This window comes from Bradyrhizobium sp. P5_C12, from assembly GCF_054049735.1.
Genome location: NZ_JBFULU010000011.1, coordinates 1 through 167,194, shown reverse-complemented (window position 1 = coordinate 167,194; position 167,194 = coordinate 1). Strand labels below are relative to the sequence as shown.

General features: G+C 65.1%; 152 protein-coding genes, 1 tRNA gene, 1 pseudogene and 1 riboswitch. Of the genes and pseudogenes, 84 read left to right on the top strand and 70 right to left on the bottom strand.

Annotation, left to right across the window (positions count from 1 at the left end):
* The first annotated feature begins 335 nt into the window (after nt 1-335).
* The 5 genes from ACXJMY_RS13380 (at nt 336) to ACXJMY_RS13360 (ending at nt 4,302) form a co-directional block, all read left to right on the top strand.
* Nucleotides 336-1,295: an N-carbamoyl-D-amino-acid hydrolase gene (locus ACXJMY_RS13380; RefSeq protein ID WP_456619809.1), complete on the top strand. Its 960-nt coding sequence runs from the start codon at nt 336-338 to the stop codon at nt 1,293-1,295.
* 247 nt (nt 1,296-1,542) lie between these two features.
* Nucleotides 1,543-2,163 (top strand): TetR/AcrR family transcriptional regulator, encoded by a 621-nt coding sequence (locus tag ACXJMY_RS13375; RefSeq protein WP_456619808.1) that lies wholly within the window; start codon nt 1,543-1,545, stop codon nt 2,161-2,163.
* Nucleotides 2,164-2,212: 49 nt separating this feature from the next.
* Nucleotides 2,213-3,406 carry an MFS transporter gene (locus ACXJMY_RS13370; protein ID WP_456619807.1) on the top strand — a complete coding sequence of 398 codons (1,194 nt, stop codon included), beginning with the start codon at nt 2,213-2,215 and terminating at the stop codon, nt 3,404-3,406.
* A gap of 127 nt (nt 3,407-3,533) precedes the next feature.
* A complete protein-coding gene (locus ACXJMY_RS13365; protein WP_456619806.1) occupies nt 3,534-3,953 on the top strand; it encodes a DUF4118 domain-containing protein in 420 nt (139 codons plus the stop codon).
* 139 nt (nt 3,954-4,092) lie between these two features.
* Nucleotides 4,093-4,302 carry a hypothetical protein gene (locus ACXJMY_RS13360; protein ID WP_456619805.1) on the top strand — a complete coding sequence of 70 codons (210 nt, stop codon included), beginning with the start codon at nt 4,093-4,095 and terminating at the stop codon, nt 4,300-4,302.
* A gap of 247 nt (nt 4,303-4,549) precedes the next feature.
* Here the strand turns inward: ACXJMY_RS13360 and ACXJMY_RS13355 are convergent, their stop codons facing one another.
* Nucleotides 4,550-5,527 carry a LysR family transcriptional regulator gene (locus ACXJMY_RS13355; RefSeq protein WP_456619804.1) on the bottom strand — a complete coding sequence of 326 codons (978 nt, stop codon included), beginning with the start codon at nt 5,525-5,527 and terminating at the stop codon, nt 4,550-4,552.
* 119 nt (nt 5,528-5,646) lie between these two features.
* Here ACXJMY_RS13355 and ACXJMY_RS13350 point away from each other — a divergent pair, with 119 nt between their 5' ends.
* The 10 genes from ACXJMY_RS13350 to ACXJMY_RS13305 all read left to right on the top strand — a co-directional run bounded on the left by ACXJMY_RS13350 (nt 5,647) and on the right by ACXJMY_RS13305 (nt 17,109).
* Nucleotides 5,647-6,684 carry a class 1 fructose-bisphosphatase gene (locus ACXJMY_RS13350; protein ID WP_456619803.1) on the top strand — a complete coding sequence of 346 codons (1,038 nt, stop codon included), beginning with the start codon at nt 5,647-5,649 and terminating at the stop codon, nt 6,682-6,684.
* 13 nt (nt 6,685-6,697) lie between these two features.
* Nucleotides 6,698-7,573, top strand: coding sequence for a phosphoribulokinase (locus ACXJMY_RS13345; RefSeq protein WP_456619802.1), 876 nt, complete (start codon nt 6,698-6,700; stop codon nt 7,571-7,573).
* A 16-nt stretch (nt 7,574-7,589) separates the two neighbouring features.
* A complete protein-coding gene (tkt, locus tag ACXJMY_RS13340; protein WP_456619801.1) occupies nt 7,590-9,614 on the top strand; it encodes a transketolase in 2,025 nt (674 codons plus the stop codon).
* Between the two features lie 11 nt (nt 9,615-9,625).
* Entirely contained in the window at nt 9,626-10,711 is a 1,086-nt protein-coding gene (gene fba / locus ACXJMY_RS13335) for a class II fructose-bisphosphate aldolase (protein WP_456619800.1), read from the top strand.
* Nucleotides 10,712-10,750: 39 nt separating this feature from the next.
* The gene (locus tag ACXJMY_RS13330; RefSeq protein ID WP_456619799.1) at nt 10,751-12,211 is read left to right on the top strand and encodes a form I ribulose bisphosphate carboxylase large subunit; all 1,461 of its coding nucleotides are present in this window, start codon (nt 10,751-10,753) and stop codon (nt 12,209-12,211) included.
* An 11-nt stretch (nt 12,212-12,222) separates the two neighbouring features.
* A complete protein-coding gene (locus tag ACXJMY_RS13325) occupies nt 12,223-12,624 on the top strand; it encodes a ribulose bisphosphate carboxylase small subunit (protein ID WP_456619798.1) in 402 nt (133 codons plus the stop codon).
* A 102-nt stretch (nt 12,625-12,726) separates the two neighbouring features.
* A complete protein-coding gene (cbbX, locus tag ACXJMY_RS13320; RefSeq protein ID WP_456619797.1) occupies nt 12,727-13,662 on the top strand; it encodes a CbbX protein in 936 nt (311 codons plus the stop codon).
* Complete coding sequence (gene rpe, locus ACXJMY_RS13315) at nt 13,659-14,396, top strand: ribulose-phosphate 3-epimerase (protein ID WP_456619796.1); 738 nt, start codon at nt 13,659-13,661, stop codon at nt 14,394-14,396. Before cbbX ends, rpe begins: the two co-directional genes overlap by 4 nt.
* A gap of 261 nt (nt 14,397-14,657) precedes the next feature.
* On the top strand, nt 14,658-16,508 hold the full coding sequence (locus tag ACXJMY_RS13310; protein ID WP_456619812.1) for a putative bifunctional diguanylate cyclase/phosphodiesterase: 1,851 nt from the start codon (nt 14,658-14,660) through the stop codon (nt 16,506-16,508).
* A 388-nt stretch (nt 16,509-16,896) separates the two neighbouring features.
* Nucleotides 16,897-17,109 carry a hypothetical protein gene (locus tag ACXJMY_RS13305; RefSeq protein ID WP_456619795.1) on the top strand — a complete coding sequence of 71 codons (213 nt, stop codon included), beginning with the start codon at nt 16,897-16,899 and terminating at the stop codon, nt 17,107-17,109.
* 23 nt (nt 17,110-17,132) lie between these two features.
* On the opposite strand, the gene ACXJMY_RS13300 is transcribed toward ACXJMY_RS13305, so the two are convergent.
* Nucleotides 17,133-17,969, bottom strand: a complete 837-nt coding sequence (locus ACXJMY_RS13300; protein ID WP_456619794.1) for a universal stress protein — start codon at nt 17,967-17,969, stop codon at nt 17,133-17,135.
* Between the two features lie 210 nt (nt 17,970-18,179).
* Here ACXJMY_RS13300 and ACXJMY_RS13295 point away from each other — a divergent pair, with 210 nt between their 5' ends.
* Together ACXJMY_RS13295 and ACXJMY_RS13290 are read left to right on the top strand one after the other, a co-directional pair.
* Nucleotides 18,180-19,715 (top strand): Do family serine endopeptidase, encoded by a 1,536-nt coding sequence (locus ACXJMY_RS13295; protein WP_456619793.1) that lies wholly within the window; start codon nt 18,180-18,182, stop codon nt 19,713-19,715.
* A gap of 274 nt (nt 19,716-19,989) precedes the next feature.
* Complete coding sequence (locus ACXJMY_RS13290) at nt 19,990-20,370, top strand: hypothetical protein (protein ID WP_456619792.1); 381 nt, start codon at nt 19,990-19,992, stop codon at nt 20,368-20,370.
* A gap of 6 nt (nt 20,371-20,376) precedes the next feature.
* Here the strand turns inward: ACXJMY_RS13290 and ACXJMY_RS13285 are convergent, their stop codons facing one another.
* Nucleotides 20,377-20,673, bottom strand: a complete 297-nt coding sequence (locus ACXJMY_RS13285) for a DUF6496 domain-containing protein (RefSeq protein WP_456619791.1) — start codon at nt 20,671-20,673, stop codon at nt 20,377-20,379.
* A gap of 231 nt (nt 20,674-20,904) precedes the next feature.
* On the bottom strand, nt 20,905-21,099 hold the full coding sequence (locus tag ACXJMY_RS13280) for a DUF3072 domain-containing protein (RefSeq protein ID WP_456619790.1): 195 nt from the start codon (nt 21,097-21,099) through the stop codon (nt 20,905-20,907).
* A gap of 61 nt (nt 21,100-21,160) precedes the next feature.
* On the opposite strand from ACXJMY_RS13280, the gene ACXJMY_RS13275 reads away from it, so the two are divergent.
* Nucleotides 21,161-21,463: a hypothetical protein gene (locus tag ACXJMY_RS13275; RefSeq protein ID WP_456619789.1), complete on the top strand. Its 303-nt coding sequence runs from the start codon at nt 21,161-21,163 to the stop codon at nt 21,461-21,463.
* 93 nt (nt 21,464-21,556) lie between these two features.
* Here the strand turns inward: ACXJMY_RS13275 and ACXJMY_RS13270 are convergent, their stop codons facing one another.
* A complete protein-coding gene (locus tag ACXJMY_RS13270) occupies nt 21,557-21,796 on the bottom strand; it encodes a hypothetical protein (protein ID WP_456619788.1) in 240 nt (79 codons plus the stop codon).
* A 95-nt stretch (nt 21,797-21,891) separates the two neighbouring features.
* A complete protein-coding gene (locus tag ACXJMY_RS13265; RefSeq protein ID WP_456619787.1) occupies nt 21,892-22,149 on the bottom strand; it encodes a hypothetical protein in 258 nt (85 codons plus the stop codon).
* 114 nt (nt 22,150-22,263) lie between these two features.
* Between ACXJMY_RS13265 and ACXJMY_RS13260 the strand changes: the two genes are divergently transcribed.
* Complete coding sequence (locus ACXJMY_RS13260) at nt 22,264-22,515, top strand: hypothetical protein (RefSeq protein WP_456619786.1); 252 nt, start codon at nt 22,264-22,266, stop codon at nt 22,513-22,515.
* On the opposite strand, the gene ACXJMY_RS13255 is transcribed toward ACXJMY_RS13260, so the two are convergent.
* From ACXJMY_RS13255 to ACXJMY_RS13245, 3 genes are all read right to left on the bottom strand, one after another.
* Nucleotides 22,512-24,008 carry an HWE histidine kinase domain-containing protein gene (locus ACXJMY_RS13255; RefSeq protein ID WP_456619785.1) on the bottom strand — a complete coding sequence of 499 codons (1,497 nt, stop codon included), beginning with the start codon at nt 24,006-24,008 and terminating at the stop codon, nt 22,512-22,514. The genes ACXJMY_RS13260 and ACXJMY_RS13255 overlap by 4 nt on opposite strands.
* A gap of 13 nt (nt 24,009-24,021) precedes the next feature.
* Nucleotides 24,022-30,312 (bottom strand): HAMP domain-containing protein, encoded by a 6,291-nt coding sequence (locus ACXJMY_RS13250; RefSeq protein WP_456619784.1) that lies wholly within the window; start codon nt 30,310-30,312, stop codon nt 24,022-24,024.
* Nucleotides 30,313-30,652: 340 nt separating this feature from the next.
* Complete coding sequence (locus tag ACXJMY_RS13245) at nt 30,653-31,162, bottom strand: DUF4142 domain-containing protein (RefSeq protein ID WP_456619783.1); 510 nt, start codon at nt 31,160-31,162, stop codon at nt 30,653-30,655.
* A gap of 95 nt (nt 31,163-31,257) precedes the next feature.
* Here ACXJMY_RS13245 and ACXJMY_RS13240 point away from each other — a divergent pair, with 95 nt between their 5' ends.
* Both ACXJMY_RS13240 and ACXJMY_RS13235 read left to right on the top strand, forming a co-directional pair.
* Nucleotides 31,258-31,452 (top strand): hypothetical protein, encoded by a 195-nt coding sequence (locus ACXJMY_RS13240; RefSeq protein ID WP_456619782.1) that lies wholly within the window; start codon nt 31,258-31,260, stop codon nt 31,450-31,452.
* Nucleotides 31,453-31,786: 334 nt separating this feature from the next.
* The gene (locus ACXJMY_RS13235) at nt 31,787-31,993 is read left to right on the top strand and encodes a hypothetical protein (protein ID WP_456619781.1); all 207 of its coding nucleotides are present in this window, start codon (nt 31,787-31,789) and stop codon (nt 31,991-31,993) included.
* Between the two features lie 203 nt (nt 31,994-32,196).
* On the opposite strand, the gene ACXJMY_RS13230 is transcribed toward ACXJMY_RS13235, so the two are convergent.
* A complete protein-coding gene (locus ACXJMY_RS13230; RefSeq protein ID WP_456619780.1) occupies nt 32,197-32,457 on the bottom strand; it encodes a hypothetical protein in 261 nt (86 codons plus the stop codon).
* A 174-nt stretch (nt 32,458-32,631) separates the two neighbouring features.
* Between ACXJMY_RS13230 and ACXJMY_RS13225 the strand changes: the two genes are divergently transcribed.
* Nucleotides 32,632-32,790, top strand: coding sequence for a hypothetical protein (locus ACXJMY_RS13225; protein ID WP_456619779.1), 159 nt, complete (start codon nt 32,632-32,634; stop codon nt 32,788-32,790).
* On the top strand, nt 32,774-32,968 hold the full coding sequence (locus ACXJMY_RS13220; protein WP_456619778.1) for a hypothetical protein: 195 nt from the start codon (nt 32,774-32,776) through the stop codon (nt 32,966-32,968). The genes ACXJMY_RS13225 and ACXJMY_RS13220 overlap by 17 nt, the downstream gene beginning before the upstream one ends.
* A gap of 266 nt (nt 32,969-33,234) precedes the next feature.
* Here ACXJMY_RS13220 and ACXJMY_RS13215 read toward each other — a convergent pair whose 3' ends face one another.
* Nucleotides 33,235-33,699, bottom strand: a complete 465-nt coding sequence (locus ACXJMY_RS13215; RefSeq protein WP_456619777.1) for a winged helix-turn-helix transcriptional regulator — start codon at nt 33,697-33,699, stop codon at nt 33,235-33,237.
* Nucleotides 33,700-33,862: 163 nt separating this feature from the next.
* Between ACXJMY_RS13215 and ACXJMY_RS13210 the strand changes: the two genes are divergently transcribed.
* From ACXJMY_RS13210 to ACXJMY_RS13190, 5 genes are all read left to right on the top strand, one after another.
* Nucleotides 33,863-34,600, top strand: a complete 738-nt coding sequence (locus ACXJMY_RS13210) for an SDR family oxidoreductase (RefSeq protein ID WP_456619776.1) — start codon at nt 33,863-33,865, stop codon at nt 34,598-34,600.
* 61 nt (nt 34,601-34,661) lie between these two features.
* A complete protein-coding gene (locus tag ACXJMY_RS13205; RefSeq protein ID WP_456619775.1) occupies nt 34,662-35,663 on the top strand; it encodes an NAD(P)H-dependent flavin oxidoreductase in 1,002 nt (333 codons plus the stop codon).
* A gap of 108 nt (nt 35,664-35,771) precedes the next feature.
* Nucleotides 35,772-36,191: a hypothetical protein gene (locus ACXJMY_RS13200; RefSeq protein WP_456619774.1), complete on the top strand. Its 420-nt coding sequence runs from the start codon at nt 35,772-35,774 to the stop codon at nt 36,189-36,191.
* 305 nt (nt 36,192-36,496) lie between these two features.
* A complete protein-coding gene (locus ACXJMY_RS13195; RefSeq protein WP_456619773.1) occupies nt 36,497-38,071 on the top strand; it encodes an alkaline phosphatase D family protein in 1,575 nt (524 codons plus the stop codon).
* A 298-nt stretch (nt 38,072-38,369) separates the two neighbouring features.
* A complete protein-coding gene (locus ACXJMY_RS13190) occupies nt 38,370-39,188 on the top strand; it encodes an aldo/keto reductase (protein ID WP_456619772.1) in 819 nt (272 codons plus the stop codon).
* A 68-nt stretch (nt 39,189-39,256) separates the two neighbouring features.
* Here ACXJMY_RS13190 and ACXJMY_RS13185 read toward each other — a convergent pair whose 3' ends face one another.
* Nucleotides 39,257-39,502: a hypothetical protein gene (locus ACXJMY_RS13185; protein WP_456619771.1), complete on the bottom strand. Its 246-nt coding sequence runs from the start codon at nt 39,500-39,502 to the stop codon at nt 39,257-39,259.
* 201 nt (nt 39,503-39,703) lie between these two features.
* A complete protein-coding gene (locus ACXJMY_RS13180) occupies nt 39,704-40,156 on the bottom strand; it encodes a hypothetical protein (RefSeq protein WP_456619770.1) in 453 nt (150 codons plus the stop codon).
* 149 nt (nt 40,157-40,305) lie between these two features.
* On the opposite strand from ACXJMY_RS13180, the gene ACXJMY_RS13175 reads away from it, so the two are divergent.
* Nucleotides 40,306-40,578, top strand: a complete 273-nt coding sequence (locus tag ACXJMY_RS13175; protein WP_456619769.1) for a helix-turn-helix domain-containing protein — start codon at nt 40,306-40,308, stop codon at nt 40,576-40,578.
* A gap of 62 nt (nt 40,579-40,640) precedes the next feature.
* Here the strand turns inward: ACXJMY_RS13175 and ACXJMY_RS13170 are convergent, their stop codons facing one another.
* Both ACXJMY_RS13170 and ACXJMY_RS13165 read right to left on the bottom strand, forming a co-directional pair.
* Nucleotides 40,641-41,876, bottom strand: coding sequence for an aminotransferase-like domain-containing protein (locus ACXJMY_RS13170; protein WP_456619768.1), 1,236 nt, complete (start codon nt 41,874-41,876; stop codon nt 40,641-40,643).
* 87 nt (nt 41,877-41,963) lie between these two features.
* Nucleotides 41,964-42,491, bottom strand: coding sequence for a DUF3124 domain-containing protein (locus tag ACXJMY_RS13165; protein WP_456619767.1), 528 nt, complete (start codon nt 42,489-42,491; stop codon nt 41,964-41,966).
* Nucleotides 42,492-42,558: 67 nt separating this feature from the next.
* On the opposite strand from ACXJMY_RS13165, the gene ACXJMY_RS13160 reads away from it, so the two are divergent.
* The 4 genes from ACXJMY_RS13160 to ACXJMY_RS13145 all read left to right on the top strand — a co-directional run bounded on the left by ACXJMY_RS13160 (nt 42,559) and on the right by ACXJMY_RS13145 (nt 48,053).
* A complete protein-coding gene (locus ACXJMY_RS13160) occupies nt 42,559-44,289 on the top strand; it encodes a cation:proton antiporter domain-containing protein (protein ID WP_456619766.1) in 1,731 nt (576 codons plus the stop codon).
* A 176-nt stretch (nt 44,290-44,465) separates the two neighbouring features.
* Nucleotides 44,466-45,542, top strand: coding sequence for a 3,4-dihydroxy-2-butanone-4-phosphate synthase (ribB, locus tag ACXJMY_RS13155; RefSeq protein WP_456619765.1), 1,077 nt, complete (start codon nt 44,466-44,468; stop codon nt 45,540-45,542).
* Between the two features lie 209 nt (nt 45,543-45,751).
* Nucleotides 45,752-46,966, top strand: coding sequence for an acyl-CoA dehydrogenase (locus ACXJMY_RS13150; RefSeq protein ID WP_456619764.1), 1,215 nt, complete (start codon nt 45,752-45,754; stop codon nt 46,964-46,966).
* A gap of 163 nt (nt 46,967-47,129) precedes the next feature.
* Complete coding sequence (locus ACXJMY_RS13145; RefSeq protein WP_456619763.1) at nt 47,130-48,053, top strand: MBL fold metallo-hydrolase; 924 nt, start codon at nt 47,130-47,132, stop codon at nt 48,051-48,053.
* 120 nt (nt 48,054-48,173) lie between these two features.
* On the opposite strand, the gene ACXJMY_RS13140 is transcribed toward ACXJMY_RS13145, so the two are convergent.
* Together ACXJMY_RS13140 and ACXJMY_RS13135 are read right to left on the bottom strand one after the other, a co-directional pair.
* Nucleotides 48,174-49,028: a DUF1499 domain-containing protein gene (locus ACXJMY_RS13140; protein ID WP_456619762.1), complete on the bottom strand. Its 855-nt coding sequence runs from the start codon at nt 49,026-49,028 to the stop codon at nt 48,174-48,176.
* Nucleotides 49,029-49,251: 223 nt separating this feature from the next.
* Entirely contained in the window at nt 49,252-50,880 is a 1,629-nt protein-coding gene (locus ACXJMY_RS13135) for a fatty-acid--CoA ligase (protein WP_456619761.1), read from the bottom strand.
* A gap of 65 nt (nt 50,881-50,945) precedes the next feature.
* Here ACXJMY_RS13135 and ACXJMY_RS13130 point away from each other — a divergent pair, with 65 nt between their 5' ends.
* Nucleotides 50,946-52,034: an extensin family protein gene (locus ACXJMY_RS13130; protein WP_456619760.1), complete on the top strand. Its 1,089-nt coding sequence runs from the start codon at nt 50,946-50,948 to the stop codon at nt 52,032-52,034.
* A 36-nt stretch (nt 52,035-52,070) separates the two neighbouring features.
* Here the strand turns inward: ACXJMY_RS13130 and ACXJMY_RS13125 are convergent, their stop codons facing one another.
* Nucleotides 52,071-52,757 (bottom strand): L,D-transpeptidase, encoded by a 687-nt coding sequence (locus tag ACXJMY_RS13125; protein ID WP_456619759.1) that lies wholly within the window; start codon nt 52,755-52,757, stop codon nt 52,071-52,073.
* Between the two features lie 340 nt (nt 52,758-53,097).
* Here ACXJMY_RS13125 and ACXJMY_RS13120 point away from each other — a divergent pair, with 340 nt between their 5' ends.
* Together ACXJMY_RS13120 and ACXJMY_RS13115 are read left to right on the top strand one after the other, a co-directional pair.
* On the top strand, nt 53,098-54,075 hold the full coding sequence (locus tag ACXJMY_RS13120; protein WP_456619758.1) for a magnesium transporter CorA family protein: 978 nt from the start codon (nt 53,098-53,100) through the stop codon (nt 54,073-54,075).
* Nucleotides 54,076-54,260: 185 nt separating this feature from the next.
* Nucleotides 54,261-54,479, top strand: coding sequence for a hypothetical protein (locus tag ACXJMY_RS13115; protein ID WP_456619757.1), 219 nt, complete (start codon nt 54,261-54,263; stop codon nt 54,477-54,479).
* 84 nt (nt 54,480-54,563) lie between these two features.
* Here ACXJMY_RS13115 and ACXJMY_RS13110 read toward each other — a convergent pair whose 3' ends face one another.
* The 3 genes from ACXJMY_RS13110 to pdxH are packed head-to-tail and all read right to left on the bottom strand — an operon-like array spanning nt 54,564 to nt 56,759.
* Entirely contained in the window at nt 54,564-55,334 is a 771-nt protein-coding gene (locus ACXJMY_RS13110; protein ID WP_456619756.1) for a class I SAM-dependent methyltransferase, read from the bottom strand.
* A gap of 16 nt (nt 55,335-55,350) precedes the next feature.
* Complete coding sequence (locus ACXJMY_RS13105; RefSeq protein ID WP_456619755.1) at nt 55,351-56,103, bottom strand: SDR family NAD(P)-dependent oxidoreductase; 753 nt, start codon at nt 56,101-56,103, stop codon at nt 55,351-55,353.
* Nucleotides 56,104-56,117: 14 nt separating this feature from the next.
* On the bottom strand, nt 56,118-56,759 hold the full coding sequence (gene pdxH / locus ACXJMY_RS13100) for a pyridoxamine 5'-phosphate oxidase (protein WP_456619754.1): 642 nt from the start codon (nt 56,757-56,759) through the stop codon (nt 56,118-56,120).
* A 113-nt stretch (nt 56,760-56,872) separates the two neighbouring features.
* Here pdxH and ACXJMY_RS13095 point away from each other — a divergent pair, with 113 nt between their 5' ends.
* Nucleotides 56,873-57,280, top strand: a complete 408-nt coding sequence (locus ACXJMY_RS13095; protein ID WP_456619753.1) for an RT0821/Lpp0805 family surface protein — start codon at nt 56,873-56,875, stop codon at nt 57,278-57,280.
* A 109-nt stretch (nt 57,281-57,389) separates the two neighbouring features.
* Entirely contained in the window at nt 57,390-58,352 is a 963-nt protein-coding gene (locus ACXJMY_RS13090) for a DnaJ C-terminal domain-containing protein (protein ID WP_456619752.1), read from the top strand.
* A gap of 328 nt (nt 58,353-58,680) precedes the next feature.
* Here the strand turns inward: ACXJMY_RS13090 and ACXJMY_RS13085 are convergent, their stop codons facing one another.
* Entirely contained in the window at nt 58,681-59,454 is a 774-nt protein-coding gene (locus tag ACXJMY_RS13085; protein ID WP_456619751.1) for an anti-sigma factor family protein, read from the bottom strand.
* 106 nt (nt 59,455-59,560) lie between these two features.
* Nucleotides 59,561-60,049 (bottom strand): sigma-70 family RNA polymerase sigma factor, encoded by a 489-nt coding sequence (locus ACXJMY_RS13080; protein WP_456619750.1) that lies wholly within the window; start codon nt 60,047-60,049, stop codon nt 59,561-59,563.
* 172 nt (nt 60,050-60,221) lie between these two features.
* On the opposite strand from ACXJMY_RS13080, the gene fabI reads away from it, so the two are divergent.
* The 5 genes from fabI (at nt 60,222) to ACXJMY_RS13055 (ending at nt 64,820) form a co-directional block, all read left to right on the top strand.
* On the top strand, nt 60,222-61,037 hold the full coding sequence (gene fabI, locus ACXJMY_RS13075; protein WP_456619749.1) for an enoyl-ACP reductase FabI: 816 nt from the start codon (nt 60,222-60,224) through the stop codon (nt 61,035-61,037).
* Nucleotides 61,038-61,049: 12 nt separating this feature from the next.
* Nucleotides 61,050-61,649, top strand: coding sequence for a histidine phosphatase family protein (locus ACXJMY_RS13070; RefSeq protein ID WP_456619748.1), 600 nt, complete (start codon nt 61,050-61,052; stop codon nt 61,647-61,649).
* Nucleotides 61,650-61,833: 184 nt separating this feature from the next.
* Nucleotides 61,834-62,922 carry a chorismate synthase gene (gene aroC / locus ACXJMY_RS13065; RefSeq protein WP_456619747.1) on the top strand — a complete coding sequence of 363 codons (1,089 nt, stop codon included), beginning with the start codon at nt 61,834-61,836 and terminating at the stop codon, nt 62,920-62,922.
* Nucleotides 62,923-63,063: 141 nt separating this feature from the next.
* Nucleotides 63,064-64,254, top strand: coding sequence for an adenylate/guanylate cyclase domain-containing protein (locus tag ACXJMY_RS13060; RefSeq protein ID WP_456619746.1), 1,191 nt, complete (start codon nt 63,064-63,066; stop codon nt 64,252-64,254).
* A gap of 35 nt (nt 64,255-64,289) precedes the next feature.
* Nucleotides 64,290-64,820, top strand: a complete 531-nt coding sequence (locus tag ACXJMY_RS13055; RefSeq protein ID WP_456619745.1) for an N-acetyltransferase family protein — start codon at nt 64,290-64,292, stop codon at nt 64,818-64,820.
* Nucleotides 64,821-64,859: 39 nt separating this feature from the next.
* On the opposite strand, the gene ACXJMY_RS13050 is transcribed toward ACXJMY_RS13055, so the two are convergent.
* From ACXJMY_RS13050 to ACXJMY_RS13020, 7 genes are all read right to left on the bottom strand, one after another.
* Nucleotides 64,860-66,164 carry an FAD-dependent oxidoreductase gene (locus tag ACXJMY_RS13050; protein WP_456619744.1) on the bottom strand — a complete coding sequence of 435 codons (1,305 nt, stop codon included), beginning with the start codon at nt 66,162-66,164 and terminating at the stop codon, nt 64,860-64,862.
* A 35-nt stretch (nt 66,165-66,199) separates the two neighbouring features.
* Nucleotides 66,200-67,210, bottom strand: coding sequence for an ABC transporter substrate-binding protein (locus ACXJMY_RS13045; protein ID WP_456619743.1), 1,011 nt, complete (start codon nt 67,208-67,210; stop codon nt 66,200-66,202).
* A 124-nt stretch (nt 67,211-67,334) separates the two neighbouring features.
* Nucleotides 67,335-67,640: an ATP-dependent Clp protease adapter ClpS gene (gene clpS / locus ACXJMY_RS13040; RefSeq protein WP_456619742.1), complete on the bottom strand. Its 306-nt coding sequence runs from the start codon at nt 67,638-67,640 to the stop codon at nt 67,335-67,337.
* Nucleotides 67,641-67,685: 45 nt separating this feature from the next.
* On the bottom strand, nt 67,686-68,027 hold the full coding sequence (locus ACXJMY_RS13035) for a DUF190 domain-containing protein (protein WP_456619741.1): 342 nt from the start codon (nt 68,025-68,027) through the stop codon (nt 67,686-67,688).
* A gap of 2 nt (nt 68,028-68,029) precedes the next feature.
* Complete coding sequence (gene crcB / locus ACXJMY_RS13030; protein WP_456619740.1) at nt 68,030-68,458, bottom strand: fluoride efflux transporter CrcB; 429 nt, start codon at nt 68,456-68,458, stop codon at nt 68,030-68,032.
* A 194-nt stretch (nt 68,459-68,652) separates the two neighbouring features.
* Nucleotides 68,653-69,042: a fluoride efflux transporter CrcB gene (crcB, locus tag ACXJMY_RS13025; protein WP_456619739.1), complete on the bottom strand. Its 390-nt coding sequence runs from the start codon at nt 69,040-69,042 to the stop codon at nt 68,653-68,655.
* A gap of 19 nt (nt 69,043-69,061) precedes the next feature.
* Nucleotides 69,062-70,270 carry an MFS transporter gene (locus tag ACXJMY_RS13020; protein ID WP_456619811.1) on the bottom strand — a complete coding sequence of 403 codons (1,209 nt, stop codon included), beginning with the start codon at nt 70,268-70,270 and terminating at the stop codon, nt 69,062-69,064.
* A gap of 91 nt (nt 70,271-70,361) precedes the next feature.
* Nucleotides 70,362-70,439: riboswitch (Fluoride riboswitch) on the bottom strand.
* A gap of 210 nt (nt 70,440-70,649) precedes the next feature.
* Here ACXJMY_RS13020 and ACXJMY_RS13015 point away from each other — a divergent pair.
* Together ACXJMY_RS13015 and ACXJMY_RS13010 are read left to right on the top strand one after the other, a co-directional pair.
* Nucleotides 70,650-71,528 carry a DUF1194 domain-containing protein gene (locus ACXJMY_RS13015; protein ID WP_456619738.1) on the top strand — a complete coding sequence of 293 codons (879 nt, stop codon included), beginning with the start codon at nt 70,650-70,652 and terminating at the stop codon, nt 71,526-71,528.
* A 174-nt stretch (nt 71,529-71,702) separates the two neighbouring features.
* A complete protein-coding gene (locus ACXJMY_RS13010) occupies nt 71,703-72,335 on the top strand; it encodes a hypothetical protein (RefSeq protein WP_456619737.1) in 633 nt (210 codons plus the stop codon).
* Between the two features lie 33 nt (nt 72,336-72,368).
* Here ACXJMY_RS13010 and ACXJMY_RS13005 read toward each other — a convergent pair whose 3' ends face one another.
* Both ACXJMY_RS13005 and ACXJMY_RS13000 read right to left on the bottom strand, forming a co-directional pair.
* Nucleotides 72,369-73,142, bottom strand: a complete 774-nt coding sequence (locus ACXJMY_RS13005; RefSeq protein WP_456619736.1) for an enoyl-CoA hydratase/isomerase family protein — start codon at nt 73,140-73,142, stop codon at nt 72,369-72,371.
* 266 nt (nt 73,143-73,408) lie between these two features.
* Nucleotides 73,409-74,050, bottom strand: a complete 642-nt coding sequence (locus ACXJMY_RS13000; RefSeq protein ID WP_456619735.1) for a carboxymuconolactone decarboxylase family protein — start codon at nt 74,048-74,050, stop codon at nt 73,409-73,411.
* Between the two features lie 224 nt (nt 74,051-74,274).
* Between ACXJMY_RS13000 and ACXJMY_RS12995 the strand changes: the two genes are divergently transcribed.
* The gene (locus ACXJMY_RS12995) at nt 74,275-74,763 is read left to right on the top strand and encodes a GNAT family N-acetyltransferase (protein ID WP_456619734.1); all 489 of its coding nucleotides are present in this window, start codon (nt 74,275-74,277) and stop codon (nt 74,761-74,763) included.
* On the opposite strand, the gene ACXJMY_RS12990 is transcribed toward ACXJMY_RS12995, so the two are convergent.
* Nucleotides 74,735-75,793, bottom strand: coding sequence for a class I SAM-dependent methyltransferase (locus ACXJMY_RS12990; RefSeq protein WP_456619733.1), 1,059 nt, complete (start codon nt 75,791-75,793; stop codon nt 74,735-74,737). The two genes, ACXJMY_RS12995 and ACXJMY_RS12990, sit on opposite strands and share 29 nt — an antisense overlap.
* Before the next feature lie 255 nt (nt 75,794-76,048).
* Here ACXJMY_RS12990 and ACXJMY_RS12985 point away from each other — a divergent pair, with 255 nt between their 5' ends.
* Complete coding sequence (locus tag ACXJMY_RS12985; RefSeq protein ID WP_456619732.1) at nt 76,049-76,630, top strand: hypothetical protein; 582 nt, start codon at nt 76,049-76,051, stop codon at nt 76,628-76,630.
* Nucleotides 76,631-76,634: 4 nt separating this feature from the next.
* On the opposite strand, the gene ACXJMY_RS12980 is transcribed toward ACXJMY_RS12985, so the two are convergent.
* The 8 genes from ACXJMY_RS12980 to ACXJMY_RS12945 all read right to left on the bottom strand — a co-directional run bounded on the left by ACXJMY_RS12980 (nt 76,635) and on the right by ACXJMY_RS12945 (nt 85,693).
* Nucleotides 76,635-77,882, bottom strand: a complete 1,248-nt coding sequence (locus tag ACXJMY_RS12980) for a class I SAM-dependent RNA methyltransferase (RefSeq protein ID WP_456619731.1) — start codon at nt 77,880-77,882, stop codon at nt 76,635-76,637.
* A complete protein-coding gene (locus ACXJMY_RS12975) occupies nt 77,875-78,609 on the bottom strand; it encodes a TlyA family RNA methyltransferase (RefSeq protein ID WP_456619730.1) in 735 nt (244 codons plus the stop codon). The genes ACXJMY_RS12980 and ACXJMY_RS12975 overlap by 8 nt, the downstream gene beginning before the upstream one ends.
* 22 nt (nt 78,610-78,631) lie before the next feature.
* Entirely contained in the window at nt 78,632-79,186 is a 555-nt protein-coding gene (locus ACXJMY_RS12970; protein WP_456619729.1) for a nucleoside 2-deoxyribosyltransferase, read from the bottom strand.
* A gap of 79 nt (nt 79,187-79,265) precedes the next feature.
* Entirely contained in the window at nt 79,266-81,194 is a 1,929-nt protein-coding gene (dxs, locus tag ACXJMY_RS12965; protein ID WP_456619728.1) for a 1-deoxy-D-xylulose-5-phosphate synthase, read from the bottom strand.
* Nucleotides 81,195-81,782: 588 nt separating this feature from the next.
* Nucleotides 81,783-82,034, bottom strand: coding sequence for an exodeoxyribonuclease VII small subunit (locus ACXJMY_RS12960; RefSeq protein ID WP_456619727.1), 252 nt, complete (start codon nt 82,032-82,034; stop codon nt 81,783-81,785).
* A gap of 74 nt (nt 82,035-82,108) precedes the next feature.
* Nucleotides 82,109-83,038 (bottom strand): histone deacetylase family protein, encoded by a 930-nt coding sequence (locus ACXJMY_RS12955; protein WP_456619726.1) that lies wholly within the window; start codon nt 83,036-83,038, stop codon nt 82,109-82,111.
* 134 nt (nt 83,039-83,172) lie between these two features.
* Entirely contained in the window at nt 83,173-84,834 is a 1,662-nt protein-coding gene (locus ACXJMY_RS12950; RefSeq protein ID WP_456619725.1) for a bifunctional metallophosphatase/5'-nucleotidase, read from the bottom strand.
* Nucleotides 84,835-84,934: 100 nt separating this feature from the next.
* The gene (locus ACXJMY_RS12945) at nt 84,935-85,693 is read right to left on the bottom strand and encodes an enoyl-CoA hydratase-related protein (protein ID WP_456619724.1); all 759 of its coding nucleotides are present in this window, start codon (nt 85,691-85,693) and stop codon (nt 84,935-84,937) included.
* Between the two features lie 304 nt (nt 85,694-85,997).
* Between ACXJMY_RS12945 and ACXJMY_RS12940 the strand changes: the two genes are divergently transcribed.
* The gene (locus tag ACXJMY_RS12940; RefSeq protein WP_456619723.1) at nt 85,998-87,239 is read left to right on the top strand and encodes an MFS transporter; all 1,242 of its coding nucleotides are present in this window, start codon (nt 85,998-86,000) and stop codon (nt 87,237-87,239) included.
* 199 nt (nt 87,240-87,438) lie between these two features.
* Here ACXJMY_RS12940 and ACXJMY_RS12935 read toward each other — a convergent pair whose 3' ends face one another.
* Entirely contained in the window at nt 87,439-89,217 is a 1,779-nt protein-coding gene (locus ACXJMY_RS12935; RefSeq protein ID WP_456619722.1) for an acyl-CoA dehydrogenase, read from the bottom strand.
* Nucleotides 89,218-89,467: 250 nt separating this feature from the next.
* Between ACXJMY_RS12935 and ACXJMY_RS12930 the strand changes: the two genes are divergently transcribed.
* Nucleotides 89,468-89,542, top strand: a tRNA-Gln gene (locus ACXJMY_RS12930).
* Between the two features lie 52 nt (nt 89,543-89,594).
* On the opposite strand, the gene ACXJMY_RS12925 is transcribed toward ACXJMY_RS12930, so the two are convergent.
* Entirely contained in the window at nt 89,595-90,857 is a 1,263-nt protein-coding gene (locus tag ACXJMY_RS12925) for an ROK family protein (protein WP_456619721.1), read from the bottom strand.
* 256 nt (nt 90,858-91,113) lie between these two features.
* Here ACXJMY_RS12925 and ACXJMY_RS12920 point away from each other — a divergent pair, with 256 nt between their 5' ends.
* From ACXJMY_RS12920 to ACXJMY_RS12905, 4 genes are all read left to right on the top strand, one after another.
* On the top strand, nt 91,114-92,079 hold the full coding sequence (locus ACXJMY_RS12920; protein WP_456619720.1) for a sugar-binding protein: 966 nt from the start codon (nt 91,114-91,116) through the stop codon (nt 92,077-92,079).
* A 61-nt stretch (nt 92,080-92,140) separates the two neighbouring features.
* Entirely contained in the window at nt 92,141-93,667 is a 1,527-nt protein-coding gene (locus ACXJMY_RS12915) for a sugar ABC transporter ATP-binding protein (RefSeq protein WP_456619719.1), read from the top strand.
* Nucleotides 93,664-94,722 (top strand): ABC transporter permease, encoded by a 1,059-nt coding sequence (locus ACXJMY_RS12910; RefSeq protein WP_456619718.1) that lies wholly within the window; start codon nt 93,664-93,666, stop codon nt 94,720-94,722. The genes ACXJMY_RS12915 and ACXJMY_RS12910 overlap by 4 nt, the downstream gene beginning before the upstream one ends.
* Nucleotides 94,723-94,853: 131 nt before the next feature.
* Nucleotides 94,854-96,200: a carbohydrate porin gene (locus tag ACXJMY_RS12905; protein WP_456619717.1), complete on the top strand. Its 1,347-nt coding sequence runs from the start codon at nt 94,854-94,856 to the stop codon at nt 96,198-96,200.
* A gap of 146 nt (nt 96,201-96,346) precedes the next feature.
* Here the strand turns inward: ACXJMY_RS12905 and ACXJMY_RS12900 are convergent, their stop codons facing one another.
* Both ACXJMY_RS12900 and ACXJMY_RS12895 read right to left on the bottom strand, forming a co-directional pair.
* Nucleotides 96,347-97,597, bottom strand: a complete 1,251-nt coding sequence (locus tag ACXJMY_RS12900) for a multidrug effflux MFS transporter (protein WP_456619716.1) — start codon at nt 97,595-97,597, stop codon at nt 96,347-96,349.
* Between the two features lie 88 nt (nt 97,598-97,685).
* On the bottom strand, nt 97,686-99,038 hold the full coding sequence (locus ACXJMY_RS12895) for a glycosyltransferase (protein WP_456619715.1): 1,353 nt from the start codon (nt 99,036-99,038) through the stop codon (nt 97,686-97,688).
* A 335-nt stretch (nt 99,039-99,373) separates the two neighbouring features.
* Between ACXJMY_RS12895 and ACXJMY_RS12890 the strand changes: the two genes are divergently transcribed.
* From ACXJMY_RS12890 to ACXJMY_RS12865, 6 genes are all read left to right on the top strand, one after another.
* Nucleotides 99,374-100,354, top strand: a complete 981-nt coding sequence (locus ACXJMY_RS12890) for a c-type cytochrome (protein ID WP_456619714.1) — start codon at nt 99,374-99,376, stop codon at nt 100,352-100,354.
* 445 nt (nt 100,355-100,799) lie between these two features.
* Nucleotides 100,800-101,525, top strand: a complete 726-nt coding sequence (locus tag ACXJMY_RS12885; protein WP_456619713.1) for a response regulator — start codon at nt 100,800-100,802, stop codon at nt 101,523-101,525.
* A gap of 107 nt (nt 101,526-101,632) precedes the next feature.
* Complete coding sequence (locus ACXJMY_RS12880) at nt 101,633-102,232, top strand: DUF1127 domain-containing protein (protein WP_456619712.1); 600 nt, start codon at nt 101,633-101,635, stop codon at nt 102,230-102,232.
* A 186-nt stretch (nt 102,233-102,418) separates the two neighbouring features.
* Nucleotides 102,419-103,396, top strand: a complete 978-nt coding sequence (locus ACXJMY_RS12875; RefSeq protein ID WP_456619711.1) for a cytochrome-c peroxidase — start codon at nt 102,419-102,421, stop codon at nt 103,394-103,396.
* A complete protein-coding gene (locus ACXJMY_RS12870; RefSeq protein ID WP_456619710.1) occupies nt 103,393-105,894 on the top strand; it encodes a two-component system VirA-like sensor kinase in 2,502 nt (833 codons plus the stop codon). The genes ACXJMY_RS12875 and ACXJMY_RS12870 overlap by 4 nt, the downstream gene beginning before the upstream one ends.
* A 115-nt stretch (nt 105,895-106,009) precedes the next feature.
* Entirely contained in the window at nt 106,010-106,288 is a 279-nt protein-coding gene (locus ACXJMY_RS12865) for a hypothetical protein (protein WP_456619709.1), read from the top strand.
* A 53-nt stretch (nt 106,289-106,341) separates the two neighbouring features.
* Here the strand turns inward: ACXJMY_RS12865 and ACXJMY_RS12860 are convergent, their stop codons facing one another.
* Nucleotides 106,342-107,229 (bottom strand): VOC family protein, encoded by an 888-nt coding sequence (locus ACXJMY_RS12860; RefSeq protein ID WP_456619708.1) that lies wholly within the window; start codon nt 107,227-107,229, stop codon nt 106,342-106,344.
* A gap of 162 nt (nt 107,230-107,391) precedes the next feature.
* Between ACXJMY_RS12860 and ACXJMY_RS12855 the strand changes: the two genes are divergently transcribed.
* From ACXJMY_RS12855 to ACXJMY_RS12845, 3 genes are all read left to right on the top strand, one after another.
* A complete protein-coding gene (locus tag ACXJMY_RS12855) occupies nt 107,392-108,579 on the top strand; it encodes a CaiB/BaiF CoA transferase family protein (protein WP_456619707.1) in 1,188 nt (395 codons plus the stop codon).
* Between the two features lie 172 nt (nt 108,580-108,751).
* On the top strand, nt 108,752-108,940 hold the full coding sequence (locus tag ACXJMY_RS12850; protein ID WP_456619706.1) for a hypothetical protein: 189 nt from the start codon (nt 108,752-108,754) through the stop codon (nt 108,938-108,940).
* A 491-nt stretch (nt 108,941-109,431) separates the two neighbouring features.
* Nucleotides 109,432-112,551, top strand: a complete 3,120-nt coding sequence (locus tag ACXJMY_RS12845) for a DEAD/DEAH box helicase (RefSeq protein WP_456619705.1) — start codon at nt 109,432-109,434, stop codon at nt 112,549-112,551.
* A 22-nt stretch (nt 112,552-112,573) separates the two neighbouring features.
* On the opposite strand, the gene ACXJMY_RS12840 is transcribed toward ACXJMY_RS12845, so the two are convergent.
* Both ACXJMY_RS12840 and ACXJMY_RS12835 read right to left on the bottom strand, forming a co-directional pair.
* Entirely contained in the window at nt 112,574-113,722 is a 1,149-nt protein-coding gene (locus ACXJMY_RS12840) for an amidohydrolase (protein ID WP_456619704.1), read from the bottom strand.
* A gap of 273 nt (nt 113,723-113,995) precedes the next feature.
* Nucleotides 113,996-115,084 (bottom strand): mandelate racemase/muconate lactonizing enzyme family protein, encoded by a 1,089-nt coding sequence (locus ACXJMY_RS12835; RefSeq protein ID WP_456619703.1) that lies wholly within the window; start codon nt 115,082-115,084, stop codon nt 113,996-113,998.
* Nucleotides 115,085-115,266: 182 nt separating this feature from the next.
* Here ACXJMY_RS12835 and ACXJMY_RS12830 point away from each other — a divergent pair, with 182 nt between their 5' ends.
* Complete coding sequence (locus ACXJMY_RS12830; protein ID WP_456619702.1) at nt 115,267-115,530, top strand: hypothetical protein; 264 nt, start codon at nt 115,267-115,269, stop codon at nt 115,528-115,530.
* A 268-nt stretch (nt 115,531-115,798) separates the two neighbouring features.
* Here ACXJMY_RS12830 and ACXJMY_RS12825 read toward each other — a convergent pair whose 3' ends face one another.
* The 3 genes from ACXJMY_RS12825 to ACXJMY_RS12815 form a co-directional block, all read right to left on the bottom strand.
* Nucleotides 115,799-116,992: a M20/M25/M40 family metallo-hydrolase gene (locus ACXJMY_RS12825; protein ID WP_456619701.1), complete on the bottom strand. Its 1,194-nt coding sequence runs from the start codon at nt 116,990-116,992 to the stop codon at nt 115,799-115,801.
* Between the two features lie 402 nt (nt 116,993-117,394).
* Nucleotides 117,395-118,159 (bottom strand): outer membrane protein, encoded by a 765-nt coding sequence (locus ACXJMY_RS12820; RefSeq protein ID WP_456619700.1) that lies wholly within the window; start codon nt 118,157-118,159, stop codon nt 117,395-117,397.
* 325 nt (nt 118,160-118,484) lie between these two features.
* On the bottom strand, nt 118,485-119,729 hold the full coding sequence (locus ACXJMY_RS12815; RefSeq protein ID WP_456619699.1) for an MFS transporter: 1,245 nt from the start codon (nt 119,727-119,729) through the stop codon (nt 118,485-118,487).
* Between the two features lie 233 nt (nt 119,730-119,962).
* Here ACXJMY_RS12815 and xylB point away from each other — a divergent pair, with 233 nt between their 5' ends.
* From xylB to ACXJMY_RS12790, 5 genes are all read left to right on the top strand, one after another.
* Entirely contained in the window at nt 119,963-121,408 is a 1,446-nt protein-coding gene (gene xylB / locus ACXJMY_RS12810; RefSeq protein WP_456619698.1) for a xylulokinase, read from the top strand.
* Nucleotides 121,409-121,639: 231 nt separating this feature from the next.
* Nucleotides 121,640-123,160: a sugar ABC transporter ATP-binding protein gene (locus tag ACXJMY_RS12805; RefSeq protein ID WP_456619697.1), complete on the top strand. Its 1,521-nt coding sequence runs from the start codon at nt 121,640-121,642 to the stop codon at nt 123,158-123,160.
* Nucleotides 123,153-124,193, top strand: coding sequence for an ABC transporter permease subunit (locus tag ACXJMY_RS12800; protein WP_456619696.1), 1,041 nt, complete (start codon nt 123,153-123,155; stop codon nt 124,191-124,193). Before ACXJMY_RS12805 ends, ACXJMY_RS12800 begins: the two co-directional genes overlap by 8 nt.
* A 66-nt stretch (nt 124,194-124,259) precedes the next feature.
* The gene (locus ACXJMY_RS12795; RefSeq protein WP_456619695.1) at nt 124,260-125,207 is read left to right on the top strand and encodes an ABC transporter substrate-binding protein; all 948 of its coding nucleotides are present in this window, start codon (nt 124,260-124,262) and stop codon (nt 125,205-125,207) included.
* Nucleotides 125,208-125,351: 144 nt separating this feature from the next.
* Complete coding sequence (locus ACXJMY_RS12790; protein ID WP_456619694.1) at nt 125,352-125,681, top strand: hypothetical protein; 330 nt, start codon at nt 125,352-125,354, stop codon at nt 125,679-125,681.
* A gap of 171 nt (nt 125,682-125,852) precedes the next feature.
* On the opposite strand, the gene ACXJMY_RS12785 is transcribed toward ACXJMY_RS12790, so the two are convergent.
* The 6 genes from ACXJMY_RS12785 to ACXJMY_RS12760 all read right to left on the bottom strand — a co-directional run bounded on the left by ACXJMY_RS12785 (nt 125,853) and on the right by ACXJMY_RS12760 (nt 132,624).
* The gene (locus ACXJMY_RS12785) at nt 125,853-126,179 is read right to left on the bottom strand and encodes a BA14K family protein (protein WP_456619693.1); all 327 of its coding nucleotides are present in this window, start codon (nt 126,177-126,179) and stop codon (nt 125,853-125,855) included.
* A gap of 291 nt (nt 126,180-126,470) precedes the next feature.
* Nucleotides 126,471-126,938, bottom strand: a complete 468-nt coding sequence (locus ACXJMY_RS12780) for a hypothetical protein (RefSeq protein WP_456619692.1) — start codon at nt 126,936-126,938, stop codon at nt 126,471-126,473.
* Nucleotides 126,935-128,278 carry a hypothetical protein gene (locus tag ACXJMY_RS12775; RefSeq protein WP_456619691.1) on the bottom strand — a complete coding sequence of 448 codons (1,344 nt, stop codon included), beginning with the start codon at nt 128,276-128,278 and terminating at the stop codon, nt 126,935-126,937. Before ACXJMY_RS12775 ends, ACXJMY_RS12780 begins: the two co-directional genes overlap by 4 nt.
* Nucleotides 128,275-130,269, bottom strand: coding sequence for a hypothetical protein (locus tag ACXJMY_RS12770; RefSeq protein WP_456619690.1), 1,995 nt, complete (start codon nt 130,267-130,269; stop codon nt 128,275-128,277). The genes ACXJMY_RS12775 and ACXJMY_RS12770 overlap by 4 nt, the downstream gene beginning before the upstream one ends.
* Before the next feature lie 11 nt (nt 130,270-130,280).
* Complete coding sequence (locus ACXJMY_RS12765; protein WP_456619689.1) at nt 130,281-131,285, bottom strand: hypothetical protein; 1,005 nt, start codon at nt 131,283-131,285, stop codon at nt 130,281-130,283.
* 433 nt (nt 131,286-131,718) lie between these two features.
* Nucleotides 131,719-132,624, bottom strand: a complete 906-nt coding sequence (locus ACXJMY_RS12760) for a LysR family transcriptional regulator (protein WP_456619688.1) — start codon at nt 132,622-132,624, stop codon at nt 131,719-131,721.
* A 100-nt stretch (nt 132,625-132,724) separates the two neighbouring features.
* On the opposite strand from ACXJMY_RS12760, the gene ACXJMY_RS12755 reads away from it, so the two are divergent.
* Nucleotides 132,725-133,702: a Bug family tripartite tricarboxylate transporter substrate binding protein gene (locus tag ACXJMY_RS12755; protein ID WP_456619687.1), complete on the top strand. Its 978-nt coding sequence runs from the start codon at nt 132,725-132,727 to the stop codon at nt 133,700-133,702.
* 81 nt (nt 133,703-133,783) lie between these two features.
* Here the strand turns inward: ACXJMY_RS12755 and ACXJMY_RS12750 are convergent, their stop codons facing one another.
* Entirely contained in the window at nt 133,784-134,053 is a 270-nt protein-coding gene (locus tag ACXJMY_RS12750) for an HGGxSTG domain-containing protein (RefSeq protein WP_456619686.1), read from the bottom strand.
* Nucleotides 134,050-134,703 (bottom strand): hypothetical protein, encoded by a 654-nt coding sequence (locus tag ACXJMY_RS12745; protein ID WP_456619685.1) that lies wholly within the window; start codon nt 134,701-134,703, stop codon nt 134,050-134,052. Before ACXJMY_RS12745 ends, ACXJMY_RS12750 begins: the two co-directional genes overlap by 4 nt.
* A gap of 348 nt (nt 134,704-135,051) precedes the next feature.
* On the opposite strand from ACXJMY_RS12745, the gene ACXJMY_RS12740 reads away from it, so the two are divergent.
* Nucleotides 135,052-136,035 carry a Bug family tripartite tricarboxylate transporter substrate binding protein gene (locus tag ACXJMY_RS12740; RefSeq protein ID WP_456619684.1) on the top strand — a complete coding sequence of 328 codons (984 nt, stop codon included), beginning with the start codon at nt 135,052-135,054 and terminating at the stop codon, nt 136,033-136,035.
* Nucleotides 136,036-136,218: 183 nt separating this feature from the next.
* Here ACXJMY_RS12740 and ACXJMY_RS12735 read toward each other — a convergent pair whose 3' ends face one another.
* The 4 genes from ACXJMY_RS12735 to ACXJMY_RS12720 all read right to left on the bottom strand — a co-directional run bounded on the left by ACXJMY_RS12735 (nt 136,219) and on the right by ACXJMY_RS12720 (nt 141,955).
* A complete protein-coding gene (locus ACXJMY_RS12735; RefSeq protein WP_456619683.1) occupies nt 136,219-138,759 on the bottom strand; it encodes a branched-chain amino acid ABC transporter ATP-binding protein/permease in 2,541 nt (846 codons plus the stop codon).
* Nucleotides 138,756-139,631, bottom strand: coding sequence for a branched-chain amino acid ABC transporter permease (locus ACXJMY_RS12730; protein WP_456619682.1), 876 nt, complete (start codon nt 139,629-139,631; stop codon nt 138,756-138,758). Before ACXJMY_RS12730 ends, ACXJMY_RS12735 begins: the two co-directional genes overlap by 4 nt.
* 27 nt (nt 139,632-139,658) lie before the next feature.
* Nucleotides 139,659-140,903 (bottom strand): ABC transporter substrate-binding protein, encoded by a 1,245-nt coding sequence (locus ACXJMY_RS12725; RefSeq protein ID WP_456619681.1) that lies wholly within the window; start codon nt 140,901-140,903, stop codon nt 139,659-139,661.
* A 140-nt stretch (nt 140,904-141,043) separates the two neighbouring features.
* Nucleotides 141,044-141,955 (bottom strand): IclR family transcriptional regulator, encoded by a 912-nt coding sequence (locus ACXJMY_RS12720; RefSeq protein ID WP_456619680.1) that lies wholly within the window; start codon nt 141,953-141,955, stop codon nt 141,044-141,046.
* Between the two features lie 226 nt (nt 141,956-142,181).
* Here ACXJMY_RS12720 and ACXJMY_RS12715 point away from each other — a divergent pair, with 226 nt between their 5' ends.
* The 3 genes from ACXJMY_RS12715 to ACXJMY_RS12705 are packed head-to-tail and all read left to right on the top strand — an operon-like array spanning nt 142,182 to nt 145,139.
* Nucleotides 142,182-143,981: a thiamine pyrophosphate-binding protein gene (locus ACXJMY_RS12715; protein WP_456619679.1), complete on the top strand. Its 1,800-nt coding sequence runs from the start codon at nt 142,182-142,184 to the stop codon at nt 143,979-143,981.
* Nucleotides 143,982-144,028: 47 nt separating this feature from the next.
* Nucleotides 144,029-144,733: an SDR family oxidoreductase gene (locus ACXJMY_RS12710; protein WP_456619678.1), complete on the top strand. Its 705-nt coding sequence runs from the start codon at nt 144,029-144,031 to the stop codon at nt 144,731-144,733.
* 22 nt (nt 144,734-144,755) lie between these two features.
* Nucleotides 144,756-145,139 (top strand): cupin domain-containing protein, encoded by a 384-nt coding sequence (locus tag ACXJMY_RS12705; protein WP_092185744.1) that lies wholly within the window; start codon nt 144,756-144,758, stop codon nt 145,137-145,139.
* Nucleotide 145,140: 1 nt separating this feature from the next.
* On the opposite strand, the gene ACXJMY_RS12700 is transcribed toward ACXJMY_RS12705, so the two are convergent.
* The 4 genes from ACXJMY_RS12700 to ACXJMY_RS12685 all read right to left on the bottom strand — a co-directional run bounded on the left by ACXJMY_RS12700 (nt 145,141) and on the right by ACXJMY_RS12685 (nt 148,867).
* The gene (locus ACXJMY_RS12700; RefSeq protein ID WP_456619677.1) at nt 145,141-146,097 is read right to left on the bottom strand and encodes a lytic transglycosylase domain-containing protein; all 957 of its coding nucleotides are present in this window, start codon (nt 146,095-146,097) and stop codon (nt 145,141-145,143) included.
* Between the two features lie 211 nt (nt 146,098-146,308).
* Nucleotides 146,309-146,584 carry a hypothetical protein gene (locus tag ACXJMY_RS12695; protein ID WP_456619676.1) on the bottom strand — a complete coding sequence of 92 codons (276 nt, stop codon included), beginning with the start codon at nt 146,582-146,584 and terminating at the stop codon, nt 146,309-146,311.
* 78 nt (nt 146,585-146,662) lie between these two features.
* Nucleotides 146,663-147,520, bottom strand: coding sequence for a VOC family protein (locus ACXJMY_RS12690; RefSeq protein WP_456619675.1), 858 nt, complete (start codon nt 147,518-147,520; stop codon nt 146,663-146,665).
* Between the two features lie 153 nt (nt 147,521-147,673).
* Nucleotides 147,674-148,867 (bottom strand): urate hydroxylase PuuD, encoded by a 1,194-nt coding sequence (locus ACXJMY_RS12685; protein ID WP_456619674.1) that lies wholly within the window; start codon nt 148,865-148,867, stop codon nt 147,674-147,676.
* A gap of 203 nt (nt 148,868-149,070) precedes the next feature.
* Here ACXJMY_RS12685 and ACXJMY_RS12680 point away from each other — a divergent pair, with 203 nt between their 5' ends.
* Nucleotides 149,071-150,384 carry a PQQ-dependent sugar dehydrogenase gene (locus ACXJMY_RS12680; RefSeq protein WP_456619810.1) on the top strand — a complete coding sequence of 438 codons (1,314 nt, stop codon included), beginning with the start codon at nt 149,071-149,073 and terminating at the stop codon, nt 150,382-150,384.
* A 207-nt stretch (nt 150,385-150,591) separates the two neighbouring features.
* Here the strand turns inward: ACXJMY_RS12680 and ACXJMY_RS12675 are convergent, their stop codons facing one another.
* Nucleotides 150,592-151,392 carry an SDR family NAD(P)-dependent oxidoreductase gene (locus ACXJMY_RS12675; protein WP_456619673.1) on the bottom strand — a complete coding sequence of 267 codons (801 nt, stop codon included), beginning with the start codon at nt 151,390-151,392 and terminating at the stop codon, nt 150,592-150,594.
* A 250-nt stretch (nt 151,393-151,642) separates the two neighbouring features.
* Here ACXJMY_RS12675 and ACXJMY_RS12670 point away from each other — a divergent pair, with 250 nt between their 5' ends.
* Genes ACXJMY_RS12670 through cyoD form a run of 4 tightly spaced genes read left to right on the top strand, consistent with a single transcriptional unit; the run spans nt 151,643 to nt 155,490 of the window.
* Complete coding sequence (locus tag ACXJMY_RS12670) at nt 151,643-152,476, top strand: cytochrome ubiquinol oxidase subunit II (protein WP_456619672.1); 834 nt, start codon at nt 151,643-151,645, stop codon at nt 152,474-152,476.
* Entirely contained in the window at nt 152,466-154,463 is a 1,998-nt protein-coding gene (gene cyoB, locus ACXJMY_RS12665; protein WP_456619671.1) for a cytochrome o ubiquinol oxidase subunit I, read from the top strand. The genes ACXJMY_RS12670 and cyoB overlap by 11 nt, the downstream gene beginning before the upstream one ends.
* Nucleotides 154,463-155,104 carry a cytochrome (ubi)quinol oxidase subunit III gene (locus ACXJMY_RS12660; RefSeq protein ID WP_456619670.1) on the top strand — a complete coding sequence of 214 codons (642 nt, stop codon included), beginning with the start codon at nt 154,463-154,465 and terminating at the stop codon, nt 155,102-155,104. Before cyoB ends, ACXJMY_RS12660 begins: the two co-directional genes overlap by 1 nt.
* Complete coding sequence (gene cyoD / locus ACXJMY_RS12655; protein WP_456619669.1) at nt 155,101-155,490, top strand: cytochrome o ubiquinol oxidase subunit IV; 390 nt, start codon at nt 155,101-155,103, stop codon at nt 155,488-155,490. Before ACXJMY_RS12660 ends, cyoD begins: the two co-directional genes overlap by 4 nt.
* Before the next feature lie 422 nt (nt 155,491-155,912).
* Here the strand turns inward: cyoD and ACXJMY_RS12650 are convergent, their stop codons facing one another.
* Entirely contained in the window at nt 155,913-156,701 is a 789-nt protein-coding gene (locus ACXJMY_RS12650) for a thermonuclease family protein (protein WP_456619668.1), read from the bottom strand.
* Nucleotides 156,702-156,901: 200 nt separating this feature from the next.
* Between ACXJMY_RS12650 and ACXJMY_RS12645 the strand changes: the two genes are divergently transcribed.
* The 4 genes from ACXJMY_RS12645 (at nt 156,902) to ACXJMY_RS12630 (ending at nt 162,057) form a co-directional block, all read left to right on the top strand.
* On the top strand, nt 156,902-158,500 hold the full coding sequence (locus ACXJMY_RS12645) for a GMC family oxidoreductase (RefSeq protein WP_456619667.1): 1,599 nt from the start codon (nt 156,902-156,904) through the stop codon (nt 158,498-158,500).
* A 195-nt stretch (nt 158,501-158,695) separates the two neighbouring features.
* Nucleotides 158,696-159,145 carry a hypothetical protein gene (locus ACXJMY_RS12640; RefSeq protein ID WP_456619666.1) on the top strand — a complete coding sequence of 150 codons (450 nt, stop codon included), beginning with the start codon at nt 158,696-158,698 and terminating at the stop codon, nt 159,143-159,145.
* Nucleotides 159,146-159,250: 105 nt separating this feature from the next.
* Nucleotides 159,251-160,270, top strand: a complete 1,020-nt coding sequence (locus ACXJMY_RS12635) for a S1C family serine protease (RefSeq protein WP_456619665.1) — start codon at nt 159,251-159,253, stop codon at nt 160,268-160,270.
* Nucleotides 160,271-160,329: 59 nt separating this feature from the next.
* Nucleotides 160,330-162,057 carry an FAD-dependent oxidoreductase gene (locus ACXJMY_RS12630; protein ID WP_456619664.1) on the top strand — a complete coding sequence of 576 codons (1,728 nt, stop codon included), beginning with the start codon at nt 160,330-160,332 and terminating at the stop codon, nt 162,055-162,057.
* Nucleotides 162,058-162,197: 140 nt separating this feature from the next.
* Here the strand turns inward: ACXJMY_RS12630 and ACXJMY_RS12625 are convergent, their stop codons facing one another.
* Nucleotides 162,198-165,674: an indolepyruvate ferredoxin oxidoreductase family protein gene (locus ACXJMY_RS12625; RefSeq protein WP_456619663.1), complete on the bottom strand. Its 3,477-nt coding sequence runs from the start codon at nt 165,672-165,674 to the stop codon at nt 162,198-162,200.
* Between the two features lie 165 nt (nt 165,675-165,839).
* Here ACXJMY_RS12625 and ACXJMY_RS12620 point away from each other — a divergent pair, with 165 nt between their 5' ends.
* Both ACXJMY_RS12620 and ACXJMY_RS12615 read left to right on the top strand, forming a co-directional pair.
* Nucleotides 165,840-166,796 carry a hypothetical protein gene (locus ACXJMY_RS12620; RefSeq protein ID WP_456619662.1) on the top strand — a complete coding sequence of 319 codons (957 nt, stop codon included), beginning with the start codon at nt 165,840-165,842 and terminating at the stop codon, nt 166,794-166,796.
* A 205-nt stretch (nt 166,797-167,001) separates the two neighbouring features.
* Nucleotides 167,002-167,194: pseudogene (locus tag ACXJMY_RS12615) on the top strand (cysteine hydrolase); the annotation flags it as partial.

Sequence of the window (167,194 nt, the reverse complement as noted above, 5' to 3'; positions counted from 1 at the left end):
GCGCAGGGAAGGCCGAGTGATTGGCTACACCTGTATGCTGCTGTGCGGTTCTTCCTGCGTGTGCTTTTCGCGCAGCGGACCGCGGGTGCCAGCCGGCACCCGGCCTTCCCTGCGCCCTCTTGGCTCAAGAGGGTGGTGAGACGAAGCAAAGCTCGGGCGAATTAAGCCGCGAGAATGCAAAGACGTGTCTTGGAAGGGCGTGTCTTGGAAGGCGCATCTTGGAAGGCGCATCTTGGGGGTCCACAGATTCAGCAGCAGAGCGGCCTGTGCGCGCGGCGCGTCGCGCGATAGGTTGAGCCTCAAAGTCAGTCGAGCACCGAAAGAAGGAACGACGCGTGGCGAGATTTGTGAATGTCGCGGCCGGCCAGCTTGGCCCGGTCGCGAGGCGTGAGACCAGGACCGAGGTGGTGGCGCGGCTGATGGCCCTGATGCGCCAGGCGCGGGCCAATGGTTGCGACCTGATCGTCTATCCCGAGCTTGCGCTGACCACGTTCTTTCCGCGCTGGCATTTCGAGGACCAAGCCGAGATCGACGGCTTTTTCGAGCGTGAGATGCCGGGGGCGGAGACGCTGGCCCTGTTCGAGCTGGCCCGTGAAATCGGCATCGGCTTCTATCTCGGCTACGCCGAGCTGGCGACTGAAGCCGGCGTGCTGCATCGCTACAACACGTCCATTCTGGTCGACAAGAGCGGCACCATCGTCTCCAGATACCGCAAGGTCCATCTGCCCGGCCACGCCGAACCCGAGCCATGGCGCAAGTTTCAGCATCTGGAAAAGCGCTATTTCGAGCCCGGCGGCGGTTTCGGCGTGACTGAGGCCTTTGGCGGCGTGATGGGAATGGCGATCTGCAATGATCGCCGCTGGAGCGAGACCTATCGGGTGATGGGACTTCAGGGCGTCGAAATGGTGCTGATCGGCTACAACACGCCGGTGCACAACCCGCCCGCGCCCGAGCACGACGACCTCTCGCTGTTCCACAATCGTCTGGTCATGCAGGCCGGCGCCTATCAGAACGGCACCTTCGTGGTCGGCGTCGCCAAGGCCGGTATCGAGGAGGGCGTGGACCATATCGGCGGCAGCTGCATCATCGCGCCCTCGGGCGAGATCGTCGCTTCGTGCACCACGAAGGGCGACGAGATCGCGCTGGCGCGCTGCGATCTCGATCTCTGCAACTCCTACAAGCGCACCACCTTCAATTTCGACGTCCACCGCCAGCCCCGGGCCTACGGACTGATCGTCGAACGCAAGGGGCGGACCATCATGGCGGATGGAACGCCGGTGCGTGCGAAGGGGTGATCGGTTTCTTGCTTGGCAAGCAATCTCTCCCATGTCGTCCCGGCGAAGGCCGGGACCCATAACCCCAGGGAGGAGTTTGGCGAAGATTGGTCGTTCGGGATTGGCACCCACCCATACTCCACAGACCTCGCGGTATGGGTCCCGGCCTTCGCCGGGACGACAGCGGATTTGAGGCGATTGTAGTCGTTCCCAATCAATCACAACCACGTGTCTTTATTCGGAAACAATCATTCCCTATTATCCCGCAATGCAAAAAACCGCCCGCCGATCTCAGCCCATTGCCCGGCCGCCGGGTCGTCCCCGGGAGTTCGACATGGACACCGCGCTCGACCGCGCCGTGCGGGTGTTTCGCGAGCGCGGCTATCATGCCACCTCGATCGGGGATCTGACCGCGGCGATGCGGCTTGCGACCGGCAGCGTCTACAAGGCGTTTCGCGACAAGCACGCCGTCTTCCTCGCCGCCTTCGAGCGCTACACCACGCTGCGCCAGCAGCAGACACGCAGCGCCGCGGCGCGCGGCAGCAATGGACGCGAGCGGCTGCGTAATGTGCTGCTCTCTTATGTCGAGCACTCCCAGGGCAGCGAGGGGCGGCGCGGCTGTCTCGTGGTCGGCAGCGCGGTCGAGCTCTCCACGCTCGACCCGGTGGTCGGAGCGCGCGTCAATGCGCAGCTCAAGGCCAACGAGAATTTCATCGCCGGCCTCATTCGCGAAGGGCTGGCCGATGGCTCGATTCCCCACCATGTCGACGCCGACGACACCGCGCGGCTGATGATCTGCATCACGCAGGGCATGCGCGTCGTCGGCAAGGCGCGCCTGTCGCTCGACGGCGAGCGCCTGGTCGGCGTCGCGATGAAGCTGCTCGCCTGAATTTTTTGTCATATAGGGAACGATCGTTCTCTATGTCTGGAGCCTGTAAATGACGATGAATGCCACGATCGAGACCGCGCCCGAGCCGGATGCGGTGTCGCAGCGACTGACCTTCGTGCTTGCCGCGGCCTGTGGCATGGTCGCCGCCAACATCTACTATGCCCAGCCGCTGATCGCCCCGATCAGCGCCGCGCTCGGCCTGTCGCATGCCGCAGCGGGCCTGATCGTCACCATGACGCAGATCGGCTACGGCACCGGGCTGCTCTTCATCGTGCCGCTCGGCGATCTCGTCGAGAACCGGACCCTGATCTGCTCCGTCATCACGCTCGGCGCCGCGGCGTTGCTGGCCGCCGCCTTCGCCACCCATGCGCTGCCGTTCCTGATCGCCGCGCTGTTCATCGGGCTCGGCTCGGTCGCGGTGCAGATCATCATTCCCTATGCGGCGCATCTCGCGCCCGAGGCCATCCGCGGTCGCGTCGTCGGCAACGTCTCGACCGGATTGATGCTCGGCATCATGCTGGCGCGGCCGGTGTCGAGCTTCGTCACGGCTGCGTCGTCGTGGCATGCGGTGTTCTTCGCCTCAGCCGCGCTGATGATCGTGCTCGCAGCCGTGCTCTGGATGGTGCTGCCGAAGCGCAAACCCGTTGCGCGCATGCATTATGGCACGCTGCTGCTGTCGATGCCGCATCTGGTGCGGACCATGCCGCTGCTGCGGCGCCGCGCCCTCTACCAGGCGAGCCTGTTTGGCGCCTTCACCCTGTTCTGGACGGTGGCGCCACTCCAGCTCGCCGGCGCGTTCGGCTTCTCTCAGACCGGCATCGCGCTGTTCGCGCTCGCCGGTGTCGCCGGCGTGTTCGCCGCGCCAATCGCGGGACGGCTCGCCGATCGCGGCCATAGCCGCATTGCGACGCTGGTTGCGATGCTGCTCGCGGCTGCGGGCTTCCTCGTGACCTATATCGGCGCGGCCGGCTCGATGCTGAACCTGGCCTGCCTGGTGGTGGCCGCGATCGCCATCGATATCGGCGTCCAGGGCAACGTGGTGCTCGGCTTCCGCGCCATCTTCGCGCTCGGGCACGAACATCGCAGCCGCCTCAACGGCCTCTACATGGCGACGTTCTTCGCCGCCGGCGCTGCCGGCTCCGCGGTCGGCGCCTGGGCCTTCGCGCAGGGCGGCTGGACGCTGGCGTCGGCGATCGGCCTGGCCTTGCCGGTCGCGGGCCTGCTCTATGCGGCCACCGAGTAGCGGTACGATCGTGCGCCGCAGCCGTTTACCAAGCCCTCGACGGTGCCATTTCCGTCTCGCGGTTTCCGTGCGGCTGTAGTACTTAGGTCGCAAGCGAGCCTGGTTAACGGGCGGCAGGGGGAGGCTTATGGGGCGTGCGGGACTGTTTGGCGTACCGCGGTTACGGCCGTGGTCGTGGCAGGCGTTTCTGTTCGGATTTGCGGTCGTGGCCGTGTCGGCCATGGTTCAGGGCATCTGCGTCGTGCTCGGCGCAAAGCTCTACTTCGCGACATTCCTGCCCTGCATCTTCCTGGTCGGACTTCTGGCCGGTGCGCCGGCTGCGGTGTTCGCGGCTCTGCTTACCGTTCCGGTGGTGTGGTGGGCATTCATGCCGCCCTACTTCCAGTTCAATCCGCTGACCAGCGCGAATACCGATTCCATCAACCTGTTCTTCCTGCTCGCCGTGCTCCTGATCGGCCTTGCCGATCTCTGCCGCGAGACGATGGCGATCATCAGCCGCGGCGGGCTTCGCGCGTCGGGCGAGAGCGCGGCAACGAATTCGCAATGAACGGGCCTTGCGCGCGGGCGACGCGTTGCGCCGGCGCAACAGTCCGGCAACCATTCGCGAGCTTCGCCTGCGCCGCTAACTTTTCGAAAAAGATTTGGCCGCAATTTCTCTCGTGGGAATGACGAGGGAGTTTTCGGACATGAACGGCCAGGTAAACGGGCACGCCATCTTGGAGAACGTGCGCCGCTATCGCGGGATCGCATCGCTCTACCGCCAGACTGCCGTCTTCCGGCCGAGCCAGAGCTGGTCGCTGCTGGAGCAGGCCGGGGAATGGGAAGCCCGGGCGCTGACGGAGCTGGAAGCCTATTTCGCCGCGCGGATGGATTGCGCCGCTCCACGCGCGGCCTGATCGTTAACCATCGCCGCAACGAGATCGGCGATGACCATCGGCGATTGCTGGCTCTGGGCGGGGGCGGAATCCGTGGCGACTACGGAGTTACCCCGGCGCCCGCGCATGATAGCAAGTCGCCCGGATCTCCTTCACGTCGGCCGGGGCGAGCGATGACCATCTTCAACCGCATCTTTACGACTGAGCGCCTGCTCCAGATCATCGTCATTCTGGCGGCGACGGTCGCGATGAAGCTGATGGGCTGAATCTAGCGCTCGCCGAGCTCGGGCATGTCGGGCAGATAGTTCGACCCTTCCGAGCCCAGGAAATCGAACATCGCCTGCGCCGGCGGCAGCAGTACCTTGTCGCTGCGGCGGATCACGTACCATTGCCGGACGATCGGCAGGCCCGCGACATCGAGCACGATGAGCCGGCCTTCGCTCAGCTCATGCGCGACGGTGTGGGCGGAAATGAAGGCGATGCCGAGCCCGGCGATCACCGCCTGCTTGATGGTCTCGTTGCTGCTCATCTCCATGCCGATGATCGGCTCGAGATCCGACTTCTGGAACATGCCCTCCATCAGCGTGCGCGTGCCCGACCCCGGCTCGCGGGTGAGGAAGGTCTCGTGCACGAGATCGGTCAGGCTGAGGCCGGCATCCTTCTCCAGCCAGTGCCCCTTGCGCGCGACGATGATGTGCGGATTGCGCCCGAGTTGGCGCACGTCGACGCTGACGTCGGCCGGTGGCCGACCCATCACGGCGAAATCGAGGTCGTAGCCGTGCATCGCCTCGCGGATCTCCTCGCGATTGCCGATGGTGAGCCTGATCTCGATCTTCGGGTAACGCTTGGTGAACGCCGCGATCGCATGCGGCACGAAGTACTTCGCGGTCGAGACCGCGCCGAGATGCACCGTGCCGCCGGTGCGCCCGGCGAGCAGATCGAGCGCGCCCTGGCAGTCCGCGATCGCGGCTTCGACGCGCTCTGCCAGCGCCAACACCTCCTTGCCGGCCTCCGTCAACAGCATGCCGTCGCCGGTCCGCTGCACCAGCGGCAGGCCTGCGAGATCCTGGAGCTGCCGGAGCTGCTGGGTCACGGCCGGCTGGGTCAGGCCGAGATGGCTCGAGGCCGCCGTGACGCTGCCCTTGGCCGAGAGTGCCGCGAGCGAGCGCAGCTGCCGGATCGTCAGATGCCGGAGCTGGGTCGCCGCATGGCTGGGGCCATTATAAGAAAATTCTTTGGCGCTCATTATGAATAGAAATTTTCCTTATTAAGCCGTCGCTGTCAATCTCCTGATGCTGGGACCGACCGCACCGACCTCCGCCGGGGAGGGAACTGGATGCGGCGCCCGCAAGGGGATGGACGCAGATGACCGGGCAAATCAGGCTGGACGACCACCTTCAACGGTATTCCGAGACCGCACCTCGCGCGCTGGCGGTTGCCGCCGCCATCGACGCCATAGCCGCGGCCGCGATCGAGATTGCCGATCTCATCGGCACCGGAGATCTCGCGGACGCCTCCGGCCTGACCACGGAGCGCAACAGCGACGGCGATCTCCAGCGTGACCTCGACGTCCGGGCGGACGCGATCCTGCGCCGCTGCCTCGGCAAATTGCCGATCGCAGCTCTGGCGTCGGAGGAAATGCGCGAGCCCCAGATCGGCGACCGCGAGGCCAGGATCTGCATCGCGATCGATCCGCTCGACGGCTCCTCGAACATCGACATCAACATGACCGTCGGCACGATCTTCTCGATCCTGCCGGTCCCGGACGACCTCGCGCTCGCGTTCCATCAGCGCGGCTCGGCGCAGCTTGCGGCGGGATTCGTCACCTACGGTCCGCAGACCTCGCTGGTGCTGACGCTCGGCGACGGCGTCGACATCTTCACCTACGACCGCAGGTCCGGCTGCTTCCGTCTCGCGCGCAGCGCCGTGCAGATTTCCGAGGCCTGCGACGAGTTCGCGATCAACGCCTCCAACCGCCGGCACTGGGATCCGCCGGTGCGTGCCTTCGTGGACGAGTGCCTTGCCGGTGTCGATGGGCCGGCAAACCACAACTTCAACATGCGCTGGATCGGCTCGCTGGTCGCGGAGGCCTATCGGATCCTCACCCGCGGCGGCGTCTTCCTCTATCCGTCCGATGCGCGCCCCGGCTATGGCGACGGCCGCCTGCGTCTCACCTACGAGGCCCACCCGATGGCCATGATCATCGAGCAGGCCGGCGGCTCCGCCTCGACCGGGCGCGAGCGCATCCTCGACCTTGCCGCGGACAGCCTGCATCAGCGCGTGCCGCTGATCATGGGATCGAGCAACGAAGTGCGGCGCGTTGCGGAACTGCACTGCGATCCGCTGCTCGTCGCAAGCGTCTCAGCGCCGCTGTTCGCGCGGCGCGGCTTCTTCCGGCTGTGATGGGAGGCGACTAATGTCCAGGAAGCATCCGATCATCTCCATCACCGGCTCCTCCGGCGCCGGTACGACCTCGGTCAAGAAGACCTTCGAGCAGATATTCTTCCGCGAGAAGGTCAATGCCGTCTACATCGAGGGCGACGCCTTTCATCGCTACGACCGCGCCGAGATGCGCACGCAGATGGCGAAGGAGGCTGATCGCGGCAACAGGCATTTCAGCCATTTCAGCCCCGAGACCAACCTGTTCGAGGAATTGGAGCGGGCGTTCCGCGACTATGGCGAGACCGGTACGGCAACGACGCGGCATTACATTCACGACGCCGAAGAATCCGCGCTGCACGGCGCGCCGCCCGGCACCTTCACCGAATGGGAACGGCTGCCCGAAAACTCGGACCTGCTGTTCTATGAGGGCCTGCACGGCGCCGTCGTCACCGACAAGGTCAACGTCGCGCGTTATGCCGACCTCAAGATCGGCGTTGTGCCCGTCATCAATCTCGAATGGATTCAGAAACTGCACCGCGACCGCAGCGCGCGGGGCTATTCGACCGAGGCCGTCACCGACACGATTCTGCGGCGGATGCCGGACTACATCCACTACATCTGCCCGCAATTCTCCGAGACCGACATCAACTTCCAGCGCGTGCCGACGGTCGATACCTCCAATCCGTTCATCGCGCGCTGGATCCCGACGCCGGACGAATCGATGGTGGTGATCCGCTTCAAGAACCCGCGCGGCATCGACTTTCCCTATCTGCTCTCGATGCTGCCGCACAGCTGGATGTCGCGCGCCAATTCGATCGTGTGTCCCGGCGCCAAGCTGGACCTCGCGATGCAGCTGATCCTGACGCCGCTGATCATGCAGCTCATCGAGCGCAAGCGAAACCTGAAGTGAACAAGGGGAGAATTCGATGAACATCTCCGTCCATGCCGAAGCCGACCTCAGCACGGTCAGCCACAACGATCTCGCCAACGCGGTCCGCTTCCTCGCGGTCGACGCCATCGAGACCTCGCAGTCCGGCCATCCCGGCCTGCCGATGGGTATGGCCGATGTCGCGACCGTGCTGTTCTCGCGCTTCCTCAAATTCGACTCGGCCCATCCCAATTGGCCGGACCGCGACCGCTTCGTGCTGTCGGCCGGCCACGGCTCGATGCTGCTCTATGCGCTGCTGCATCTCACCGGCGGCGCCGTCAGCCTCGACGATATCAAGGCGTTCCGGCAATGGGGCTCGAAGACGCCGGGCCATCCCGAATATGGCCACACACCTGGAGTCGAGACCACGACGGGGCCGCTGGGGCAGGGGATTGCCACTGCCGTTGGTATGGCGCTCGCCGAGCGCATGGCCAATGCGCGGCATGGCGATGGTCTGGTCGATCACTTCACCTATGTGATCGCCGGCGACGGCTGCCTCATGGAGGGCATCAGCCAGGAGGCGATCTCGCTCGCCGGCCATCTGCAACTCGGCCGCCTGATCGTGCTGTTCGACGACAACGGAATCTCCATCGACGGGCCGACGTCGCTTGCGACATCGGACGATCAGCTTGCGCGGTTTGCGGCGTCGGGCTGGTCGGTGCGCCGCGTCGACGGGCATGATCCCGAAGCTGTTGCGCAGGCGATTGCGGAAGAGCGCGAGACGACAAGCCCTTCGCTGATCGCCTGCCGCACCATCATCGGCTATGGCGCGCCGGACCGGCAGGGCACCGAGAAGGCGCATGGCGCTCCGCTTGGTGTCGAGCAGACGGCGGCGGCACGCAGGACGCTCGGCTGGGACTACCAGCCCTTCGTCGTGCCGATCCCGATCCTGAAAGCGTGGCGGATGATCGGCCAGCGCGGACAGGTGGAGCGTCTGGCCTGGCTCGATCGCTACGAATGCGCGACGTCCGAGCAGCGCGACCTGTTCATCGAAGGCAAGGCCGTTGCCCTGCCAGGTGCCTATGCGCTGGCCGCGGCCAAATTGCGCGAGCGCTTCGCCACCGAGCGTCCGAAGCTCGCGACGCGGCAGGCTTCGCAGCAGGTGCTCGACGGTATCGCCGGGACGATCCCGGGGCTTGTCGGCGGTTCCGCGGACCTGACGCATTCGAATCTGACGCACGCCAAGGCGCAGATTCCCGTCACGCGCGACGCGTTTGCGGGCAACTACATCCACTACGGCATCCGCGAGCACGGCATGGCCGCCGCGATGAACGGCCTCGCCTTGCACGGCGGCTTCATTCCCTATGGCGGCACGTTTCTCGCCTTCTCCGACTACAGCCGGCCGGCGATCAGACTTGCGGCGTTGATGCGGCTGCGCGTCATCCATGTCATGACCCACGATTCCATCGGTCTCGGCGAGGACGGCCCGACGCATCAGCCGGTCGAGCATCTCGCCGCGCTGCGGGTCATTCCGAACCTTCTCGTGTTCCGCCCGGCTGATGCTGTCGAGGCGCTGGAGGCGTGGGACTGCGCACTTGAGGCCGAGGATCGTCCCTCGGTGCTGTGCCTGTCGCGTCAGGCGCTGCCGACCTTCCGCAGTGATGCCCGTGGCAGGAACCGCGTCGCACATGGCGCCTATCTCGTCGTCACGCCGGACGGCGGTCGCGATGTCACGTTGATCGCGACCGGCTCGGAGGTCTCAATCGCGCTGGACGCCGCCCGTCTGCTCGCGACCGAGCACATCCGCGCGGCCGTCGTCTCCGCGCCCTGTTTCGCCCTGTTCGAGGAACAGCCGGAGGACTATCGCGCCACCGTCCTGGGCTCGGCGCCACGCGTCGGCATCGAGGCCGCCGTGCTCGGCGATTGGCCGCGCTGGATCGGCGCCGAAGGCGAGTTCGTCGGCATGCGCGGCTTCGGCGCCTCGGCGCCGGCATCGGTGCTCTACCGCGAATTCGGTATTACGGCGCAAAGCATCGCAGAGGCAGCCCGGCGCGCGGTCGCCCGCGCAGGCAAAGCACAATAGGAGGATCTCCCGTGGCACGTATCACCCTTCGGCAATTGCTCGATCACGCAGCTCATCACGGCTACGCGGTGCCGGCGTTCAACATCAACAACATGGAGCAGGGCATCGCGATCATGCAGGCGGCCGCCGAGGTCGATGCGCCCGTGATCATCCAGGCCTCGCGCGGCGCGCGCAGCTATGCGGGCGACCTCATGCTCTCGCACATGATCGACGCGCTGGAGCGGACCTATCCGGACATTCCACTCTGCATGCATCAGGACCACGGCAATGACGAGGCGACCTGCGCCAGCGCCATCGCCCACGGCTTCACCTCGGTGATGATGGACGGTTCGCTCAAGGCCGACGCCAAGACGGCGGCCGACTACGACTACAACGTCGCGATCACCCGCCGCGTCGTCGATCTTGCCCATTGGGTCGGCGCATCCGTGGAAGGCGAGCTCGGCGTGCTTGGCTCGCTCGAGCATGGCGGTGGCGAGCAGGAAGACGGGCATGGCGTCGAGGGCAAGGTCAGCCACGACCAGTTGCTCACCGATCCCGACCAGGCGGTCGATTTCGTTCGCGCCACCAAGGTCGACGCGCTCGCGATCGCGATGGGCACCTCGCACGGTGCCTACAAGTTCAGCCGCAAGCCGGACGGCGACATTCTGGCGATGCGCGTGGTCGAGGAGATCCATCGCCGGCTGCCCAACACGCATCTGGTCATGCATGGCTCTTCGTCGGTGCCGCAGCCGCTCCAGGACATGTTCAACCAGTTCGGCGGCGAGATGCCGCAGACCTGGGGCGTGCCGGTGGAGGAAATCGTCCGCGGCATCAAGAGCGGCGTGCGCAAGGTCAATATCGACACCGATTGCCGCCTGGCAATGACCGCGGTGTTCCGAAAGGTCGCCGCGCAAGCGAGATCCGAATTCGATCCGCGCAAATTCCTGAAGCCCGCGATGGACGCGATGCGCGAGCTCTGCCGCGAGCGGTTCGAGCAGTTCGGCACCGCCGGCCATGCAAGCAAGATCAAGGTGATCCCGATGAGCGAGATGGCGCGACGTTACCGCGCCGGCGAACTCGACCCGCGCATCGACGCCCGCGAGCCCGTCGCGGCCTGAACCATTCAGAGAGCAGAAGAGAGAAACGAGGAGAGAATCATGAACGCACATACCGGCACGGTCCGCGGCAAGGAGCGCTATCGCTCGGGCGTCATGGAATACAAGCGCATGGGCTATTGGGAGCCCGACTACATGCCGAAGGACACCGACGTGATCGCCTTGTTCCGCGTGACGCCGCAGGAGGGAGTCGACCCGATCGAAGCGTCCGCAGCGGTCGCCGGTGAATCCTCGACGGCAACCTGGACGGTGGTGTGGACCGACCGTCTGACGGCGGCGGAGAAATATCGCGCAAAGTGCTATCGAGTCGATCCCGTGCCGGGCTCGCCGGATTCGTACTTTGCCTACATCGCCTATGACCTCGACCTGTTCGAGCCCGGCTCGATCGCCAACCTCTCGGCCTCGATCATCGGTAACGTCTTCGGCTTCAAGCCGCTGAAGGCGCTACGTCTGGAGGACATGCGCTTCCCCGTCGCCTATGTGAAGACGTTCCAGGGCCCGGCGACCGGCATCGTGGTCGAGCGCGAACGCCTCGACAAGTTCGGCCGGCCGCTGCTCGGAGCAACGGTGAAGCCGAAGCTCGGGCTTTCGGGCCGCAATTACGGCCGCGTGGTCTACGAAGCGCTGAAGGGCGGGCTCGATTTCACCAAGGACGACGAGAACATCAACTCACAGCCCTTCATGCACTGGCGCGACCGCTTCCTCTATTGCATGGAGGCCGTGAACCGTGCGCAGGCCGCTTCCGGCGAGGTGAAGGGAACCTATCTCAACATCACCGCCGGGACGATGGAAGACATGTACGAGCGCGCGGAGTTCGCCAAGGAGCTCGGATCGTGCATCGTCATGATCGACCTCGTGATCGGCTACACCGCGATCCAGTCCATGGCGAAATGGGCGCGCCGCAACGACATGATCCTGCATCTCCATCGCGCCGGCCACTCGACCTATACGCGGCAGAAGAGCCACGGCGTGTCGTTCCGCGTCATCGCCAAATGGATGCGGCTTGCCGGCGTCGATCACATCCATGCCGGCACGGTGGTCGGCAAGCTCGAAGGCGATCCCAACACCACGCGCGGCTATTACGATGTCTGCCGCGAGGATTTCAATCCGATGAAGCTCGAGCACGGCCTGTTCTTCGACCAGTCCTGGGCGAGCCTCAACAAGATGATGCCGGTGGCCTCCGGCGGCATCCATGCCGGCCAGATGCATCAGTTGCTCGACCTGTTGGGGGAAGACGTCGTGCTGCAATTCGGCGGCGGCACCATCGGCCATCCCATGGGGATTGCGGCCGGTGCGATCGCCAACCGCGTCGCGCTGGAAGCGATGATCCTCGCCCGCAACGAGGGTCGCGACTACGTCCATGAGGGTCCGGAGATCCTGGCCAGGGCGGCGGAGACCTGCACGCCACTGAAGGCCGCGCTCGAAGTCTGGAAGGACGTGACCTTCAACTATCAGTCCACCGACACGCCGGACTTCGTTCCGACCGCGCTGGAAACCGTTTGAGGAGACGCGACATGAAATTGACCCAGGGCTGCTTCTCGTTCCTGCCCGATCTGACCGACGACCAGATCACCAGGCAGGTGCAGTATTGCCTCGCCAACGGCTGGGCGGTGAACATCGAGTTCACCGACGATCCGCATCCGCGCAACACCTATTGGGAGATGTGGGGCCTGCCGATGTTCGACCTTCAGGACGCCGCCGGCGTGATGATGGAACTTGCCGAATGCCGCCGGGTGTACGGCGACCGTTACATCCGCATCAGCGGATTCGACTCCAGCCATGGCTGGGAGTCGGTGCGGATCTCCTTCCTCGTCAACCGGCCGCCGCAGGAGGCCGAGTTCGAGCTGGTGCGGCAGGAGGTCGGCGGGCGCGCGATCCGCTACACCACCGTGCGCCGAACGACCGCGCACGCTTAAGCATAATCAGCCGTTCCGCGCGGAGCACTCCCTGCTCCGCATCCTTGGCGGACCACTGCTTCGCCGCTCCCTCGCGGCGAAGCCCTTTTCTTCGAGGTGCCGATGCTCGACGTTCCCCACGCAACGATCACCGAAGGCGGCGAGACCACGTTCGATATCCGAAAGGAATCCGAGGCCGCCGGGATCACCGCGACGCTGCAACAGCTCGAGCAGGAACTGATCGGCTTGAGGCCGGTCAAGAACCGTGTGCGCCAGATTGCTTCGCTCCTGCTGATCGAGCGTATTCGGCAGCGCGCAGGACTGGCCTCGGCGCCGCCGACGCTGCACATGTCGTTCACCGGTAATCCCGGCACCGGCAAGACCACCGTGGCGCTGCGCATGGCAAAGATCCTGCACGGGCTTGGGTTCGTGCGGCGTGGGCAGGTGATCTCGGTCACGCGCGACGATCTTGTCGGCCAGTACATCGGCCACACCGCGCCGAAGACCAAGGAGATCTTGAAGAAGGCGATGGGCGGCGTGCTCTTCATCGACGAGGCCTATTACCTGCACCGGCCCGACAATGAGCGCGACTACGGCCAGGAGGCGATCGAGATCTTGCTCCAGGTGATGGAGAACCAGCGCGAGGACCTGGTCGTGATCCTGGCCGGCTATGGCGAACGGATGACGAGCTTCTTTGCCTCCAACCCCGGCTTCCGCTCGCGCATCGCGCACCATATCGACTTCCCGGACTATGCGGAGGCCGAGCTTCTCGTCATCGCCGAGCTGATGCTCAGGGAGCGCGGCTATCGTTTCTCGGCGGCGGCGCGCGAGGCCTTCGAAAAATACATCGCGCTGCGCCGGACCCAGCCGTTCTTCTCCAATGCGCGCTCGATCCGCAACGCTGTCGACCGCATCCGCTTGCGGCAGGCCGACCGGCTGGTTTCCGATCTCGATCGCATGCTCGACATTACCGACCTCGAAACGATCGATCCAGCCGACGTGCTGGCGAGCCGGGTGTTCAGCGATGGTCCGGTTGTGGAGAGGAGTGCGAAGTCATGACGAGAGAGATCATCATTGCGCCGTCGATCCTGGCCGCGGATTTCGCGCGGCTCGGCGAGGAGATCGCAGCGATCGATGCGGCCGGCGCCGACTGGATCCATTGCGACGTGATGGACGGGCATTTCGTGCCGAACATCAGTTATGGCGCCGACGTCATCAAGGCAATCCGGCCGCTGACGAAGAGGGTCTTCGACGTCCATCTCATGATTGCGCCCGTCGATCCCTATCTCGAAGCCTTCGCGAAAGCCGGGGCTGATGTCATCACGGTTCATGCCGAAGCTGGTGTCCATCTCGACCGTTCGCTTCAGGCGATTCGTGCGCTCGGCAAGAAGGCCGGCGTCAGCCTGTGCCCGGCGACCCCCGAGAGCGTGATTGAATATGTGCTCGACCGCATCGATCTCGTGCTGGTGATGACGGTCAATCCGGGCTTTGGCGGCCAGTCCTTTCTCGAATCCCAGCTCGAGAAGATCAGGCGTGTTCGAAGCATGATCGGCGACCGGCCGATCCGGCTCGAGGTCGATGGCGGCATCACGCGCGACAACGCCGCCGCCGTCGCTGCCGCGGGCGCCGACACGCTGGTGGCGGGTTCCGCTGTGTTTCGCGGCAAAAGCAGCGCCGACTATGCCGGCAACATCGCAGCCATTCGCATCGCAGCCGAGGCCGGCCGGGTTCCGAAGCTCCAGGATATGTCCGTGCAGCCGATGCGCGCCGGCGAAAGCGCGCGCCTCCGGTAGACTACGGGAGCCGTGCACCCGGGTGTCGGTTGTGCCAACGCGTGCCACTTTCCTCCGGGGTTCCACGGAACTTGCCGCACAAGGCGATCGGATTCCTTCAGGCCGGGGTAACCACCGTGTCCGAGGCGAAAGTTCGATTAACGCCCGCGCAATGCTAAGTGTCTCAATCTGCGGTTCAGGAACGCGAGAGAGCGCGGGGATGCGGATCGAGGATATCTGCGGGCATGAGGCCTGCACTCGGCCAGGTGCGGTGGCTTGAGCATGCATCGCTTGTTCGCCGAGCAACTCCGCTGTGCCACCGAAGCGACCGGACAGGTCGATCTCGCCAAGTTGGGCGAACTCGTCAGCGCGGCCTACGAGGCAAGCGACCGCGATCGCCAGCGGATGGCTGACGCGCGCGCCCAGACGTACGATCAGGTCGAGGAGGATTTGCTCCGGACCCGCGAGTTCCTCGATACGATCGTCGAGAATATCCCGATTGCCGTGTTCGCAAAGTGCGCGAAGGATTCCCGTTACATCCTGCTCAACCGCGCCGGCGAGGACTATTACGGCCTGCCCCGCGAACGGATGCTGGGCAGGACGCCCGAGGAGATTTTTCCGGCGGATGTTGCCCGCGTGGTCAACGAGCAGGACCGCAGGGTCGTCGCCAGTGGAATGCCGATGTTCCTCGAGGAGCACCTGCTCGAGGTCGGCGTCAAGGGCCACGACCGCGTCGTCAATTCGCGCAAGATGCTGATCAGGGACGGCACCGGCGACCCGCAATATCTGGTCGGCGTGATCGAGGATGTCACCGAGCGCGTCACGAACCATGAGCGGATCAGTCATCTCGCGCATCATGACGCCTTGACCGACCTGCCGAACCGCAGCGCCTTCAACGCGGCATTGAGCGAGCGGCTGGAGCAGGCGCAGGAGGCGTCGACCAGTTTTGCGGTGCTCAGCCTCGATCTCGACCGCTTCAAGGAGGTCAATGACGTGTTCGGCCATCCCGTCGGCGACATGCTGATGCGGGCGGCGGCCGACCGTCTCGCCGCGGAATCCGATGGCGCTTTCGTCGCCCGCATCGGCGGCGACGAGTTCATGATCCTCATGCCGGACGATGCCTGCCGCGAAGACGTGCTGGCGCTCGCCGAGCGCCTGGTGGAGGTGATCGGCAAGGAGCTCGAGGTCGACGACTATCTCTCACATGTTGGCATGAGCGTCGGCATCGCCGTTTATCCGGATGACGGCGTGGACGCGGCGATGCTGCTCGCGAACGCCGATTCCGCGCTCTATCGCGCCAAGCGCGAGGGCGGGGGCAGGGTCCGCTTCTTCGAATCCGGGACAGACCAGGAGCTGCGCGACCGCAGGCTGTTGCAGCACGATCTGCGGCAGGCGCTGGAGCAGAACCAGCTCCTGGTCTATTTCCAGCCCCAGGCGCGGATCGATGGCGAGGTCATCGGCTTCGAGGCGCTGCTGCGCTGGAACCACCCGACGCGGGGTCTCGTGCCGCCCGACCAGTTCATTCCGCTCGCCGAGGAGAACGGGCTGATCATCGAGATCGGCGAATGGGTCTTGCGCGAGGCATGCCGCGAGGCGGCGTCTTGGCCGCGGCCGCTGCAGGTCGCAGTCAACCTGTCGCCGGTCCAGTTCCAGGCCGGCGACCTCGAACGCTCCATCCACCAGATCCTGCTGGAGACCGGGCTTGCGCCGACCCGGCTCGAGGTTGAGATCACGGAGGGCATGCTGATCGGCGATTTCACCCGCGCGCTCAACCTGCTGCGGCGGCTGAAGGCGCTTGGCGTCCGCATTGCGATGGACGATTTCGGCACCGGCTATTCGTCGCTGTCCTATCTCCAGTCGTTCCCGTTCGACAAGATCAAGATCGATCGCAGCTTCATCTCCAACCTGGAGGCGACACCGCAATCGGCCGAGATCGTCCGCGCGGTCCTGAGCCTCGCGCATGCCCTGAAGATACCGGTCGTCGCGGAAGGCGTGGAGACCGAGGCGCAGCGCGACTTCCTGGCCCGCGAGTCCTGCGAGGAGATGCAGGGCTATCTCGTCGGCCGTCCCGACCTGATCGAGCGCTATCTCGACTTGATCGGCGTGAACGTGGAGCGCCGTCTCTATGCCTAGCCCATCGCCGCCAGAAACGAAATGAGCCGCCGGTTCCATGCCCGCACGGCTCCGAAGTCGCAGGCTGCGCTGATCGCGTAGCCTTGGTGTGCCGCCGTTACCTTGTTTGCGGCCATACGAAAAAATTTATACGCGCGATAAGGACGTCAGGCTGTGCTTTGCCTCACACATGCCGTAACTTTGTGGCTGGGTCCGCATTGAGCTCCACGCTGCCGAGAACAATCGCCAAACATTTGTAAAGTTTGCGCCAAAGCAAAGCGGCCGCGTTGCAGCACACGTTAACATTTCCGAGACCGACCGGCGTTGCGCAGAAAATGTTTCGCACAAGTGCAATGCCCCTGACGCAAACCGGAGAAATAAGCCGGGTGTGACCGAGAGGGAGATTCTCATGGAGAACGTACGTCGCTACCGGGCGCTGGCGTCCCTCTGTCGCCAGCAGGCGGCCTATCGGCCGCTCCAGAACTGGGAACTCCTCGGCCAAGCCGAACATTTCGAATATCTCGCCGAGCTCGCGCTGAAGGCGCATTTCGATGCGTGCAATGCCCAACGCGAAGAGGACGCCACCGCAACCGCTGGATGGGAGACCCCCGCTGCGGCGTAACTGCCCCTTTGCACCGCTTTCGCTCAGTGCGACATCAGCGTCGGAACCGTCATCGCGTCCAGCATGGCGCGGGTGACGCCGCCGAGGATGCGTTCCTGCCATCGCGAATGGCCGTAGCCGCCCATCACCAGAAGATCGAGGTTTTCGTCGGCTGCCCACGACAGGATGGCCGGCTGAATGCCGGAGCGCGTGGCTGATAAGCCGACCGTGCGGGTCGAAAGCCCGCGCCGCCCGAGGTGCCTGGCCAGATTGTGCGCCGAGACTTCACCGGGGACCGTGTCGGCCTCGTTGATCGCAATGATCACAATCGCCTCGGCACGCGCGAGGAACGGTGCTGCGTCGCGCAATGCGCGCGCGGCGACGCGGCTGCCGTCCCAGCAAATGCCGACCCGGTTCGCCATGAACGCGCCGCGAAAGGTGTGCGGCAGGAATAGCACCGGCCCGCCTGCCTGGAATAGGATCTCGCCGGGCAGGTCGTTGTCGAACGACACCTGCTCCTGATCCGGCTGGAGCACGACACTGAGATCATGGAGCCGGGCCATCGCCCCGATCGAAGCCGCAGCGTCGACGGGGATCGCGCCAAGAGGGCGGCAGGCATAGGAGATGCCGGCGTTCTTCGCTTCGCTCTCGAACAGCGCGAGTGTCGTTTCGGCCCGCTCGAGCGCGCGTTCGCGCTCCATTTCGAACACCGCCGCCACCGCGGCGCCGCCGTCCATCACATAGGCCGTTCCGGCCGCGGGATAGCCGACCGCGACGGCGTCGAGATGGGCGTGGAGGTTCGAGGCCAGCGAAATCGAGCCGTCGATCAAGCCCCGCATCGGGCGCTCGGTGGGGACGAGGACGAGAATGTCTTTGTACATGGCGGCGCCTCCGATGGACATCACCGCCGCAGCTTTTCACCGATCGGACAGCCCACATTGAGCTGCATCAAACGCGCAGCAAGGATTTTGGTCCGCGGCCGCCGGTCGCCGATTCTTTGCCAAGATTTAATCGCGTGGACGGGACGCCGTAAGGTGCCAGCGCCCATGTTGCGTGCAAGGCGACACCTTCACCAACATGGACATTTCGACATGAACGACCGCGTCAATTCCGACACCACCACGTCCCGCATCATCCTCCGGCCGCGCCGGCTGGCGCTGCTCGGCACCGTGGCCGCGCTTGGCGTGGCTGTGCTGGCTGGCTCTCACGGTTCTTCGCCGTTCGCCGTGACCTCCTTCATCGCGCCGGCTCAGGCGGCGGAAGCTGCCGCGACGCCGACGGGCTTCGGCGATCTCGTCGCCAAGGTCAAACCTGCCGTCATCTCGGTGCGGGTGAAGATCGACCAGGACAACGACAAGAGCGCGATGCTGCAACAGAACCGGATGGATTCGGACGAGGATTCGCCGTTCGACCAGTTTTCGCGGCAGTTCGGCTTCCGCGGTCCGGGTGGCATGAACGGCATGCCGCGCCAGCGCCACCAGGTGATCACGGGTGAGGGCTCCGGCTTCTTCATCTCGGCCGACGGCTATGCGGTGACCAACAACCACGTCGTCGACCACGCCCAGTCCGTCCAGGTGACGATGGATGACGGCACGGTCTACACCGCGAAGGTGGTCGGCACCGATCCGAAGACCGATCTCGCGCTGATCAAGGTTGAGGGCAAGAAGGACTTTCCGTTCGTCAAATTCTCCGACCAGAAGCCGCGGATCGGCGACTGGGTGGTCGCGGTCGGCAACCCCTTCGGTCTCGGCGGCACCGTCACGGCCGGCATCGTCTCGGCCAGCGGCCGCGACATCGGCAACGGTCCCTATGACGACTTCATCCAGATCGACGCGCCGATCAACAAGGGCAATTCCGGCGGCCCGGCCTTCGACATGACCGGCAACGTGATCGGCGTCAACACCGCGATCTTCTCGCCCTCCGGCGGCTCGGTCGGCATCGGCTTCGACATTCCGGCCTCGACCGCGAAGCTCGTCATTGCGCAGTTGAAGGACAAGGGCGCGGTGACGCGCGGCTGGCTCGGCGTGCAGGTGCAGCCCGTGACGGCTGATATCGCCGACAGCATCGGCCTGAAGGAAGCAAAGGGCGCGATCGTCGACAATCCGCAGGACGGCAGCCCCGCGGCGAAGGCCGGTATCGAGGCTGGCGACGTCATCACCGCCGTCAACGGTACGTCCGTCAAGGACTCCCGCGATCTCGCCCGTACCATCGCCACCCTGGCGCCGGGCAGCTCGGTGAAGCTCGACGTCTTCCACAAGGGCGAGAGCAAGACGGTGACGCTGGCGCTCGGCGAGCTGCCGAACGAGCGGCAGGCCAAAGCCGATGACGGCAAGGCCCAGCCGAAGGCCGGCACCCCGCGCCTCGGGCTCAGCCTGGCGCCGGCCGGCGATGTGCAGGGTGCCGGTCAGAAGGGCGTCGTGGTGACCGAGGTCGATCCCCAGGGACCGGCCGCGCAGCGCGGCATCCAGACCGGCGACGTCATCCTCAATGTCGGCGGCAAGGCCGTCTCCAATGTCGGCGACGTCCGCTCCGAGCTGGCGCAGGCCAAATCGTCCGGCAAGAACAGCGTGCTGCTGCAGGTGAAGAGCGCGGAGGCGACCCGGTTCGTCGCGGTGCCGCTCGCGTAAGTCGTAAGTCTGCCGGCGCAAATCCAAAAAGGCGGCCTTCGGGCCGCCTTTTCCTGTTGGCATGGTGGATTCCCACAGGCTGTCGATAACATTCTCGTTAACGGCAGGAATGATGACTGGTTCGTCCGAAAAAGCCGCGTTCGCTCATCACACTTTGGAATCGCATGTGCTCGGCGGCAATGACGGCGCCGGGACCGGTTGCAAGAGTGGAACTTCGAACGTCCGGCCGCTTTGTGGAACTGGCTCGGCGGTTCGTATTTGATCGGTGCCGACGATGGATCGATTGAAGCTCTCTCTGAGGAGTGCGCTGCTGGTCGCGCCCTTCGTGCTGTCGATCGGAAGTCTGCTGCCGACCGGAAGTGCCTTCGGCCGCGACGACGGCCGCTACGCCGATTCCCCGCTCAAGCCGTGGTTCGACAGCCTGCGCAGCCATCTCGGTCCGTGCTGCTCGGATGCGGATGGTTTTGCCGTCGCCGATCCCGACTGGGAGTCGCACAACGGGCACTATCGCGTGCGGCTCGACGGGCAGTGGGTCGAGGTGCCCGATGAAGCCGTCATCACCGAGCCCAACCGGGCCGGGCGCACCATGGTGTGGCCGGTCAAGACCGCGTTCGGGATATCGATCCGCTGCTTCATGCCGGGCAGCATGATCTGACGCCGGTCAGCGCGACCGCTTGGCGGATTTGCGCTTCGACGTCGTCTTCGAGGTTTTCTTCGAGGTTTTCTTGGACGCCTTCTTCTTGGCGGTCTTCCGCTTCGAGGCTTTCCTCGGGACCTTCTTGCCCTTCTTGCGCGCCTCGGACAGGCCGATCGCGATCGCCTGCTTGCGGCTCTTCACGCGTCCGCCTCGACCGCCACGTCCGCTCTTCGCGGTACCCTTCTTGTAGCGCCGCATCTCGCGCTCGACATCGTCACCGGCGCTGCGCGAGTAGCGGCGTTTCTTTGCCTTGCGTGCCATCTACTCTCTCCCGTCGTCCCGAGAGAACCGCCCACGGCAGGCGTGGTTCCGGGATGCGCAGCGGGGCGGGTCACAGGCGGCAGCCGCCGCAGGCGCGATGAGATGAGGATGAATGGTCATCGCGCTTCAGGTTGTTGTTTGCGCATGGTCTCCGCGCAAACGCGTTCCACGTTTGTCGCGAGCGAAAACCGCTTCGCACTTCGCGCTGACGCGGCCGGGTCCGGATCATGCCTAGAAGGAATTCGCCAGCTCGATCTCCGCCTCCAGCGCCTGGATGCGGCGCGCGGCCTCTGCAAAGGACAGGTCCCGCGCATATTGCGCGGGCTGGTAGGCCTCTTCGCTCAGCCGCCGTAACCTCAGTCCTTGTGCGCGGGTCATCTGATCGGCGAGGAAAACCCTGGCATCGTATCGACCTTGAACCTGCATGTGCGGTCTCCAAACTGGAATCGTGGCTTGACTATATGTTCTTATTTTGTTCTAACAAGCCATGGACAACAGAATTAATGAAATTCGACGTAAAATCAGTGCTTTGAGGCTGGAAATGGCCGCCGTCGAGGCGTCCGTGCGCGACCTCATCGGCCGCGATTGCGACTGCACCGAACAGGCGCTGGCGCAGATGGATCTGCGCCGGAAAATCAACCTGCTGATCGGCGAATGGAAGGCGGCCGGCGGCGGCGACGTCCTGCCTGACATCCGCGACCGGGTGGGTCTTCGTCCGGTGAAGCGAGATCGCAAACCGGCAGGCGCGGCCGCGCGCCGCCCTGAAGCGGGGCCGGCCGGGATGCTCTGACCCGCACACCGACGATGCGGCGCTAAAGCACGATCCGGACCCAAGCAAAAAGGCCCCGCGCGTGCGGGGCCTTCCATGAATTTCGGCCCGAGCTCACTTCGTGTTGCTGGTGCCTTTGTTGTTCGTCATGGTGCCACCCTGGTCGGAACCGGGACCGGAGCCACCCTGACCCGACGGATCGGCGCCCTTGGATTTCGTGTTGGCGCCTGTCGTCTGCGAGGACGAGGTCGAGGATTCGTGCTTGGCCTTGTGCGATTTGGCTTGTGCGGCGAACGGCGCGGCGGCGAGGCCGGTTGCCAGCATCACGGCGATAGCGAGCTTGGTGGTTTGCATGCGCGGGAACTCCCTGAGTTAAATTGACGCAGGCAGCCAACCGCCCTTGGCCGCAGGAGTTCCGAGCAACGCCGGTCGCGCTCTTCACGCGCGCTTCAAAATTCCTTGTCCTCTGCGAGGATGAACACCACGCCCGTGAGCGTCGCGCCGATTGCGAAGGTCGTCACCAGCGTGAGCACGAAGACGAGAATGGCCGGACTCCCGCCGTGATTGAGCAGGTTGGCGACCGCCGGATTGGACAGGACGAGCACGAGGCCGAATGCGAGGCCGAGGGCCGCGCCCATCATCGCATGCGTCATCAGCTTGATGACGCCCGTGGGAGAGATCAGGCCTGGCGACTTCTTCACGCGCATGGAACTGCATCTCGACTTCGCAGGCAAAACGCGGTCGATGATCGCGGGTTCCATCCTGGATGAAGGATTTGTCATCTGACCGCTTCATCCGAGGTTCATGCCGGGTTTGCGAGGATGAACGGCATCAACACGGGAACATTCGATATGGGCAAGGTGGTCTTTCTTTACCGTTCGCTGGCCTATCGCAATGCAGCCGCGGACATGCTGCGCAAGGCACGCAAACTTCCGCGCGGGGCGGAGCGCAGTGCGGCCCGCCGCTACGCGCGGGCGCTACGCGAGCTCGCTCAGACGGAGGCTTGGCTCGAAGGACGCGTCGCCGATGGATCGCGGCCGCTCCGGCGCATGAGGATGGCGGCGTCCGGCTAGCCCGACGCGCGCTGCAACTTGACTGAGGCGGCGGTCGCGTCGTCAAATTTGCCGGGTGCGGAGGGCGCCGCAATCTTGCGGGTCAACGGCACCTCCAGTCGGCACAACAGGCCTTCGGCACGCCAATCGAAATGCGCTTGTCCGCCAAGCTGCGACTCGACGCTCGCAAGCAGGCTTCTTGTGCCAAAGCCGCGCGACTTCGGCGGCCTGACCAGCGGGCCGCCGGATTCTTCCCACGTCACGGCGAGCGTGTCGTTCTCGACCTGCCAGCCGATCATGAGCCGGCCCGACCGCGTCGAGAGCGCGCCATATTTCGCCGAGTTGGTGAAGAGCTCGTGCAGCGCCAGCGCCAGCGTCTGGGCGGTGGCAGGCACGAGCTGCACCTCGGGACCTGCGATCTTGATCTGGCCGCCGAGCGAATAGGGCGCAAGCTCCTCGTCGATCAGCTTCGACAATTCGGCGCCCTGCCAGCTCGACAGCGACAGGATGGTGTGGACCCGGGCCAGCGCGTTGATGCGCCCTTCGACGGCGTTGACATAAGCCTTGACCCCGTCGGCACGGGTGAGGCGGACGATCGACTGCGCCAGTGCGAGCGCATTCTTGGCGCGGTGATCGACTTCCCGCGCCAACAGGTTCTGCCGCTCCTCGGCGCGCTTGCGTTCGGTGATATCGACGGTGACGCCGCTCACCCGCACCACCCGGCCGCTCTCGTCCAACGTTGCGGCCGCCGTGCCGACGCACCAGCGCACCTCGCCATCGGGCCGGCTGACGCGGAATTCTCCCTCATAGGCGCGCGCTCCGGTATTGAACGCGGCAATCGCCTTGCGGAATTGATCGACGTCATCCGGGTGCAGCAGGGCCTGGATGTTTGCCGAGCCGACGTTGAAGGTCTCCGGGGTCACGCCGAAGATGCGGTACTGGCCTTCGTCCCACATCCAGTCGCCGTTGACCCAGTCCCAGTCCCACGATCCCATCTTGCCGGCGGCGATCGCCATGCTGCGCCGCTGTTCGCTCTCGCGCAGTTTTGCGGTGGAGTTTTCCAGCTCGGCGGTGCGCGCGCGGACGCGGTCCTCGAGCTCCTGGTTCAGCCGCTCGAGCTCGCGGGTCTTGCGGTAGAGCTCGGCAAACACCTTGATCTTGGCGCGCAGCACCTCCGGCACGACCGGCACCGGAACATAGTCGACCGCGCCCATCTCGTAGCCGCGGAGGCGATCGATGTCGCTGACTTGAATGGCCGAGATGAAGATCATCGCCGTCTTCTGGAAGCGCGGATGCTCCCGGATCATCGCGGCGAGCTCGAAACCGTCGAGGTCGGGCATGCAGACGTCGACCAGGATCACCGCGATCTCGGTCTTCAGCAGCACTTCCAGCGCCTCGCGGCCCGACGAGGCGATCACGAGGTTCTCGCCGAGTTCCTTCAAGATCACCTCATAGGCGAGCAGCTTTGCTGGCTGGTCGTCGACGAGGAGGATGTTGACCTTTTCGTGGTCCATTCCCGGATCCCGTTCAGCGATGCAGCCACATGCGGATTGCAAGCAGCAATTGGTCGGTGTTGACGGGTTTGGCGAGATAGTCGGACGCGCCGGCTTCGAGGCATTTCTCGCGGTCGCCCTTCATCGCCTTGGCGGTCAGCGCGATGATCGGCAGGCGCAAGAAGGCCGGATTCTCGCGGATGACGCCGATGGTCTGATAGCCATCCATCTGCGGCATCATGATGTCCATCAGCACGATGGCGATTTCCGGATTGGATTCCACCAGCGTCACCGCTTCCCTGCCGGTGGTCGCCGTCAACACCTTCATGCCGCGCCGTTCCAGCACGCTCGACAGCGCAAAGATGTTGCGCGCGTCGTCGTCGACGAGCAGTGCGGTCTTGCCGATCAAATCCTCGTCGGAACTGTTCAGCTTTTCCAGCATGCGCTGCTTCTCGACCGGCAGTTCCGTGATCACGCGGTGCAGGAACAATGCGGTCTCGTCGAGCAGGCGCTCCGGCGATTCCACGCCCTTGACCACGATGCTGCGCGCCATGGTGTGGAGTTCCGCATCCTCTTCCGCCGAAAGTTCGCGGCCGGTGAACACCACGACCGGAACGTTCGACAGCGACTCGTCATTGCGGATCTGATCCAGCACCTCGAAGCCGCTCATGTCGGGCAGCCGCAGGTCCAGCACCACGCAGTCGCATGGCGCCTCGCGCAGCGTCGAGAGCGCGCCGGCGCCGGTATCGGTCGTCACGATCTCGATGTCGTCGTGATGCAGCAGCTCGCGGATCGAGAGTTGCTCGGCCTCGTTGTCCTCGACGATCAGGAGCCGTTTGCGCCGCGGCCGCGCATATTCCTTGATCTGCATCAGCGCGGCGGAGACGCCTTCGGTCGTCGTCGGCTTGTTGACGAAGGAGAAGGCGCCGCGGGCGAGCGCATGCTGGCGGTCCTCGTCGAGCGTGATGATCTGCACGGGAATGTGGCGGGTCAGCGGATTGTGCTTGAGCTGGCTCAGCACCGTCCAGCCGAGCATGTCCGGCAGGAACACGTCGAGCGAGACGGCTCTCGGCTGGTACTGCTTGGCAAGCTCGAGCGCTTCGGCGCCGCGGGCCGCGACCAGGACCTTGAAACCCTTGTCGCGGGCGAGATCGACCAGCACGCGGGCATAATGCGGGTCGTCCTCGACGATTAGCAGGATGCTGTCGCCGGGCTCGAGATTGAGCCGGTCGTCGGGAAGCTGTTCGATGACCCGCTCCGGCGCCGTCGTCGCCGGCTGAAGCGCCGGCGGCTGGCTGTATTGTTGCGGCGCGGCGCGCGGCGCGAGCGTCGGGCCGGAATATTTCAGCGGCAGATAAAGCGTGAAGGACGAGCCCTTGCCGGGCGCGCTGCGCAGGTGGATTTCGCCGCCGAGCAGGCTTGCGAGCTCGCGGCTGATGGCAAGGCCAAGACCGGTGCCGCCATATTTGCGGCTGGTGCCGGCGTCGGCCTGCTGGAACGCCTCGAAGATCAGCTTCTGCTTCTCCAGGGGAATGCCGATGCCGGTATCGGACACCTCGAACGCGATCACGGCCGGCGCGGAGTTCAGCACCGGGTGATCCGTTCCCCAGCCGCCGAGCGCGCCGCCGACCTTCAGGCGCACTTCGCCTTCGGCGGTGAACTTGAAGGCGTTGGAGAGCAGGTTCTTCAGAACCTGCTGCAGGCGCTTGGAGTCGGTGACGATGCTGCGCGCGAGGTTGGGGTCGACGTCGATCTTGAACGACAGGTTGCGGTTCTCCGCCTCGTGCCGGAACGGCCGCCCGACGGTCTCGAGCAGGTTCGCGGTCAGGATTTCCTCGGCGTCGACCGTCACCGTGCCGGATTCGATCTTGGAGAGATCGAGAATGTCGCTGATGAGGTTGAGCAGGTCGGTGCCGGCGCCGTGGATGGTGCGGGCGAATTCGACCTGCTTGGCCGACAGGTTGCCGTCCGGATTGTCGGTGAGCTGCTGGCCCAGGATCAGGATCGAGTTCAGCGGCGTGCGCAGCTCGTGGCTCATATTGGCCAGGAATTCGGACTTGTACTTCGAGGTCAGCGCCAGCTCGGTCGCCTTTTCCTCCAGCGCGCGGCGGGCCTGCTCGATCTCCTGGTTCTTGCGCTCGACCTCGACGTTGCGCTCGGCGAGCTGCTGCGCCTTCTGCTCGAGCTGGTCGTTGGTCTGCTGCAGCTCGCGCTGCTGCGTCTGGAGCTCGCCGGCAAGCTGCTGCGACTGCTTGAGCAGGCCTTCGGTCTGCATCGTCGCCTCGATCGAGTTGAGCACGATGCCGATGGAGTCGGTGAGCTGCTCCAGGAAGGTCATCTGCGAGGTCGTGAACGAAGTGAGCGAGGCGAGCTCGATCACCGCCTTGACCTGGCCCTCGAACAGCACCGGCAGCACCACGAGGTTCTTCGGTGCGACGCGGAGCAGCGCCGAATTGATCGGCACCACGTCGGCGGGAATGTCCGCGACCACGCGCGGGCGCCGGTCGAGCGCGCATTGGCCGATCAGGCCGTCGCCGAACGGAAGCACGCGTGGATAGGGGTAGACGCCGTCGCCGGCATAGGAGGCGAGCAGCAGGAGCTGCGGACTGTCCTCGTTCTCGACCTGATAGATCACGCCGGTATGCGYGTTCACCAGCGGCGACAATTCGGTCAGCAGCAGCCGGCCGACGGTCGTGAGGTCGCGCTGGCYCTGAAGCATGTTGGTGAATTTGGCGAGGTTGGTCTTCAGCCAGTCCTGCTCGGTGTTCACGTCCGTCGTCAGACGGAGGTTGGTGATCATCGTATTGATGTTGTCTTTCAGCTCCGCGACCTCGCCGCGGGCGTCGACCTGGATCGATCGCGTCAGGTCACCCTTGGTCACGGCGGTCGCGACTTCCGCGATCGCGCGCACCTGCGAGGTGAGGTTGGCCGCCAGCAGGTTGACGTTGCCGGTGAGGTCCTTCCATGTGCCGGCAGCACCAGGCACGTCGGCCTGGCCGCCAAGCCGGCCCTCGACGCCGACTTCGCGCGCCACCGACGTCACCTGGTCGGCGAAGGTCGCGAGCGTCTCGGTCATGTTGTTGATGGTGTCGGCGAGCGCCGCCACCTCGCCCTTCGATTTCACCGTGAGGTTCTGCTTCAGATCGCCATTGGCGACCGCCGTCACCACCTTGACGATGCCGCGGACCTGCTCGGTCAGGTTCGCCGCCATGAAGTTCACGGTGTCGGTGAGGTCCTTCCAGGTGCCGGCGACCCCGGGCACCTGGGCCTGGCCACCCAGCTCGCCTTCGGTGCCGACCTCGCGGGCGACGCGCGTCACTTCGCCGGCGAAGGCGTTGAGCTGGTCCACCATGGTGTTGATGGTGTTTTTCAGCTCGAGAATTTCACCCTTCACGTCGACGGTAATCTTGCGGGACAAGTCGCCGCGCGCCACGGCGGTGGTGACTTCGGCGATGTTGCGGACCTGGGTGGTCAGGTTTGCCGCCAGCAGGTTGACGTTGTCGGTGAGGTCCTTCCAGGTACCGCCGACGCCGGGCACCACGGCCTGACCGCCAAGCCGGCCCTCGGTGCCGACCTCGCGCGCGACGCGCGTCACTTCGGCGGCGAAGGAGCGCAGCTGCTCGACCATTGTGTTCAAGGTGTCCTTGAGCAGAAGGATTTCGCCGCGCACGTCCACCGTGATCTTCTTCGACAGGTCGCCGCCGGCGATCGCGGTCGCGACCTCGGCGATGTTGCGGACCTGGGCCGTCAGGTTCGAGGCCATGAAGTTGACGTTGTCGGTGAGATCCTTCCAGGTGCCGGCGACGCCGGGCACCTCGGCCTGGCCGCCGAGCTTGCCTTCGGTGCCGACCTCGCGCGCCACGCGGGTGACTTCGCCGGCAAAGGCGTTGAGCTGGTCCACCATGGTATTGATGGTGTTCTTCAGCTCGAGGATTTCGCCCTTCACGTCCACCGTGATCTTGCGCGACAGGTCGCCGCGCGCCACGGCCGTCGTCACCTCGGCGATGTTGCGGACCTGGGCGGTGAGGTTGCCCGCCATCGAGTTGACGCTGTCGGTGAGATCCTTCCAGGTGCCGGCGACGCCGGGCACGTTGGCCTGGCCGCCGAGGCGGCCTTCGGTGCCGACCTCGCGCGCCACGCGCGTCACCTCACCCGCGAAGCGGTTGAGCTGGTCGACCATCGTGTTCAGGGTGTCCTTCAGCTGAAGGATCTCGCCGCGCACGTCCACCGTGATCTTGCGCGACAGGTCGCCACCGGCGATGGCGGTTGCGACCTCGGCGATGTTGCGGACCTGGGCGGTGAGGTTGCCCGCCATGGAGTTGACGTTGTCGGTGAGGTCCTTCCAGGTGCCGGCGACGCCCGGCACCTGCGCCTGGCCACCGAGCTTGCCTTCGGTGCCGACCTCGCGCGCCACGCGCGTGACTTCGCCGGCGAAGGCGTTGAGCTGGTCCACCATGGTGTTGAGCGTTTCCTTCAGCTGAAGGATTTCGCCCGACACGTTGACGGTGATCTTCTTCGACAGGTCGCCCTTGGCCACCGCGGTCGCGACTTCGGCGATGTTGCGGACCTGGCCGGTCAGGTTCGACGCCATCGAGTTGACGCTGTCTGTCAGATCCTTCCAGGTGCCGGCGACGCCGCGCACCTGGGCCTGGCCGCCGAGCTTGCCTTCGGTGCCGACCTCGCGCGCGACGCGCGTGACTTCGCCGGCGAAGGCGTTGAGCTGGTCCACCATGGTGTTGATGGTGTCCTTCAGCTCCAGAATTTCGCCGCGCACGTCCACGGTGATCTTCTTGGAGAGGTCGCCGCCCGCGACCGCCGTCGTCACCTCCGCGATGTTGCGGACCTGGGCGGTCAGGTTCGACGCCATCGAGTTGACGCTTTCGGTCAGGTCCTTCCAGGTGCCGGCGACGCCGAGCACGTTGGCCTGGCCGCCGAGCCGTCCCTCGGTGCCGACCTCGCGCGCGACGCGCGTGACTTCGCCGGCGAAGGCGTTGAGCTGGTCCACCATGGTGTTGAGCGTTTCCTTCAGCTGAAGGATCTCGCCGGAGACGTTGACGGTGATCTTCTTCGACAGGTCGCCGCCCGCGATCGCGGTGGCGACGTCGGCGATGTTGCGGACCTGTGCGGTCAGGTTCGACGCCATGAAGTTGACGTTGTCGGTCAGGTCCTTCCAGGTGCCGGCCACGCCGGGCACCTGGGCCTGGCCGCCGAGCTTGCCTTCGGTGCCGACCTCGCGGGCGACGCGCGTCACTTCGGAGGCGAACGAGTTGAGCTGGTCCACCATGGTGTTGATGGTGTCCTTCAGCTCCAGGATTTCGCCGCGCACGTCCACGGTGATCTTTCGCGACAGGTCGCCGCGCGCCACGGCGGTGGTGACGTTGGCGATGTTGCGGACCTGCGCGGTGAGGTTGCCGCACATCGCGTTGACGGAGTCCGTCAAATCCTTCCAGGTGCCGGCGACGCCGGGCACGATCGCCTGGCCGCCGAGCTTGCCGTCGGTGCCGACCTCGCGCGCCACGCGCGTCACTTCGGAGGCGAAGGAGCGCAGCTGGTCCACCATCGTGTTGATGGCCTCCTTGAGCTGCAGGATCTCGCCGCGGACGTCGACGGTGATCTTCTTGGACAGGTCGCCGTTGGCGACCGCGATCGTCACCTCGGCGATGTTGCGAACCTGGTTGGTCAAATTGTTCGCCATCGAGTTGACGCTCTCGGTCAGGTCCTTCCAGACGCCGGTCACTTCCGGCACCTGGGCCTGGCCGCCGAGCTTGCCCTCGGTGCCGACCTCGCGCGCGACACGCGTCACCTCGGAGGTGAACACGCCGAGCTGCTTGATCATGGTGTTGACGATGGTCGCCGACTGCAAGAACTCGCCGCGCAGCGGGCGGCCGTCGACGTCGAGCTTGACGGTCTGGAGCAGGTCGCCCTGTGCGACGGCCGCGACCGCGCGCGTCACCTCGCGGGTCGGCCACAACAGATCGTCGATCAGGGTGTTGACCGAGCCTTCCATGTCGGCCCAGGAGCCCGAGGCCAGCCCGAACTTCACGCGCTGCCGGGTCTTGCCCTCGCGCCCCACCACTTGGCCGACCAGCTCGAGCTGCTGCGCCATGCGCTGGTTGGCGGCGATGATTTCATTAAAAGTGTCGGCAATCTTGCCGTCGATGCCGAGATAGTCGCCGCTCATCCGCACCGAAAAATCGCCGCTGCGCATGGCCTGGAGCGCGAGCAGCAATTCCGGCCGGGAATCAGGATCCGACATACCGTTGGGTTTTGGCTTTGGGACGCGACGACCGGAGCGTGATGCAGTTCCGGGATCGAGGTCGCTCATACTGATTCCCCCGCAGGCGTCGCCGAATCCAGGCGAGACGCAGTAGCTGAATATAGAGCGTCAGCTACATCCCAAATCAAGCGCCAAGGTTGCGGCACGAGAAATGGAACCTGCTTTGCTCAGCCCGGCAAAGCTAACCGCGCAGAAAGCTCTTGGTTCCATCCTGTTCCAGATATCTTTGGGTGGGCGGTGGCGAGGCGCCTTCGCGCGCATCCAGCGATCCTGCTTCAGGAGCGGAGCACCGAGACTGCTGTTAACCCTCTCATGACGATGATCCGGAGAGCGACCTTACGGTGCGGCCGCAGGGCCAGCAGGATCACCTAGATCCACAATAGGACGGCTACTTGTCCGCCATGGTGCGCTCGGCATCCTCCACCCGCGAGCGCAGCACCGGCAGTTGTTCGCGGGCAAAGGCGGCAAGCGCTGCATTGTCGGGCGCTTTCAGGTAACGTTCGAGCAGGCCGATGGCTGATTCGTATTCGGGAATCTGTGCGGCATAGAAAGCTCTGACGAAAGCAGGCCCCTCGGAATTTTCGGGCTCGGCCAAGCTCGCGCTCGCGGTTGTCTTGCCGATCCGCGGCTCTGCCCCGATCGTCTCTTGAATCTCCTTCAGCGCCTTGTCGCGCTTGGCGGACTCTTCCGCGCGCAAGGCAGCAAGGTTCTTGACCTCCGTATTGCCTTTCAGGTCGGTACTCTCCAAGAGGCCCTGCTGGAAGCGGCTGAGTGCGTACAGGCCACCGATGACGTCCGTTGCAGTCGGCGCGCCATCGCCCCGCATCTGCTCGCCCCTGCTGTCGGCAAGCACTGCGGTGCTGATGAAGGCCAGGACTATCGCGACGAGAATTGGCATACGCATCCAATGACCGACGACGTGCGAAGTTCCGCAAACGTTACGATCGTGTAAGGGCAGTTGCGCCAGGGCGGTTCCCTTCCCACGTTCTATGGATGAAACAGTCTGACATCTTCAGGGATAACGCCGAAAACTGCCTTCAACTCGCCGAGCGCGCCCAAGGCAAACCCACCTACAAGCGCTACTCGCGCATGGCGGAGGCTTGGATGGCRCTTGCGAACGAGCAGGATTGGCTCGATGGCGAAATCCCGCCCGTCACGGTTCGCAGCCGCCGAAAGCAGGATGCCTGATCGTTCTCGTTGTCGTGAATCTGCGTGTGAGACCGCTCACGGACTGCAAGCGTCCAATCAATGATCATTCAGGAACAGTCGATCGCGTTGGTTTTTTGAATCCAGAACGAGGTTTTGCAATGGCTCCACGTCTGGCCCTTCTCTCACTCATTCTTGCCTTCGGCGTCTCGGTCGCGTTCGCGACCGTGACCACGGTCCGGCAAGTGCATCAGGAAAATGCATCGGCTGCGGTGCGCGCGGTGCATAGTTAACGCCGCGGCCTCTCGCGCGCCGGAACATCCGACGCTCCGACGCGTAGGCTCTTCGAGACTGTCTCGAGAGCCGAGAGGACATCATGGCGCATTCCGACCACGGTATCGTCAGTGACAAGCGGGCGGAGGCTCAGCCGCGCGACAAGCAGCGTGCGCAGACCGCGCACATGACGGACGAAAAGGGATCGCCGTCGCGTGAAGCAACACGCGATCCCAAGCTCAACGACAACAGCAAGACGCCGGGCTCCGGCATGACGCCGGATGATTCCGGCGCGGCGCCGAGCGGCTAGAGCATGATCCGGAAAAGTGTGAAGCGGTTTTCCGAAGAGATCATGCTCAAACAGTAGAAAATTTCGCGCGAGGAACGAATCCCCGCGCGAAGCGTCGACAGGTTGCTTCCGGCTGTCATGCCCCCGGTGCGCCGGAAGCAATCTCCAAGGACGGCCCTGGCACCCCACTGTGCCGGGGCCGTTTGCTGTCGTGAAACCGGCAATCAATCCTCGGCGTCGCTCTCGGCTTTTCCCGGCGAGTGTCCCTCCGGACCACGGCCAAATACACCAAACTCGCTTGATTTGACGCCCGCTGACGCGCCGATGTTCGTCTCGATGCCCGCGGCTGCGAGTCCGAATTTGAGGAGCTCGCGAACCGCCGCGGCGCGCGTCGGCATGCGGTGCTTGAACCGGAAATCGTCAACTGCGGCCAGCTCTTCCGGCGAGAGCATGACCTGGAGACGCTCGGCGCGAAGGTCGTTCATGGTCGATCACGCAAAGTTAGCAAGTTGAGCAGCCTACTCAATGAACAAACTTGGCGAGAGTTCCATCGGAGTCTTGAAAAGCGTCGGTTGAGCTAAATAGTCAAATAAAATCAATAAGTTACGACTTGAATGATCGTGCGCGAGGGCTCATATTTCAGGAAAGGGAGATGGGTCATGACGGATGAAGTCAGGTTACCCCGCAAGCTTTCCGAAGAGCCCGAAGCACCGAGGCCGGTGCGTCCGAGCCATCAGAAGGTCATCGAGCAAGTCGAACGCTGGGCCAACAGCCCAGGCCTGCAACCACCGAGGACAGAAGATGCGAAGACGGTCTGAGCCCCACACATTCGAGCAGCGCCTCGAGGCGCAGAGGTTGCGGCTCGAGCACGAGCTGGCGAGCCTGCCGCAAGGCAAGCAGCGCGACGCCATCACCGAGCGCATCGAGCAGCTTCAGGCTGCGGCCGAGATGTATGGTTTTCTGACGTCGCGAGAGGCGGCTGCGCCTGGACGCTAGTCACGCATCGTCGCGCGCGGCACTTCGGCTCACAGCCCGCTTTGGAACGATCATCTCCAGGCCCGGTTGGTTCCCGCATTGGTCTCGCCGAGGAGATCTGACGAGCAAGGAGCATAGTGCCTCCCTATCGTCGTCCTGGCGAAGGCCAGGACCCATACCGCGGAATCTATCGATTGCAGATGGTCGCAGTACCGAACTCCGAGTCGTCGCCAAACCACGCTCTGGGGTAATGGGTCCTGGCTTTCGCCAGGACGACACTGGGGATCTCATCCGGCCATCTCCCTCCGCCCCGGCCCCGCATGCACATGCACCTGCTTGGCCTGCAGCGGCTCGCCGCATTCGGAGCACACCATCACCGGGTCGAACACCTTGCCGCAGCTCTTGTGCTCGTGCAGCAGCGGGCGGCCGCGCTCGTCGCCCATGTGGGTGTCGCCCCAATGCACCATCGCCATGATGATCGGGTAGAGGTCGAGCCCCTTCTGCGTCAGGATGTATTCGTAACGCTTCGGCGCCTCGGAATAGGGGACGCGGCGCAGGATGCCGAAACGGACCAGCTTCTTCAGCCGCTCGGAGAGCAGGTGCCGCGTGATCTGGAGCGAGGACTGGAAGCCCTCGAACCGGCGCACCCGCAAGAAGCATTCGCGCAGGATCAGAAGCGTCCAGCGGTCGCCGACCACGGCGACGGTGCGGGAGAGCGAGCAGGGCTCTTCGTCCAGCGTGTCCCATTTCATGATGCGGTCTCCGGGCCGAGATGTCTCAGTCAGAAAAAGGAACTGACTTGAATGATCAACGAAATTCACCGCAATACCTAGCATCCGGTCACGTAGTTTGACAGTTCTATTTTAGAACTATAGCCTCCGGCCCAATCATACGCTCTCACCGGAGGAGGCGACCTTGCCCAAGCGAAACGCGACAGCCGCCGTCATCGGGGCCGGCGATTTCATCGGCTCCGAGATCGCCAAGAAATTTGCCGCCGAAGGTTTTTCGATCTTCGCCGGCCGCCGGAATGGCGACAAGCTCGCGCCGCTGGTGAAGGATATCGAGGCCGCCGGCGGCGAGATCCACGCCCGCTCGCTGGATGCGCGAAAGGAGGAGGAGGTCATCGCCTTCCTCGACGACGCCGACAAGCACGCACCGCTGGAAGTCTGCATCTTCAACGTCGGCGCCAACGTCAACTTCCCGATCCTCGACACCACCGAGCGCGTGTTTCGAAAAGTATGGGAGATGGCCTGCTATTCCGGCTTCCTCGCAGGCCGCGAAGCGGCGCGGCTGATGCTGGAGCGCGGCGGCGGCAAGATCTTCTTCACCGGTGCGACCGCGTCCTTGCGCGGCGGCAGCGGCTTTGCCGCCTTTGCCAGTGCAAAGTTCGGACTGCGTGCGGTGGCGCAGGCGATGGCGCGCGAGCTCGGGCCGAAGAACATCCACGTCGCCCATCTCATCATCGATTCCGGCGTCGACACCGAATGGGTGCGGCAGCGCCGGCTCGAGGCGCTCGGGCCGAACGCGCTCGACAATCCCGATCTGCTGATGCCGCCATCGGCCGTGGCCGACTCCTATTGGCAGCTCTATCAGCAGCCGAAGAGCGCCTGGACGTTCGAGATGGAGATCAGGCCGTTCGGAGAGAAATGGTGACCGCAGCGCAAGTGTCCGGCTAGACTGACCCAAACACAACTGAAATCCGGGAGGCCCCTACGTGAAGACCGCGATCACCGAACTGTTCGGCATCGAGCACCCGATCATCCAGGGCGGCATGCATTTCGTCGGCTTTGCCGAGCTTGCCGCTGCCGTCTCCAATGCTGGCGGGCTCGGCATCATCACCGGCCTCACGCAGAAGACGCCGGAGCTGCTCGCCAAGGAAATCGCGCGCTGCCGCGACATGACCGACAAGCCGTTCGGTGTGAACCTCACCTTCCTGCCGGCCTTCTCCGCGCCGCCTTATCCGGAATACATCGCCGCGATCGTCGAGGGCGGCGTCAAGTCCGTGGAGACCGCAGGCCGCAGCCCGGAAGCCTATATGCCGGCATTGAAGGCCGCCGGCATCAAGGTGATCCACAAATGCACCTCGGTGCGCCATTCGCTCAAGGCCGAGCGCATCGGCTGCGACGCCGTCAGCGTCGATGGCTTTGAGTGCGGCGGCCATCCCGGTGAGGACGACATCCCCAACATGATCCTGCTGCCCCGCGCGGCGGAAGAGTTGAAGGTCCCGTTCGTCGCCTCCGGCGGCATGGCCGACGGGCGCAGCCTCGTCGCAGCGCTGTCGCTCGGCGCGGCCGGCATGAACATGGGCACGCGCTTCATCGCGACCAAGGAAGCGCCGGTGCATCAGAACGTGAAGAATGCGCTGGTCGCAGCGACCGAGCTCGACACCCGCCTGATCATGCGGAGCTTGCGCAACACCGAGCGCGTGTTGAAGAATGCCAATGTCGACCGCCTGCTCGAGATCGAGCACGAGAAGGGCGACAAGCTGAAGATCGACGACATCCACGACCAGGTCGCAGGCGTCTATCCCAGAATCATGCTGGAGGGGCAGATGGATGCCGGTGCCTGGAGCTGCGGCATGGTCGCAGGTCTCATCCGCGACATCCCGTCCTGCAAGGAACTCGTCGATCGCATCATGGGCGAGGCGGAACAGATCATTCGCAGCCGCTTGATGGGGTTCCTGGATGGAACGGGTGCGGCGAGAAAGGTCGCCTGACACCGTCAAACTTCTTAACCACGGCGGCAGTTGCCCGCTGGAATTGCGCGCGACGCCTCCTAAATAAGGGTAAATTACCTCTTTCATAATCAATTTCAGGAGGCGTCCGTGGTCCTGAAGAGCGTTCATTTTGCTGTTGCCGTTGCCTTCATGCTCGCATGGGGCGGCGTCGCGCGCGCTGACGACTACAAGCCCGATGAGTATCTCGGTCTCGATCTCTCCAAGGCGGTGCTGTCGCCGAAGCGGCTCGGGCCCGAAACGCACTTTGCCCCTGTCGCGCTCGAGGCGCGCGGCGGCAACGAGGCCCAGGCACGCGCCGAGCCGGTCGACGTGCCGAAAAAGGTTGCCGTCGAACGCGTGCATGTGTCGGAGCCGAAGGTCGCGCACGCCAAGCCGGCGCAGCCGCGCGGCGCGGCCCGCGCGAAGCTCGCGCATCGTCATGGCAATCCGCTGGACGCCCAGGCGAGGGATACGCGTATCCAGACCTGGCCCTGCCGCTCCGGCGGCATCTGCAACTGGCAGCGTTGAGGCGAGCCACTGCCTCTTCGCCTCTCCCCGCGTGCGGGGAGAGGCCGGAATGTGCGTAGCGCGAATTCCGGGTGAGGGAGGACTCTCCGCGAGTCCTTCTCTCACCGCGATCGCAGAAGCAGCCCCTCACCCCAACCCTCTCAGCGCGAGCGAAGCTCGTCGCGGCCCCGTAAGAACGGGGAGAGGGAGCGCACCTTCACCGTCATCCGCCCGTCGTAAAACCGTAGGCCCGGAGTCAAGAAACCGTAAGCCGGGAGTCAAACGGCGCAGGCACCTTCCGTCGCGATTCGACGAAGGTTTCCTGAATGGCAACGCTCCGCGCCCCGCGCGCATGGACCCGGCGGCAATTCCTGGTCCGCTCCACGTCCTCTCTCGCCGTGGCCTCACTCGGCACGCTTGCAAAGCCGCACATCAGCCGCGCCGCCGACCGCCCGCTGATCGCGGGCGGCATCCAGTCCGGCGATGTCTCGGACGGCTCCGCCGTGATCTGGGCCCGTGCCGACCGGGCGGCGCGCATGCAGGTCGAATGCTCGACCGTCGAGAGTTTTAAGACGATCATTGCGTCAGCATCCAGCGATGCGCTGCCGGACGCTGATTTCACCTCAAAGCTGCTGCTGAACGATCTGCCGCCCGGGCAGGACATCTTCTATCGCGTCCGCTTCGACGACATCGCGACCGGCATCGCCGGCGAAAGCCGCGTTGGTCATTTCCGCACCGCGCCGGCCGCCGGGGAATCGATCTCGTTTCTCTGGTCCGGCGACACCGCAGGGCAGGGCTGGGGCATCGACGTCTCGCGCGGCGGCTACCGCAGCTATCGCACCATGCTCGACAACCGTCCGGATTTCTTCATCCATTCCGGCGATCACATCTATGCCGACTGCACGATCCCTTCGGAGCAGCAGCTGCCGAACGGCGAGACCTGGCGCAATCTGGTGACCGAGGAAAAGTCCGTGGTCGCGCACTCGCTGGCGCAGTTCCGCGGCAACTACAAATACAACCATCTCGACGAAAACTTTCGTGCCTTCCACGCGCAGGTGCCGATGTTTGCGCAATGGGACGATCACGAGGTCACCAACGACTGGTCGCCGACCGGCAGCTATGACGACGCCGGCTATGAGGACGACGGCACCCCGCGCCTGGTCGCGCGCGCCCGCCGCGCCTTCTTCGACTTCATGCCGATCCGTGACATCGGTGCGCGGCAGGGGCGGGTCTATCGCAAGATCGCTTACGGCCCGCTGCTCGACGTCTTCATGATCGACATGCGCAGCTTTCGCGATGACAGCTGGAACAAGGGCGACGACCACCGTGGCTGGATCCTGGGCGCCGAGCAACTCGCCTGGCTGAAGCGGGAGCTGGCCGCTTCGCGCGCGACCTGGAAGGTGATCGCGGCCGACCTGCCGATCGGCCTGATCAGTCTCGACGCGGTCGCGCTCGGTGATGGCCCGCCGGACCGGCGCGAGCATGAGATCGCCGATCTCCTTGCCTCCATCAAGCGCACCGGCGTCCGCAACATTGTCTGGCTCACCGCCGACATGCACTACACCGCTGCGCACTACTACGATCCGAGCAAGGCGCAATTCCAGGACTTTGAGCCGTTCTGGGAGTTCGTCTCCGGTCCCCTGCATGCCGGCACCTGGGGCCCGGGCGAGCTCGACAACACCTTTGGCCCGGTCGCGATGTACCAGAACGGCTGCAGCGCAGCGCAGGGCGAGAACCTCGCGCCCTGTTTCGGCTTGCAGTTCTTCGGCCGCGTCGACATCGACGGCCGCAGCGGCGTCATGACCGTGACCCTGAAGGACGTCGACAACCGCGACCTCTGGTCGGTCGATATCGTGCCGCAGCCGCAGCCGCGCCCGGCCCTGGTGGCGCAGCACTCGTGAGAGAGCCAGCTCTGCGCCCCAGTCGTCATGCCCGGGCAAAAGCGCGAAGCGCGTCTTCGCGCTGATGTCCCGGGCATCCACGTTCTTCGTGCGGTAAGGCGTGGATGGCCGGGACAAGCCCGGCCATGACGTTGGCGAGGCGTCGTGCGCCACAACGTTAACCCGATCTTGATTGGCTGCCCCGCGCCTTCCGCGCTATAGTGCTCACTCCCGCCACCTCTTTTCCATCACCCAAGAGTCTGCCCACGCGGCATTGCCGCGCGCATCCGGCGGCTGAAATATCTTAGGAGCCTGTTTTATGGACAATCTGAAGACGCAGGGCATCAGCATGCCCAAGCTCGGCCTTGGCACCTTCCGCATGCAGGGCGATGCCTGCCGCGCCGCAGTCGAGAGCGCGCTGTCGATCGGCTATCGCCACATCGACACCGCCGAGATGTATGCCAACGAGGAGCCGATCGGCGCGGCGCTTGCCGCCGCCGGCGTGCCGCGGAGCGAGCTGCATGTCACGACAAAAGTCTGGCACGAGAACCTCGCCCCGGACGCGATCCGCCGCGCCTTCGACGCCAGCCTGACAAAGCTCAGGCTCGACCATGTCGATCTCTATCTCGTGCACTGGCCATCGAAGGCTGCGAACTGGGGCGCCGTGTTCGAGACCTTGATGAAGCTGAAGCAGGAGGGGCGCACGCGGGCGATTGGCGTCGCCAACTTCACCACCGCGCTGCTCAAGACCGTGGTCGAGGACATCAAGGCGCCGATCGCCTGCAACCAGGTCGAATATCACGCGATGCTCGATCAATCGAAGGTGCTGGCCTATCTCGCCGCCAAGTCGATTCCGCTGGTCGCCTATTGCCCGCTGGCGCAGGGGCGTGTCGCATCGGACCCGGTGCTCGCTGAGATCGGCGCCAGGCACAATGCGACCGCGGCGCAAGTGGCGTTGAAATGGCTGCTCGACCAGGACGGCGTCGCCGCGATCCCGAAGGCTTCGCGGCGCGAGAGCCAGCAGGCCAATCTCGACGCGCTGAAGATCACGCTCGATGATGCCGACCGCGAGAAGATCGCCGCGCTGCCGAAGGACCGGCGCTGTGTCAATCCGGGCTTCGCGCCGGCGTGGGACTAGTCCTGCCGACGGATTTCGAACGCAAAGAAATGGCCCCGTGAGGGGCCATTTCAATGTTGCGTTGCGCGTTAGTCCCAGTGGCGATGGCTGCGCTTGATCACCACGACCCTGTCGCCATGGTGACGCCAGCCGCGATGCCAGCCGTGGTCACGATGCATGCCGTAGTCACGATGCATGCCGTATTCGGCGCGGGCGCCGTACGGGCCGTCGTGATGATGGCCGCCCCTGATCACCACCGTCTCCGCACTCGCCATCGTCGGTGCTACGATGGCGAGTGCGCCGAGCGCCGCAACCACATAACCAAGCTTCTTCATGATGTCCTCCTCCAATTCAATGCAGATGAGAACGGCGCGTGTGCGCGAACGTTCCGGAGGAACTACAGGAGAATTCTGAATGGATGTTCAGGTGAGCATGATCCGGATCCGAACGGCCGCGTTAGCGCCAAGTGCGCAGCGGCTTTCCCTCGCGACAAACGCGGAACGCGTTTGCGCGGAGATCATGCTCAAGAATGAGCCTTAATCGCAGCGGCGCTGTGCGGGTGTGGCTTCGCCTGTCTTGACGTATTTGCCGTCCCTGATCGTGTACTCGCCGCGCTCGCTGCGATTGTAGATCGCGCGAAGGCCGCCGTCCTTCTGCAGCAACAATCCGAATTCGCGCGTCTGATGCAGCGACGGGAAGTACACCATCACATTGAGCAGGCCTTCGGCGTTGACCGTCGCGGACACGACCTCGCTCTCGTCCCTGGCGTCGCCGAAATTGCGCCGGTACATCACCCGGCCGTCCGCCCTGACCTCGTAGGTGAGCACCGCCCCCTTGTCGCGGTCGGGCCGCAGCGCGCAATCGACGGCCCACGACCCGAGCAGGCCCCATTGCTCGACCGTCATCGCCAGAGGCTCCGCGGCCGCTGAGGACGTCAATGCAGCCCAGAGCAGTCCGGCCGCGGTCCAGCGGCTCAAACAACGCGTCATGTCCCGGAAAAACCCTGCCTCGATCGAGCCGGGACTCTAGCATCCCCGTGGCGCTCGTCCACCAACGCGCGTCAATTTGATCCGCATCAATGAGGCCGGCCGTTTCCCCGGTAGGATGGCATTTCCGGAAGGCGAAGGTGGATGGACCAATGCTGAATCAAGTCGTGGATTTTGCGGGCGAAGTGCTGCCGGGGAGCTGCGCCGTGCCGCCTTACTCCGAGACCGCGTTCCTGGCTGAGCTGGGCGACCGGCTGCGGTCCTCGCGCGCGCGCTGCGAGCTGTCGCGACGGGAGCTTGCCCGCCGATCCGGCATTTCCGAGCGCTATATCGCCCAGATCGAGGCCGGCAAGGGCAACGTCTCGATCGTCCTGCTGCTGCGGCTGGCCTCCGCCATTCACGGCAGCCAGCCACACGCGGCCTGAGAGCATGATCCGGAAAAGTGCGCAGCGGTTTTCCGAAAAGATCATGCTCAAACAATAAACTATCACGCCCGCGCCTTCTCCACATTGGCGCTGCGGGCCGGCACGCCGAACTCCTTGCGGCAGATTTCGGCCAGCACGGCGACGCCCTCGCGAATCTGCTGATGCGTCGGGCTTGCGAAGCACAGCCTGAGGCGTGAGCTCGAATGGCTCTTGCTGGTCGACCATTCCGGCCCCGGATTGATCGAGACGCCGGCGGCGAGCGCGGCCTGGTACAGTTTCAGCGTATCGACCTGGTCGGGCAGCTTCACCCACAGGAAGATGCCGCCTTTGGGCTCCTCGAACTCGGCAGCGGTCCCGAACTGCTCGTTCAGGGCTTCCATCAGCGTATCGAGCTTGGTGCGCAGCGTCTTCGTCAGCGCCGGCACGTGGGTTGCGAAATGCGGCCGGCAATAGGCGGCGAGCACCATCTGCTCCAGCGCGCCCGAGCCCGCATCCGTCTTCAGCGCCAGCATCCGCGACATCACATCCCAGGGCGCCACGACGAAGCCGACGCGCAGCGCCGGTGCGATCGACTTGGAGAACGACCCGATATGGATCACGCCGCCGTTCGGGCTCATCGCATGGATCGCCGGCGGCCGTTGTCCCGACCAGACCAGATCGGCATAGCAATCGTCCTCGAAGATCGGCACGCCGTATTCGGCCGACAATCGCAGCAATTCAGCGCGCCGGCTCTCCGGCATGATGCTGCCGGTCGGGTTCTGCACGGTCGGAATGGTGTAGATGTATTTCGGCCGGATGCCGCGGCTCTTGAGATCGGCCAGCGTCGTGGCCAGCACGTCCATGCGCATGCCATCCTTGTCGAGGGGAATGCCGACCACGTTGACGCCGAGCCGCGTCAGGCGGGTCAGCGAGCCCTGGTAGCTCTCCTGCTCGACAATCACGGTATCGCCGCGCGCCAGCAGCGTGCTGTTGACGAGGTCGAGCGCCTGCAACGAGCCGGACACGATCAGGAGATCGTCGACCGTGCAGTTGATGCCGGCGTCGCGCTTGAGTTTCGTCACAAGGAATTCGCGCAGGGGCAGGTAGCCTTGGGGGCCGTGCGCCAGGCCATAAGTTGCGAGCGAGCGTCCTTCGCGTTGCAGGGCGAGGTTGGCGGCCTTGATCAGGTCGTCAAGGGGGACCTGCTCGGAGTCGTTGTTGCCGCCGACGAAGCTGTATTTGGCGAGTCCCGTCCAGCGCGCAGAGGGGGCCGGCAGCCCTGCGGGAAACAGGGGCGCGAAATCGAAGCTGGACGTCATGGGGCGTTCCTCGTGTCTCTTCTTGTTGAGCGGCCGGCATTGCGCCGGCCTGCCTGATTGCTTGCCGACCGTCCGGGTCGGGCGGTCTTACTTCTTGCCGGCCGTCCGGGTCGGACGGCCCTGGCTGATGAAAGCGTAATGCGCATTGGCGACGCCGCCAACCATCAAGGCTTCGACCGCGGGCTCGGCGATCTCGCCGGTCGCAGCCCAGTCAACGATGAAATTGGCCCCGGTCCCGCCGCGCACGTCGTCGGTCGGAATGAAGACGGAGACGGTGGCCAGCGGCTTCAGCGCGACGGGGGCTTTCAGATAGCTCTCGACCTGCTTGCCCGTGGTGTCGAAATAGGCGATGCGTTTGACGACAAGCGGCTGGGTCTCGGAGGCGTTGTGCACGCTCAACGTCACCGAGAAGTCGACACGCAGCTTGCCCTGGCTCATTGCGACGCTGGAATAGGCCGGCACGTAGAAGCCGCCGGAAACGCCGAGGTCCTCCTTCGGCAGCGCGGTGAGCGAATCGGCAAAGCTTTGCTCGATATTGACCTTGGATTGGGCGGCTGCGGGCGCGGCAAGGGTGAGCGGGCATAGCAGCATTGCAGCGGCAAGCCCCATCCGCATGTGACGAATTGCTCGCTTGCCGCGCCGCAACCCGTCTCTAGGGTGCGGCAAAACGGACCGATCTGCCATGCACGAACTCATTCGCGACATCACTCTCTGTATCCTGTTTGCCTGGATGCTGGGCCTGCTCGCCCATTTCTCCCGGCAGCCGCTGATCCTGGCCTATCTTATCGCCGGCTTCTGCATTGGTCCATTCGGCGCTGGCTGGGTCAAGTCGCAGGAATCGATCAGCGTCATCTCCGAGCTCGGCCTGATCTTCATGCTGTTCATGATCGGGCTGGAGATCGACCTGAAGAAGATCGTGCGGGCGGGAAAGGTGATCCTGTTCGCGGCCGGCGGCCAGCTGCTCGGCGGCTGTCTGCTCGGCATCCTGTTCTTCGCCGCAATCGGCCTGTCGTTCGGCGGCGGGCATTTCGACGCGCTCTACCTCTGTGTCGCCTGCGCGCTCTCCAGCACCGTCATCATCGTCAAGGTGCTCTACGAGAAGCGCGAGCTCGACACGCTGCCCGGCCGCGTCACGCTCGGCGTATTGGTGCTCCAGGATATCTTCGCCATCCTGTTCCTGGCGGTGCAGCCCAGCCTCGCCAACCTGCAAGTCAGCGTCATCCTGCTCTCGATCGGCCGCGTCGCGGTACTGGTCGCGGCCGCGCTGCTGGTCAGCCGCTATGTGCTGCCGCGCCTGTTTCACCAGATCGCCCGCCGTCCCGAACTGATCCTGCTCGGCGCGCTCGCGTGGTGCTTCCTGGTCGCCGAGACCGCCGAGCAGCTCTCGCTGTCGCGCGAGATGGGGGCGCTGATCGCCGGCGTCTCGCTCTCGACCTTCCCCTATGCGCTCGACGTCACGGCCAAGGTCACCACGCTTCGTGACTTCTTCATCACGCTGTTCTTCGTGGCGCTCGGCATGACCATTCCGGTGCCCGGCCTCTCCGTCATTGGTCTCGCCTTGATGATCGCGGCCTTCACGGTGGTGAGCCGCCTCGTCACCACCTTCGCCCCGCTCTATCTGATGAAGCAGGGCCTGCGCGCCAGCCTGTTGCCGGCGATCAACCTGGCGCAGATCTCCGAGTTCTCGCTGGTGGTGATTCAGACCGGCGTCGCCGATCACCACATCGCAGCCGAGACGGCGAATGCGGCCTCCTTCGCCTTCGTGGTGCTGGCCGTGCTCTCGACCTTCGTGATGACCCGCAGCGACGGGATCACGCGCTGGGCGATCGGTCCCCTGAAGAAGATCGGCCTGCGCGACCTCGACCATGGCAACGGCCATGCCGAGGAGGGGCATGAGGGCGGCCATGGCGAGGCCCGTCGTATCGTCATCCTCGGCTTTTTCCGTGCGGCGAGCGCACTGCTCGCCGAGATCGAACGGCAGGCCCCGGTGCTGCTGGAGCAGATCACCGTGATCGACTTCAACCCCAATGTGTACCAGACGTTGCTGTCGCGCGGCCTGCACGTGATCTATGGCGACATCAGCAGCGCCGACACGCTGCTCCATGCCGGCGTAGGCAAGTCCGAGATGATCATCCTCAGCGTGCCGGATGCGCTGTTGAAGGGCGCCAGCAACGAGAAGCTGGTTCGCCACGTCCGCACCCTCAATCCGACCGCCCTGATCGTGGCGACCGCCGACCTCCTCTCCGATGTCGGCGAGCTCTATGAGGCCGGCGCCAGCTACGTCACCGTGACCCGGCTCAGCGACGCCCATGAGCTGTTCACGGTGATCGAAGCCGCCCAGGCCGGGCTATTGGCCGACAAGCGCGCCGAACTCGATCAGCGGTTGAGCGAGCGGCGCGAAGTGCTGCCCTGACGGCGTCCGGGCGCCTTCCGTCTGAAGCATCCGCGCCTATATCGCTGGTATCTTCGGTGCAAGCCCGAATGCCCGCCGGGAGGCAGCCTCCGGGCATATGTGGTTGCGTTCAGGACACTAGCGCCGAGCCCCAAGTCCGGCTAAGCCTCCGGGCCATAACCGATAGAGATTGGGAAATGCCCGATAGCGTTCAGGAAGTCTTGCAGGCCTTTGCCAGAGGCGAGCTCGTTGTCGTGACCGATGACGAGGACCGCGAGGGCGAGGGTGATCTGATCGTCGCGGCCTCGTTCTGCACGGCCGAGAAGATGGCGTTCATCATCCGCCACACCTCCGGCATTGTCTGCGCGCCGATCACCACCGAGGACGCACGCCGGCTGCGGCTCGACCCGATGGTCGCCCATAACGACTCCGCCCACACCACCGCCTTCACGGTCTCGATCGACTACAAGCCCGACGGCGGCACCGGCATCTCGGCCGAAGAGCGCGCCTCCTGCTGCCGCGCTCTCTCCAATCCCAATGCCGGCGCCAGCGACTTCGCCCGGCCCGGTCACATCTTCCCGCTGATCGCCAAGGACGGCGGCGTGCTCCTGCGCTCCGGCCACACCGAGGCCGCGGTCGATCTCTGCAAGCTCTCAGGATTGCCGCCGGTCGGCGTCATCAGCGAATTGATGAACGACGACGGCAGCGTGATGAAGGGCGAGCAGGTCGCCCGCTTCGCCGCCCAGCACAAGCTGAAGCATGTTACCATCGCCGACATGATCGCCTACCGCCAGGCGCGCGAGAAACTGATCGAGCGGGTCTCGACCTTCGTCACCGAGAGCCCGATCGGGCCCTTGCAGGGCTATGCCTACCGCTCGCCGTTCGATTCCATCGCCCACGTCGCCTTCGTCTATAACGGCGTCGGCGACGGCAAGAACGTGCTGACGCGCTTCCACAAGCCGAACATCGTCAAGGACACCTTTACCGGCCACAAGCGCATGGCGGCCGTCCTCGAGCACTTCAAGAAGTCCGGCCGTGGCGTGCTGGTTTACCTGCGCGACGGCGCGGCCGGTGTTCCCGTGGCGCCGCTGCCGGATGAGACGTCGACGGAGGCCGACCGCAACCGCCAGTGGCGCGAAGTCGGCGTCGGCGCGCAGATCCTGCGCGATCTCGGCGTGACCTCGATCCGGCATCTCACCTCCTCGGTGCACGACTACAAGGGATTGTCGGGCTTCGGCATCGAGATCGTCGCCAACGAGCAGCTCGAAATCTGACGCGGTCATTCCGGGACCGGCGCTGAAGGCGCCAGACCCGGAATGGCGATGTTGTCGAGGCGTACAGGATTCGATGCTCCGGGCCACGCCGGCGTGGTCCCGTCGCATCGCCCCGGAATGACCGAAACCAGGATGCAATTGCACTTGTTGCCGCGGCACTTTACTTTGTCGGGCAATTGTTGACGGAACCAGACGCGAAAGGACGTTTCATGAGCGTGCGCCCTCAGACCAAGGACAAGCCGGCTGCGGCTTCCTTCCAGTGGGACGATCCGTTCCTGCTCGATGAGCAGCTCACCGAAGACGAACGCATGGTACGCGACACCGCGCGCGCCTATGCCCAGGACAAGCTGCTGCCGCGCGTCTCCAAGGCCTATCTCGAAGAGACGACCGACCGCGAGATCTTCAACGAGATGGGCGAGCTCGGCCTGATCGGCATCACGTTGCCGGAGGAATATGGCTGCGCCAATGCGGGCTATGTCGCCTATGGCCTGGTCGCACGCGAGATCGAGCGGGTCGATTCCGGCTACCGTTCGATGAACTCGGTGCAGTCCTCGCTGGTGATGTATCCGATCTACGCCTATGGCGACGAGAACCAGCGCAAGAAGTACCTGCCGAAGCTCGCCAGCGGCGAGTGGGTCGGCTGCTTCGGCCTGACCGAGCCCGATGCCGGCTCCGATCCGGCCGGGATGAAGACCCGCGCCGAGAAGGTTTCGGACGGCTACCGCCTGACCGGCAGCAAGATGTGGATCTCGAACGCGCCGATCGCCGACGTGTTCGTGGTCTGGGCCAAGTCGGCCGAGCACGACAACCAGATCCGCGGCTTCGTGCTGGAAAAGGGCATGAAGGGCCTGTCCGCGCCGAAGATCGGCGGCAAGCTGTCCTTGCGCGCCTCGATCACCGGCGAGGTCGTGATGGACGGCGTCGTGGTTCCGGAGGATGCGCTCTTGCCCAACGTCTCCGGCCTGAAGGGTCCGTTCGGCTGCCTCAACCGCGCCCGCTACGGCATCTCCTGGGGCGCGCTTGGCGCCGCCGAGGACTGCATGCACCGCGCCCGCCAGTACACGCTCGACCGCAAGCAGTTCGGCAAGCCGCTCGCCGCGACCCAGCTGGTGCAGAAGAAGCTCGCCGACATGGAGACCGAGATCGCGCTCGGCCTTCAGGCCTCTCTGCGCGTCGGCCGCCTGATGGACGAGGGCAAGTTCGCCCCCGAGATGATCTCGATCGTCAAGCGCAACAATTGCGGCAAGGCGCTCGACATCGCCCGCGTCGCGCGCGACATGCACGGCGGCAACGGCATCTCGATCGAGTATCACGTGATGCGCCACGTCCATAACCTCGAGACCGTCAACACCTACGAGGGCACCCACGACGTCCACGCCCTGATCCTGGGACGCGCGATCACGGGCATTCAGGCGTTTTTCTGATTGCTCAGCTGTCATCGCCCGCCTTGTGCGCAATTGCGCACTGGGGCGGGCGATCCAGTATCCCAGAGACCTCGCCTTCGCCTCAGACGCCGCGGCGTACTGGATACCCTGCTTTCGCGGGGTATGACGGCGAGAGGTGGGGCGGCAGTGCACAGGAAGTCCCATGTCCGACAACGACGACGTCCCGTTCAACCGCAACTTTCCGCTCAAAGCCGGCATCGTCGAGGAAGTCCGGCCCGGCGTGCGGCGCGTGCTCTGCGACAATCCGAGCCCCTTCACCTTCACCGGCACGGTCAGCTACATCATAGGCCAGGGCAACGTCGCCATCATCGATCCCGGTCCGGACAATGAGGCGCACGCCGCCGCGCTGCTCGATGCCGTGCGCGGCGAGACCGTGACGCATATCCTCGTCACCCACACCCACCGCGACCACTCCCCCAACACCGCGCGCATCAAGCAGGCAACCGGCGCGACCGTCTATGCCGAGGGTCCGCACCGCGCTTCGCGGCCGCGCTTCGAGAGCGAGAAGCACAATCCGGAGTCCGGCGCCGATCGCGATTTCGCGCCGGATCTCAGGATCGCCCATGGCGACGTCATCGAGGGCGCCGGCTGGCGGCTCGAAGCGGTGGCGACGCCCGGCCACACCGCCAACCACCTCGCCTTTGCCTGGCCCGAGCGGAAGTTCAACTTCGTCGGCGATCACGTGATGGGCTGGTCGACCTCGATCGTGGCCCCGCCCGACGGCTCGATGATCGATTACATGGAGTCGCTCGACCGCCTCGCCGCGCGCGAGGAGGACCTGTATTTCTCCGGCCACGGCCCCGAGATCCCGGACGGCCCGCGCTTCGTGCGCTTCCTGATCCGCCACCGCAAGGCGCGCGAGGCCTCGATCCTGCACCGCCTCGCCAAGGGTGACGCCGACATCCCGACCATGGTGCGGGCGATCTATATCGGCATCGATCCCAGGCTGACCACCGCGGCCGGCTATTCCGTGCTGGCGCATCTGGAGGATCTGGTCGCGCGCGGCGTGGTGGCGACCGATGGCGATCCCGTGATTACGGGGACGTACCGGATGGCGGGCGCTTAGCCCCACCCGTCATTCCGGGGCGATGCGAAGCATCGAGCCCGGAATCCATTCATCCACCAACTCTGCGGCCCGATGGATTCCGGGCTCGCGCTGACGCGCGCACCCGGAATGACAGTGGCGCTACTTCTTCACCGTCTTCGCCGGCGCCTTGGGCGGCGCCACCGGCGTCTTCTTCACCGGCTTCAGCGCGTCGGCATCGGCGGCGGTGTTGAGATCGTCGATGAACTTGGTGACGCGCGCGGCGTTGCTGCCGAGGTCGCTCTCGAAATAGCGCGAGGCGGAGCGGATATCGACGCGGGAATCGTCGCCGTCAGGTGCAACCCGGATCGAGATGTCCTCGCGAAAACCCATGATCGGCGAGCGTGCCACCGCCTCGATGCGTCCGATGCGGCGCGGCGGCTGCGGCGCGCGCTCGTCGATCACGAGCCATTTGCGCTTGTTGACGAGTTGGAGCGCGATCGCATAGGCGCGGTCGACGGAGATTTCGAGCTCGATCGGCTCGATGTCCGGATAGAAATGGCGCTGCTGCTCGGCCGAATAGAGCCCGGCATAGACCGCCGGGTTGGCGCCGTCGCCGGTGCGCAGGCGCGCCAGCGCATCGAACCGCGGCGGGTCGATCGGGTCGGTGGTGATGTCGTGGATCGCCGGCAGCTTGCGGTATTGCAGGCCGAGATAGGCGGGGTAGGCCAGGATCGCGCCGTCGATCAGGAAGGCGAGCAGGATGCGGGACATGCCGCGCGAGCCGTTCTGCCAGATCGCGGCAAAGCCCGCGAGCCCGAACAGGATCGAGAGCGCGGCGATCGCGAGCCCGCCGAGGAAGGTCGCGAGCGCCGGCTTCATCTCCAGGAAGCCGAAGCGAACGATGGCGATCGACACCAGCACCGCCACCACCGCGAACACGGCCAGATTGCGCGCCCAGCTTGCGAGGCTGGACACGGGCTCCGACTGATAGGGGGCGGAAAACCTGCGGGCCATCGGGTGAGCTCTGTCGGGGTTTGGGGGCGGCGCCGGCCGATTTGGCGCGACAATGAAGGCGTTGAGACCACGCCCCGGCGGCAAATTCAAGGGAGTCCGGGTTGCTACTGCCCGTCATTCCGGGGCGCCCGAAGGGCGAACCCGGAATCTCGAGATTCTCAGGTTCGCAATTGCGAACCATAGTTCGATGCCGTTGGCATCGCCCCGGAATGACGTGTAAGTCCTACGCCGCCGCGTTCGGGAAGCGGTAGTCCTTGAACTGGTCGCGCAGCGCTGTCTTCAGGATCTTGCCGGTGGCGGTGTGCGGGATGCCGTCGACGAAAGCGACGTCGTCCGGCATCCACCATTTGGCGATCTTGCCGTCCATGAAATTCAGGATGTCCTCACGCGTGGCCTGCTGGCCCTGCTTGAGCTGCACGATCAGGAGCGGGCGCTCGTCCCATTTGGGATGGAAGACGCCGATCACGGCGGCTTCCGCCACGGCCGGGTGGCCGACCGCGAGGTTCTCCAGGTCGATCGAGGAGATCCATTCGCCGCCGGACTTGATTACATCCTTGGAGCGGTCGGTGATCCGCATGTAGCCGGCCTCGTCGATGGTCGAGACATCGCCGGTGTCGAAGAAGCCGTCCTCGTCGAGGATGTTGGCGTCGACGCGGTAATAGGCCTTGGCGACGGCGGGGCCGGAGACCTTGAGGCGGCCGAAGGTCTTGCCGTCCCAGGGCAGTTCCTTGCCGGCATCGTCGGTGATCTTCATCTCGACGGCGAACGGCGCATAACCCTGCATCTGGAGCACGTCGAGCCGCGCCTCGCCGGTGGCATCGGCGAACGGCGGCTTCAGCGCCGCGACGCTGCCGATCGGGCTCATCTCGGTCATGCCCCAGGCGTGGCGAACGTTCGCGCCCATGTCGAGGAACGCCTTGATCATCGAGCGCGGCATCGCCGAGCCGCCGCAGATCACCATCTTCAGATGTGGCAGCTTCAGATTGTTGGCGGTCATGTGCTGGAGCAGCATCAGCCACACCGTCGGCACGCCCGCGGTATGCGTCACCTTCTCGGTCGAGAGCAGCTCGTAGACCGAGGCGCCGTCGAGCTTGGCGCCGGGCATCACCAGCTTGGTGCCCTGTGAGGGCGCGGAGAAGGCGATGCCCCAGCTGTTGGCGTGGAACAGCGGCACCACCGGCAGCATCGTCTCGGAGGCGCTGGTGCCGAGCGCGTCGACATTGTTGGCCATCAGCGCGTGCAGCACGTTGGAGCGATGCGAATACAGCACGCCCTTTGGGTCGCCGGTGGTGCCGGAGGTGTAGCACATCGCGGCTGCCGTGTTCTCGTCAAAGTCCTTCCATTTGAATTTGCCGTCGGCCTCTGCGATCCAATCCTCATAGGCCACGACATTCTTCAGCGTGGTCTCGGGCAAATGCGCCTTGTCGGTGAGCACGACGTAGCGTTCCACGCTTGGCAGCTTGTCGGCGATCTTCTCCAGGACCGGGATGAAGGTGAGGTCGGTCATCACGATGCGGTCCTGCGCATGGTTGATGATCCAGGCGATCTGCTCGGGGAAAAGGCGGGGATTGACGGTATGGCAGATGGCGCCGATGCCCATGATGCCGTACCAGACCTCGAGATGGCGCCAGGTGTTCCAGGCGATCGTCGCGACGCGGTCGCCGAGCTTGATGCCGTCGCGCTCCAGCATCTGCGAGACCTTGAGCGCGCGCTTGTGGATTTCGCCATAGGTGGTGCGGTGGATCGGTCCCTCGACCGATCGCGTGACGACCTCCTGCTTGCCATGAATCCTGGCGGCGTGTTCGATGATCCGGTGGCAGAGCAGGGGCCAATCTTGCATCAGACCAAGCATTCAGACGTTCCTCCGAGTAAGGCTGGACTTTGTTATCGCTCTCAGCCCTGGGCCAAAGAATTGTCATGAGTTTTAGCCTGCCGGACTTTCGCCGCAAATGGTCTTGTCGCGGCTATATGTCCGCCGGCGCGGCCATGGTTACCGCCGCGCTGGGGCTGTTGCTTGTGCTGCCGGAGCCCGTGGACGCGCGAAAATACGCTGCGCCGTTCGATATTTTCGGCCTTGGTACACCACGGCCGCGCGGGGCGGTTCATTCCGCCAAAATACCTGCCAGGATACCGCTGCCAAAACCGCGTCCCGAAGAGGCCCCCAAGGCAACGGACGAGGCCCCTCCGGAGGCCGAAGGCAAACCTTCTCGCGACAAGCCGGACGCCACCAAGCCGGCCGAGGCCGCGCCGCCGCCCGAGAAACAGGCCTCGGCCTGCCGTCTCGCGCTGACCGAGGAAATCGCGATCGCGCCGTCGATTCCGGATATCCGCGGCCCCGGCGCCTGTGGCGGCGAGGATCTGGTGCGGCTGGAGGCCATCGTGCTGCCCGACAAGCGCAAGGTCGCGGTCAAGCCGGCGGCGATCCTCCGCTGCACCATGGCGTCGGCGATCGCCGATTGGGTGCGCAAGGACATGGTGCCGCTGGCCGCAAGCCTGGGCTCGACCATTGCCGATCTCGACAATTTCGACTCCTTCGAGTGCCGTGGCCGTAACCGCATTGCGGGCGCGCTGCTGTCCGAGCACGGCAAGGCCAATGCGCTCGATGTGCGCGCGATCAAGCTCGCCAACGGACAGTCGATCGGCCTGACCGACCGCTCCATGTCGCGCGACATACGCGAGCGCGTGCTGCATTCGGTCTGCGCGCGCTTCTCCACCGTGCTCGGCCCCGGCTCGGACTGGTACCACGAGGACCACATCCATCTCGATCTCGCGCAGCGGCGCAACGACTACCGCATCTGCCAATGGAACGTCTGGGATCCCTTGCCCCAGGTCGCCCCGCTGCTGCCGGCGGTTCGGCCCGAGGAGGCGCCGCCGCGCGAGGTCGCGGCCAAGCCGGAGACGAAGGAGGGGGCGGAGGACGAGGAGACCGAGAAGCCCGCCGCCCCCGCGGCCAAGCCGGCTGCGGATCCCGGCAAGAGCAAGTCCGCAACAAAAAAGCGCCGGTGAAACCGGCGCTTTTGAATTTCGTCTGATCTGGATCGATCAGTAGCTGCCCGCCTGGCCAGTCTGGCTGCCGCCGAGTGCGAGGCGCGAATTGTAGGGCGAGTCGCCGTGCTTCGGCTCGAGCACCACGACGATAGTGCCGACCTTGACGCGGTTGTAGAGGTCGATCGCGTCCTCGTTGGTCAGGCGGATGCAGCCCGAGGAGATCGAGGCGCCGATATATTCCGGCTGGTTGGTGCCGTGAATGCGGAACAGCGTGTCCTTGCCGCCCGAATAGAGATACATCGCGCGCGAGCCCATCGGATTGTCCGGACCGGGCGCGACAAAGGTCGGCACGCCCAGACGCGAAATCTCGCCGGGGGTCGGATGCCAGGCCGGCCATTCCGTCATGCTGCCAACCTTGGCGATGCCGGACCAGGCCATGGCCTCTTCGCCGACGGTGATGCCGTAACGGATCGCCTTGCCGCCATCCATCACCCAGTAGAGATAGTGGTTGTCGGAATCGACCACGATCGAGCCCGGCGATTCCTTGCGATGGTAATCGACGATGGCGCGGCGGAACGGCTCCGCGACCGGGGTGTTCTCGTACCGGACCTTGGCGAGCAGTTCCTTGTCCTTCGGCTTGAAGGCCTTGGTGTCGGTCGCCTCAAAATGCGTGGCCTGCATGCAGCCCGACAGCATCAGGCCAGCGGCCAAAATACCCAGCGTAACTTTCAGCGACGACATGATTTGGTTCCAATCGACAACAACATGCTTTCGCGGAGCTTGAGCCAAGCTCAAAGACCACGACTCCGTAGCCCCCCATTATCGTTGAAATCTGCCACAATTCCAGCGTTTCAGACCTTCTCCCGCGCTGCGAGACCCTAGCTGTGGCTTTTTTGCCGCAAGTTTAGCGGCCCTGGGGTGGTTTTTGGGCAAAAGGATGCCGGACTGTCGATTCCATGCCACGGTTGAGCCACGGGGCGGCCATAAATGCAAACGCTCCGTTAATGTGCTTGTCATCATGAACTTGTCAGAATCGCGCTAAGGGCTGTCACTCTGTCGCAGGCCCCTGCTGGAGTTGTGCATGTTTTCTGTGTTCGTTCCCTCCGAGTCCTCCCTGAGGAAGGCCATCGTCGAGGATCTCACGGCGCTGCCGGAGAATGCGGTGTGGATCGACCTGGTCAGTCCGACCGCCGCCGAAGACAAGGCGGTGGAGCGGCTTGCGGGCATCGCCATCCCGACCCGGGAGGACATGCAGGAGATTGAGATCTCCAGCCGCCTCTACATCGAGAACGCCGCGCGCTACATGACCGCGACGCTGATGTGCCAATCCGACACCGACATGCCGCGCACCACGGCGGTGACCTTCATCCTCGGCGACCATCGCCTGGTGACGGTGCGCTACGATCAGCCCAAGCCGTTCGCGCTGGTCGAGGCCAAGCTGGCCCGTTCCTGCACGCCCGCGATCACCGGCGAGATGGTGCTGATGGAACTTCTCGACGCGGTGATCGACCGCTGCGCCGACATCCTGGAGCGATGCGGCGCCGAGATCGACCAGGTCTCGCACGACATCTTCGAGCCCGAGAGCGAGCGTCACGGCCACGCCAAGCAATATTCCCAGATCCTGATCGCGATCGGCCGCAAGGGCGATTTGACCTCGAAGGTTCGCGAGAGCCTGGTCTCGATCGGCCGCGTCGTCACCTTCCTCTCGGCCGTGGTCGAAGGGGTGAAATGGTCCAAGGACATGCGCGAGCAGCTCAAGACGATGCAGCGCGACGTCGCCTCGCTGACCGACCACGCCTCCTATCTCTCCAGCAAGATCACCTTCGTGCTCGATGCCATGCTCGGCGTCGTCAATCTCGAGCAGAACAACATCATCAAGCTGTTTTCGGTCATGGCTGTTGTCCTGATGCCGCCGACGCTGATCGCCTCGATCTACGGCATGAACTTCAAGGTGATGCCGGAACTCGAATGGGTGCACGGCTATCCGATGGCACTGGTGATGATGTTGTGCGCCGCGATTGTTCCGTACTGGCTCTTCAAGTTGAAGAAGTGGCTCTGATAGCTACCGAGACCTTACGCTGGTCGCAGAGACAGGGTAAATCGTGTCGCAGAATAGATCGGGATTGAGGCCGCGCGGTGATGCGTGCGCTCCGCCCCAATTCCTCCGGTAAAATTTGAGCGGTGGGCTGAACGTTTGCGCGAAACTTGTCTGCGATAAGTAGCGTGTAGCCGCGAGGAACAGCCATGGTTGAAAAACACATAACGTCGCCCCGCAACGTCATCGATCTGGCGAACTATCGTCAGGTCCTGGCGAGCGGCAAGGCGTCGTCGATGTCGGCACGCATGTGCCGGCACTGTGGTGCTCCGCTGCTCGACGGTGAGAATGACGACGACTGCTCGACTGCATTCAGCACGGCCGCTCCGCGGCCGCGCGACAGGTCGCGTCGCATTCGCGTCGATTGAGGAACGGGGAAGGAAGGGCGATCCAGGTCTTGCGGCGGCGTTGTCTGGATCGCCTTGCTTCCCGCCCATCGTGCGGCAATTCACCTAGCGCATGACGATCTGCGCCGTTGAGACGATGGTCTCGGCAATCACGCCGTTGCGGCTGAAGGGAACCAGGTGCTCCTCGACATCGCGCAGCATTGCCTCGACATTCCCGCCCAACGCGTCCGGCGAGGACGACGAGTAGGTGAGGGTGCGTCGCGCCAGGTCCTGCGCGTTGACCGCGTGGCTCGTCTCGACTGTGACGAGCTCGGCGGGTTGGAAGGAACTGCCGCGAAAGAACGCGGGAAGGTCGCGATGGGTCTTGGTGCCGCGGCCGGCCTCCTCCCAGAGCCGGGCGGGCGACCAGCGGCGGCGGGCTTCATTGTAACCATCAAGCCACGGGTTGCGGCCGTCGGTGGCTGAGAACGACGCGCAGATCGCAATTGCGCCGTCGCGCGCGACCAGCCGATCCAGCAGTGCGAGCGTTGGATCGCGATCCATCCAATGCAGGGCACGGCCGATCGTCACGACGTCGAAGCTGCCGATGTCGGGGCCAAGGGTCTCGGCCTTGGCTTCGATCAGGGCGAGGGTATGGCCGGCGCGCGCAGCCGCGCCTCGCGCTGCATCGAGCATTGCGGGTTCAGGATCGACCCCGACGATGCGGCCGACATAGGGCGCGAAGCCGAGCGCCAGCACCCCGGGTCCGGTGCCGAGGTCGATCAGGCCACATCGTCGGGAAAGGCCGAGCCTTTGCGCGACGCTGCCAAAGAATTCGGGCGGGTAGGGCGGCCGCAAGTGCTCGTAGAGTGACGCAGTGCTGGCAAAACGACCCATGCTCCGCGCGCCTGGCCTAGACGTGCTGCCCGCCGTTGATGTGGATCTCGGCGCCGTTCACGTAGGACGATGTTTCCGTGCACAGCACGTAGATGATCTTGGCGACCTCGTCCGGCGTGCCGAGCCGGTGCATCGGGATCTGCTGGTCGACGATCTTCTCGGTGCCCGGCGACAGGATCGAGGTGTCGATCTCGCCCGGCGCAATCGCGTTGACGCGCACGCCGACGCGGCCGAAATCCGAGGCCATCTCGCGCGTCAGCGATGCGAGTGCGGCCTTCGAGGTCGCGTAGGCCGCGCCCGCGAAGGGATGCACCCGCGAGCCCGCGATCGAGGTGACGTTGACGACCGAGCCCTTGGCTGCCTTCAATTCCTCGATCAGCCCCCGCGCCATCATGATCGGCGCGAAGAAATTGACGTTGAACACGTGCGTCCAGGTGTCGATGTCGGTGTCGACCGAGCCGAGCCTGGAGCCGCCCGGGCCCTTCGGCGAGATCGCGGCGTTGTTGACCAGCGCATGGAGCATACCGCCTTCGAGGCGGTCGCGGATGTCGGAGATCGCGCGCGTGGTATCCGCGGGGGTGGCGAGGTCGACCTGGATGTGGTCCTCAGGGCCAGCATCCCAGGGACAATCCTCCGGGAACGGATGCCGCGAGCAGGTGATGACGCGCCAGCCCGCGGAGGAGAAGCGGATCACGGTGGCGTGGCCGATGCCGCGGCTCGCTCCGGTCAGGAGCAGCGTGCGGCGCGGCGCATTGGAGGACTGCGGCATGGAGGTCTTTCAGGTCAGGGGTACATCCGCGTCTTGGACCACGGCTTGCCGGCTGCGTCACGGCGAAATTCGATGCGGTCGTGCAGGCGGAATGGGCGATCGTGCCAGAACTCGATGCGTGACGGCGTGATGCGCCAGCCGCTCCAGCCCGGCGGCCGCGGCACCTCGCCGATGACGTGCTTGGCCGCGACCTTGGCGATCGCCTGCTCGAAGGCGAAGCGGCTCTCCAGCGGCTGCGACTGCTTGCTCGCCCAGGCGCCGATCTGCGCCTGCTTGGGCCGGGTGGCGAAATAGGCGTCGGCCTCGGCGTCGGTCACCGGCGTCACGTTGCCGCGGATGCGCACCTGTCGGCGCAGCGACTTCCAGTGGAAAAGTAACGCTGCCTTAGGATTTGCGGCGAGTTCGCGGCCCTTCTGGCTGGCGATGTGGCTGTAGAAGACGAAACCCTCGGTATCGAAGCCTTTCATCAGCACCATGCGCACGTCCGGCAGGCCGTCGGCGTCGACGGTTGCGAGCGCCATGGCGTTCGGATCGTTCGGCTCGCTCTTGATCGCCTCGTTCAGCCAGGCCTCGAACAGCGCGAACGGCTCATCGGCGGCGGTGAAATCACCGGATGTTAAGGGTGTCTGGTGTTTCATCGAGGTCGAGTCGGTCATGTCTGGAGTCCGAGTTGCGTCCCGCGGCCCAAAACGCATTGTTGTCCGCTACCGCCCTATATAGGGCATGGGGGCGCGTTGGCCTATCGGCGATGCGGCCGTCCGGCTTTGTCATGACGATGATTGTGATCGGGCTCGGCGCCGGCGGTTGCAGCTTTTCCCGCACTGACAGCAGTGCTTATGCCAAGGCCGACGACAGCGACCTCACCGGCTCGATCGCGCGGGCGGCGAAGGACGCGCCGCCGACCGAGACCGATCTTGCCTTCGCCCGCAACGCCGCCTCCGACGTCCTGAGCAAGGGCGACAAGGATTCCAGCCAGCACTGGGAGAACCCGGAGACCGGCGCGCGGGGCTCGGTGACCCCGATCGCGCAGTCCTACGCCGCCGAGGACGGCCGCAAGTGCCGCGACTTCCTCGCCAGTTATGTCAACGGGAACACCGAAAGCTGGCTCCAGGGCGCCGGTTGCCAAAGCAGCCGTGGCCGTTGGGAGATTCATACGCTAAAGCCGTGGCGGAGTTAGGAATCGGCTCCGCGGGCTAGTTGCAAAAATGCCACTCGCCCCCACATGAAGCACAGGTGGGGCGGGGAGCCCTTTGAACACATCGATTTCCCGAGAGGAGACGTGACGGATGCGCGACCCCTATGAGGTCTTGGGGGTGCCGCGGAGCGCCAATGCTGCCGCGATCAAGAGCGCCTATCGCAAGCTTGCCAAGAAGCATCATCCAGACAGCAATAAGGACGACCCAAAGGCCGCCGAGCGCTTCGCTGAGCTCAATACGGCCAACGAGATCCTCGGCGACGAGGACAAGCGCAAGCAGTTCGACCGCGGCGAGATCGACGCCGACGGCAAGCCGCGCTTCCAGGGCTTTCCGGGCGGGGGCGGTCCGCGCGGGCGCGCCGGCCCGGGCGGGTTCGAGAGCTATACGTTCCGCAGCGGCGGTGCGGGCGCTGGCCCGGGCGGCGGCGCGTTCGAGGACATCCTCAACAGCATGTTCGGCGGGACCCGCGGTGCGCGGCCCGGTGCCGGCGGCGCCGGGCAGTTCGAATTCGACACCGGCGGGATCGGGCTCGATCTCGACCTGAACGTCGCCATGACCGTCTCGCTGGAAGAGTCGGTGCAGGGCGGGGAAAAGCGCGTCCGGTTGCCTTCGGGCAAGGAACTCAACGTCAAGATTCCGGTCGGCGTCGTCAGTGGCCAGCAGATCCGGCTGAAGGGGCAGGGCGAGACCGCCCCCGGCCATCCGCCCGGCGATCTCCTGATCACGATCACGGTCGCGCCGCACGCCTTCTTCAAGGTCGAGGGGGCCGATCTGCGGGTCGACCTGCCGGTCACGCTTTACGAGGCGGTGCTCGGCGGCAAGGTCCGTGTGCCCACCCTCGGCAATGCCGTGGAACTCTCGGTTCCCAAAAACACCTCCAGCGGCCGGACCTTCCGTCTCAAGGGCAAGGGCCTGCCGAAGGCCGGTGGAACCGGCGATCTCTTCGTCACCGTCAGGATTATGCTACCGGACGGGAACGACGTCGAGCTTGAGGCATTGATGGAGAAGTGGCGGGACCAACACCCCTACAATCCACGTAGCGGGCTTGGTTAGGGCGAGATCGGAAGCTGAAGGGGTTCTCCTAAAGACCGAGAGCATCGTCGAAGCAGATGATGCTCATCATATGCCCGAGGCGTGGTAGCCCTCACTTGGCGCACGTGCTCGACGTATCGGCTGTCCGGCGGGGCGGCCGATAAATAGGTGCGGCCTCGAGAGGGGGACCAGCGCGGTACCAAAAACCCCAATCGAGGCCGCCCGCGTCGATCGGCGGATCGAACGCTGCTCATTTTCGCGTGAGCATCCGGTGCGATAATGAGACGCGCCGATGTCTTGATTCCAAATTTTCAATGTCGGAATCGAGGCACCGCGTTCGCGCGGTTGTCTAGGTGCCGTTTTTCTCTGCCTGGTCGTACACGGCCTGCGCCACCCTGGTCAGCCGGTCGCGGTCGCCGCCGCCGCCGCTGACAACGTAGCCGACGCCGCGGTCGGCCCAGAACAGCGCGCCGTCCTTGTCCGTCCTGGCGTAGCGCATCTGCGTCGCGCCGCTCTCGGTCTTGGCGGCGTAGATCGTGTAGCGTTCGCCCGAGCCGCTCTCATACATCAGGAACGAGGCGGGTCCGTTCGGCCCCGGCAGCAGCCGGCCGCCGACCAGTTTCAGCCCGCTCGCCTCCAGGTTCGGCGCGAACACGGTCCAGCCGCAGCGCCTGGTCAGCCAGGCCTGGAGATGGTCGCGCTCGTTGCCGCCGACCTCGACGGGGTGGCGGACCTCGACGACATAGAGGCGATGGGCGTCGAGCGCGTCGGCAGTGAAGCTCTGGAAGGTCGAGGGCGCGTTGGCGGCGCCATGCGCGACCCATCCGGCCGCGCCGCCGGCCACGAAGGCAACCAGCACGGCCGCAGCGGCGCCATAAAGCCATTGCCGGGGGCGCCGCTCCAGCCGCTCGAGCTCCAGCCGCTGCGGCACCGGCTCATGGGCGACGTCGTCGTAGCGGGCGTGCAGCATCTCGGCCATGGTGCGCCAGGATTGCACCCGCTCGGCATCCTCGGGGTGGGCGGCGAGCCAGGCCTCGACGTCGGCGCGGCGTTCGGCCGGCAGCTCGCCGTCGACATAGGCGTGCAGTTCGTCCTCGGTCACTGAAATCCTGTGGTCGTTCATATCGGTCGTCTCTGGCTCTGCGGCCCAAAATATCGTTCGCGGTTGACCTGCGCTTTGTCCCTCTGCATGCGGAGGACGCAACATGCGCGATGCATCAAACCTGCCATCACTTCACCCGCCTGAGCGACGGGCGCTCGCCCTCCAGCGATGCTTTGACGTGGGCGCGGGCGCGTGCCAGGCGCGACATCACGGTGCCGATCGGCACACCCTGGATGTCGGCGACCTCGCGGTAGCTCATGCCCTCCAGCATCACCAGCAGCAGAACCGAGCGTTGCTCCTCGACCAGCGTCGCCAGCGCCCTCTCGATGTCGCGCCCTTCGGCTTCGGTCCCGCTGGCATCGGGATTGTTCTCGGTCAGTTGCATGAATTGCGGCCGCCTTGCCAGCGAGCGCCGCCGGTTCTTGTTGAGGTTGGTCAGGATCGTGTAGAGCCAGCTCCTGACGTCGCCTCCGAGAAACAATCGCTCCGAACGCAACGCGCGCACCAGAGTGTCCTGCACCAGATCGTCGGCCGCATCCGCATCGCGCGTCAGCGCGCGGGCGTAGCGGCGCAACGCCGGGATCATGGCTTCCACGCTCTGGCGAAACGCATTCATTGCGGTCTTGACGTCCTCAACGTTCGGCGCGAGCGCCTCAACGATCATAACACCCGAACGGAACGGCTATTCCGGCGCTCGAAACAGCGTTAACGCCGCGTATTAGGACTGTACCGCGAAGGAGGGCTGGTGTACCTCCAGATCCTAACCCAGCCCGATGGGACGTTGAGAAATGGCGCAGAATTCAGGTTTGATGCAGGGCAAGCGCGGGGTGATCCTCGGCGTTGCCAACAACCGTTCGATCGCCTGGGGCATTGCCAAGGCATGCCACGCGGCCGGTGCCGAGCTCGCCTTCACCTATCAGGGCGATGCGCTGAAGAAGCGCGTCGAGCCGCTCGCTGCCGAGATCGGCGGTCTCGTGCTCGGCCATTGCGACGTCACCGATGCCGCGACCATCGACGCGGCGTTCGCGGTGTTGCAGGAGAAGTGGGGCAAGATCGATTTCCTGGTGCACGCGATCGCCTATGGCGAGCAGCTCGACGGCCGCTACGTCGATACCACGCAGGAGAATTTCACCAAGTCGATGCTGATCTCCTGCTACTCGCTGACCGCGGTGACGCAGCGCGCCGAGAAGCTGATGACCGACGGCGGCTCGATCATCACGCTCAGCTATTACGGCGCCGAGAAGTGGATGCCGCATTACAACGTGATGGGCGTCGCCAAGGCGGCGCTGGAGGCCAGCGTGCGCTATCTCGCCGCCGACCTCGGCGAGAAGAACATCCGCGTCAACGCCATCTCGGCGGGGCCGATCAAGACGCTCGCCGCCTCCGGCATCGGCGATTTCCGCTATATCCTGAAGTGGAACGAGTACAACGCGCCGATGCGGCGCAACGTGTCCACCGAGGACGTCGGCGGCAGCGCGCTGTATTTTCTCTCCGACCTGTCGCGCGGCGTCACCGGCGAGGTGCATCACGTCGATTCCGGCTACCACGTGCTCGGCATGAAGCGGCCCGACGCGCCGGACATTTCGCTGGGTGGGAAGGACTAACCTTTACCTGGAATGCCCGTGCCCACGATCTACTATCTTCGCCACGGCGAGACCGAGTGGAATGCGCTCGGGCGGCTCCAGGGCACCAGGGACGTTCCGCTGAACGCGCGCGGACGCGACCAGGCCGTGCAGGCCGGCGCCATTCTGGCCGATCTCTTCAAGCGCGACGGCCGCGACAAGGCCGCGCTGCCCTATGTGTCGAGCCCGCTCGGCCGCGCGCGCATGACCATGGAACTTGCGCGCGGCAAGCTCGAATTGCCGGTCACGGACTATGCGCTCGACGATCGCCTGCGCGAGATCGGCTACGGCGTCTGGGAAGGGCTGACGCTGGCCGAGAGCGAGGCCGCCGATCCCGAAATCTATGCCAGGCGCCTCGCCGACAAATGGACGGTGGGCCCGAGCGGCGGCGAGACCTATGCCGACGTCCAGGTCCGCGTCCGTGCCTGGTACGACCAGCTCCAGTCCGATACCGTCGCGGTCGCCCATGGCGGCACCTGCCGGGCCCTGATGGTCTCGCTCGGCCTGGAGACCCCTGCGAGCGCCGCGGAGCTCTATATCGAGCAGGGCGCGGTTTACGTATTTCGCGACGGCAGGCTGGAGAAGCATAGTTAAGCCAACACTCCCGTCATTCCGGGGCGGTGCGCAGCACCGAACTCCGGTGCGCCCTTGCGCACCTGAGAATCTCGAGATTCCGGGTCTGGTCCTTCGGACCATCCCGGGATGACAGGGAGCGTGCGGGTTTGACCCCCGGCCGCCCGCGCGTTACCACACGCCGGAACCGACCTAGCGAGCAGCGATGTCCTTCAACACCTTCGGCCACATGTTCCGCGTCACCACCTTCGGCGAGAGCCACGGGGTGGCGATCGGCTGCGTGGTCGACGGCTGCCCGCCGCTGATCCCGCTCACCGAGGCCGACATCCAGCAGGACCTCGACCGCCGCCGTCCCGGCCAGTCGCGCTTCACCACCCAGCGCCAGGAGCCGGACCAGGTCAAAATCCTCTCCGGCGTGATGGCGCATCCGGAGACCGGCGTGCAGGTGACGACCGGTACGCCGATCGGGCTTCTGATCGAGAACACCGACCAGCGCTCGAAGGACTATTCCGAGATCAAGGACAAGTTTCGCCCGGGCCATGCCGACTTCACCTATGAAGCGAAATACGGCCTGCGCGACTATCGCGGCGGCGGGCGCTCATCTGCGCGCGAGACCGCGACGCGGGTCGCCGCCGGCGCGATCGCGCGCAAGGTGTTGCCCGGCGTCAAGGTGCGCGGCGCGCTGGTGCAGATGGGCCCGCACAAGATCGATCGCGACAAATGGGACTGGGACGAGATCGCCAACAATCCGTTCTTCTGTCCCGACAAGGACAAGGCCGCCTTCTTCGAAACCTATCTCGACGGCATCCGCAAGAACGGCTCCTCGATCGGCGCCGTGCTCGAGATCGTCGCCGAGGGTGTGCCGGCAGGATTGGGCGCGCCGATCTATGCCAAGCTCGATGCCGAGCTCGCCTCCGCGATGATGAGCATCAACGCAGTGAAGGGCGTCGAGATCGGCGCCGGCTTTGGCGCCGCCGAGCTCACCGGCGAGGAGAACGCCGACGAGATGCGCACCGGCAATGACGGCACGCGCTTTCTGTCCAACCATGCCGGCGGCGTGCTGGGCGGCATCTCCACCGGACAGCCGGTGGTGGTGCGCTTCGCAGTGAAGCCGACCTCGTCGATCCTGCAGCCGCGCCTGACGGTCGACCGCAGCGGCGCCGACACCGAGATCATGACCAAGGGCCGTCACGACCCCTGCGTCGGCATCCGCGCCGTCCCGGTCGGCGAAGCCATGATGGCCTGCGTGCTGGCCGACCATTTCCTCCGCGACCGCGGGCAGGTCGGGCGCTAAAGTATGATCCGGACCCGAAGGGCCGCATTAGCGCAAAGTGCGCAGCGGTTTTCCGAAAAGATCATGCTCGAACTTTAATGTCGCGGTACTAGCCCACCGCGCAGCTTGACGGCCCCGCAACTTCGTCCGCAAAATGCGGGCATGGAAACTTCCGAGTTCCAGCGCATCATCAATTGGCTGATCGACGGCGCCCGGTCGTCGCGGGGGCCCGCCGAGATGATCGCGGATGCGTGCGAGCATCTGGTCGCGGCCGGGCTGCCGCTGTGGCGGTTCGGCGTCTTCATCCGCACGCTGCATCCCGAAATCTTCGGCCGCAACTTCATCTGGCGCGAGGGCGAGGAGGTCGAGGTCGGGACCGTCGATTTCGAGATCCTGGACACGCCCGAATTTGCCCGCAGCCCGCTCCGGATCGTGTTCGAGGAGGGGCTGGAAGTCAGGGGACGCATCGACGACATCGACACCAAGCGGTTTCCGTTCCTGGAAGACATGCGCGCCGAAGGCGTCACCGATTACATCGCGACGCCGATGCGCTTTCTCGACGGCTCGATTCACGCCTGTAGCTGGACGACGCGGCATTCCGGCGGTTTCAGCGATGACCACATCGCGACGATCCGGTCCATCGTGGCGCCGCTCGCGCGCGTGAGCGAGATCGTCACGCTCCGCCGCACCGCCTCGATGCTGCTCGACACCTATGTCGGCAACCGCGCCGGCGAGCGCATCCTTGCCGGCCAGATCCGCCGCGGCCACAACGACACCATGCAGGCCGCGATCTGGCTGTCGGACCTGCGCGGCTTCACCGCGCTGTCGGACCGGCTGCCGGCCGAGACGGTGGTCGAGATTCTCAACCATTATTTCGACTGCCAGGTGACCGCGATCCGGGGGCATGGCGGCGAGGTGCTGAAATTCATGGGCGACGGCCTGCTCGCGGTGTTCCCGATCGACGAATATGTCGGCGATGCCGCCCATGTCTGCACCCGCGTGCTGGAGGCCGCGCGCGAATCCCGCGCCAGTGTCGAGGCGCTCGCTTTTCCCGTCGGCGGCGTCATCGAGCGCTTCCGCTTCGGCGTCGCGCTGCATGTCGGCAACATCCTCTACGGCAATATCGGCGGCGGCAACCGGCTCGACTTCACCTGCATCGGCCCCGCGGTCAATCTCGCGGCACGGCTGGAGAAGATCGCGGGCCGGACGGGGCGGACCGTCGTGGCGTCCGAGGGCTTTGCCAGCGTCTGCCACGGCGGCTGGCGCGAGCTCGGCGAATTCCCGATCGCGGGGTTTTCCAAGGCGCAGCGCGTCTACGGGCTGGCGGAGGAAGCGCCGGTGGTGATGGCTTGAAGCGTGTAGGCGTGGATGCGAACGAAGAGCGTCCCTTGGGTGAGATCGTCATTCGACCTGCTACCGAAAAGGACGCCGCTCTCATCGCCGCGATCCATACGTCAAGCTGGCGTGACGCCTATGCCCACATTCTTGCGCCGGAATTCCTGAATGGCGACATCGAAGCCGACAGGCTCGCGGTCTGGTCGCAACGGCTCCGCGATCGTTCCACTGCGCAATTGATCAACGTGGCCTGCGACTCGGCTGGGCTCGCGCAGGCGTTCATCTGCAGCTATTGCGATTTCGATCCCGTCTGGGGAAGTCTTGTGGACAATCTTCACGTTCGTCCGCAGGCGCGGGGTCAGCGAATTGGTGAGCGGCTCTTTCGCGATGCCGCCACTCGGCTTCTGGCAATGGCTTCCGGCTCGGGGCTGCATTTGTGGGTCTTCGAGGCGAACGTGGCCGCCCTTCGCTTCTACGAGCGGCTTGGAGGCCGCGTCGTCGAGAAGGGGAGCTCCGGCATTCCGGCCGCAGGCGGAAAGACCGTTCTGCGCGTTCATTGGCCGACGATCGCGCTGGTCGGCTGAGCAGGGAGCTGCGGCCGCCGCTCTTGGCTGCTGCGCACCTCAGTCCGTCCGCTCCAGATTGTCGCGCACGCGCCACTTCAGCGCATCGATGTCGATCTGATGGACGCTGCCGCTGCCGGCGAGGTCGAGCGCATGCGCAGCGGCGGCGCCCATCGCCATGCAGGGGCCCATCACCCGAACGCTGGAGAGCGCGGCCTTGTCGGCATCGATGCAGCGGCCGGCGGCGACGATGTTGTCGGCTTCCTGCGGCGTCAGGCTGCCGAACGGCACATAGTGGACGTGGTCCTTGTCGAAGACGTGCCAGTGATGGCCGGAGCCGTGGTCGTGCAATTCGATCGGCCACGCCGTGCGGCCGATCGCGTCTTCGAATTTGGTGCCGGCGCGGACGTCGTCGACCGACAATTGCTCGCGGCCGACGATCCAGCGCGTCTGGCGGATTCCGGGAAAGCCATAGGCGCGGATGCGCGCCTTGCCGAAGCAGGCGGGGAATTCGTTCCTGAGGAAGGCGAAGGCGCGGTCGGCCTGGTCCTTGCCCTCGATGCCCTTGCGGCTCGCCTCCAGCGGCTCCAGGGGCGTCTCGACATGGGTCATGTTCATGGCGGCAACGCCGCGCCCGGGAATGACGAAGGACAGGCCCTCGCGCCGCAACAGGCCGTAGTCGCCGGCCTTCTCCCGCATGCGCGCCGGCAATTCCTCGCGGCTCGGCACCTTGCTCTCGTCGATATTCTCCACGATCAGCATTTGCGTGCCGTAGATCGGGCCGTCGTCCGGCTCGCGGCAGGCAAAGCCCGCCTGCCACACCAGCGCGGCGTCGCCGGAGGCGTCGACGAAGCCGTTCGCCTCGACCTCGACGTCACCGTAGCGGGTGGAGAGATCGATCCCGGTCACGCGCCGGCCGGCGACACGGACATTGCGCATGACGGCGCCGACGATCACGGTGACGCCGGCCGCAAGCATCGCCTTCTCGACCCAGCGGCCGAGCGCGACCTCGTCGTAATAGACGACGGTGGTGTGCGGCCCGCGGCGGTAGAACAGCGCGTTCTCCTGCGCACCGAGGTCGCCCAGGAGATCGTCGGCGATACCGTGGGTGAACTGGTAGCCGTCGCTGCCGTTCGAGAACAGGCCGCAGAAGGTACCGATGATGGAGTTGACCGCCTGGCCGCCGAGCGCGGGCAGGCTGTCGACCAGCACCACCTTGCGTCCGGCACGCGCGCCCTCGATCGCCGCCGACATGCCGGCCGCACCCGAGCCGACCACGCAGATGTCGGCGACGACGCGCGACGGTTTTTGGTTCGCGGCACGCCGGACGATTTTGGTGCCCGCGGTGACTTCGCTCGCGCTCATGGGTAGCTCCGTGTTCTTGTTGTCGTTGTCGTCAGTCATTTCGGCGCCGTCGGCCGGTCCGGGACGAAGGATTTGTCGATGATCTTCTCGGCATCGATATCGGGTTCGACCATCTTCTGGCGCTTGAACCAGGCGATCTGGCGGGCGATGTCGGCGCTGTCGAGCGCGGGATCGACGACCGACAGCCCGATGCGGAGCTGCTCGACCTTCTGCTCGGTGTATTTGGAGATGATCGCAAGCATCGCGTCACCTTCCTCGCTGCGGGCGAATTTGCCGTCCGCATCGCGTTTCAACAGCACGCGCGCATAGTCGTCGGCGCCGCGGCGATAGGCGATCAGCACCTTCTCGACCAGCTTGCGGTTCTTCTCGATCGTCGCGGTCGACGCCACGACGCAGCCGAGCATCCAGGGCGTCTCGTCGCCGACGAAGCCGAGCACGATCGCGTCGCCGGAGGCGACCACCGGGCTGATCGTGGTCGTGGCGGTGAGCGCCGCGTCGAGCTGGCCGCCCTTGATGGCCGCGGCGACATTCGGCAGCGATTGCAGCGGAACGACCCGGACGGAGGTCACGTCGAATTTCAGCTTGTCGGCGATCAGGCCGAGCGAATAATGGAAAGTCGAGCCGACTTGCGTGATGCCGACGGAATGGCCGGGCAAGTCCTTCATCGTCTTCAGGCCCGAATCATATGCGCGCTTGGAGGCGACGTAGGCTGTGTTCTGGAAGCCGGGTGCCTCGCGCGCCGTGCCGGCAACCACCTTCAGTCCACCCTTGCCCGCGAGGTTGTAGAAAGCGGCCGTGAAGCCGGTGAAACCGATGTCGAGATCGCCGGAGACGCTGGCTACCGCGATCGGTACGGCGGCATCGAAGAATTTCAGATCAGCCTCGATCCCTTCCTGCTCGAAATAGCCGCGCTCCTTGGCGAGGAACAACGGGGCTGCCGAGGAGAGCTTCAACAGCCCGATGCGGACCCGTTCGGCCGCTTGCGCCGTGCCGGTGGCGAAGAAGGCCACCGCCGCCAGCGTCAGGACAAGTCGGCCTCTTGTCACGAAGCTTCTTATTGAAATGCCCACTTCCGTCGTTCCCCGCCTTGCTTATTGTCCGGCCTGCGCCGGTTTTTCGGCATTGTCGGCGATCTCCGGCGGGAATGCAAAGTCGGAAGGCGCGGATGGCCTATTCCTCCGGCTCGGTCGTGAACAGCAGCGGATAGCCCTTGGCGCGGCCGGCGTCGGTGGCGCGGGTGGCCTTGGTTTCGGCGACGTCCTTGGTGAACACAGCGACCACGCAGGCCCCCAGCTTGTGCGCGGTGATCATGACCTTGTAGGCCTGATCCTCGGTCATGCGGAATTCCGCCTTGAGGATCATGGTGACGAATTCACGCGGGGTGTAGTCGTCGTTGATCAGGATGACCTTGTGCAGCTTCGGCCGCTCGACCTTGGTCTTCGTCCTGGTTTTCGGCTTGGCAACGGTGTCGTTCATTCCGCCTCCTGAAACGGCGGGCGTCTCTCGGTTCCAGCCGCGGCGTCAGCCCGCGGCCTTCTCACCATATTGCAGGACCTGCACCTTCTCCAAGGTGATCAGCCCGCTCGACATCATGCCATCCAGGATGGGCAGGAATGCGTTGACGTCGTCCTCGCTGTCGACGATCTCGATCAGCAGCGGCAGGTCTTCCGACAGCCGCAGGATCTTCGAGGTGTGCAGCCGGCTCGACTTGCCGAAGCCCATCGGGCCGCGCAGCACCGTGGCGCCGGCGAGGTGCTGCTCGCGCGCCTTCAGCACGATCGCCTCGTAAAGTGGCTTGCCGTCGAAATGGTCGTTCTCGCCGATGAAGATCCGGAGCGAAACAGCCTGACTGGGAATTTGCATGATCAACTCCTTTTCAAGCGGTTGTAGCGGCTTGCCATCATGTGGCCGAGCCACACCGACACCAGCCAGCAGACGACGGACGCCGCGACATAGGCCAGCGCAGTGTACTTCATGCCGCCATGGAGCAGGCGGAAGGTTTCCAGGCTGAAGGCCGAGAAGGTGGTGTAGCCGCCGCAGAATCCGGTCATGACGAATTGCCGGTGCTCGGGCCGCGCCAGCACGCGGCCGTCGGGGCCGGTCAGCGTGGCGTAGAAGCCGATGATCAGCGATCCCGTGGCATTGATGAACAGCGTCGCGACGGGAAATCCGGGACCGGTGTCGAGCGCAAGCCCCACCAGGTAGCGCGTCAGCCCGCCGACGATGCTGCCGGCGGCAACCCAGGCATAGAGCATCGCGCTGCGCCAGCGGTCGGCGGAGGAGGGGAGGCTCATCTGGCGCCGCCCTTTCTTCTCCCTCTCCCCGCTTGCGGGGAGAGGGTTGGGGTGAGGGGGGCTCTCCGCGAGGGCGGTGATAGTTGGATTCGCGGAGACTCCCCCTCACCCGGTCGCTTCGCGACCGACCTCTCCCCGTAAGCGGGGCGAGGTGTACAGCAGATCGCTACCGCAATTGGCTCTGACCCCATCGCCTACCCTCCAAGACTGTCGGCGAGGAAGAAGCCGCAACTGACGGCGAGGAGGCACAATCCGACCGAGAAGGCGACATTGCCGAGCGCGGACAGCGGCTCGCCGTTGCGCGCCAGGGTCAGCGTTTGCAGGCTGAACGAGGACACCGTGGTGTAGCAGCCGAGAAAGCCGGTCACCGCGAACAGCCATGGGTTGGGCGCGGCGAAGACCGAGCCGGGATGGGTCGCCAGCGCGCCAAAGATGCCGATCAGGAAGGCGCCGGTGACATTGATGGTCATGGTGCCCCAGGGAAAGGTCTCGCCCAGCCGCCGCGCGATCGCGCCGGAGACGAAATAGCGGACGCAGCCGCCGAGCACGCTGCCGATCACGATCGCGATCACTCCGTTCAGCACGGCGAATGGTCTCCTCTCGTCACTTGCGCTCCGCCGCCAGCCCGTTACCGATCACGAGCAACCCTGCGAGCGCGGCCAGCGCGAAGCCGAGCCCCGCGAGGAACGTGCCGGCCGGGCCGTAAGCGTCCCACAGCGCGCCGGCGATCACGCTCGCGGCCAGCAGTGCAATTCCGGTGAACAGGTTGAAATAGCCAAACGCGGTGCCGCGCAGATTGGGCGGCGCGGTGTCGGCGACGAGGGCCGAGAGCAACCCTTGCGTCAATCCCATGTGCAGCCCCCACAGCACGACGCCGAGCGCCAGGCCCGCGAGATTCGGCAGCAGAGCGAGCGCGAGATCGGCCGCCGCAAGGAAGACGAGCCCGAGCGCGAGCAGGCCGGTCCGGTTGATCCGATCGGACAAGACGCCGGCCGGATAGGCCGACAGCGCATACACGATGTTCATCAGCACCAGCACGGCCGGCACCCACATCGCATTGAGGCCGATGCTCTGAGCCCGCAGGATCAAGAACGCCTCGCTGAAGCGTGCCAGCGTGAAGACGATTCCGACCGCGACGACGCGCCAATACACCGCGCCGAGCTGCCGCATTGCGGCGAGGTTGAGGGGATTTTTCGCAGGTTCCCGGCCGGGGTCCGGCTCCGGCTCGTTGACCGCAAGCGCGATCAGACCGAAGGACAAGAAGGCCGGCAGCACCGCCACCCAGAACACGGCAGAAAAATTGTCCGCGGTCCACCACATCAGGCCGATTGCCGCGAGCGGTCCGAGGAAGGCGCCGATCGTGTCGAGCGATTGCCGCAGGCCGAAGCTCGCACCGCGCAGGCCCGCTGGTGCGATATCGGCGATCAGCGCATCGCGCGGCGCGCCGCGAATGCCCTTGCCGATGCGGTCGATGAAGCGCGCCGCGACCAGCCATTCGGCGCTGGGAGCGAGCGGGAATAGCGGCTTGGTCAGGGCGGCGAGGCCGTAGCCGAGCGCGGCAAGCAGCTTGCGCCGCCCGAGCCAGTCCGACAGCGCGCCGGAGAAGATCTTCGTGATCGAGGCGGTCGCCTCCGCGATGCCCTCGATGAACCCGACGGTGAGCGCGGAGGCGCCGAGCACGGTGACGAGATAGACCGGCAGCAGCGCGTGGATCATCTCCGAGGAGATGTCCATCAGCATCGAGACGAAGCCGAGCACCCAGATTCCCCTGGGCAGCCCGGCGCGCGCAGCATGTGGTGTCGTCGTCGTCACGTCCCGGCCTTTGTCATCAGGCAACAAAAAACCCGCCATCGGCGGGTTTGTCCATGCTCCCGCCAAAGGCGGAGGCTCAAAAATTGCCCCACCTCAAGCAGGAGTCATCAGCCCATTACGATCATCGACCGCCGGGCGGTTGTCGGGGGACTCCATCCCCATCTGTGCGGTCAGCCTAGCATGGAAATCGCGCGGGACAATAGGGCGGGGCGCCTCTCCACATCTGCCGCGGTCATTCCAGCGGCGTGACCATGGCGGACTCGCGGCGTGTCGGCGTAAGAGCTTGCATTCCTAACTCGAATGTGAAGCACAACCGATCTTCCCGCTTTGCGGCAAGGCGATTGCATGTCACCATCACGTCATACGACGGGAGACTGCGATGCGCTTGCTGTTCTCGATCGGGGCTGTGCTGGTGGCCGGCGTGCTTGCCGGAGGGGATGTTGCGGGCATCGCGGCACCAGGACCTAAATTTGAACCGCCGAAACTCGAACCGAACAAGAATCCATCGCAGCGGCAAGCGGCCGACAAGGACGCGCAGACGGTCGACGTCGAGCTGATCCTCGCGGTCGACGTCTCCTACTCCATGGACATGGACGAGCTGGCGATCCAGCGCGAAGGCTATGCGCAGGCGATCCAGTCGAAGGAGTTCCTGCAGGCGTTGAAGATGGGGCCGAACGGCCGTATCGCGGTGACCTATTTCGAGTGGGCCGCCTCGACCGACCAGAAGATCATCATCCCGTGGCGGCTGGTCGACGGACCGGAGACCGCGGACGCGGTCGCCGCCGAAATCCTGAAGACGCCGATCCGGCGCGCCTCGCGCACCTCGATCTCCGGTGCGATCACCTTCGCGATGCCGCTGTTCGACGAGGATCCCTATCACGGCATTCGCCGCGTGATCGACATTTCCGGGGACGGCCCCAACAACAATGGCGGCCCGGTGACGGTGGCGCGCGACGCGGCGATCGAGAAGGGCATCGTCATCAACGGCCTGCCGATCATGGTCAAGGAGCCGTCCTATTCGACCATGGATATCGACAATCTCGACTACTATTACGAGGACTGCGTCATCGGCGGTCCGGGCTCCTTCGTCATCACGATCAAGGACCGCGACAAGTTCAAGGAAGCGATCCGCACCAAGCTGCTGATGGAGGTTGCAGGCCGCACGCCGGAGCGTCCCGTGGTGCGGGTTGCGGACAAGGAGCCGCGCGTCAGCTGCATGATCGGCGAGAAGATCTGGTCGGACCGCTGGGGGCGCTGAGGCGCACTCCGAATGAGACCATTTGCCTCATTTCACCCGGCGGTTGAACTTAACCGCTCGTTAACTGCTGCATGGCCCTAATCGGATTGTTTCCGTCTGTTTCCGGGCCTGTCCCGGATTGCTGTCCGGCGCGCAGGGCAGCGGATTCGCCAGACCTGTCCGCCGAGCAATCCAATGGCCGTCGTCACCTCGAGCACCAGCCAGATTTCTCCCGCCAACGAGCGGGTGTATCACCAGAGTGCTCTTCTCGGTGAATGGAAGGGCAATTGGGCGGGCAACAACCAGCCCGTCAGCTTCAAGGTCGTGAACATCCGCGGTGCCCGGGCGCAGGTCGAGTACACCCATAACGGGCGCACGGAGCGTGGTTTTGGCCAGGTCAGCGGCGCGCTTCTCACTTTCGGCACGGTCACGGTCGGCACCAAGGACGGCAAGAATTTGGTGCTGTTGTCCTCCGCGGGCGCTGGCAAGCAGACCGCCACTCTCGAGAAGCAGGCGCCGCCGGCCTCCGACAGCCTTCTCATGGGAAGCTGGGGCGGCTATTCCTCCGACAACGGCAAGAGCGCGAGCTTTCGCGTTCTGTCCGTCAATGGCAAGGAAGCCCAGGTCAGCGTGACCACTGACGGCATCACCCGCCAGGGCACGGGCATCGTCTACAAGAACGTCATCATGTTCGGACAGGCGCAGATCGCGACCGACGATGGGAAGAACGGCAAGATCATCTACCAGGTCGGCAGCAAGTCGTTCATGGTGCCGGTGACGAAATATCCGCCGGCCGATTCATCGTCTTCGGTGGACAAGACCGCCTGAACCCACCGCGCCTTCCGGGGCTGTCGGCGCTGGTCACCATTTCGGCGCCCGCTTCTCCACGAACGCCTTCAAACCCTCCTGCGCTTCGTCCGACGTCGCGACGTTGCAGAAATCGTCCACGGCGCTGGCAATGCTGCGCCGATAGTCGAGGTCGATCTGGCGCATGAAGGCGGCCCGACCCATCCGCACCACCGCGGCCGATTTTCCGGCGAATTGCGCCGCGAGCTTCAGCACCTCGGCCTCCAGCTCGGCATCGCCGACGACGCGGTTCACCACGCCGAGCTCGCGCGCTTCAGTGGCGCTGAAGACGCGGCCGGTGAACAGCAGCTCGAAGGCGCGATGGCGTCCGACGATGCGCGGAAGATGCGCGTAGTGAATCGCGGGAATGACGCCGACGTCGATCTCCGGATAGCCGAAGGTCGCGCTCTCGGCTGCCAGCACGACGTCGCAGGACACCGCCATGGTCATGCCGCCGCCGCGTGCCGCGCCGCCGACCGCGGCGATCGACGGCTTTCCGAGACCGTACTGGGCGTCGTAGAGGTCGATGTAGAGCGCCTGGAGGAATTCGCGGATCTGGGCGCCGGATTTGCCAAGCAGGATGTCGAGATCGAGGCCCGCCGAAAAGCGTTTGGGGATCGCGCTCGCCAGCACGACGACGCGCGCATCCGGATCATCGGCGGCGCGGCGGAGAGCTGCCACCACCGCACGGATGACCTCGAGGCTCAGCGCGTTGACCGGCGGACGGCGTAGCGTGATGCGGGCGATGCTGCCTGCGCGTTCGTAGGCGACGGGGTTGTCCGTTGTCACCGGGGTCTCCATGCTTTCAAGACGCGTTGCGGATGCRTCCACATCGTCGTTGCGCCACCGTCAACTCCGTCATCCCTGCGCAACGGCGAAGCCGTTGTCGCTGGAGCCTCGAAGGATGCGCGGCCCGATGCAGCCGGGCCGTCGCCCTTCGAGGCTTGCCCTACGGCGCGATTGCGCCGCAGGGCGCGCACCTCAGGGTGACGGTACTAAAATTGGGCTCGCCGGCCAGGTCCATTCGCAAATTGAGAGCGGGTCGTGTGCTGCTTCTATTTCGCCGCCAGCGGCGGCAGCGGCGGCACGCTGTCGTTCGGTGCTTCCGCCTGCATCGTGATCAGCGTCATCGAGACCAGGTCGTAATAGCCGATCAGGCCGATGATATCCATGATGCCACGCTCGCCAAACTTCGCCTGCGCCGCGCGGTAGACCTCGTCGGACACCTTCTTGTCGCGATAGAGCGCCATCGCGAGATCATAGAGCGCGGCTTCGTCGTCCTTCATCGCCTGCGGCCGCACGCCGCTCGCGATGTCCTTGGCGACCTGCGGATCGAGCCCGGCTTTCATGGCGAGGGGATAATGCGCGAACCATTCATATTGCGCCGTCCACTGCCGGGCCGTGATCAGGATGGCGAACTCGCTCAGGCGTGCCGGCAGCGACGAATTCCAGCGCAGATAGTCCGACATCGCCGACAGCTTTGGCGCGAGCTCCGGGTTGCGGATGTAGGCGCGGTAGGGTGGGTTGGCGAACTTGGCGTTGCGCGGCGGCCCCGAGATCGAATCGGCCCACTCCTTCTGCGGCGGCGTGAGCTCGTCCGGCTTCAGCGGCGCGAAGCGGGACGGTTCGCCGGCACGACCGATCCCCGAAATTGTGACCGCAACCAGGAGAGCGAGTGCCGGTCCCAGGTATTTCATAACGTTCTCCCATCTGGCGGACTATCGCCGCCTTGCGCGACGCCAGCTTACGTCGCGGCGCGAACGGGGCAAGGACGCCGACGCCGGTTAAGGCTGCGGCATCGGAATGGCCGTGCAGCAAGGATGCGCAGGTCATCGCCGGTCGCGCGATGGGAATCAGCTTACCTTCGTCGACACGGTCGCCGCCAGAACGCGAGCGGCTGCTCAAATGCAGGGATCGCAATATGCCAAACGCCAGGTGGGCTCGAGAGCCCGATCTTGCCCCGCTGCTCGAATTGTTTCGCGTCTCGGAGGTCAGCGCGGCCGCCGAGCCGCTGGAGCGAGCGGCGGATGTCTGGCGGCAGATATTGTCCCGCGATGATCTCGCGGTGTGGGTTTCGGACGACGCGAGCAAGATCGTCGCCACCTGCATGCTCATCACCGCGCCGAATCTGCTGCGCGCCGGCCGGCGCCATGGCTTCCTCGAGAATGTCGTGACTCATCCCGAATATCAGGGCCGCGGTCATGGACGCGCCGTGGTCGCGGCAGCGCTGGCCGACGCCTGGCGCAAGGACTGCCATCACGTCCTGATGCAGAGCGGCCGCAAGGACCCGCGCGTGCATCGCTTCTACGAGGGCTGCGGCTTCGTGCCGGGCTTGCGGGTCGGCTATGTCGCGCACCGGCCCGCGCCCGGCGTGATGGAGATCAGATCCGCGCCTCGAGGATCAGGTTGAAGGGCGTCTCAGTGGCGCGACGGAAGCGGGTCAGGCCGCCCTCGCGCGCGACCTTGCGCAGCCTTGCCTCGCCGGCTTGAGCGCCCAGCGCGAGGCCGACCTCCTGATCGAGCGACGCCGGCGTGCAGATCATGGTCGACGCCGCATAGTAGACGCGTCCGACCGGGGTGAGGTTGTCTTCGAGGCGGTCGCCTGCGAACGGCTCGACCAGCATGCAGGTGCCATCCTTCGCCATGGATTCGCGCACATGACTGATGGCGCCGACGGGATCGCCCATGTCGTGCAGGCAATCGAAGAAGCACACGAGATCGTAGCCTTCGGCCGGGTAGGTCTTGGCCGAGTGAACCGCGAAGCTGACCCGGTCGCCCAGCTTGGCCTCATTGGCCGCCTTTCGCGCGGCCTCGATCGAGCCCTCGTGATAGTCGAAGCCGTAGAAGCGGGAGTTCGGGAAGGCTTTCGCCATCAACCGCGTCGAGACACCGTGCCCGCAGCCGACATCGGCGACCTTGGCGCCGCGCTTGAGCTTGTCCACGACGCCGTCGAGCGCGGGCAGCCACTCCTGCACCAGATGGTGCATGTAGCCGGTGCGGAAGAAGCGCGCAGTGCCGCAGAACAGGCACTCGCTGCGCCTGTTCCAGCCGACACCCTTGCCGGACTTGAATGCGTCCGTAATCTTCGGCTCGTCGAGAAACGCCGCGGCAATGACATTGCCGACCGCGCCGAGGAAGACCGGGCTGTCCTCGTCGGCAAGCGCCATCGCCTGCTCCGGCAGCATCGAGAACTTGCCGGAAGCGGAGTCGTATTCGACGTAACCAGAAGCCGCCTGGCTCGCCAGCCACTCGCGGACGTAGCGTTCATTCGTTCCGGTGGCGCTTGCGAGCTCGGCGGAGTTCATGGGTCCCTTGGCAGCAAGGGAGCGGTAGAGGCCGAGCTTGTCGCCCAGCAGGACCAGCGATGCGTTCATCGCGGCCCCGACCTCGGTGATCATCTTGCCCATAAAGGCATTCAACCTGTCGGAATTGACCTCCATGACAGCCTCCATGCAAATGTCAGGCATTTTCAAGGGTCTGCGCAATTGCGCGTTGCCGGACTGAGCCAGGCCTTCGCGATCAAAGCCGCGGCCTGAACTCGCGCGTCCTCTATGTGGGTCAACCCGGCGGGCCGGAGGTTCAACGCGTCAGGAAGACGTCATCCTGGAACTCGATGACGCGGCGCCAGGCACGGCTCCACTGGCATCTGCGATATTCGAAGGGTATAATTTGCGAACTTTTCGACGGTAGCCAGAATGTCCAGCCTTGCAGGTTCTTGCGGTCTCGCAGCTCTCCTCGCCGTGCTTTGCCTCGGCGGAGCACCGGTTCATGCGCAAGTTGCGCCCCTGAGGTATTTTATCCCGGGCGGCCCCTTCGGCTCCGGCCAGAGCTTCGATACCTATGGCAACTTTCCGAGCTTCGATGCCGGCACACGCACCAGTTTTGCGAACGGCTTCTCTGCCGGCAGCCAGAGTGGCAACCTCAATTGGAGTGGCCTCAGCCAGACGGGACCGGTCGGCAATTTCAGCGCGCTCTCCTATGACAGCTCGCAGTTCGGCTACAACACCAAGACCGCAGGCGGCATGCCCGTCACGTTCTTTGCCGGTTTCGACACGCTGAAATACGGCAACGGCATCGGCAGTTCGCTTGCGCCGCTCACCTCGGGCTCTGCACCCGGCTATGGTGCGTTTGCAGGCGTCGAATTCAAGCCGACCTCCAATCTCAGCCTGTCGTTCGGGGCCGGGTTCACCCAGCAGGACTCGAGCCGCATGGACAGCGACATCAGATCGAACATGCTGCCGGGCGAGTCGCCGGCGCTCGGCGGCCTTCGGCGCTAAGACATTATCGCGTAAATTTCGCCACCAGCTCGACGTGCGGCGTGTGGCGGAACTGGTCGACCGGCACCACGGTCTCGATCTTGTAGCCGCCGTCGATGAGCAGCCGTGCATCGCGGGCAAAGGTCGCAACGTTGCAGGATACCGCGATCACGACCGGCACCTTGCTGGCGGCGAGCTTCAGCGCCTGCGCCTGCGCGCCCTGGCGCGGAGGGTCGAACACCACGGCGTCGAAGTCGCGCAGCTCCTGCGGCACCAAGGGGCGGCGGAACAGGTCGCGCGGCTCGCACCTGATCGGCTTCAGGCCGGACGTGCGCGCTGCTTTTGCCAGCGCGGCGATGGCGCCGGCATCGTTGTCATGGGCGGTGACGCGTGCCTTCTCCGCAAGCCGAAGCGCAAACGGACCGACCCCGCAGAAGAGGTCGAGAACCTCCTTGGCCTTGCCGATGCGCGCTGCGACGAGAGCAGCCAGCGTCTGTTCGCCCACGGCGGTGGCCTGAAGGAACGAGCCCGGCGGCAGCGTCACCTCGGCGCGGCCCATCTGCAAATTCGGCGGCAGCCGTTGCAGCACCAGTTCGCCGTGCCGCGTCAGCCGCGCCAGCCGATGCTGTTCCGCGACCCGCGAGAGCGCGGTGATCATCGCCGTCGGCAGCGGACCGGAGCCGCGCACGTCGACGTCGAGGCCGTTGGCGGTGGCGGTGACCTGGATGTCGAGCGGCTTTGTCACCGGCATCTTCGAGGTCAAGGGCTCTGCGAGCGCCCAGGCGGCATCGAGCGCGCCGTCGAGCGCGGGATCGAGGATCGGGCATCGGTGGATCGGGATGACGTCGTGTGAGCTTGCGGCGGAAAAGCCCACCTTGAGGACGTCATGCGTGCCGAACCGGCCGTGCAGCGTGACGCGCCGGCGGCCCATACCATGGGCATCGACCAGCGGCGCGACCTCGCAGACGAGGCCGGCCTGCGCCAGCGTCTCGACCACGATGCCGCGCTTCCAGGCGTGATACGGCCCGGCCGCCCAATGCTGGATCGCGCAGCCGCCGCAGACGCCGAAATGCGGACAGAACGGTTCGATCCGCTCGGGACTTGGGACATCGACCGCAAGCAGCTTGCGGCGGTCGGGATGATGGCCCGCGACATGATCGACCTCGACGCTCTCGCCGCCGAGCGCATAGGGCACGTAAACCGCTTCGCCTGCTTCGAGCGAGACACCGTCGCCGCGATGGCCGACATGATCGATCCTCAGGCGCTCAACCACGGCGCGCGCCCAGGAAGAATTCGATGTTGCCGTCGCCGCCCGCAATCGAGGAGGCAAACACCTCGATGTCGGTGCAGCCGAGCGAGGCCGCGAACGCCGCGATATCGTCGCAGATCTCCTGGTGCACGGCGGCGTCGCGAATGATGCCCTTCTTGCTGTGCTTCCGCTCTGCCTCGAATTGCGGCTTGATCAGCGCCAGCAGGCTCATCGGCGCGGCCGCGAGCGATAGCGCCACCGGCAGCACCGTCTTCAGCGAGATGAAGCTGACATCGATGACGACGACATCCGGCCGTGCCGGCAGCCGCTTGCCGTCATAGCTGCGGATATCCGTCTCCTCCATCGAGACGATCTTCGGATGGCCGCGCAGCGACGGATGCAATTGGGCGGTGCCGACGTCGATCGCGAACACCAGGCTCGCGCCGTTCGCGAGCAGCACCTCGGTAAAGCCGCCGGTGGAGGCGCCGACGTCGAGGCAGACATGATCCTCGATCTCGATCGGGTAACGCTCCAGCGCACCGGCGAGCTTGACGCCGCCGCGCGAGACATAGGGATGCGCCGGCTCGGCCTGGATCACCGCGTCTGCTGCGATCGTCTCCGACGGTTTGGCGACCGGCTTGTCGTTCGCGGTGACGAGCCCGGCCTCGATCGCCGCGCGCGCCCGGGCCCGGCTTTCGAACAGGCCGCGCTCGACCAGCAGAACATCCGCGCGCTTGCGGGGAGGGGACATCAATCTCTCCGGAGGACGACGCTTATGTAGCGATCAATCGCGCAGCCGCCATCCGGACGCAAGTCTCGAACGCGGCCAGATCATGCCAGACGTCGACCGGCATCTCGGCCGGCGTCACCAGCGGGCAGCCGTGCAGCTCCAGCGCATGGATCATCATGAGATTGTCGACGAGGCCGAAATCCTCGATCGTCAGCCCCTGCGCGTCGACCAGGCGTCCGCCTTCGCGCACGACATCGACGAAGCGCCCGACGCGGTCGGCATAGGCGGCGCCGTCGTTCGAATAGGCCAGACACAATTTGCGGCGGCCGGCCATGTAGCCGAGCTCGTAGACGGTGCCGGGATCGGCGCCGGCGCCCCGGAAGGGGGTGAGGTTGGCAATGATGGCATCGGCCTGATCCATCATCGCCTCGTTGCCGGCAAAGATCTGCCGCGAGGCATCGGGGGCGGCGAGATCGATGGCGTTGTCGAGGGGATAGAGGCCGGTGAGCCCATGCGCAGCGCAGATCGCGGCCTTCTGCCTGCCGATCTCAACCGCATCCGGCAGGAACACGTCGGGGCCTGCCAGATAGATCTTCATGGGGTGACCTGCTGAACGCGAAGCGCGCTGCAACACCTCTCCCATAGGGAGAGGTGGGGGGACAGCGCCTGAACGACAATCAGGCCAGCTTGACCGTCTCGGCCTTGACGTCCTTGCCGAGCGCCTCGAACACCTTGGCGACGATGCCCTTGGCGTCGAGACCGGCGCGGCCGTACATCGCGGCCGGCGTGTCGTGGTCCTGGAACACGTCGGGCAGCACCATGGAGCGGAAGCGCACCATGCCGCTGTCGAGCGCACCCTGGTCGGTCAGGAACTGCGCGACATGCGAGCCGAAGCCGCCGACCGCGCCTTCCTCGATCGTGATCAGGATCTCGTGGTCGCGGGCGAGCTTGAGCACCAGCTCGGTGTCGAGCGGCTTCATGAAGCGCGCATCGGCAATGGTGGTGGACAGGCCGTGGGCGGCGAGCTCGTCGGCCGCCTTCTCGCATTCGGCCAGACGCGTGCCGAAGGAGAGCAGGGCGATCTTGCTGCCCTGGCGGATCACGCGGCCCTTGCCGATCTCGAGGGGAACGCCGACGTCGGGCATCTCGATGCCGCGGCCTTCGCCGCGCGGATAGCGTAGCGCGCTGGGGCGGTCGTTGATCGCGACCTGGGTTGCGACCATGTGGACCAAATCGGCTTCGTCGGCCGCGGCCATGATCACCATGTTCGGCAGACAGCCGAGATAGGCGTTGTCGAACGAGCCCGCATGCGTCGCGCCGTCGGCGCCGACGAGGCCGGCGCGGTCGATGGCGAAGCGGACAGGCAGGTTCTGGATCGCGACGTCATGCACGATCTGGTCGTAGCCGCGCTGGAGGAAGGTCGAGTAGATCGCGCAGAACGGCTTGTAGCCCTCGGTCGCAAGACCGGCGGCAAACGTCACCGCGTGCTGCTCGGCGATGCCGACGTCGAAGGTGCGGTCCGGGAACGCCTTGTTGAAGATGTCGACGCCGGTGCCGGACGGCATCGCCGCCGTGATGGCGACGATCTTGTCGTCCTTCTCGGCTTCCTTGACGAGGCTCTGGCCGAACACGTTCTGGTAGGCCGGCGCGTTCGGCTTGGCCTTGGCCTGGGTGCCGGTGGCGACGTCGAACTTGACGACGGCATGGTACTTGTCGGCGGAGGCTTCCGCCGGACCGTAGCCCTTGCCCTTCTGCGTCACGACGTGGACCAGGATCGGGCCGGTCTCCATGTCGCGGACGTTCTTCAGAACGGGCAGGAGGTGATCGAGATTATGGCCGTCGATCGGGCCGACGTAATAGAAGCCGAGCTCCTCGAACAGCGTGCCGCCATCCATCATGAAGCCGCGGGAATATTCCTCGACGCGGTTGGCGCGGTTGGCGAGGATCTTCGGCAGGCGCTTGTTGATCTGCTTGGCCGCCTCGCGCAGCGTGCGGTAGGTCTTGCCGGAATAGAGTCGCGACAGATAGGCGCTCATGGCGCCGACCGGCGGCGCGATCGACATGTCGTTGTCGTTGAGGATGACGATCAGGCGCGAATTCATCGCACCCGCATTGTTCATGGCCTCATAGGCCATGCCCGCTGACATCGCGCCGTCACCGATCACGGCGATAACGTTGTTCTTGCCGCCGGAGAGGTCGCGCGCGACCGCCATGCCGAGGCCGGCGGAGATCGAGGTCGAGGAATGCGCGGCGCCGAACGGATCGTAGTCGCTCTCGCTGCGCTTGGTGAAGCCGGACAGGCCGCCGCCGGTGCGCAGCGTGCGGATGCGGTCGCGCCGGCCGGTGAGGATCTTGTGCGGATAGGCCTGATGGCCGACGTCCCAGATCAGCCGGTCGCGCGGCGTATCGAAGACGTAATGGATCGCGGTGGTGAGCTCGACTACGCCGAGGCCCGCGCCGAAGTGACCGCCGGTCACCGAGACGGCATCGATGGTCTCCTGACGCAGCTCGTCGGCGACCTGGCGAACCTGCTCGACCTTGAGCTTGCGCAGGTCGTCCGGCGTCCGGATGGTGTCGAGAAGCGGCGTTTTACTGTATGCGTTCACGGCGATTTCCAATTTGTCAGCGCCGGAAGGTCATTCCGGTGCGCGATGGGTTTGCACAATATCGGCGCAGCGCGAGTCCTTAAACCGCCGGAGCCACCTGCATGGGGCAGAGCCCCGTCTTCAAGCTTAGGTGAGCTTAGGTGCGCTCCGGTTCAGTCTCTGTGATCCCTGTCACTCAGATCGGCTTCGTCCGTCCCAGCCAATTTCATCAGCAGTTTGAAGCGCTTGTCGTCGGTAATCGGTGCCCACGCAAGGCTAGCAAAAAGCCACACTCCGCGCAGCTTTACACCAAACCTTGGGCCAAAGCCAACCCGCCCGACCGATTACGGGCATGCAGGTGCAACCCCCGGGCCAATTTGGTTAACCCTGGCGCGCGGGGGGAGGTTCCGGTCCTGCCCGGTTCCGCGGCAGGCTTTTGGGCGAGTGCGAGGCTGTTTGGGGCCGATTTGCGCAGCCGGGACGCTCTTCGATGCGAATCGTGACCGCGCCAATCACGCGGCGTCGCGTATTCCAGCGCGTGGAACCCGACACGACCATGAAAAATTGCGGCCGGCCACTGCCTGAAATGGGCGACTCCGACGCCCGGCCTTATTGCACGTCGAGCGGCGCGGTGCCGGTGGCCTGGCCGGTGGCATCGGTGGTGATCTTGTCGACGCGCGCTTCGGCCTGGCGCAGCAGCTCCTCGCAGCGGCGCTTCAGCGCCTCGCCGCGCTCGTAGATCGTCACGGATTCCTCGAGTGGCACCTTGCCGTCCTCGAGCCGCTTCACGATCGTCTCGAGTTCCTCGATGGCGCGTTCGAAGCTGAGCCTGGAGACGTCGATTTGGGTATTTTCGGCCATATAAGTTTCCGATTGCCCGATTCGCTTCTCTTGCAGAGAAAGCAGGGTTTTGCGGGCGTAATGTGGCGGTGTCGTCAGGCGCCCATCAGGGCGCCGACATGCGCCGTAACTGATTCTTTCAATCCTTGCAGATCATAGCCGCCCTCGAGCACCGAAACAATTCGGCCCGCTGCGGTCTTGTCGGCGAGATCCATCAGCTTGCGCGTCACCCAGGTGTAGTCCTCCGCGCGCAAATTCAGCGAGGCCAGCGGATCGCGGTAATGCGCGTCGAAGCCCGCGGAGATGACCAGCAGCTCGGGGCTGAATTTCGTCAGTTGCGGCAGGATCAAATTCTCGAACGCGATGCGGAATTCGGGGCCGCCGTCTTCGGAGGCGAGCGGCGCATTGACGATGGTGTCGTGGTCGCCGCGCTCGCCCCGCGCACCGGTGCCGGGGAACAGCGGCATCTGATGCGTCGAGCAATACATCACGGTCGGGTCCGACCAGAAGATGTCCTGGGTGCCGTTGCCGTGATGCACGTCGAAATCGACGATCCCGACGCGCTCGATGCCGTATTTGCGTTGCGCGTGCCGCGCCGCGATCGCGACATTGTCGAAGAAGCAGAAGCCCATCGGCTTGCCGATCTCGGCGTGATGTCCGGGCGGGCGCACCGCGACGAAGGCGTTGCGGTGCTCGCCCGCCATCACCGCTTCGGTCGCCGCGACGGCGCCGCCGACGCCGCGCATCACCGCTTCCCAGGTGCCCGGCGACATCGAGGTGTCGCCGTCGATATAGACCTGGCCGCTGGTCGGCGCGATGTGGCGCAGCTCGGTAACGTAATGCTCGTTGTGGCAGAGCGTGACGAGGTCGAGATCGCCCTCCGGCGCCTGGTCGCGCACCAGGTACTGGAAGCGCTCCTGCGACAGCGCTTCCTCCACCGCGCGCAGGCGGTCCGGCCGCTCGGGATGTCCCGGCGGCGTGACGTGGTCGAGGCAGGCCTTGTGGGAGAGGAGAAGCGTGCTCATCAGGTCGGGCTCATGGGATGCGGGCTCTTGACGTCGCTTGGCGCATCCGGCGCCAAAACGCAACGCAAAACGCAATCTATGCGTTCGGCCGGGAATGGCAAACGGTGGTTCCGTTCCGGCCCGGTTGATCCAGATCAATTCGAGCGAAGGATGCGGCTGAGCGGCAGGGGGCCGATCGGTCCGTGCGCTTTGAAGAATGCAAACAGCGCGTCCGCATCGTAGCCGCCATATTGCGGCGAAGCACCTTGCTTGGCGGCCGTGAAGCCGTCGCCGCCGACGGCGAGGTAGTCGTTGAGCGTGACGCGGTAGCCGCTTGCCGGCTCGAGCGGCTTGCCGTCGAGCGTCATCGTCTCGGTCACGACGCGCTCGCCGAACGGCTTCGCCGCGTCCCAGGTATAACTGAACCCGTTCGACACCTGGAGGATTCGCGGCCGTTTCGGATCGAGCCATTGCTGCTCGAGCATGTCCTTGAGCTGGGCGCCGGTGAGCGTCATGGTGACGAGGCGGTTGCGGAACGGCTGGCTCGCGAACAGGTCGCCAAAGGACACCGCGCCGTTCTCCTTCGGAGCGATGTCGGTGCGGATGCCGCCGGGATTGGTGAGCGCGATCACCGCGCCGCCGTCCTTCGCGGCCTTCGTCGCGGCGAGCTGCGCGTCCGCGATGACGTCACCGAGCGCGCTCTCGCCGGCCTCGTTCGGCACGCGCGACAGCGTCTGCGTCACCGATCCGGCCGGGCGATTGGCGATCGGGGCGGCGAGCTTGTCATAGGCCTCGATCAGCGCGGTCTGCTCGGGGTCCGTGGCCAGCGAGGCATTCGCCACGATGACGTTCTCGGCGTTGGCGCTGACGATGTCGCGCGTGGCCGGATCGAGCTTGAGATCGATCGCGGTGACCAGCGTGCCGTATTTGTCGCCGCTGGTGACGAGCCGTCCGTCGATGTCGCAGACATAGGCGCGATGGGTGTGGCCGCTGACGACGACGTCGACGGCGCGGTCGAACTTTTTCACGATATCGACGATCGGCCCCGTAATGGCCGGGCATTCATTGTAGTCGCCGGCAGGCTCGCCGCCCTGGTGGATCAGCACCACGATCGCCTCGACGCCGCGCGCCTTCAGTTGCGGCACGAGCGCGTTCACAGTCTCGGCTTCGTCGCGGAATTCGAGGCCGGCGATGCCCGCCGGCGAGACGATGCCCGCGGTTTCCTTCAAGGCGAGGCCGATGAAGGCTATGGGGATGCCGTCGAACTCCCGGATCTCGTAGGGCGGCAGCACGCTCTTGCCGGTCGTGGTCTCGATGGTGGAGGCCGCGAGGTAGTGGAATTTCGCGCCGGTGAAGGGATGCGGCCCCTGGCAGCCGTCGACCGGATGGCAGCCGCCGTTCTGCATCCTGAGCAGCTCGGTCTTGCCCTCGTCGAATTCGTGATTGCCGACCGAGGTGATCGCAAGCCCCATCATCGACAGCGACTCGATCGAGGGCTCGTCGTGAAACATCGCCGACAGGAACGGGCTCGCCCCGATCAGGTCACCGGCGGCGACGAAGATCGTGTTCCTGTGCCCTTCGCGCAATTGCCTGACCAGCGTGGCCATGTATTCGGCCCCGCCGGCCGCCACCATCACCTTCTTGGCCTTGTCCTCGGGATCGCCGATGCGGATGCCGCCCGGCGGCGGCCGCAAATTGCCGTGGAAATCGTTGATCGCGAGGATGCGCAGCTCGACCGGCGCGGCGGTCTGGGCCGACGCGGGGAGGGCGGAGGCGAGCGCGAGGGCAGCAAGGATGGGGCGGGAGATGTATCGCATGGAACAAGATTAGTGGTTTCGCACGAAGATTTCACGAAGCTTCTCGCCGTCATTCCGGGTTCGCGACTCCGTCGCGCCCCGGAATGACGATCGTGGGTGTCTAGCGCCTCTTCCTGTTCGCGAACGCATTGAACGCGGCGGTCGCTTCGTCCGACTTCAGCCGCTCGCCGAACAGATGGCTTTCCTGGTCGATGCGGCGGGTGAGCTCTTCCGGCGCGGCGCGCAGCAATTTGCGCGAGATCGCAACCGCCTCGGCCGGAATCTTGCAGATCTCGCGCGCCACCTTGCGGGCTTCGACCTCGGTATGTCCAGGCGAGACCACGGTGTTGACGAAGCCCGCGGCGTGCGCCTCCGCCGCGGTGAAGGTCCGTCCCATCACCAGCATCGCAAAGGCGCGCTGGTAGCCCATCGTGTTCGGCATCAGCAGGCTGGAAGCGCCGACCGGCACCAGCCCGAGATGGATATAGGGCGCGGAAAAGGTCGCCGCGGTCGATGCCAGCACATAGTCGCAGTGGAACAGCATCACGGTGCCCATGCCGATCGACGCGCCGTCCACGGCCGCGATGATCGGCTTGACGTTGAGGGCGAGCGAGTAGAGGAAGCGCGCGCCGTCCGTCAGCGTCTCGGAGCTCGCCCCGCCGGCCTGCATGAAATCGTCGATGTCGTCGCCGGCGGTGAATACGCCGGAACCGCCGGTGATGATCATGCAGCGAATGTCGGGATTGTTCTGTGCGGTGTCGATCGCACGGCTCATCTCGCGATACATGTCCTGCGTGATTGCGTTTTTCTTGCTCGGCCGGCGCAGGGTGATCACGCGCGTTGCGCGCTCTTCGGTGACGACGATATTGCCGTTCGACATGAGAGCCCCCCTGCGGTCGCCGCGGCGCTTGCCGGTGGCGTGTCTCGCTTGCTTCAGCCTACATCATCCCACGGGCGTGCCAATCCGCCCGCTCGACCTTTTCGACGGGAATCCCCGTGAGCCCGGCCACGGCGCTCGTGCCATCGCTGCATCGTCCGGGAACTGCACTGCAATGGATCGCGCGACCACATGACCTTACATGCTGTTGCGCGTTGCAACAATCGGCTACAATGTTTCAATTGAAAAACCGGTGGTTGTACGGCACGATGTCCCGTCTCGTTCCATTTGGTCGATTGCGTGATTGATGATTGCCGCAACGGACGTTGACGAATCCTCGCTGCATTATCGCGGTTGGCGCGTGGTGCTGGCCTGTTTCCTGATGGCCTTCTTCATGTTCGGCTTCGGCCTCTACGGCCAGGGCGTCTATCTCGCGGAACTCCAGCGCACGCATGGCTGGCCGGGCACGCTGGTCTCCGCCGCCAGCACGTTCTCGTTTCTGCTGACCTCCGTCCTCGTCATCTTCACCGACAATCTCCTGGCGCGCATCGGGCTGCGATCGCTGATCCTGTGCGGTTTGTCGGCGCTCGGCGCCTCGACCGTGCTGCTGGCACTGATGCAGACGCCCTGGCAGCTCTATCTCGCCTACGCGCTGATGTCGGTCGGCTGGACCGGCATGGGCACCGTCGTGATCGCAACCGTGCTGAATTCCTGGTTCGAACGGCGTCGCGGGCTCGCGCTCAGCCTCGCCTTCAACGGCGCGACCTGCGGCGGCATCGTCCTCGTTCCGCTGCTGCTGACGCTGACCGGCAGCATCGGCTTCCGCTCCGCCATGCTTGCCGCGACGATGGCGATGGTGGTGCTGGTGTTGCCGGTGGTCGTGATCTTCACCGGCTGGCCGGCCGAGATGCCGCTGGCATCGGGCGGACGTCCGTCCGGCGGCGGCACGGCCGCGCCGGCCGTTCACTCGCGCAAGGCGCTGCTCGCCAATGCAGCGTTCTGGACCATGGTGCTGCCGATCGCGATCGCGCTGATGGCGCAGATGGGATTCATCATCCACCAGGTGACGTTTCTCGAGCCGCTCGTCGGCCGCTACGCCGCCGGCCTCGCGGTCACCATCATGGCGGCGATGGCCGTGGTCGGCCGCCTGTCGCTCGGCCTGTTCGTCGACCGGCTCGATCCGCGGCTTGCCTGCGCGGCCTCGATGACGAGCCAGGCTGCGGCGCTGTTCGTTCTCGTGCAGAGCACGAGCCCGACGGTGCTGCTGGTGTGCTGCGCCGTCTACGGCTTTTCGATCGGCAACATGATCACGTTCCCGCCTTTGATCATCCAGCGCGAGATCGGTGCCAGCGCCTTCGCCGCCGCGATGGGATTGGGGACCTCGATCAGCGGCATCGTCAGCGCCTTCGGCCCCGGCATCGTCGGCCTCGTGCACAGCCTGACCGGCAACTACACGACGGCGTTCGCGCTGTGCGTCGTGCTCGATCTCGTCGCGGCGTCGACCGTGCTGTGGCGGCCGGGGCGAAACGGAGCGTGCGTAACGGGATGAGTTGGCTCGGAGCACGCAATATTCTAGGTGTCGTCCCGGCGAAGGCCGGGACCCATACCGCGTGATCCATCGACAGTGTCTGGATCGCAGTACCGCGGTAAGACCGCTTAACTGCCAATCTTCGCCAAACTGCTCCCTGTGGTTATGGGTCCCGGCCTTCGCCGGGACGACACCGAATGTTTGGCAGGCATTGCCCCACCTACCCCAGCAACACCGCATCCGCCGCCGCGACCGACTCCGCGCTCTCCGTCACCGTCCGCTCCAGCGCGCCAGCCTGCACCGTGATGTTCTCGGCGAAGAAGCGCGCAAGCGAGACGTAACGCGGCGCGTCCGTATTGCCGTCGGCTTTCGCGGCGAGCGCCTCGGACGCCAGCATGCAGCCGCCGAGCGTGGCGCCGAACTGCTGGAGATAGGGCGTGGCGCCTGCGAGCGCCTCGTTCGGCGCGGACGCAACCCGCTCCAGAAGCCACTTGCTGGTGCGGGTCAGCGCCTCCAGCGCCTCGCGCAGCTTTGTGCCGGTGGTGCCGAAGGCGGGATCGTTGGAGGCTTCGACCTGTTTGACGATGCCGGAAAGCTCCGACACCAGCGCCCACACCGCAGCGCCGCCGTTGGCCGCGAGCTTGCGCGTCACAAGGTCGATCGCCTGGATGCCGTTGGTGCCCTCGTAGATCGTGGTGATGCGGGCGTCACGATAGTGCTGCGCCGCGCCGGTCTCCTCGATGAAGCCCATGCCGCCATGCACCTGCACGCCGAGATAGGCGACCTCGTTGCCGACATCGGTGGAATAGGCCTTTGCCAGCGGCGTCAGCAGCGCGGCGCGCGCGGCGGCGTCTGCCCGCACCTTGGCGTCGCTGGCGCGCGTGGAGACGTCGAGCGCGACCGCGGTCGCATAGCAGATGGTGCGCGCCGCGGCGGTCTGCGCCCGCATCCGCATCAGCATGCGCTTGATGTCGGGATGCACGAAGATCGCGTCCGAGCCGTCGCCCTTGCTGCCGACGGCGCGGCCCTGCTTGCGCTCCTGCGCGTAGGCGAGGGCCTGCTGATAGGCACGGTCGGCGACGCCGACGCCTTCGAGGCCGACGCCGAGGCGGGCCTGGTTCATCATCGTGAACATGCAGCGCATGCCCTGGTTCTCTTCCCCGATCAGGAAGCCGATCGCGCCGCCATGATCGCCCATGGTCATGGTGCAGGTGGGGGAGGCGTGCATGCCGAGCTTGTGCTCGACGCCAGAGGCAAAAATGTCATTGCGCGCGCCGAGCGAGCCGTCTGCATTGACCATGAACTTCGGCACCAGGAACAGCGAGATCCCCTTGGTGCCGGCCGGCGCGTCCGGCAGGCGGGCCAGCACGAAATGCACGATGTTGTCGGTCATGTCGTGCTCGCCATAGGTGATGAAGATCTTCGTCCCCTTGATGCGATAGGTGCCGTCGCCTTCACGCTCCGCGCGGGTGCGCAGCGCGCCGACGTCGGAGCCGGCCTGCGACTCGGTGAGCTGCATCGTGCCGGTCCATTCGCCGGTGACGAGCTTCTCGAGATAGACGGTCTTGAGTTCGTCGCTGCCATGCGCATCCAGCGCCTCGATCGCCGAGGCCGTCAGCAGCGGGCAGAGCCCGAACGCGAGGTTGGAGGCGCTCCAGATCTCGGTGCAGGCGGCGTTGATCGCGATCGGCAGGCCCTGGCCGCCGAAATCCTCCGGCCCGGACACCGCGTTCCAGCCGCCGTCGGTCCAGCGCTTGTAGGCGTCCGGCCAGCCCGGTGCGGTCGTGACCTTGCCGTCGGCGAGCTTGATGCCGTGCTCGTCGCCGACGCTGTTGAGCGGCGCCAGCACCTCCGAAGCGAACTTGCCGGCTTCCTCCAGCACGGCCGTGACGATCTCGGTGTCGAAATCGCCGTAATGGCCGGCCTCCACGGCGGCCTTCAGGCCCGCGCCATGGTTGAGCGACAACAGCATGTCAGAGATTGGCGCGCGGTAGGTCATGGCTTGCTCCCGTGGACAGGTTTGGCGCCGTATTCCCATGAAACGCCGGAGGTCTCAACTGCCGGGGCGGCCGGTCGCTACCGGAACAGACCGGAGGTCGGACCCATATTAGAGTGTGCCACGGTCAGCCCCGAGACGGTGGTATTTTGCCCCGCCAGGCGGTTGAAATGCCGCGCCGCTCCCTATAGACCGGCTGCGACTGGACGGAATCTGCGGTAGCCGGTTTTCCGCCGTTCCGTCAGTGGCCTGTTGGGGCGTAGCCAAGCGGTAAGGCAGCGGATTTTGATTCCGCCATTCGGAGGTTCGATCCCTCCCGCCCCAGCCAGGGATCGTCCGGTCCGCGAGACGACGGGATCGCGCCCTGCAGCTCCCGGTGCTTACTCGGTCGCTTCCATGTGGTTTCGGTCCACGACCCCCAGCGTCCGCAGCACCATGCCGTCGACAATCGCCGTCGACTCGCTTGGACGCAAATAGATCGCCGTGGACTTGAGCAGCCATGGCAACACCGCCTGCTCGAGCCGCTCCTCATAGGCGTGGCGCATCATGTCAAATGCCTGCAGGCCGGGGCCCGCCAGGATGACATGGTGTGGGCGCAGCACCGATATCGTTGCGGCGACCGCCTCTGCAAGCGCGCGGCCTGCCTGCTGGAACAGGTGTTCGAAACGGGGATCCCCGCCCAGTGCTCGCTCGCGCAGCAGCGCCATCTGCGCCTCGGACGGCTGCTGCGAGTCCGCCGGCGGCAGGTCGAGAAAGGTGCGGGCGTCGCGGTAGAGCGCATAGTCGGCAAGATAAGCCTCGATGCAGCCGCGCTGGCCGCAGCGGCATTGCGGACCGTCCGGGGCCAGCTTGACATGGCCGATCTCGCTGCCGGCGCCCCAGCGCGCCTCGCCGTCGACGACGACGCCCATCCCGATGCCGTGACCGACCATGATCGTGGCTGAGAGGCCCTGCGCCAGCGCCGGTTCAGTGGCTGTGAGGGCCAGGGCAACTGCAACAGCGTCGTTCGCCATCACGACCTCGACGCCGAACGCCTGACGTAGCGGCGTCGCCAGATCGACGTCGTTGATCGACAGCGCCGGACTCCACAGAGTCCGGCCGGTGTCGGCGTTCACGATGCCCTGGAGCGCAATCCCGATTCCCAACAGCTGATGGCGCGGCGTCGCCGTCGCTTCAAGCATCGCATTGATCTGCGCGATCATGAGATCGCACAACGCGCCTGCGTCGAGCGCGCGCGTCGGGAGCGCAAGTCGCGACTGCGCCAGGCCAGAGCCCCTGAAATCCGCAATCAGCGTCTCAATCAGGTTCATGCGCACAGAGATTGCGATGATGCGCCCGAACTCCGGGTTCAGGGTCAGCAGCACGGCCGGCCGGCCGCGGCGACGGCCGTTCAGCGCGTCCGCATCCTCTTCGTCGGTATYGTCGGACCACGAGGTTGCCGCAGTCTCGGTCTCGCACAGCAGCTCTTCCGCGATCAGTCTCGATGTCAGGCCCGAAATGGCGGGGAAGCTCAGTCCCGTGCTCCGGGCGAGCTCGACACGCGGCAGCGGCCCCTGACGTCGCAAGACTTCGACGAGGCGGCCGCGGTTCGATCCGCGCGCCATGCTTGAAACGCGTCTCGGCTGCTCAGTTTGGTCAACCATACTGTCCCTTTAATTCAGATGGTGAAATTAATAATGGCCCGCGGCCAAGAGTGTGATCGAAAAAGCACATCGGAGGGCTCTCGCAGCGAGCCGTATTTACTATCATCATACCTTGTGTACTATTTAAGCTTGAAGAAGGTGCAAGTACATCCCGAATCGGATGATTGGCTCTGCGACATTTCTTCGCTGTGTAAATAAAATAAGGGCGCAAAAGCGCCGTGAAGCCCTCATGCGAGGGCGACCAAGGGAGGTGCAGATGAACGGATCAGTGACGAAATTGATGGTGCCGCTGCTCGCGACCGCCGCCGCGCTGGCGATGGCCACGGGGATGGCGCAGGCCCAGCAGAAAAAGACCATCGCGCTGGTGACCAATGTCGCGGCCGACTTCTGGACCATCGCCGGCCGCGGGCTCGAGAAGGCGCAGAAGGAGCACCCGGACTACAATATCGAATTGATCGTCACCAATGAAGGAACGGCGGCGGGCCAGCGGCGCGAGCTGGACGACCTGCTGGTGCGCGGCGTTGCCGGCATCTCCATCTCGGTCGACGATGCGGCGCATGCCACCGAACAGCTCAACAAGGTTGCGGCCAAGACCGTGTTGATCACGACGGATAGCGACGCGCCGCAGAGCAATCGTCTCGCCTATATCGGCACCGACAACGTCGCGGCCGGGCGGCAAGCAGGCGAGGAGATCAAGAAGGCGTTGCCGAACGGCGGCAAGATCGCGCTGTTTGTCGGCACGATGGATGCGGACAACGCCCGCGAGCGGGTGCAGGGTATCAAGGAAGCGATCGCCGGCACCAAGGTCGAGCTGGTCGACGTGTTCACCGACCAGGTGGACTTCGCCAAGGCCAAGGCGAATATGGAGAACGTGCTGGTCAAATATCCCGACATTGCACTGCTGTCCGGCCTTTGGAGCTACGAGACACCGCTGATCTATGACGCGGTCAAGGCGGCGGGCAAGGCCGGCAAGGTGAAGATCGTCGGCTTCGACGAGGACCAGCGCACGCTGCGCGGCGTTTCCGACGGCACGATCGAGTCGACCGTGGTGCAGCAGCCCTACGAGTTCGGCTATCTCTCCGCCACCAACATCATCAAGACGCTGAACGGCGACAAGTCCTGGATCCCGGCGGACGGCAAGCTGATCGTCCCGACCAAGGTGATCAGCAAGTCCAACGTCGGGGACTTCACCGCAAATCTGAAGGTCCTGCTGAAGAAGTGACTGTCAGCGGCTTTCGACGCCCGGCTGCCGCAGCCGCCGGGCGTCGTGCGGGAGGAAGTGGATGGCGGAAACCCTGTTCGAGCTCGCCGGGATCAGCAAGTCCTATCCCGGGGTCATGGCCCTCGACGATGTCAGCCTGCGCGTGTGCCGCGGCGAAGTATTGGGCCTGATCGGTGAGAACGGCGCCGGCAAGTCGACGCTGATGCGCGTGCTGGGCGGCGTGATCGCGCCGAGCGAGGGCGTGATCCGCATCGGCGGCAACGACCATGCCCGGATGACGGTGAGCGAGGCGACCAAGGCCGGCATCGCCTTCGTGCATCAGGAGCTGAACCTGTTCGAAAATCTCGACGTCGCCGCGAACGTCTTCATCGGACGCGAGCAGCTTGTCGGCGGCCCGCTGAAGCTGGTGGACAATGCGCAGATGCGCGCCCGCGTGAGGCCGCTGCTGGAGCGGCTGGGCGCCGAGTTCACCCCGGACACGCTGGTCGACGATTTGTCCATCGCCGAGCGCCAGATGGTGGAGATCGCCAAGGCGCTCTCGATCGACGCCCGCGTGATCATCATGGACGAGCCGACCTCCAGCCTGACAATTTCGGAGACTGAACGGCTGCTGGAGGTGATTGCCGATCTGAAGGCGCACGGCATCGCGGTGATCTATATCTCTCACCGGCTCGGCGAGATCATGACCTGCGCCGACCGCGTCGTGGTGCTGCGCGACGGGCGCACGGTTGGGGAGCTGGCGCGGGACGAGCTAAGCCACGCCGCAATGATCCGGCTGATGATCGGCCGCGACCTGAAAGCGCTGCATACGCCGCCGAAACGGCCGTCGCAGCCGGGCGGCTGCGACATCGTCGGCCTCGTGACATCGGCCTTTCCCGACCGGCGGATTGATCTATCCGTGCGGCATGGCGAGATTCTCGGCCTGGCGGGGCTCGTGGGCGCCGGCCGCACCTCTCTTGCCCGCACCGCCTTCGGCATCGACCCGCCGTTGGGTGGCGAGATCAGGATCGACAACGCACCGGTCGGTGTCGCATCGCCGCGCGACGCGATCAGGCAGGGGATCTATCTGGTGCCGGAGGATCGCAAGAAATCCGGGCTCGTGCTGGAGCTGCCGATCCGGGAGAACGTGACGCTGGCCAGCCTGCTGAATTATGCACGGATGTGGCTGGTCAACGGCGCGGCCGAGCGCAAGGTCGCGAAAGAGCAGGTGAGGCGCCTGTCCATCAAGGCGCCAGGCATCGATATGGAGGCCGTGACGCTCTCCGGCGGCAACCAGCAGAAAGTCGTGCTGGGCAAGTGGCTGTCCATGCGGCCGCGCGTGATGTTCTTCGACGAGCCGACCCGGGGAATCGACGTCGGGGCCAAGAGCGAGATTTACGCGCTGATGCGCGAGCTCGCCGACCAGGGCGTCGCGATCGTCATGATCTCCTCGGACATGGAGGAGGTCATCGGCGTCTCCGACCGCGTGGCGGTGATGCACGAAGGACATGTCAGCGGCGTGCTCGAGCGCCCGCAGTTCAGCGAATACAACGTGTTGCGGCTGGCGATGGGCCAAGCGCTGGAAACCGTGGAAGCCGCCGCGCCATGATCAAGAAGGAGCTCGGCCTCGCACTGCTGCTGGTGGTGATCTCCGTCATCACGGGTGCGATCAATCCAGCCTTCCTGTCGCTGGTGAACCTGCTGAACATGGCCAATCTGATCGGCCTGTTCGGTGTGTTCGCGCTTGGCGAGGGGCTCGTGATCATCACCGGAGGCATCGACCTTTCGCTTGGCTCGATGTTCGCGCTGCTCGGCGTCGTTTTCATCGACCTTCTGACGACCTATCAGGTTCCCTGGCCTTTCGCGCTCCTCGCCGTGCTGCTGGGCGGGCTGGCGCTGGGCGGCATCCAGGGTTTTCTGGTCACCCGGCTGAAGATGCAGCCCTTCATCGTGACGCTGTGCGGATTGCTGATCTACCGCGGCGCTGCCCGCTACTATACGTCCGATTCAACGCGCGGCTTCGGCTACGGTGACGAGGCCGCGACACTGAGCAACATCGCCTCCGGCAATGTTGCGGGTGTCCCGAACACCTTCATTCTCCTGATCATCCTGGCGCTGATCCTCGGCGTGCTGCTGCACCGCTCGGTCTACGGGCGCTGGCTCTATGCTGTCGGCAAGAACGAGGAGGCGGCGCGCTTCTCGGGCATCAGCACAAATCTCGTGATCGCAACCGCCTATATCATCAGCGGCGGGCTCGCCGGAGTTTCAACGGTCCTGTTCGTGTTCTACACGAACTCGGTTTCCCCGAGCTCCTTCGGCAATTTTTACGAGCTCTACGCGATCGCGGCTGCCGTCCTGGGCGGGTGCAGCCTGCGCGGCGGCGAGGGCTCCATTCTCGGTATCGTGCTCGGGACCGCGCTGCTGCAGGTGCTGCAGAATCTCGTGAACATCCTGGGCATCCCCAATTCGCTGAACTTCGCGGTGATGGGGACGGTCATTCTGATCGGCGTGTTGGCGGATCATCAACTACAGGCCCGTCGGCGGCGCAAGCTGGCGTTGGCCGGCCTCGTCCGCACGGCGCCGAAATCGACACTGGTGCAGGGACAAGGCGCCTCACCGCGCGCCGCGGATGCATTGCCGGCGAGAACGGGTGATCAGGCATGACAGATCCACGCTCCAGTCGAAAGGCCGCTTCGGCGGCCGCTGGGGAGGGAGCGCGTTCCAGGCTCGAGGGCTTTGGACAGGGACGTGACGTAAGAACAAGCAAAGCCGGGGACGGCGGGAGGACGAGTAAAATGTTGCGCAGGTTTGTAGACACGGCACGCGTGTGCGGTGTGGGGATTGCATTGTCATCGCTGCTAGGCGGTGCAGTGCATGCGGCCGACTTTTCAACGAAAGCTGCTCCGGTTCCTTATGCTGAAGACGATTTCTGGACGAGACCGTATCTATTCGGCGATCTCGGCAGGACGCAGCTGAAGGAGCGGGGCATCGATCTGGGCCTGACGCTGGGTAACGAATCCGTCGGCAACGTCACGGGTGGAAGCAGGAACACCGCAGCCAACGCCGGTCAGCTGTGGTTTGGCGCGAAGCTCGACATGGGGAAGCTTGCCGGCATTCAGGGCGGCACCGTCGGTCTCACGCTGGTCGACCGCTTCGGCAAGAATCTGAATACCGAAGCGGACATTCCCGCCCTGCAACTGACCAACGAAGTGTTCGGCCGCGGCAATATTCTGCGCCTGACACAGCTCTACTACTCGCAGAAGCTCTTCGATGACCGCCTCGAACTCAAGGGCGGCCGTCTTCCCGTCGGCTCCGACTTCTTCTTCGGTCTGTGCGAGTTCATCAACCTGACCTTCTGCGGCGGCCAGCCCGGCAACATCCAGGGTGGCTACATCTACAACTGGCCGGTGAGCCAGTGGGCCGGTGTCGTCCACTACAAGCTGGCCCCGGAATTCACGATTTCGGTCGGCGTCTACGACGCCAATCCGAATTATCTGACGACGGACGACGCGACCACTTACTTCCTGCCGGGCATCCCCGCCTCGAGCCGCGCCAGTGGCGTGATGGTGCCGGTGGAGTTGGTGTGGGCGCCGAGCGGACCCTTGAACGGGACCTGGAGATTGGGCGGCTGGTACGACAGCGCGTCGACCATTGATGGTGGCCTTCCCGGTATCATCTCCACCATCCCCGGCACCGGCGGTGTCCCGGATCAGAATCTCGGGGATCAACGCGGCCGCTACGGCGTCTATGAGTCCATCCTTCAGCGTCTGACCGTTGACGGTCCCGGCGCGCAGGGTTGGTACACCTTCCTCAACACGACTGTCGCCGATCACCGGACGTCGTACCAGGACTATCAGATCGCCCTCGGCTTCCGGCATACCGGAACGTTCAGCTGGCGGCCCCAGGACGAAGTGGGCTTCGCGGTGGGCACGACCCACGTGAACTCGGCTGCCCTCAGCCCCAACGCCGGCGGCAACGAAGTTCCGATCGAAGTCTGGTATGGATGGCAGGCGACCGGCTGGTTGAACCTCAAGTTCGACGCACAGTATGTGATCAATCCCGGCGGGCGCGGCTATAACGCCGTGGGCGTGAAGACCGACAACGCCGTGGTTCTTGGATTGCGCACCGAGGTCCACTTCTGATGTGACGGTCAACTCCGATGCGAAAAGGGGCATGCCCGTCGACGGGCATGCCGAGAAGTCCCATCGGAGCGCACGCAACATGCGGTCCCCTCAGCGGCGCCGCCTCGCAAGGAGCCGCGCCGGGCGGCCCACCGGATAGGGTCGCCTCAGGAATTCGTGGGGCTTCGGATCGCCGCGCCGGGATCGATCGTCGGCGATAGCTGACGGCGTTCGGCGGGGCGCGCGACCAGCAGATACAGAATCAGGGCGAGAAGCGAGGATGCCGCCATCACGGCCGTCATCGACAGCGCCGTTCGTCCGTCGAAGCGAACCGCGACCAGCCCGCTCGATATCGCGCCTGCGGTCAGCTGGATGCTTCCGGCGGCGGCGCTGACGGCGCCCGCGATCTCCGGAAGACGCTGCATGGTCGCACTCATCACGTTCGGCACGCTGAGCCCGAAGCCGAATGCCACCATCATCAGGAGCACGACCACGAACGAAGTGGGCATCCAGCCGGCCAATGTCATCGCGAGCAGGGCGATGCTGGCCGTGGCCGACAGCGTCAGCCCGGTTGCGAGCGTGCGCGCCGACGATATTCCGCGCCGGCCAAGCTGACCGTCGAGAAAGGCGCCGGCCATGACCGCCCCCGAGCAGGCGCTGAAGATCAGGCCGTATTGTTCGGGGCGCAGCCCGACGGCGCCAACGAAGAACAGCGAGGCGCCGGTGACGTAAGCAAACACCGTCGCACCGCCTGCGGCGCCGACCAGGATGTAGGCGAACGAAACCGGATGGGTCACGACCCGGCGATAGCTGTCGATCGCGTCCGAAAGTGCCAGGCGACTGGAGCGCTCCGTCGTCGCGCTCTCGGCGAAGCGAAACAGGACCACCACCAGCAGCATGAGACCGATTCCCGCCTGGGCCGCATAGATCGATCGCCAGCCGGCGACCGCCAGCAGGGCGGCGCCGGCCGTCGGTGCGATCACGGTCGCGACGTTGACCGCGACCATGACGTTGGCGATCTTGCCGCGCGCGGCGTTGCCGTCGAAGAGATCGCGAATGATGGCAAAGGTCGTCGCCGTTGCAGCGGCGCCGATGCCCTGAACGAAGCGGCACAGCAGCAGGACCGGTAGCGAGGAGGCCCTGGCGCAGCCAAGGCTCGCGGCAACGAACAGTGCGAGGCCGAAGGCCAGAATTGGCTTGCGGCCCAGCCGGTCGGAGACCGGCCCGTAAATCAGTGGCGCGGTGGCGAGGCTGAGCATGAAGGTGCTCATCGTCAGCCCGACATCCGAAGCACTCGTGCCGAGCGTGGCGCCGGTGGCAGCCAGCGCCGGCAGGTTGATGTCGATGCCGGAATAGGGCACGGCCGCGAGAAAGCCGAGCAGCAACGTGAACGCAAAGGAGTCTGGTTCGATCCGCATGGACGAGCATCCGGTGACATGTGATGAATTTTCGCGAAGCGATGGAGCGCGGTCGCCCCGCCCTCCATCGCTCCGTTCACAAGAGCGATCAGGCGCGCCGGCCGGCACGTCGCGCCTGGCTCGCTGCGGCCGCGCGGAGGCGCGACACGTCAGTCTCGTCGGTCACGAGTTCGCCGATGATCCGAAGAATCTCCGACCGCGTATCGATCTCGGCAAACTCGTCCGCGATCTGCGTTGCGCGGAATTGATAGCGCGGCTGGTCGAGCACCGTCCGCACCGCCTCGCGCAAGGCCTCCGGCGTCGGCTCGTTGGTGGCGAGGTTGATGCCGACGCCGGACCACGCGACCCGCGCGTTGACGTCGGCCTTGTCCTCGGTCAGTCCCGCGGTGACCAGCGGGATGCCGAAGCTCAAGGCCTGGTTCACACTGCCATAGCCGCCATTGGTGACGAGCACGTCGACGTTCGGCAGCAGCCATTCGAACGGCAGATAGCTGGCGATGCGTGCGTTCGACGGGACCTTGCCGGGGATGGCGTCGACCGGACGGCCGCCCGCGGTCGCGATCACCAGGATGTCGGGCTCGTCGGCAAGCGCCGCCAGCGTCGGGGCGACCAGCAGGTTGAAATTGTGATTGGCCACCGTTCCCTGCGTCACCAGAACGATCTTGCGTGTACCGTCGAGTTCTTCGGCCCAGGACGGCGGCGGGACCTGGTTGGCGATGATCGGAGGCGTGCCGACGAAATGCACGGAGGATGGGATCTCGCGCGGAAATTCGAAACTGGGCACCGACAATTGCAGATAGGCATCGCCGAGCGCGACCACGGAATGAAAAAGCGGCATCGCGATCGGTCCGACGCCGAAGGTCTTCAAGGCGCGGTTCAGGCGCAGCGACACCGGTTGATCGACCGCCGCATCATAGTCCCGCGCCAAGGCCGCATATTGATCGCGCTCCTGGTCGGTCTTTGCCGGCGGCAAGCCGAGGAAATTGGGCGCGCCGTCCTCGCGTGCCCAATGCAGAAACGAGGTCCCGCAGAGCGCGATGGGAGGCCGCTGCGAGCGCGGGCCGAGCAGCATCGGCAATACGCCGAACAGCATGTCGTCGGCGACGATGATGTCCGCGGGAAATTGCCGCAACGCTTGCATCAGCCCCTGGTGCTGACCGGGAATGGCGTCGACGAAGATGCGCTCGCAGGCAACGCGCAACCACTCCAGTCCCGGCGGAATGTCTTTCAGCTCGGGGACCACCGAGAGGATCTCGCGCAGGTCGAAGTCCACGCTTTCGGGCAGGGGAAAGAATTTGACGCCACTGGCTTCGACGCGGGCACGAAAAGCGGTACCCGTCAGGAAGGCGATCTCGTGGCCTTCCGTGCGCAGGATTTGCGTGATCGCCAGCAGCGGATTGAGATGGCCCGTCGCGGGTGTCGAAGCGATAAGTATCTTCATGGGAGTTGACCTCTTGATGATCGATACACGGTCGCCACAGGGCGGCCGGTCGAGTGAGCAGAGGCAATTGAAGGGATCGCCGTTACGCCAAGGCTTCCGATGGCCGCGAAATGGTTACGGCGGCAACGCATCGTGACGCTGCCAAGGCCGGTGACGCTGCGCCGCCGGCGACCGATTTGTCTTGGATTACATTTGTAACGCGGGCGACCCGCGGTGAAACCGCGCGGAAACGCCACCTTGCTAGTCCAGTGCATCGCCGCCTGGCGCGCGTCGCAGACATTTCAGCGTCGGCGCTGGCCGGAAGTGATTATTGACGACCGAGATGTCGCGCGACGTTGACAGCGCCCAAATCATTGAGGAGCGGAATGCAGAATATTGTCACCTTGATTGCGATGGTTTCTTTCATCGGGCTTCTGGTCTGGTTGGGCGTTCGCGCCTTCCGCGCGAAGCGTCCTCGGTTGAGATGGTGCGGGGTGGCGCTGGCGGCGATGCTGGCTGTCCCCGTGTCCGGCGTCAGCGCCTTGACCGTGGCGGGTATCGTCCGGCAACACGCGCGCTCCGCGCCGATCCCCGATGTGAAGGTTGAGGCGACATCGGATCAAATTGCCCGCGGCAAGGCGGTGGCCGACGGATTTTGCGCGGGTTGTCACTCCAAGACCGGGGTGCTGTCGGGCGGCGGCGACGTCGGCAAGGATCTCCCGGTTCCCATCGGCTCGTTCGTACCTGCCAATCTGACGCCGGCCGGGGCCCTGAAGCATTGGTCCGACGGCGAGATCTTTCGCGCCATTCGCAATGGCATCGACGCGCGGGGGCGATGGCTTGCGATCATGTCCTTTACCAATGCCGGCCGGCTCAGCGACGACGACACCAAGGCCGTGATCGCCTACATCCGCAGCTTGCCCGCGAGCGGCGAACAGACCCCGGATCCTCCGGATCGTTTCAGCCTGCTGGGTTTGGCGATGCTGGGCGCCGGACTGTTGCCGGACGCCAAGCCGGTCTTCACCGGTGTGATCATCGCGCCGCCGAAGGGGCCGACGGCGCGCTATGGCAGGTACCTGCTGTCCTACCAGGACTGCCGTGAATGTCACGGCGAGGACCTCGCCGGTGGAGTGCCCGGCCAATTGCCGCCGCTCGGACCCGACCTCGGTATCGTCAAGGATTGGAGCCAGGCGCAGTTCATCACCACCATGCGCACAGGTGTCGACCCGAACGGGCATCGGCTCGACGAGCAAATGCCGTGGCGGCCGATCGGGCGGATGGATGACGACGAGCTGGCCGCGATCTACCAGTACCTGGCGGCTCTGCCGCCTTCTTGACGACGCGGCGCAGTCCGCGGGAGCTGCGGCCTCGCCCGGCTTCGACGTCACGCGCGCATCGAATGCGCCGGAGCACGACGGCATCTGCAGTGAGTACGCAACCCCGCCATCAGTTTTGCGCAGCCGGTCGCAGTCGCTGAGCGATGCACAGCCAGCAAACCTGCTATCGCCTAAAAGTAGTAAGAGTTGGGATCACAATTATTCACGTATGCGACATCCCGCGGAATTGGCCGCAGAAATACCCCGTTGCGACGTCACCAAAATGTCGTGGCGGTCTCGGCGCGTGTCGAGCGCCTCGGGTGTTCCATAGTTTTTTCGAGCGATTCCAGTTTGGACGGAATCAATATCATTTCACCACAGCCGACGTTGACGTTCGCGGATCTCAAGTACAGCTCACAATCTTAAGTGCAGCTCGGTTGGCGACGGCGAGTTTTGAGAGTGCGGTATGCTTGCAGATATTGGCCACATCATCGTCGTCGATGACGATCCGACGTTGCGGCAAATGGTGATCAAGTACCTGGAGGAGCACAATGTCCCGAGCAGGGCGGCCTCCAACAGATCCGAGTTGAACCACTATCTGGAGGGTGGCCAGCCCAGCCTGATCATCCTCGATCTTCGGCTTGGTCAAGACGACGGTCTGGATCTGTTGAGGGAGATCCGTTCGCGTTCCGACGTGCCGGTCATCATCACGACCGGCCACCGCCCCGATGAGATCGATCGCATCGTCGGCCTCGAACTCGGCGCTGACGATTACATCATCAAGCCGTTTTCCCTGAGAGAACTGCTGGCGCGCGTCCGCGCGGTGTTGCGGCGGCAGGAGATGGGACGTGCTGCGCGCGCCCGCGATCCCGAACGTGGGGRCTATCGCTTCAGCGGCTGGAAGCTCGAACGCCGCAGCCGAAAGCTCACCGATCCCAATGAGACGCCGGTGCCGTTAAGCAAGGGAGAATACGCGTTGTTGCTGGCCTTTCTCGAGGCGCCGCAGCGTCCCCTGACCCGCGAGCATTTGCTGCAGGCGACCCGTATCCATGAAGATATTTTCGATCGCAGCATCGACGTTCAGGTGTTGCGGCTGCGGCGCAAGCTGGAGACCGATCCCAGCGCGCCGCGCGTCATTCAGACCGAGCGCGGCGTCGGCTATGTCTTCGCGGTTCCGGTCGATCCGTTCTAAAGGTGGCTGACGGATTGCAATTGTAGTCTTTTCGCCGGCTGCGGTGACCTCGGCGTAACAGCGGGCCCCCAGATTGCCTCCCACGAACAGCGTGTGGGAGATTTACGATGAAGAAGCATTCTCACAGTGTGAGCAGCGTTGCCTTGGCGGGTATGAAACGTGGCGGCCCGGGCTGGGTCGCGTGGTCCGATGGCGGCGGCATGGTTCGTTCGGGCCCTGCCTTCACCGCGAGGCATCGATTGCCCGATACCGGCTCGCGTCCGACCGAGCCGGTCGCCACGTCCTGGTGGGCGGTCTTTGGGTCTCTGATGGAAGGCTTTGCGCTTTACGGCGCGGCAATGCATCCGATCGCAGCCGCGCCGGTTCACGCGATGCTGGAGGCCGCGCGGGATTGCCAGCTATCCTCGGCCGGTCGTGAGCGGCCTGATCCGGCGCTGAAGAGCGGTCGCGATGAAGCTGATGACAATGGCAATGTCGTCAGGCTCGAGCGCGTCGGGTCACGCGATGCGCAGCCGGAACGAGGCTGGGACCGGCTGCACGCACTCGGTGAGACCCTTATGGCGCTGCCGGCGCACTGGCGCCGCGAGCGCGAGATCAACAGGGCCGTTGCGGCGCTGATGGAACTCGATGACCGGACATTGCGGGACCTTGGAATTGCCGGCCGGTCGGAAATCGAGCGAGTGGTGAGGTACTGTCGTGATTGCTGATGCAGTTTACCTTGCCTTGGTGGCGTGGGACCTCTGTCATGCCGCGGGCCGTTCGATCATCTCGACCGGCCTCCGGTCCCGCAGCATATGGCGGCCACGTTCGCGAAATCATCCAGCTTCGATCAAAACTCCTTGAGCAGACGCGACAATTTTCGCTTCAACCCCACATTGCTGGTCGTGCAGCAAATGGCCAGATTTCGCGGCGCTGGGCCAGGTGCCCGCCTTCTGCGTTGCTCGATCGTGATTGGCGCGCTGATCCTGTGCTGTCTGGAGGTCTCTCCGGCACCGTCGCAGCCGCCGGCAGCGCCTGCGTCGGTCCGCAAGGACGAGCCCATCACGCCTCTTCCGGCGGCTCCCGCCATCGATCCGCGGAAGGTCAAACTCGGAGAACGACTGTTCACCGATCGCAGGCTTTCGCAGGACAACTCACGCAGTTGCGCGTCCTGTCACGATATCGCGACCAACGGCGCGAGCCCGAAGCCGCATGATTTCGGTCTCGACGGTGTCGAGATTTCGCTCAATACGCTCACGGTCTTCAATTCGGCGCTCAGCTTTCGCTTCGGTTGGGAAGGGAAGTTCCGCACCGTCGAGGCCGATGTCAATGCGTCGCTGGAAAGCCCGCGCACCATGGGCAGCAGCGCGGACGAGATCGCGGAAAAGCTCGATGCCGATCCCGAAATGCGCAACGCATTCTTCGCGGCTTATGGCCGCGGTCCGGAGGGCGACGATGTCGTCGACGCGCTGGCAAATTTCGAACGCACGCTGGTCACGCCCGGCAGCAAGTTCGATCGCTGGTTGACAGGCGACGACGCGGCGTTGTCGGCCGACGAGCTGGACGGGTACCGGCTGTTCAAATCGCTGGGCTGTGTGTCATGTCACCAGGGCGTCAACGTCGGCGCCAATCTGTTCCAGCGCCACGGCATATTCCACCCTCTCGCGTCGCCCGAGCCCAGAATTCTGCGCGTGCCGAGCCTGCGCAACGTCGCGACGACGCCGCCGTATTTTCATGACGGCAGCGCGCCGACGCTCGATGATGCGGTTCGCAAGATGGCCTTTGCCCAATTGAACGCGACGCTGACGGACCAGCAGGCCAAGGCGATCGTCGCCTTTCTGAACAGCCTGACCGGCCTCTATCGCGGCGCGCCCGTCGGAGGTCCACCATGAAATTCGCGCCCGCTGCGATTGGGGTAATGGTCGTGCTGGCCCTGCTGACATGGCTTTTGCTGAACGGGCTGAACATCAATTCGGTACGTTATGACAGTCAGCTCCACGCGCTTGGAGACTTCACCCGGTTCGAACGCGGGATGACCAGGGAGGTGCTTACCGCGCGCGCCGGCCTGTCGCGCAACTATGACGGGCTGGTGCGGATGGCGGATGCCTATGACGATGCCCTGACGCGGCTGCGCGAAACGGCGGGTCTCAACGCCGAAGAAACCAGGGCTATCGACGTTCTGTCGGCGCGTGCCCGCCGGCAGGAGGCGCTGATCGAGCGGTTCAAGAGCAGTAACGCATTGCTGCAGAACTCCTTTGCCTATTTCGGTCTGTTCAGCGACAAGCTGGCCGATTCGGATCGCCGGCCGCTGGTCACGGCGGCCTCCGCCTTGGCGGCGGCCATGCTGCGCCTGACCCTCGATACGTCGGACGTCGCGGCCCGCCAGGTGCAGGATCGATTGGAAGAGTTGGCGGTCCTGCAACCGCCGCCGGAGGAGAAAGAGTCGGTCCACGCGCTTCTGACCCACGGGCAGATGCTGCATGACCTCCTGCCGGACATCGACAACATCCTGAAGGCGCTTGTCGCCGAATCGAACAACCGCGAGCAGGATGCCCTCCTGGCGTTGATCACGAAGCGCCAGCTCAATGCGCGGGCCTCGGYGCGCAGGGTCCGTCTGTTGCAGTTCGTGACGTCGCTGCTGCTGCTCTGCGGCATCGTCTATTTCGGATTGCTGTTGCGCAGGCGGGCCGTCGCGCTGCGCCGCCGCGCGGCCTTCGAGCACGTCATTGCCAATATCTCGATGCGGTTCATCAATTCGAACCGCGAGAGGATCGCCGGCGATGTCGAGAAGGCGCTGCAACAGCTCGCGGGATGCATCGGCGCCGATCGCGCCTATTTCGCTTACGCGACCGGCGCGTCGACGAGCTCCTATCGATGGGCCCGCGACGGCATCGAATTCGGGCCGGGCTGGCCTGAGCGCGCGCTGAGCGTCGCACCGCGATTTGACGGCGGCGAAGGCGGCATCATCTTTATCCCCAAGGTAAAGGCCTCGGATCCCGACGACAGCATGAACCTGCTGGAAGATGCCGGCGTGGGTGGCTGGCTTTGCATCACGGCGGTCTACGGACACCGCGATGCAATCCTCGGCTTCGATGCCGTGCCGGACGGCGCGCTCAAATACTGGTCCGAAGTCTCGCTGTTTCGCATGGCGTTCGACGCCATCGGCAACGCGATCCGCCGGGCGCGGCTCGAAGGCGAGAAGGCTCGCCTGCAGGCGAGCCTGCAACAGGCGCGTCGAATGGAGACCATCGGAACGTTTGCCAGCGGTATCGCCCACAACTTCAACAATATCGTCGGAGCGATCCTCGGCTACGCCGAGATAGCCGATGCACGGCTCCGGTCCGGAGGCCAGACGGCCGCCAGCCTCGCGGAGATCCGCCGCGCAGGCGAGCGGGCGCGCGAACTGGTCGAACAGATTCTCAGCTTCGGCCGCCACCGCGAGGGCATGCATGAGCGCGTCTGCGTCAAGACCCTGGTCGACGAAACCAGATCGCTGCTGGCCGCATCGTTACCTTCGCACGTCAAACTCGAGGTGAGGGAGGCGGCCGAAATGGCCACGGTGATGGGCGAGCCCGCCCAATTGCAGCAGGTGATCTTGAATCTGTGCAACAATGCGGCACAGGCGATGACCGAGCCGGGTCGCATCGAACTCCGCATCGAGGTGCGCGATCTTCTGCGGCCATTGCCGGTCGGACAAGGCGACGTCGGCCCCGGCCGCTTCACCGTCATTTCGGTCGCCGATCCGGGGCCGGGGATGGATGCGGCGACGCTGGAGCGGATCTTCGAGCCGTTCTTCACCACCCGCCCGGACGGCAACGGCGTCGGGCTCGCAACGGTTCGCGAGATCGTCGAGCAACATGGCGGCGCCGTCGGGGTGCAGAGCGAGCCGGATGTCGGTACGCGTTTCGACGTCTGGCTGCCAGCCGCCAAACCCGATGAGCCGGAGCCGGTTCAGCACGGCCCCGATCTGGCGTTCCGTGGCGCAGGCGAAACCGTGCTGGTGCTCGACACCGACCGCCGCCGTCTGCTGCGCCATGAGGAAATCCTTGCGGCGTTGGGTTATGAGCCGGTTGGCTTTACCAAGCTCGGGGAGGCGATCGCCGCCTGCCGGGCCGCGCAAACCCGTTTCGACGCGGCGCTGGTGTGTCATCTGCCCGGCGGCTCCTCGCTCGGTCTGGCGGCGGCGTTGCACGATGCCGCGCCGGCATTGCCGATGATCTTGGCCAGTCCTTCGACGCGCGACTTGGCGATGCCGTCGCTGGAGACGTCCGGCATCACCGAGCTCGTTCATCACCCGCTGATGTCGGCGGAGCTTGCCGGCGTCCTGGCGCGGAGCCTGGCGTCGTCGGCCGCGAACGGACGAGTCAGGCGAACCGGCGCGGCGCCGTAGGCGAGCGGTTTCAGTGGTAACGCGATGTCGCCGCGGGCGAAACGGTCGAGTAGCCGGGACCTCCTATCCATCACATGCGCATCGGCGCAGTGTCACCAGCGATAGGAGAATGATGATGTCAATCAGACTTGGCGTGACCGTCGTGGCAGCTACATTCCTGTTCGGATCAGTTTCCAGCCTCAAGGCTGGCGGAAGCGCGCCCGCGACCGTTGCCTCTCCCGGCAGTATCCCTGCGACAAGGCTCGCGGACCTGGTTCGACAGGCTCCCGTCGGTCACCGACAGCCGCGGCGCGGCGACGCGCTCGAGTCCGCGCAAATGTCGCCCGAAGACACAAGGCTGCGGCAGCTCGACGACGAGATCGACCGCAGGCTGATCATCTGCCGCGGTTGCTGATGGCTTCAGAACGTGACGGTTGCGCGCGCCGCAAGGCGCGCGTTCGCTGCTCCCTATCCCTCGTACTGATCCGGCCCCATCGCCCACGACGCCTGATCATGCCCGAACGCATAATTGCGGTTGTTGATCGCCGGATTGCGGTTGACCATCGGCCGCATGAACATCGGGTGGGTCGCGCTACGCACCTCGTGCTCGACCGTGAACAGCGGCTTGCCGCTGCCGAGGTCGACGATGTCGCAAAACCGGTACTGATACTGATTGTCCTCGCGGGAGATCAGGTCGCGCGCCAACAGCTTGCGGTAAGGGCCGGAGAAGTCGGTGATGTACATCTGCACATGGTGGCCGTCATAGTCGGGTTGCGGCCGGTCGGTCTCGCGGAACAAGAGGTGCTGGTCGCGGCCGGTCTTCACCGCCGCGACCGTGCCGTCGCCGTTTCGCAAGCCGGCAGGCATGCCCATGATCTCCGGATAAAAGGCACAAATCGCAGGCGCCGTTCCGACCGGCACGTCGAATTCGACATAGGGGATGCCGAGCGTGATGCGGCCGAAGCGTGCCGCGTCCGGCTCGTAGCAGCGCAGGCGGTTGCCCCACGGACAGGTCGCCTCGACATAGCCATTGTGCTCGGCGAATGCGAACGCCGTGCCCTCGAGCTTTTTGGCGACCGACGCCAGCCGCCCCAGCAGTGCCTCGCGGCCCTCGATCACCAGCCCGGTATGACCGCGCAGCACCTGCGGGCTGCCGCTCGGCAAATGAAACTGGCTCCGTCCGGCATTGATCCACATGTTGGTGTCGGACACCATCAGATAGGGATCGCGGGTAAGCCCGAGTCCCGTGACGTAGAATAAGGTCGCCAGGCGCTGATCCGGGACCTGGATGTTGACATGCTCGAAATGAATCGCGTTGCCGAGATCTTCAGTGGACCGATCGAATTGTTGGGGCATGGATGCGGCTCTGGGGTGGGGGGCGGACACGCCATATTAGAGCAGAACGTCGGCCAGTCGAAACCGTCGGGCGATCACGTCTGCTGATGGAGCCATGCTGTCGGCCACCTTGCCGCGACGACCATTCCCTGTAATCTGGCGGAAACATCAGGGAAGGGATCGATGGGGGGAGTTCTGGAAGGCGTTCGCGTCCTGGATTTCGGCCGCTATATCGCCGGGCCGTATTGCGCGACGTTGCTGGCCGAATTCGGCGCCGAGGTCATTCGCGTCGAAAAGCGCGACGGCAGCGAGGATCGCTTCGTGGCCCCGGTCGGCGAGGATGGCGAAGGCGCGCTGTTTCTCCAGATCAACCGCAACAAGAAGTGCATCACGCTCGATCCGATGAAGCCGGAGGGGCAGGAGGTGATGCGCCGGCTGGTGGCGACCGCCGACGTCGTCGTCGCCAATCTGCCGCCGCAGACCCTGCGCGCGATGAAGCTCGACTACGACTCGCTGAAGGCGATCAAGCCCGACATCATCCTGACCACGGCAACCGCTTTCGGCGGGCCGGGGCCCTGGTCCGACCGCGTCGGCTTCGACGGTGTCGGGCAGGTCATGTCGGGGTCGGTGTACATGACCGGCGCCGGCGATCCGCCTTACCGGGCCGCAGTCAACTGGGTCGATTTCGGAACCGCGCTGCACTGCGCGTTCGGGACCCTCGCCGCGCTGATCGAGCGCGGCAAATCCGGGCGCGGGCAGGTCGTCGAGGGCGCGTTGCTCGCGACCGCGCTGTCCTTCACCAACGCCACGCTGATCGAGCAGGCCGTGATCAATGTCAATCGCGTCCCGACCGGCAATCTCGGCCAGACCGCAGCTCCAGCCGACATCTACCGCACCAGGGACGGCTGGGTGCTCTGCCAGGTCACGGGGCATCCGCTGTTCAAGCGCTGGGCGAAGCTGATGGGTGAGGAGGAGCAATGGCTGAGCGATCCGCGCTTTGCCGATGACATCACGCGCGGCAACAACGGCCCCGTCATTAGCCAGCGGATGGCGCGCTGGTGCGCCGAACGCACCACGCAGGAGGCGGTCGACACGCTGGGCAAGGCGATGATTCCGACCGGGCCCGTGCTGAGCCCGCAACAGGCGCTGGATCATCCGCATATCCGCGCCACCGGCTTCATGCAGGATGTCGATTATCCGGGCCTGCCGAAACCCGCGCCGGTCGTGCGCGCCGCCGTCCGGCTGTCGGAAACGCCGGGTGAGATCGTGACGCGTCCGCCGCTGCTCGGCGAGCACACCGATCTCGTCCTGGCAGAGCTAGGCTATGATGCGGCGGAAATCGCGGCGCTCCGGCAGGCGGGCGTCGTCTAGCGGAGACGCGGCGTAGTCAATATCCTGCAGACCATCGATCAGCAGGTCGTCCATCGATTTGATGTCCTTGGTGAGCGTCCCAGAATCGTACGTCTCTTTTTTGCAATGACGGGCGTGGAACGCCGGGAGCCGCCTGCGGTTCCTATTCTGAGGCCGGAGAGGGAGGATCGACATGGTCGACGAACGCTTTGCCACGCTGCTGGGCCAGGCCGCCATGGATGTCTGGGGCGATATGCCGCGCGATGTTCAGGAGGCGCTGTTCGAGACGGCCATGAAGGGGCGTGCCGCGGATCGTGAGGCCCTGGCGCGGCTGCTGCACGACCGCCACCCGCGTACCGCGCATCCCGCCAAGCCGGCGTGAGGAGGCGGCACCGTCTCGAGCGTGCGGTGCCCCGGCAGGATCCGGTGACCGCGGAGGAACTGGTGGCGTTCTGGCGAGAGGAGGGATAAACCTCACGTCTGTCGTGACGACCGGCCGCTTGACCTCACGCGATGTCTCGCGTTTGCCGGCGAACTTTCACGTGACGCCAGACTTGATGGGAGGCGTGCGTTCGCACGGCAAATCCCCTATCCATGACGATGAATCGCCGAATCGAGATTGGTTCGGCTCGCGTGCAAGTGACGATTGTTGACGACCAGAAACGGATTAACGTGCGGCATCCAAAAAAAGCGCGGCTGGCGAAGAGCTTGCTGGCCAAGAGTTCGCCAGCCAAGAGTTCGCTAGCCAAGAGTTCGCTAGCCAAGAGTTCGCGAGCCAGGACTGCTCCGACCAGGACTGTTCCGACCAGGACTTCGCCAAAGACGAGCAAGGCGTCGCAACGCGCCACGATCTCGTCGTCATCGCCCCTTGGCATGATGGCGCTTCATCTGCTGGAACAATGGAAGCAGTCCGCCCGCAGCGGCCTGGTGTTCCTCGCCGAGAATGAGAACAGGGCGGAGCGGCTCGGCAGCATCATTCATGCGCTCGACCCGTCCTGCGAGGTCCTGGTGTTTCCGCGATTGAACACCCTGCCGTTCGATCAATTGGAGCCATCGCGCGAAATCGCCGGACGTCGCGCCTCGGTCCTCAGGCGTCTCGCGAAATCCAGAAGGCCGATCTTTCTCGTCTCGACCGCGGAGGCCGTGATGGAGCGCCTGCCGCCGCCGGCGAGCCTGTCGCGTCTGAATATGAGCTTGAAGGTCGGCGGCGCGTTCTCCGAGCGGGACCTTCAGGCGCGTCTCGAAGCCCTGGGATATGATCTCGACGACGAGCCGGGCTATCCGGGCGGCGTCCTGTTTCATGGCCAGACGTTCGAGATATTTCCCGCCGGCGCGCTTGGTCCGTTCCGGATCGAGCATTCGGGCCGTGCAATACGCCGGATCGTGGCGTTCGACCCGAAAGAGCACGACATCATCTTCGAGACCAGGGAGCTTCTCGTCGATCCGATGTCGGAGCGGCTCGCCTTCGCCGGCAAGCGCGGCAAGCGCGCGACGCTGTTCGACTATTGCGGGCGCGCCAAATGGATCGCCGATGCCGGGGTGGCGTTGCACGCCGACGGCTGGCTGAGCACGATCGAGGAGGCGGCGGGCCGCGCCGACCGAGAGCGCGAATATCTGGGACGGCGCGATTGGAAGCAGGCGACCAGGGGCATGAAAGTGATGCCGCGGACGGCTCCCTTCCAGCCCACGCCGGAGTTTTCGAAGCTGACGGCCTCCAGAAAAGCCCTGCGTGCCTTCGTCGAGGAGACGCGGCGAGCCGGTTCGCGACTGATCCTCGTCGCCTCGCAGGAGGAGGATCTGCGTGCGATGGAGCGGATGAGCGGCGTCAAGGCGGAGCGTCTCGCGGATTGGGACGAGGTGACGAGCGGACGCAATCGCGATGCGGCGATCCTGGCCGATCTCGACGCGGGTTTTGTCGTGCCCGGGAAGAAGGCTCTTGTCGTCGTGACGGCTTCCGACGTGCTCGGCAGCCGGGCTCACCATCCGCAGCCGATGGCCAGGGCCTGGAGCACGCCGTTCGATCATGCCGACGTGCCGGAACAGGGCACGGCGGTCGTTCATCTCCAGCGCGGCCTCGCCGTGCTCGATGGCTTGCAGACCGTGAACACGGGCGGCGGCGCGTTGCGGGAGATGATCCGGCTTGCGTTCGCGGGAGACAATGCGGTTCTCGTGCCGCCGCCTGATCTGGCGTTGATGTGGCCTTATGCGGACGAACCCGGCAAGCTGGCGCTCGACAAGGCGGATGGAAGCACGTGGTGGGCCCGCCGCACCGAGGCCGAGCGGGAGATCCAGGTCGCCGGCAAGGTGCTCGCCAAGCACATCAGCCAGCGCCGCCGCCGGCGGGCCGCGAAGCTGGTTCCACCGGGGTCGGTCTACGAGAAATTCGTGGCGCGCTTCCCGTTTTTCACCACGACCGATCAGGCCAAGGCCGTCCGGGATGTCCTGGATGATCTTGCCTCCGGCCATCCGATGGACCGGGTGATCTGTGGCGACGTGGGATTCGGCAAGACCGAGGTGGCGCTGCGGGCGGCGGCCGCCGTGGCGCTGTCGGGAAAGCAGGTGGTGATCGCGGTGCCGACGACCGTCCTGGCACGACAGCACGTCGCGACCTTCCGCAAGCGTTTCGCCCCGTTCGACATCGAGGTCGGGAGCCTGTCGCGGGCCGCATCGGGCGCGGAGATGCGCGAGACGAAGGAGGGCTTGCGAAGCGGCCGGATGAAAGTCGTGGTCGGAACGCAGGCGCTTGCTTCGAAGGACGTCAAGTTCGCCGATCTCGGCCTCGTCATCATCGACGAGGAGCAGCATTTTGGTGCAGCCGAGAAGGCCAAGCTCTCCGGATTGGCCAAGGGCGTCCACACGCTTTGGATGAGCGCCACGCCGATTCCGCGGACCCTGGCCGCAGGTCTTGCCGGCTTCAGGGACCTCAGCATCATCGCCTCGCCGCCGGTTCATCGGCTTCCGGTCGCAACCAAGATCGCTCCGTTGTCGGATGCGGCCATCGCCTCGGCGTTGCTGCGGGAGCAAAGGCGCCACGGGCAGAGCTTCCTGGTCTGTCCGCGCATCCAGGATCTGGATCCCTTGTTGGCACGCGTGCAGGCGGTGGCGCCGGATCTGCGCATCGTCTGTCTCCATGGCAAATTGCCTGCCGACGAGATCGACGACCGGATGATGAGCTTCGTCGAGGGCGAGGCCGATGTTCTGCTCGCGACCAACATCGTCGAGAGCGGTCTCGACATCCCGCGTGCGAATACGATCGTGGTCTGCTGGCCCGAAAAGTTCGGTCTTGCCCAACTTCACCAGCTCCGCGGGCGGGTCGGGCGCAGCGGAATACGCGCCTTCGCATATCTGCTGACCGAGTCGCTCGCCGAGCAGTCCGAGAAGCGGCTGGCTGTTCTGGAAGAGTTCAGCCGGCCGGGCGCGGGCTTTGCCATCAGCGAACGCGATCTCGATCTCAGGGGTGCGGGGGACCTGTTTTCGGAGCAGCAATCCGGCCATATCCAGGTCTTCGGGCCCGTGCTCTACAGCCATCTCCTGAAAATGGCCTCGGAGAAGGCCGATGACGGCAGGGCGGCGGTGTGGGTGCCCGACCTCAATCTGCCGGTCGCGGACATGCTTCCGCAAACCTACGTGCAGTCGGAGCCGGTGCGGCTCGAACTCTATGCCCGCGCCGCGAGGTGTCGCAGCGAGGATGATCTCGATGATCTGGAGGAGGAAACCTCCCGCCGTTTCGGGCCGCTGCCGCCGATGGCCCGCGACTTCTTCGCCGCGGCCAGACTGAGACTCGATTGCAAGCGGAGAGGCATCATCCGCCTGGACGTCGGGCCCGGGGCGGTGGCTGCGACCTTCCTGCCGGGACGATTGCGGAAATCCAAGGGAAAATCCGCGGGACGATCGCTGCAACGCGACGGCGATCGTGTCGTCTATCACAGTCAGACCCGGGATGCGCCGTTCGACAGCGTCGAAGAGTTGTTCGATCTTCTCGACGATTCCTGATGGCGGCGGCCGGTCTGTTTCGCTAGTTCGCGCTCAACGCCGTCTTGGCGACCTCGGCCATCCAGCGCGATGCCACCGGCAGGATCGCATCGTTGAAATCGTAGCGCGGGCCGTGCAGCTCGGCGCCGTCGCGCAATTCCCCGTTGCCGATCCAGACGAAGGCGCCCGGTCGCTGCTGGAGGTAATGGGCGAAATCCTCGCCGGCCATGCTGGGCGCGAGGTCGCGCCGCACCGGCGCCTGCACTTTCTCCGCAGCCATGCGCGCGAGGCCCGCCTCGGCCGGCGTGTTGATCACCACGCCCACGCCCATCACGATCTCGGGCGTGACCTTGACGCCAAAGCTCGTCGCAATGCCGGCGCAGGTCCGCTCGATTCCGTCGAGGATGGTGTCTTTGATTGCGTCGCGATGAAACCGCAGCGTGCCGCGGATGACGACCTTGCCTGCGATCTGGTTCGGCGCCGTGCCGCCTTCGATCGTGCACAGCGACAGAACCGCGGTGTCGAGCGGATCGACGCTGCGCGACACGATCGATTGCAGCGCGACGATCAAATGGCCCGCCGCCATCACCGGATCGCGGGTCAGATGCGGCATGCCGGCATGTCCGGCATGGCCGTCGATGGTGATGGTGACGCGCCCGCCCGAGGCCATGACGACGCCGTCATGCACCGCGATGCTGCCGGCTTCCAGTCCCGGCCAGTTGTGAAAGCCGAACACCCGATCCATCGGGAAGCGGTCGAACAGCCCGGCCGCGACCATCGCGCGCGAGCCGCCATAACCTTCCTCGGCCGGCTGGAAGATGAAGTCGACGGTGCCGCTCCAGCTGGTGTCCTCCACCAGCAGCGCCGCCGCGCCGAGCAGCGAGGCGGTATGCCCGTCATGTCCGCAGGCATGCATCACGCCGGGATGGCGCGAGGCATAGGTGAGGCCGGTATCCTCGGTGATGGGCAGCGCGTCCATGTCGGCGCGCAGGCCGACGCGGCCTTGCGCGGATCCGCGCGTCAGCGTCGCGACGATGCCGTGCCCGCCGATGCCGGCCTCGAAGGGAATGCCGAGCTCGGTGAGTCTTTCCTGAACGAAGGCGGCGGTGGCCTTTTCCTGAAGGGAGAGCTCGGGATGCGCATGCAGATGCCGGCGCCACGCGGTCAGTTTCTGGTGCAGTTCGGGTGTCAAGGCGGGGTCTTTCGGATGATGACGGCTGCCGCCACCATAGCGGATTATCCGGCGGCTGCATCAAGCGCCTTGGAATGCCTCGCGTGCAGCAACGCTGTCTGCCTTGGTAGCAGCTAGGTGCGACTCTACGCGAGGTGAGCTCCCTCTCCCGCTTGCGGGAGAGGGGTGGGGAGAGGGTGTCTCCGCGGAGAGACTCCCGGCGTGGAAAGAACCCTCTCCCGGCGCTTCGCGCCGACCTCTCCCGCAAGCGGGAGAGGTTAAGGGCAGCGCGCTCTACGGCGCCAGCTTCGCCAGCCCGTCCCAGTCAAAGTTGATGCCGTGGCCCGGGCGGTCCGGCGCCAGCGCCTTGCCGTTCTCGAGCACAAGCGGGTGCTCGATATAGGTGTCGAGCCCGAAGCCGTGCGCCTCGAGATAGGAGCGGTTTTGGCAGGCCGCGAGCAGGTGCACGGTGATGTCGTGCGCGCCGTGGCTGGTGACGGGGAGGTTGAAGGCTTCCGCAAGCCGCGCGATCTTCATGAAGGCGGTGACGCCGCCGCAATTGGTGACGTCGGGCTCGGGATAGGACACCGCGCCCGCAACGATGTAGTTCTTGAACTCCCACAGCGAGCGCAGATTCTCGCCCGCCGCGATCGGCACGCCGCCGGCCTGCATGATGCGGGCATGGCCCGCGACATCGTCGGGAATGATCGGCTCTTCCAGCCAGGTGAGATCGAACGGTTGAAGCGCGCGGGCGGCGCGGATGGCGTCCTCGACCGTCCACTTCATGTTGGCGTCCGCCATCAGCGGAAAACCCTCGCCGAGATGCTGTCGCATCGCCGCGACACGGGCGACGTCGGATTTGAGATCGGGCCGGCCGACCTTCATCTTGATGGCGCGAAAGCCCTTGGCGAGATTGCCGTCGGTCTGCTTGAGCAACGCCTCGACGGAGAGATCGAGATCGATGCCGCCCGCATAGCACGGCACGCGCGCGTCGAACCCGCCGAGCAGCCGGAACAGCGGCAGGCTGGCGCGCCGTGCCTTCAGGTCCCACAGCGCGATGTCGAGCGCGGAGAGCGCCAGCACGGCCGCGCCGCCGCGCCCGCCATAGTGCAGGCCCCACCAGACATGATGCCAGATCGCTTCGGTGTCGTCCGCCTCGCGTCCTTCGACGAGTGCGGGGATCTCGCGCTTGAGGATGTCGGCCGTCGCGCCGCCATTGCGGCCGACGGTGTAGGTATAGCCCACGCCTTCCGCGCCATCGGCATCGTGCACCCGGCAGGTGATCAGCTCGAACGCCGCGATCTCGCCATGGGTGCTGTCGGAGAGCGTGACCGGGAGGGGAATCCGGTAGAGTGCGGACTCGATCGTTGCGATGCGCGGCATGCGGCCTCCCAGCTTTTTCTTTGCAGGCTAGGCCGACAGGCCGCGCCATGCAATGCAGTCGTGGCCAAAATCCGGGCGCATCTTGCGAGAACCCTCGGAGCGCAGCGGGTTGATGTAGATCAACGGAGTCCATCGCCAGGGTGGAGACATGCCGTACACCTTTCGATCAGAAGGAGCACCCAATGTGGATCCTGATGTATGTCTTCTCCTACTCAGTCAGTCCGGCCGCCACAAATGACAGGGCGGAATGGAGACTGCTTCCGACCGTAGTGTTCCAGGAGTTCTCCAACGAAGAGCGATGCAAGGCGGCCAAGTTGAAACTCGAGGACAGCTTGAAGGACGCTGGCGCCAGAATGAGAAGCGGTCTGGAAGATCTGAAGGCTCTGGGCAAGGCCGACCCGGCGCAGATCATCATCGCCTTCAATGTGGAATGCGTCCCGAAATAGGTCGCATGTCAACTGACGGACCTGCTGCACACACAAGCCTGAGCCGGCTACTGCGACGCCGCGAATTGTCCTCGGCAAGCTGCTGACCCTGGGCTAGCCTGCGCTCGATCATGCCTATGACGGTCGACACGTCTTCAAATGCGCGCGAATGCGCCTGTCCCTGTAGGCGGGTGATGTCGAACACCAGAATATCGGCCCGCGCCGTTCGCCCTTGTAAGGCTCTTCCTCCGGATTGACGGCGGCTGCGACAAAGTGCGTTGGCATCACATTACCGCATCGTCGCAAGCTGTACGGCCAGCGCGCAGGCGCGGTCGTATTCGTCGAGATTGATCCATTCGTCGATGGTGTGCGCCTCGTTCTGGCCGGCGCCGAACGTCACGGTCGRCACGCCGTGGCGGACCATCCAGTTGGCATCGAGGCCGCCATTGGCGGTGCGGACATTCGGGGTGCCGCCGACCGCGGACACGGCCTCGACCGCGCGCTTGATGACGGGCTGGCTGTCCTTCATGCGGAACGGAAAATAGTCGGTCTCGGCCTTGAACTTGACCTTGCCGGACTTGCCTTGCGCATTCGTCACCTTCTTGGCCGCCTTCTCGAACGCGGCCTTGTAGGCTTTCGTGATCTCCTTGAAGAACTTTCCGTCGTGGCTGCGGCTTTCGCCGCGCACATGGACGTAGTCGGTGACGACGTTGGTGGCATCGCCCGCGGGGCGGCCTTCGCCGCCGGTGACGGGGCCGATATTGCTCGTCCCTTGCTGCTTGCCCTTCACCACCTTGCCGAACCAGCCGCCGGCCTTCGCGTCTGCAAGGGCGAGCGCCATGATCATGGTCGAGGAGATGCCGCGCTCCGGCGCGACGCCGGCATGCGAGGCGCGGCCGAAGATCTCGACGGTCCAGCGGTCGGCCCCGACCGCGCCGATGATCACGTTGGAGGCCGAGCCGCCGTCATAGTTGAACGCCATCGCCGGCGAGCCGAGCTCGTCGAGCTTGACGTGGCGCGCGCCATAGAGCCCGCTCTCCTCGCGCACGCAGAACAGAAGCGTGATCGGCGGATGATCGAGCTTCTGCTTTTCGAGTTCGGCGGCCAGCGTCACCAGCACGCCGCAGCCGCAGCGATTGTCGCCGCCGAGCGCGGTCTTGGCGTCGTTGACGATCTTGCGTCCCTTGAGCTTCGGCTTGGCGCCGGCGCACAGCGGCACGGTGTCCATGTGGGTCATGAACATGATGCGCGGCTGGTTGTGCAGCGCGCCGCGGCCGGGCAGGTCGACGATGAGGTTGCCGGTTTCGGTCGGCACCGGAATGCGGGTGTTGGCGTCGTCGAGCCGGATCGCCTTCGCCGGCACGCCGCTCTGCTTCAGCGCGGCGGTGAGCTCCCGCCCGATCGCCGCCTCCTGTCCGGTGACGCCCTCGACGGAGAGGAAGCGCATGAGGCGATCGGTGGCGGCTTTGGTGTCGACAGGCATGAGGTATTCCTTTGACGAACGGCGAGGCTGAGGGTTTGCCGTGAGCGAGGCGGGACGAAGCAGTCAGGCCTACTCTAGCGTCGGCCTCGGCGACGCATAGACCAAAAAGATCAGCGTTCCCGCCAGAAGCATTGCTGCCATGCGGACAGTCCGGTGAATTTGGGGCGGGGCAGGGCGGCGAGCGGATTCCGGGCAAGGACCTTGTGCAGGGAGCAGGGCCTATCGCGAGCGGATCAAGGGCGGTGCCGGGACGGCCGCATCAAAGCCACAGAGGCTGCTTGGGGTCGTTCGTGTCGGCGATCAGCGCCTTTGGTGGATGATCACCGCAATTCAGCACTGCGGCCGCAACCACGGACTCGGCGCGTCGAGCCCGACGCGCCGCCGATGCGTTCGGCAAATCAATCAGTATCGCGCGACGAGCGGGGCGAGCGCGGTATTGAAGCGCCAATTCACGCCGAGCATAACGGTTTGCATGTTCTGCCGGACGCTGGCCGGAAAGAAGGGAGCGCCGGCACATAGGGGATTGCCGGAGCAGTTCAGGGTGTAGCCGTTCGTTCCAAAGTCGAAATAATTGTATTCGGCCTTCAACGACAGGTTTGGCAGCAGCGCATATTCGAGGCCGGCACCGACGACGAATCCCGTCACATCGCGCGAACCCTTGAAATCAATCGTCGTGGCGGCGAAGTCGGTCTGCGTCATCTGATGGTTGAAGCGGGCGAAGGCGGCGCCGCCCTTGGCGTAGAACAGTACGCGATCGAACGCGTAGCCGACGCGGCCCGTCGCGGTGGCGACGCGATCGAGCTGGGTCGTCAGCAGGAAGCCGAAGCCACCGCCCGGAAGCAGTGTCGTGCTGGTGTCCTTCATGTCAGCCCAATCGAACTGGCCTTCGACGCCGACCACGAGGGAGCCGACCTGATAGTCGCAGCCGCCCTGCACGCCAGCGAGCCAGCCGCTGCTGTGATTGGCGGTGAATGCTTGCCCGACGATGGGCTGCTGCTCGTTGACCCCGCGGCCGCCGCCGCCATTGCCGCCGACATAGCAACCGGTCCAGGAGAAGGCCGGGGCCGCAGGTGCGGCCTTGTACGGCATCGGCACGTCCGCCGCCATCGCCGAGGCAAACGTCGAGACTGCCAGCGCAATGGCGCCGAAAAGGGTTTTGGTGGTCATGGGGAGAATCTTCCTTCAACTAACGGCAAAGGCGCCTGAAGCGTATCGTGCGAGTCGGCATCGCACAGGCCAGCGACTTCATCTGATGAGTCGTGCGACTTCGCGATCTGGTCACAGTAGCTGGCGGGTCACTCGGCGGCTGTACCCACCGGGCCACAGTGGAAATAACGGCCACTGCAGGTTGCGACTTTTCACTGAGGCTGGCGCGACAGGGAAAATCGGGAATTTCGGTGACAGTGCGCTGAACGTCGCCGGCTGACTGCACGCGACGTAATCGGCAGGAAAATGAAACATCCCTTGCGGCACGCTGTTGTACGAGGCTGCTTCACGCGGTCCGCGTATACGCCAGGAAGATCAGTGTGCCGGAAAGGAGCGCCGCCGCCATGAACAGCAGCACTGCCGGCAGCCCCGCGAGCGCCGCCACCGCGCCGGTGATCGACTGCATCAGGGCCGCGCCGAGGAAGAAGGCGAGGTTGATCGCGGCGAGCGCCTTGCCCGCAACTTGCGCGTCGACCAGCTGCCGCGACATGCCGAACAGCAGCGGCTGCGCGGAGGTCGCAAGCCCAATCAGCACGAACAGCACCAGATCGTATTGCGGCGGCATCACGGCGACGCCGAACAGCGCGGAGACGGCGTAGTGCGGCGCGCCCAGCGCCATCAGCGCGAGCAGCAGCGCCCCGACCAGATGCGTGCCCGCCACCAGCTCGCGGCGGTGGCCAAGCCTGCGATCGATCATGCCGATGCAAAGGGGACCCGCGATCATCGCAAGCGTGAACGCGCCAAGCTGGTTGCCGGCCTCGACCCGCGACAGTCCCTTGACCTGCATCAGCCACGGTCCGCCCCACAGGCCCCGCAGCACCAGCGTGGTCGCCAGCGACACCAGCGCCAGCGCGATCAGGCCGCGCAGCGGCCGCGACAGGCCGAGCCGCAGCACCTCGATCATCTGCGACAGCGGCGAGGAGGCGTCCTTGTGCTCGGCCGGCTGCTTCGGCACCAGCGCGAACACGGCGAGCGCGACCACAAGGCCGCCGAGGGCCGAGATCCGGAATCCGGCGCGCCAGCCATAATGATCGACCACGAAGGCGAGCGGGCTCGACGACAACAGCATGCCGATATTACCGATTGACAGGATCGCGCCCGACCACAGCCCGAAGCGCGCCGCCGACAATTGCTTGGCCGCCAGCGTCATCGGGCACATCAGCATGCCCGAGGTGGCAACTCCCAGCAGCAACTGCCCGACCGCAAAGCTCTCCGGCCCGGTCGCAAATCCCGAGGCGATCGCGCCGAACACGGTCCCGCCGAGCAGGCCGAGCGACACCGGGCGCACGCCGAACCGATCCATCGCCGCGCCGACCGGGATCTGCGCAGCGGCAAAGGCGAAGGGATAGACCGAGGTGAGGCTCGCCAGCGCCTGCGGCTCGATGCGGAAATCCGCCGCCATCAGATCGAGGCTGATGGCCGGAATGGTGCGCAGCAATGTCGACAGCATGTGGCCGCAGGCGAGCGCGACCAGCGCAAAGATCAGCGCACGCGTGCCATCTCCCGCGTCGTTGGTGCCAGCGGTCCCCATCAGCGTCCCGTCCCGATCAGCTTTTGAGGTGGCGTTACACGATCGGGGAGGCCGTGCCAATGGCGGGGGAGGCGGCGACAGCGCACGCAGGCCGGCCTTGCAAATTTGGGATGATGGTGGCGAGCCTACGCAGCGATGGTGCGGGCTGTTCCGTGATCGAGCTCCACGGCAGACGGCTTGAAATCATCGCTCCCTGTCCGCAATGTCGCCGGCGCGCAAAGGCGAGTGGCATCATGTATCTCGGCATCGATCTCGGCACGTCGGCCGTCAAAACCGTTCTCGTCGACGACGCGCAGCGCGTGGTGGCGAGCCGCAGCCGGCCGCTGACGGTCAGCACGCCGCGTCCCGGCCATTGCGAACAGGACCCGGCGCAGTGGATCGAGGCGACATTTGCGGCGCTGGACGCGCTGAAGGCCGATCACGCGCGCGAGCTGGCCGCGGTCGAGGGCATCGGCCTGTCGGGCCAGATGCACGGCGCAACGCTGCTCGATGCCGGTCTCACGCCGCTCCGGCCCTGCATTCTCTGGAATGACGGACGGTCTGTCGCGGAATGCGCCGAGCTGGAGCAGCGCTGGCCCGCATTGCGGGCGACGACCGGCAACAAGGCGATGCCGGGATTCACGGCACCGAAACTGGTGTGGGTTGCGAGGCACGAGCCGGAGATCTTCGCGGCGACAAGACTCGTGCTGCTGCCCAAGGCCTATCTGCGCCTGGTGCTGACCGGCGAGGCGATCGAGGATGTCTCGGACGCCTCGGGATCGCTGTGGCTCGATGTGGCGCGCCGCGACTGGTCGGATGAGGGGCTCGCCGCGACCGCGCTGTCGCGCCGGCAGATGCCGCGTCTGGTCGAGGGCTGCGCCCCAGCGGCGCGGCTGCGCAGCGAGCTGGCGCAGCGCTGGGGCATGGCCAGGCGGCCGATGATCGCCGGCGGCGCCGGCGACAATCCGGCGGGCGCCGTCGGCATCGGCGCCATCAACCCCGGCGCGGCCTTCATTTCGCTCGGAACCTCCGGCGCGCTGCTGGTGCCGACCCGGACGATCGCGGCCAATCCGGAGCGGGTCGTGCACACCTTCTGCCACGCCGTCCCCGGCCGGTGGATTCAGGCCGGCGCGATTCTCTCGGCGGCATCGTGCCTGGCCTGGATCGCGCGGCTGTTGGGGGCGTCCGAGGCCGAGCTGCTGGCGCCGCTCGGGTTGCGCCCGCAGGCGCCGTCGCCCGTCAGCTTCCTGCCGTACCTCTCCGGCGAGCGCACCCCGCACGATGACCCGGATGTGCGCGGCATGCTCGATGGGCTCGGTCACGCCACCGATCGTGACGCGATCGTGCAAGCCGTGCTCGAAGGCGTTGCCTTCGCGCTTGCGGATTGCCGGGACGTGCTGGCCGAGACCGGACTGGCGATCGCGGAGGCGGATGTCATCGGCGGCGGCTCGCGGTCGCGGTTCTGGCTGTCGGTGCTGGCCAATGTCCTGAACATCCCGGTGCATCGCTTTGCCGATGGCGAAACCGGCGCTGCGTTCGGCGCGGCGCGTCTCGGGCGCCTCGCGGTCACCGGGGAGGCGATCGACGCCGTCTGCACCGCGCCGCAGCGCGTCGAGACGTTCGAGCCCGAGCCCGCGCTTGCGCAAGCCTATGCCGCGCGGCTTCCGGAATGGCGCCGTCTGTACCGGCCGCGGCGCTGACCGCGATCCGATCCGGCGCAAGGATGGTGCGCGATGATGTGGCGAAGAAAAGGCATCGCGTCCGAACATCGGTTCCGTCCCAAAAAGATAAATCCGCTCCCGGCGGTTCGCGAGCGCGCGGGAGGGATTGCCCTGCGCCGCAGCCTTTTGTTTAATGCGCGCATTCGCGCCAGGGACCAAACGAGACGCGGATGAGATGCGATGCCGCCGTCGGCGCGTCGGGGAGGTGTGATGAGCGAGCCCATCCTCGAGATGCGCCGGGTCTCCAAATCGTTCTTCAGCATCAAGGCGCTGCGCGACGTCGACCTCACCGTCTATCCGGGCGAGATCCACGCCTTGATGGGCGAGAACGGCGCCGGCAAATCCACGCTGATGAAGATCCTGTCGGGTGCCTACCGGCCCGATCCGGGCAGCGAGATCCGCATCGACGGCCAGCCGGTGCAGATCAACGGCCCGCTCGGCGGCCGCGCGGCCGGCATCGCCATCATCTATCAGGAACTTTCGCTCGCGCCCAATCTGAGCGTCGCCGAGAATATCTATCTCGGCCGCGAGCTCTCCCGCGGCGGATTGCTGGCGCGCGAGGCGATGCAGGCCGGCGTCGGACCGATCCTGGCGCGGCTCGGCGCGGATTTCACGCCGCAGACCCTGGTCGCCAATCTCTCGATGGGTCAGCGCCAGCTGGTCGAGATCGCCCGTGCGCTGCACGCCCGCTCGAAGATCCTGATCATGGACGAGCCGACCACGGCGCTGTCGGCCGGCGAGAGCGAAAGGCTGTTCGCCCTGATCCGCCAGCTGCGCGCCGAAGGTCTTGCCATCATCTACATCTCGCATCGCATGGACGAGGTCTATGCGCTCGGCGACCGCGTCACGGTGCTGCGCGACGGTACGCTGGTCGGTTCGCTCGACAAGCCCGAGATCCGCGCCGACGCCATCGTGCGGATGATGGTGGGACGCGACGTCTCGTCCTTCTACAAGAAGGACCATGATCCGCAGGCACGGCCGGGCGCGCCCGTGCTCGCCGCCGTCGACATCGCCGACGGGCGGCGGGTCAAGGGCTGTTCGCTGACGGTGCATGCGGGCGAGGTCGTCGGCCTTGCCGGCCTGGTCGGCGCCGGCCGCACCGAGCTTGCGCATCTCATCATCGGCGCCGCGCCCATGATCTCGGGCCATGTCGAGATCGAGGGCCGCGCGGTCTCGATCCGCACGCCCGGCGAGGCGCTGGATGCGGGCATTGCCTATCTCACCGAGGACAGGAAGGCGCTCGGCCTGTTCCTCGACATGTCCTGCCTCGACAACATCAATCTCGCGGTGCTCGGCCGCGACGCGAAGTTCGGCGGCATCCTCGACCGCGACAAGGCCCGCGACCGCGCCAAGCGTGCGTTCACGGGGCTCGGCATCCGCGCCGCGAATGTCGGCGTTCCCGCCGGCGGGCTCTCGGGCGGCAACCAGCAGAAGGTGCTGCTGTCGCGGCTGCTGGCGATCGGCCCGAAGATCCTCATCCTCGACGAGCCGACGCGCGGCGTCGACGTCGGCGCCAAATCCGAGATCTATTCGATCATCGACAACCTCGCGAAGTCAGGAACCGCGGTTCTCGTCATCTCGTCCGACCTGCCCGAGATCATCGGCATCTGCGACCGCGTCATCGTGATGCGCGCGGGGCACATTGCCGGCCAGATGCGGAGGGGTGCGGCGCCGCTCAGCCAGGAGGAGATCATGGCCCTTGCCACCGGAACGGAGCAGCTCGATGCCTGAGAACGGCGCTTCCGCCAAGGCCGCCCCGGCCGCGCCCGGGCTGGCCGCCGCACAGGAGACCAAGCGGCAACGCACGCGGATGATCATTCGCGCGGTCGGCATGCTGCCGGTGTTGCTGCTCCTGTGCATCGGCTTTCATGTGCTGTCGGACGGCCGCTTCTTCACCGGCCAGAACATCGGCATCGTGGTGCAGCAGTCCGCGGTCAACACCGTGCTGGCCGCGGGCATGACCTTCGTCATCCTCACCGGCGGCATCGACCTCTCGGTCGGCTCCATCCTGGCGGCGTCGGCGATGGCCGGGCTGATCATTTCCAAATTCCCCGATTTCGGATGGCTCTGGCTGCCGGCCGCGGTGCTCACCGGCGCCGTGTTCGGCATCCTCAATGGCGGCCTGATCGCGCTGTTGCGGCTGCCGCCCTTCATCGTCACGCTGGGATCGTTGACCGCCGTGCGCGGCGCGGCGCGCCTGCTCGGCGCCGACACCACGGTGTTCAATCCGTCGATCCCCTATGCCTTCATCGGCAACGGCGCCCTGACGCTCATTCCCGGCGTCGTGTCGATACCCTGGCTCTGGGTGATCGCGCTATTGGTCATCCTGGTGTCGTGGCTGGTGCTGAAGCGCACCGTGCTCGGGGTGCACATCTATGCGGTCGGCGGCAACGAGAGCGCCGCGCGGCTCGCCGGCATCAAGGTCTGGGCCGTGCTGATCTTCGTCTATGGCGTCTCCGGCCTGCTCGCGGGCCTCGGCGGCGCCATGCAGGCGGCGCGTCTCTACGCCGCCAACGGCCTCCAGCTCGGCCAGTCCTACGAGCTCGACGCCATCACCGCCGTGATCCTCGGCGGCACCTCCTTCGTCGGCGGCATCGGCTCGATCTGGGGCACGCTGGTCGGCGCGCTGATCATCGCGGTGTTGTCGAACGGCCTGATCCTGATCGGCGTGTCCGACGTCTGGCAATATGTGATCAAGGGCCTGGTGATCATCGGCGCGGTGGCGCTGGACCGCTATCGGCTGCAGGGCTCGGCGCGCACGTAAAACCATAGATCCGTCACGACAACTGGTCGTCGTGTCGGAGCTTCAAACAGACCAGGGAGGAAGCCAATGTTGAAGACGATCTCGTTTGCCGGCGCCGCCATGGCGCTCGTCCTGAGCGCCGCGCCGTCCTGCGCCAAGGAGCTCAAGTCGATCGGCATTTCGCTGGGCTCGCTCGGCAATCCGTTCTTCGTCGCGTTGTCGAAGGGCGCCGAGTTCGAGGCCAGGAAGACCAACCCCAACGTCAAGATCACCACGGTCGGCTTCGAATACGACCTCGGCAAGCAGGTCACCCAGATCGACAATTTCATCGCCGCCGGCGTCGACCTGATCCTGCTCAATCCCGGCGATCCCAAGGCGGTTGGCCCTGCGATCAAGAAGGCGCAGGCCGCCGGCATCGTCGTCGTGGCCGTCGACACCGCGGCCGAAGGCGCCGACGCCACGGTCACCACCAACAACGTCCAGGCCGGCGAGATCTCCTGCCAGTACATCGTCGACAAGCTCGGGGGCAAAGGCGATGTCATCATCGAGAACGGCCCGCATGTCTCCGCGGTGATCGACCGCGTCGTCGGCTGCAAGAACGTGCTCGGCAAGAACCCCGGCATCAAGGTGCTGTCCAACGACCAGGACGGCAAGGGCTCGCGCGAAGGCGGCCTGACGGTGGCGCAGGGCTATCTGACCCGCTTTGCCAAGATCGACGCCATCTTCGCCATCAACGATCCGCAGGCGATCGGCACCGACCTTGCGGCGCGCCAGCAGCAGCGCACCGGCATCGTGATCACCGCGGTCGACGGCGCGCCCGACATCGAAGCCGCGCTCAAGGATCCGCAGTCGCAGCAGATCCAGGCTTCCGCCTCGCAGGACCCGTTCTTCATGGCCCGCCGCGCCGTGCAGGTCGGCGTCGGCATCCTCAACGGCCAGAAGCCCGGGTCCACCGTCGAGCTGCTGCCGTCGAAACTCGTGACGCGCGACAATGTCGGGGAGTACAAGGGGTGGACCTCGGACCGCTCGCAGTAGCGGCGACAGCGTGAGTGACGGCCGGCGCCGACCACGGCGCCGGCCGCGCCGCGTTCGCTCGCAACGTCTGCGCGCCTCCGCGCCTATGACGTTGCCGGGGTCAGGAACGCGCGACGGAGATCGGACAAGGGGGGAGGCTGACGAATGGTCCGCATCGCAGTGATCGTATTGGGCGTGCTTCTGTCTTCTGGGGCAAATGCACAGACCCTGAGACTGAAGAGTTATCTGCATCCGGAAAATGAAAGGCTACGGATTCTGAATGACATCTATCTGGCGGGCGCGATGGACGCACTGCTGGCCTACAACATCGCGGCCCCCGTCAAGCTGTTTTGCAAGGAAGGCGGGTTTGTCAGCCACGAGGAGGCGGCTCATTTGCTTTCGGACTGGGCCGAGAAGCAGACGACTTATCCGGACGACACCATCATCGTCATGCCGCTGCTGCAGCTTCTGAAGAAGGCCTATCCGTGTCACTAGCCGCGATCCGCGTCATCGGACCAAGGCTGACCGTCGCGCACCGGTTAGCCGCAACCAGCAACATATCCGGGAAGATTCGAGACGCCATCTCGGCGGCGTCTCGAATCCAACCGGACCTGCGGGCCATCCACTCGGAAATGTCCGCTTGATCCGGTGATTTGCGGCCTTGCCTTAGTTGCAAGGATGGCGGCTTCCGTCGTCACCGAGGTAGGTGCCCGTTGCCGGATCGTAGGATCGATAACGCTCCGCGCAGGAACGTGACATCGCGCTGTCCATGCGAGCGCGAGCGTTGTCGAAACCTTGCACAGGAGCTGCGCCATCCGGCAATTCGAGGCCCATCCGACCCGCCGGCGTCAGTGTGCCATTCAGGTTGCGATTGGGATTCTCGGCCTCGTAAGTATCCGGGTGGCTGCTCGCAAAGCCGGATTGCGCGTAGGCGGCGCTTGCGGTCAGGCCCGACAACAAGGCCACGGCAGCGAGAAGTTTAAGTCCGGTCATAGTCGATCTCCATCATGAGCCGGCGCATCGGCTGCCGGTGCGGTTGGATGTGGATCGACATCGCGCGCTGAACAAGCTCGCCGTGATGCCATACTCGCGATCTGGCGCATCTTGTCGTTCAAATACAGAAAGCGTCGTTTGTTTTCGGAACGCGAACAACGTTCCACCGCCGCCAGGCGCGAAGTGACCGCGGAGACAGCGCGGCAGCGGCGGTTAAATGCACCGCGATTCTGGCCTGCAACATCGCGACCCCCGTCAAGAAGATGTGACAGACGGCGAACGCCGTGCAACTCATCCTGCGGGCGAGGGTGGTTTCACGGTGAAGCCGAGAACATGGGTTGTCAGCTCTTCCTTCTCCTCGTCGCTCAGGCGAGACTCGCAAGTAAGGACCAATTGCGTCATACCGTCTGGATCCAGCCGGAAGAAATGCCGCTGCCAAAGGGTGACGTCGGAAGTGGCCAGGAAAGTCACCTCCAACGCAGCGCCTTGAACGCCATCGGCAAACGTCACGTCCGGCAAGACCGTTTGCTTAATTCCTGGGACGGCCTGCTTGGTTTGCTCCAGGAAGTCCATCGCGGCGGCGTTTGCTGTTTCCTTGTTCGTGGGAGATCTGCTGACCACGACATTGGTACGCGGTGCAGGTTGAAGCGGCGCGCCTTGCAGGTCTATCGAAGTTTCGACAGGTTCGATCGCGGTGAGCTGCCAGCGAAGTTCCCATCCGCGCTCTTGAAAGTACGGGAGCCTGGGAGGTTCGATCATTTGCGTGTCTCCGGCGGTATGGCGATCCCCTTGCCCCGCTTCATTAGCTCAATCCCCTCGGGGCATTCCAGAGGACCGATGATGGGAAGGCCGGTAATTCGATCGGCAAGCAGACTGCGTACGGCCTTCCTGACGTCCTCAGGCACCAGCAACACATCCGCTTCGCCCGTTGCGACGGCAAAGATCCGATCCGCCAACCTGTTCACCCAGGCTTGACCCAAAGGCTCGCTGTGCCGCAACACATCGAGCGTCTGCTGAGCGAGCACCACGGCCGAGATTCTGGTTTGCTCGCCGCTCCAATTCGCTCGCACCCGCAGCGAGGCGGCGACGAGCGCTGCGCGAATGTGGGCACTGAGAGCGTCCTCGGCCTGTGCAGTTCTGCCGGGCGGTTTCAAAGGCCCGGGCAGCACGAGAATCTTTCCATGGCCCAGTGCCTCGCCGGGTTCGGCTGAGCGCTCGGACGCGAGGATCGCCTCGCAGAATAGCACAGCGTCGATGAGCACATATCCTTCTGACAGGAGCGGCCGCACGACCTCGACGACCCGCAGAATCGTGGGTATGCGTCTCAGGGCCTTTCGTGCGTAATCCGGTTGCACAGCCTCTGGATCGAGCAACCGCGACAGCAGAACCTTGCCATCGAGCAACTGCGGTCCGATCCTCATGTAGGCCGCTCTTGTCACCCGTCCAACCGCTGCCGCGTCGCTGTCGATCGGATCGGGCTCAATCGGTCCGCGTATCTTGCGCAGCCTTAGACGAAAGCGCGAAGGAGCCAGCTCCGCGTCGGCTGTGAGGGCCGGCACCGGCACTTCAAAGCCAAGCAGATCGGCCGCCATTTCCGCGCCATTCTTCACCGCAGTGAGAAGCTGTTCGTGCGGCAGGTCGACCTCTCCATGTATGAAGCCGAGAGTGGGGGGATGGAGTTCGGCGGCCTCCCAAAGCAGGCCGTCCTCCGAAGGCTGGGTGTCATCAAGGTCGATCAGCTCGCTCAGCGTCAATCCGGCATCGGCGGCCTGGCGCAACGCCGGGCGGTAAGGCACGCCGCATTCGGCGAGGGCCGGCTCAAGGAGAAGCCAACGGTGACGAAAAAGCGCGGCTGCAGCCGCTTCAGCGTCGGCAAGCGGGTCGGGCGCGCCCGGCGACCAGCGTTGCGCCGCAACCGGCCGGCTCTGGTTGGCGATCACGACGTGCCGTTCGTCCCGCGAGGTCTCGCGAAACGAGAGCGTTGGCCTGTCAATGCAGAGATCCTCGGCCAATTCGGCAGCGTACTGATCGAGGCGGGCTCTGAAAGCCGGCGCTTCGGCTGACGGACCATGTACGTCGATCTGCGGTCTGGCCGTCATGCCGCGACTTCTTCCTCGGTGAGAACCGGCATTTTCAATAGTAGCGGATCCTGCGCGATCAGGATTCTCAGCCACGGTCGGATTCGTTGATGCTTGACGACAATCGCCCTTTCGACGGCACTGTAAGTGCTGTGTTGGGTCGCTTCGCGGACGCCCTGCTCAGCTGCGACCGTTCCGGCAGGACGGATGGTTCCCGAAAACGAGTCCGGTGTCGGGCCGAGTTCGTTCCGCTTCTTGATTGCCGTGATGATATCTTCCGAAAGCTCGTTTGGCACGACTAGCATTTGGTCCGTGCCCGTACAGGCGAGCAGCCTGTCCTCCGCCTGGGGAAGGACGTCATCCAGTTGCATGTGAGCGTGTTTCGCCCCCCACAGCAGGGGGCGCACGGCGGGATCGAGACGATACCTGCCTGCCGCTTCGATAACTGTAGTGCCTTGCGTCTCGATTGAATTGACGGCTTTGCGAAGAGCCTCCCTGGCTCGGAGGCTGGTCTGCTCGGAGAGCAACAGTCTTACCAGAGGCATCCAACTTGTCTCTTTGAAGTCCTCTACGCCGAGGTCAGAGGCCATGTCGGGCTCGACCAGCTTGTGCAGATGAAATCTGAGGGCTTCGTCGAGTTGGTCAGCGACGTCTTTCGTGGATGCGACGACGAAGGTGCCGATCGGCTGCCCATCGATCAGTACCCGCATCGGGCCGTCCGTCTTACGCCACTGCCCGCCCGGAAGTCGGAATCTGTAGCGTCGCCACCAGCGCGAGCGTAGTTCTGCGATCGTGCCACGTGTCTCGGCCGCGGCTCCCTCGCCGCTGATGGCGCTGGCGATTTCATCCGGCTTGTCACCCAGCAATTCGGTCGGAATATCGAGCACGAATCGGCGCAAGCGAGGTCGTGGAGAGATCATCGCGTCAGACGAATACACCGGTCGCAGGCGTGCGGCGTCAACTTCGCTCAAGAAGGCGTCCAGCAGGTTCAGCGGACCGCGCCGAGACTTGCTAAAGACATGGAATGCGTCCACACGCCTTGCTTCCGGAAGCCACCCCTTGGCGATATCGGCCTCGCGGGCATCGCTGGTTTTCCTTGCGACCTCGAAAGCCTCTACGGCGCGCGGCGGAGCGTCGGGGCGGATCTCGGCCTTTACCAGCCGTACTCGCCCTAACCAATAGGCGAGACGGGCTCGCGCGTCGCGTGCCGCCTGCTCTTGTCCGTTTCGTGCGATTTCCTTCTGGTCCGGCTCGCCTGGGGCCAGTCCCTTCTCGAGAAGGCGCTCCGCCGCGATGATGAACGCATCTCGCCCAGGTTCGGTCGGCTGGATGCCGAGCGCGACGACCGCTGCCTGAATGGCGGCGTAGGACGTTTCCTCGGGCGAACGGGCAGCGATCGCGAGCCATTGCATGAGCGCCGGCAGGGCTTGGTCAAAACGTCGCTCGCGGCAGAGCTGCTCGTGACGTTCCAGTTGCAGATAGCTCTCAAGGGGAAAAGCTTCGACTGCCCTTGCACCGAAGTCTTCTTTGCAGATATCCGGCCAGCACTCCACCGCATTGAGACCTGCGAGATGCGCCTGTTTGTGCAGGAATGTTCCGCCAAGTGCGAGGAGCAGTCGATAGTGTCGGCCCTCGCCCGCGGTTATTCCCGGCTGGGCTTCACGTTTGGCGATGGCGCGGAGTGCAGCCGCCATGGTGGACGCCGCGCCGTGATGATCGCCCGCCGCGGCGAGCGACTGCGCCCGGAGCGCATGTGCGAGAGGTGAACCAGCCGGAGGATGGTCGCTTCCGGACGTGGCCGCGGCGACGATACCCTTCGGGTCGGCTACATAGTGGCGTATGGCGGCGAAGATCGCGGCGGCCCGGAAAGGGCTCAATGCCTCTTCCCTGCCGAGATGGCTGGCGATCGTCGCCCGTTCCAGCCGGCGGTGCTGGGCGGTACGCATCTGCGCAAGCAAGCCGATGTCGCGCGTGCCGGCTTGCGTCGGGGATTGGTGATCTGTCTTACCCATAGGGCCCCACGTCAGATGTCCTCTTCACCCGGATCCGGCTTTGGTTGTTTCGGATTTAGTTGCTGGACCGATTCCGGACGCTTCTGCACGGGGGTTCCGGAGTTCAGCGGTGCGAAATCCCTCGGCAAGGCCGACGCACGCGCGGCGGCAGCGACCGCATGCGTGGACAGCAGCGACGGCCAACGCTCGGCTGCCCACGCGTTGGCGATCGGCCACCAGATTGGCTTATCGGGGCTGACGATCTTGTCGCGTAGCCGGGTGGCAATGCCGGGCTTGTCGCGGAAGAATACCGCGTTCAGCACCGCCAGCTCGTGCGAGAGCAACTCCGAATAAGCGAGCAGCGCCTCCGCCGCGCCGCTGACATTGGGCAATGCGTCCTGTAGCCAGATACGCCATTTCTCGTACGCTTCCGTCAGCTCGGGCTGTTCGTTGCGGTTCGGGAGATATTCCAGAAAGGTTCCGTAGAGACCGACGGGATCCGCGGCTGGGGGCTTTGCCTCGTAGAGGAGTTGCTTTTCCACGCCTTTACGGATCAGCATCAGCAACTCGGTCTCGGGAAGATTGCTGACGAAGGCGTTGTACAGCCGGCGGAGTGTCTCGCCCGACTCGTGATGCGGCAGCAGATAGGTGTTGCTTCCCCGGAACTGGAAACGGTCGAAGAGGACGACGAGGCGTGCGAACGGGGCAAAGGTTAGATTTGCCGTCTCGATACTCAGGTCGTCCAACCGGCGCGATAGCCCGGTTTCGTCGTGATAGTTGATGAAGCAATGTGCCTCGATCATTCGCGTATAGCTGAGAAGCAGAGTGGCAAGCGTGCCAGACGCGTTGGCGAGCGCCCAATAATGCGTCGTTGCGAGTCCCGCGACGCTTTGAGTTGTCGTCTCGACGAAAGTTCGTCTTACGGTCCAGGTGGCGTTGAGCTGTTCATATGCCTTGATTGCGAGCCATTGCGCGATGAGAACGGCCGCGATGATGGCGACCCAACCCCATCGACCGCTCAGAAGCAGGTCGATCAAGCTGGTGGACTGCTTCGCTGCCTCCGGGACGGAAGGGGCGGCGCCACCTATGCTTGCGACTAAGCTCGGCATCAGAAACTCGACATGGGTCGAGAGCCGCTAAGCAGCCCGACGTCTTCCCCCGCCATCTGGAAACATATCGGAAAATCTCGGAAATCTCCAGTAGGCGTTTGCTAAAATTTCCTCCTGAGATTGAAGAGATCATTTGGCTGTCGTCGGGCCAGTTCGCGGGGTGGCTTGGCAAGTTTGTTGCCGCGACTTCGCGAGCATCGATTTCGCGGATAAGAGTTCTGGCTCGCGAGCAAGCTGGGGTCGCTCAGCCATCGGTCAGCGTTGCGTTGGTCCTTAGCTTAAAGAGCCACGGGGCAAAAAACGCCTCGAAAAACCAACGAGCCAATGGCTTCATCGACATAGGAGCAGCAGGAAACGCGCGTTAGGGCGGGGGTCGTCGCTTGGCCGTCTCCCGGACCAGATCGATAAAGTTCTTGAGTGCGGCCGACTGATTGCTCCGCCGCCATGCCAAGCCGAGGAAGGCTTTGGGCACGGGATTCTTCAAGCGTCGGTACACCACGCCGGTCATACGTGCGCTTTGCATTGTTGATGGTACGAGAGCAATGCCGAGCCCAGCCGCGACAAGGCCAAGGGTCGAGGTGATGCGCGGCGCCGGCTGGCCGAGGCGCGGAACAAAGCCAGCTGCCCGGCAGGCGGCGATGGTCTCGTCATGCAACCCAGTCCCTGGCGGTCCGATCATGATAAACGGATCGTCCGCGAGGCACTTCAGCTGGGCGGGCTTCGACCGTGCTTTGGCGAGTGAGTGACGGGCAGGAAGTGCCACCACCAATGGTTCCTCCTGAAGCGGCACGACGACGATCCCCTCCGCGTGGACATTCCGTGCGCGCACGAAAGCGACATCCATCTGGTCGCGTTCAAAATCAAGGACAATCTCATTGCTGAGCCCTTCCTGCAGCGTCAGAGAGACGAGCGGAAAAGCTTCACGGAAGGACCGGATTGCGATGGGGACGAGCGGATTGAAGGGGGCCGTCGGGGCAACACCAACGACAAGCTTTCCTTGCTCGCCGCGAGCGGTCCGCAGAGTCGTTTCGATCGCGCGATCGAGCTGGGACAATATTGCTTTTGCTTCATGAAACAGGGCCTGCCCCGCGCTGGTTAGATCAACGCCCCGAGGCAGCCGTCGGAAAAGCTGAACATTCAGCTCGCGCTCCATCAGGCTTATCTGACGGCTCAGTGGAGGCTGTTGCATGTCGAGCCGCTCTGCCGCCCGCGTGATGTGCCCTTCCTCTGCAACCGCGATGAAATAGCGAAGACGTCGCAGGTCCATTGCCATACCCAAAAAGTATCACAATCGCTTCAAGCATATCATATCCTGGCTGGTCCGTAAGGGTTATTGCGGCAAGACATCCCGGTTGGAGGCTCGCGATATGGACCATCGGAGGCGTCGACTCCTGCGTTCTGCATTGGCCGCACTCTCTGCCGCGGCGTTGCCAAGGGCCGCCGCAGCTCAGGTCTATCCTCATCGGCGAGTTCGTCTCATCGTGGGATTTCCCGCGGGAGGACCAGTCGACATAGCCGGTCGGCTTATTGCTGCCTGGTTGTCGAAACGCTCGGGCCAACCGATCGACGTCGAGAACGTGCCTGGCGAGAGCGGAAACACGGCGACCAGATCAGTCGTCAGAGCAGCACCTGACGGGTACACTCTTCTTGTCTGCGGACCCGTGAATGCAATCAACACAACACTTTTCGAGTCGCTCGACTTTGATTTCGGGCGCGATATCGTCGCGGTGGCGGGCCTGTACAGTGTGCCGCTTGTGATCGAAGTGAACCCTTCAGTCCCGGCCAGGACGGTTATGGAGTTTATCAGCTACGCGAAGACCAATCCCGGAAGACTCAGGGTCGGATTCGCCGGCGTGGGGACGCCCCAACATATCGGAATCGAACTGTTCAAATCGATGGCTGGCGTTGATTTGACGCTTGTGCCGTACCTTGGATCGACGCCTGCGCTCGAAGATTTACTGGCTGGCCGTATCGACGCGATGTTTGATCCGATGCCCTCGTCCATCGCGCATGTCAGAGCCGGCAGGCTCGTTCCGCTTGCCGTTACGGGAACGGCAAGGTCGGATAGCCTACCGGATGTGCCTGTCGCAGCAGATACCGTGAAGGGCTATCAAGCCGGATCGTGGTTCGGAATCGGGGCGCCTAAGGGAACACCCATGGCCGTTGTCGGTCAACTGAATGGCTTGGTCGACGAAGCCCTCAATGACGACGCCATCAAGTCGAGGCTCGCGGGGATCGGCGCAAGCAGTATTCACGGTTCGCCCGCAGAGTTCGCAAAATTCATCGCCGACGAGACTGAGAAGTACGCTGTCGTCGTCCGGTCGGCAGGGCTTAACGTGAAATAGTCGATTGTGCACTCCGGGTTTGTCGCCGACGGTCGGCAACTCATATACCGCGGCCATGTCGCCTTCTGGCCCATCGCGAAATCACGACAGCTCCCGCAGCAGCTTTCGCGCCGCATCCAACAATGCCCGAACCCGCCTTCGTTCCGCGATCGCGGCCCTGGTAAATAGTCCATGCTTCCGTGCATTCCGGTTCCTTCGCGGGGCGCCGGATCCTTCCGCTCCGCCGTGCATGCGGCAGCGCGTCTTGCCGTGCATTGCTGGCGCGCGGCAGGCGACGCCGTCACGGGTTTTGGCGCCGCAACGTGGGCTTGCCAGCAGAGAGCCGGTGTTGCGAGGGTGGCCGCCGGTCATGCGGTGCCGCCTTGACCTGCCTCGAACCTCTCGCGTTCGCAGGCTTCGCGCGCCGTGACCGTCCTGCCATCCATTGCTGCACCCGCCTCCGCAATGATGACGCCCGCATGCTGCGTAACGTTCCCAACGATCGCCTTGCCTCCATCCTGCACCGACAAATTCTGCACCGTGACCCCGCGCTCGCCATTGTTGCGGTGCCGGCTGAGCGCTTCGATCTGGGCCGCGAAGGTGCGGGCGAGCCGGCCGAGGGCGCGCGTGACGCTTTCCTGTTGCGCGATGTCTTCGGTGCAGGCGAGGCGGCAGGCGCTGCGCATCGCCGCCACGTGGACGGACACCATCTGCGCCGCCAGCATGGCCTCGATGGAATCGCGCGGAGCGATGCTTCGCATCATCGAGATCATGAAGGCGAGATTGGCCGCGTTGGGCCGTTGTCGGATCGCGCTGGCCTTCACCAGCTGCGCCAGGAGCCCATCGAGCGCGTCGCGGTCGACGGCGCCGAGCGCTTCGGCCAGCAGCATTTCGCCGGCTTGCGGGTCGGGATGGTCGATCGAAAATCCGCGCGCGAAGAGCTTGATCCGCGGTAGTGTTGCGGTCGCGGCGCGATCGGTCGCGACGATCGGCGCCGTCTTGGGTTTCGGTGATGTCGTCATGTCGATGGGTCCTTTGCGCGTGCAGGCGTGCGGGTCCACGCGCGCAGAAGCGCGGTACGCCGCCTGAATTTCGGATGTCGATGAGGATCTCGCGCTGGCAACCGTGTCGCGCGGCCCGTCGGGCGACGGGCAGGGGTCTCGAGGATTGCTGCGAGGATGACATTGTGCCGGTGTTTTGCCCGACGGGTCAAATGATTTTGCAGGCCTCGCTTGCCGCGCGGCGGAATTGAACCGGGGCGCGGCGCGGCAGAAACGCGATTGCGTAAATCGCTGCGACCGCTAATCATCGCCGTCGAATGCGTCACGCCATCGAGCACAGAAGTGACGCCGGCCCCGGGGAGAGAACCAATGCGACCAACGCTTCGCCTGCTGGCGGTCATCGCCGGCCTATGCGCCGTGCCGCTCGCGGCGCAGGCCGATGCGGCAAAATATCCGGTGCGTCCGGTCAAGATCATGGTCGGGTTCAGCGCGGGCGGTCCGGTCGACGTGGTCGCGCGCATCGTCGCCGACCGGCTCGGCAACAAGCTCGGACAGCCCTTCGTGGTCGAGAACCGCGCCGGCGCCAACGGCATGATCGCCGCCGAAGGCGTGGCGCATGCGGAAGCCGACGGCTACACCGTCCTGGCCTGCAACTCATCCACGATCACGCTCAACAAGACGCTGTTCAAGGATATCCGCTACGATCCGATCAGCGACTTCGCGCCGCTCACCACCGTCGTCTCGGCGCCGCTCGTGCTGGTGGTCAATCCCGAGAACCCCAAGACCGCCGGCATCAACACCGTGGCCGATCTCGTTGCCGCGGCCAAGGCCGCGCCGGGCGCGCTCGCCTACGGCTCGGGCGGTAACGGCAACCTCGCCCATCTCGCCATGGAGCTATTGGGCCAGAAGGCGGGCATCAAGATGATCCACGTGCCGTATCGCGGTGGCGCTGCGTCCGAGGTCGGCATCCTCGCGCAGGAGGTGTTGGCGGTGTTCGATCCCCTGTCCGCGGTGCCGCTGGTGAAGGCCGGCAAGCTGCGCGCGCTCGCGGTGTCATCGGCCGAGCGGCTGCCGTCGCTGCCGGATGTGCCGACCGTCGCGGAAGCCGGCTATCCCGGCTTCGACCTCTCGTTCTGGGTCGGCTTCTTCATGCCGAAGGCGACGCCCGCGCCGATCCTCGAGACGCTGCACCGGGAGATCGTCGCGGCCGCGAAGAATCCGGCGGTGCAAGAACGGCTCGGCTCGCAGGGCGTGGTGAGCCTGCTCAGCCCGGCGGACTACGCCGCCAAGATCGCGAAGGAGACCAAGGAACTCGCCGAGGTCGTGGCGGCGGCCAACATCAAGTCGGATTGAGATCAACGTCTGCCGCCTGCGGTACAAGGAACGTGGATGCCCGGGACGAGCCCGATGGGGCCGTCGTGCCGCCGTTTTGCCCGGCAAATCAAGGAGTTTTGTCCGTCGGGCAACGCGTCATGCCGGCAACCGCCGGCTACTGTGCATGGGGTTGTTTTCGCGTTTTTTGTGCGGGAGCGTCGGCTACAGCCACAGGATCTGCTTGCGATAGCCGAGATCGGTGAGCAGCGGCGCCGCCGGCCCCTGGTGAAACACCGCGCCGCGCTCCAGCGCGAAGACGCGGTCGGCAAGCGCCAGCACGAGGTCGAGATTGTGCTCGACGATCACGATCGACATCTGCCGGCGCAGCTGGTCGAACACTTTGAACAGCTCCAGCGTCACCGCCGGCGCGAGGCCCTCAAACGGCTCGTCGAGCAGTAGCAGGCGCACATTGCCCGACATGGCACGCGCGACCGCGACCATCTGCTGCTCGCCGCCGGAGAGATAGTCGGCCGCGATGTTCATGCGCTCCTTCAGGCGCGGGAAAGTGTGCAGGATCTGCTCCTCGTCCCACGCCACGCCGTCGCTGCCGTCGGTCTTGCGCGCCAGGCGTCCGAGCGCGAGGTTCTCGCGCACGGTCATGCCGGCAAACAACCCGCGGCCCTGCGGCACATAGCCGACGCCGCGCCGTGCGATGTCGGGCGCGGGGAGGGTTGCGATGTCCGTGCCGCGATAGTCGATGGTCCCGGACGCCGCCGGCACCAGCCCGGCGATGGTCTTCAGCAGCGTCGATTTGCCGGCGCCGTTGCGCCCCAGCAGCGCGACGATCTCGCCCTCGCGCACGTCGAGCGCGGCGTCGCTGAGGATGTGGCTCTTGCCGTAGAACGTGTTGACGCGATCGAGCCGCAGCACGGTCGCGTGCGCGCCGGCCGCGCTGCCGCTGCGGCGGTGCTCGACCGCGGGAATGCCCTTGCCGGTATAGATCTCCTGCACCCGCAGGTCGGCCCGCACCGCCTTCGGGCAGTCCGACATCAGCACTTCGCCCTGATTCATCACGGTGACGACCTGCGAGAAGCCGAGCACACGGTCGATGTCGTGCTCGACGATCAGCACGGGAATGTTGGTCGCGATGTTCCTGACGAGATTCGAGACGCGTTCGCGCTCGGCGGCGGCAAGGCCCGCGAGCGGCTCGTCGAGCAGCAGCACCTGCGGCCTGGAGCCGAGCGCGATGCCGAGATCGACCAGCCGCTGCCCGCCATAGGACAGCTCGCCGCCCTCGATCTCCTCGATGCCTTCGAGTCCGAGGAATTTGACCAGCGCGGCAGTCTCGGCGTGGATGTCCTGGTACGCGTCGATGTCGTTCCAGATGTTGAAGCGCATGGCGCGCCGAGCCTGCAGCGACAGGCGCAAATTCTCGTAGATCGTGAGCCCGCGAAACAGATTGGTGATCTGGAACGAGCGCGCCAGCCCCCGGTGGCAGATCAGATTCGCCGGCACGCCGGTGATGTCGCGGCCGTTGAGGCGGATGGTGCCCTGGTCCGGCGCGTAAAGGCCGGAGACCAGGTTGAACAGCGTGGTCTTGCCGGCGCCGTTCGGCCCGATCAGTGCGTGGATCTCGCCTGCCGCAACCGTGATGCTCGCATTCTCGACCGCGCGGATGCCGCCGAATTTCCGGGAGACGCCGCTGACCTCCAGCACCGTGCCCTTCAACGCCTCCGGCCGCAAAAAGTCCGGCAGCGGCAGCCCGTCATAGATCTTGCGCCGGCTCATCGCGGCGGTTTCCTCCGGCGCGGGACGGAAGCGCCGCATGATCACCGAACCGATGCCGACGAGGCCGCCGGGCGAATACATCACGAACGCCACGAAGATGAGGCCGAACCAGAACAGCCAGTCCGACGTCCAGATCGAGAACAGTTCTCTGAACAGGATGAAGAACACCGCGCCGAGCGCAGGCCCGAGCAGGCTGCGCATGCCGCCGATCACGACCATGGCCAAGAGTTCGCCGGCGAACGGCACCGAGACGGCTTCGGCCGAGACCAGATAGTTCAGGAACGCGATCAACGCACCGGCAAGGCCGGTGACAACGGCGGAGATCACGAACACGGCGAGCTTGTAGCGCTCGACCGGATAGCCCTGAAAACCCGCGCGCAGCTGGTTCTCGCGGATCGCCACCAGCACATGCCCGAACGGCGAGCGCACCAGGCGCATGAGGATATAGAGCACGACGAGCCCGATCGCGGCGACCACGGCGTAGTAGCTGAGCGCGCTGTCGAGACTGATCGGCCCGATGTCACCGCGCTTCAGCCCGCCGAGCCCGTCCTCGCCGCCGGTCAGGCTGGTCCAGCGGAAGGCGGTGGTGTAGACCAGCGCGGCCAGCGCCAGCGTCAGCAGCGAGAAATAGACGCCGCGCCGGCGTAGGATCAGCAGGCCTGTGACGGCCGATGCGATCGCGACGACGATCATCGACCCGAGCAGCGGCAGCCAGATTTCGCCGGGGAAGACGCGAAGCTGGATCAGTCCGGCGGCATAGGCGCCGATGCCGAACCAGGTGCTGTGGCCGAACGAGACGAGGCCGGTGTAGCCGATGCAGAGGTTGAGCCCCATCGCCGCGATGGCAAGACCGAGCATCCATGTGCCGGTGTTGAGCGACAGGCCGAGCGCCTTCAGCACGAAGGGCAGCGCGATGACCGCGATCGTCGCGATCAGCAGCGGCTTGAGCCTGTCGATGGTCGAGGCCCGGGTCATTCGAACTTCTCGATGCGCTCGCCGAGCAGGCCGCGCGGGCGCACCAGCAGCACCAGAAACATCAGGATGTAGATCGAGGCCTCACCGGCGGCCGGCTCGAAATGGATGGCGATGCCGCGCACGACGCCGACGAGGAGCGCCGCGATGATGACGCCCCAGAAGCTGCCGAGCCCGCCGATCACCACCACGACGAAGGCGATCGTCATGATCTCGGCGCCCATCGCCGGGTGCACGGTCGTGATCGGCGCGAAGAAGGCGCCGCCGAGCGCGGCCATGCCGACGCCGAGCATCACGATCGCGGTCATGTAGGGCTGAAGCCGGATGCCCAGCGCCGCGACCATGTCCGGCCGCTGGATGCCGGCGCGCACCACGCGCCCGAACGAGGTCTTGTGCAGCAGCAGCCAGACCCCGACCAGAATCGCCGCCACGACACCCAGGATCAGGAGACGATAGCGCGAGAACAGGAAGTCGCCGACGATCACAGAGCCGCGAAAGCTCTGCGGGATCTCGGTCGACACCGGCGCGGCGCCCCAGATCATGCGGATCGCCTGCTCGGCGACCATCGCAAGCCCGAAGGTCACGAGCAGGCTGAGGATCGGGTCGGCCGTGTAGAAGCGTCGCAGGATGAAGCGCTCGAAGAGGATGCCGAGCAGCGCGACCGCGAACGGCGAGACCACCACGGCGGCGCCGAAGCCGAGGCGCTTGGTCAGTTCGACGCAGACATAGGCGCCGAGCGCGTAGAAGGCGCCGTGCGCGAGGTTGACGATGCCGCCGACCGAGAAGATCAGCGACAGTCCGAGCGCGATGAGCAGGTAATAGCCTCCGAGCACGAGGCCATTCACCACCTGTTCCAGCAAGAACTCGAACTGCATGTTGCGTCCTTGCCGCGAGGGCGCGCGTCAGGCCTTCATCTCGCAGGGATTTTGTTCTCTGGTCGGATAGATCTGTTCCAGCGCATCATTCGCCGCCGGCACCGCATCGCCGAGTACCAGCATGTCCCACTGGTCCTTCATCTGGTCTTTCGGCTTGACGGTGAACGGATAGGCCTCCTGCACGAGCTGGTGATCCCAGGTGCGGAAATAGGCTCTTCGCGCTTTTCCGATGTCGAACTGCGTCTGCTTCTCGAAATAGGCGATCAGCTCGTCGCTCGCGGTCGACTTGGCGGTGTTGATCGCTTCCGCCAGCAGCTTCAGCGTGATGTAGTCGATCCAGGCGTGGTTCTCCGGCGGCTTGCCGTATTTCTTGCTGAAGGCTGCGACGAAGGCCTGCGACGCCGGATTGTTCAGCGTGTGATACCAGACCGTCGGCCAGGTGCCGCTGAGATTGCCGGCGCCCGCCGCCCAGGCGTCGCCGGTGTTGAGGTTGAAGCCGACCAGCGGATAGGGCAGGCCGAACTCGGCATATTGCTTGACCAGGTTGGTGACCTGGTTGCCGGCGAGGTTGCAGCAGACCACGTCGGGCTTCGCCTGCCGCACCTTGAGCAGATACGGGCTGAAATCGGTGACGTCGGTCGCGATCAATTCGTCGCCGATCAGGTTGGCGTCGTGCGCGCTGAAGAAGGTCTTCGCGGCCTTCAACAGATCATGGCCGAAGATGTAGTCGGCGGTGAGCGTGAAGAACTTCTTCCCCTTCACCATGCCCTTTTGCGATAGCGCGGTGCCGACCGCGTTGACCATCACGGTGTTCGGGATGTCGCAGTGGAACGAATATTTGTTGCAGTTCTTGCCGCGCAGCGCGTCCGAGCGCGCGCCGGTCGAGAAGAACACCTTCTTGTTGCGTTCGGCGACCTGCATTATGGTGAGCGAGGAGGCCGAGGAAATCTCGCCAAGCAGCACCACCGCGCCGTCCTGCTCGAGCATGCGCTGTGCCTTGGTGGCCGCGGTGGCTGGATTGATCGAGTCTTCCGAGAGCAGGTCGATCGGCTTGCCCAGAAGGCCGCCGGACTGATTGATCTCCTCCGCCGCGAGCTTTGCGCCCAGCTGTGCGTAGCTGCCGATCACGCCGAGAAAGCCGGTGAGCGGCGTCAGGTGACCGATCCGGATCCTCTCGGCCTGGGCCCTCACGATTGCCGGAAACCCAAGTGCGGACGCGCCTGCGAACGCGGCGCCCGCCCGTAACAACGTCCGTCGCGGGTAGCGGATCATCTTTGTGTCCTCCCGGTGCATCGTGTGTCTCCCTTCAAGATCGGTTATCCGACATTGTGAGAGATGTTTTTCTAATGCTGGAGGATAATCCCGAACGCCATCGCCGGTGTCAACCGGCAAAATCGCCGCTTGGGCGCGGCTCAGGCCTTTTGCGTGAGCGCTTTGCGCGCCGCGCCCTTGGCCCCGAATTCGGCCGAGAGCCGGTCGGCGGCAGCTTGTACGACCTGCGCGCTGGCGTGCAGGGCCTGGTTGGAGAGCCGCCAGATCGGGCCGGAAATGCCGAGCGCGCCGATCACCTGGCCGGTGAAGTCGGTCACCGGCACGGCGACGCAGCGCACCTCCATGTTGAATTCGCCGTCGTCGAAGGCGACGCCGGTGCGCTGCACCTCGGCGATCTCGCGCATCAGCGCGCCGGCGTCGGTGATGGATTTCGGCGTCGACGGCTTCAGTTCCGCGCGATCGATGAACCGCTTGAGCTGCTCGGGGCGGAGCGAGGCGAGGATGATCTTGCCGAGCGCGGTGCAGTGCGCGGGCCGCACCACGCCGACGCGGTCGGTCAGCTGGAACGCGCCGGGGCCGCTCGTGCGCGCAATGACGATCACGGCATCGCCCATCCGCACGGCAAAATGGCTGCTTTCGCTGGTCTGGCGCGACAGCTCCTCCAGAACGGGGGTCGCGACGTTGACCATCTCGATCTCGTCGAGCGCGGATGCCGCGAGCGCAAACAGCGGACGGCCGATGCGATAGCGCTTGTTGTCCTTCTCCTGGCGAAGGTAGCCGAGCGTGACCAGCGTCTTCGCCAGATGAAAGGTGGTCGAGTTGTGCAGGCCGACGAGCTTGCTGAGCTCCGCAAGCCCGATCCCTTCGCGATGACGCGCCACCTCTTCGAGAATCGAGAAGGCGCGGCCGAGCGACTGAACGCCACCGCCACGCTGCTTGTCGTCGGCCTCGTCGTCGCCATCGGCTTGCGGCGCGGGGATGAGTTTGGCGATCGCGGTCTTGCGTGGACTTGCAGGCTTCTCGCCGGTAGCGGGCTTGGTACGCGATCTCAAGGACAAGGCCCCCTCTGGTGAATCGTCATGACGCCGTTCGTTCGACAGTAGCACGCAACCAGCACAGCCGTCGGCGCGGAGCCTCGCGTTTCCTCAGCTGACAGACTACCACAATATAAATTGACGTACAGCATTATGAGAAATAGGGTGTCCGCGGCTCAGCGATGACCGGCCGCGTTTTCCGCATCGGTCCACAAGAAGTCGTGGGCCGGCGGGAGACGGGTTGATGTCGAAAAACATGCTCAACGGCGCCCAGGTCATTGTCGATTACCTGATCCAGGAAAAAGTGCCGCAGGTGTTCGGGCTCTGCGGCCACGGCAACATCCAGTTCATCGACGCGCTGTACGAGCGCTCCTCCGAGATCAAGACGATCTCCGTGCATCACGAGAGCGTCGCCGGCTTCATGGCCGACGTCTACTACCGCGTCTCMGGCAGGCCGACGGCGACCTTCACCTCCTGCGGGCCGGGCTCAGCCAATCTGCCGATCTCGCTCGCGAACGCCTTCCTCGATTCCGTGCCGTTCATGGCGATCACCGGCAACGTGCCGACCAGCCAGTTCAATCGCGGCGCGTTCCAGGAGATGTACCGGCACTACCAGGCCGACTTTCCCTCCACCGTGCGCACGATGTGCAAGAAGGTGTTTCAGCCGACGCGCGGCGAGATGGTGCCGCTCGCGGTGCGGCAGGCCTGGAAGACCATGGTCACGGGGCGGCCGGGGCCGGTGGTGATTGACGTACCGTTCGACGTCTTCATGGAGGCTGCTGCCGAAGAGGCACCGAAGGCCAGCGAGTGGAGCGCCAACATCTCCAGCCGTTGTGGTGCCGATCCCGAAGGCGTCGAGAAGGCGGTCGACATGCTGCTTTCAGCGGAGCGGCCGGTGATGCTGGTCGGGCAGGGCGTGCGCTATGGCGGCGCGGCGGACGAATTGCGCAAGCTCGCCGAGCGGCTTCAGATTCCCGTCGCGGCCTCCGCGAGCGGTCTCGGCGCGCTCGACGTCAATCATCCGCTGGCGCTTGGCCTCGTCGCRCGCGCCGGCCACTATCAGGCCAATCATGCGACCCGCCAGGCCGACGTGCTGCTCGCGCTCGGCGTCCGCTTCGACGACCGCACGTCGAGCTCATGGATTCCCGGCTATTCCTTCACGATCCCGCCAACGCGGCTGATCCATGTCGACATCGATCCCGAGGAGATCGGCCGCAACTATCCTGTCGCGCTCGGGCTGATGGCCGACGTCCGCACCTTCCTGCGTCAGATCCATGCCGAGCTCGATCGCCGCGATAATCTCTTCAAGAAATCCGATGCGCGCAAAAAATGGCTGGCGCAGATCGACACCTATCGCAAGGAGTGGGACAAGTTCGTCGCGCCCGGCTTCTCCGACGATACCACGCCGATCAATCCGCAGCGCGCGGCGGCCGAGATCGACAAGGCGCTGCCGGAGGATGCGATCCTGGTCTCCGACATCGGCGTGCATCACAACTGGCTGCTCGGCTTCTGCAAGCCGAAGCGGCCGGATTCGCTGATCGGCTCGATGGGCTTTGGCCCGATGGGCTTCGGCGTCGCCGGCGTGATGGGCGCGAAATTCGCCGCGCCCGATCGTCCCTGCGTGTCGGTGTGCGGTGACGGTGCCTTCTTCATGCACGCCAACGTGCTGGGTACGGCGGTCGAGTACAATCTGCCCGTGGTCTGGGTGGTCTGGAACAATTACGCCTATGCCTCGATCCGCGGACTTCAGCGCGGCTATCTCGGCGGGCGCGAGCTTGCGACCGACTTCAGGCATCCGGAGACGGGCCAACGTTACAATCCCGACTTCGCGGCGATGGCGCGCGCCTGCGGCGTCGAAGGCGTGCGGGTCGATCGCGCCGGCGACATTGGTGAGGCGATCCGCAAGGGCATTGCCGCCAACAAACCCTATCTGATCGACGTCGATATTGCCGCCGACATCAATCCGATTGGCGCCGGTGTCTGGGAATTGCCAGGCCTCGGCCAGAGCAAGGCCGGCATCGGCACACGTTTCCAGCCGGGCTGATCGCGCCGCTATCAATCGCCAATCAACAAGATATCGGGGAGATGGGAATGACGCTCGCAGGCAAGAAGGTCGTCGTGATCGGCGGCTCCTCAGGCATCGGCCTCGCCACGGCGGAGCTGGCCAAGGCGCAAGGCGCCGACGTCATCATCGCCTCGCGCAGCGCCGCGAAGCTTGATCCCATCGCCGAGCGGCTGAGGGTGACGGCCATTTCCGCAGACGTCACCGACGACCAGAGCGTCATTGATCTGTTCCGTCGCACCGGTCCCGTCGATCACGTCGTGCTGACGGCCGCGCAGCTCCGCACCGGGCCCTTCAAGACGGTCGCGATGGACGACGTGCGTGCCACCATGGAAGGCAAGTTCTGGGGTGCCTGGCGCGTGGCGCGGGAGGCCGAGATCCGGCCGGGCGGATCGCTGACGCTGGTCACCGGCTTTCTCAGCGTTCGGCCGCGGCCGAACTCGGCGATCATCAGTGCGGCCAATGGCGCGCTGGAATCGCTGGCCCGCGCGCTCGCGCTCGAGCTTGCGCCGGTGCGCGTGAATGCGGTCTCGCCGGGGGTGATCGATACGCCGATCCGGGCGGCGATGCCTGAAGCGGCGCGGAAGGAGATGCTGGCAAAGACCGCTGCCGCGCTGCCGGTCGGCCGCGTCGGCATGGCGGAGGACATCGCCCAGCAGATTGCGAGCTTCATGACCAACGGCTTCGCCACGGGATCGATCGTCTATGTCGATGGTGGCGCGCTGGTGAATTGAGTCGCGCGAAAGGAGCACGATCATGGCCGAGGAGAGCAACGGCGCCTTCATCCGCAATATCGCCGAGGTGCCCTGGCGCGAATTCCCCAATCACTTCGGCGGAGCGCTGTCGAAGCCGCTGGTAATGCCGGAGACCGCCGGCTCGCGCCGCATCGACTACCGCATCTCGATGTACCAGCCGATGGCCTATGTGGCACGGCATCATCACAAGGTGCAGGAGCAGGTCTATCACGTGCTCGACGGCGAGGGGCTGATGGAGATCGCAGGCAAGAACCATGTCGTGCGCAAGCACGACGTGATCTTCCTGCCGCCGGGCGTCGAGCACGCGATCTCGAATTCGGGCCTGACCGATCTCGTGTTCCTAGTGGTGACGTCGCCAGTGACCGACGACGAGAAGCCGGTGTGACCTAGCCGGAGGAACGTTCGCGCGCGGCGATGCGGACGGCGCGAGCTTTCGCGCTCTTTCCGGTCGCGCGCGCCGCGATCATGCCGCGTGCCTTGCCGTGGCTGCTCTTCCGGATCAAGGATGCAAGCCGCTTGCGCGCCCGGTTCGCCGTCATGCGTGCGGCCAGTTGCTCGGCCTTGCGAATGATATTGGCGGCCGTAGGCGTCAGATTCACTGGAACCCAGGCGACGTCCTTTGTCTTGGACAGGGCGCCGATGCCCTCGCAGGGCGCTTCGCGCGGCAGGTCGATCCGGATCGCGAGGGCCTCGGAGCGCTCGGTCCAGTCTTCGGCGTTGGTGCCGGTGATGATCCGGACATAATCGCGCGTCTCGCGCGGCAGTCCGCTTTCCCTGGCAAGCCATTTCTGGATACGACCCGGGCCGGCGTTGTAGGCGGCGGCGGCGAGGCCGAGATTGCCGAAATCGTCGCGGAGCTTGCGCAGGAACTTTGCCGATGCGGGCAAGGCCTTCATCGGGTCGAAGGGATCATCGAGTCCGACCTCCGCGGCCGTCTCCGGCATGAATTGCGCGACGCCCTGAGCGCCGGCCTCGCTGACCTCGTTGGAACGAAAACGGCTCTCCTGCCAGATCAGGCGCGCGAAGAACGGCACCGGAATGCCGCTGGCCTCGGCCGCTTCCCTGAGCGCGCGGCAGAATTGTTCGGTTGGCGAAGCCGGGGTCTGCGTCACAGGTTCGATCGCGCGCGTCGGCTCGATCGCCTCTTCGTAGGATGCGCGCGCATTTGCGAGCTCGATGGCCTGCACGCTTGCGAGGAAGAGCTCGACGAGCGGAACCAGTGACGGTGCGCGATCGGCTTTGGGAGTGGAGTTGTCGAGATGTGATGCTTGCCAGGACGGCGACGAGCCGAGGTCGCAGATCAGAGTCAGGAACGCAGCGCAAGCCGCGACGAGAAATCGCATCTCGGTGAATGTCCTCGAACTGTGGGGAACGACCAGCGCGCGCCGGTGACAAGGACTTCTTAACCGCAATTGCGGCGAAGCTGCGATTCCGGGACACCGCCGGTGTTAGTACGGTGTTCCTGCTGCAGAAAATGCGACGTCAGCCCCGCGGATCTACGGGGCCGCGGGGACATGCAACGCTGCAAGTGGTGTGACGGCGGTTGGGTGGCGCTTACGCCTTTGGAAAGTCCTTGCGCAAGGCGATCTCGGCGGCGTCGCCGGGCGACAGCACGGTCTGCTCGAAGGCCGGCTGCGGCCTCGTCATGATGTCGTAGAGCGAGATGCCCTTGATCGGCTTTTCCATGAGCTCGCGGACGCAATCGGCGAGCGTGCCGTTGTAGACGAGATAGGGCGGACCTCGGTCCTTCTGCCGCTCGCCCTTCAGCGACGGCCATTTCTTCAGTTCAGCCGGCGCGTCATAGACGATCGGCGAGCCTTCCTTGAACATGCGCTTGGCCCCGGGCGGCTTGGACTGCCGGGAATCCTAGGGCCGCCGGGTAAACACACGTTAAAGAATTAGCTCAAATCAGCCGGCAATGAAGGCGAGCAGGGTGCCGTTGGCCTGGGCCGGCGGCACGCAGATCGCAGCCCCGCTGCGGACGCCGGCCGAACCCAGCGCCTTCTCGGTCGCCGCGAGATCGCCGCTCACGAGCACCAGCGCCGCGCCGCCGCGTTCGGACAGCCCTGCGAGCGTTACACCGGGATAACGCTTTCCGAGCTGATCCAGCGTCAGATAGACGAAATCGGCGCGATCGCCGCCGGAGGGCACGGTGACCGCGCCGTCGGCATCAGGCTTCGGCTCGCGGTCGATCAGGCGCGCCAGATGCGCTGCTTCCGTCGCGGGCTCGGGCGTTGCGATCAGCGTCTGCTTGATCCGCTTGGCCGCATTGGCGTGCTTCATCAGCTCGGGAATCCACACGGTGTCGCGGGTCTTGTGCTGGCAGGCGAAGATGCGCACGCCGCCCGGCGCTTCCGCGGTCGGCCACATGAAGGTGCGGAATTTTGCCGCCGACACCGTGCCATTCGGCAGCGTCACCGGCCGTTCGAAATCAGTCGGCCCGATCGGCACCAGGCCGCGCGCGCGGATCTCCTCCGCGCCGGCGGCGGAATCGACCGCGGTGAAGGCGATGCGCTCGATGCCCTCGCCCTGCTTGTCGAGGAAGGCGCGTGCCGGCGCGTTGTGTTCGGTCGCAGCCAGCACGCCGAGCAGCTCCATATAGTCCGGGTCGAACATGATGGTGTAGTTGCCGGTGCCCATATGCGCGCTGTGGGTGCCGCGCGGCGAGATGGTGAAGCCGAGCCGCCTGTAGTTCTCGGCAGCCTTGTCGAGGTCCTTCACCATGACCACGGCGTGGTCGATACCGATGACATTCTTGAGGGCCACTGTGATTTCCTTGGGGCGGGTGCAAACTGACTTCGGACCGCGACCTGCGGCCGCTCGCCCTGTCTACGCTGGATAGGCGCTCAAGTCATTTTCAAATCTGCGGCAGATGCGGAATTTCATTCCGCGAAACGCTGCATCGACGCCGGGACGGCGTCAGCGAGCCTGCTCGCTGATATAGGCGGCGAGGATCGCGCGCTCCTCGCTGGTCATCTCGGTGATGTTGCCCGGGGGCATCGCGCTGGACCATGCGGCCACGCGGCCGATCAGGCGGATATTGCGGTGGATGTTCTCGGGACCGTCGAGCAGGATGCCTTTCGGCGCTGTCACGATACCGGCCCAGACTGGCTCGGCCGCGTGGCACATGCTGCAGCGGGACATCACGATCTCCTCGACATTGGCGACCGTAGGCTGTGCCGATAGTGCACCTGTCTTCACCTCGCGCGGGCCGGCAGCGGAGAGGAAGAAGATCGCGATCACGCCGGCCGCCGCGACGCCCCACACCCACCATGGCGATTTGCGCCCGGCATGCCGCTCGTTGAAGAAGTGACGGATCACGGGGCCGAGTGCCAGGATGATCGCGACGATGATCCAGTTGAAGCGGGTGGCGTAGAGCAGCGGATAATGGTTGCTGATCATCAGCACGACGACCGGCAGCGTCAGGTAGTTGTTGTGGACCGAGCGCTCCTTGCTGGTCTTGCCGAGTTTCGGGTCGGGCGCCTGTCCGGCGATCAGGGCGGCCACGATCTTCTTCTGGTTCGGGATGATCACCGCGAAGACATTCGCGACCATGATGGTGCCGATGATCGCCGCGATCTGGTTGAAGGCGCCGCGGCCGCTCAGCACGTGGGTGAAGGCAAAAGTCAGCGCGACCAGGAACAGATAGCCGCCGATGGCAAAGGGCAGCTCGCGTTGTGCCAGTCCGCTGCGGCAGGCAGCCTCATAGAGCAGCCACGCCAGCGCAAGACTACAGAAGCTGAACAGGCCCGCCTGGAACGGCGTCAGGTCGAGGATCGACTTGTCGACCAGGAACAGGTCGGCCTCGAGATAATAGACCACCACCATCAGCGCGAAGCCGGACAGCCAGGTGGTATAGGCTTCCCATTTGAACCAGGTCAGTTCCTCCGGCATCTGGCTCGGCGCCACCAGATATTTCATGATCCGGTAGAAGCCGCCGCCATGGACCTGCCAGGCCTCGCCCTGCACGCCGTCCGGCAGGTCCCCCCTTGGCTTCAGGCTGAGATCGAGATGGATGAAGTAGAACGAGCTGCCGATCCAGCCGATCGCCGCCACCACGTGCAGCCAGCGGAGCAGCAGGCTCGCCCATTCCGATAAGATCGATCCCCACATGATCACCCCATCAATCGCGACATCGATGCCGCGGCTTTGATGACCGCAACCGGCGGTCGCGCCCCTACAATGTGTCGCACCGATCCGCGTTATTTTCCAGTACGATGGGTTGCGGCTGATGCACATCGTGCGGGCATGAGCTGACGTGGGATTCGGCAGACAAGGGCCGGGAGGAAGACGACGTGAAGAAGCATGTTTCGCATATGCTGGTGGCCGCATGGCCTTTGGTAGCCTGCGCCGGCGCGCAGGCCGAGCCTGTCCTGCAAGGCAGGGACGCCTACGGCAATTGGCAATCCGACAAGCCCGGCACGGTCAGGCTGATCCGGCCGCAGGATCTCCCCAAGGCCAATGCGACGGCGTCGGTTGCGAGCTTCGCGCGCGTGGTGCCGCGTCCGCCGGACGCATCGCCCCTGGTGCCGGCGGGCTTCAAGATCGAGCTGTTCGCCGAAGGCCTGCGCGCTCCGCGCATCGTGCGCGTGGCGCCGAATGGCGATGTTCTTGTGGCGGAGACGCGGGCAGGCAATATTCGTGTGCTTCGCGCCGGGGAGGGCGGCAAGGTCGCGACGAACGAGGTTTTTGCCAGCGGCTTGAAGCAGCCATTCGGCATAGCTTTCTTTCCGAACGGCGACGATCCGCAATGGGTCTATGTCGCCAACACCGACAGCGTCGTTCGCTTTCCCTATCGGGCCGGTGATCTGAAGGCGCGTGGCAAGGCCGAGACCATCGTGCCGAGCCTGCCGCACGATGGCGGCCATTCCACCCGCGACATTGTCTTCACGCTGGACAACAAGCGCATGCTGGTCTCGGTCGGCTCACTCAGCAACGTCGCCGAAGGCATGGGAAATCCGCCCGGCGGGATGGCGGCCTGGTCGCGAACACAGCCGCTGGGGGCCGCCTGGGCGAGCGAGACCGAACGTGCGACAGTTCTTGCCTTCAATCCGGATGGCAAGGAGCGGAAGATCTACGCCACCGGCATTCGCAATTGTGTCGGCCTCGCGATCCAGCCGCAGACCGGCCTGCCATGGTGCTCGACCAACGAACGCGACGGCCTCGGTGACGATCTCGTGCCCGATTACGTGACCAGCGTAAAGGAAGGCGCCTTCTACGGCTGGCCGTGGTTCTACATCGGCAACAACGAAGACCCGCGCCATGCCGGCGCGCGGCCGGACCTCAAGGACAAGGTGACGATCCCCGACGTGCTGGTACAGCCGCACTCGGCTTCGCTCGGCATGACGTTCTACCAGGGCACGCAGTTTCCAGCCGAGTATCAGGGCGATGCCTTTGCTGCCGAGCACGGCTCCTGGAACCGCTCGAAGCGCACCGGCTACAAGGTGATCCGCATCCGGATCAACGACGGCAAGCCGACGGGGGAGTACGAGGATTTTGTTACGGGCTTTGTCGTGAATGATACGGAGGTCTGGGGAAGGCCGGTCGGAGTTGCGGTGGCCAAGGATGGCGCGCTGCTGATTTCGGAAGACGCCGGCGGCACGATCTGGCGGGTGACGCATTCGCGCTGAGCGAACCTTCTTCGCCTCTCCCCGCGTGCGGGGAGAGGCCGGAATTTGCGAGAGCAAATTCCGGGTGAGGGCGCGGGTCCAACCCTCAGCGAGGTCGCGAAGCAGCCCCTCACCATAGCCGATGCTCTGCATCGGCGTTCTTTCCCAAGAACGGCGGCCGGAGGCCGCCTACGCCTCTCCCCGTAAGAACGGGGAGAGGGAGAGGACCTAACCCCTCCTCACACTGGCCCCGCCGTCCACCGGCAGCGTCACGCCTGTGATGAAGTTCGCTTCATCCGATGCCAAAAACAACGCGGCGTTCGCCACGTCCCACCCCGTGCCCATCTTCCTGCGCAGCGGCACCTTGCTGTCGCGTTCGGCTTCGACTTCGGCGCGGGTCTTGTGCCATTCGCGGGCGCGGGTATCGACCGCCATCGGCGTGTTCATCAGGCCCGGCAAAATGACGTTGGCGCGGATGCCGTACTCCGCGTTCTGGTAGGCGAGCTGTTCAGTGAAGGCGATCATCGCCGATTTGGTCGCCTTGTAGGCGACGTAGGGATAGGTCGTGATCGCGGCCATCGAGGAGATGTTGATGATCGCGCCGCTGTTCTGTGCGCGCATGATCGGGATCACTTCCTTGGCGGCGAGAATGCAGCTCTTCAAATTGATGGCGACGACGCGGTCGAATGCCTCCTCGGTCAATTGAAGCAGCTCGGCGTCGCCGCCGGACAGGCTGACGCCGACATTGTTGTGCAACACGTCGATCCGGCCCCAGCGTGACAGCGCGTCGGCCACCATGGCCTTGATGTCGGCGGAGCTGGTCACGTCGGCCTTGAAGGCGGCGGCGGTCCCTTGCTTGTCCGCGATCATCGCGACGGTTTCCCGCGCCGAGTCCAGGTGATGATCGACGCACAGCACCTTGGCGCCCTCGCGCGCGAAGGTCAGCGCGGTGGCGCGGCCATTGCCCATGCCTTCGCCGGGGCTCTGGCCGGCGCCGACGACGATCGCAACCTTGTCCTTCAAGCGCATGTCAGCTCACTCCGGTGGCGGTTTCATCCCAATTATTTTCGTGCAGATTAGCAATCGCCCCGACGGGAGAGAAGGGCACGCCTGCTGCGTTCATGTCATTGACATCACATGGAATTGCATGCTGCCGCGGCGCATTGCGCATGGCTGGCCCTTGTGGTTCAGGAACCGTTTTCGGGCGACTGGGTTTGTTGCGGGGCCTTTTCCGCGCTAGGCTCTCCCCGGGGGCTTCCCGACCGCCAGTGGCTTGCCGATGAATCTGCTCGATCCACAAGGGCCTGTTGCTGCTGCCAACAGCACCATCCTGGTCGATTCCGTCTTCATCATGCTTGTGATCGTGGTGCCGACGATCATCGCGATCCTGGCGTTCGCGTTCTGGTTTCGCGCTTCCAATCCGAAGGCGCATTTTCAGCCCGACTTCGTCTATTCCGGGCGGGTCGAGATGGTGGTGTGGGCGATCCCCGCGCTCACYGTCATCCTGCTCGGCGGCGTCGCCTGGATCGGCTCGCACCAGCTCGATCCCGCGGCGCCCGTGCCGGGCACCGGCAGCCCGGTCCGCATCCAGGCCGTCTCGCTCGACTGGAAATGGCTCTTCATCTATCCGGACCAGCGCATCGCCACCGTCAACACGCTGACGGTGCCCGCCGGCGCCGAGCTGAACTTCCAGCTGACGTCGTCGAGCGTGATGAACGTGTTCTTCATCCCGCAGCTCGGCAGCATGATCTACACCATGAACGGCATGGTGACGCGGCTGAACCTGCGCGCCGACAATGAAGGCAAGCTTCAGGGCCTGTCGGCGCATTTCTCCGGTGACGGCTTCCCCGACATGATGTTCGACGTCAACGTGATCTCGCCGCTCGCCTTTCCGGACTGGGTGGCGACCACCGCGAAGTCCGATGCGGTGCTGAACGAGGAGAGCTACACGAAGCTGATGCAGCAGGGCATCGAGAGGGGCAGGCCGACCTACCGCCTCGACGATCCCCGGCTGTTCGACCTGATCGCGACCCAGCACATTCCGCCAGGGCCCGGACCGGAGCTGCTCTCCGATGCCGGCCGGCCGCACAGTGGAGGCCATGATGCTCGGTAAGCTCGATTGGTCGGCGATTCCGTTCGACCAGCCGATACCCCTCATCGCGGGCGCCGTGGTGCTGGTCGCGATTCTTGGCGTGCTGATCTGGGTCGTGGTGAAAGGGCATCTGCCCTATCTCTGGCACGAATGGATCACCAGCGTCGATCACAAGCGCATCGGCGTGATGTATATCCTGCTGGCCTCGGTGATGCTGCTGCGCGGCGGCAGCGACGCGATCATGATGCGGATCCAGCAGGCGGTCGCCTTCCAGTCGCAGGGCTATCTGCCGCCGGAGCACTACAACCAGATCTTTTCGGCCCACGGCACCATCATGATCTTCTTCGTGGCGATGCCGTTCGTGATCGGGCTGATGAACCTGATCGTGCCGCTCCAGCTCGGCGTGCGCGACGTCGCTTTTCCGACGCTCAATTCGGTCGGCTTCTGGCTCACCGCGACCGGCGCGCTGCTGGTCAATCTCTCGCTCGTGATCGGCGAATTCGCGCGCACCGGCTGGCTCGCCTTTCCACCGCTGTCGGGACTGTCCTACTCGCCGGGCGTCGGCGTCGACTATTACGCCTGGTCGCTGCAGATCTCCGGCGTCGGCACGCTGGTCGCCGGCATCAATCTCGTGACGACCGTGCTGAAGCTGCGCACCAGGGGCATGAACTATCTGCGCATGCCGATGTTCTGCTGGACCACGCTGGCCTCCAATCTCCTGATCGTCGCGGCGTTTCCGATCCTCACCGCCACGCTCGCGATGCTGCTGCTCGACCGCTATCTCGGCTTCCACTTCTTCACCAACGAAGCCGGCGGCAACGTCATGATGTTCATGAACCTGATCTGGGCCTGGGGCCATCCGGAGGTCTATATTCTCGTGCTGCCGGCCTTCGGCATCTTCTCCGAGGTGGTCTCGACTTTCTCCGGCAAGGCGCTGTTCGGCTATCGCTCGATGGTGCTCGCCACCATGGCGATCTGCGTCATCTCCTTCATGGTCTGGCTGCACCATTTCTTCACGATGGGCGCGGGCCCCGATGTCAACGCCATTTTCGGCATCGCCAGCATGATCATCGCGGTGCCGACGGGAGTGAAGATCTACAACTGGCTGTTCACGATGTATGGCGGCCGCATCCGCTTCGCGACGCCGATGCTGTGGGCGGTCGGCTTCATGGTCACCTTCATCATCGGCGGATTGACCGGCGTGCTGGTTGCGGTGCCGCCGGCGGACTTCTTGCTCCACAACAGCATGTTCCTGGTGGCTCACTTTCATAACGTCATCATCGGCGGCGTGCTGTTCGGCGCCTTCGCCGGCTTCGAATACTGGTTTCCGAAGGCCTTTGGTTTCCGGCTGGATGAGCGATGGGGAAAGCTGGCGTTCTGGTTCACTTTCCTTGGCTTTTACGTCACTTTCCTCCCGCTCTATATCGCCGGCATGCTCGGCATGACGCGGCGCCTGCAGCACTACGACGTCGCGGCGTGGCGGCCCTGGATGTTGGTGGCGGCCGCCGGCATGGCCGTGCTGACGATCGGCGTGATCTGCCAGATCATGCAGCTCGTGGTCAGTATCCGCAACCGCGAGGCGTTGCGCGACCGCACCGGCGATCCCTGGGACGGACGTTCGCTGGAATGGGCGACCTCGTCGCCGCCGCCGGTATTCAATTTCGCCTTCAATCCCGATGTGCGCGGCGAGGACGCCTATTGGGACATGAAGGCCCATGCCCAGCAGCAATCGCTCGAGCACGCACCCGAATATCAGGACATCGAGATGCCCAGGAACTCGCCGACCGGTTTCGTCTGCGCGTTCTTCGCCACCATCATGGGCTTTGCGCTGATCTGGCACATCTGGTGGATGGTGATTTTGGGCGGCATCGGCGCGTTCGCGACCTTCGTCGTGTTCGCCTGGCGCGACCATGACGAATACGTCATTCCGGCCGACGAGGTCGCCCGCATCGACCGCATCAATCTCGAGGAACGGCGCAGCCTCGTCAGCATGGCGGGGGCGGTCTGATGTCGATGACCGCGACCGTCGGCCGCGCCCACGCCGATCCCCATCACATCGGGGTCGTCGTCGAGCATCCTGGACCCGCGTCGAAGCGCATCGTGACCGCCTACGGCTTCTGGGTCTTCCTGCTCTCCGACATCGTGATGTTCTCCTGTTTCTTCGCGGCCTACGCGGTGCTGGTCGGCCAGACCGCCGGCGGCCCCAAGGGCTCGGAAATTTTCGAGCACCGGAACGTTGCGATCGAGACCGTCTGCCTGCTGCTGTCGAGCTTCACCTGCGGCATGGCCAGCATTGCGGCCGACGTGCGTAACCGGTTCTGGTTCTACCTCGGTATGGCCGTGACCTGCGTGCTGGGGCTGATATTCCTGGTGATGGAGTTTCGCGAATTCGCCGATCTCGTCTCGCGCGGCTATGGCCCCTCGCGCAGCGCGTTCCTGACTTCGTTCTTCTCGCTGGTCGGGTGCCACGGCCTGCATGTCTCGGCCGGCGTGCTCTGGCTTCTCACCATGGTGGCGCAGGTCTTCGCAAAAGGCTTTCGCGCCGACATCCTGCGCCGGATGATGTGCTTTGCGCTGTTCTGGCACGCGCTCGACATCATCTGGGTCGCGGTCTTCTCCGTCGTCTACCTGCTTGGGAGTGCCGTATGAGCGATCAGACGCACATGCCGGCCGGACACGACCTCGCCCCCGGCGAGGAAGAGCAGCACAGTGTCGGCGCGCGCATCCTCGGTTACGTCGTCGGCCTTGCACTCGCGCTGCTGCTGACGGCGACGTCGTTCTTCATCGCCGGCACCGACCTGGTCTGGCAGCCGTCCATTCCCGTCGCGCTGATCGTGCTCGCGATCGCGCAGATGGGCGTGCATCTGGTGTTCTTCCTGCACATCACGACCGGCCCCGACAACACCAACAACGTGCTGGCGCTCGCCTTCGGGCTGCTGGTCGTGTTCCTGGTGGTCGGTGGAACCGTCTGGATCATGGCGCATCTGAACGCGAACATGCCGCCGATGGACCACATCATGCAGATGCGGAGATAGCGCGCGCCGATGGCAGCAGGGCATGATGTGAGCCTTGATGCGCTGACGTCGCCACATCGTCATGGCCGGGCTTAGCCGTCCGAAGGACGGCGTCGCTTCCGCTCGCCTATGTCCCGGCCATCCACGTCTTGCTCCGCGGCACGAAGCACGTGGATGCCCGGGACTAGCCCGGGCATGACGGTCTCCCGTAAGGTCGGCCTCCAGAGCCGCGCCAAAAAGAAGAGCCGCTTGTCGTGGACAAGCGGCCCAAGTCTAGGGAGGAAACGCCCGAGCAAGGACAATCGGGCCGGAGCCGAATTGCTGCCAAGGATGCGCTCGCGCAAAGCGCGTGCGCACGTTCACAAATGCAGCAACTCCCGATCGAGATCAATTCCGGATCAATACTGTCTCGGTCCGGGACATATGAGCGCTGGACGCGCTCCTCATTTCGGCCGGCGGCAATTATAGGCCTTGCGGAAGCCGGCGGCCTGGGCGTCATCCTCCGAGCAGAACCAGCGGTCCGGCTTCGTCGTCGCCGGATAGCTCGGGCAGCCGCGCAGATGATAGATGCCGATATTGCCGGTGACACGCGCGCGCACCGCCAGCTTGCCCTTGATGCTGCAGCTCGGCGGCATCGTCAGTTCCTCCGGAAACAGCACCGCGCGAATCTCCTTGTCGCGGTCGGCGCGGCAGGCGGCGCCCAGGAGCGTGCCGTCTCGCTTGCCGGTGCGGAATTCTTGCGGTGCAACAAAGCAGCCCTTCCAGATGCCACTCGTGGCGGTCTTGGCTTCGGCCGCGACCGGCTTGACGTTGGCCTTGATCGGCTCGCGCGCGATGGCAAAGCCGAGCTTGATCAGCTGCTCGTTCAACGAGACCTTGTCGCCCTCGGCCGTGCAGATCGCCCGGTGGCGCTTGCCAAAGCTCTTCTCGGGGCCGACATCGTCGCAGCGCACCGGGCGCTTGCCGATCAGCTTGGCCAGCTGGTCGCGGGCCTCGATGCCGCAGGTCCAGGGATCGGCGTGGTCGTCGATGCAGACCTGGTCCAGCTCCGGCGCATCGACACCGTCGAGCCGGTAGGTGACATCGCCAAGCTGGATGGAATTGGCATCCCGGACGGTCGCGGCAGCCGTCAGCGCGGAGGCGGGGCCGGAGGTCGCCAGAAATCCGGACAGTGCGAGAAACAAAACGAGCGCGAATGCGCGGGCGGCGGCAAATGAATTCTCGAAGGACATAAGGTCTCGCTATCGATTGCTCTGCAGCTCGTTCCTAGCATCCGGATGTGGCGATACCAATGGTCTGCGCCCTGCGAAGTGCGACATTCCGGCCTCGCGGCTTTACTCAGCCGTCGCTCTGATCCTATCGTTTGCCGGGCCTGCGAACCGTGACGGCCGAATCGCCCGGGACGTGGCGAGGGCGGGAGGACAATGTTTCGATGAACGATCCTGTGGACGTCCTGATCATCGGCGCCGGCGCTTCGGGCGCGGCGGTCGCGTGGTCGCTGGCCGAGACCAAGATGCACATTCTCTGCCTGGAGCAGGGCGGCTGGATGAACCCGGCGGAATATCCGAGCACGGGCCGGGACTGGGAAGCCAAGTTCTACGGCGAGTGGTCGTCGAGCCCGAACATCCGCGGCCGGCCCGAGGACTATCCGATCAACGACGACAATTCGCCGATCAAGGTCGTCAACTACAATGCGGTGGGCGGTTCGACGGTGATGTACACCGCGCACTGGCCGCGGCTGCATCCCTCCGATTTCAAGGTCAGGACGCTCGACGGCGTCGCCGACGACTGGCCGATCGACTACGATGCGCTGACCCCGTTCTTCGAAGAGAACGACCGTATCATGGGGACGTCCGGGCTGTCGGGCGATCCGCTGTCGCCGCTGACGCATCCGCCGATGCCGCAACAGCCGCTCGGCTTGTCCGGCGCCATCATCGGCAAGGCGATGAACAGGCTCGGCTGGCACTGGTGGCCGTCGGACACGACGGTTGCGACCACGGACTATGAGGGCCGGGCGCGCTGCATCAATCTCGGCCATTGCACGCCGGCCTGCGCGCAAGGCGCCAAATCCTCGACCGACATCACCTATTGGCCGCAGGCGATCCGCGCCGGCGTCGAGCTGCGCACCCATTGCCGGGTGCGCGAGATCACCACCGACGAGAACGGCATGGCCTCGGGCGTGGTCTATTACGACAAGGACGGCGTCGAGCAGTTTCAGCCGGCGCATGTCGTCATCATCGCCTGCAACGGTGTCGGTACGCCGCGGCTGCTTTTGAACTCCGCGTCCGGCCGTTTCCCGAACGGCCTTGCCAATTCATCCGGCCTCGTCGGCAGGAATTTGATGTTCCATCCCTATGCGCAGATCTACGGCTATGTGAAGGAGCCGACCGACAGCAACCGCGCGCCGCCGACCTGCCTGTGGAGCAAGGAGTGGTATGACACGGACCTGTCGCGCGGCTTCGTGCGCGGCTACGGCGTCCAGTTCGTGCGCGGCGCCGGTCCCGTGTTCGAGGCCGTCGTCAGTGAGCAGAAGGGCATTCTGCCCTGGGGCGCCGATCATCACCGCGTCTTCCGCAAGCTCAACGGCCATCGGCTGGGTTTCTCGGCGATCTGCGAGGACCTGCCGGAAGAGCACAATTGCGTCACGCTCGATCCTGTCCTGAAGGACAGCCACGGCATTCCCGCGCCGAAGATCGACTACACCATCAGCGAGAACAGCCGGAAGATGATGGAGTACGCGCTGGCGCGCGGCCGCGAGGTTCTGGAAACAGCGGGGGCGACCGACATCTGCGTCAACTCGCCGATCCCGTGGGGCGGCTGGCATCTGCTCGGCACGGCGCGAATGGGCACCGATCCGGAACGCTCGGTCGTCAACGAATGGGGCCGCTCGCACGACGTGAAGAACCTCTTCATCGTCGACGGCAGCATCTTCGTCACCTCGGGCGGGGTGAACCCGACGTCCACCATCCAGGCCCTCGCGCTGTACATCGCCGACCAGATGAAGCAGCGCCTCGCAAACTTGTTTGATTGAACATGATGCGGATCCAAGCGAGCGCCGATCTCGGTGCACCTCTCCCGCTTGCGGGAGAGGTCGGCGCAACGCGCCGGGTGAGGGTTCTCTCCTCTGGGGGAGCCCCTCTGCTGAGGTACCCTCTCCCCAACCCTCCCCCGCAGGCGGGGGAGGGAGCGCACTTTTGTCGCGGCACTAGTTTTGGAAGAGGATACGATGACTGATCAACTCTCCCTCACGCCCCGCCAGCGCGACGACCTCCGCGCCGTCGCTGCGATGATCGTTCCTGCCAGCGACGAGTACAAGGTGCCCGGCGCCGACGATCCCGCGATCCAGGCGGATATCCTCGCGACGCTCGGCCGTGACACCGCGCCGGTGCGGCAGGCGCTGGATCATCTGGCCCGGCTGGCGGGCCAACCGCTTGCCGGGCTCGATGCCGTCAGGCGCGATGCGGTGGCGCAGGAGTTTCGCAAGCACGGCGGCGGGGCTGCCGCAACTCTCGTCCGCGTCGTGCTGCAATGCTACTACCGCGACGACCGCGTGCTGCGCTCGCTCGGGCTGGAGCTGCGCGCGCCGTTCCCCAAGGGCTATGTCCTCCCGGACGGCGACTGGTCGCTGCTCGATCCAGTGAAGGCGAGGGCGGGCACGCTGCGGCGCGCGCCCTAGCCACTTGGGCAGTCAACACCCGGCAGCCCAGCTTTGCACCCCAGGCGGGCCACTTGCGCGAGAGGGACGAGGCCACCATCTGTGTGAGCCTCAAGGACTTTTGCCATGTTGGATTTGACCTCAGAAATCGCCGATGACGCACCGTCATCGCGAACGGCGGCGGCTGCCCCGGACAATGACCGGGCCCTGCTGGACGCCTATTCCAATGCCGTGATCGACGTGACCGACCGCGTCGGCCCGGCCGTCGTGCGCGTCGAGACCGGGCCGAAAGTGCCGAACGGCCGCGAGCGCGGCGGGCTCGGCTCGGGCATCGTGATCTCGCCGGACGGCCTCGTCCTCACCAACAGCCATGTGGTCGGCGCCGCCAAGGAGATCCGGCTGCGCGACGTCGAGGGCCATGTCGGCGACGCCCGGGTGCTCGGTGTCGATCCCGACACCGACCTGGCGCTGCTCCGCGCCAACGGCGTCCGCGACTTGCCCTATGCCGCGCTCGGCAACTCCAAGAGCCTGCGGCGCGGACAGCTCGTGATCGCAATCGGCAACCCGCTCGGCTTCGAATCGACCGTCACCGCCGGCGTGGTCTCCGCGCTTGGGCGCTCGATCCGCTCGGTCAGCGGACGCACCATCGAGGACGTGATCCAGACCGATGCGGCGCTCAACCCCGGCAATTCCGGCGGGCCGCTGGTGTCGTCGACTGCCGAGGTGATCGGCATCAACACCGCGATCATCAGCGGTGCGCAGGGCATCTGTTTTGCGGTTGCCAGCAACACCGCGCAGTTCGTGCTGTCGGAGATTATCCGCCACGGCTATGTCCGCCGCGCCTATATCGGCGTCGCCGGTCAGACCGCGCCGGTCCCGCGGCGGCACGCGGTTTTGGCCGGCGTCGAGAACAAGATGGGCGCGCTGCTGGCGCAGATCGAGCCGGACGGCCCGGCGGCGAAGGCGGGCCTGTTGCCCGGCGATGTCGTGATCAGGCTCGACGGCGTCGAGATCAACGGCGTCGACGATCTGATCCGCGTGCTCGACCGCGACCGGATCGGCCGGCGCCTCGCGATGGACGTGCTGCGGCTCGGCCGCCTGCGGGCGATCGATATCGACCCGATCGAGCGCAAGCCGGCGCGCTAGCGCTGGTCCCTCCGGGCGGGGTATGACTGGGTCATGCCTCGTCCCGGAAAGCCCGTCTTATGATGCCGGTGCAAGAGACCTACGACGTCATTGTCATCGGCGCTGGTGCAGGCGGCATGGCGGCCGCGGCCGTTGCTGCCGCCGAAGGCTTGCGCGTGCTGGTCATCGAAAAGACTGCGTTCGTTGGCGGCACCACCGCATGGTCTGGCGGCATGGTCTGGATCCCCGCCAATCGGAAGATGAGGGAGGCGGGGCTGTCCGACAGCGTCGCCGACGCCGTTCAGTATCTGTCGAGCACGGTGCCCGAACCCGCCAATGCCGGCTTGCGCGCGGCCTTCCTCGCGCGTGGCCCGGAGGCGATCGCCTATCTCGAAGCCAACACCGAAGTACGGCTCCAAGCCGTGAAAGCCTATCCGGATTATTATCCGGAGCGGCTGGGCGCGACGCCCGGCGGGCGCGTGCTCGAGCCGGTCGCCTTTGACGGCACGCGGCTGGGCGCGAGTTTTGCGCGGCTGCGGCCCCCGCTGCCGGAGTTCACGCTGTTCGGCGGCATGATGGTCAATCGTCTCGACATCCCGCACCTGCGCCGGATCGGGAGATCGCTGCGCTCGACGTTGCGCTCCGCGCGGCTGGTTTCCGAATACGCGTTGCAAAGGCTGCACAGCCCGCGCGGCACGACGCTGCATCTCGGCAACGCGCTTGCCGCACGGCTTTACGCTTCGCTGCTGGCGCGGCAGGTCGAAATCCTGTTCAGCGCCGACGTCGAGGATCTGTCGATGCAGGGCGAGCGCGTCGATGGCGTGGTGATCCGTCATGGCGCCCGCGATCGCCCGATCTCCGCGCGCCGTGGCGTGGTGCTCGCCACTGGCGGCTTCTCGCACGATGCCGCTTTGCGTAAGCGCTTCTTCCCGCCTGCGGCCGGGCTTGTCTCGGCGACCACCACATCCGGCACAGGCGACGGGCTTCGCCTCGCCGCTGCGACCGGCGCTGCGCTCAATACCGAGGCGACAAGCCCGGCGTACTGGGTGCCGRCCTCGCTGTTCCGGCGCGCCGACGGCAGCCGCGGCGTCTTTCCGCACACAGTGACCGACCGCGCCAAGCCCGGCGTGATCGCCGTCAACGCGGCCGGCCGGCGTTTCGTCAACGAGGCGCTGTCCTACCACGAGTTCGTGCTCGCGATGCTGCGCGACGGCCATGGCGAGCCGGATCGTCCGTTCTATCTGATCTGCGACCGTCAGTTCCTCTGGAACTACGGCCTCGGCCGCATCAGGCCGTTGACGCGCAGCGTTCGTCGCTATGTGGCGAGCGGCGAACTCATCGAGGCCTCGGACATCGCGCAGCTTGCCGCGAAGATCGGCATCAAGCCGTCCGCGCTCGCCGCAACCGTTGCGAACTACAACGCCGACGCGAAGGAGGGGCGCGATCCCGAATTCGGCCGCGGCAGCACCATCTATCAGCGCCACCTCGGCGATGCCGCGCACAAGCCAAACCCCTGCGTCGCGCCGATCCTCCGTGTCCCCTTCTTCGCGATGCGCATCTATCCGGCCGATCTCGGCACGGCCATCGGCCTGAAGGTCGACGCCCAGGCGCGCGTGCTGCGCGACGACGGCACGCCGGTCGCCGGCCTCTATGCCTGCGGCAACGACATGGGCTCGATCATGAACGGCAACTATCCCGGGCCGGGGATCACGCTGGGGCCGGCGCTGACGTTCGGGTACATTGCGGGGAGGCATCTGGCGGAGGGGGCGTCGCTCGCGCCGACTGCTGGTGTGTCGGCCACGGTCTAGCCATCCTCTCCGACGTCATGCCCCGCGAAGGCGGGGCATCCAGTATTCCGGAGGCAGCGAGACTGACAACAACCGCCGCGGCGTACTGGATCGCCCGCCTTCGCGGGCGATGACAGCGAGTGTGTGGCGCCGGCTTGCCCTTACTCCGCCGCCGCCGCAAAGCGGCTGTTCTCGAGCTCCGCCTCCAGCCGCGCCGTCTCGGCCGTCGCCTGCTTGATATTGGCCTCCTTGACGTGACCAAAACCGCGGATCGTCTCGGGCACGCGCGCGAGCCTTGCCAGCAGCGGGATCTGCGCCGCGTTCAGCCCGGCGATCCGCTGATCGATCATCGCAAGATAATCCTCGACCAGCTTCCGCTCGGTCCTGCGCTCCTCGGTGCGGCCGAACGGATCGAACGCGCCGCCGCGCAAAAACTTCAGCTTCGCCAGCAACCGGAAGGCATGGATCATCCAGGAGCCGAATTCTTTCTTTTGAAGATGGCCCGTCACCTTGTCGCGCTGCGCGAAGATCGGCGGCGCCAGATAGAATTTCAGGGAGAAATCGCCGTCGAACTTCTCCGAAACCTTCTTCGCAAAGCTGCCGTCGGTATAGAGCCGCGCAACCTCGTACTCGTCCTTGTAGGACATCAGCTTGAACAGGTTCTTGGCCACGGCTTCCGTAAGCTCCGTGGACGCCGGCGAGGCTGCCGTCTCCGCCTTGCGGACCTTGGCGACGGCCGCGAGGTAGCGCTCCGCATAGGCCTTGTCCTGATAGCCGGTCAAAAACTCCGCGCGGGTGGCGATGATGTCGTCGAGCGACTTGGTCGGAGCGGACGCCCTGTTCTTGAACTGGAGCACGCTGCGCACGCGCGACATGTCGTGGGCGGCCAACCGCCCCCAGGTGAAGGCGAGCTTGTTCATCTCGATCGCGGCGCCGTTGATCTCGATGGCGCGGAGCAGCGCTTCCAGCGACAGCGGGATCGCGCCCTTCTGGAAGGCGAAGCCGAGCATGAAGGGATTGGTTGCGATCGAGTCGCCCATCAGCGCCGCTGCAATGCCGGTGGCGTCGATGATGTCGAGGTTCTTGTCGCCGATGGCGTCGCGCAGCACGGTCTGCATCGTGCCCATCTCGAAATCGAGATCGGGGTTTTGCACGAAGCTCGCGGTCGGCTGGAGGTCGGCATTGATATACGCCTTCGTCACCCCGCGTTCGGCGCGGCTGAGCGCAGAGGGACCAGCCGAGACGATCATGTCGCAGCCGAGAATGACGTCCGCGCCGCCGGTGGTGATGCGAACCGCGGAAATGTCCTCCGGCCTGGGCGCGATACGCACATGGCTCATCACGGCGCCGTTCTTCTGCGACAGGCCGGTGAAGTCCAGCGCCGAGCAGCCGCGGCCGTCGACATGGGCGGCCATGCCGAGCAGTGCGCCGATGGTGATGACACCGGTGCCGCCGATGCCGGTGACGAGGATGTTGTAGGGGGCGTCGAGCTCACGCGCCGGCGGCAGCGGCAGGTCCGCGAACAACTGTCCGGAATCGACCCCGGAGGTCTTGATCCGCTTCAGCGTGCCGCCGTGCACCGTGACGAAGCTCGGGCAGAAGCCCTCGACGCAGGAAAAGTCCTTGTTGCAGTTCGACTGGTCGATCTGGCGCTTGCGGCCGAACTCGGTCTCCAGCGGCTGCACCGAAACGCAGTTGGAAGCCTGCGAGCAGTCGCCGCAGCCTTCGCAGACGAGCTCGTTGATGAAGGCACGTTTTGCGGGATCGGGATACAGCCCGCGCTTGCGGCGGCGTCGCTTTTCCGCGGCGCAGGTCTGGTCGTAGATGATGACGGTGAGGCCCTTGATGTCGCGCAACTCGCGCTGCACGGCATCGAGCTCGCGGCGATGATGGATGGTCGCGCCCTGCGGGAAGTAGTTGCCATCCGGGTACTTGCCGGGATCGTCCGAGACGATCGCGAGCCGCTTGATGCCCTCGGCCCAGACCTGGTGGGCGATCTGCGCGACGTTGAAGCCGCCCTCGGCGGGCTGGCCGCCGGTCATCGCGACCGCGTCGTTGTAGAGGATCTTGTAGGTGATGCTGATTCCGGCGACCGAAGCGGCACGAAGGGCGAGAAGCCCCGAATGCGTATAGGTGCCGTCGCCGAGATTCTGGAAGATGTGCTGCTCGGTGGTGAAGGGCGACTGCCCGATCCAGTTCACGCCCTCGGCGCCCATATGCGAGATCAGGTCGGTGCGGCGGGTCGGCATGCTCAAGGCCATGCCGTGGCAGCCGATGCCGGCCATGGCGCGGCTGCCTTCGGGCACCTTCGTCGAGGAGTTGTGCGGACAGCCCGAGCAGAAGAACGGCGTGCGCGCGAGCTTGATCGGCGCGCTGGTGGTGACGGGATTGTCGAACGCTTCGAGCCGTGCGAGGCGCTGCTCCAGCACAGGGCTGTGATGACCGAGCTTGCGCAGCCGCGCCACCAGCGCGGAGGCAACGATGGTCGGCGTCAGCTCGCCCTCGCTCGGCAGCAGCGGCGCGCCGCGCTCGTCGCGCTTGCCGGTGACCGTCGGCCGCTTCGATGCATCGATGTTGTAGAGGATGCGCATCAGCTGGTCTTCGACGAAGCCGCGCTTCTCCTCCACGACCAGGACATCCTGAAGACCCTCGGCGAAGCGCCGCGCGCCGTTTTCCTCCAGCGGCCACGTCAGCGCGACCTTGTAGATGCGAAGGCCCAGATCCTGCGCATCCTTGTCGGTGATGCCCAAGTCGGCGAGCGCCTGGCGCAGATCGAGATAGGCCTTGCCGGTCGCGACAATGCCGAGCCGCGCTGGCTTTGAATCGAGCACGATGCGGTCGAATTGGTTGGCGCGGGCAAAGGCCTGCACCGCTTCCATCTTCGGGCCGAACAGCCGCTTCTCCGCGTCAAGCGGCGGGTCGGGCCAGCGGATGTTGAGGCCGCCGGGCGGCATCTCGAAATCATCGGGCAGCTTGATCTGGATGCGCTCGGGATCGCTATAGATCGAGGCCGAGCTTTCCACGGTCTCGCTGATCGCCTTGAAGCCGACCCAGCAGCCGGAGAAGCGCGACAGCGCAAAACCGTAGAGGCCGAGGTCGAGATAATCCTGGAGCGTGGCGGGATTGATCACGGGGATCAGCGCGGCTGCGAACACCTGCTCGCTCTGATGCGCCAGCGTCGAGGACTGGCAGCCATGGTCGTCGCCGGCCAGCGCCAGCACGCCGCCATTGAGCGAGGTGCCGGCTGCGTTGGCATGCTTGAGCGCATCGACCGAGCGATCGACGCCGGGGCCCTTGCCGTACCAGATGCCGAACACGCCATCGACCTTGGCGCCCGGAAACAGGCCGACCTGCTGGCTGCCCCAGACCGCGGTCGCCGCCAGGTCCTCGTTCAGGCCGGGCACGAAGGCGATGTCGTGCTGCGCGAGGTGCGACTTCGCCCGCCACAGCGCGTGGTCATACATGCCGAGCGGGGAACCGCGATAGCCCGAGATGAAGCCGCCGGTGTTGAGCCCGTGAAGCCGGTCGCGTTCGCGCTGCAACATGGGCAGTCGAACCAGGGCCTGCGTGCCGGACAGGAAGATCCGCTTCGATTCGAGCCGGTATTTATCGTCCAGCTCGACCTGCATCAGCGTCATTTCAGAAGTCCTCGTCTGTCGTTCGGCGTGGGGTTTGCGCTGCGGGAGGGATTGCGGCTGCGCGACGCGAATTGTGACAGTCAAGAGCATGGGCCAGCGAAGTCAATATCGCTGGCCGCATCCGTGGCGCTCCTGCTAGTCATGGCTTGCTTGCGGAGGGACACCATGACGGCAAAAGCGTTCGATACCGAGATCACGGAGACCGATGGCGCTCTGATCGGGCCATGGCGTCAGCCGCGCCAGATGCTTCAGGCCCAGGTCTACGACGCGCACGCCTCCATCCACGACGATGCGACCGCGCAGAAACTCGGCTTCAAGGGCGGCACCATCGAGGGGCCGACGCATTTCAGCCAGTTCGCGCCGCTCGGCGCGCGGCTGTGGGGACAGGCCTGGTTCGAGACCGGATGTCTTTCCGCGCATTATCGCAGTGTCTGCTACGAAGGCGAGGAGGTGCGGGCGATCCTGTCGAAGCCGCTGCCCGGCACGAGCCAGTGCCAGATCCAGATGGTCAAGCGCGACGGCACGGAAGTGCTGCGCGGCACGGCCTCGGTCGGCGAACCGCACGCAGCGACGGCGCTCGAGGCGCGTCTTGGCGAGCTCAAGCCGCTCGCCGATCCCGTGATCCTGCGCGACGTGAAGGTGGCGCAGACCAGCAGGCGGCAGATGGTGCGGATGGCGTTCGACCAGAGCATGGGCGACCTCTATCCGTTCTCGCTGCGGCAGAAGCTCGCCGTCATCACCGAGAACTCGCCTTACTATTCGGGCGCGGACAATCCGTGGCGCAGGGCCATCATCCCGATGGAGATGCTGAGCGTGCTGTTCCAGTACCGCTCCAAGGACGATCCGTTGCCGGCCAGGGGGCCGGCGGTCGGGCTGTTCGCCGATCAGGAGATCCGGCTGGTGAAGGGGCCGCTCTTCGTCGACGAGGAGTATGAGATCGAGCGCGAGGTGGTGGCGCTGTCCGGCAGCCGCCGCACCGAAAGCGCCTGGGTCAAGACGCGCGTGTTCGACAAGGCCGGCACGATGGTGGCGACCATGCTGCTGAACATGGCCACGATGAAGGATTCCTACGCGCCGTATGAGGAAGAGTATCGGCGGCTGTACGGAGATACTGCCCGCTAAAAAAGCGAGCTTCGCTGCCGCTCATCCTTTAAGCAAATGCACGTCGCAAAGTCGTCGCACAGCGAATGAGCAGACGCGCGGTGGTCAGATAACATTCTGACAGCGCAGCAGATTTACGCGCATCGCGGGTCCGGTCGCAATTGTACACAATGGCACGGCGTTTGCAGAACTGCTACCAAAGAGAGTTCTCGCGGGGGCCTGCGTCATGTTGAACTCAACCAAGCCGACACTGGGCGTCATCAGTGCCGAGCCCGAGCCGATCAAGCTCGATTGGGCGAGCACGGCGCTCGTGATCATCGACATGCAGCGCGATTTCATGGAGCCCGGCGGCTTCGGCGAGACGCTCGGCAACGACGTCAGCCAGCTCGCGCGCGCCGTGAAGCCGATCGGTGCGCTGC

What these genes read in the sequence shown, in the direction of transcription:
- ACXJMY_RS13160 (WP_456619766.1), top strand. Translation starts at nt 42,559, where the DNA reads ATGCACGAACTCATTCGCGACATCACTCTCTGTATCCTGTTTGCCTGG.
- ACXJMY_RS13215 (WP_456619777.1), bottom strand. Translation starts at nt 33,699, where the DNA reads ATGAAATGGGACACGCTGGACGAAGAGCCCTGCTCGCTCTCCCGCACC.
- ACXJMY_RS13255 (WP_456619785.1), bottom strand. Translation starts at nt 24,008, where the DNA reads ATGGACCACGAAAAGGTCAACATCCTCCTCGTCGACGACCAGCCAGCA.
- ACXJMY_RS13365 (WP_456619806.1), top strand. Translation starts at nt 3,534, where the DNA reads ATGGGGCGTGCGGGACTGTTTGGCGTACCGCGGTTACGGCCGTGGTCG.
- xylB (WP_456619698.1), top strand. Translation starts at nt 119,963, where the DNA reads ATGTATCTCGGCATCGATCTCGGCACGTCGGCCGTCAAAACCGTTCTC.
- ACXJMY_RS13140 (WP_456619762.1), bottom strand. Translation starts at nt 49,028, where the DNA reads ATGGCCCGCAGGTTTTCCGCCCCCTATCAGTCGGAGCCCGTGTCCAGC.
- ACXJMY_RS13280 (WP_456619790.1), bottom strand. Translation starts at nt 21,099, where the DNA reads ATGCAGGTTCAAGGTCGATACGATGCCAGGGTTTTCCTCGCCGATCAG.
- rpe (WP_456619796.1), top strand. Translation starts at nt 13,659, where the DNA reads ATGACGAGAGAGATCATCATTGCGCCGTCGATCCTGGCCGCGGATTTC.
- ACXJMY_RS12830 (WP_456619702.1), top strand. Translation starts at nt 115,267, where the DNA reads ATGTGGATCCTGATGTATGTCTTCTCCTACTCAGTCAGTCCGGCCGCC.
- ACXJMY_RS12620 (WP_456619662.1), top strand. Translation starts at nt 165,840, where the DNA reads ATGACGGCAAAAGCGTTCGATACCGAGATCACGGAGACCGATGGCGCT.
- ACXJMY_RS13110 (WP_456619756.1), bottom strand. Translation starts at nt 55,334, where the DNA reads ATGGGTCGTTTTGCCAGCACTGCGTCACTCTACGAGCACTTGCGGCCG.
- ACXJMY_RS13000 (WP_456619735.1), bottom strand. Translation starts at nt 74,050, where the DNA reads ATGAAATACCTGGGACCGGCACTCGCTCTCCTGGTTGCGGTCACAATT.
- ACXJMY_RS13330 (WP_456619799.1), top strand. Translation starts at nt 10,751, where the DNA reads ATGAACGCACATACCGGCACGGTCCGCGGCAAGGAGCGCTATCGCTCG.
- ACXJMY_RS12755 (WP_456619687.1), top strand. Translation starts at nt 132,725, where the DNA reads ATGGACCATCGGAGGCGTCGACTCCTGCGTTCTGCATTGGCCGCACTC.
- cbbX (WP_456619797.1), top strand. Translation starts at nt 12,727, where the DNA reads ATGCTCGACGTTCCCCACGCAACGATCACCGAAGGCGGCGAGACCACG.
- ACXJMY_RS13060 (WP_456619746.1), top strand. Translation starts at nt 63,064, where the DNA reads ATGGAAACTTCCGAGTTCCAGCGCATCATCAATTGGCTGATCGACGGC.
- ACXJMY_RS13150 (WP_456619764.1), top strand. Translation starts at nt 45,752, where the DNA reads ATGAGCGTGCGCCCTCAGACCAAGGACAAGCCGGCTGCGGCTTCCTTC.
- ACXJMY_RS13190 (WP_456619772.1), top strand. Translation starts at nt 38,370, where the DNA reads ATGGACAATCTGAAGACGCAGGGCATCAGCATGCCCAAGCTCGGCCTT.
- ACXJMY_RS12760 (WP_456619688.1), bottom strand. Translation starts at nt 132,624, where the DNA reads ATGGACCTGCGACGTCTTCGCTATTTCATCGCGGTTGCAGAGGAAGGG.
- ACXJMY_RS13175 (WP_456619769.1), top strand. Translation starts at nt 40,306, where the DNA reads ATGCTGAATCAAGTCGTGGATTTTGCGGGCGAAGTGCTGCCGGGGAGC.
- ACXJMY_RS13115 (WP_456619757.1), top strand. Translation starts at nt 54,261, where the DNA reads ATGGTTGAAAAACACATAACGTCGCCCCGCAACGTCATCGATCTGGCG.
- ACXJMY_RS12975 (WP_456619730.1), bottom strand. Translation starts at nt 78,609, where the DNA reads ATGTCCCCTCCCCGCAAGCGCGCGGATGTTCTGCTGGTCGAGCGCGGC.
- ACXJMY_RS13085 (WP_456619751.1), bottom strand. Translation starts at nt 59,454, where the DNA reads ATGAACGACCACAGGATTTCAGTGACCGAGGACGAACTGCACGCCTAT.
- ACXJMY_RS13350 (WP_456619803.1), top strand. Translation starts at nt 5,647, where the DNA reads ATGACCGGGCAAATCAGGCTGGACGACCACCTTCAACGGTATTCCGAG.
- ACXJMY_RS13300 (WP_456619794.1), bottom strand. Translation starts at nt 17,969, where the DNA reads ATGTACAAAGACATTCTCGTCCTCGTCCCCACCGAGCGCCCGATGCGG.
- ACXJMY_RS12795 (WP_456619695.1), top strand. Translation starts at nt 124,260, where the DNA reads ATGTTGAAGACGATCTCGTTTGCCGGCGCCGCCATGGCGCTCGTCCTG.
- ACXJMY_RS12910 (WP_456619718.1), top strand. Translation starts at nt 93,664, where the DNA reads ATGATCAAGAAGGAGCTCGGCCTCGCACTGCTGCTGGTGGTGATCTCC.
- cyoD (WP_456619669.1), top strand. Translation starts at nt 155,101, where the DNA reads ATGAGCGATCAGACGCACATGCCGGCCGGACACGACCTCGCCCCCGGC.
- ACXJMY_RS12845 (WP_456619705.1), top strand. Translation starts at nt 109,432, where the DNA reads ATGATGGCGCTTCATCTGCTGGAACAATGGAAGCAGTCCGCCCGCAGC.
- ACXJMY_RS13010 (WP_456619737.1), top strand. Translation starts at nt 71,703, where the DNA reads ATGGCCGTCGTCACCTCGAGCACCAGCCAGATTTCTCCCGCCAACGAG.
- ACXJMY_RS12875 (WP_456619711.1), top strand. Translation starts at nt 102,419, where the DNA reads ATGGCCAGATTTCGCGGCGCTGGGCCAGGTGCCCGCCTTCTGCGTTGC.
- ACXJMY_RS12950 (WP_456619725.1), bottom strand. Translation starts at nt 84,834, where the DNA reads ATGCGATACATCTCCCGCCCCATCCTTGCTGCCCTCGCGCTCGCCTCC.
- clpS (WP_456619742.1), bottom strand. Translation starts at nt 67,640, where the DNA reads ATGAACGACACCGTTGCCAAGCCGAAAACCAGGACGAAGACCAAGGTC.
- ACXJMY_RS13245 (WP_456619783.1), bottom strand. Translation starts at nt 31,162, where the DNA reads ATGCCAATTCTCGTCGCGATAGTCCTGGCCTTCATCAGCACCGCAGTG.
- ACXJMY_RS13095 (WP_456619753.1), top strand. Translation starts at nt 56,873, where the DNA reads ATGACGATGATTGTGATCGGGCTCGGCGCCGGCGGTTGCAGCTTTTCC.
- ACXJMY_RS12970 (WP_456619729.1), bottom strand. Translation starts at nt 79,186, where the DNA reads ATGAAGATCTATCTGGCAGGCCCCGACGTGTTCCTGCCGGATGCGGTT.
- ACXJMY_RS13310 (WP_456619812.1), top strand. Translation starts at nt 14,658, where the DNA reads ATGCATCGCTTGTTCGCCGAGCAACTCCGCTGTGCCACCGAAGCGACC.
- ACXJMY_RS12860 (WP_456619708.1), bottom strand. Translation starts at nt 107,229, where the DNA reads ATGCCCCAACAATTCGATCGGTCCACTGAAGATCTCGGCAACGCGATT.
- ribB (WP_456619765.1), top strand. Translation starts at nt 44,466, where the DNA reads ATGCCCGATAGCGTTCAGGAAGTCTTGCAGGCCTTTGCCAGAGGCGAG.
- ACXJMY_RS13180 (WP_456619770.1), bottom strand. Translation starts at nt 40,156, where the DNA reads ATGACGCGTTGTTTGAGCCGCTGGACCGCGGCCGGACTGCTCTGGGCT.
- ACXJMY_RS13290 (WP_456619792.1), top strand. Translation starts at nt 19,990, where the DNA reads ATGGATCGATTGAAGCTCTCTCTGAGGAGTGCGCTGCTGGTCGCGCCC.
- ACXJMY_RS13050 (WP_456619744.1), bottom strand. Translation starts at nt 66,164, where the DNA reads ATGAGCGCGAGCGAAGTCACCGCGGGCACCAAAATCGTCCGGCGTGCC.
- ACXJMY_RS12815 (WP_456619699.1), bottom strand. Translation starts at nt 119,729, where the DNA reads ATGGGGACCGCTGGCACCAACGACGCGGGAGATGGCACGCGTGCGCTG.
- ACXJMY_RS13230 (WP_456619780.1), bottom strand. Translation starts at nt 32,457, where the DNA reads ATGAACGACCTTCGCGCCGAGCGTCTCCAGGTCATGCTCTCGCCGGAA.
- ACXJMY_RS13370 (WP_456619807.1), top strand. Translation starts at nt 2,213, where the DNA reads ATGACGATGAATGCCACGATCGAGACCGCGCCCGAGCCGGATGCGGTG.
- ACXJMY_RS13035 (WP_456619741.1), bottom strand. Translation starts at nt 68,027, where the DNA reads ATGCAAATTCCCAGTCAGGCTGTTTCGCTCCGGATCTTCATCGGCGAG.
- ACXJMY_RS12800 (WP_456619696.1), top strand. Translation starts at nt 123,153, where the DNA reads ATGCCTGAGAACGGCGCTTCCGCCAAGGCCGCCCCGGCCGCGCCCGGG.
- ACXJMY_RS12995 (WP_456619734.1), top strand. Translation starts at nt 74,275, where the DNA reads ATGCCAAACGCCAGGTGGGCTCGAGAGCCCGATCTTGCCCCGCTGCTC.
- tkt (WP_456619801.1), top strand. Translation starts at nt 7,590, where the DNA reads ATGAACATCTCCGTCCATGCCGAAGCCGACCTCAGCACGGTCAGCCAC.
- ACXJMY_RS12785 (WP_456619693.1), bottom strand. Translation starts at nt 126,179, where the DNA reads ATGACCGGACTTAAACTTCTCGCTGCCGTGGCCTTGTTGTCGGGCCTG.
- ACXJMY_RS12915 (WP_456619719.1), top strand. Translation starts at nt 92,141, where the DNA reads ATGGCGGAAACCCTGTTCGAGCTCGCCGGGATCAGCAAGTCCTATCCC.
- ACXJMY_RS12905 (WP_456619717.1), top strand. Translation starts at nt 94,854, where the DNA reads ATGTTGCGCAGGTTTGTAGACACGGCACGCGTGTGCGGTGTGGGGATT.
- ACXJMY_RS13355 (WP_456619804.1), bottom strand. Translation starts at nt 5,527, where the DNA reads ATGAGCGCCAAAGAATTTTCTTATAATGGCCCCAGCCATGCGGCGACC.
- ACXJMY_RS13105 (WP_456619755.1), bottom strand. Translation starts at nt 56,103, where the DNA reads ATGCCGCAGTCCTCCAATGCGCCGCGCCGCACGCTGCTCCTGACCGGA.
- ACXJMY_RS12675 (WP_456619673.1), bottom strand. Translation starts at nt 151,392, where the DNA reads ATGCGCTTGAAGGACAAGGTTGCGATCGTCGTCGGCGCCGGCCAGAGC.
- ACXJMY_RS12820 (WP_456619700.1), bottom strand. Translation starts at nt 118,159, where the DNA reads ATGACCACCAAAACCCTTTTCGGCGCCATTGCGCTGGCAGTCTCGACG.
- ACXJMY_RS12640 (WP_456619666.1), top strand. Translation starts at nt 158,696, where the DNA reads ATGACTGATCAACTCTCCCTCACGCCCCGCCAGCGCGACGACCTCCGC.
- ACXJMY_RS12920 (WP_456619720.1), top strand. Translation starts at nt 91,114, where the DNA reads ATGAACGGATCAGTGACGAAATTGATGGTGCCGCTGCTCGCGACCGCC.
- ACXJMY_RS12945 (WP_456619724.1), bottom strand. Translation starts at nt 85,693, where the DNA reads ATGTCGAACGGCAATATCGTCGTCACCGAAGAGCGCGCAACGCGCGTG.
- ACXJMY_RS13235 (WP_456619781.1), top strand. Translation starts at nt 31,787, where the DNA reads ATGGCGCATTCCGACCACGGTATCGTCAGTGACAAGCGGGCGGAGGCT.
- ACXJMY_RS13145 (WP_456619763.1), top strand. Translation starts at nt 47,130, where the DNA reads ATGTCCGACAACGACGACGTCCCGTTCAACCGCAACTTTCCGCTCAAA.
- ACXJMY_RS13295 (WP_456619793.1), top strand. Translation starts at nt 18,180, where the DNA reads ATGAACGACCGCGTCAATTCCGACACCACCACGTCCCGCATCATCCTC.
- ACXJMY_RS13125 (WP_456619759.1), bottom strand. Translation starts at nt 52,757, where the DNA reads ATGTCGTCGCTGAAAGTTACGCTGGGTATTTTGGCCGCTGGCCTGATG.
- ACXJMY_RS13375 (WP_456619808.1), top strand. Translation starts at nt 1,543, where the DNA reads ATGCAAAAAACCGCCCGCCGATCTCAGCCCATTGCCCGGCCGCCGGGT.
- ACXJMY_RS13305 (WP_456619795.1), top strand. Translation starts at nt 16,897, where the DNA reads ATGGAGAACGTACGTCGCTACCGGGCGCTGGCGTCCCTCTGTCGCCAG.
- ACXJMY_RS12895 (WP_456619715.1), bottom strand. Translation starts at nt 99,038, where the DNA reads ATGAAGATACTTATCGCTTCGACACCCGCGACGGGCCATCTCAATCCG.
- cyoB (WP_456619671.1), top strand. Translation starts at nt 152,466, where the DNA reads ATGCTCGGTAAGCTCGATTGGTCGGCGATTCCGTTCGACCAGCCGATA.
- ACXJMY_RS13325 (WP_456619798.1), top strand. Translation starts at nt 12,223, where the DNA reads ATGAAATTGACCCAGGGCTGCTTCTCGTTCCTGCCCGATCTGACCGAC.
- ACXJMY_RS13345 (WP_456619802.1), top strand. Translation starts at nt 6,698, where the DNA reads ATGTCCAGGAAGCATCCGATCATCTCCATCACCGGCTCCTCCGGCGCC.
- ACXJMY_RS12680 (WP_456619810.1), top strand. Translation starts at nt 149,071, where the DNA reads ATGCTGGTGGCCGCATGGCCTTTGGTAGCCTGCGCCGGCGCGCAGGCC.
- ACXJMY_RS12705 (WP_092185744.1), top strand. Translation starts at nt 144,756, where the DNA reads ATGGCCGAGGAGAGCAACGGCGCCTTCATCCGCAATATCGCCGAGGTG.
- ACXJMY_RS12780 (WP_456619692.1), bottom strand. Translation starts at nt 126,938, where the DNA reads ATGATCGAACCTCCCAGGCTCCCGTACTTTCAAGAGCGCGGATGGGAA.
- ACXJMY_RS13195 (WP_456619773.1), top strand. Translation starts at nt 36,497, where the DNA reads ATGGCAACGCTCCGCGCCCCGCGCGCATGGACCCGGCGGCAATTCCTG.
- pdxH (WP_456619754.1), bottom strand. Translation starts at nt 56,759, where the DNA reads ATGACCGACTCGACCTCGATGAAACACCAGACACCCTTAACATCCGGT.
- ACXJMY_RS13185 (WP_456619771.1), bottom strand. Translation starts at nt 39,502, where the DNA reads ATGAAGAAGCTTGGTTATGTGGTTGCGGCGCTCGGCGCACTCGCCATC.
- ACXJMY_RS12740 (WP_456619684.1), top strand. Translation starts at nt 135,052, where the DNA reads ATGCGACCAACGCTTCGCCTGCTGGCGGTCATCGCCGGCCTATGCGCC.
- ACXJMY_RS12900 (WP_456619716.1), bottom strand. Translation starts at nt 97,597, where the DNA reads ATGCGGATCGAACCAGACTCCTTTGCGTTCACGTTGCTGCTCGGCTTT.
- ACXJMY_RS12695 (WP_456619676.1), bottom strand. Translation starts at nt 146,584, where the DNA reads ATGTTCAAGGAAGGCTCGCCGATCGTCTATGACGCGCCGGCTGAACTG.
- ACXJMY_RS12725 (WP_456619681.1), bottom strand. Translation starts at nt 140,903, where the DNA reads ATGATCCGCTACCCGCGACGGACGTTGTTACGGGCGGGCGCCGCGTTC.
- ACXJMY_RS13070 (WP_456619748.1), top strand. Translation starts at nt 61,050, where the DNA reads ATGCCCGTGCCCACGATCTACTATCTTCGCCACGGCGAGACCGAGTGG.
- ACXJMY_RS12635 (WP_456619665.1), top strand. Translation starts at nt 159,251, where the DNA reads ATGTTGGATTTGACCTCAGAAATCGCCGATGACGCACCGTCATCGCGA.
- ACXJMY_RS12850 (WP_456619706.1), top strand. Translation starts at nt 108,752, where the DNA reads ATGGTCGACGAACGCTTTGCCACGCTGCTGGGCCAGGCCGCCATGGAT.
- ACXJMY_RS13270 (WP_456619788.1), bottom strand. Translation starts at nt 21,796, where the DNA reads ATGCAAACCACCAAGCTCGCTATCGCCGTGATGCTGGCAACCGGCCTC.
- ACXJMY_RS12770 (WP_456619690.1), bottom strand. Translation starts at nt 130,269, where the DNA reads ATGGGTAAGACAGATCACCAATCCCCGACGCAAGCCGGCACGCGCGAC.
- ACXJMY_RS12745 (WP_456619685.1), bottom strand. Translation starts at nt 134,703, where the DNA reads ATGACGACATCACCGAAACCCAAGACGGCGCCGATCGTCGCGACCGAT.
- ACXJMY_RS12685 (WP_456619674.1), bottom strand. Translation starts at nt 148,867, where the DNA reads ATGTGGGGATCGATCTTATCGGAATGGGCGAGCCTGCTGCTCCGCTGG.
- ACXJMY_RS13225 (WP_456619779.1), top strand. Translation starts at nt 32,632, where the DNA reads ATGACGGATGAAGTCAGGTTACCCCGCAAGCTTTCCGAAGAGCCCGAA.
- ACXJMY_RS13275 (WP_456619789.1), top strand. Translation starts at nt 21,161, where the DNA reads ATGGACAACAGAATTAATGAAATTCGACGTAAAATCAGTGCTTTGAGG.
- ACXJMY_RS12985 (WP_456619732.1), top strand. Translation starts at nt 76,049, where the DNA reads ATGTCCAGCCTTGCAGGTTCTTGCGGTCTCGCAGCTCTCCTCGCCGTG.
- ACXJMY_RS12700 (WP_456619677.1), bottom strand. Translation starts at nt 146,097, where the DNA reads ATGCGATTTCTCGTCGCGGCTTGCGCTGCGTTCCTGACTCTGATCTGC.
- ACXJMY_RS13360 (WP_456619805.1), top strand. Translation starts at nt 4,093, where the DNA reads ATGAACGGCCAGGTAAACGGGCACGCCATCTTGGAGAACGTGCGCCGC.
- ACXJMY_RS12650 (WP_456619668.1), bottom strand. Translation starts at nt 156,701, where the DNA reads ATGTCCTTCGAGAATTCATTTGCCGCCGCCCGCGCATTCGCGCTCGTT.
- ACXJMY_RS12855 (WP_456619707.1), top strand. Translation starts at nt 107,392, where the DNA reads ATGGGGGGAGTTCTGGAAGGCGTTCGCGTCCTGGATTTCGGCCGCTAT.
- ACXJMY_RS12735 (WP_456619683.1), bottom strand. Translation starts at nt 138,759, where the DNA reads ATGACCCGGGCCTCGACCATCGACAGGCTCAAGCCGCTGCTGATCGCG.
- ACXJMY_RS13165 (WP_456619767.1), bottom strand. Translation starts at nt 42,491, where the DNA reads ATGCGGATGGGGCTTGCCGCTGCAATGCTGCTATGCCCGCTCACCCTT.
- ACXJMY_RS13080 (WP_456619750.1), bottom strand. Translation starts at nt 60,049, where the DNA reads ATGAATGCGTTTCGCCAGAGCGTGGAAGCCATGATCCCGGCGTTGCGC.
- ACXJMY_RS13170 (WP_456619768.1), bottom strand. Translation starts at nt 41,876, where the DNA reads ATGACGTCCAGCTTCGATTTCGCGCCCCTGTTTCCCGCAGGGCTGCCG.
- ACXJMY_RS12835 (WP_456619703.1), bottom strand. Translation starts at nt 115,084, where the DNA reads ATGCCGCGCATCGCAACGATCGAGTCCGCACTCTACCGGATTCCCCTC.
- ACXJMY_RS12935 (WP_456619722.1), bottom strand. Translation starts at nt 89,217, where the DNA reads ATGACCTACCGCGCGCCAATCTCTGACATGCTGTTGTCGCTCAACCAT.
- ACXJMY_RS12955 (WP_456619726.1), bottom strand. Translation starts at nt 83,038, where the DNA reads ATGAGCACGCTTCTCCTCTCCCACAAGGCCTGCCTCGACCACGTCACG.
- ACXJMY_RS13260 (WP_456619786.1), top strand. Translation starts at nt 22,264, where the DNA reads ATGAACGGCATCAACACGGGAACATTCGATATGGGCAAGGTGGTCTTT.
- fabI (WP_456619749.1), top strand. Translation starts at nt 60,222, where the DNA reads ATGGCGCAGAATTCAGGTTTGATGCAGGGCAAGCGCGGGGTGATCCTC.
- ACXJMY_RS12880 (WP_456619712.1), top strand. Translation starts at nt 101,633, where the DNA reads ATGAAGAAGCATTCTCACAGTGTGAGCAGCGTTGCCTTGGCGGGTATG.
- ACXJMY_RS12990 (WP_456619733.1), bottom strand. Translation starts at nt 75,793, where the DNA reads ATGGAGGTCAATTCCGACAGGTTGAATGCCTTTATGGGCAAGATGATC.
- ACXJMY_RS12625 (WP_456619663.1), bottom strand. Translation starts at nt 165,674, where the DNA reads ATGACGCTGATGCAGGTCGAGCTGGACGATAAATACCGGCTCGAATCG.
- aroC (WP_456619747.1), top strand. Translation starts at nt 61,834, where the DNA reads ATGTCCTTCAACACCTTCGGCCACATGTTCCGCGTCACCACCTTCGGC.
- ACXJMY_RS13090 (WP_456619752.1), top strand. Translation starts at nt 57,390, where the DNA reads ATGCGCGACCCCTATGAGGTCTTGGGGGTGCCGCGGAGCGCCAATGCT.
- ACXJMY_RS12940 (WP_456619723.1), top strand. Translation starts at nt 85,998, where the DNA reads ATGATTGCCGCAACGGACGTTGACGAATCCTCGCTGCATTATCGCGGT.
- ACXJMY_RS12775 (WP_456619691.1), bottom strand. Translation starts at nt 128,278, where the DNA reads ATGACGGCCAGACCGCAGATCGACGTACATGGTCCGTCAGCCGAAGCG.
- crcB (WP_456619740.1), bottom strand. Translation starts at nt 68,458, where the DNA reads ATGAGCCTCCCCTCCTCCGCCGACCGCTGGCGCAGCGCGATGCTCTAT.
- ACXJMY_RS12960 (WP_456619727.1), bottom strand. Translation starts at nt 82,034, where the DNA reads ATGGCCGAAAATACCCAAATCGACGTCTCCAGGCTCAGCTTCGAACGC.
- ACXJMY_RS12645 (WP_456619667.1), top strand. Translation starts at nt 156,902, where the DNA reads ATGAACGATCCTGTGGACGTCCTGATCATCGGCGCCGGCGCTTCGGGC.
- ACXJMY_RS13135 (WP_456619761.1), bottom strand. Translation starts at nt 50,880, where the DNA reads ATGCTTGGTCTGATGCAAGATTGGCCCCTGCTCTGCCACCGGATCATC.
- ACXJMY_RS12660 (WP_456619670.1), top strand. Translation starts at nt 154,463, where the DNA reads ATGTCGATGACCGCGACCGTCGGCCGCGCCCACGCCGATCCCCATCAC.
- ACXJMY_RS12750 (WP_456619686.1), bottom strand. Translation starts at nt 134,053, where the DNA reads ATGACCGGCGGCCACCCTCGCAACACCGGCTCTCTGCTGGCAAGCCCA.
- ACXJMY_RS13220 (WP_456619778.1), top strand. Translation starts at nt 32,774, where the DNA reads ATGCGAAGACGGTCTGAGCCCCACACATTCGAGCAGCGCCTCGAGGCG.
- ACXJMY_RS13265 (WP_456619787.1), bottom strand. Translation starts at nt 22,149, where the DNA reads ATGCGCGTGAAGAAGTCGCCAGGCCTGATCTCTCCCACGGGCGTCATC.
- ACXJMY_RS13285 (WP_456619791.1), bottom strand. Translation starts at nt 20,673, where the DNA reads ATGGCACGCAAGGCAAAGAAACGCCGCTACTCGCGCAGCGCCGGTGAC.
- ACXJMY_RS13120 (WP_456619758.1), top strand. Translation starts at nt 53,098, where the DNA reads ATGTTTTCTGTGTTCGTTCCCTCCGAGTCCTCCCTGAGGAAGGCCATC.
- ACXJMY_RS12730 (WP_456619682.1), bottom strand. Translation starts at nt 139,631, where the DNA reads ATGCAGTTCGAGTTCTTGCTGGAACAGGTGGTGAATGGCCTCGTGCTC.
- ACXJMY_RS13015 (WP_456619738.1), top strand. Translation starts at nt 70,650, where the DNA reads ATGCGCTTGCTGTTCTCGATCGGGGCTGTGCTGGTGGCCGGCGTGCTT.
- ACXJMY_RS12790 (WP_456619694.1), top strand. Translation starts at nt 125,352, where the DNA reads ATGGTCCGCATCGCAGTGATCGTATTGGGCGTGCTTCTGTCTTCTGGG.
- ACXJMY_RS12865 (WP_456619709.1), top strand. Translation starts at nt 106,010, where the DNA reads ATGTCAATCAGACTTGGCGTGACCGTCGTGGCAGCTACATTCCTGTTC.
- ACXJMY_RS13130 (WP_456619760.1), top strand. Translation starts at nt 50,946, where the DNA reads ATGAGTTTTAGCCTGCCGGACTTTCGCCGCAAATGGTCTTGTCGCGGC.
- ACXJMY_RS12805 (WP_456619697.1), top strand. Translation starts at nt 121,640, where the DNA reads ATGAGCGAGCCCATCCTCGAGATGCGCCGGGTCTCCAAATCGTTCTTC.
- ACXJMY_RS12710 (WP_456619678.1), top strand. Translation starts at nt 144,029, where the DNA reads ATGACGCTCGCAGGCAAGAAGGTCGTCGTGATCGGCGGCTCCTCAGGC.